The organism is Vibrio sp. 1F263, from assembly GCF_041439035.1.
GTDB classification, from domain to species: Bacteria; Pseudomonadota; Gammaproteobacteria; order Enterobacterales; family Vibrionaceae; genus Vibrio; species Vibrio tasmaniensis_A.
Genome location: NZ_JBGONI010000002.1, coordinates 118686 through 286885, shown reverse-complemented (window position 1 = coordinate 286885; position 168200 = coordinate 118686). Strand labels below are relative to the sequence as shown.

Annotated in this window: 141 protein-coding genes, 6 pseudogenes and 1 riboswitch (1 of these 148 only partly in view); of the genes and pseudogenes, 74 read left to right on the top strand and 73 right to left on the bottom strand. The window is 44.2% G+C overall.

Going from position 1 to position 168200, the window contains the following annotated elements:
• Positions 1 to 2: 2 nt before the first annotated feature.
• From ACED25_RS02550 to ACED25_RS02525, 6 genes are all read left to right on the top strand, one after another.
• Complete coding sequence (locus ACED25_RS02550; protein ID WP_371694561.1) at positions 3 to 248, top strand: DUF1640 domain-containing protein; 246 nt, start codon at positions 3 to 5, stop codon at positions 246 to 248.
• Positions 249 to 966: 718 nt separating this feature from the next.
• Positions 967 to 1350 carry a hypothetical protein gene (locus tag ACED25_RS02545; protein ID WP_371694560.1) on the top strand — a complete coding sequence of 128 codons (384 nt, stop codon included), beginning with the start codon at positions 967 to 969 and terminating at the stop codon, positions 1348 to 1350.
• A 43-nt stretch (positions 1351 to 1393) separates the two neighbouring features.
• Complete coding sequence (locus ACED25_RS02540; protein WP_017101067.1) at positions 1394 to 1780, top strand: hypothetical protein; 387 nt, start codon at positions 1394 to 1396, stop codon at positions 1778 to 1780.
• Between the two features lie 75 nt (positions 1781 to 1855).
• Complete coding sequence (locus ACED25_RS02535; protein ID WP_016766862.1) at positions 1856 to 2191, top strand: hypothetical protein; 336 nt, start codon at positions 1856 to 1858, stop codon at positions 2189 to 2191.
• Between the two features lie 52 nt (positions 2192 to 2243).
• A complete protein-coding gene (locus ACED25_RS02530; protein ID WP_347230238.1) occupies positions 2244 to 2690 on the top strand; it encodes a lytic transglycosylase domain-containing protein in 447 nt (148 codons plus the stop codon).
• A gap of 555 nt (positions 2691 to 3245) precedes the next feature.
• Positions 3246 to 3605, top strand: a complete 360-nt coding sequence (locus tag ACED25_RS02525) for a hypothetical protein (protein ID WP_029222784.1) — start codon at positions 3246 to 3248, stop codon at positions 3603 to 3605.
• 21 nt (positions 3606 to 3626) lie between these two features.
• Here the strand turns inward: ACED25_RS02525 and traI are convergent, their stop codons facing one another.
• Together traI and traD are read right to left on the bottom strand one after the other, a co-directional pair.
• Complete coding sequence (gene traI, locus ACED25_RS02520; protein ID WP_371694559.1) at positions 3627 to 9407, bottom strand: conjugative transfer relaxase/helicase TraI; 5781 nt, start codon at positions 9405 to 9407, stop codon at positions 3627 to 3629.
• A gap of 187 nt (positions 9408 to 9594) precedes the next feature.
• Positions 9595 to 11634 (bottom strand): type IV conjugative transfer system coupling protein TraD, encoded by a 2040-nt coding sequence (gene traD, locus ACED25_RS02515; protein WP_017102203.1) that lies wholly within the window; start codon positions 11632 to 11634, stop codon positions 9595 to 9597.
• A 410-nt stretch (positions 11635 to 12044) separates the two neighbouring features.
• Between traD and ACED25_RS02510 the strand changes: the two are divergent.
• Together ACED25_RS02510 and ACED25_RS02505 are read left to right on the top strand one after the other, a co-directional pair.
• Positions 12045 to 12276, top strand: a pseudogene (locus ACED25_RS02510) (regulator).
• A gap of 83 nt (positions 12277 to 12359) precedes the next feature.
• A complete protein-coding gene (locus tag ACED25_RS02505) occupies positions 12360 to 12659 on the top strand; it encodes a hypothetical protein (protein WP_133152788.1) in 300 nt (99 codons plus the stop codon).
• A gap of 65 nt (positions 12660 to 12724) precedes the next feature.
• Here the strand turns inward: ACED25_RS02505 and ACED25_RS02500 are convergent, their stop codons facing one another.
• Both ACED25_RS02500 and ACED25_RS02495 read right to left on the bottom strand, forming a co-directional pair.
• On the bottom strand, positions 12725 to 13435 hold the full coding sequence (locus ACED25_RS02500) for a phospholipase D family protein (RefSeq protein WP_017061854.1): 711 nt from the start codon (positions 13433 to 13435) through the stop codon (positions 12725 to 12727).
• A 423-nt stretch (positions 13436 to 13858) separates the two neighbouring features.
• Positions 13859 to 14740, bottom strand: coding sequence for an FRG domain-containing protein (locus ACED25_RS02495; protein WP_017061853.1), 882 nt, complete (start codon positions 14738 to 14740; stop codon positions 13859 to 13861).
• Positions 14741 to 15165: 425 nt separating this feature from the next.
• Between ACED25_RS02495 and ACED25_RS02490 the strand changes: the two genes are divergently transcribed.
• From ACED25_RS02490 to ACED25_RS02470, 5 genes are all read left to right on the top strand, one after another.
• Positions 15166 to 15381, top strand: coding sequence for a hypothetical protein (locus ACED25_RS02490; RefSeq protein WP_029236513.1), 216 nt, complete (start codon positions 15166 to 15168; stop codon positions 15379 to 15381).
• 599 nt (positions 15382 to 15980) lie between these two features.
• Positions 15981 to 17684 carry an anion permease gene (locus ACED25_RS02485; RefSeq protein WP_017102787.1) on the top strand — a complete coding sequence of 568 codons (1704 nt, stop codon included), beginning with the start codon at positions 15981 to 15983 and terminating at the stop codon, positions 17682 to 17684.
• The gene (locus ACED25_RS02480; RefSeq protein WP_017102788.1) at positions 17684 to 18385 is read left to right on the top strand and encodes an OmpA family protein; all 702 of its coding nucleotides are present in this window, start codon (positions 17684 to 17686) and stop codon (positions 18383 to 18385) included. The genes ACED25_RS02485 and ACED25_RS02480 overlap by 1 nt, the downstream gene beginning before the upstream one ends.
• Positions 18385 to 19536, top strand: a complete 1152-nt coding sequence (locus ACED25_RS02475; RefSeq protein WP_017102789.1) for an HNH endonuclease — start codon at positions 18385 to 18387, stop codon at positions 19534 to 19536. Before ACED25_RS02480 ends, ACED25_RS02475 begins: the two co-directional genes overlap by 1 nt.
• 208 nt (positions 19537 to 19744) lie before the next feature.
• Positions 19745 to 20701: an NYN domain-containing protein gene (locus tag ACED25_RS02470; protein ID WP_102420946.1), complete on the top strand. Its 957-nt coding sequence runs from the start codon at positions 19745 to 19747 to the stop codon at positions 20699 to 20701.
• A 152-nt stretch (positions 20702 to 20853) separates the two neighbouring features.
• Here ACED25_RS02470 and ACED25_RS02465 read toward each other — a convergent pair whose 3' ends face one another.
• From ACED25_RS02465 to ACED25_RS02375, 19 genes are all read right to left on the bottom strand, one after another.
• The gene (locus ACED25_RS02465; protein ID WP_017102791.1) at positions 20854 to 21300 is read right to left on the bottom strand and encodes a hypothetical protein; all 447 of its coding nucleotides are present in this window, start codon (positions 21298 to 21300) and stop codon (positions 20854 to 20856) included.
• A 106-nt stretch (positions 21301 to 21406) separates the two neighbouring features.
• Entirely contained in the window at positions 21407 to 24091 is a 2685-nt protein-coding gene (locus ACED25_RS02460) for a conjugal transfer protein TraG N-terminal domain-containing protein (protein ID WP_017102792.1), read from the bottom strand.
• A gap of 12 nt (positions 24092 to 24103) precedes the next feature.
• Positions 24104 to 25465, bottom strand: a complete 1362-nt coding sequence (locus ACED25_RS02455; protein ID WP_371694558.1) for a conjugal transfer protein TraH — start codon at positions 25463 to 25465, stop codon at positions 24104 to 24106.
• On the bottom strand, positions 25462 to 25899 hold the full coding sequence (gene traF / locus ACED25_RS02450; protein ID WP_016799993.1) for a conjugal transfer protein TraF: 438 nt from the start codon (positions 25897 to 25899) through the stop codon (positions 25462 to 25464). Before traF (ACED25_RS02450) ends, ACED25_RS02455 begins: the two co-directional genes overlap by 4 nt.
• A 15-nt stretch (positions 25900 to 25914) precedes the next feature.
• Positions 25915 to 26724, bottom strand: coding sequence for a type-F conjugative transfer system pilin assembly protein TraF (gene traF, locus ACED25_RS02445; RefSeq protein WP_170962434.1), 810 nt, complete (start codon positions 26722 to 26724; stop codon positions 25915 to 25917).
• A gap of 12 nt (positions 26725 to 26736) precedes the next feature.
• Positions 26737 to 26940, bottom strand: a complete 204-nt coding sequence (locus ACED25_RS02440; RefSeq protein ID WP_016799995.1) for a hypothetical protein — start codon at positions 26938 to 26940, stop codon at positions 26737 to 26739.
• 24 nt (positions 26941 to 26964) lie between these two features.
• Positions 26965 to 28725: a type-F conjugative transfer system mating-pair stabilization protein TraN gene (traN, locus tag ACED25_RS02435; RefSeq protein ID WP_017061844.1), complete on the bottom strand. Its 1761-nt coding sequence runs from the start codon at positions 28723 to 28725 to the stop codon at positions 26965 to 26967.
• Positions 28722 to 29408, bottom strand: a complete 687-nt coding sequence (trbC, locus tag ACED25_RS02430) for a type-F conjugative transfer system pilin assembly protein TrbC (protein ID WP_016800267.1) — start codon at positions 29406 to 29408, stop codon at positions 28722 to 28724. Before trbC ends, traN begins: the two co-directional genes overlap by 4 nt.
• Before the next feature lie 12 nt (positions 29409 to 29420).
• Entirely contained in the window at positions 29421 to 30422 is a 1002-nt protein-coding gene (gene traU / locus ACED25_RS02425) for a conjugal transfer pilus assembly protein TraU (RefSeq protein WP_220503519.1), read from the bottom strand.
• 11 nt (positions 30423 to 30433) lie between these two features.
• Positions 30434 to 31156: a type-F conjugative transfer system protein TraW gene (gene traW, locus ACED25_RS02420; RefSeq protein ID WP_017061842.1), complete on the bottom strand. Its 723-nt coding sequence runs from the start codon at positions 31154 to 31156 to the stop codon at positions 30434 to 30436.
• A gap of 4 nt (positions 31157 to 31160) precedes the next feature.
• Entirely contained in the window at positions 31161 to 31508 is a 348-nt protein-coding gene (locus tag ACED25_RS02415; RefSeq protein WP_016800271.1) for a TrbI F-type domain-containing protein, read from the bottom strand.
• Positions 31505 to 34048 carry a type IV secretion system protein TraC gene (traC, locus tag ACED25_RS02410; RefSeq protein ID WP_102579842.1) on the bottom strand — a complete coding sequence of 848 codons (2544 nt, stop codon included), beginning with the start codon at positions 34046 to 34048 and terminating at the stop codon, positions 31505 to 31507. The genes ACED25_RS02415 and traC overlap by 4 nt, the downstream gene beginning before the upstream one ends.
• Positions 34049 to 34052: 4 nt before the next feature.
• Positions 34053 to 34433 (bottom strand): type IV conjugative transfer system lipoprotein TraV, encoded by a 381-nt coding sequence (gene traV, locus ACED25_RS02405; protein WP_016800273.1) that lies wholly within the window; start codon positions 34431 to 34433, stop codon positions 34053 to 34055.
• Between the two features lie 11 nt (positions 34434 to 34444).
• On the bottom strand, positions 34445 to 35857 hold the full coding sequence (locus tag ACED25_RS02400; RefSeq protein ID WP_017061841.1) for a TraB/VirB10 family protein: 1413 nt from the start codon (positions 35855 to 35857) through the stop codon (positions 34445 to 34447).
• Positions 35854 to 36579 carry a type-F conjugative transfer system secretin TraK gene (gene traK / locus ACED25_RS02395; RefSeq protein WP_016800276.1) on the bottom strand — a complete coding sequence of 242 codons (726 nt, stop codon included), beginning with the start codon at positions 36577 to 36579 and terminating at the stop codon, positions 35854 to 35856. The genes ACED25_RS02400 and traK overlap by 4 nt, the downstream gene beginning before the upstream one ends.
• Positions 36576 to 37136, bottom strand: a complete 561-nt coding sequence (gene traE, locus ACED25_RS02390) for a type IV conjugative transfer system protein TraE (protein ID WP_016800277.1) — start codon at positions 37134 to 37136, stop codon at positions 36576 to 36578. Before traE ends, traK begins: the two co-directional genes overlap by 4 nt.
• Positions 37136 to 37441 carry a type IV conjugative transfer system protein TraL gene (gene traL, locus ACED25_RS02385; protein ID WP_016800278.1) on the bottom strand — a complete coding sequence of 102 codons (306 nt, stop codon included), beginning with the start codon at positions 37439 to 37441 and terminating at the stop codon, positions 37136 to 37138. The genes traE and traL overlap by 1 nt, the downstream gene beginning before the upstream one ends.
• Before the next feature lie 41 nt (positions 37442 to 37482).
• Positions 37483 to 37785 (bottom strand): type IV conjugative transfer system pilin TraA, encoded by a 303-nt coding sequence (locus ACED25_RS02380; RefSeq protein ID WP_016800279.1) that lies wholly within the window; start codon positions 37783 to 37785, stop codon positions 37483 to 37485.
• A 174-nt stretch (positions 37786 to 37959) separates the two neighbouring features.
• Positions 37960 to 38331, bottom strand: coding sequence for a hypothetical protein (locus ACED25_RS02375; protein ID WP_017102844.1), 372 nt, complete (start codon positions 38329 to 38331; stop codon positions 37960 to 37962).
• A 1063-nt stretch (positions 38332 to 39394) separates the two neighbouring features.
• On the opposite strand from ACED25_RS02375, the gene ACED25_RS02370 reads away from it, so the two are divergent.
• From ACED25_RS02370 to ACED25_RS02350, 5 genes and pseudogenes are all read left to right on the top strand, one after another.
• The gene (locus tag ACED25_RS02370) at positions 39395 to 40069 is read left to right on the top strand and encodes a Rha family transcriptional regulator (RefSeq protein WP_017103377.1); all 675 of its coding nucleotides are present in this window, start codon (positions 39395 to 39397) and stop codon (positions 40067 to 40069) included.
• Positions 40070 to 40343: 274 nt separating this feature from the next.
• Positions 40344 to 40601: pseudogene (locus ACED25_RS02365) on the top strand (IMP dehydrogenase); the annotation flags it as partial.
• A gap of 85 nt (positions 40602 to 40686) precedes the next feature.
• Positions 40687 to 40919 (top strand): annotated as a pseudogene (locus ACED25_RS02360) (hypothetical protein); the annotation flags it as partial.
• Between the two features lie 160 nt (positions 40920 to 41079).
• Positions 41080 to 41481: an ASCH domain-containing protein gene (locus ACED25_RS02355; protein WP_241906634.1), complete on the top strand. Its 402-nt coding sequence runs from the start codon at positions 41080 to 41082 to the stop codon at positions 41479 to 41481.
• A 49-nt stretch (positions 41482 to 41530) separates the two neighbouring features.
• Entirely contained in the window at positions 41531 to 42040 is a 510-nt protein-coding gene (locus ACED25_RS02350) for an ATP-binding protein (protein WP_102491599.1), read from the top strand.
• 41 nt (positions 42041 to 42081) lie between these two features.
• On the opposite strand, the gene ACED25_RS02345 is transcribed toward ACED25_RS02350, so the two are convergent.
• From ACED25_RS02345 to ACED25_RS02325, 5 genes and pseudogenes are all read right to left on the bottom strand, one after another.
• Entirely contained in the window at positions 42082 to 43140 is a 1059-nt protein-coding gene (locus ACED25_RS02345) for an N-acetyltransferase (protein WP_371694557.1), read from the bottom strand.
• Positions 43141 to 43156: 16 nt separating this feature from the next.
• Positions 43157 to 43633 carry a Panacea domain-containing protein gene (locus ACED25_RS02340; RefSeq protein ID WP_102491594.1) on the bottom strand — a complete coding sequence of 159 codons (477 nt, stop codon included), beginning with the start codon at positions 43631 to 43633 and terminating at the stop codon, positions 43157 to 43159.
• Positions 43630 to 44733 (bottom strand): hypothetical protein, encoded by a 1104-nt coding sequence (locus ACED25_RS02335; RefSeq protein ID WP_371694556.1) that lies wholly within the window; start codon positions 44731 to 44733, stop codon positions 43630 to 43632. Before ACED25_RS02335 ends, ACED25_RS02340 begins: the two co-directional genes overlap by 4 nt.
• A pseudogene (locus tag ACED25_RS02330) lies at positions 44733 to 44954 on the bottom strand (transcriptional regulator); the annotation flags it as partial. The pseudogene ACED25_RS02330 and the gene ACED25_RS02335, both read right to left, overlap by 1 nt.
• A 293-nt stretch (positions 44955 to 45247) precedes the next feature.
• Positions 45248 to 45922 (bottom strand): glutathione S-transferase family protein, encoded by a 675-nt coding sequence (locus ACED25_RS02325; protein WP_371694555.1) that lies wholly within the window; start codon positions 45920 to 45922, stop codon positions 45248 to 45250.
• 483 nt (positions 45923 to 46405) lie between these two features.
• Here ACED25_RS02325 and ACED25_RS02320 point away from each other — a divergent pair, with 483 nt between their 5' ends.
• The 10 genes from ACED25_RS02320 to thiM all read left to right on the top strand — a co-directional run bounded on the left by ACED25_RS02320 (position 46406) and on the right by thiM (position 55242).
• On the top strand, positions 46406 to 47503 hold the full coding sequence (locus ACED25_RS02320; protein WP_017077471.1) for a YdcF family protein: 1098 nt from the start codon (positions 46406 to 46408) through the stop codon (positions 47501 to 47503).
• A gap of 130 nt (positions 47504 to 47633) precedes the next feature.
• Positions 47634 to 47885 (top strand): DUF2999 family protein, encoded by a 252-nt coding sequence (locus ACED25_RS02315; protein WP_371694554.1) that lies wholly within the window; start codon positions 47634 to 47636, stop codon positions 47883 to 47885.
• A 244-nt stretch (positions 47886 to 48129) separates the two neighbouring features.
• On the top strand, positions 48130 to 48858 hold the full coding sequence (locus tag ACED25_RS02310) for a helix-turn-helix domain-containing protein (protein WP_371694553.1): 729 nt from the start codon (positions 48130 to 48132) through the stop codon (positions 48856 to 48858).
• Positions 48859 to 48943: 85 nt separating this feature from the next.
• On the top strand, positions 48944 to 49861 hold the full coding sequence (locus ACED25_RS02305) for a DMT family transporter (protein ID WP_371694552.1): 918 nt from the start codon (positions 48944 to 48946) through the stop codon (positions 49859 to 49861).
• A 98-nt stretch (positions 49862 to 49959) separates the two neighbouring features.
• Positions 49960 to 50071, top strand: a riboswitch (TPP riboswitch).
• Between the two features lie 96 nt (positions 50072 to 50167).
• Positions 50168 to 51076, top strand: coding sequence for a bifunctional hydroxymethylpyrimidine kinase/phosphomethylpyrimidine kinase (gene thiD, locus ACED25_RS02300; protein ID WP_371694551.1), 909 nt, complete (start codon positions 50168 to 50170; stop codon positions 51074 to 51076).
• Entirely contained in the window at positions 51066 to 51824 is a 759-nt protein-coding gene (locus ACED25_RS02295; protein WP_371694550.1) for an ABC transporter ATP-binding protein, read from the top strand. The genes thiD and ACED25_RS02295 overlap by 11 nt, the downstream gene beginning before the upstream one ends.
• Complete coding sequence (locus ACED25_RS02290; protein WP_371694549.1) at positions 51817 to 52632, top strand: ABC transporter permease; 816 nt, start codon at positions 51817 to 51819, stop codon at positions 52630 to 52632. The genes ACED25_RS02295 and ACED25_RS02290 overlap by 8 nt, the downstream gene beginning before the upstream one ends.
• A 119-nt stretch (positions 52633 to 52751) precedes the next feature.
• A complete protein-coding gene (locus ACED25_RS02285) occupies positions 52752 to 53708 on the top strand; it encodes an ABC transporter substrate-binding protein (protein ID WP_102557129.1) in 957 nt (318 codons plus the stop codon).
• Positions 53709 to 53716: 8 nt separating this feature from the next.
• Positions 53717 to 54385: a thiaminase II gene (gene tenA / locus ACED25_RS02280; protein ID WP_009844836.1), complete on the top strand. Its 669-nt coding sequence runs from the start codon at positions 53717 to 53719 to the stop codon at positions 54383 to 54385.
• 71 nt (positions 54386 to 54456) lie between these two features.
• A complete protein-coding gene (thiM, locus tag ACED25_RS02275; RefSeq protein WP_371694548.1) occupies positions 54457 to 55242 on the top strand; it encodes a hydroxyethylthiazole kinase in 786 nt (261 codons plus the stop codon).
• 151 nt (positions 55243 to 55393) lie between these two features.
• Here thiM and ACED25_RS02270 read toward each other — a convergent pair whose 3' ends face one another.
• The gene (locus ACED25_RS02270) at positions 55394 to 57337 is read right to left on the bottom strand and encodes a methyl-accepting chemotaxis protein (protein ID WP_371694547.1); all 1944 of its coding nucleotides are present in this window, start codon (positions 57335 to 57337) and stop codon (positions 55394 to 55396) included.
• Between the two features lie 259 nt (positions 57338 to 57596).
• On the opposite strand from ACED25_RS02270, the gene thiE reads away from it, so the two are divergent.
• A complete protein-coding gene (gene thiE / locus ACED25_RS02265; protein ID WP_371694546.1) occupies positions 57597 to 58214 on the top strand; it encodes a thiamine phosphate synthase in 618 nt (205 codons plus the stop codon).
• Between the two features lie 127 nt (positions 58215 to 58341).
• Here the strand turns inward: thiE and ACED25_RS02260 are convergent, their stop codons facing one another.
• Together ACED25_RS02260 and ACED25_RS02255 are read right to left on the bottom strand one after the other, a co-directional pair.
• On the bottom strand, positions 58342 to 58686 hold the full coding sequence (locus ACED25_RS02260; RefSeq protein WP_009844840.1) for a hypothetical protein: 345 nt from the start codon (positions 58684 to 58686) through the stop codon (positions 58342 to 58344).
• A 401-nt stretch (positions 58687 to 59087) separates the two neighbouring features.
• A pseudogene (locus ACED25_RS02255) lies at positions 59088 to 60005 on the bottom strand (LysR family transcriptional regulator).
• Between the two features lie 138 nt (positions 60006 to 60143).
• On the opposite strand from ACED25_RS02255, the gene ACED25_RS02250 reads away from it, so the two are divergent.
• Positions 60144 to 60581, top strand: coding sequence for a PACE efflux transporter (locus ACED25_RS02250; protein ID WP_371694545.1), 438 nt, complete (start codon positions 60144 to 60146; stop codon positions 60579 to 60581).
• A 195-nt stretch (positions 60582 to 60776) separates the two neighbouring features.
• Here the strand turns inward: ACED25_RS02250 and ACED25_RS02245 are convergent, their stop codons facing one another.
• Entirely contained in the window at positions 60777 to 61244 is a 468-nt protein-coding gene (locus tag ACED25_RS02245; protein WP_012600934.1) for a hypothetical protein, read from the bottom strand.
• A gap of 289 nt (positions 61245 to 61533) precedes the next feature.
• The gene (locus ACED25_RS02240) at positions 61534 to 62529 is read right to left on the bottom strand and encodes a helix-turn-helix domain-containing protein (protein ID WP_371694544.1); all 996 of its coding nucleotides are present in this window, start codon (positions 62527 to 62529) and stop codon (positions 61534 to 61536) included.
• Between the two features lie 159 nt (positions 62530 to 62688).
• On the opposite strand from ACED25_RS02240, the gene ACED25_RS02235 reads away from it, so the two are divergent.
• The 5 genes from ACED25_RS02235 (at position 62689) to ACED25_RS02215 (ending at position 67446) form a co-directional block, all read left to right on the top strand.
• Positions 62689 to 63810 carry an HlyD family secretion protein gene (locus ACED25_RS02235; RefSeq protein WP_017096363.1) on the top strand — a complete coding sequence of 374 codons (1122 nt, stop codon included), beginning with the start codon at positions 62689 to 62691 and terminating at the stop codon, positions 63808 to 63810.
• The gene (locus tag ACED25_RS02230) at positions 63800 to 64819 is read left to right on the top strand and encodes a DUF2955 domain-containing protein (protein ID WP_371694543.1); all 1020 of its coding nucleotides are present in this window, start codon (positions 63800 to 63802) and stop codon (positions 64817 to 64819) included. Before ACED25_RS02235 ends, ACED25_RS02230 begins: the two co-directional genes overlap by 11 nt.
• Before the next feature lie 22 nt (positions 64820 to 64841).
• On the top strand, positions 64842 to 65942 hold the full coding sequence (locus ACED25_RS02225; RefSeq protein ID WP_012600929.1) for an AI-2E family transporter: 1101 nt from the start codon (positions 64842 to 64844) through the stop codon (positions 65940 to 65942).
• Positions 65943 to 66599 (top strand): potassium channel family protein, encoded by a 657-nt coding sequence (locus tag ACED25_RS02220; protein WP_371694542.1) that lies wholly within the window; start codon positions 65943 to 65945, stop codon positions 66597 to 66599.
• A gap of 253 nt (positions 66600 to 66852) precedes the next feature.
• A complete protein-coding gene (locus tag ACED25_RS02215; RefSeq protein ID WP_371694541.1) occupies positions 66853 to 67446 on the top strand; it encodes a hypothetical protein in 594 nt (197 codons plus the stop codon).
• A 239-nt stretch (positions 67447 to 67685) separates the two neighbouring features.
• Here the strand turns inward: ACED25_RS02215 and ACED25_RS02210 are convergent, their stop codons facing one another.
• A complete protein-coding gene (locus tag ACED25_RS02210) occupies positions 67686 to 67895 on the bottom strand; it encodes a hypothetical protein (RefSeq protein WP_004731601.1) in 210 nt (69 codons plus the stop codon).
• Positions 67896 to 68842: 947 nt separating this feature from the next.
• On the opposite strand from ACED25_RS02210, the gene ACED25_RS02205 reads away from it, so the two are divergent.
• From ACED25_RS02205 to ACED25_RS02180, 6 genes are all read left to right on the top strand, one after another.
• Positions 68843 to 69775: a siderophore ABC transporter substrate-binding protein gene (locus tag ACED25_RS02205; RefSeq protein ID WP_371694540.1), complete on the top strand. Its 933-nt coding sequence runs from the start codon at positions 68843 to 68845 to the stop codon at positions 69773 to 69775.
• 99 nt (positions 69776 to 69874) lie between these two features.
• Positions 69875 to 70828 (top strand): ABC transporter permease, encoded by a 954-nt coding sequence (locus ACED25_RS02200; RefSeq protein ID WP_371694539.1) that lies wholly within the window; start codon positions 69875 to 69877, stop codon positions 70826 to 70828.
• Complete coding sequence (locus tag ACED25_RS02195) at positions 70821 to 71771, top strand: iron chelate uptake ABC transporter family permease subunit (RefSeq protein ID WP_012600923.1); 951 nt, start codon at positions 70821 to 70823, stop codon at positions 71769 to 71771. The genes ACED25_RS02200 and ACED25_RS02195 overlap by 8 nt, the downstream gene beginning before the upstream one ends.
• 12 nt (positions 71772 to 71783) lie before the next feature.
• Positions 71784 to 72548, top strand: a complete 765-nt coding sequence (locus ACED25_RS02190) for an ABC transporter ATP-binding protein (protein WP_102257601.1) — start codon at positions 71784 to 71786, stop codon at positions 72546 to 72548.
• Between the two features lie 319 nt (positions 72549 to 72867).
• Positions 72868 to 73893 (top strand): HD domain-containing phosphohydrolase, encoded by a 1026-nt coding sequence (locus ACED25_RS02185; RefSeq protein WP_371694538.1) that lies wholly within the window; start codon positions 72868 to 72870, stop codon positions 73891 to 73893.
• Positions 73886 to 78856: an ATP-binding protein gene (locus ACED25_RS02180; RefSeq protein WP_371694537.1), complete on the top strand. Its 4971-nt coding sequence runs from the start codon at positions 73886 to 73888 to the stop codon at positions 78854 to 78856. The genes ACED25_RS02185 and ACED25_RS02180 overlap by 8 nt, the downstream gene beginning before the upstream one ends.
• Positions 78857 to 78948: 92 nt before the next feature.
• Here ACED25_RS02180 and ACED25_RS02175 read toward each other — a convergent pair whose 3' ends face one another.
• On the bottom strand, positions 78949 to 79839 hold the full coding sequence (locus ACED25_RS02175; protein WP_371694536.1) for a LysR family transcriptional regulator: 891 nt from the start codon (positions 79837 to 79839) through the stop codon (positions 78949 to 78951).
• A gap of 308 nt (positions 79840 to 80147) precedes the next feature.
• On the opposite strand from ACED25_RS02175, the gene ACED25_RS02170 reads away from it, so the two are divergent.
• Entirely contained in the window at positions 80148 to 81323 is a 1176-nt protein-coding gene (locus ACED25_RS02170; protein ID WP_371694535.1) for an MFS transporter, read from the top strand.
• 211 nt (positions 81324 to 81534) lie between these two features.
• Here the strand turns inward: ACED25_RS02170 and ACED25_RS02165 are convergent, their stop codons facing one another.
• The 3 genes from ACED25_RS02165 to ACED25_RS02155 all read right to left on the bottom strand — a co-directional run bounded on the left by ACED25_RS02165 (position 81535) and on the right by ACED25_RS02155 (position 86189).
• Positions 81535 to 84291 carry an immune inhibitor A domain-containing protein gene (locus ACED25_RS02165; RefSeq protein ID WP_371694534.1) on the bottom strand — a complete coding sequence of 919 codons (2757 nt, stop codon included), beginning with the start codon at positions 84289 to 84291 and terminating at the stop codon, positions 81535 to 81537.
• Between the two features lie 47 nt (positions 84292 to 84338).
• On the bottom strand, positions 84339 to 84650 hold the full coding sequence (locus ACED25_RS02160; RefSeq protein WP_029223725.1) for a hypothetical protein: 312 nt from the start codon (positions 84648 to 84650) through the stop codon (positions 84339 to 84341).
• Between the two features lie 576 nt (positions 84651 to 85226).
• Positions 85227 to 86189 carry a hypothetical protein gene (locus ACED25_RS02155; protein ID WP_371694533.1) on the bottom strand — a complete coding sequence of 321 codons (963 nt, stop codon included), beginning with the start codon at positions 86187 to 86189 and terminating at the stop codon, positions 85227 to 85229.
• 151 nt (positions 86190 to 86340) lie between these two features.
• Here ACED25_RS02155 and ACED25_RS02150 point away from each other — a divergent pair, with 151 nt between their 5' ends.
• Together ACED25_RS02150 and ACED25_RS02145 are read left to right on the top strand one after the other, a co-directional pair.
• On the top strand, positions 86341 to 86808 hold the full coding sequence (locus tag ACED25_RS02150; protein WP_135384215.1) for an Lrp/AsnC family transcriptional regulator: 468 nt from the start codon (positions 86341 to 86343) through the stop codon (positions 86806 to 86808).
• A gap of 206 nt (positions 86809 to 87014) precedes the next feature.
• Positions 87015 to 88577, top strand: a complete 1563-nt coding sequence (locus ACED25_RS02145) for a PAS domain-containing methyl-accepting chemotaxis protein (protein ID WP_017102544.1) — start codon at positions 87015 to 87017, stop codon at positions 88575 to 88577.
• A 171-nt stretch (positions 88578 to 88748) separates the two neighbouring features.
• Here the strand turns inward: ACED25_RS02145 and ACED25_RS02140 are convergent, their stop codons facing one another.
• Positions 88749 to 89204 carry a methylglyoxal synthase gene (locus tag ACED25_RS02140; protein ID WP_009844869.1) on the bottom strand — a complete coding sequence of 152 codons (456 nt, stop codon included), beginning with the start codon at positions 89202 to 89204 and terminating at the stop codon, positions 88749 to 88751.
• A 60-nt stretch (positions 89205 to 89264) separates the two neighbouring features.
• Positions 89265 to 90212, bottom strand: a complete 948-nt coding sequence (gene torT / locus ACED25_RS02135; RefSeq protein ID WP_240797169.1) for a TMAO reductase system periplasmic protein TorT — start codon at positions 90210 to 90212, stop codon at positions 89265 to 89267.
• On the opposite strand from torT, the gene ACED25_RS02130 reads away from it, so the two are divergent.
• The gene (locus ACED25_RS02130) at positions 90157 to 90321 is read left to right on the top strand and encodes a hypothetical protein (RefSeq protein ID WP_231847902.1); all 165 of its coding nucleotides are present in this window, start codon (positions 90157 to 90159) and stop codon (positions 90319 to 90321) included. The two genes, torT and ACED25_RS02130, sit on opposite strands and share 56 nt — an antisense overlap.
• A gap of 64 nt (positions 90322 to 90385) precedes the next feature.
• Complete coding sequence (torS, locus tag ACED25_RS02125) at positions 90386 to 93418, top strand: TMAO reductase system sensor histidine kinase/response regulator TorS (RefSeq protein ID WP_371694532.1); 3033 nt, start codon at positions 90386 to 90388, stop codon at positions 93416 to 93418.
• A gap of 259 nt (positions 93419 to 93677) precedes the next feature.
• Here the strand turns inward: torS and ACED25_RS02120 are convergent, their stop codons facing one another.
• The 3 genes from ACED25_RS02120 to ACED25_RS02110 all read right to left on the bottom strand — a co-directional run bounded on the left by ACED25_RS02120 (position 93678) and on the right by ACED25_RS02110 (position 99154).
• Positions 93678 to 96032, bottom strand: coding sequence for a fatty acid cis/trans isomerase (locus tag ACED25_RS02120; protein ID WP_371694531.1), 2355 nt, complete (start codon positions 96030 to 96032; stop codon positions 93678 to 93680).
• A gap of 162 nt (positions 96033 to 96194) precedes the next feature.
• Complete coding sequence (locus ACED25_RS02115; protein WP_371694530.1) at positions 96195 to 97859, bottom strand: VRR-NUC domain-containing protein; 1665 nt, start codon at positions 97857 to 97859, stop codon at positions 96195 to 96197.
• A gap of 56 nt (positions 97860 to 97915) precedes the next feature.
• Complete coding sequence (locus ACED25_RS02110) at positions 97916 to 99154, bottom strand: OFA family MFS transporter (protein WP_009844864.1); 1239 nt, start codon at positions 99152 to 99154, stop codon at positions 97916 to 97918.
• 594 nt (positions 99155 to 99748) lie between these two features.
• Here ACED25_RS02110 and ACED25_RS02105 point away from each other — a divergent pair.
• The gene (locus ACED25_RS02105; protein ID WP_371694529.1) at positions 99749 to 100129 is read left to right on the top strand and encodes an NADH:ubiquinone oxidoreductase; all 381 of its coding nucleotides are present in this window, start codon (positions 99749 to 99751) and stop codon (positions 100127 to 100129) included.
• Between the two features lie 568 nt (positions 100130 to 100697).
• Positions 100698 to 101222, top strand: a complete 525-nt coding sequence (locus ACED25_RS02100) for a prepilin-type N-terminal cleavage/methylation domain-containing protein (protein WP_371694528.1) — start codon at positions 100698 to 100700, stop codon at positions 101220 to 101222.
• 170 nt (positions 101223 to 101392) lie between these two features.
• On the opposite strand, the gene ACED25_RS02095 is transcribed toward ACED25_RS02100, so the two are convergent.
• Both ACED25_RS02095 and ACED25_RS02090 read right to left on the bottom strand, forming a co-directional pair.
• Entirely contained in the window at positions 101393 to 102508 is a 1116-nt protein-coding gene (locus tag ACED25_RS02095) for a diguanylate cyclase domain-containing protein (RefSeq protein ID WP_371694527.1), read from the bottom strand.
• A 10-nt stretch (positions 102509 to 102518) separates the two neighbouring features.
• Positions 102519 to 103016 (bottom strand): hypothetical protein, encoded by a 498-nt coding sequence (locus tag ACED25_RS02090; protein WP_371694526.1) that lies wholly within the window; start codon positions 103014 to 103016, stop codon positions 102519 to 102521.
• A gap of 210 nt (positions 103017 to 103226) precedes the next feature.
• On the opposite strand from ACED25_RS02090, the gene ACED25_RS02085 reads away from it, so the two are divergent.
• Positions 103227 to 103991 carry a substrate-binding periplasmic protein gene (locus tag ACED25_RS02085; protein WP_371694525.1) on the top strand — a complete coding sequence of 255 codons (765 nt, stop codon included), beginning with the start codon at positions 103227 to 103229 and terminating at the stop codon, positions 103989 to 103991.
• A complete protein-coding gene (locus tag ACED25_RS02080; RefSeq protein ID WP_371694524.1) occupies positions 103988 to 106180 on the top strand; it encodes an HD domain-containing phosphohydrolase in 2193 nt (730 codons plus the stop codon). The genes ACED25_RS02085 and ACED25_RS02080 overlap by 4 nt, the downstream gene beginning before the upstream one ends.
• A gap of 109 nt (positions 106181 to 106289) precedes the next feature.
• Here ACED25_RS02080 and ACED25_RS02075 read toward each other — a convergent pair whose 3' ends face one another.
• Both ACED25_RS02075 and ACED25_RS02070 read right to left on the bottom strand, forming a co-directional pair.
• On the bottom strand, positions 106290 to 106706 hold the full coding sequence (locus tag ACED25_RS02075) for a TetR/AcrR family transcriptional regulator (protein ID WP_371694523.1): 417 nt from the start codon (positions 106704 to 106706) through the stop codon (positions 106290 to 106292).
• A gap of 30 nt (positions 106707 to 106736) precedes the next feature.
• A complete protein-coding gene (locus ACED25_RS02070; RefSeq protein WP_004730279.1) occupies positions 106737 to 107081 on the bottom strand; it encodes a YajD family HNH nuclease in 345 nt (114 codons plus the stop codon).
• A gap of 275 nt (positions 107082 to 107356) precedes the next feature.
• Here ACED25_RS02070 and yghU point away from each other — a divergent pair, with 275 nt between their 5' ends.
• The 3 genes from yghU to ACED25_RS02055 all read left to right on the top strand — a co-directional run bounded on the left by yghU (position 107357) and on the right by ACED25_RS02055 (position 113503).
• The gene (yghU, locus tag ACED25_RS02065) at positions 107357 to 108214 is read left to right on the top strand and encodes a glutathione-dependent disulfide-bond oxidoreductase (RefSeq protein WP_371694522.1); all 858 of its coding nucleotides are present in this window, start codon (positions 107357 to 107359) and stop codon (positions 108212 to 108214) included.
• Positions 108215 to 108487: 273 nt separating this feature from the next.
• The gene (locus tag ACED25_RS02060) at positions 108488 to 112975 is read left to right on the top strand and encodes an SslE/AcfD family lipoprotein zinc metalloprotease (protein ID WP_371694521.1); all 4488 of its coding nucleotides are present in this window, start codon (positions 108488 to 108490) and stop codon (positions 112973 to 112975) included.
• A 204-nt stretch (positions 112976 to 113179) separates the two neighbouring features.
• Complete coding sequence (locus ACED25_RS02055; RefSeq protein ID WP_017089599.1) at positions 113180 to 113503, top strand: DOPA 4,5-dioxygenase family protein; 324 nt, start codon at positions 113180 to 113182, stop codon at positions 113501 to 113503.
• 110 nt (positions 113504 to 113613) lie between these two features.
• Here ACED25_RS02055 and ACED25_RS02050 read toward each other — a convergent pair whose 3' ends face one another.
• From ACED25_RS02050 to ACED25_RS02030, 5 genes are all read right to left on the bottom strand, one after another.
• Positions 113614 to 113766, bottom strand: a complete 153-nt coding sequence (locus ACED25_RS02050) for a hypothetical protein (protein WP_371694520.1) — start codon at positions 113764 to 113766, stop codon at positions 113614 to 113616.
• A gap of 87 nt (positions 113767 to 113853) precedes the next feature.
• Positions 113854 to 115146: a sensor histidine kinase gene (locus ACED25_RS02045; RefSeq protein ID WP_371694519.1), complete on the bottom strand. Its 1293-nt coding sequence runs from the start codon at positions 115144 to 115146 to the stop codon at positions 113854 to 113856.
• A complete protein-coding gene (locus tag ACED25_RS02040; RefSeq protein ID WP_280589787.1) occupies positions 115143 to 115817 on the bottom strand; it encodes a response regulator transcription factor in 675 nt (224 codons plus the stop codon). The genes ACED25_RS02045 and ACED25_RS02040 overlap by 4 nt, the downstream gene beginning before the upstream one ends.
• Before the next feature lie 8 nt (positions 115818 to 115825).
• A complete protein-coding gene (locus ACED25_RS02035; RefSeq protein ID WP_102442437.1) occupies positions 115826 to 116737 on the bottom strand; it encodes a sterol desaturase family protein in 912 nt (303 codons plus the stop codon).
• An 11-nt stretch (positions 116738 to 116748) separates the two neighbouring features.
• The gene (locus tag ACED25_RS02030) at positions 116749 to 117351 is read right to left on the bottom strand and encodes a hypothetical protein (protein ID WP_371694518.1); all 603 of its coding nucleotides are present in this window, start codon (positions 117349 to 117351) and stop codon (positions 116749 to 116751) included.
• Between the two features lie 194 nt (positions 117352 to 117545).
• Between ACED25_RS02030 and ACED25_RS02025 the strand changes: the two genes are divergently transcribed.
• From ACED25_RS02025 to ACED25_RS02010, 4 genes are read left to right on the top strand one after another with little or no spacing between them, the layout of a single operon-like run.
• Positions 117546 to 118433, top strand: coding sequence for an ABC transporter six-transmembrane domain-containing protein (locus ACED25_RS02025; RefSeq protein ID WP_371694517.1), 888 nt, complete (start codon positions 117546 to 117548; stop codon positions 118431 to 118433).
• Positions 118423 to 119601: an efflux RND transporter periplasmic adaptor subunit gene (locus tag ACED25_RS02020; protein ID WP_371694516.1), complete on the top strand. Its 1179-nt coding sequence runs from the start codon at positions 118423 to 118425 to the stop codon at positions 119599 to 119601. The genes ACED25_RS02025 and ACED25_RS02020 overlap by 11 nt, the downstream gene beginning before the upstream one ends.
• Positions 119598 to 122759, top strand: a complete 3162-nt coding sequence (locus ACED25_RS02015; protein WP_371694515.1) for an efflux RND transporter permease subunit — start codon at positions 119598 to 119600, stop codon at positions 122757 to 122759. Before ACED25_RS02020 ends, ACED25_RS02015 begins: the two co-directional genes overlap by 4 nt.
• The gene (locus tag ACED25_RS02010; protein ID WP_371694514.1) at positions 122756 to 123811 is read left to right on the top strand and encodes a helix-turn-helix domain-containing protein; all 1056 of its coding nucleotides are present in this window, start codon (positions 122756 to 122758) and stop codon (positions 123809 to 123811) included. Before ACED25_RS02015 ends, ACED25_RS02010 begins: the two co-directional genes overlap by 4 nt.
• Before the next feature lie 153 nt (positions 123812 to 123964).
• Here ACED25_RS02010 and fruA read toward each other — a convergent pair whose 3' ends face one another.
• The 3 genes from fruA to fruB are packed head-to-tail and all read right to left on the bottom strand — an operon-like array spanning position 123965 to position 127864.
• Entirely contained in the window at positions 123965 to 125725 is a 1761-nt protein-coding gene (gene fruA / locus ACED25_RS02005) for a PTS fructose transporter subunit IIBC (RefSeq protein ID WP_371694513.1), read from the bottom strand.
• A gap of 15 nt (positions 125726 to 125740) precedes the next feature.
• A complete protein-coding gene (pfkB, locus tag ACED25_RS02000; protein WP_371694512.1) occupies positions 125741 to 126718 on the bottom strand; it encodes a 1-phosphofructokinase in 978 nt (325 codons plus the stop codon).
• Positions 126719 to 126727: 9 nt separating this feature from the next.
• Complete coding sequence (fruB, locus tag ACED25_RS01995; RefSeq protein WP_371694511.1) at positions 126728 to 127864, bottom strand: fused PTS fructose transporter subunit IIA/HPr protein; 1137 nt, start codon at positions 127862 to 127864, stop codon at positions 126728 to 126730.
• A 391-nt stretch (positions 127865 to 128255) separates the two neighbouring features.
• Between fruB and cra the strand changes: the two genes are divergently transcribed.
• The gene (gene cra / locus ACED25_RS01990; protein WP_009844886.1) at positions 128256 to 129260 is read left to right on the top strand and encodes a catabolite repressor/activator; all 1005 of its coding nucleotides are present in this window, start codon (positions 128256 to 128258) and stop codon (positions 129258 to 129260) included.
• 56 nt (positions 129261 to 129316) lie between these two features.
• Here the strand turns inward: cra and ACED25_RS01985 are convergent, their stop codons facing one another.
• The 4 genes from ACED25_RS01985 to nirB all read right to left on the bottom strand — a co-directional run bounded on the left by ACED25_RS01985 (position 129317) and on the right by nirB (position 135932).
• Positions 129317 to 131107 carry a protein kinase gene (locus ACED25_RS01985; RefSeq protein WP_371694510.1) on the bottom strand — a complete coding sequence of 597 codons (1791 nt, stop codon included), beginning with the start codon at positions 131105 to 131107 and terminating at the stop codon, positions 129317 to 129319.
• Positions 131108 to 131253: 146 nt separating this feature from the next.
• Positions 131254 to 132723, bottom strand: a complete 1470-nt coding sequence (locus tag ACED25_RS01980) for a NarK family nitrate/nitrite MFS transporter (RefSeq protein WP_371694509.1) — start codon at positions 132721 to 132723, stop codon at positions 131254 to 131256.
• Positions 132724 to 132865: 142 nt separating this feature from the next.
• Entirely contained in the window at positions 132866 to 133210 is a 345-nt protein-coding gene (nirD, locus tag ACED25_RS01975) for a nitrite reductase small subunit NirD (RefSeq protein WP_004730303.1), read from the bottom strand.
• 139 nt (positions 133211 to 133349) lie between these two features.
• Positions 133350 to 135932: a nitrite reductase large subunit NirB gene (gene nirB / locus ACED25_RS01970; RefSeq protein ID WP_371694508.1), complete on the bottom strand. Its 2583-nt coding sequence runs from the start codon at positions 135930 to 135932 to the stop codon at positions 133350 to 133352.
• Positions 135933 to 136404: 472 nt separating this feature from the next.
• Between nirB and ACED25_RS01965 the strand changes: the two genes are divergently transcribed.
• From ACED25_RS01965 to ACED25_RS01950, 4 genes are all read left to right on the top strand, one after another.
• On the top strand, positions 136405 to 139002 hold the full coding sequence (locus ACED25_RS01965; protein WP_371694507.1) for a molybdopterin oxidoreductase family protein: 2598 nt from the start codon (positions 136405 to 136407) through the stop codon (positions 139000 to 139002).
• A 309-nt stretch (positions 139003 to 139311) separates the two neighbouring features.
• Positions 139312 to 140016, top strand: coding sequence for a hypothetical protein (locus ACED25_RS01960; protein ID WP_017102563.1), 705 nt, complete (start codon positions 139312 to 139314; stop codon positions 140014 to 140016).
• 145 nt (positions 140017 to 140161) lie between these two features.
• Positions 140162 to 141064, top strand: coding sequence for a hypothetical protein (locus ACED25_RS01955; protein WP_017102564.1), 903 nt, complete (start codon positions 140162 to 140164; stop codon positions 141062 to 141064).
• A 118-nt stretch (positions 141065 to 141182) separates the two neighbouring features.
• On the top strand, positions 141183 to 141803 hold the full coding sequence (locus ACED25_RS01950) for a hypothetical protein (protein ID WP_017102565.1): 621 nt from the start codon (positions 141183 to 141185) through the stop codon (positions 141801 to 141803).
• 22 nt (positions 141804 to 141825) lie between these two features.
• Here ACED25_RS01950 and ACED25_RS01945 read toward each other — a convergent pair.
• Positions 141826 to 141978 (bottom strand): annotated as a pseudogene (locus ACED25_RS01945) (IS110 family transposase); the annotation flags it as partial.
• Between the two features lie 242 nt (positions 141979 to 142220).
• On the opposite strand from ACED25_RS01945, the gene ACED25_RS01940 reads away from it, so the two are divergent.
• Together ACED25_RS01940 and ACED25_RS01935 are read left to right on the top strand one after the other, a co-directional pair.
• A complete protein-coding gene (locus ACED25_RS01940) occupies positions 142221 to 142598 on the top strand; it encodes a hypothetical protein (protein WP_012600811.1) in 378 nt (125 codons plus the stop codon).
• A 161-nt stretch (positions 142599 to 142759) separates the two neighbouring features.
• Complete coding sequence (locus ACED25_RS01935) at positions 142760 to 143635, top strand: prohibitin family protein (protein WP_049779392.1); 876 nt, start codon at positions 142760 to 142762, stop codon at positions 143633 to 143635.
• A 70-nt stretch (positions 143636 to 143705) separates the two neighbouring features.
• On the opposite strand, the gene ACED25_RS01930 is transcribed toward ACED25_RS01935, so the two are convergent.
• Positions 143706 to 145283: a cyclic diguanylate phosphodiesterase gene (locus ACED25_RS01930; protein WP_029222841.1), complete on the bottom strand. Its 1578-nt coding sequence runs from the start codon at positions 145281 to 145283 to the stop codon at positions 143706 to 143708.
• Between the two features lie 297 nt (positions 145284 to 145580).
• Here ACED25_RS01930 and ACED25_RS01925 point away from each other — a divergent pair, with 297 nt between their 5' ends.
• The 3 genes from ACED25_RS01925 (at position 145581) to ACED25_RS01915 (ending at position 147628) form a co-directional block, all read left to right on the top strand.
• Entirely contained in the window at positions 145581 to 146243 is a 663-nt protein-coding gene (locus tag ACED25_RS01925; protein WP_371694506.1) for a hypothetical protein, read from the top strand.
• Between the two features lie 39 nt (positions 146244 to 146282).
• Positions 146283 to 146714, top strand: a complete 432-nt coding sequence (locus ACED25_RS01920; protein ID WP_009844901.1) for a lysozyme inhibitor LprI family protein — start codon at positions 146283 to 146285, stop codon at positions 146712 to 146714.
• 122 nt (positions 146715 to 146836) lie between these two features.
• Positions 146837 to 147628 carry a carbon-nitrogen hydrolase family protein gene (locus ACED25_RS01915; protein ID WP_029225296.1) on the top strand — a complete coding sequence of 264 codons (792 nt, stop codon included), beginning with the start codon at positions 146837 to 146839 and terminating at the stop codon, positions 147626 to 147628.
• Positions 147629 to 147712: 84 nt separating this feature from the next.
• On the opposite strand, the gene ACED25_RS01910 is transcribed toward ACED25_RS01915, so the two are convergent.
• The 7 genes from ACED25_RS01910 to ACED25_RS01880 all read right to left on the bottom strand — a co-directional run bounded on the left by ACED25_RS01910 (position 147713) and on the right by ACED25_RS01880 (position 154693).
• Positions 147713 to 148714: a substrate-binding domain-containing protein gene (locus tag ACED25_RS01910; protein WP_017099333.1), complete on the bottom strand. Its 1002-nt coding sequence runs from the start codon at positions 148712 to 148714 to the stop codon at positions 147713 to 147715.
• Positions 148715 to 148866: 152 nt separating this feature from the next.
• Positions 148867 to 149793, bottom strand: coding sequence for a ribokinase (gene rbsK, locus ACED25_RS01905; RefSeq protein ID WP_017099334.1), 927 nt, complete (start codon positions 149791 to 149793; stop codon positions 148867 to 148869).
• 226 nt (positions 149794 to 150019) lie between these two features.
• Complete coding sequence (rbsB, locus tag ACED25_RS01900) at positions 150020 to 150898, bottom strand: ribose ABC transporter substrate-binding protein RbsB (RefSeq protein ID WP_012600805.1); 879 nt, start codon at positions 150896 to 150898, stop codon at positions 150020 to 150022.
• 173 nt (positions 150899 to 151071) lie between these two features.
• The gene (gene rbsC, locus ACED25_RS01895) at positions 151072 to 152064 is read right to left on the bottom strand and encodes a ribose ABC transporter permease (protein WP_009844905.1); all 993 of its coding nucleotides are present in this window, start codon (positions 152062 to 152064) and stop codon (positions 151072 to 151074) included.
• Positions 152061 to 153566 (bottom strand): ribose ABC transporter ATP-binding protein RbsA, encoded by a 1506-nt coding sequence (gene rbsA, locus ACED25_RS01890; RefSeq protein ID WP_009844906.1) that lies wholly within the window; start codon positions 153564 to 153566, stop codon positions 152061 to 152063. The genes rbsC and rbsA overlap by 4 nt, the downstream gene beginning before the upstream one ends.
• Before the next feature lie 113 nt (positions 153567 to 153679).
• Complete coding sequence (gene rbsD, locus ACED25_RS01885) at positions 153680 to 154099, bottom strand: D-ribose pyranase (RefSeq protein WP_009844907.1); 420 nt, start codon at positions 154097 to 154099, stop codon at positions 153680 to 153682.
• Between the two features lie 279 nt (positions 154100 to 154378).
• Entirely contained in the window at positions 154379 to 154693 is a 315-nt protein-coding gene (locus ACED25_RS01880; protein ID WP_017099336.1) for a winged helix-turn-helix domain-containing protein, read from the bottom strand.
• Between the two features lie 392 nt (positions 154694 to 155085).
• Between ACED25_RS01880 and ACED25_RS01875 the strand changes: the two genes are divergently transcribed.
• Positions 155086 to 155715, top strand: a complete 630-nt coding sequence (locus tag ACED25_RS01875) for a porin family protein (RefSeq protein ID WP_017099337.1) — start codon at positions 155086 to 155088, stop codon at positions 155713 to 155715.
• Positions 155716 to 155865: 150 nt separating this feature from the next.
• Here the strand turns inward: ACED25_RS01875 and ACED25_RS01870 are convergent, their stop codons facing one another.
• Positions 155866 to 156909: an endonuclease/exonuclease/phosphatase family protein gene (locus ACED25_RS01870; protein WP_017099338.1), complete on the bottom strand. Its 1044-nt coding sequence runs from the start codon at positions 156907 to 156909 to the stop codon at positions 155866 to 155868.
• Between the two features lie 392 nt (positions 156910 to 157301).
• Here ACED25_RS01870 and ACED25_RS01865 point away from each other — a divergent pair, with 392 nt between their 5' ends.
• From ACED25_RS01865 to ACED25_RS01845, 5 genes are all read left to right on the top strand, one after another.
• Positions 157302 to 159197, top strand: a complete 1896-nt coding sequence (locus ACED25_RS01865) for an extracellular solute-binding protein (protein ID WP_371694505.1) — start codon at positions 157302 to 157304, stop codon at positions 159195 to 159197.
• Between the two features lie 12 nt (positions 159198 to 159209).
• Positions 159210 to 160298, top strand: coding sequence for a microcin C ABC transporter permease YejB (locus ACED25_RS01860; RefSeq protein ID WP_017099340.1), 1089 nt, complete (start codon positions 159210 to 159212; stop codon positions 160296 to 160298).
• Between the two features lie 31 nt (positions 160299 to 160329).
• Entirely contained in the window at positions 160330 to 161352 is a 1023-nt protein-coding gene (locus tag ACED25_RS01855) for an ABC transporter permease (RefSeq protein WP_017099341.1), read from the top strand.
• A gap of 9 nt (positions 161353 to 161361) precedes the next feature.
• Positions 161362 to 163014 carry a microcin C ABC transporter ATP-binding protein YejF gene (gene yejF, locus ACED25_RS01850; protein ID WP_371694504.1) on the top strand — a complete coding sequence of 551 codons (1653 nt, stop codon included), beginning with the start codon at positions 161362 to 161364 and terminating at the stop codon, positions 163012 to 163014.
• Between the two features lie 116 nt (positions 163015 to 163130).
• Positions 163131 to 163667, top strand: a complete 537-nt coding sequence (locus ACED25_RS01845; protein ID WP_017099343.1) for an RNA-binding S4 domain-containing protein — start codon at positions 163131 to 163133, stop codon at positions 163665 to 163667.
• Between the two features lie 180 nt (positions 163668 to 163847).
• Here the strand turns inward: ACED25_RS01845 and ACED25_RS01840 are convergent, their stop codons facing one another.
• The gene (locus ACED25_RS01840; protein ID WP_017099344.1) at positions 163848 to 164729 is read right to left on the bottom strand and encodes a LysR family transcriptional regulator; all 882 of its coding nucleotides are present in this window, start codon (positions 164727 to 164729) and stop codon (positions 163848 to 163850) included.
• Positions 164730 to 164834: 105 nt separating this feature from the next.
• Between ACED25_RS01840 and ACED25_RS01835 the strand changes: the two genes are divergently transcribed.
• Positions 164835 to 165797 (top strand): nitrilase family protein, encoded by a 963-nt coding sequence (locus ACED25_RS01835; protein ID WP_017099345.1) that lies wholly within the window; start codon positions 164835 to 164837, stop codon positions 165795 to 165797.
• 158 nt (positions 165798 to 165955) lie between these two features.
• Here the strand turns inward: ACED25_RS01835 and ACED25_RS01830 are convergent, their stop codons facing one another.
• The 3 genes in view from ACED25_RS01830 to atpG are tightly spaced (at most 44 nt apart) and all read right to left on the bottom strand, a layout consistent with a single transcriptional unit that may run on beyond the window.
• On the bottom strand, positions 165956 to 166399 hold the full coding sequence (locus ACED25_RS01830; protein ID WP_004730391.1) for a F0F1 ATP synthase subunit epsilon: 444 nt from the start codon (positions 166397 to 166399) through the stop codon (positions 165956 to 165958).
• A 14-nt stretch (positions 166400 to 166413) separates the two neighbouring features.
• On the bottom strand, positions 166414 to 167799 hold the full coding sequence (atpD, locus tag ACED25_RS01825) for a F0F1 ATP synthase subunit beta (protein ID WP_004730394.1): 1386 nt from the start codon (positions 167797 to 167799) through the stop codon (positions 166414 to 166416).
• A gap of 44 nt (positions 167800 to 167843) precedes the next feature.
• On the bottom strand, positions 167844 to 168200 hold the 3' end of the coding sequence (gene atpG / locus ACED25_RS01820) for a F0F1 ATP synthase subunit gamma (RefSeq protein WP_017098979.1). 513 nt of this gene lie beyond the right edge of the window; only the last 357 of its 870 coding nucleotides appear in the window; its start codon lies off the right edge, out of view; it ends in the stop codon at positions 167844 to 167846.

Sequence of the window (168200 nt, the reverse complement as noted above, 5' to 3'; positions counted from 1 at the left end):
AGCTGATCAACCTAACCGCTCATGCTGCCACTCAAGAGCAGTTAAATGATACGCGGAAAGAACTCGATCAGAAGATCGAAGCGGTTCGTAATGAGCTGAAATCTGATATTCAAGGGGTACGGAATGAGGTCCTGGGGGTTCGTAATGAAGTGAGTTCCCTTAAAAACCTCATTATTGCTACTGCCTTTGCGATGATTGCGACGGTAGCCGGTGCCGCGTTTTGGGTTGGCAGTCATATCACCGCTTAATGTACAAATATGTTTTCTGAAATGCCTCTTATCCTAGAGGCATTTTTTTTACCTCGTGATTGCTGTGTACGCTTGGGTTTCTGCGCTAAAAGAGGTTGAGCCAAAGGCTCGACCGCAAGCGGTCGTCAAAACGGCTCTCAGTACCACAGTACGCCCATTTGCTCTATGTTTGATTATATTGCTTTGTCATGGTGTCGTTTTGTTGATTCTTGTCTTATAGGGCTTGATAGGCGGCTTTTTTATTATGACGGTTTAAGGCTGATTTTAAGTGCTGCGTTGTGGTAACGGCTTGAGTTGGGCGTTACCCTTCGGGCAAGGCTTTTCGCTTGTATCTTTCATCTATGGCCTAAGAGTGGCATCACCCTGGTGAGTCACTGCGTGCCGCCCCAGGCTGTGCCTCTCTACAGCCCCTATCTAAAAGGATATCGCTGCAATCCTGAACGCCTGCGCTACTGCGTAGCTGCGCCTCGTCGTGCCTCCTCGTTACCTTTCACTGATTTCAATTAAGTTCGAGTAAGGGCTTGCTGTCTTATGTGCCGATTTCCCTTTCGACTCGCATCATTTGATGGGGCTCGCAGGCTGTTAACCCTCCTCAATCAGAACCTTCTCTGCAAGGGTAAATGAACGCTTCGCGCCCCTGCAGAGAAGAACCATGTTTGAGGTAGGGACAGCCAAGCGGCTCCATAAAAGTGATACTCAAACAGAAAGGAAACTCCTCATGGCACAACGACAATCAACCCCAACTCTCTCTAAATCGAATTTCAGCGACCAGCGTTTCGCCGCTGGCCACGAAAGCTCACCAAAAAATGATATCTCTTTGGGCGTGCACCCAGTAGGGCTAAGTCGTGATGTTGTCCTATCAGGATCAATATCTGTGAAAAATATTGTCGTGATTGCCGCTCATGTAAAAGCAAGAGCCAGGCATTCCAGTGTTTGGCTAGAACTGACGGTTTTGTTCCCAGAAACAGAACTCAATAAGCCGTACTGGGGGCAAGGCATCGCGAGAGGTCATGTGATTACTGAAACAAATAAGGTAGGGCTGAATAGTCGTGCTGTAGTCATAGGATGGGTGACAAACAACCATCAATACATCGAAACATAAAAGAGTGGATCATCCCCTTAATTATAAAATGGAGACTTAAAAGATGAAATATCTCTCACACTATATTCAAGACAAACAAACTCAGGCTTTTAATGAGGCAGGGGCGTTCTTTGCTTTTTCTAATCAACAGTTCGATGATGAAAAAAAAGAGGGCGTGAAATATGCGTCGCTAGGTATGGGGTTAATTTGCCCAGTTGATAATGCCAAGCAATTAATGACTCGTTTAGATTCTATCGCTCAAGAAGGGATCGCCGAAGATATCAAAGAGAACGGAAAAAAAGCGATCATTCGTCGTGAGTTATTTAATCATGAGTGTTTCTACACCAATGATATTTGTGACTGTGTGGAAAAGCTCGAAGGGTATGGCATCACTTACGATGAAATTCATGAAGTGTTTAATCATATTCGTAAAACGGAAGACGTTTATTAAGCGTGAAAATAAAGCGCCTTGATATTTGCTGTCTCAAATATCAAGGCATGTTCAATTACATCGGAGTTAGATTTAATGAACATTCTGAATGCTACACAAGATAGAGAAGAAACGAAAGCAAAATGTTACGTTTGTACGGCCGTTCCGTTTTCGTTGGGTAAAGTGGTCTATACGCAAGGTATTGAGCAGTTATTAGATAATAATGTCGGTGCTAACTTGTCGATTTATTTGCAGCGTCACCAAAGTGGAGATTGGGGAGAGACTTGCATTGAAGATAAAATCACCAATGACGAAGCAACCAAAACAGGCGAGAGAGTGATATCGAATTATACGATTTGTGACCAATCGGTTTGGATAATAACTGAACGTGACCGCAGCGTGACCACAATTTTATTACCTTGTGAATATTGATATCTCAATGGGATGGCATAAAATGAGAGTCCTATTATTAGGGCTCTTTTTTATGATGAAACCATTACTTTATCTTTCGTTGTTATCGCCGTGTTTCAGTTGGGCTTTTTGCTTTGATGAGGCAGGGCGATTTTATAATGTCGCTCCACAGCTTTTAAAATCCATCGCCACGGTAGAAAGTAGCCTAAAGCCGAACGCGTACAATGAAAATAAAAACCAATCCGGTCAAGTCATCAGCCGTGATTTTGGATTGATGCAAATTAATTCCCATTGGTTTGATCGACTATCCGAATTTAATGTGAATGAAACAAATATCTATAATCCTTGCTTTAATGTTCATCTTGGCGCATGGGTATTAAGTTCTAACTTTTCTAGTCATGGTTATAACTGGAACAGTGTCGGCGCGTATAATGCGGGTTTTTCCAAACGCACCGAGAACGCCAGAAAAATATACATCCAAAAAGTCCAATCGGTTTATTTTAATCCTAACGTTAAATAAAAGGCCTTGCACCATAACGGTGCAAGGTCTTTAGCTTTTCCTCTCGCTTTCTTCCTTCAATTTCCAGATCCCCCGCATCCCTCGTTCGTCAGATTCATTCGCCACCTGGTCGGCTTTTGTCTTTCGCTGTCAGTTTTTCCCGTCGCTTTGATTAAGGAACTCAGATCATTCGTTCTGAGTTGTTGGTTAGTTGAGTTGGTGACCACACCCTACGGCGCATTGAAATCAATGCAAATGGTTGTCTGTGATAAACATAAAGACAATAAAAACAAAAACTTAAAAAGATAATAGTCGCTTAAAGTAAAGTCAGAAAATTTTCAAAAATTACACTAATTAGCCGATTAAATTTCAATGGATAAATATATATTTTCAATGAATATTGATTGATCCCTTATAGATAAAGCGATGAGAGCATTTTCAATGCATTTACAATTTGAAATCATTGAATGTTGATTGATCCCTTTATTGACAAGTACTGAGGAGTATTTTATAAAATTAGTTGATTGAAATTTCATTGAAATAATAATGCTTTTAATTGAGCTTGAGGAGGGCAATATGACACGTTCTTATCCGCTACAAAGTTCTTTACGTGGAAAGTTAGCGCAAGATTTTAAGACGTTTAGGGATAAGGAAGCGTTAAGTGATGCAGAGGCTACACGGCAACTTTTGATGTTGGCACTGCGCATCAAACTCAATGACAGTGAGGATGATAGTCCATCGAACCGTGCGTTGATGGAAGAGATTTATCGTGTCGTTCGCGGCTCATCTGCGATCACTGATGTGGTTCATGGACAAACCTTTGATGGTGAAAAATTATTCCGAGATCAAAAAGAATCCAAACCCTTTAGGCAACAGGTTAAATCTGATATTGATAATAAAGTTGATGAGTTTCTGGCAGGCGAAAAAAAAGGGTAGTCCATTGGACATACCCTTTTTCTACCGCTCTAACTCTTTATCTGGTTTATTATATTGGTCATTGTTGTTGTCACGCTCATGATTAAAATCAAACGATTTTTGAGGGGAGGCTTCTTTACTGTCGAAGTGATCAAGCTCTTTATCTTTGATTTCTTTTTTGTGTTGATTAATATCAGTGTCCGGCTTGTCGGTTAATGAATCATGGTCTTGAGTGGGTGTGTCGAATTCCTCTTTTTGTTGATGCGCTTGTTGATGGTATTGTTCAATACCCTGTTTAATTTCCTCAAGCATGTTGTCAGGTGAAACAAAATGAATATCTCTATCTGAAAAGTTCGCCATGATTTTTTCAATGTTGTTGGGGTTCAACTCAGTATTGCCTTGACTCAGGACAATCACTATATTCTGTCTGAGTTCATCGGTGGAAATATTCTGGATGTCATTCTTATGATTGACATTGATAATGTCGTATTGACCTTGGTGAGCTTGATTGATAATAAAAGCATTTTCTATTGAGGTACTGATGATGGTAGTGTGCAAATCACTGCCTTGATGAAATTGCGTCATTTGTTTGGATTTAGTGCCTAATGTCCTTGGATTGATCTCGAGTGCCGGATCTTTATTTCCTTGCCCGTCTAAATAAGTGACTTCGATCGCTTTTGTTTCTCCTTTTTTATCGTGAATGTTGGTTATCATCGCCGGGTGAAATGTTTTGTCCTCTGAGGAATATACCGTTTGATGAAAGTGAACATGGTCATTTTTAGGGTGTTCAATCCCGAATTTATTTAGGTAGATCTCTGCCAATGTGCCCGTGAGTGGTTGACTGGTTTGTATATACTCTTTTGCCCTTTCTTCAAACTGCGCAATATGTCTTGGGGTAGTGTTGAGCAATTTTTCATGTTTGCTGTTTTCTTCCAGTTGGTATCTTTCTGGCTCATTGAGCATTTTGTGGGCTTCTTTCATTGCCTCCTTATAATCTATTTTCTTACTATTCATCATTAAATTGATTAGTGAGCCTTTTTCACCGGTTGTATAGTCTTTGAAATACCCTCGATACTCACCCGTTAACGATACTTTTATAGCCGATTTCCCAATGCCAAAGGTGAGATAATCACGGTCTGATTTAGATGGGTTTGGTTGTCCCAATAGGTTGATGGCTAAGCTTTCGGTGTATTTAGGTAATGCTTGGTTGATGTGCTCTTTAAATTGGTTGTAGTCAAAATCTCCGTTTCTATTTTGATAACGAACGTCTTCATGAGGTAGGGCTTTGTCATTAAAGTAAGGGGTACTTTGTGGTGCAATGTTATCAATGGTTTCAATGGCACTGTGTTTATTGACCTCTTTCGATAACCAGCTCTTCATCATCTGTTTTGGGTTGTCGGTAAAGAGTTTTACATGAGTACTCGCCCGGCTCAAATCGATGTAAGCGCGTCTTAAGTTCGTCAGTGCGCCTTTGCCTTTGAGGGTGGTAATGACGGACTGATACGTCGCTCCTTGCGCCATATCTGCGGTTCTGGTGTAAGCGTAATCCCAATGCCCATCTTTGAGTTGGTTTGGGTTGAGGTTTAACGTTTGCCCCTCTTTCGAAAGCGCGGTGATTTCTTCCTTGGTGGCATGGCTGATGGTGTATTCCACATTGGCTTTAATGCCTCGCGCTTTGTCGGTAAAGCGGGTCATGATTTTATCACCGGTTGAAAGCGGCTTTTCTGATTGAGCGAAGAGTGACGTGTATTTGTGGTCTTTGTTGCGTGGCAAAAACGGTTTTGTCTTACCTGTATTCACGTCTTGAAGTGTCACCACACCGTGCTCCGAATCAACGTGGGTAATGAGGTCGTACTCTCCTGGTTTGGTGCTTAAAATGAGCCCTTTCTGATAAGGCATCATAGTGGCTAACTCTTCTTTGCTATCACCTGTAGAGCGCAATCGGGTGGTGGTGATGTTCTCTTGGCCTATCTCCCGTGTTTTCATCAGTCCGACACGAATGTGCTCAGTGATGTGGTCACGCTCATTATTCGTGTAAGCAATGATAAGCGTGTTTTCTCGCGTTTCGGGCGTACGGGCAAGGTAGTCCTGCGCTACAGCGTAAGGCAGCTTTTCGGTGGCGATTAGCTGTGCTTTGCTTTGGTCTTTCGCACTCTCATCGAGGGTGGAAATGATATGTTGCGTGCTACCGAGCGTATCAGGGCCTTGCTGAGAGAGTTTACTGAGGGCGCTGTCTGGCTGTTTATCAACAATGTTGTGCACGGCGCCAAGCAGTATTTCATTCTTCTGACGAATGATGTCGGTCATAAAAGCCGTATCGAGGAGTCCTTGGCTCATGCTCAATTCAAACGGTTTACCGGCATTAAGAGAAAGCAGCTGCTCTTTATCCCCAAGCAAGGTGGCTTTGGAGCCGCTTTGTAATACAAGGTCGGTGAGCTCTTTGGCTTGTTGGTTGCTGACCATCGAGCTTTCATCGAGGAAGAATAGGGTGTTTTTGTAGTCCTCTGGTAAGGTGATGCCACGTCTTAGGTCGGTCAGTAAGCTTTCCAGCGTTTGCGCTTGTATCCCTTTGCTTTCCAGTTCGCTGACGGCGGCGTGAGTTGGCGCCAGACCGATCACTTGCGAAGGTGAGTGTGTACTGGCTTGGCTAGCGTGTTGAATCAATTCAATGTTGGATTCGAGCAGGGTGGATTTACCTGTGCCTGCCAAACCTTGCACGGCCACAAAACTGTCTTTGGTCGTTGAGATAAGGGTGATGCCGTCCTTTTGCCCTTGGGTAAGGCGAGGCTGTGCATCGAGATAATCTCTGACTTGTTTGTGGGTGGCAAACGGCTTGTGTTGATTTTTCCCTTGATCAATGTTCCGTAAAATGTGCTTTTCGGTATCGAGCGCCGCTTGGGTGGTCCAGCGTGTGCCATCGTTGTATTCGGCAGAGAGGACATCACTTCGTTTGGCGAGCTCTGTTTCAATTTGCTCTTTGATTATCGGTTGATTGGCCTCTTCAAAAGCGTAACGGATCGCTTCGACGACTAACGCTTTTTGTGTAAACGCCGCTTCTTTTTCAGAAAGATGACTCAGGGCAAAGTTCAACGCTTTCTCTTGCAGTGGTGAATTTTGCTCTTTGTTTAAGAGGTTGAGGGCTTGCTTGATGTCGCTTTTGACGGTGAGGGCGGTGGTGTCAGTCAGGTAGCGGTCGTTGACACTTTGAGTGTGCATCACTCGCTCGATAGCAGAAAGCTTCACTTCGCTTTTCTCAAGCGCGGCCTGGGCTTTATCGGGGTTGTCGGTAAACACATCGATGCGCGCGCTTTTCTCGGTCAGATCATGGAAGAGCGCTTTGGATAGCATAAAGGCTTTGCCTGAAATGAGAGTGTGCGGCCTTGGTTCGATATGACTGGTGGAATGCACATAGTCGTATTTTAGTGGTGCGTCTTTCAGCGCTGCAACGGATAAGGTTTTTGATTCGCCTTGCGTGTCGGTTAACGTTAGGGCTTCTTTAGAGATATCCGTGACCACGTAATGTTCATTGGCGTTCAACCCGGATGGAAAGTGCTTACCGGTGGTTATGAGGCGTTCACCTTGGTTGACTTGTAACGATTCAGGTTTAAAGAGCTGCATGTTGAGGGCTTTGAATCCGGCGGAAGCGGGATCGAGGGTGTATTCTTGGCCATCGGTTTTGCTGAGGACATGGACTCGATTGTTTGCCTTATCCGATGTTGAAACCACTAATTCTTGAGGTTTTCCCTCTTCCCAATGGCGAAGGGTCATGCCCGGCTTGTAGTGTTGCGCTAACTCCTGTTGGGGTTTAGACAAATAATGAGGCTGCTGAGTCAACAAGGTGATGCCACTGCGGGCAAGTTGACCCTCGTTCTGCAGAGAGGTCCGGATCGCGTCCGTCAATCTTCGTTGTTCAACGTGAGAAGTCGCCAGCACTTGTGTGTCTTCTTTGTTTGATAAGTAGGTATAAGCTCTGGCGAGGGTGCGCGTATCGCTGTTGTGCAAGGCAACCTTACTGTCTATCTGTTTGCTGTCTACCCAAGAGTGCGAGACGACGTTGCCTTTGCGGTAAAGCTCGATGGCGTTATAGGCTTTAAAACCTTGGCGACTGGACGTGTTGTTCAGCAAGATGACTTTGCTCCCCGAGCCCTTAGCTTTTGTATTTAAAGCCATCAACTCATTGGCGCTCATTTTGTGGGCGCTGTCGACGAGAAGGATGTCTTTGTTGGTCATAGGGACGTCTGAGTGCAATAAACTATGGACAGAGTGACGCTGCTCTTCTTGAAATCGGTGTTTTACCCAGGCTGCGATCGTATGACTTTCACGTTGGATGGTTTGGCTATGACGGTGTTTGTCTTTGGCGTTTTGTGACACTAAGTGGACACGTTTACCGACATGGTTGCCGACGTTCAATAGGTTTTGCGCGATTTGCTCACTGTTACCAAACACATTGACCACATGAAACTGTTTGGTGGACTGGTAAATGTCCGCCACCTTTTGGCGGTTGCCTTGAGTGAGGTTCAGTTTATCTAACGTAGCGTCATTGACGGGAGTACGCATATGGTGCGTACGCCCTTTGCTGGCCGCCATTAACACTTGTTCGGTTTTCAGCATGGTTTGAGTGGTGTATTGACCTTTCATGGAAAGGGGGATAAGCGCCCCGTCTTTCACCCATTGGTCTGCGACCACTTTAAGGTCAATTGCATTGGCTTGTACGCCGCCTTTGGTAAACTCGGCCGTGGCTAATTCTATAATCTTTTCCAGTTTTAATGCCGTGTTGTATTGCCCTAAGTGTTCAACGGCGCGACTAAACGCGTCTTTAGCGATTTGTTCAGGGTGATGCTCTTGTTGAGCTATGCCGAGGGCGTTTTTAACCAAGTCTTCGGGCTGATAGCCTTTATTGCACACCGTTTGTTGCCAGCGAGCATTGAGCGTTGCCTCACTTTCGTAGGTTTTGGCTTTGCGAGTATCGAGTGCGGCTACATCTTTTGCCGCTTGCGTCCCCCCAAAAACTAAGGCTTGTTGGTCGAGCTGTTGTTTGCGAGTAGAAAACGTATCAAGGAGGATTTGAGGGAGGCCTTTGGCTTCAAATTGGCCGTTACCCACGCCTTGCATTTGATAACCCATTTGTTCGCTCTCTTTGGCAAGCTGACTCTGGTAAAGAGCGGTGTAGTACTTTTGGAAGTTGTAAATGCGCTCGCCTGTCCCATTGATGACGCCGCCTTTTTGTTTGAGAGAAGAGGCGAGTGTACGCAGTTGCCCTTCTTTGTCGCGTGTCATGTTTGCCGTCAAAGCGTGGGAATGGAGTTGTGGGTCGTTTTCACGACTGGTTTTATGGCGCACGACCGCAAAGGCCATGGATTCGGTATTGATGAACTCACGAGCGCCTTCGTCATTGATGTGCGTGGCTTGTGCTACGTCTTTTTCTAATTGCGATAGCGCGAATTTGACCGCCGTGTTATGCGCATCGACTAAACGTGTGTCACCCCCGACGAGAGCAAGTACACTGACCGATTTTGGCGCAGAAAAGGTTAGGTCAAACCCCGATTTATGATCGTCGCGTTTGCCTTTGATGGTTTCATGGCCTAGGTGTCCAGATAAAACGGACTCTAACGTTTTTTGGTCAACCGGTTTACCGAGTAGGCCTGCTTCTTCGGCTAACTGACCATGCCAAAAGGTGTTTTCATTGGGACTGTTTTCTTTAAGGTAGTAGTTGTCGTTGCTGTCTTTTTCGAGAGAAATGTCAGGGGTCTCTTGGGTGTTTTCTTCGTTTAAGTAATACTTGGCGGCGCCAGAGGCGGATTTAAGAGGGCTAATGGACATCATAAGGTGTTTTCCTTTTGTTGGGGCGCAGCAAAGCCGCCACGTCAGCGCAATGCCGGTGATTTGGGTGTGGTACGAATGGGGTAGCGGACGGCGTTGATGTGAATGGAAGGGTGGTAAAGGCTTTTTACAGGGGAGGGCAAGATTGTGTTCGGTCTCTAAATGTTCCTTGATGTTTCATTTCGTGTGGTTAATCGTACATCTCGCCCGTTTCTGCTTGTGTCATGGACGCCTCTTCGGTCTCTTGTTGTAGTTCATTTTGTGTGTTTTCAGCGAGCTGTTGGTTTTGGGCTGCGTTATTGGTCGGGTTTTCCTTTTTCGGTGCTTTGGTAAGGGTTTGTTTTTGATGGGTTCTGGTTTGCTGCTGCTCTTCTTCGTCTTCATAGGTACTTTGTTGAATGGCAAGTAATCGGTTTCTTTGGGTTTCATCGAGCTCATGCAACGCAATTAACTCATGAAAAATCAAGGCTTGGTCGATACTCTCCATTGCTTTCCCGCCTGGTAGGCTGCGTTTGATGAAGGAGGGTTGGAGATTGCTCATGCGGTCGTACTTCAGTTGCAGCTTAGTGATGAGCATAGAGTTAGGGGTGCGTAAGTAACACTCTAAATCATCCAAACCTTGGATTTCGGCAGGAGAAACCACAGGACGCGTTTTGTTTTGATGGCCGAGTGAGACACCGTCACGCAATGCGTTCGCCCCGTAAGAGATATTTTCTCGTGAGATATCGATTTCTTGCTCACCAAGATCATCCGAGGAAATGGTGGCCATCGCTTTTGAAGGGGCGCGGAAGAAAAAACGCGTGTTGAGCAAATCAAAAATGACTCTCGCCGCGTTGCGCCCGTAAGTGGTTTCTAATTGAGCGTAAGATTGCAAACCCAGTAAATAACACCCTCCAAATTTACGCACTTCAGAAATAATGTGCGTGAGTTCAGGCAGTTTATGTAATGTAGGCATTTCATCGATGACCACCCAAATTCGGCGGTCGTCATCGGGCTCCATCCCTAGAATGGCGTTGGAGGCAATCGCGAGCCACATAGAGATCAGTGGTCTGAGTGCGGTGTGTTGTCTTGCATTGCTCGATAGGAATAAAAACCCTTGCTGGGATTCATCTTGCACCCAATCTGTGATCGAAAATGGCGCATGTTTACGGTGACCTTGGGCGTCTTTTTCATCCAAACCATGTAAGTAACGCAAAGACTTAATGTAAGTCGCCAGGACCGATTTGATGGATATCGCCGTCTTCTCGATACTTTTCGAGACTAGGGAGCTGGCTTCGGTGCCTTTTAAGTGTTCACCTAACGTTGAAAGCTCAGATGTTAAGATAATGTGCAGCAAATTTTCAATGGTACATTCGTGTTTGTCATCGAGCATCATTTGATAGGTGGTTGCTGCGAAAATGGTTCGTGCGGAATCCACCCAAAACGGATCGCCTTCGCCGTGTTGTGGAATAAGCGCGGCCGCGAGCGATTCAAAGTCAGGGGCTTCTTTGGCATCACTCCAAATATCCCAGGCAGCGCAACGCTCATCGAAGGGATTTAAAATCACGTCTTTATGCGGGTCATAGAATTTACTGACAAAATCGCAGCCTTTATCGTAGATGATGGCTTTATCGCCTCGCGCCCGTATCCAGCGCAATAGCTTGCGAATCGCAACGGATTTACCTGCGCCTGTGGTACCGTCAATCATTAAGTGCTTGACCTCAAACCTATCAACAAAAAGCTTGTGACCATCGAGCGCAAAAGGAGAGAGTTTTTTCTTCTTTTTTAGTTCTGCGGTGACGGCTTTAGGCTCAGCCAATTGAAAGCCGCGAATGTGGTTATCTTCGCTTTGCTCTTGCCCTTTTCTCTTAAACCAGTGGTTGATAATCACAAACAGCACGGTGGAAGTGACCACAGAGACTACTAGGCCAACGAACAGGGCTTGCAGTAATTCTTGGTAGCACTGTGACAATATGGGGTTTTGCAGTTGTTGGCCAAGGGTGCTGCTGTAGCGTTGCTCTTCCCATTCGATCACCACGTTGCGCTTTAGGCTAAAACCTAATTTGTTGAACAGCCAAAAGATACTGTAGTAGTAGGCACCCGTTAATGTGTTGGCCGAGGTGAGGAGGTAAGTGGTGAGAAGGCCGAGCAAGGCCGCGAAGATATTGAGGTACTTGATTGTGGTCACGTTCACTTGCCACCACATTCGAATGTTGTGAAAAGTGATTTGACCACCACGAGTCGTAGACATAGAAAAACTCCTTGTGAAGGAAAACAAAAAAGCGCCCACACTGAGTGAGGCGCTTTTGTTCGGTTTGATGAAATCTGAAATAGGGCTACAAGCTGCAAAAGAGGTGTATTACGACTGCCAAGGCTAAGATACGACAGAATAGCTTGGTGATCACAATTAAGATTGAGCCGTTTCAAAAACGTTTTTGGACATAAATGTGTTTCAGGAATTCTAACATTAGCGATTAATGAATAACTTTTTATAAGGCAAATTTGCCAATTAGTACTTCTTCGTACAGTGCGCACTTTGTCTGATTATGTTTAATGATGCATATCTTATAAAATCAGTTCAACCTCTTGTATTTAGAGCTTTTATCATTTAAGTATCGCGAAATGAGTAAGAATTACATTTTTCGAGAGTTAGAGTGCCAAATGACTAGGTAGCTGAACTGTGTTTCAAAACTGTGAGGACTGGGTACAGTTCAAAATGTTATACGATAGAATGGAGCTACCAACTGGCCAAGTGGTTAGGCCACAACAAATATTAGCAGGAATTGCTCTTTTGGGGATTCAATCGGATCTAGAGATTAAAACCTCAACGCACCTACTAAAACTTGCTAGAAGCATTATCAAAGATCAGGCCATAGAATACGTATATTGTTGAACATTAGGTGAATGATCTAAGTCGCAGTTTATGCCATATGAAAGTGATAGATTAACTCTCCTTATAAAAAGATGAGTACTATTATGAAAAAGTTGTTATTACTCGTTGGTTTAACTATTTCTACAGTTTCAATGCCGACATTGAGTCATCCCGGACGTACAGCTTCTGACGGTTGTCATTATTGTCGAACAAACTGTTCAGCTTGGGGTGTTCCTACGGGGTCAAGACATTGTCACGTTCATGCTGAACCTACTAATAAAGATCTGGAAAGTTCTGAGATAGTAAAAAAGCATAGCGACGACGATGGGCAGTTTGTAACTATAAAGCATGATGATGTATGGACAACATTCATATCAACAGCAGTAAAAGCTGACGATATGTAGCAAAGCACTTGCACGTACTGTTGATTTTAATAAGCCGGACTCATTGAGTTCGGCTTTTTCATGGCTTAAACTACATCGATAGCTTCAGGCCAAATAAAGTAAGGACCAAATCGTTTGCTGTATTTGAATTCAGCACCTTGTTCTTTGCCTGATTCAGTTAAAGTGTGTTTCCCATCTTCTAACGAGAGATACCCTTTCGACACACAGGCTTGAAGAAAATCGTCAGTTTTTAGCTTATGTTTCTTTGCGAGTTTAGAAGACGTAACTTTCGTTTCTTCAAAAACTGCATTTGATTCATCACTAATTGCAGGTTCAGCTGCGTCAGATGAAACCTTTTCTAGTGAAATCCTAACTTCATCACTAATACGAATAATACGTTGAGCTTCTTCATAAGAGTCTTTGTAAATCTCTGAGTCTTCATCTCTGTCGATGAAGATACCCATTTCATTATTATTTACTTGACTGAACTCATATAGGTTTAAGCTAGTGATGATACAAGAGCTTTCGTTAATGTAGCACTTAGCGTGAAGGTTTTTACAGAAACTAGTACGGATGTAAGATAAACCTTTAAGCCAGTTAATCTCATCTGGTTGTAGTTCGCTTTTTCCATAAACAATTCTGATGTCGATTTTTAATCGATCTTTATCTTCTAGTAGCTCTCTGATTCGGTCATTAAGTTTCAAAAAAGGGCTGATGAGTATCAACCTTTCAGATGCATTCTTAATAAGTTCTTCTAAATAGTAGTTTGTAGCACTTGTGTTTAAAAACTTAGCCATTTCATATCCTTGACATATAAAATCTAACGCATACAAATTACGACGAGAACACAGTTAAAGCAAGTTGGTCATTTGATACATCAAACATGACGCACAATATCTGATTATGTTTGGTATGAAAGGCACAACCTATTGTTTATTCTGATTTTATCAATGCTATTAGACGTCGATGCACTGGTTTGGTCTTGTTAAGGCGATAGGCAAAATCAAAAACTAGGATGAGAAAAGTATGGTTTATCAATGCGAATTCAAAGTATAAATTACATTAACTAACACGACGTGACTCTTGTTGATAAGGTGACCATGACTGGTGCAAAGAGGTGTCTTGTTTGTGGATTAGCCAGTCCTCCTTTTTGGTCATATCAAGGAGAAAGAAGCCGGACTCATTGAGTTCGGTTTTTTAACAACAAAAAAGACTACAAACTAACTATTTCCCCATAGCATCCTTTTGTTCTTGAATGACGTTGCGGCATTTTCTAAGGAAGGCATGAGAGTTAATTTAGATATATCTAACCTATATAGAAGCTTCAATAATTCTTTAGCTTCTGACGACGGTAATGATAGACGAACGGTTGGAGGACGTGCGTAATTTAATGACTTCGAGCGTTCACTGATCACAGTTTCTTCCAAAGTCGGCCACCGTTTTTTTGCTTTATAAAAATGATTAGACGTGTTCACTAGGGTGAATAAACCTCGTTGCGCGCGTAAAAAATTGTTATTAACTTTGGGCGTCGAGATTAAGTTTATACTTTCAATATTTTTGATTATGTTGGTATTAATACAAAGAATGGAAAAATGAGTATCCGGTGCATTGTTTAACGCTGAATTAGCGGCGAAATAGGCAGCTACAAAAGGAGACTCAGTCCAATCTAATAAACGAGTCGGTACACCATGGTGTTGTGCCAAAGCAATACTAGGGAGAAGTTGGTGATCGAATGTATCATCGTCTTCAGTTACTACTCCTTTGAAAAGGTTGTAATCAATAGGAGTCTGTAAACCGATATGATCAGCAGCTTCTAGAAATAGATATACAGAGCGAATTTCTGCATGATTATGAAGTTTCAAGTATTGGCCAACATCACTTCGATTTACTGGAGATTGAGGCGTGAAATCCTTCAAGCTACTTTCGTCACGGTGAGCAGTTGGCAATAGAGACCAGGACTTGTTACCTTGTCCACGAAAAATATAGTTACAAACATATTTTTCACTCACATCAAATAAGCTTTTTGGGTTGAAAATGTTATCACCTAAGAGTTCATCAATAAGCTCTTTTGCTGATTCGTAAGTAATATCTATGTCGTACATGAGTAAAACTCTTTAAGTATAAGCCATTAAAATAGTTTCTAGCGAGAGTCTTCAGTTTTAGAAGTTCCGAACTTAAACTAACATGGTAAGTCTACTAGAGTTTTCTATTGACTAACAATCACTTATCTCTAGGCGTGTAAAAACTAGCGCGCAAGCTTGCAACTAGAGCAGGGCTATGTGAGTGCTGATAGATAGGTCGAATTTACCTCCGTGATACATCACGGGGAGTCACCGTGAAGAATATTATAAGGATGGATAACTTTCTAGAAGGGCAAACGTACATAAATAGGATGTGAATGAGTTCAAATTCTACCCAACAATGGTTGGGTGGACGACATATCTTTCTTTCGTTCCCCTTGAAAACCTTTCTTGGTGCCTATATATGCATATATGCAATGTTGCATAATTTAAAGGAGGTTTTTCCGATGAACGATTGGGATTACGTGAATTTTAGCGAAGTTCATGAAATGAATTATCATTTAGGGCTAGTTGGTAAATCGAAATCTGAAGACAACAGAAAGTACCTAAGAGATAACACTCAATGGACAGCAAAGAACAAGTTGGACAAAACACGCATTACACACACTGAGTTTAAACCCTTTGTTGTAGCCGATAAGCCGTATTTGCAAGATCCAGCTTAACGCGGGAATTGTAGATAAAGACGTCTCCCATGAGGAGGCGTTCTTCGTGACAACACAGCACTACTTGTTAAGCGTTTTGGTTCTATTCAGTTATATCCCCCCATAAATACCACTTTGAGTCTTATAATCTGAGTTAGCCCAGCTTTAACGCCTCTGGACACTTTCGAACTAGAAATTGTCACGGTAAACATTCTACCTATCAAGATTCTTGATGTTTATTAGCTATTGTCTTTGCTATTTGGCGAAATATCAATAACTAAAGGGATTGCAAAGTAAGTTGTGGGAAGCTAACGCGATAAGTAAAATTAGCGCTAACTAAAATGTCTTATTTTTGGCTAATATTACATGAGGTTACGTTAAATCTGGCTCTATTTATCTCTAACTTGAACCATTGTTGATTTATACAGATCAGTAAATGTTGGTTCCTCATCTCGATTATGAATGAACACAAAAACGGATCAGATAAACAATGTAGATAAGGGCAACTCGACAGCACCTTATGACTGTGAACCATGTTATAAAAATAATCCTTAATCTCCTCTTTCACTTTCAAAGTTGGAGATAAAGCCGAACCACTATTAAATCAACGAGAATATATAATGTTAGAACAATTAGAGATGATTCTTTTAAGCCTAAGTGCTGGGGTTGTAAGCACCCTAGTAGCAGTGCTAATCATCGGTGTATTCTTTGTAGCAATCTGGCTAGGAAAGAAAGGCAGAAACAGAGATTTCGTTAACTACGCACCAACTCTTTTAACCACATTGGGTATATTCGGTACGTTCTTCGGGATTGTGCTTGGCTTGTTAGAGTTCGATCAAAGCAATATCGAAACAAGCATACCTCCACTTCTAGCTGGTCTTAAGACAGCGTTCATAACGAGTCTGATGGGGATCTTCGCATCTCTATTACTTAAGACGCTCAGCACTATTCCTCTCTTCAAACCCAAAAAAGCGAAAGAGCAAAAACTTGGCGCGACACCGGAAGATATTCTTTCTGCAATACAGTCTCAATCCACAGAAACAAAGGCTTTGAAAGATGCTCTAGTCGGTAACGAAGAGTCTACGTTGCTTGGTCAATTCAAGATGATTCGCAGCGACATAAACGACAATGCTAAGCTATCCCGAAAGACGCTTGATGAAAGGGCCGAAACTGAAGAAGAGAGATTTAAAGAGTTTTCCACGAATTTGTGGCTCAAGATGCAGGAGTTTGCCGATGTCTTGTCGAAATCTGCGACAGAGCAGGTTATAGAGGCGCTTAAGCAGGTTATTACTGACTTCAATAGCAATCTGACAGAGCAGTTTGGCGACAACTTCAAACAGCTAAACGAGGCAGTGTTGCTTCTCGTTAGGTGGCAAGAAGATTACAAAAACCAACTCGAGAAAATGCAGAGCCAGTATGAGCTGGGCGTAAAATCAATTGCCTCTACCGAGTCTTCGGTCGCGACAATCAGCGAGCACAGTAAAGTGATACCTGAAGCTATGATTCAACTTAAAGAAATCATGGAGGTCTGCAATCACCAAATATCTGAGCTTGAGAGTCATCTTGGTGCATTCAGGGATATGAGAGACAAAGCGGTTGAAGCCGTGCCGGAGATTCAAAACCAGATAGAGAATGTGGTGAGTAGTATATCTAAATCAGTCGAGACTGCTAATACCCACTATGCCGATATGCTCACTGAAGCCGAGAAAGGCATAAACAATGTCAGCGAAAAGCTAATAGAGAGCTCTGAAACTATCGGCAAGTCTATAGATTTGGCTGCAACTGAATTTACAGATAATGCAGCTAGAACGAACGAAAGCCTCAAAACAAGCTCCGACTACCTTCAAGACCAAACTGGAATTATCAAGCAGCACCTAGAAGACGCTGTTTCTGATCTGAATAACACTATGCGCGGCATGATTGAAATGCTAGTTACTGATGCCAAGCAGATGTCAGAAACGATGACCACCGCTAACCAGAACCTAGTTACCGATACCAACAAAGTGTCTGAGGCGATTGTTAATTCGGCAGATAAGTTACAACAAAGGTTGTCTGACGTTATCGACGAGGCATCAACTCAGCAAATTAATCAAGCTAGACGCACGTTCGAGGCGATGGAAGAGAGTATTCGAAACCAAGTCGGGTTAACTGGCGAGGCGGTAGATTCTCAGCTCAAGTTGATTGATGAGTCTATGCAGCAAGAGATTAACCGTGTCATTACTGAGATGGGACGAGCTCTTACTCAGGTGACAGGCAAGTTTGTAGAGGATTATGTGAAGCTGACTCAGGCAATGAATGAGATCGTTAACGAGCGAGTTGCCTAATGGACAAGATATTCGGTAAAAGCAATGCCGCCGAAGAGGAGAATGGAGAGCATTGGCTTTCCATCTCAGACCTAATGGCCGGCTTAATGATGGTGTTTTTATTTATCGCCATCGTATTCATGCTCAAGACTCAGAAAGAAAGCCAGAAGATAAAAGATGTAGCAGTTGCCTATCAAGAGAACCAAGTTGCCATTTACGATGCTTTAGTGAATGAATTCAAAGGCGATTTGGATTTATGGGGAGCAGAGATTGATAAGGAAACTCTGTCATTCAACTTCAAGTCACCTGACGTACTGTTCGCAAACAACCAGACAAAGATTAAGCCTGCTTACAAGAGGATCTTAAATCAGTTCTTCCCACGCTATATCGAGGTTCTTAAGCCGTTTCGCGACTCGATTGATGAAGTGAGAATTGAGGGGCACACATCTAGCGCAGGTCTTAGAGGCTCAACCAAAGAGCAGGCTTATTTTTACAATATGAGGTTGTCACAAGGTAGAACGCGCTCCGTTTTGCAATACGGCTACAGCTTAATGCCGGAAGAGTCAGATTGGATAACTTCCAGAGTAGCTGCGGTTGGGTTCTCTTCCTCGAGGTTGGTCAAAGTAGACGGGTTAGAAGACCCAGAGAAATCACGTCGAGTCTCGTTTAGAGCCGTTACAAACGCTGACATACAGATAAAACAAATTCTTGGTGAGAACTGATGAAGTTAAATATCGACTTTGGCGCCCTGTATAAAGCTATTGCCCCGTTGGGGGCAGTGAGATCTGATTTTACCTTAACAAGGCGCTCAGACAATCTAGAGAGCGTTACTCGTGGTCTAGTTCAAGGCAAGGTACTAGGTAAAGACATTCAGTTAGATGAGATTGACGGCTCAAATGGTGTACTAAGTTACGACGGTCATCAGGTAATGCTCTACATACCCGACCAGGGGCCAAGCATAAGCGAAGTTATTAGTAACGGTAAGTGTAAGTCTGCAAGGCGTGTTCATGTCGCAGAGTGTAAAACAATAATTGATATGCGCGAAAAAGGGCGTTTTCACAATAGATATGTGGTGACAAGTCGAAGCGATGGCAAGTTTCCGGTCTTTGGTCGTTCTTTTCACTCAGGTCAGGACTCAAAGGGTGAATCTGATTTATCACCATGCATTATGTGTATGAAGGAACTGAATGTAGAGGGCTATACCGAGAAGACATACGAGGAGCAGAAATCGTTCATTATCAATTTCTCGTTCGTGAGGTTGTTTGAGTCATACAGTTCCCACTTCGAGACAATACCAACCTCTACTGCCGATTACTACAGTGGTGGGTACTCTCCTGATTGGGCATCGATATCATCGAGCTTCAGAAGCGAACTGAATTACACCTGTCAACATTGCAGTGTTTGCCTAAAAGATCACAAAAAGCTACTTCACACTCACCATGTTAACGGGAACAAGGCAGACAACAAGAGGGCGAACCTTAGAGCCTTGTGTGCTGACTGTCACAGGAAACAGCCTCATCATGGTCACTTGTGCGTGAGCAACGAGACAACTTTGACCATCAACAAGCTAAGGGAAGAGCAGGGCGTTGTAACTCCGTTTGACAGCTACCAAGATCTAATGCTTTATGCCGATCCTGCTCTTGTTGGCTTAATATCAAAGTGTCAAAAGAATCGACTTCCCTGTGGCAAGGTTGGCGTAAGTAAGAACATAAAGGGAAATGAAGTCTCTATTGACTTGTGTTGGGATAATCAGAAAGTGGCGGTGGTGATTAATCACAAGAGCTCTAGAGAGCTTAAAGGCGCAGGATGGTCGGTATATACAGTTCAAGACGCATTAGATAGATTTGATTTGTTTCAAGGCGAGGTTAGATAGCCAATTCCTTTTTCATATTTTCACTCGAGCCAGACCATTGGTTTTGCCCTTTGATTTAAACTATCAATATGAGTTGATTTTTCTGTTCGTTAGAACTAACATAGCTTTACTACCTACCCATTATCTCGTGTGGCTTGACCCCAGATACTGGGAGAAATTGCCACTCTTTAGAGTGGTTTTTTCATTTCTGCAGCTAAGAAAAATAATAATGAAAACCAGAGTTTATATTGATGGTTATAGTTTTTACTACAATTGCCTGAAAGGGACACACTTTAAATGGCTTAATATTCATGAGTTACTTGAAAAGTATGTTCTACCTCGTTCTCATGGCAACAATTTTACCTTACATGAGATTGACCCCATAAAGTTTTTCACCGCAGAAATCCTTCCTAATGTAGCTTCTGATCCAAATTCGATCAACGATCAACGTTCTTATCATAAAGCTTTGAAAATTGTTTGTGGTTCTAATATCAAGAAGATTCCAGGAAAGTATCAGTGTGGTCCTGTTACATACCCAGCTTTTGAATTGGATAAAAATGGTAAAGAGATATTACCTAAAGATTCTAGTCGAGTTAAAGTTTGGAAGCTTGAAGAGAAGAAAAGTGATGTCAATGTTGCTGTTGAAGCTGTTTTTGATGCTCTGACCGATCCTGAGCTTGAGCAAATTGTGTTTGTAACTAACGATACCGATATTTTGCCAGCTTTAGAAAAAATAAAAGCTTTCAATGATATCTCTGAGCGTAAAGTTAAGATTGGTTACATTGCGCCGATTATTGAAAATCACCCCAATCGTACTCCGAATGGTGAATTGGTAAATATTGCAGATTGGACAGTACGATTCATTCAAGAATCTGAGTTGATTTCATCTCAACTCCCTCCTTACGTGGCAAATAAGCGAGGACCTGCAATTAAACCGATATCATGGTTTAAGTATCCTGTTAAAGTAGATGAAATATTAACTCTGTTATCAGAAAAGAAAGTGCTAGGTTCAGTACCTAAAGCTTGGAAACAGTATCTTATTACGGAACCACACTATAAGGCTCAGGGATTACCAGACTACAATTGTTCTTTTGCTGACTTGTTAAATGACGAACAAGGGATCGAAGATGTTCTGATTCACGCTAGAGCCTTTGCTGAGTTCAAACGAAATCAATCTAATGAATAGATGTTAAGAAAGTAGGTTTTATTTGACCAGAATTGACTTGTTATATAAATCTATTTTTGGCTTGAAAGTTTCTTTGTTCTAGTTCTTTAAATTGCTCAAGAGCATATCTGTCGTCAACTCAAACATAACCTTTGGTAGGGTAAACCAACAGCTTAAAATTGCTTTTGTACCGGGCAAGGGTATTGCTCTTTGAGCCCCATTGTTAAGTAATAACCGATAGACCCGTTAATGCCTGGTTTACCGTATTTTTTAATATTACGTTCAATTTGGTTATTAATCAGCTCCATTAACTCTTCGGTTTTCCAATTCCGTAATGTTTCGCGGTTTACCTGGCTTTTCATTGGCAAGCAATAATCGATACGTTGATTGTGAGCGTCTAAGCGCGTGGTATAAAGATTTATGGTATCCGCGGCGACACGAACGCCGATCAATAAATCTCGATACTCAGGGCTATCGGGATCTTGATAGTGCTCAACGTAGTAACCCATACTAGCAGGGTTCTTGCTGCTGATGGGGCGATCAATTTCTGGAATTTGATTATTGGCTAAACTCGAAAAAGAGCACCATGTGATTAAGCCTAATATGGTCCATTTATTCATTACTAATCCTCCATTTTATACTGTGTATAATACTAGGTTGTTTTGATATCTCACTTGGATTGCTCAATAATTAACCATTATTTATAGATTAAGAATGGGTTTGATCCTACTCCTTCTTTGTTGGCTGCAAGGTTGATGGTGGCTCAACACGCTTGCTGGTGCCCTCAAATTGTTCACGTGTTTCATCCACGATTTGTGAGTGGTTGTCGGGGTTGTAATAACGCTCTGTGCCGCCGCGTTTCTGATGCTGCTCCAGCACCGTTTGACCGGTATTACCTAGAGCCTGGCCTTTAAATTGTTCCCCCACCATCGTTTGCCACTCGGCTTGGGTCGGCTCAGGGTTAAAGGCTTGTTCGTGCTCTTCTTGAGTGGGTACGCTGGCGAGCACAAAATCTTTAAACGTGTCGGTTGTTTTAAATTTTTCCCATAAGTCAGCGCGATCTTGACGAGCATCGTCGCCCTGTCCCGTTAGTATGAGTCCTGATTCGTCTTTCGTACGCCCGTTTTCAACAAACGCTTGGAATGGTTTTTCCAGTTTCTCAGTCAGGCTGGCCAGATGACGTTGCTCTTGGCTGTTGACTTGGCTGAGCGTATCGACCTCTTGTTGAGATTGTGTCGTGGACGTTATCAAGCCTTGTGTCTCACTAAAGTTCGCCGTAAAGCCAGTGGCGTAAGTGCCCATCTCCGTATTACGTTCATCGGCCGTGAGGCGGTTGCTCGCCTCGATGGTTTGGTTGGCGCCAGAGCGGTAGGACTCGATAGCGGCTTGCATTTGGCTTTGTTGTTCGTTGCTCATGCTGCTGAGCGTTTCGCGGTCTTCCTGTGTCCATTTTTGTCCCGTGGACGCGTTCACACTCCCATTAAACCCTACGGCGTCACCGAGAGCGCCGCTTGACAGTCCAGCGTTCACGTCATAACCGCCGTACGCAGAGTGTAAGAAGGCATTCGCTTTCTCATGGCTCCATCCGGTTGCCGCACTGACTTGCTCAGTGGCGGAGCTGACCTGCTCTAAGCCTTTTGATGCTGCAGCAGTTGCACCGTGTCCATGAGTTAAACCGTAACCTTGGGTTGAAGAATAACTCTCTTTCCAATCGGCCATCAATTGAGAGCCACTTTGTGTGCTTTGTGACAAGGCCGTTTGTTGTGTCGAGAGGTTGGATTGAGCGCTAGTGTGCAAGTCTTGCACCGCTTCACTGTATTGACTAGAGCTGGCGACATTCCACTGGAAATTCGACGCGGTAGGGCTAGTGTCATACACCGTTCTATCACCGTATTGCGTTGAAAGCATACCGTCTTCGCTTTGAGTGGTACTGCCGTGTTGTTTCAGCAATGTCGACGTATCAAACTTATTGCCATTGACGTTATTAAACGTGTGGGTCTGCATTTGCGTATTACCGTGGCTGATGTCACCGCTTGAGGCCGCTGCCGACGTACGGGCATTGGTTTGGTTTATCATCCCCGCCAGTTGGTAGTTTAAGCTGCTCATCATGGCCGCTGCGCCCTTGGTTAACGCCAAAGCAATCGCGGGGGTGGACATCATCAAGTATCCGGTAATGGAGGCGTAACGCGTGTTGACGTAATCAATGCCGCTCATGTTCGAGAGGGTAATGCCGCGTAACCCTTGTGTCGCGCCCTGGGTCGCCCCTTCTAAGAACCACATCATGATAGCGTTGAGGATGGTGAATATCATAGGCCAAGTGGCCAGATAGAAAAAACTGCCAACGTAGTTTTTAAGGACAGGCAGCGCCATATGTGGCAGCAAGGCAATGATGGCAATGATCGCCCCAAAGCAGACAAACAAAATCACTCCTATCGAGTGCATCATTGGAATGAACTCTTTGGCTTGCAGCCCAATGTTGGCCCACATGGTGGTGGTTTGCATTTGGTTGGCGGTGTAAGCGTAGTTGGCCGCGATACCTCGGTGCGTGTTTTCGATGTTCCATCGCGTCATGTTGATGACCATGTTCTGTTTTAAAATATCGACCGCGTTGTTACTGACCCCAATTAAATCTTGGTGACTATTCTCGATGGCGTTTCTTAAGAACGTTGATTGGATGTTGCTCTCTCGTCCCAAGATATACGCGCCCAGTTTATTCATGGTTTGATTGGCCTCTTCATCAAATTGTTGAGTGAGTTCAGGAAACGCGTCGCGGCAGGTTCTGTATTGACCCTGGGGGTTATAGAGCCCACGAATGGGGGACATCGATTTTGTGGCGAGAAAACCCAGCAAATCCGGTGCTTGCAGGATGTTTTGCATGGTGTATTTTTTGTTAATTCGAATGTCTCCGACGATGCAGTTGTGATAAAAGTCTTTCCAATAGCGTTGCAGATCAATGGTTTCGGCGTTGGCGCTACGAAGCAACGTGTATAAATTCGAACCAAACACCATGCCTGAGGAGCTGTAGCTTTCATCCTCTGTACTGCTAAAGACGATTTCAATGCCTTCGGTTAAGCCGTGCATGAACGTGGTGGCCGCCCAACCGGGTATTGCGACGATGTAAGGCACGTTATTCACGTAATAAATGCGCATAGGATTTTGCGCGTCATTGATATGGACGGTGGCTTTCATGCTGATAAGAAAAGTGGGGATAGCCAAGTAAATGAACATAAAACGCATCACATGTTTCGCGTCTCGAGACACAAAAAATAGGGTGGCACTGATGATAAAGGCCAGTTGTAAGGCGATTTCGATTAACGAGCCAAAGGTGTTGGTGGTAAAAAAAGTGGCGACGGCGTTCAAGGCTCGTTGTAATTGAGGGCCTGCGCCATAGAGATAAAAGTCTAAGGTCATTGGGGATCTCCTTTAATGGCCAAAGGTGAGGTTCGATAGGGTAGCGTCACTTGCCGATTGGCTAAGGAGCTTTCGTTTGCGTTTTAAGCGCTCAGTGAGGGCTAAGTACGCGTTCAATTTTGTTTTGTGACGGTCTCGAATGGTTTGTAAGTAATCCCTTGCACTGTTGATGCCTTCGAGAGTGCGATTGACGTCGGTTGGGTTAACCGAAGCGAGGTTGGTCATGGATTGATTGACGATCATCAGCATGTTGTTGAGATAGGCATGCAAGAGATCGGCGGCAATATTTTGAGCGTATAAATGGCTTTCTGGTTGTAGGTTGAGGTGCGCATCATCAATGAGCATTGCTAAGATAGGAATGTCACTGAGTTCAACAAAGCTCTTCTCTGAGTCGGTGATAGGTTGGTCTGATTGTAAGTGGGCATAGAGCGTATCGACGGTGTGGCGCACTTTGGCGTTAAAGGCTTGGCTTTCATTTAGGCTGATGGCGCTTAGGCTCATCGAAAGGCAGGTCTCGGTGTTGTCGCATCGATACACCTCCAAATCCCCTCCGGTCAAAAGGGCGTTAATGGCGGTGTCGTTACCCACTAACATGGCCGGAATGTAGCTTGGCGTCCCCTGCGCGTCGTAAATGACGGTGCCAGTGAGGCTTACGATAAACTCGGCGACCTCTTGATTGTCTTGAAGGTAAGCGCTTTTCATGAGCGCATCCCACACCACATTTAAGTTCACTTTCACTGCGTGCGCCGTGGCGTCATCGGTGTTGCTAGCCAGTGTGCTCTGGTTGGTACGGACGTTGCGACATTCGTGTTGCGCTTCTAACCAATCAGCGAAAGCGTTGCTTTGCGTGCCTAGGGTGGCGCAGGCATGTCGCTTGGCTTCCCCATCGGTAAAGGCCGCTAAACCAGAGACCGCCGATTGCGCTACTTGGCAAGAGTTCATCGAGGTGGTGAGGAACTGATCAGCAATGGCTTGCAGTTTGTCCCGATTCTCTTTGATGCTCGGCGCCCAAGTTTGCAGCGCTAAATCCACCGCGAAGGGCACGGCGTTGGCAATGACGGCTTTACCAAAAGCCACCAGTTGGTCAGAGTTAATATGAGAAAAGCCGCCCATAAAGGCGTCAATGCCACCGCACCCTGCGCTGACAGAAGGCAAGGTGATGGCGGCCAGTTGAATGTTTTTGATGTTGGTGCGAGCAAACAAACTGCCCGCATTATAGTAGGTGGCGGATTGACCCTGATAGGCACTTGGGTTCGTGATGTTGCTGTTAAAACTGCTGTCATCCCAAAAGCTGTTCATGGCGTCGCCCAAGCCGCCGGCATGAAGTGAACATGAAAGACTCATTAAGAGAGCCAGGAGGATAGGTCGCGTCATTGTAAACTCTCCATGATGGCCACATCGGCGCGCAAGGCTTGGTAGCTCTTAAGCAGCTCAGTGTATGGAACATTGCCTTCACTCAAACGCACGTACTTACCATTGCTGACGTTGATTAAGAACGTGGCGGGCGTAATGGCGTTTTTGAGATCCCCAAAAAACGCAGCGGTGATGTCAGAGTTGGTCGGTATAGGCGTCGCGTAACCGGGGATGGGTTGTCCGTCAAAGGAGAAATCGTACACAGGTAGTTGAGTAGTTTGCTCTAGCCGCTTCATGGTTGGGGCAAAGTGGTGACACTCAGCGCACTGACTAAAATGGAAGAACACCAAGGCGTATTGGCCTGTCATCGCATGAGGGGGTTGCGCTTGAGTGAGGGAGGTTGAGGCGAGCGTCATCAGCGTACTCAACAATAACGTGCGGATAAAAGCGTTCATCGGGGCGTCCTTAAGTTAAAAGTCGCTGTCTTGGTAATTGGTCGCGACGTTGTGAAAGCGAGAGAGCAAGTCTTTTTGTGAAATGAAGCCGTAGGCGAGGGGCTTGAGTGCTTTGGTGTGGATATTGGCCAGCATTAAAGCCGGTGTGTAGCGCACCTGTACACGCCCTGTCTTATCAATACGGTTTTCATTAATCGTCTCAAAGGTCTGACCGTCTTTGCTGATCCCGACCAGTTCGATGTGGTACCGGTGGGCAAAGTCTTGGATTGAGGGTGCTAGGGTTTGAGATAAGGCGTCTTGCCCTTCGTAGATGAAGTAGAGGCCCCAACCTTCTTGTACCAATTGACGCACAGTGGCTTCGTTTTTGAGTTGGATACCTTGATAGTACGTCGCTCTTGCGGCTTGCTCTGTGGGGCGGTCTTTGGTGTACGAGTATTCGGGGTGTTCGTTGATGAGCTTTTTGAAGGTCATGCCCGTTTGCGTGGTCTTGCCATCGATGAATTTTTTCAGCTTCATCAATTTTAGATTTTTCTCTTCATCGGTTGGGTTAATGGTGGCATCGTTTAACGCTTCATCAAACGCGCGGTGGAACCATTGCATCTGCTCGGTGGCGCTCATCACGGTAGAGACGCTGTTGGGGGGGAGGCTCTCCTCCTCTTTGGGAGGGACTTTGGGCGCTTTGGTCTCGTTATACCAGCGCCACCCCTTGGGGGGCTCATCGGCGATACTGTGAAAGGCCAATAAAGCCAACAACATTAACGGTAGGGATTTGATTGTTAATCGGTTAATTGAGTTGTTCACCGTTTTTGTGGATAAGTCCTTCATGGTGTGACCTCATTATTGCCAGAAACTCAGCATCTTGTGGGTGCGCGTGTGAAATAACGTCCAAAGTGCTTCATCAATGCCACGCTGTTGTTGGTGCCTCATCATTTCTTGCTTGAGCTGATGGAGTTTTCGTTTGAACAGAAGATGCCGAATAAGGGTGATGGCAAACCCGGTTGTCGACAGGGTGGCCACAAGTAAAGGGAGTAGGGGATCCATATCATGTCCTCATCATTGATTAAGTTAATGGCGATAAGCGCTGTGTAATCGCTCTTGGATTTCTGTGGCCGAAGGCAGGTTGGTGTTGCCGTGCATGTCGTCGTAGAAGTCCGAAAAGTCGAGGCGTTCAAAATCTATGTCTTGAAGCTGCTCGGGGGTAAGGGCGCCGCAAATGGGGTGTTTGGCGGTTCCCAGACTGATGCCAAGTTGACCTTTCGAGCCTTGCTCTTGGATGATGCGCGCCAATTTGCTATCAAAGACGCAGTAGGTCTTCTTTTCCCGGATACACGCGCCTAAGACCTTTTCTGCGCAATAACGGCCAAGGGCTATCGTAATGCCTTGCTCTTTGGCTTGACCGAGCGCTTTCTCTTCATCATTGCATTGGGCTATGCCAATACTCGTGCCCCAACCGCCGTCTTTACAGCAGTCGGCAAAACCAAAAGCGGCGTCTGTGCACTTCATGCCTTTGCCTGTAAATATCTTCGGTGGGTTACCCATACCGTCAGCGGCTTCTGCGAGCGCGGCTAAGGCTGAGGTGCTTTCATTAAAGCGGTTTGAAGTGGTCGCCATGGCTTCAAAGCAATCGCCATCCAGACAAAAGCTCTCTTCTCCACAGATTAATTGGGTGGCACTGCAGCGCCGCTGTGGGCAGGATTTATTGACTTTCTCCTCAATGCACACACCGTTTTGCTGGAGGCTGCAATGGGTTGACGTCGTGGTGCAATCGGCGGGCAGGACGTTGCACGTATTGGGTCGAGTGCATTGGTGCTCAACCCGATACTTCCAGCAATCAAGCGTGGTCGGTATGCCATTAATGATGCGGGTGGCTCGACCTTCAATGCATTGCTGGCGAGTGATCTTGCATGAGTTCATCAGGTTGCATTCTGTTCGCCAAGTAATGTTGTTCTTGATGCAGTTCCCTCCGGATAAGGAGAATCCGTTTGAGCAGCTCAAGGTGACTTTTTTCGTTTGTGTGGTGGGGCGACAAATCTGGTAGCGTTTATACCAGGATTCGTTACTTTTCCAGACAATGTGGTCGGTCTGTTTTAAATCGCCAAGCGTGTAGCCTTGGTTGGGAGAGACAACCTTCCCATCCCAGAAATACGTGGTATCTGACCCTGTAAACCCTCTTGTTCCCCCCGTTTGCCTCACGTAATTGTGATTATCGTGTCGGCATTGTGAGAGAGGGCGTTGGCAATTATCCCCTTGCTTTGTCCAGCCGGATGGGCAGCGGTAGATCACTTCACTAAGGCTCACGGAGGCGACGGGGACTTTGTCACACGGGACCGGGTTGTGAGTTGGTCGGTAGCATTGCTTTGCGATGTTATCAATGACGCATTGCGTGGCGTTGTCACAATCCACGTACTGATTAGACTGACCATGACTGATTTCATAGGCGTTCTCAATGCCAAGGGTGGCGAATCGATACGTGTCATCATTGGGGTTAATGGTGGCACTATTATTGTCAAACCCCTCTTGTATCGCTTGAGCGTGTTCGTTGTTGCCAAACTCCGACGTGGATTGGTTTGTGATTTGTGCATCAGTCATCCCGGCTTCATCAGGCTGTCGGATTTTGCTTTCACACCCTGGATTATTGTCGCTGCAGAAGTCTGACAGGTTAAGCGTCATTTCTGAGTCATTGTAAGCCTCGTTCGGGGTGTTTTTCGCCCACTCCACGTTGTCGTAGAATGTGTTTTCTTGAGGGGCGGCAAGGGTATGAAGGGAGAGTAAGAGAGCAGCGCTGAAAGAGAGAAAAACAAAAAGTAGTGAAAAGGGCGAATTCAAGGGGAACTCCTATTGAGCACTTGTTTGGCGATGTGTCCTACATCGCCTTGGCTTAAAATCGTTAATGCGTTAGGAAGGGAGAGGTTGCCGTGAACCATGTCGTAATCACTTTGCGGGCAAGACGCTTCATTGCACGCTTCTCCAATGGCCACAAACACGGGGACGTGGGTGATGTTAAATTGACGAAACCACTGTGGACTGATGGCAAAACCGCTATCAATGGCCATTTCTTCGTCGTCCGCTTCTAACAAACTCAGTATTCGAGAGGCTGTCGGTACCATGCCTTCTGGCAGTACCCCACGTATCACGAGCGGAACCTGATATTGCTGACTTTGTTTGAGTAGCTGTCTAAGCGCGTTATCTGGCATGGAAAGCGACACAAACACCATCACACCTTGCGCCTTTTTGTTTGGATTTTCCTGAGGCACCCCAAGAACACTCGCCAGTGGCGAGTCTTGCAACACGTTATCGAGGTGTTGATTCATCGACAACGCTTCTTGCTTATGTTGCTGACCTCGTTCAAGAAAGGTGGTCAGTTCACTGTGATTGGTTGGCGCTGCAATGGTCTGCTCTTGCTTGGCAAGCGCTTTGAGCTCTTCTTGAGAGTAACCCTTCTCGGCTGTTGAGAGAGGGCTAACCAGCAGAATAAGTAACAGCCATGAGGCTCTTGGGCTAAATGACATCGTCTCATTTCCTTATAAAAATACGCAATTACGTTTTCGCCAGTTCACAAAACCAAAGTTACCGCCGGTGGTTGGGTTGTCTTTACCTTGCTCCCAAAGTGACGAGGTGGTGCCATAGGGATAACAATGAGCGGCATCACCAATCGGTGCCGACAATTGATAGCGATAGCGACTTTTCGGCAAGATAGGCTCTGGCCATTGGTAACAGATTGCGCCATCTTCGCCCCGGGTTTCCCACACAATGCCTTGCCTGTGCATTTTAAAATTAAAACGCTCTAACATCAGTGTGCCAACTTGAGGGCCGGTATGAGAGTAAGCGCTATTACCGGTTAATGGGTAGACGCTGCCTTGTGAGCCTAAACACCAAAAAAGCGCATCAAAAGGCAAAACGCGCCCGGTGGTGGTCGCCATGGCTTCGGTGATGCAAGAGAGCTGCGTGATGGGGTGGCCAAACAAAATGGCTTCGGGGTTAAGAATGAACGACATCTCATCATCATCCCAAAACGGGTCAAGCTCGGTGAGGTAGGCCACATCGAAATTATCCGTGGCCATGCAGGCGGCCGACTGCATCAGTTGTAGCCAGTAAATCACCGGATATTTGTACCAATGCACGTGATAAAAAGCATTGCCGCTGGTTTTGCTGCTTGAGTCGTGCTGCGAGCCTCCTATTTGTTGGCTATTGTCATTACTCAACTGCATCCCCATGTTGACCATGCAATAAGGGACTCGCGTCACGTCCACCAAGGAATACGGCTCCCAATACCCAATATTTAAGCCAATTTGCATAAAAATGGGCGGGGGTTTAGGACAATAGGAGATCGGCATGCTTGGGTTGGCGGTGTCAGGGTATGTCGAGCTAATGAGAGGCACACTGCCCAGTGTCATAGGAAATAGGCAGTCCCAACAAATATCAGACAATGGATTTAAGAAATGCCCCGTACAAGCGGCGGATTGAGCTTGGGTTTGCCAAGGAAATAGGAACAAACCAAGCAGTAATAACCCATGGGATCTCAAGGTCTTTCTCCTTATTTTGTGTTCGTCGCACTCTTGTTTATGGTGGTGAACGGCGTCACATCGATCTCTGTGATCTTCCACCGCGCTCCGTCTTGTTCAATCAGAGCGGGAATGTGTGAGAGTTGAAATTGACGGCTGTAGTGACCTTGTTGGTCAAAATAAATTCGGGCGTCAAACTCCGTGGCGACGTTTTCTGGACTGCCGTTGGTGAGGGTCCATTTTATCGGCTTATCTGCGCGGTATTGTTTAGCCCAAGCGCGCTGGCTTGGGTCGTCACCATCAAGAAAGACAATCACATACGAGTAATCGAATGATTGTTTGGGAATGTCGACTGGCCAAGTGTCGGTATCAAAAGGGTTGATGACGAGGCCTTTAGCATAAAGGAGGTTACCTTGTGCATCTTTGATATCGGTGGCCAGCTTTAATGATGGGTCGATGTAAAAGGTGTTGGGCGCGGTGGTGGCGGTCAACCCTTTAACGGGAGGGGGTCTTCGCACGTTATTTTCTACGTTCTCCACAAACTGCTGTTGCATCTTTGCGGTTTCTCCCGTGGCTTCTAAGTGTGTCAATCTGCTGTTAATCCATTGCAACATGTCTACCTCTGCAATAGGGAAAAGTTCGCCTTGACGCCCAAATTGTTGACTAAGAGCGGTGGGGGCGATGGCAAGTAAAGTGAGACCGAGCACCTTTGAGAGTGCTGTTGGTTTGATGAATGAATGCCCGTGAACAATCATAAGATCATGACTCCTTTTTAAGCGCCTCAATAACGTAATGTTGGATCTCGGTGGTTCTATCCGGTGCGCCGCTGATGAGCGCGCCTGGCACGATAATCACGAGATGGTGCGCTTGCGCGTATTCTTTCAAGAGCCGCCTGAGTTCCGTATCAAAGGTCGCCAATTGCGCGCTGTGCTCCTGATCGCTGAGGTTGGCTTCAATGAGTTGGTCTTGATATTGCGCTAACGTTTGTTCGATATCGAAGACCACGATTTGAGGGGCGGTGTTGAGCTTGACGGCCATCAGCGTGAACATCATCAACACTATGGCAAACAGGGCACCGACAAGACGTGTGTGACGGATGGATTTCATTTGGCCTCCTTACCATAGATGAGGGTGTTGAAGATCTCAATTTCTGGTCCGTAAAAATGCTCTGCGGTTTGATTGACCGCATCCATGAGTGGGACGCCTTGGTTCATCAAGGTTTCACAGTACTCAAACTCATGCGGCTCTGTCGAAAGGCACGCACGAGTAAAAGGATCGGCAAACAAGCGATGAAAGGTCGTTACATCACCGGTTTTTAGCATGACAGAGCTGTAACCGGCGATGGAGGACTTTTCAAAACTCTTGATGACAAATTGCTCATAGGGTGAAAAGTGTGAAGGATTGTCTTTGATGAATTTCGCCAATCCACTGCCTTGACGCAGAGTGATGTGAATGTCGGAGTTATTGAACGCAGCGAGCGCTTCAGGTGTGCTGTAAAAATCCTCAATCCCTTGCGTCACGGTGCAAAACGAACCCCCAAATTTTCGGGCGGTGCGATAACCGGTATTGATGAATTCTTGTGCCTGTGCATTAGAGCCAGCCATCAGAGACCACGCCTCTTCAATGATGCACATCTTCGGCGTTGAACGAGAGCCTGAAAGGTACATCTGCTGAGTGATGCTCGACATCAGCGCAAAAATCACCGGTCGCATGATGTCCGAGGGAAATCCGTCGAGTTCAATGGTGGTAAAGTGGACATTGGGATCCAGCATGGACGGTTTATTGAAGGTGTCACCGTAGATCCCCTCTGAGCGGTATTTATTCAGTTGCATGGCGATATCAGAAAGGCGGCGATCACCGCCTTGTTTTTCGGCCGCCGCAAACAGCGCTTCTTGCACATGGTCAACCAACGTCTCGCTTTTGTGTGCCTGCCAAGCCGCAATGATGCAATCACCGAGGACCGATTTTTCAAAATCTCCCATTTCGTGTGTGGGGCAGGCCATGGTCGCAAAGAGTCCGGTGATGGTGTGCAGCGTTTCCTTGAGAGGGTTGACCTGTTCGCCTTTTTCATCGGTATAGTCATCCCCCATGGCAATGCGTTCCAGATGAGTGAATGGATTGAGGTAAATCTTCTCAGCCGTCATGTAGCGGCCGCCAAGCATCAAGGTGAGCTTTTTAAAGCTCTTTCCTTTATCTAACGCCCAGATTTTACCGTTCATGGCAAAGAGGGTTTCGGCGAGCTTTTGCACAAAGAAGGATTTTCCTGCCCCGGAGCCTCCGGTCAGGGCGATGTTGTAGTTATCTGAGCCACAATTAAACGGATTAAACCAAAAGGCTTGTTGGCGCATGGTGGGAAGCATCATGCCGCCACTGAAATTCTTTACGTCCATCACAAGAGGCAAGAGGTTGGCCACATTGCCGGTTTTTACGGTTTGAATGCGTCCAGCACGGTCGCAATCGGCCCAAAACCCATCGGTCATCATGAACGGTAAGGTCGTCATGAGCGCTTGGCTTTGCAGCATCGAGACGGTTTGTAAATCAATCCCGCCAGAGCGAAAGGCGTTAATGGCAGTAGTGCGATGCAGTCGCTCGGATTTTTTGTTGGTAAATAACGTCAGCGTCAGGTGCATGTATGCCATGCTGTTGATGCCATCCGACATTTCATCTCGAATTTGCTCGCGTTCGCTCTGCTCTTTCTTCGCTTGAGGGAAGAAAAATGCCATCGGGGACTTGAGTGTTTTTTCCAGCTCTCCAAGGCGTCCGCCATTTTTGGTCGCAAAACTGCCCGATTCTTGATGGCGAAAATTGAGGGTCATGAGGTGTGGACATTGCACATTTTTGGCCACGCTCTTTAAGGACGCAAAACAATCGGGCAAGGCGTAAAGGCGGAAAGTTCGAGGTGTACTGCGTAAACCCAATGAAATGATCCGCGAGGTCACCGTTTGATGTTGGCGGTTACTAAAGCGAACGTCGGTGTAATGTCGGCGAGTTAAAAACTCGGTATCAGGAGAGAGGACTTGTTTGTAGATCAACGCTTCTGGTGCGTAGTCAGATCCGCGAGGGGCGGTTTGTGTGGGGTCAAAATTGAGAATGCCTTCGACGTAGTTGATTAAGCCTTCGGGGGTAAGCGGCGTGAGCTCCAGTCCAATTTGGGATAAAGTCGTGGTGAGCGCCTCTTTGCAATCCAACACACTATCAACATCGTCCGTACTGGAGACAAACAACCACGCGCTGTAATCTTTGATGTCAAAGTAATGCTTCTGACGATGAAAAAAGCCGTGGTGAGCCGCAAAGTTGGCGTAATCGGCTTCTTGTTTTGCTAATTCACTGCAAATACCCGCACGAGCGGATTTCAAGGCGGTATTTTGCTCAATCAAATGACTCACGTGGTTGTGGCCCATCATGGAAAAATGGTAATCCCATTTATGGCCAGGCGGTAAATCCATGATGAGACGGTTAAATGCCTCCACCATGTCGTCATTCGCCCCCGTTAAGACGCTCAATTTGAATCCAAATCCTACGCCCTTTTTGTTATGAAAGAGGCTGTGCTGCGCATCAAAAGTGCGGTAAGGCAGTTCAGAATGAAGGTGGTTATATTCACGTTTGGCTTCTTGATAAAAACCCTTTAAATCTTTTGAGACGCCCATGGCGTTAATCCTTCTTGATAGCCTGAACAGGGCGACCTGTCCAGGTAGACTCGTCTAACACAATGTAAATATCCATTGTGTCGAGGTAAGTGGTGGTGTCATCCGAAGTAAAGGGAAAAATCACCACCTTCCTAACCGTGTCTTGGGTTCGAATAGGATGGCCTTCACGGGTGCGTCTTGGCAGTAAGGCAAAAGGGTGGGAAGCCAGGACGTTAGCCTCGGCGACTTGTTGTGTTGTTGGGTGTGTCGAGATGTTGCGAATGTCATCCATGCTGGCGCAGCCGGGTATACCGCCGATTTTTTGGCAACTAAATTCATCTTGAAAGCCCGCAGAGCAACCTGCTAGTAGGCTAATAAGCAGCGCTGTGAAAAGTTTGATAGTCATAAAAGCCGACCTTAATTTAATTGTTGGTTAACTTCTGCCGCGAGAGGGTTGAGTGTGATGGTTTCTAAAAGGGTGTCTGGTTTTGCTTGCTCTTGCTCTTTTGTCTGATGATCAACATAGCGTTTGATCGCTTCCTCATCATCCAGAGGGAACCCTTTCGTAAAGACGATATTCACGATGCCCCCTGGATTGATTTCGATGAAGGGGTGATATAACTCGGCTAAGGCAATGTAGTAATCCGAAAGCTTACTCCCCACGTCCGAGGTGGCATTGCCCAATAAACTTAATCCCACATCCTTGCTGTTGAGGCTCGACGTTGAGCCAAGCGCTGAGGTTGAGGTGGTGCTGGCCAAGCCCGCCCCGGTCTCACCCAGTCCTGTTAAGATGCCTGAGATCCCCGCCATTTGGACGATTTTGCCGTTACGTAAAATCGAGGTGCCACGGATGCCATTGCGCCCAAAGTTAAAGACGGTGCCTTGAACGGGGATATCTAAAATTCGACCGTCCCGAATGCAGCTGAGGGTGTGAGTGCGCGCCACGCCGCGATTGGAAGAAAGGTCACCGTACACGCTCCCAATGATGGTGCAGTCTTTGAGGTGGCTCTTTTCTCCATTGGGCAACACGCCTTCATGCACGGTTTGAAACACGATGGGGGCGGTATCACTTTGGCCGAACGCCCCGGCATTGGCATCGGCGCCACCGGTGATTTTGGCGGTCACAAAGGTGCCCGACGGGACGTAATTGTCGACGGTTCGTTGGTACGCTGACTCTGAGGAGGCTGTCCAAAAAAAATCAAACGAGTCAAACGCTTGCCCTTGGTCATCAAACGAGGCCTTATCGGCTTTGCTGTATTGAAAGCTCTCTTTTTGCAGATCATTGGTGGCGTAAGAGGGTAAAGGTTTGGGAGGAAGTGGGCGCGAGCCAAACGGCGCAGGCTCTCCCATGACGGTGAGGTGACCGGCTTCCTTTGAGGATAGCGATTGGGTTGATGGCAAGGCGATGGTGCGCTGCGCTTCTTGATGTTGGCGTAATTCCTCGCGTAAGATCTCGTTCTCTTTCTTCATTTGCGAAATCGTATTTTCGTTGCTCGTCATCAAACGATCGACGTCTCGATTGAGGTTTTCCATCTTTTCTTTGACGTCTTCAATGTCTTGACCTTGTAAGGTCAAGGCTGAGCGGTTGTCTTTGTCGGTAAAATCATCAGTAATGATTTCCCCAAAATTGGGGGCTGACTCAACGACTTCTTTCGCAGTATCTAGCGAGGTTCGAGGTTGTTTAAAGGCTTTAAACGCAAAAAAAACTGCGACTAAGAGCGCAACGGCTAACAGGCTGAGTATTTGGTTACGCTGCTTACTTTGGTCATTGGCGAGCACTCCATCCTCTAAGTCTGACTCTCTAAAAAGCCACTGTTTCAATCGTTTCATTCGCGACCTCCTGTGATGATGTACAGATGTGTAGATTCACCTGGGGGTAAGGTATAACGGTCAAGTGAGGCGCTCCGACTGGCGTAACTGTAAAATTGCGCTTCGGTCAGAGTGACGGTGTCATTGGATTGGTTTTTAACTTGATAAATAAGCCCTGAGAAGGGGCGGCCTACAAAAAGGGTCTGCGGAATAATGGCCAGTGGCGACGTGTCTTTGGGGAGGGTTTCGGGGTCAATCGGATGGACACGAAACCCTGGGATAGGCGTCTTTGAACGCTGCCAATGTATCATTTGTTTGGTGAGTTGCCCCAAGGCCAAAGGGTATTCGAGATCTTTTTCAAAGACACTTTTCTCTGCAGTAGAGCGAAGCGGAATAAACTCATTCACCACCGCAGGGACGGCTTTAGGGTTGATAAAAAGCGAGAAATTTTGACCTTTCTCTGTGGTGACGTGCGCGGTAAAAGGCAAGGCGATGTTGAGTTTGACGGTAATAGAGCCCGATTGGTCTCGTTGATTGGCTTTAGCGAGACAAAACCCTCTAGGGCAATGAAGGTTTAATATCTTGTCGTCTTTCACTACTAAACGGTTGGTGTTGACCGAGGATAAGGGCAACACAATGGTATCATTTTGCTCAAAATAGTAGGTCTTTGCGTCAATCGTATGGGCGTGGCTCATGATGGGTAACAACAAACCAAAAAAAGCATAAATCAAGCGTATTTTCATAACGGTATCTCTTGGGCGATGGTGTGAAGTTCAATCAAGCCACTTGAGTAATCGGCTTGGAGTAGATACGTCACGGGCTCAGGGTCAAGTGTGCGCCCCGCGATGGTTTTGTTGAGCGTGCCTTTGACCCGTATTTTCATTTCATTCAGGTTGATAGACAGCGTGTCAACTTCAAAAAAACTGGTGACGTCGTTCTCGATGATAAATTCGGCTTCTCGCATCAACTTGTCTTGTAAGCCACTCCAGTATTTAGGCGGCACGTAGGTAATGAGTAAGTTGAATTGACGTTTAACGTTAGAGGGCGTGACATTAAATTTTAGGTGTATCCACCAATCGGCCATCATAGAAAGATACGCTTCATCAACCGCATCGCTTGAGATCGTAAACGCTCGGTCGATATGAGGTGGCACGAAGGTGCGCTTTTCCGCTTGGTTTTGGCTTAATAAAGCAAAACTCAACCCAGCGGTTCCTAAGGCGGTGATCAACACCACCGCGGTGAGGACGTAATTGATAAAGCGAGCCGCTTTAAGCGCCTCGCCGTTATGTTCATTGAGCATCAGTAAATCCAATATTTTTTTGTGGCTGGGGGCGTGCGTTTAAAAATGGTTTTATTCGCTGTGTCATCCCCATACCAGTGGATGAAGTGAATGATGAATTTGGGGCCGTGTCGGACTTTTAAGCTGCGAATGGTGAGGAAAAAGCCGATACACACGGCGACCGCGACCAACCGATTGATGTTGAACAACATCAAAAACAACAAGATAGAAGGGAGTATTTCATCGATTGGAAATCCGACTATTTTGACGTCGGTTTGTAAGTAGTTTGGAAAAGCGAAGAGGGTTTGTTTGTCTTGATGATCCATAGTGAAATAGGGCGAATAGTTTCGCGCTCTCCTTATGTGGTTTATAAGCCTACAAACCCTTTACCAACTTCCCAGAACACCACGCCAACGAAAAAGCCGATGATGCCACCCACCCAGTTCTTTTGCATGATGCCCACGATGATGCCGCCAATCAGGCCTGCCACCAGAATGTAGAACTCGCCAGAAGACCCCGTCCCTACCGTGTTGGTCACGGTATCTTTACCACTGGCAAAAAGGTCATCGGCGTAAGCGGGTGACGCACAGGCAAAGTAGACGGCCAGTAGCGTACAAAAGTGACGCCAATACGTAAGAGGAAGGTTGAAGCGTGAGGTTTTATCTTTCATGTGGTTACCTTTAAATGTAAATAAAAGAGGCACGACATCGCACCGCTTTTATCAAAAGGGGTGTCGTGCATCTGGTGGGTTGAAAAATGGACGTTGTTCGTTCGTCATACTTTTGGGCATGCTTGGAGCCGCATGAATTAAGGTGTTGCCGTTGAGCCCTATGGGTCTTCTTGATTACATTAAAGGCAACAAGGAAGCGTTTACAGACTTCAAACCGCGATTGCGACTGACGTGTTGTTTCCAATTTTGAGGGGTCATGATTGTGTTCTTGAGTTTACGATAATGTTTTTTGCGAGCATTCTTTGATGGTGGTGGCGTGAGTTGACGGACTGATTGGGTGTGTTTTTGAACTGAAACGAAATGAACACCCTTCCAATAGAAAGGAAAGGGGAGGCGGTCAGTAAAAGGCAATAAAGCAGCAAATGCCATGTATTCACGCCCGACCGGCCCCAGTTCTTTGAAGCTGACAAAATCCCCTTGTGCAACAAAGCGGCCTAATAAACTCACCGCATCATCTTCACGACAATATCCGTATACGATTTGCATTATTCAAACTCCTTTTAAGGACATTGTTTTGCTCTTTTAAAAGAACAAAACAATGGGCTCTCTCTCAAGAGCCGTGCTACAAACTGGCTTGTGTATTCTTGTAGTAGAATACGCACACCCAAAGGATGTGTTGTCTGGTATTCCCAAGTAACTCTGTTTAACCACTCAACCAGCATGCTTAATTGAGTAGAAAAACAGCCTTGGACATCGCCCCAGATAAGGCTCCTGAACTTTTTAGGCATATTACGCAGGCCTGCGCCCATCTGCGGCGCTTTTTGCAATAGTGAAGGCAGCCACTCTTACGGTGATGCGGGTGTTGGTATACCGATGAAATAAAAAACCGACGAATGTGTTTTTCGACTTTGATCTCAAAGACTGCGATATCAACGTAGTCAGTATGAATCAACATCAATGGGGAAGACAATGTTTGAAAACATCAACAACGCACAATGGACTTGGTTTTCGACATACCGTGAAAGAACGGGGCCAAAAAGGTTTTCTGACGTATATGCTCCCATGTCCCCTCTGGCCGGATAGTTGTCACTGTTAAAATTTAACCAGTTTGGGCGATAAAGAGTAATTGTGTCTCGTATTTCAGTAGAAATAAAACGAATCTAAATTAATCAATAATTTAGTGTGACTCTGGAACTGCGTGTCTTCCCTGGAATTGTTTTTGTCTCGATCCTTTCTACGTTCATGGGTGAGGCAAGCTGATTGTAAGAACCGCGCTCTATACAATATGCAACGCTATTAAACGTTTGACAGCGATCTTTCACATCGTTAACCTGTAACAGCACTGGCAAAATCCAGTGTCGGGATTAGTACCCCGCAGTAACTTACGGCACATGGATGCCAGCGTTTTGCTGGTTTTTTTATGTGCGGCTTTGGCACACCTGAACATAGGCGTTTTACCTAAAAAACGTACTATCAGCATTATGGTGGGCTGGGCGAGGGCGCTTCGGCGCGCCGTTTCGTAAGTGCGGTAGTACTAACCTTGTTCAGTTCACCACCCGAAGATTAGTACCTTTGTGTGGTGATATAAAAATCACTTACGGAGGCCATCATGCCTAATACAACTTCCCTTACCCTGACTGTATCTGATCTTGTCTTTAACCAAGGTGAGCAAATTCGCACCACTTCATTGAAAATCGCAGAAGCTTTTAATAAGCGTCATGATGATGTTTTACGTAAACTAAGAAGCCTAGAATGTTCAGATGAATTCATTGACCGCAATTTTACGGGCAATGAATATAAGGACAAAAGAGGGCGTACTTTACCCCTGTATGAAATGACCAAAGATGGCTTCATGTTCTTGGTTATGGGTTTTACAGGTACCAAAGCAGCACACATTAAAGAAGCCTACATTAACGCGTTCAACCAAATGGCTAGCCAACTCCGTAGTGCAATGCCAACACTTCCACTGTCACAATACCAATTACCTGCAAGTCGATTACCAAACTTTTACGATTCGGGTTGGTTACCTGCAAAGTACGAACGCTGCCAATCAGAAACCCATTGGACTTATCACATCAAATTCCAAATTCGACCAACTGGCGGAAAGTACTGCGCTAAGTTTGAATTAGGGGTAGGTGGCAAAGGTGAAACGCAACCGTGGTTTTCATCAAGCGGTGCTGAATTTATTGATAGCGGCTTTTACTTAGAGTATCGAGACATTGAAGAGTTGTGGGAAAACGTAAGGCTAGTATTAGAAAAGTATCGAGCGCATAGCCCGTATTGATAATAGGGCGGTCAAGCTCCCCCCGAACTTGACCTATCCAGACGCAGCAAGCAAAGGCGTTTGGGTTAGGTATAAATAATTTACATGTAATACATTTGCTGTGTAAATACTAAGTAAGGTTATGGGTACTGGTTCGCTCGCAAAAAGTGGCGACAAAAATGGCGGCATTCATTGTAAAACAGCGTTATTTATGGAGATAAAACGTCAATTGTCACTGTTTTTATATACATTATATTTTAATTAACATATTGATTTTTAATGTATTGTATTCGTTTTTTCCAAGTTCTATGGAATGTCGTCTCAGTCGGCTATGGACAAGCACTCAGGTGGTGTTGCTAAGTACCGTGCTGCGGAAGGTAAAACTGTTTTACTTCCATACCGTGGTTCAGTTCACAACACAATTTCTGACATCCTTGGTGGTGTACGTTCAACTTGTACATACGTAGGCGCAGCAAAGCTTAAAGAGCTAACTAAGCGTACGACTTTCATCCGTGTACAAGAGCAAGAGAACAACGTATTCGGTAAAGAGTAATCTGAACGAGTTCGAATAGTTTGAAGATCAAGAGCCGCTTTTAGCGGCTCTTTTGTTTGGGACTTATAAAGCACTTTTTAAATTAATCGAAGTCGAGTACGTGATTGGCTTAAAGTGAGTAAGTTGGTCGATATTAAATATCTGAGTTCCGATGATGAAGCCGAAACTATCGAGTTTGTGATACAGAAAGACCACTATGTAGTGGGGACGTATCAAGACCGAAAGCTGTATATTTTATTGTTTGGTGGAGAACCAAAGCACCCTCAGATTAAAGGCTTTGAAGAAGATGGAAAGAACAATGTGTACGGGTTGTTTTGAGCTAATTGATAGATAATCACAAGATTGTACTGTATATTAACACAGTGCCTGGAAGGTGCTGATTTTACAACGAGAGTTATTTCTCACAATGTCAGTTTTTCTGATGCTATTTGGCCTTTATAGGTTTAATATTCGCGGTCAGAACAGAATTAAGAGTTAAATGATGAAAGCGTTATTGTCTATAAAACCTGAATTTGTAGAAAAGATTATGTCTGGGGAGAAACTTTTCGAGTATAGGAAAGCTGTTTTCAAACGCCCAGAAGTCACGTCTGTTGTAATCTATTCAACAATGCCAGAGGGCAAGATCGTAGGTGAGTTTGAGATTGGTAGTATTCTAAAGAATCACCCAGAAGATTTATGGAAAGAAACGAAGAAAGATTCTGGTATTAAAAAACAGTTTTTTGATATGTACTTTTCTGATCGTGAAATTGCATATGCTATTCAAATAAAACAATTTAAAAAATATGATATACCTATTGATCCTTATGAGGTTGAACCCAACTTCAAAGCACCTCAGTCATTTAAATACATCGATTCTGCATCTAATTTGTGTATGAATTAGTGATTAAGCCGAGCTAACGCTCGGCTTTTTATATAAGAAGGCTAGCTAAATGAAAGACATATATTTTGTATCAGGTATACATGGTGTCGGGAAAGGTACGCTTTGTAATCAATTGAAATCTGAGTTGGGGCTGTCTGTTTATTCATGCAGTGAACTGATAAAGCAAAACTCCGAATACGTTGAAGATAGTAAAGTTGTTACGACGGCAGAACGAAATCAAGAAGCTTTGATCCGAGGGTTGAGCAAGATAAAAGAAGATAAGTTTTTGTTAGATGGTCACTTCTGTCTGATGGGGAAAGAGGAAGAGATCATCGTATTAGATGATATGGTTTTCGATGCGATTTCTCCTGTTGCAGTGATTAACGTTACATGTGATGCCCCGATCGTTCATGAACGTTTGTTGAAGCGTGATGGTAAAGCAATTAGCGCTGATGTATTGAGGGTACTTCAAGTAAAAGAAACGGCTAGAGCCGAAGAATACTGCAAGAAGAATTCTATAGGTTTATTTAATTACCAATCAGCTACACCTATAGCCACGTTACTGACGATTCTTAGTTAAAAAGGTAAGAAGCACTTAAATCGTGCTTCTTACCACATTATTTAAATCAAGATTTTTCGGTCAAGATCTGAGATATCAACAATATTATCAAACTGTTGATCGGTTAGCTGCATTACACCCCAGTAGTCATTTCTATTTAAGCCTGCTTTATCAGCGAGATCTCGACGAATAGGGCGCTTAGGAAGCGCAGCATTATATGTAAAGTTAATAACATAGGTGTATTTATTCTGTCGGTAAATAAGGCGTAACTCTGCATCGCTGAATACACTAAACTTAATACATGCTTTTACAAATTCATCCTCACTATTGTATTTGGAAAGAGTGTGGACATCTTCAATAACACAAAGTGAAGTGGCGACAGCTGTAAACTCCGCTGGGCCTTTATCATCTTTAGTTCTGTATATAACAACGACGTCTCCCCGTTTGAAGTCTAGAACTCCAGACATGCCGCAAATATAAACTTTATGAATGCTATTCGAATGTGAGATGTCTTTAACTATAGTTGTACCTTCGGTATGCAATATGGAGTCGGGAAATAACTTAGTATGATGTTGTGGGTAGATGCTCAGTAGATATTTATTATTTCCTTTAGTAGGGACGAACGGGTAATCTTTATCTACGTCGCCGTTGACTTTTCTCAAATCTCGCAATAAAACATTTTCAGTGCCGTTTTGCGTTGTTTTTGTTGCATAATCTTCAAACCCGTAGCGCTTAAATAGATCTGCAAGGTATTGGTGTTTTTGACCAAAAACAGTCACATATATATCTTCTACATTTGGATTTTGAGCCAATGCGTAGTCAAAGATTTTTTTCAAGTAACGATCACCACGGCGTGTTTGCATTGGGTTGAATTTAAATGTACCAACCTTCATATGTTGCGTATTTGGTAGCAAAGGATTTGTATCATCTCCTGGGCCTTGTTCAAACTTACAATATAAGAAGCCTTCAATTGTTCCTTGATCGTTGTATAGAACAAGAGCCTTATTATCTGCTTTTCGGTTAAACCAAGACGAAAATTCTACGTAGTCAGCTTTCAAAGTATCAAAAAATGAGTCATTTAAGTTTATTCCAGAGAATTTTTGTACAACTAAATTTTCCATTGAGTTAAGCCTTGTTCTAATTATGATTGATTGGTTTATTTCGATACTCATTAGCCAATGAAACGAGATCTAACTCAGAGTATCTATTTTGCGCACGTACAGGGTATGTTGAATAGACGTAGTTAATGAAATCATCAAAATACATATCTTTAGTTTTATCTATAACGAGGTCTAAAATTTGACGAGTTCTAAGAGGTAAGTCAGTTGAAATATTGGGACCTAGATATGACACTACTTTTTTTGATGAACCGAAGTTTGTTCTTGTTGATGTAATTGAAAAATTAGGGTTAAAGCTCACGCTATTAATTACGTCATCAACATAGGGTCCGTAGTGGTTAAAAACCCAGTTAATATGAGTCATTGTTTGACGATCTGCCAAAGCGCTAAACCAATCTGCTAGGTATACCAACTTAGTCAAACGAGCATTAGATAACTCGTTAGGGTACGGGTAATTGAGGCAGTAATAAGCAATGATCTGTTGAATTGGAATCATTCTGATACCTCTGACGTTGGGGCTAAACTATCTAATACATCTACCTCTGGGGCAGGTCGTTGATCTAAGTCGTCTAGAAAGTCTATGTCGGTTTTCATTGCCTCATGGTATTTACTGTTGATGTCATGCTCAATACCATGTCTAACAAATTGATTTAGGTGGCTCCAATTTTTTTCAAAATGCTCACGTGTTCGCTGAACTTGATTTTCGCATAAATCACAGCCCTTGGTACTTTCAATCAGAATAACACCTTGTGTAACATCTGCTTCTCTTATTGCCCTGCCAAAATATCGGCAAGATTTCATATTAAAGTTTTCTAGTTGCTCTCTTTTTAGGGGGTACTTTTCTTCAATCGCAGTGTAGAACTTATCAGGTTCTGATGAATTATACTCTGTCAATGAGTTCTCATGAACTTCTAAGTGTTGATATGCTTCGTAAATAATACCCCGACCCATTGCAAATTTTTGTCTATGGATTTGGTTGTACTCAGCATTCGGTGAGTACCGTGCGAGCAAATAGAAATGACTGTTATAAGCATAATAAATACTCACACGGGCGTGTGTATTGTCCTTTACTACTGCATCATCGTCATTCATTAAATAAGCAAATGTTCCTTTTAACCAAGTTGTCACCAGCTCTTGGTGTTTCTCTCGCAACAGGCCGTTCAGCCTAGCTATTTCCTCTTGATTAGAAGTCACTATCTCTCGTATATTTTGTTGATCCGAAAGTTTCTCTTCTAACTTTTTATTCTTATTGGATAAGTTTTCATAATCTTTACCCGTGCCACTAATCCCTAAATATAAAAACATGCACGCAAATAGAAAGTGGAGGTAAGGATAAGAGAGTAGGACCCATAAGGCTTCTAGAATCCATATGAATCCAGAAAAGAACTGTATATGGTGCCAAGCACTCCCGTCCTCTAGACTGAAAAAAGATTTTGCGCCACTTGCAAACCCGCCAGCATAAGTAAAAGAGGCGGTGCCGAGCACGGTTAAGAGAATATAAAAACCTTGCTCAAGCTTTTGACTTACCTTTTGTAACGTTCTGGTTTTTGTAGAGTATCCAAACTTTAGATCGTGTTGGTTATCCGGGGTGTTCATTAAGCCATCTCCAACACAAATGCAAATCTACCAATAACTTTCACTTCATCTTTTTCCAATGTTGGAGTTGAGCCATTAAAGCTGATCACAAGTTTTTTACCAGATAAATTCTGGATATCATTTAGAGAAAGTAAGCCGTCGTACGTGCCACTTACTGCTTGGTGAACTTGCTTATCGACAAGGAATCTAGTTTCATCGTGCTCGATGCCCATCATATACAAACCACGCTTAGATCGACTTAAAGGCTCGTTTAAAAGCCTATGAATTGTTTAATGAAATATAGAATATCATTATGATCTCATATCAAGTAGCTCTAAATCTGTATTTTATGACTTACAACAGTTACTTACGGCTTTGAGAACGCATATAAAATAGGTTAGTTGGTGCAACAGAATCAAGGTCGAAGGATGTTGAACGAAGAGGGAGGGTGTAGTTTGAATTTAACTTGAGAGGGAAATAGAGAAAAGTGGCCCAGCCGATCACTACTGAGCCTCATTGTCAGGCTTTACTACTTCTACTTCGCATAATTCGAAGGAAACAGTGCTCGTTTCGCTTCTTCATCACGTTCAGTTTTAAATTCAACGCCTTTGCCGATTTCGCGAGCACGCAGTGCTGCAGGGCGGGCGTTGATTGCGTTAAACCAGCGCTTCAAGTTCGGGTAAGGTTCTAGGCCTTCTTCACCAAGCACGAAAGGTGCTTTATCAATCCAACCCCATGCAGCGACATCAACAATGGTGTACTCATTTCCGACGATAAATTCACGACCTTCCATATGCTTCTCTAACACTTCGTAATGACGTTGTGCTTCACGTAGGTAACGGTTCACAGCGTAGTCTAGGCCTGTTGGCGCGGCATGACGGAAGTGTACCGATTGACCAGAATAAGGGCCAAGGCCACTCGCGATAAACATCATCCAAGAGAGCAGTTCAGCTCTGTCTTCTGGTTGTCCCCCAAGCTCGCCAATCTTCTCTGATAGGTACAGAAGGATAGCGTTTGAATCGAACACGCGTTGCCCATCGTCTTCAATGGCTGGTGTTTTACCGTTCGGATTTATTAAGCGATATTCCGGTGTGTGTTGCTCGCCCTTTAAGGTATCAACAGGAACAAGTTCAAAATCTAGGCCTGTCTCTTCCAAAAACAGAGCGATCTTCATTGGGTTGGGTGTTTGGTGAAAATAGAACTTAAGCATGGGGTAACTCCTTGTATTGGTCATTTATTAAAGCACCACTTGAACGATCGTTCAATGTTGATTTTTGAATTTTCTGTGAATTGACTGATTTGATATCACACTCTGTGCTTTTTGAACTTGGTTGAGCAAACGTGAATGAGCGTCGACTTGTAGAGAGATAGCATTTTAAGTTGCTGAAATAATGGACATAAAATGCACATTTAGGTTTGATGTTGAGCTTCGAAACTTACGGGTTTAGATGGAATAGGCATGTGGGATTCGAAGTTAAATATTCCAAAATCATTAAGGGAGCCACTCATAACTCGAAGCTATCTGGATATTTGAGCTTACTCTGGCGCATAAAATCGTGATCTGCAGCCACATCTTATGCAACAAATGAATATTAACCTTGGAGAGTAAGGTTTGGTTCACGGTTTTTTAATCTTGGCGGCTTACATTGGTGAGCAAATCTGATGTGAACACTTAACGACACAGGATCTTTCCATGAAAAAGAACATTATCGCCCTCGCTCTTGGTGGCATGCTCGCTTTTGGCGCAACACCTTATTCTTTTGCTGCTAACGATGGCGCAGTACAGGCTTCAGCGGATTACGCGCAGTTGGTGACTAAGCGACAAGTTGTCGACCAATTACTTCTTGATGCGTTGCAGGCGTTTAAGTCTCCGGCAAGAATTTCACACGCGGGCTTCACGGCTAAAATGCCAAGCAACATGGAAATTGTGACTAACCGATTGTTAGAAGCGTACCAGCTAGAACCTTACCGTACTGACTTGTTGATCTCGGCAGCGAACGCTCAGATCTACAACAAGAACGCAGAACGCGCTATTGAGTTGTTTGAACAAGCACTGACGGTTGCGCCAGACGATGTCGACCTTCATGCGTATCTAGCGGTTTGGCAGCGATTTGAAGGCAATGAAAGTGAATCGAATAAGCACATGGAGAAGCTGGAAAGCCTGAACAAAGGTAAAGCAGAAGACATCAAACGTATTTTTGCAACGGTCGACCGCGTGTTAGAAACACCTCTTAAAGAGTCTGCGGATAAGGGACTGTTGAGCGACCACGGTGCCATCGTCACTTTGGGTTACGCGCTTAACCCTGATGGTTCTATGCATGAGATCTTGATTGAACGTCTTGAAACGACATTAGCAATGTCGAAAGCGAACCCAGACGCGATGATCGTGTTAACCGGCGGCGTGCCTAAGAACCATAAGACAGAAGGTAAGTTAATGGCGGATTGGCTTATCTCAAAAGGGGTAAGCAAAGACCGCATCATTGAAGAGAACTACGCGACCAGCACGGTAGGCAATGCCTTGTTCAGTAGCTATGCGCTTGCTCGTCATGATATTAAACACGCGACCATTATCAGCTCGGCAAGCCATGTTCGTCGTGGTCAAACTCTGTTTGAAATTGCTAGCTGGCAAACTGGCCCTCAGGGCATTACCTTCGATACGGTCTCTTACCCAGACAAGCCGCTAGAAGATCTTAAGAAAGCGAGCAGTGGTGAGCTATTAGGTATCTACCGTGATGCTCTAAGAACTTATGGCATGTGGAGCTACCGTTCTTACCCATTGGAATCTCGTTAAGCCCAAGCATTATTTGCGTTTGGGAAAAGTGCGGTTCGCGTTAAACCAAAGCTTCACTTGTTAGTACAATCGAGCACAGCTAGATGGTATGCTGTGCTCCTACTTAATTTAGTGTTTCAAAGGCAAAAAAATGAACCCGATTTTAGCAATGTTGAAAGAGAACAATATTAGCGACGAGCAGATCAGCGAGATATTCAAGACGTTGACAGAGAACCCTCTTGCAGCAATGGCGACAATCAGCCAACTTGGTTTACCTCAAGACAAACTTCAAATGCTGATGGGTCAGGTAATGCAAAACCCTGCGCTAATCAAAGAAGCAGTTGAAGAGCTTGACCTAGATTTTTCTAAGGTTGAAGCGGCTAAAGAGCAACTTCAAAAATAATCGAGTGTGATATGGCGATTGAGCTCATGAGCGATAGCCGGTTTGGCTAACGGCTCTTGGCAGCGCTAATTAGACTCTAATAAAAAGCCGTTTGAGCATTGTGATTGATGCTTGAGCGGCTTTTTTGATCGCCATTAGAATAGGTTAGGGTACTAACAAATGCCAACCCGAAGTGACTCATTTGTTCAAATCATGTAGTTTCGTGTTTTAACTCGTTCTGAACCGATCTACTCCGGCGTTGATTATGAAATCTAGCTTAAGCATTCGATCTTACACCAAGCAATTTAATACCCATGCTCATGATGACCATCATCAATTGGTATTGCCGATCCAAGGCAGTATTAATATTGAAATGGTGGGGTATGTCGGCAAAGTGGCCGTGGGAGAATGTGTGGTGATTCCGGTAACCACAGCGCATGCGTTTAAGGCGGATGAAGCCGCGCGGTTTATTGTCGCGGATATGGCGGAGTTGCCGCAGCACTTGTTAGAGCATGAGCTCTCGGTTTTCACGATAACGCCACCTTTGATGAGCTTCTTATTGTTTGTTGAGAAGCAGTTGGAATATCAGGTCGATAGTGGCATTGAGTCATCAGTTTTGGATGTGTTTTCATTGCTGTTAGAGCAACAACAAGTCAGCAAGAGTATCGACCCAAGAATCCGTACGGTACAAAGGCTGATAGCGGATAATTACGCCCAACCTCTCTCTATTTCACAACTTGCAGAAACGGCCTGTTTGAGTCCCACTCAATTCAAAAAACGCTTCAAAGAGTGCTTGGGCATCAGTGCGCTTAAATACATCACTCGCTATCGTATGGAGAAAGCTCAAGCCCTGTTAACCCATACCGATTTACCGGTTCAATTGATTGCTGAAAACGTGGGTTATAGTGATGTTTCTGCTTTCAGTCGTCGCTTCTCTCTGCACTCTGGGATGTCACCAAGGGCGTTTCTGGGCTCAATGAAAGAGAGTCTTTAGAAACAACAATAGCGTCCGTTCTGCAAACTAATTTTAAGGCATCTTCACTATTATCTATTTCAGAACTGAAAATTGGGTAATAGAAATGAATCTTGCCATCAATCGCGTTAACGAATTCCAAACGGGCACTTTAGCCATCTTGTTTGCTTCTATTTTATGGGGCACGACAGGCACCGCCGCAAGTTTTGCTCCTGATCTAAGCCCATTAGCAATTGGCGCTTTTTCTATGGGCGTCGGTGGCCTAATACAAGCGGGCTTGGCGTATCGAAAAATCCTATTCGCTTTCGACAAACTTATGCAGAACAAGAAGCTGTTGACAGTGAGCGCTTTGGCTTTGGCGGTCTATCCTTTAGCTTTCTATTCTTCAATGAAATTATCAGGCGTGGCGATTGGTACCGTGGTTTCGATTGCTACCGCACCTTTCTTTTCCGCATTGCTAGAGTGTCTGATTAGCAAAAAGAGTAATATTGACCGACGTTGGCTCACTAGCTTTGCGATTGGTGTGGTAGGTATTGGGTTGTTGGTGTTTTCAGAACCTTCATCGGCGAATGAATCCGGTGATGATCTCAAGCTGTTAGGTATTGGCTTAGGTCTGGTCGCTGGGTTGTGTTACGCCATTTATTCTTGGGCGACAAAAGCACTGATCGATAAAGGGATTAAGTCACAAGCAGCGATGGGCAGTATTTTTGGCCTTGGTGCGATGCTGTTGCTGCCAACGCTCTGGTTTACTGGTGATAACCTGTTTTCCTCACAGACCAACGTATTCGTCATCAGTTATCTGACGTTAATTCCACAATGCTTGGGCTATATCGCGTTCAGTTTTGGTTTACGCCACGTGACCGCGAGCAGTGCCAATCTGCTGACCTTGTTTGAACCAGTAGTCGCAGCGGTGCTTGCCGTCTGTGTTGTCGGTGAGCTGATTCCTTTTACAGGCTGGTTAGGTATGTCTCTGATTGTGCTGTGCTTGTTTGTACAGTCGAAGCCATCTAAAGGAACGTTATAAGTATTTGTTTTGTTTTGCCTAATTGAAATTTATTCATGCGTAATTAGTATAATTGAATAAAATGAGTATCTCAGTTGTGAGAGTGCTGTTACTATCGCTATCAATAGTCGGGGGGCACATACCTTATTTGGTGTTTGCTGAGATCGTTAGTCGAGACCCGTTGAACCTGATTCAGTTAACACTGGCGTAGGGAACTATAAGCACTCGATCTACGTCTGCACCCATGAAAACTTTCATGAGCCTAATGCGACTTCTCCTTCGATCAGTGTTCGTTCTCCTGCGTCTTGTAAGATAGTAGGAGCGACAATGACACACAGTTCTATTTCAAAAGATTTAACGCCAAAAGCCTCAACTCCAAAATCCTCAACACAGCAGCACTCTGCTGAAGACACGATTCGCACGAATACTCCGATTGTATTGACTATCGCAGGCTCAGACAGTGGCGGCGGTGCAGGTATCCAAGCGGATATTAAAGCCATGTCTGCTACCGGTAGTTTTGCTTGTTCTGTGATTACCGCGATCACTTCCCAGAACACTCAAGGCGTGTCAGCCATTTTTCCTATTCCACTCGACCATGTCGCTAGCCAGTTAGATGCGGTTTTTACTGATCTCAATATCGTGGCAGTAAAAGTCGGCATGTTGGCTGATTCGCAAATCATCAAAGTCGTTGCAGACAAAATTAAGCAGTACCGACCTAAATACTTAGTGATTGACCCTGTCATGGTCGCGACAAGTGGTGATCTGCTGTTAGAAAACTCGGCTATCACCACGCTGAAACAAGAGCTGATTCCGCTGGCAGATATCATTACTCCTAACTTACCAGAAGGTGCTGCATTAACAGGCAAGCCAGTACCTGAAAGCGAAGCTGAAATGCAGGGCATGATTGAAGACTTACGCGCACTGGGTGCTAAAGCCGTTCTCTTGAAAGGTGGCCACCTGGAGAAAGATGAGAACAGTAACGATTTACTGATTCTCCCGACGACGTCTGCATTGATTAGCGCGAAGCGTTTCCCGACTAAAAACACCCACGGCACGGGCTGTACGCTTTCATCTGCCATTGCTTCTTTCTTGGCTCAGGGCAACACGCTGGCAGAAGCTGTTGACCTAGGCAAACAATACATTTCTCGCGCGATTGCTCATGCTGATGAGTTGCAAGTTGGTCAAGGTCATGGCCCGGTAAATCACTTCTTCGCTGGACACGGTAATGTCCGTTAATACGGTTGGTGTTCAACTCAGCAATGCTTCCTTACGTTATAACGACAGTGAGCACGCGACCTTATCTGGGTTGTCGCTTAGCTTAAACGCAGGTAAGTGGACGGTATTGCTAGGTCGAAGTGGCTGCGGAAAAACCACGGTATTGCGTTATCTGGCAGGCTTGCTGGACGACAAGGTGGAGTGGCAGGGCACATTGGCAACGTCTGATGAATTGCCTTTAACGGATCGCATCGCATACATGGCACAGCAAGACTTGTTACTGCCATGGTTGTCGGTTATCGACAATGTTTGCCTAAGTCATCGTTTTCAAAATCCAGCTTTTGATAAAGCACAGCAAACCAATCAAGCACTAGAGTTGTTAGCTGCGGTTGGTTTGGCTGATTACGCGAATGCGATGCCGGATCAGTTGTCTGGCGGCATGCGTCAGCGTGTTGCTTTGGCTCGAACCTTAATGCAAGACAAGCCTGTTGTGCTGATGGACGAACCGTTCTCTGCGCTGGATGCGGTAACAAGACACAAGTTACAGAGCTTAGCGTGTGAACTGTTAAGAGATAAAACCGTTGTGTTGATTACTCATGATCCACAAGAAGCGGTGCGTTTGGCGGATAATTTGTATGTGTTGCAAGGCACACCTGCGAATGCACAATCACTGTCTGTGCCTAATACGGCCACACCAAGAGTGTTAGACGGTGAATGTGCTGAGCTGCAACAAGCGATCTTAGATCAGTTGGAGCGTGATTATGAATGACCTAACACGAAGCGAAGCTGTGATCCGTTCAGCTAACACACAGATCACGACTAAGCGCCCTCGTCAGATGAATCCCGTTATGCGTTTGCTGATCAGCAGTGCTGTGATTCTAGGTTTATGGCAATTGGTGGTGGTTATCTTCGAGATGCCTAGCTTCATTCTGCCAGCGCCTGCAGAAGTCTTTTTAAAACTGATTGAACGCTACGATGTGTTACTTAAACACACTTGGGTGACTGCGCAGGAGATCTTACTTGGTCTATTGCTCGGTTTATCCATGGGGCTGTTTTTCGCCCTACAGATGTTGATGTTCGAACCGCTGAAACGCTGGTTGTTGCCTATCTTGATTGCTAGCCAAGCGATCCCTGTGTTTGCGATTGCGCCAGTATTGATGCTGTGGCTTGGTTATGGCATCGCGTCAAAAGTGGTGATGGCGGCGATCATTATCTTCTTCCCCGTGACCACTTGTTGTTACGACGGCCTGCGTAATACACCGACGGGTTATCTTGATCTTGCTAAGACCATGGGTGCATCGAAATGGCAATTGTTGCGTTATATCCAACTGCCTGCTGCGCTGCCAACACTGGCGTCTGGCATTCGTGTGGCTGTGGTTATTGCCCCAATTGGTGCGGTTGTCGGCGAGTGGGTCGGTTCGAGTGAAGGGCTGGGTTACCTAATGCTGCAAGCCAACGCACGCATGATCATTGATGAAATGTTTGCGGCCTTATTCATCTTGGCGGTGCTGTCTATCTCGCTCTACTTCATCACAGACAAGTTACTCAAAAAAGCTATCCCTTGGGAAAACCAATGATGGTTCGCTCAATAACGCTTTGTTTAATAAAGCTTCGCTCACGCTATTTATCTGAACCAAACTTCGTTAAAAATTAGCTCGATACACACAACAATAATATTCAAAAGGAAAGGTTAACTATGAAAAATACCAAATTGGTAGGTGCAGTGGCACTGCTTGCTTCGCTAGTTTCAGGTCATGCATTGGCGGATTCTGAACAAAAGAAACTGACACTGATGTTGGATTGGTTTGTGAACCCGAACCACGGCCCAATTGTGATTGCTCAAGAGCGTGGCTACTTTGCTGACCAAGGCTTAGAGGTTGAAATCCAAGAGCCAGCCGACCCAAGCACGCCAGCAAAATTGGTTGCTGCCGGTAAGGTCGATTTAGCGGTAACTTACCAACCAAGTTTAACCATGGATGTAGCGGCAGGTTTGCCTCTCGTTCGTGCATCTACTCTTATCGCAACACCATTGAATACGTTGATGGTTTTGGATAATGGCAAGAACGATTCACTAGCGGATCTGAAAGGCAAAAAGATCGGTATTGCGATTGCGGGTAACGAAGAAGCGACTATCGGCACCATGCTAGCTCAAGAAAATGTTGCGTTTACAGACGTGCAAACCATCAATGTCGGTTGGGCACTGTCGTCTTCATTAGCATCGGGTAAGGTAGATGCAATTTGGGGTGGCTTACGTAACTTCGAAACCAACCAGTTAGCACTTGAAGGTTTTAAAGCGAAAGCATTCTTCCCAGAAGAGCACGGTGTGCCCGCTTACGACGAGCTGATCTTTGTGGCGAACGCAAAGAAACACGACGACGAAGCGATCAAAGCGTTCAACAAAGCACTTGAGCAAGCAACGACTTACATTGTGAACCATCCACAAGATTCATGGAGTGAGTTTGTGGCGTATTCACCAGATACGTTGAACAACGAACTTAACCAACGCGCATGGAACGACACGCTGACTCGTTTTGCGCTTCGCCCTTCTGCAGTTGACCTGAAACGTTACGACGATTACGCGCAGTTCATGTTCGACAAAGGCATTATCAAATCACTACCAAAAGCCGCAGATTACGTACCGACTTTTGACTAAGGAATCTCATGAAATACCAAGACTTAATCCAAGCTTGTCAGCAAGATTGGCAAGACTACACTGAGCATGATTTTGTTAAAACGCTGGCAAACGGCACTCTCGCTCAGCCGTGTTTTCTGCATTACTTGAAGCAAGATTTTCTGTTCTTAAAACAGTATGCCCGCGCTTATGCGTTGGCGATTTACAAGGCAAAAACCTTGGCTGATATGCGTCGTGCACTGCCTAGTGTTCATGCTCTGCTAGATTCTGAAATCTCTCACCACGTGACTTACTGTGGTCAGTGGGGTTTAACCGAATCGGATTTAGAAAACGAACCTGAAGATTTCGGCACAGTCGCTTACACGCGCTACGTTCTAGATGCGGGTATGACGGGTGATCTTGTCGACTTATATGCAGCACTGGCTCCGTGTTCAATTGGTTACGCTGTTATCGGTAAAGCGCTGTTAGAAAGCAGTGATACTGTATTAGAAGGCAACCCATATGCGAGCTGGTTGCAACTGTATGGCGGTGAAGAGTTCCAGTCTGGTGTGGCAACGGGCGCGGAATACTTCAATCAACTGCTTGCTGAAATTGATATCAACAGCGAGCGCGGTCAGAACATCGTTCATATCTTCAAAACAGCAACACGTATGGAAGTGGCTTTTTGGCAGCAAGGCTTGAATGCACTTAATGACTAATCACGGCTAAACCTTGTCGCTAGCCAACCTGCAGCGGCTTAAAACCGACTTTCACGAATAAGGATTTATCCATGCTAACTGAACAAATCATCCAATCGCTGCGCGCAGTACGAGAGCAAAAACCACTGGTTGTAAACATCACCAACTACGTCGTGATGAACAATACGGCCAATGCGTTATTGGCGATTGGCGCTTCACCTATCATGGCGCACTCAAAACAAGAACTGGCTGAGATGATGTCTTTCTCTGGCGCTTTGGTGATCAACATCGGCACGCTCGACAGCGTTTGGACGCCAAGAATGTGTTTTGCTATAGAACAAGCCAACGCGAACAACAAGGTAGTGGTTCTTGACCCGGTGGGTTGTGGCGCAAGTAAGCTGCGTACCGAGACTTCTCGTGAAATTGCACGTTTAGCGGATAAGTTAATCATTCGTGGTAATGCGTCTGAGATTATCGCGTTAGCGGGTGAGCAAGCACAGAGCAAAGGCGTTGATGCGCTAGATAGCAGTGATGCTGCATTAGGCGCAGCGCAATGCTTAGTCGCTGAATACGGTGCGAATGTGGTGATTTCTGGTGAGACAGATTACGTTGTCACCAAAGACAGTGTTGTGACGTTAAACAACGGTCATCCAATGATGCCGTATGTAACCGGCATGGGTTGTACCTTAACGGCATTGACGGGCGCATTTGCTGCTGTTGGTGATGAAAGTGGTTTGGCTGCTGCGGCGGTATTGGGTGTGGTTGGTGAAATCTCGGCTGAGAGCTCACGCGGCCCAGGTAGCTTGCAAATGAACTTACTTGATGAGTTATATCAATTGGATGAAGAGACTCTGATTCAACGTTTGAAGATTCAGTAGATTCAATCTGTCTATAAGCATTTAGCTCACTAAAAAGCCCCCAACACGAATGTGCTGGGGGCTTTCTTATTATATAAACCGTGTTCGCTATGTTTTCAATAAGCGAGGCTCTAAATAACAGAGACTTTGAATAACAGAGACAGAAAGTTAGCTAGGTTCTAAATCGATTCACTTGGTTTTCTAAGTGATGAGCAACTTCGGTTAAGTCGCTCGCTGCGCCAGAAATGCTGCTTACAGACTCTTGGTTGCTCTGCGCGATGGTATTGGCACCTTGCGCGTTTTCACCCAGTGACTTGGTCAAGCAATCTTGCTCATCTACAGATACTGCAATTTGGCTGTTGGCCTGATTCAAATCTTGGATGTGTTGGTTAATCACATGTAAGTTCTGAGAAGCTTGTTGTGCCTGAGTTGAAGCATCTGAAACCGTGCTGTGACTCTCTTTAATCGACTCTAACGCATCTTTAGCGCCACGTTGCAGTGAGGTGATGAGTTCATCAATCTGGCTTGCAGAATCTTGAGTACGCTTAGCGAGCGTTCTTACTTCATCGGCTACGACAGCAAATCCGCGGCCTTGCTCACCTGCACGAGCGGCTTCAATGGCAGCGTTCAATGCCAATAGGTTGGTTTGCTCAGAAACGCCTTTGATTACTTCAAGAATGGCACCAATGTTCATCGACTCTTTGTGGAGGTCAGTCACTTTTTGTCTGCTGACCTGCATGCTTTCATCGGCGCTACCAATCTCATGCAGTGTTTTGTCCACTTCTTTGAGTCCCATCGCCACATTCTCGGTCGCTTGGTTTGCAACTTGAGACGCGTGGTTAGCACTTGCAGCAATTTCTGATGTGCTCGAAGCCAACTGATCGGCGGCTGACGAGATATTGATCATCTCGCTGTTCAACTGGGTCGCGTTAGTTGAGCTGGTGTTAGTCACTTGATTAAGCGACTCCGACATCTCACCAATACGCACACTAGAGCGGTTCACTTGGCCGACAATATCGCGCAGAGATTCAATGGTGATCTCCATGTTGGTCAGCAGTTCGCCAATCTCGTTCTTGCTCTCGATGTTCACTTCAACATTTAAGTTGCCTTGAGAAAGCTCATTGGTGATCTGTTTAACCTGTGCGATGCCTTTGGTAATAGAACGAGTCACCAACACGGCGCTCGTCATGCCAATCACCAAAGCCACACCCGTTAGCAAGAAGATGATTTGAACTGAACGTTTCTCACTGGCTTGAAGCTCTGGCGTTAATGCTTGTTTCTGTTGCTCTAGAATACTTTGAGCATCGGCTACCGAGATAGCCAAGCTGTCACCAATCGAGGCAAGCGTTGCAGTTCTTTGCGTGTTCTCAATCATCTGCTGATGAACTTGTTCAAAGCCTTTTGCATACGCTTCGCGCTGGTTAGAGAAATCTTCAATCAACTCGCTTTGGTAAGGGGATGATTTAAGAGACTCAATGTCGCCTTCAATACCCGGCAACGCGTATTCAAAGATATCTTTACCCGCTTCATAGGTTTTTAGGTCGTTGTTGTTTGAGTAACTCAGTACAGTGATCTTGGCTGCGAGGAAGTTCTCCATCAACATACCCGCGTATAAGCTCGCGTTTGGATCATTGTTGTTGTAAGACTCATACAACAAGCTCTGCGCGGCTTTGAGGGCGTTGGTTTCTCGTTTGACCATCTCAACATTCACCAATTGGTCGATGAGCAGCTGGCTCTGTTTCATTGAGCCATAAGCCGTGTCAAATGCCGCCACGCTGTCTTGCACTAATTGCAGGCTAGCTAGGCTATCGGTTTTGGTGGTGGTTTGGATTAAGTTGTTGAGCAGTTCATCAATCGCGAGTTTGCTTGATTGATAATTCGTTTCGTATTGCTCATCCAATGACTCTAAGTAACGTTCAGAGGCTAAGCGCATCTGCAGAAAATGCACTTGAATGTTGCCTGACAGTGTCGCTTTCTGGCTAAGTACACTGTATTGGCTAAAGCCGTTCGACAAGGTTTGGATACCTTTGTAACTCACAAAGCCTGAAATGACGAAAAAGAGCAAGCAGATGGCATAACCTAGCTTGATCTTAAATGCTATAGAAAGGTGGCGCATAACTATCCCTATATTTACCTGATTCCTTCACTGCGAAGTATTCCATAAAACAGTGTTCTGGGCAGGCTTAAGTGAATAGTTTGTGTAATAAGTAACGCTTTCGTTAAAAAATCCGGTTTTTTAGTATCGTTTCAATGGGTTGCATATTTGTTGGAGCATGCTTAATTGAGCTAATTGTTTATTAACTTCCATGCACATGATGCAAATTGTCGGTAAAATAGTAGAAACGCAATTTAGACTCCGACTCCAAAGGCACGATATGAACCCTTATAAGCTCTACTTGGTTACTGATGACCTGCAAGATCTTGAAACGCTTAAGTTTGTCGTTGAACAAGCAATCGCTGGTGGTGTCACTATGGTTCAAGTAAGAGAGAAGCATGGAGATGTCAGAGCTTTTATTGAACGTGCGCAGGCCGTTAAGTCGATTTTGGCTGGCTCTGGTGTCCCGCTGATCATTAACGATCGGGTAGACGTTGCGTTGGCTGTGGATGCTGACGGCTTACATTTAGGACAGTCTGATATGCCTGCAGAGTTAGCACGCCAGTTGATAGGTCCAGATAAGATTCTTGGGTTATCAATTGAAACTGAACAGCAGTTACAAGAAGCCGATAGCTTACCGATCGATTACATTGGCCTCAGTGCGCTTTTTGCCACACCGACCAAGACGAATCTAAAGAAACATTGGGGCTATGATGGAATTAAAATGGCGTTGGAGACAACGAAGCTACCGATTGTCGGTATTGGTGGAATTAACGAATCGAACATCCCGCAGTTAGTTGAGAGCGGTATTCATGGGTTAGCACTGGTATCTGCGATATGTCACGCTGAAGATCCAAAACAAGCGACGCAGGATCTGTTGGCTCTAATGGGGGAGTGAAGGGGTATCGGCTAGAAAACAAATGAGGTTAACCATTTGTTTTCTAGTTAAACAACAGGCTCATAGAAAGGCTAAATTGGCCTATCGCTTGAGCTTTTAAGACAATTTATTGAATACACAGTTTTGTTTACTGAGCGCATAAAGCAACAGTACCGATGATCATAAGAACGATCGCGGCATACCAGCCGTATTGTGCGGTCTTATCAGCAACAAACACCTTAATGTAGTTAAGTTCTTCATGCGCCATTGCAATGAAGTCCGTGTAGTTAATCGATAACTCGCGGCTCGCTTCTTTCAAGTCTTGCTGAAGTTTGTTGAAAGCCTCATCGATGAAGCCTTTTGTTTCTGAAACAGACGGAGTAGCAACCAAAGTTAAGCTATTCCAAACTGCCATACGCGATTCATACTCGCTTTCACTGACACAATTAAGTACGCGTAAATCATACTCTCGTTTGTTACGCTCTTTGCCCATTTTCTCAGGGCAAATATTTCTTAAAACGTTCACGACAAATTTTCCAAAAGGTTCATTTAGATATAAAAAAGCACTCAAAGAGGGCTCATAAACTGGGTGCGAATCAATATTCAAAAGTGATCTATTTGAAGCTGTCACAAGTGGTTGCAGGGCAGGGGCACTTATGTGGGAGATTTGAAGTTGGGTCAGTGGTGTTAAAGAGCGATTTGGTTTTGTCTATATCAGTTTGATAAGACAAACCCTTTGGGATCGCATACTAGTTATGTCACTTTGGGATATCAACTAGGGTGTTTTATCCACACGACAAAGAAAATTATCGGCACAAAAAGTGGAAATGAGGTAGTGCTGGAGAAAACACCACCGTCATTGATTTAGGATTCAGTTGCTGAAATAGGCTGAGCTCAAGAATTGGGGGGATTAGTTGGCTGCCACTGATTGTTTTCTAATGAGTGGCCTTTTAGTTTTTCAAGTAAACTTGTTAACACTGGGCCATTGATATGGCTGCGAGACACTAAGCAACCCACTGGAGTAATCCAACCACCATGCTCGTGTGCCACTGGCAGTGCTACGAGGTCACCTTTCTGAATCCCTTCCATCACCATCATTTCAGGCACATTTGCTCACCCTACGTTCTGTTCAACGAGATCGATGATCGTTTTGTGGTTGTTGGCATACCAAAGCATGGAGCTGATACCATAGGTGAACCACAATTCGCGCTGCTTCGAACTACGATGCACACATTGGCGATAGCGCTTTAGGTCTGAGTCTTGAACGACGGGCATTTGGCTCAGTTCGTGAGTGGCGGAGCTAACCGTAAGAAAACGTGCTTGGCCCAGTAAGAAGAAGTCCATATCCACTTTAAGTTCACCATCCGCATAGATGATGCCTATCTGCGCTTTGCCACGTCTCACTAAGTCTTCAACATCGAAGGTTGAGGTGGTGATAATATCGAAGTGTGTGATTGGAAACTGATCGGCTAGTGAGCTGATTATCTTAATGAAGTTCTTGTCTATGATGCTCTCATCAATGGCAATGATCAGTTCGTGTTCATCTTCTTGTGTCAGCGATTCTACTTTTTGGTCGAAGTACTTTTGTTGGTCGAGAATCGACTTAGCGACAGGCAATAAGGCTTTACCTGTGTTGGTCAAAACAGGGATGTTTTTCTCGCGGTTAAACAGCTCTTGGTCGATAGCTATTTCTAGGTTGGCGATCGATTGGCTGACACCAGACTGAGCGCGTTTCAGCTTGCGTGCTGCAGCAGAAAAAGAGCCACTTTCACACACGGTGACGAAGACTTTTAATTGCTCAAAACTGTACATGTTACCTCTCGCTCAATACCAAAGGGGGTAATAACTCCTAGGCTATCACTATTCGTGATGGCTGTTAACTTTCTCTTATTATTTCCGATGACATAATCCGAGCTAATTCAACACATACTAGATTATTTAGAGGAATGTATGAGTACATTAGAAAGAGTGTTCCACTCAGTGTTATTCGAAGTTTTGGCCGTAACACTTTCAATCATAGGCTTGGCGATATTTACCGATCATGATGTGAATGCCTTATCAGGAACTATGATAGTTGTTGCGACAATCGCTATGATTTGGAATTACTGCTTTAACCGCATTTTTGATCGCTACTTCACGGGTGAAAAATCCAAGCGTTCGCTGAAATTACGTATTTTTCACGTGGTGCTGTTCGAAGCTGGTCTGTTGATAGCGACTATCCCTGTGATGGCTTACCTGCTTAACGTGGGTATATGGCAGGCGTTCTTAATGGATATCGGCGTGACCATTTTTATTACCATTTACGCGTTTGTATTCAACCTGATTTACGATCATGTGAGAGCCTTCTTGGTGCACAGATCTTTCGCGGTTAAATTTAGAGCGAGCTAAAAATGGTCTTAATCGTGGCGAGGGAGAAGTAACCTCGTCATTCTAAGCTCATCTCCGTCAACACTCTCTCAAAAAAGCGCAAAACGCTTTTAACCGATCCTTCGGGAAGCGTTTTGCTTTTTAGTGATGCAACGTTATCGGCTTCCCGAGTAGCCCACTTATTGTTGGCAGTTCACTTGAAAATTGATAGAGCAGTTAGGCTTTTTCGGTTTTCTGCGTGTCATCCAATGCAAAGTAGATTTTAGAAACAATCACTTCGGCAACCAGAATGGTAAATACCACTGCAAAGAAGGCGACGACACCGTTCCAAGGCCCTGTGAAATCGACTTTGTCACCAAATAGAATGTTGATCGCTTCAAGCATCACGAACTTTGAACCGACCAGAATCACGTAGCTCGACAGGCCTCTGTAGATCTTAGGGGCAGTGCCGGGTTTCGACTTGAAGTAATCCGCGAGCTTATGTTCTAAGCCGATAGACAACTTGAGCAACAGCTGTAGCAAAATCGCAGCAGCAAATGAGATGGTGAAAGACTCGATATTGACGAAGTCCCAATATTCATCAAAAAAATTGAGAACGGTTAAATCAACGAGTACGGCGAGTGTGTAACCGACAAAGAGCCGTTGGGGCGTATTAAATCCATATACTTTTTCTATATTGCTCATCTACATCTTCCTGAGTAAAGGGTCATAAAAAACTTAGGAGATAAACTTATAACTTTCAAACGCTTATTATTTTATATGCGAAACAGCTCTTAAAGTGGGTGTGGCGCATTATGGTAAGTATCTCTGTCGAGATTGATCCAAGATGGTACTTCGACTTAAAGAGGAGTAAGTATGATTATTTATTTTAGGGTACAAGACGTAGAGGAGCTTTGGGGCGCGATAGATCTAGCGACACTCTTACAAATGGAACTGAGAGGGAGGCCAGATTGTACTTAGTCCAAAACTACACTTAGTCCAAAATTGAACGTTGGTAAATCTTCGGCGTAAGACCAGACACACGCTTAAACGCCCGAGAAAAGTGAGAGATGTTGGTGTAGCCGAGTTGGCTAGAGATGTAGGTCAGCGTGTGTCCTTCTTCCATCAGCTCACATGCGACTGAAAACATTAGGTTTTCTTTGATTTTTCGATAGGTCGTATTTTCATTTTTGAGTTTGCGTTGAAACGTTCGCACAGAAAAATTGAGCAGTTCAGCCGCTTCTTCAAGTGAGAGATCTTGTTCTTTCATGTAGGGCTTGAGTAGCTCATAAACGCTATCGGTAAAGCTGGTGTGCCACTCAATAAGCGTCGGTTTAGCACTGAGTTCTTTAGAGGTTAGGCGAATTGGGAGTTGTAAGATTTCTTCAGGGATCAGCACAGCCGTCGACGACTGTTCAACAAACAATTGGCAGCTACTTGGCACCAGTGTTTTGACGACATCGATGTCATGTCCTTGCAGACGCACCTTACTAGGCAACCATGGGGATTTGGATAAAATGGTTATTAACTCAATGATATATGTAATTGCAAAAGCTTCTCCCCATTGAAACGTAGGGGAATTGTCTTCGGGTGCAGTTCGGCAAAACCAACTTTGGCCGTGTTCTTGAATAAGCTCGACTTTGCTGCCTGGGGAGTCGTAGGCAAAGATTGAATTTAGGTGTTTCAGCGAATCACCAATGGTTTTAAATTCGGCAAATTGATGCAAGACATTTGGGATGATTCGACGTCGAAATGCGAGTCCTAGAATATCGGTGAACCGAGATACGCCAAGTTGCGCCGATGTGAGATAAATCAAACGCTTAATGGATTCCGATGGCACAAAATCGCTTTCTGATTCGATAAGGTCTGGTGGTAAACCGGAATCTTTAAGCAACATATGTAAATCAAGACCATAGTCAGAAAAAACCTGAACCAGAATTTTAGCGTAGTTCGTCTGAATTACTGGGACTTGGTAGTGACTAGAGGTCATGAGAATACAATCCTGTATATATTGTTGCATTATTAGACGTGCATATCATTTGCAACGTTTTGTTTACTAAATCTAACCCGATTTACTTGAGTTTTCCATTGCTGGGTTTATTTTTAAAGTATTAATTTTGTTGATGTTAGTTATCTAGAAGGGAGCCCCATGTCAGAAGCCAAAGGGAATAAGCAAGAAGCCAATGAAGAAGTTGGCCAGCAAGAAAATGGAAAAGACAAAGTAAGAAAGGTCACAAACTACCTATTGTTGTTTGTTGCATTCATGTTGCTCTTCAGTGTCATTTCAGACCGCATCATCCCTATAACTGATAATGCTCGTGTAAAAGGTTATATCGTTCCAATCAAGCCTGAGGTGTCGGGTAAAGTGCTCGATATACTGGTTCAACCAAACCAACTGGTTAATCAAGGTGACAAGTTAGCCATTTTAGATGAGTCTGATTACAAAATTGCAGTACAACAAGCCGAGCAAAATTTAGAGATTGCAGGCCAAAATGTCGGTGCTCAAACCGCGAGTATTGCTTCAGCGCAAGCGAAACTCACTTCAGCGATTGTTGAAAGACAAAACACCAAACTACAAGCCAAGCGTGTTTTAGAGATGGCAGACAAAGGTGTGGTTTCTAAATCAGATGCAGATAAAGCGCGAGCAGCATTAGCGACCTCTCGAGCAGCTGTTGTGAATGCAGAGGCTGATCTTGAAGGTGCGAAGCAACAAATGGGTAAAGAGGGACAAGAAAACAGTCAAGTGAAAGCGGCGTTGCTGGCACTTGAACAAGCTCAATTGAACCTAGAGCGCACCGTGATAACCGCGCCGACACAAGGTGGTGTTTCTAACTTTAGCCTGTCTGAAGGGTTTTATGCATCGGCAGGGCAAGCAATCATGACCTTTGTTTCAACCGAAGATATTTGGATTGAAGCTTATTATCGAGAGAACAGCCTAGGTAATGTAACGGTCGGTGATGAAGTTGAAGTGGCGTTAGACTTCGCACCGGGCAAAGTGGTAAAAGGGCGCGTAAGTAGCATCGATTGGGGTGTTGATTGGGGGCAAAATGATCAAGCAGGTAAGCTTGCGCAAGCTAGCCAACAAACGGGTTGGTTGCGCCAAACACAGATGCTTCCTATCACCATTGAATTTGATAATGAAGAAGTGACAGGCATGCTCCGAGTGGGTGGCCAAGCGGATGTGATTGTTTATAGCGGCGATAACTTTGTGTTCAACGCGATAGGCAAAGTATGGATTCGTCTGATTAGCGTATTGTCTTATGTCCGATAAGCCGATTCCTGACCAACAAACACAGCAACGTATCCTGCGATTTACTGTCGGGGTCACGTTGGCTGTTTTCTTGGCGGCGTGGATAAACTGGCCACTTGCGTTTGTGGCGCCAGTGTTCACTGCTAAGTTCTTAATTGATAAACCAAACCTCCATAAGGAAACGGTCTACGAATTGTTATTGGCTGTTGTTGTCACCATGGGGTTAGGTTTATTGCTGTCGCGAGGAATTACCCATTACCCGATCCCACTACTGATTTTAGTGGGGCTAATGATGCTTTGGGGTTACTACTTGTTTGTAGACCCTAAATGGAATCTGTTCGCCACCATACTGTTGATTGCTGTTTTGATGCTGCCTTTTATGGCGATTGATAACCCCGGAGTCTCTGTATTGTTGGCATCAGGTTTAGCGACTTCTGGTGTAGTGTCGGTGACTATTTTTGCGCTGGTTCATGTCTTCTTCCCTGAACCTAAGTCGGAGTTCTCTGGCTTTGCGTCGGTACCTTTCAATAAGACAGAGCGCTGGTATGCGGCTTTCCGTGCGATGATTATCTCTTATCCCGTTGTGTGCTTTTTCTTTATTTTTCAGATATCTGAAGCATTGTTAACCATGATGTTTATTGCGTTGTTATCGTTAATGATTACTTCAGAAAAATCAGTCAAATTAAGTGCATTTCTGGTGATCAGCAATGGCATTGGTGGCTTGCTTGCGATAGCGGCTTTTTCAATCCTTTCGATTGTTCCGAATATTATCTTCTACTCTTTATTCATAGGCTTGGTCGCTATTGTGATTGCTAAGAAGATCTACACGGTTCCCGAAAAAGCACCGATTTTCGCCACTGCATTTAGTACCTTGCTAGTACTTGTCGGTAGCACATTGATGAGCTCCGGCGATATCGATAGCAACACTTTTATTCGCATATTCCAATTATTGCTAATTGGCATATATATGATTTTGGCCTCTTTATTTCTAGAAACTCGGAATTGGAAGTTTCTACAAAATCAGCATTAATTTTGTCTAACAAGGACGTCTCATGAAGTTAACCGACGATTTTTCAAAACAGGCGATAGACGCTGCCATCAAAATTGCAGCGATTGCTATGCTCGTCTACTGGTGTTTTGCGATTTTACGCCCATTCATTCTATTGGTTATTTGGGGGGCGATCATTGCGACTGCGCTCTATCCAGTTGCTGTCGCGATTTCAAATAAGACGGGAATGTCGAAAGGAAAAGCCAGTGCATTGCTTAGCTTTATTGGTGTGATTCTTCTGTTTATTCCTTTGGCGGCGCTTTCCTCTGGTATCTACACCAGCGCTTCTGATCTGATGACAGGGCTTCAAGATGGCACATTGTCATTACCTAAACCGAAAGAGTCTTTACAAGATATTCCGTTCATTGGGGAGAAGGTATATTCAACCTTGGTAGCTGCCTCCAATAATATTGAAGGTACGTTCATAAAGTATGCTGACGAACTGAAACAGTTTGCGACTAAAGCTGCTTCTGTTTTAGGCTCTCTCGGCGGTGGGTTTATTCAGTTTATTATTTCTACCATCATTGCTGGCGCATTTATGAGTAACGCCGATAAGTGCCAAACGGGGGTCACTCACTTAGTGGCTCGCCTAACCGATGGTAAAGGTGAAGAGTTGGTACAGTTATCTAAATCAACGGTACGTAGTGTCGTGCAGGGTGTGATAGGTGTTGCTGTGATTCAATCCATTATGTCAGCAATTGGTTTAGTGATTGCAGGTGTTCCTGCGGCTGCGTTTTGGGCATTAGCTGTTCTGCTCATTGCAATTATTCAACTTCCGCCGATTCTTGCTTTATTGCCTGCAATTATTTACATGTTCAGTGTTGAATCGACGCTAGCGGCGAGCCTGTTCTTAGTGTGGTGTATTTTGGTCAGTGGCAGTGACGCTATTTTGAAACCGATGCTATTGAGCCGCGGCTCTCATATCCCAATGTTGGTTATTCTACTGGGTGCATTGGGCGGAATGGCGATGTCAGGCATCGTTGGTCTGTTTGTTGGTGCTGTGATACTGAGTTTAAGCTATGAGCTGATGATGGCATGGCTTGGACTTGAAGAGAAAAACCAAGAAGAAACTGAGAAAAAACCAGCAGAGGCAGAGGAAAAATAGATGAAGCCAGTCTCTAAAGACGACAACTTCTACTTCTTATTCTATGCACTGTTGGTGTTGTTTTTTGGTTGCGCGGTGATGCAGCAGTTTTATCCGCAAGGTCAAAAGACCATTCTGTTTTTGATCATTATTACTTTGGCTGTTTCGATAGTGGGAATACATAAAGAGCGAGCCTTGTATCGCTCTTGGTATGGTCTGCTATTGATAACCGCTACGGTGTCGGGGGTATTCTCGTTTTTGGAGGACTATAACCTTTCGATAGTGACGTTAACGGCATTGGCGGTGTTTCTGTTCTCACATATTTATTCCGCTCTCAAACAGGTAATGAAAGCAAAGACGGTGACGCCCAATCACATTATTGGCTCGATCTGTATTTACTTGTTGTTGGGGTTCGCTTGGTCGACCATCTACTTGTTGATTTTAGAAATATTCCCCAACGCCTTTAATGGGTTAGAAGAGCAAATCTGGCTAACCAATTTGTTTAATGCGATGTACTTTAGCTTTATCACGTTGACTACGGTTGGCTATGGTGACATATCACCAGCATTGCCTATTGCTCAATTCTTTGTGTTCATGGAGTCCGTTATCGGCAGTTTCTATTTAGCCATCATGGTGGCGAGTTTGGTGAGTATCCGACTTGCACAGTCTCAATCTTAAGTGCAATCTTTTTCATTTAAGTACCTGTATAAGTTAGAAGTCTGTTTTGTTGGAACAGGTGCAGTATGGATTTTAATCGATGACCAGTTTTACCATTTAACGCCATATGGATTAATAAGTAGCCAAAAGATAACGTATTGAGAGAATTTAAGTACGCACCTAGATATAACCTATCAAGTTACCGAAAAAACGAGGTTATATAGTGGTATGATCGCGGGCTCAGCACCATAAGTGATAAAGAATAGGAAACAGAATGACTCACCTTACAGAGCAGCAAGAAGCTGCAATGGCGACGTTTAAGGAAAACTTACACCTTCCAAATGGTGGTTTTCATAAACTGATTATCGAGCTAAGTAAGGAATATCAGCTGCCTTTCCAAAAGGTGCGTGCGGTTTTAAAGAAAGCTCAAAAAGGTGTTGAACGACGGATACGAGAAGACTTTAACAGTGTTGATGGCACAGTACTGAGCCAAGAGAATTGGGTGAACATTATTAAGTCGAAGCTTGTTGAGTTAGCGGAAGAAAACCAAACGGTGATGGATAAGCTGCAACAAAACCTGAAGTATCAAAAAGTGTTGTCGGCAACCGAAGGTTCAATCGCAAGTGAAGACGAACGTGACGAGTTGATTGAAGAGTTGATTCAAGCTTATGAGAAAGAGGTGTTCAAACCTTTACTGGCGATGCTGCATACAACAAAGCTGTATTGGAAGTTAATGCTGGTGGATGAGACATGTAAGATGAATGAGGAGAATCGTGAGAAATTCAGCGATTACCCTCAACACATGCAAGCTGCAGAACACTTATATACTCTTGATCAAAAGTTAAGGTCGATGCCGTTAACTTATTAGCCCATGAATGCAATGATAATGACTCATTGGTGATTCAGAGTTTGATATAAGTTGGTTTCAATAGAAGCACGATAACCTAGCTAGCGTTAGCCGCGTGTGAAATGCAAAAAGGGCTAGGTTTCTGATCTGTTTTACTTCTACTCTATTTTGTTCTGCTAGAGCGAATTGAGGGTGACATCTTTGACTTTTTTATATCTGTCGAACTAAACGGTGTTTCTTTTTGTCGCCGATGGGAAATGCTATAGGAGTGTGAAATGTCCTAGGGTGTTTCCGTTGCCTGAAACGATAGTTCCGATGCTTTCTCGTTCATTAAATTCAAAGTCGATGAGATAACTATGATGTTGTAGCTTGGGCAATATGTGGCGGTGGAGTATATCGCTATTGAGCTGTCGAATCTCTGTGACCCATGAAATCTCTTCTTTGTGTAAGTCTATTTTAATCTTGAGCATTTATTACCTTTTAGTTTATTGACTGTTTTTTCGCGTGATAGTTGGTACCAATGGGTTTGTCGTGTTGTTCTGCGTGACATAACTGTGCCTTGTGTTTATTACATTTGTATTTAAGTGATCGATCTATTCTGACTTCGCTGATAAAAGAGCGAATGACGAGAGATCGGTAGTAGGATCGAATTTAAAAGCTATTGAATGACTATCTGGGTGAAAGCTGACGCAGAGATGGTGTAACGAGGGAATCGAGAACTGTCTATGTGGAACTTGGACTTACTTTAGCATTAACAGCTCTATAGATTAGAGCCAGGTGGCGAACTATACGCCTAGTTTTTTAAATTACAACCCTATTTCTAATTAAATTTAAAAATATTTTTGAATGATTTGCCGTCGCTTATTGATAGTTAAATGAACGAAGGACAGGGGATTGACCATGGTATCTGACTGAGGCTCGGTTTTGCACCGCTTCGTATTCTTTGTCATTGGTGGTTTTAATTGAGGCATTAACTTAGTGGTAGTTAAGTGTCTGTTATACTTGGTCTTTACATTGTAAATCACAATTCGTGACACTGAGGTTTAGCGTTGTAATTAGGGGATTAGCGTTGTAATTACAGGGTTTTCGGGCACTTTTCCCCATCAGTTTTTTCTTCAGATTGATGATCATTTTCCTCTTCTCTCTTTTTGCTATTTTTGATTCCTAATATCTCTCCCGACTACGCAAAACATGAATACTCACTTTTACATTTCTGAATAATAAAGTTGTTGTGTCGCTAATTTAACGCAAATATAATTGATAATAGTTCTCACTTGCGTTACAAGTTTGTTGTCAAAGCAATGACAGACTTTAAATTATCGTTATTTAGCCGTTGTGTATGCCCCATGCTCATCTATGAGTAATGTGACTTTTATTGTCATGAGTGGTGGTTTGTATCCATGGCAAAGGAAGACACATGAAGAAAACAATCAATTCAGTTCGTCAGTTATTGGGTGGGCTTGCTATCGCTCTTGCATCATCATTGATAATGACCGCTCAAGCGGAAACAATCACTATTGAACACGTAAAGGGCACGGTGCAGTTTACCGAAGTACCACAGCGCGTTGTAGTACTTGGCTTTGGTAGCTTGGATGTGCTTGATCAGATTGGTATACAGCCAGTTGGCGCGCCTCACAGCCTAATGCCTGACTATCTAGCTTCGTACAAAGATACGACGGCAAATACGGGCTCATTGAGTGAACCTGATTTTGAAGCTATCTACATGCTGAAGCCTGACATCATCATTGCCGAAAACCGTATGCTTAAGGTTTACGATCAACTAGCAAAAATAGCTCCGACCATCATGTTCTCTATTGAAGGTGACAAATACTGGGCTGATGCTCAGCAAAACTGGCGCGCGCTAGGCAAGCTCTTTGGTAAGCAAGCTAAAGTAGAAGCGCTCATTAAAGAGACTCAAGCTTCTATCACGGCGGTTAACGACAAAGTCGCGTCTGACGAAACGTTAGCAATGATGCTAATGAACAACGGCAACAACATTGCGATGTTCAATAAGGGCAGTCGCTTCTCAATCATCTTTGATGACTTTGGCTTTGTGGAGTCAAAGAGTGCGACAGTGGCTCCGATTAAAGGGAATCACGGCAATCTAATCTCGTTTGAATATATTGCTGATGCAAAACCTGAAGTGCTTTACGTGCTTGACCGCGAAAAAGCGATCGGTAAGTCAGAAGGGCGCGCACAACAGCTGTTTGACAACCCACTGGTTGCAGCAACACCTGCAGCGCAGCAAGGGAACATCGTTTACCTTGATTCAAGTGCTTGGTATCTGGTAGGTGGCGGCGTAACAGCGATTCACAAAATGTTGGGTGACATTGAACGTACGATTCAATAGTTACTAGTCATCAGATTCTCGGGCTTATAAGAGTGTTCTTATAAGCCCTTTTTCACTTTTTTATACGGTCTCCCCGATCCTACCTTTAGTATTACTTCTATGTTAAAACCCATTGCAGCTGCTGTATTTCTTATTGTGTTATGCGTTGCGTCATTAATGATTGGAGTCGCTGAGATCAGTTTTAGCGATTTTTTCAATGGCAACCAACACGCCAACTCTATTTATGTTGTTAGTCGGATCCCTCGACTGTTCGCGATTGTGCTTGCCGGTGCTGGCTTGAGTGTTGCTGGCTTGATAATGCAACAGATTGTTCAGAATAAGTTTGCTGCGCCTTCGACGATGGGCACGATTGATTGCGCCATGCTTGGATATATAGTCGGTATTCTGGTGCTGGGCAATGCCGCGCAATGGAGCTATTTAGGTTTCATTTTCGCGTTTGCGGTTTTCGGGACCATGCTATTGGTCCGCTTTCTGCAACACTTGAAGTTCAAGAATGCGGTGTTGGTACCTTTGATTGGCATCATGTATGGCAACGTTATTTCCTCTCTAACAACCTTTATTGCTTACAAATACGATTTAGTACAAACCATGTCGGCTTGGACGATGGCGAACTTTGCGAGTGTATTGCAAGGCAGCTATGAAATCCTTTACCTCGCAGTGCCTGCTTGTGTATTGGCTTACTACTTTGCGAGTCAGTTCAGTGCGGCAAGTATTGGTGAAAGCTTCGCAAAAAACATTGGCCTCAATTATCAGAAGATCGTATTCATTGGTGTTGCATTGGTTGCTATCTGCGCCTCTTCTGTGGTGATGATCGTTGGTGTTATCCCATTCCTTGGCCTTATCGTGCCAAATATCGTGTCGTTGATGATGGGCGATAACATGAAGAAGATTCTGCCTTGGACAGCTTACTGGGGCGTGATCTTGGTATTGGTCTGCGACTTGTTAGCTCGAATCGTTATCTTTCCTTACGAGATTCCAATCTCAATGGTAATCAGTGTCTTTGGCGGCTTGATTTTTATCTACCTGATCATGAGAGACAAGTCGAATGCGTGATTCAGTAAAAATTGCGATTCTGGCTATCGCGTCTTTGGGTATGGCGGCAGTATTTGTGGGGCAGGGACTTACGTGGGATAACTACGAATTCTTCTTGTCTTTGCGACTACCCAAACTGCTGTCGATTGTGTTGGCGGCGGTGGCGATCTCTGCATCGTCATTGGTTTTTCAAACCATTACTAATAATCGAATTCTAACCCCATCCATCTTGGGCTTTGACAGTCTGTATATGCTGGTTCAAACGGTGCTTCTGTTTGTGTTTGGCAGTACCAGTTTCTGGGTGATTGATTCAATCGCGAACTTTTCATTGTCTGTGACTGTGATGATCTTGTTCTCGTTTGCGCTGTTCCATTTTTACTTCAAGAGCAAGCGAAACAACGTATTTACACTGTTGTTGATTGGTATTGTGTGCGGCAGCGTATTCTCAAGCTTGGCTAACTTCCTTGCGATGTTGATTGACCCGAACGAGTTTGCCGTGCTGCAAAATGTGATGTTCGCGAGCTTCAATAACGTGAAAGGTGAACTGGTTTACCTCAGCCTTATTCCACTGGGTTTGAGCTTGCTTGGCCTGTGGTTGTTGGCTCCCAAGCTTGATGTGCTTTGGCTTGGTGTTGATAACGCGACAAGCTTGGGCGTTAACACCAAGCGATTGACTCAGATTACCTTAGTGATTGTGTCAGTGATGGTCGCAGTATCGACGGCTTTGGTTGGCCCTGTGCTGTTCTTTGGTTTAATCACCGTGAGCTTAGCTCGTCAGATATTCAAATCTTATCAACATCGTGTGCTTATCATCGCGAGCAGTTTGTTAGCGGTCGTTCTATTGGTTTCAGGCCAATGGTTCATTGAAAAAGTAATGGCGTTTGAAACCACTGTGAGCGTGATCATTAACTTGGTCGGCGGTTTGTATTTTATGTTCTTGTTGTTACGCACCAGAATTCAGTAAAGGTAATAAGTAGTGATTAAATTAACAGGTTTGAGTAAGAAGTATGGCAAGACACTTGTGGTGGATGATGCCAGTGCCATGTTCCCTAAAGGGGAAGTGACTTCTATCATTGGCCCAAATGGTGCGGGTAAAAGTACTCTGCTTTCTATGGCGAGTCGCTTAACCGAAAGTGATGCGGGCGAGGTCGTTATTGGCGATAAATTACTGGCTGAATGGGATACCAAAGAGCTTGCGAAGCACCTTGCTGTGTTAAGACAATCAAACAACATCAATATGCGATTTACGATTCGTGAGTTGGTCTGTTTTGGGCGTTTTCCGCATTCTCAAGGTCGCTTGAAAGACGAAGATCATAAGATCGTCGATACAGCGCTAGAGCACCTTGGCATTACCGATATCCAAAACAGATACCTTGATGAATTGAGTGGTGGTCAGCGTCAAATGGCGTTTATCGCGATGGTTGTGGCGCAAGATACGGATTATGTGTTCTTGGATGAGCCACTAAACAACCTAGATATTAAACACTCGGTTGAAATCATGCAGACGCTACGTCGCCTAGCGCATGAGTTTAATAAGGCGGTCGTTATCGTGATTCACGACATCAACTTTGCTTCTTGTTACTCAGATAACATTGTCGCGATGAAGAGGGGCCAAGTGGTTAAGTCGGGCAAGGTCTCTGAAGTGGTTGAAAAGTCAGTGATGGAGTCGATTTACGAGATCCCATTTGAGATTCGTGAGTTCGATGGTGTTCGAATCTGTATGTATTATTCAGGTCGTTAGGTTGCGGGTTCGCTAGGCTATTTGATTCTCTAATGACTTAAGTGAAAAGAGCTCCCAAATGAGGAGCTCTTTTTGTTTTTGCCAGTTTGTATTTTGTTAATAAAAGGTCTGGATTCAAAAGTAATCTGTATAATTTCCTTTGTATTATAATGACTTAATCGACGTAATATTGACTGGTCATACTTCGACAAACGTTGGTTTGATGTCACTCGAAGATCTACTCTTCATTTTCAATAAACAATTGCTATTTTTTCTGATTAACCTCTAAAAATCGTTCTACACTATATTTATAACTGTTTGATTTTTATACGAGGTATCAATGAGTCGTAAACCCATAGTGTTAGTCGTAGATGACACCCCAAGCAATTTGGATGTGTTGACTGCAATACTTAAAGATACCTATCAAGTCAAAGTAGCAATTAACGGTACCATTGGCATCAAGATAGCCAAGGTGGTGCCTCAGCCAGACCTCATTCTCCTCGATATCATGATGCCTGATATTGACGGTTATGAAGTTTGCAGACAGCTCAAAGAACAGCCCAACACCGCGCATATCCCCATTATCTTCGTTACTGCCAAAATTGGACCTGAAGCCGAAGTAAAAGGGCTCTCCTTGGGGGCTGTCGATTACCTAACCAAACCGATAACCCCTGCTATTGCACTCCAGCGTGTGAAAACGCATATCGCACTTTATGACCAACAACGCGCGTTGTTTAGTCAGGTAAAAGAGAAAACTCAAGAGATCAATCTCGGTAAGCTAGAAACACTGAACATACTGGGTAGAGCTGCTGAATTTAAAGACAATGAAACAGGCATGCACGTTAAGCGTATGAGTCACTACTGTGAAGTGCTAGCTAAAGCCTTGGGAATGACTGACGAAGATGCCGAGACGTTGCGTGATGCAGCACCAATGCATGATATTGGCAAGATTGGCATTCCCGATAGTGTGCTGCTAAAGCCTGGTAAGTTGGATGCCGGTGAGTGGAATACTATGCAGAAACACGTCGAGTACGGTGTTGAAATTCTTGGTAGGCAGAGTGATTCCAAACTGATGCGTATGGCGATTCAGGTGGCGCAATATCATCATGAGAAATGGGATGGCAGCGGTTACCCAAACCAGATCGCGGGTGAAGAAATTCCTTTGGTAGGAAGAATCGCTGCGGTGGCTGATGTGTTTGATGCCCTGACAGCAGAGCGTCCTTATAAGAAGGCTTGGAGTGTCGATGAGGCACTGAGCTTGTTTGAAGAACAGAAAGGCAAACATTTTGATCCAACTATCGTTGATCTGTTCTTTCTTAAGTTGCCCGAGATTCTTGCGATTAAAGAGAAGTTTAGCGATGAGTGATGGCTTGATGTTGTCACTAAATCGTTTTGTATTATCTCTTATCATTGGCTTATTGGTGTGGTCACTAGTCATTCGCAGTGTAAACGCGGCTGAAGTGACCGATGCTAAGTTAAACCAGTGGTTGGAAAACCAACCGACCATCACATTTATTGCTCTTTCCGACCATTACCCGTACTCATTCATCGATGACGACGGGCTGGTTTCTGGGATCATCAAAGATTGGACATTGGATCTTGAACAGCGTTTTGGTGTCCATGTTCGGTTTATCACAGTTAACTCGCGCGTCGAGGCCAAAGCGGCGTTAGTCGATGGGCGAGGCGACGTGTTCCCATTCCAACAGTTCGACCCAAGTGAAGGTGGACGTTTTCTTGCAAGTGATCCCTATATTCCTTATCAGGTGGCTGTAATAGTCCCTATCGACAAAAAACTCGATGGAAATCTAGATCAAAATAATAAACGCCGCATTGCGATGGTAAATGAAAACATAGACTTGGAGCGTGCAGGAGTGAGGTTGAGCTCTATCGAAAGAGTCGATTTTGAGAATGTTATTGATGCGGTGCGTGCGTTAGGGTCTGGTGATGTTGAAGGCATGGTCGGTGAACCTATCACCACTATGGATCTTGCGAAAAAGATTGGCGTTCATGATCTAGCGGTCAACTATGTTTTGGAGCATTGGAAAAAGTTAGAAGCGTCGATGGTGATTAGAAATGACGAACCAGAGCTACTGACGCTAATCAACAAACAAATTGAAACTTTTGACGTTGCAAATAAGAACCAGATTTTATCAAAGTGGCTAGATACCTCTCCTTATCGAGTGCCACTAAAAGGCGTATTTGGCTTTGGTAACCCTCCGTATATGTATCCAGACAGCACCGCGGTCGGGCTAGAACACGACATTATTCAACGTGCTCTTAATGATATGGGGTATAAGTTGGGTGACGTTGTCACTCTTCCTCCTAGTGCCGCTAGAAAGGCCATCGACAACAATAATTCTATTGCCTTTGTTTCTGGCGTTCAGTTTGATGATCCTAATGCTCATTTCCTAAGTGATAAAGTTCTTAATGTTGAGTTTGTTCCTGTTTCACTGACTCGCCGCAAGCTCAAACTTGAATCTCAGAACGACCTATCACTAGGGGCGTTATTGTTCGACGAGACCTCACCAATTAAAAATTCTGTTGAAGTACTGAAGGGTAAGTTAGACATTGGTCGTGTCGAAGATTACGAAGGTCTTGAATCGGCATTCTCACAATTGAGGGCTCAAAATGTTGACCTGTTAATGGTTGAACGAAGGGTTCTGGAGTGGTTTATCACCAATACTCGTTTTATTGAAATGGCAGAGCTAACGTTACATGACGAGTATAAAGTTGAGTATCCGATCTATGTTGATTTTAAGAGTGAGGAAATCAGAGACAGCTTCAATGCCGCGATTAACAACCTTAAACAGGCCGATGACGGTTTAAGCCAAATTATCGAGATGCAGGTTCAGAATGATCTAAGCCAAGTGCTTAAAAAGGCGAATATCATAGCGCAAATATCCGCGTATTTTATCGTCAATGACCGCTTTGAAGAGTTAACCGAAGTTTTTGAAATTTTCGATACGGACAGTTCATTTCAGGTGATCACTGCACAGGCGGATAATAGTAATCGTCCAATCAAATCTTGGTACATCGGTAACCTAGTTGATGAATATGGAGAGAAGAAAAACACCTCTCACTTTTCATCAGTCACCAAGGTGGCAAATTATCGAACCAAAGGAGGGAGCATCAATTCTGGCTCGATGACTTTCTACTTTGATGTTCAGTCGTTAGAGCGGAACCATGTTTATTTTCCATCGGTCGAACAATTTAGTTCATTCGGAGATGCGGCGAAACGCTATATTGCGGATGTTTATCAAGCGAGTAACTTGACTGGAGAGATCTTAAATCTAAGCCAAAAAGAGAGGGCGTGGATCAAAGATAATCCGGATGTTCGGATAGGTATCGATCCGAACTCATTGCCTTATGAGGCGGTATCTAATACCGGTGAATACATCGGTATAATTGACGATTATCTAACGCTAATTGAGCAGAAAACAGGGTTAAGTATCAACCATGTAGACGCTGCAAGTTGGTCAGAGACCCGTAGCTTGGTTGATCATCATGAAGTAGAACTGGTCTCCGCAGCTCAAGAGAACCGTTCGTTAGGAGACAACGTCAAAGCTGTCAAGAGCCTGTTTTCAAGCCGTTTAGCTATTGCATCGAGACGAGACATTAGTAGCTTGGTGCTTGAGGAAGCTGAAGGATGGAAAATCGGTATCTTGAAGAACGCAGCAAATACCGACGCGATTGTCGAGAAATACCCGAATATTGAATGGGTGAAAGTCGAATCCACTGAAGATGGGCTTAACCGACTGGATGATGAAACCCTAGATGGCATGATCGATACTGTCGAAGTCCTAAACTATCTCATTGATTCATATGGTCATCGTGAGGTCGGAATTATCGGACGACTTGATTTTTTCCGTTCTCCAACTTTACACGTCATTAAGTCTGAACCTTTGCTCTATTCCATTGTGAATAAGGCAATTGAGAGCATTTCTGCTGAAGAACGTCAAAAGATCTCAGCAAAATGGGCGGCGCCTAAAGCGATAGAAAGAGTTGACTATCAATTGGTTTACACCATTTCGGTTTTTTCTCTGGTGATCCTTCTTCTTATTATTTTTTGGAATCGTAAATTAACTAAGCAGATCATTATTGCTAAGGAAGCGACCGAAGCTCTAGAAAAGGCGCAGAACCAACTCTACAACATGCTAAATAGCTCTCCAATCGCCGCTAGTGTTGTGTTAGAAGAGAAGGTTCGCTATGCCAACGATACTGCGAAACGCCTGTTTGGGGTTGAAGATCTGGATCTTGATTCTATCGATGCGGCTGCTATTCATGATTCCTTAGCCGTTCGGGACGATGTACATAAGGAGCTTAATCTCAATGGAAAGGTGGTAAACAGAGAGTTGGTGCTAAGAAAGTCTGACGGAACCCGTTTCGTCGCGCTCGTCAGCTATTATTTGTTTGAGCTAGATGGCGAGATAGCAACACTATTTTGGGCATTCGATATTTCAGAAATGAAACGCCTAAACGAACAACTTGAAGAAGAGAAACAGAGAGCCGATCTGGCTAGCCAAGCTAAATCGGAATTCTTAGCCAATATGAGTCACGAAATTAGAACGCCAATGAACGCAATAATTGGTTTGTCTTATTTGGCCATTGGCGAAATATCTAATCCTGTTGCTCGAAACTATATTGAGAAAGTGCACCGTTCGGGGCATTCACTGTTAAGCATCATTAATGACATCCTCGACTTCTCTAAGATAGAGGCGGGACAGCTTGCCATTGATAGCATCCCATTTGATCCCGCAACGACCTTTAAAGATGTGATTGAGTTGATGGAGTCGAAAGCGGCTGAGAAACAACTCAATTTGTCGATGGTCATAGACCCAGAATTAGACACGCCATTACAAGGCGATCCCTTGAGGTTGTTCCAAGTCATACTCAACCTTGTGGGCAACGCGATTAAGTTTACGGAAAAAGGCAGCGTAGCGTTAACGGTGGAGCATGTTGACTCGAACGATAGCAGCCTAACCATGAAAGTGAGTGTGATAGATACCGGGATAGGCATCTCGGATGAGAACCGTCACAAGCTGTTTGAAGCCTTTAGCCAAGCGGATACCACCACAACACGTCGGTTTGGCGGTACAGGGCTTGGGCTCAACATTAGCCAGAAATTAGTGCATGCGATGGGCAGTCAAATTACGGTAGAGAGTGTTTACGGGCAAGGCAGTGAGTTCTCCTTTGTACTGACATTGCCACGATCAAGCTCGGATGCGTTAGCCGATTTCAAAGCCCAAGAGTTGCAGTTGGATTATCAGATAGAGTTCAAAGGCCAAAGAGTGTTATTGGTTGAAGACAATGAGCTGAACCAAGATCTCGCCTTAGCATTTTTCAGTCGTTCTAATTTAAATGCCGATCTTGCTGAAAACGGAAAGGAAGCGCTTGAACTAGCTAAAAACAACGACTACGAAATAATCTTTATGGATCTTCAAATGCCAATTATGGATGGTTTCGAAGCTACACGTTTGATTCGTGAGTTTGATAAAGATGTACCAATTATTGCGATGTCGGCCAATGTGTTTGCTGATGCGAAACAGCGAGCCCGAGAGGCTGGAGTCACGGACTTCTTGGATAAGCCCATTATCATCGATAAAGCCACCTCTTTGATTACGAAATACATCGTGCCAGAGGTTTTGGTTGAGGGTAAAGCGTCATCAGAGTCGCCTTCAGGTAGGATGCAAGATAGCAGCTCTAACAGTCCGACATTAAGCTCTGATACTCTGATGGTTCTCCCTGTTTTCTCATTGCCAAGGTTCGGTCAGTTGACTCATCATGATGTGAAGCTGCAAGACAAGATGCTTGGTAGATTCTGCCAAGGGGCGCCTAACATTATGTCGGATACCTTCGACAACCTAGTGCAAGATGAATGGGTGACGTTAGAGCGGAACCTACATACGTTAAAAAGCATGGCGGCTTCTATTGGCGGGTTGCAATTGGCTGAACAACTCGGTGGTCTTGAAAGCAAAGCGCATAACAAGGCGTGTGATGAGCAAGATCTTAAACAAGCTGAGCTTGGGTTAATCGAATTGATCAAAACGGTAGAGAGCAGCTTTGATGGCTCTGGTGCTCAAGGTGTTGAAACGGCATGTACTCAAGAAACTGAGGTGAGAAGCGCTGATGCATCGAATTCGCCTAATATCACTCAAGAGCAGCGAGCTAAGTTGTATTCGCTGTTGGATGCTTATGATAACGATGCGACCCAATACGTGACTGTATTACTGGCACAGTATTCACATTCAGCAGTTCTTAAAGATGTCCAAAGTGCGTTAGATAATTACGACTTTGAACGAGCCAAAGAGGTTCTGAGTGCTTCTGAGTAGCTGTCTTTTGAACATCACTCCAACATTAAAGCCTTTAGCTCTTGCTGCGAAATAACGAACTAGCTAAAGGCTTTAAGTCTATCTATACCGAACTAATTACTGACGTGTTGTTTGATTAGATCGATAACAGTGTTGTATCTGTGCGGCAGTTTTCGATTTCTTTTCTGAACCAAATACAGTGTTTCTTCAACCTTCACTTTAGGTGTCACAACGTGCAGCTTATCTCTGTCTGGAAAGTTTTCGACAGCCCCTGCGGGTAACACGGTGAACCCAAGCCCTTTGGATACGGGTAATAGAATTTGGTGAAGTTGATTAATGTAGCCAGACTTCGGTATTTCATTGATGTTGATGTTCGCTAAATCTTTATCTCCGCATAGGTCAAAATACAAAGACAGGTAATGAGCAGAGTCTGGATGGGCTATGAGGCCGATATTGTGCAGAGCTTCAGGGGTAATCTCTAAGTCAGCAAGACTATGATGGACGATTAAGCACAGCGCCTCATTACCAATAATTTGGCTCTGATAATAGCTGTCATTGGGTGAATGTCTGACGATTCCAATATCGGTGGTGCCTTGGATTAGGTCGTTCAATATCTTTTTGTTCGGTGCCGCTTCTAGGTTGATGCTCAGGTCTTGATGTTGCTGCTGCAGTTCAAGAAGCTTGGGATACAGACGCAAAGAGAGTGAACCCGAACAGGATAGATGACATTGCCCAGAATAAGGATTGTCGAAACTCAGAGATTCGAATAAATCTTCTTGGTCTTTTTCCAGTTTAAGAGCGTAGCGATACATAATCCGACCTTGTTCGGTCAGTTCGAAGCTCTTATTTTCCCTCGATAACAAGTCACAGTTACAAGCTTGCTCAAGCTTTTTGATGTGTTGGCTAACGCCAGGCTGTGTCATATACAGCTTTTCTGCAGTTTGGGTGAAATGACCAACTTCAACCAGAGTCTTAAATGTATTGAGCCAAAGTGGATTAATCATACTCACCTTTAAATGCTAACGCCTATGGATAAAAAGGCTTATAAGTAACAGAGCCTGTGAATAACAAAGCCTATAAACAACAAAGCTTCTGAATAACACAAAATTATTATTATCTTAAGTAATGATAATTTCAACTCTAGAGCGTAAAGCAACGAAGATTAAAGCACCTTTGGCGGAATACACTTCGAAGTCGAGACTCGTGGCTCTTTAATTGAGTGCTTTGGTGAGTTCATTAAAAGTAACAAAGAGTTGCGACTTTGTTGATTTTTTGTTCTATTGACCAGCTGTGCCCATATTTAGGAACGAAGATGAATAGAAATGTTTGGCTGCTCTCACTGTGTCAGGCCTTGTTGATGACGGGCAACATATTACTGATCTCAGTGATTGGCTTGATAGGCAAACAGATTGCACCCAGTGTCAGCATGATTACTTTGCCTGTTGCGTTGCAGTTTTTAGGCTTAATGGCAGCCACTATTCCTGCATCTTTAATTTCAGGAAAATTAGGACGAAAACGAGGGTTTAGTATCGGCAATGTAGTTGGCATTACCGGAGCAAGCCTTGCGACTTACGCGTTATCTCAGCAACATTTCTATCTGTTTTGTTTCGCCACGTTTTTGCTTGGGATAGGTATTGGTTTTGGTACGCTTTATCGTTTTGCTGCAATCGAGGTGTGTGATGAAAATGCCCGTCATCGAGCGATATCTATCTCTATGGCTGGTGGCGTTTTAGCAGCGGTATTAGGGCCAAACTTGGCGATTATGTCGCAACAGTGGTCAGCAGATGGTTTGTATATTGGTGCTTTTGCTTCGCTGATCGGCCTAAACATCTTAGCTTTAGCCTTGTTACAAACCATTCAGTTTCCTAAGGTCTCTTTTAATAGTCAGGCTCCCAAAGCCGATCCTTTAAGTGTGATCGTTAAAGCGCCGAACTTTGTTGGCGCTGTGTTTGCGGCCATGGTTGCTTACGCCGTGATGAACATTTTGATGACGGCAACACCATTGGCGATGATTGGTTGCGGATTCGATTTTACTAAAGCTGCTGGTGTGATTGAGTGGCACGTATTGGGTATGTTTGTGCCTGCATTCTTTACGGGTTCCCTCATCGAGAAGTTTGGTTCAAGAATGATGATCCTTGCAGGTGGCGTGTTATTTGTGGTGAGTATTGCCATCAATATCCATGGCGTGTCAATTTGGCACTTTAGAGCGGCTTTGGTTGTGCTTGGTGTGGGTTGGAACTTTATGTTCATCGCTGCAACAGGCTTATTCAGCCAGTCGTATCAAGCTCAAAATAAAGCCAAGGCACAAGCGTTCAATGAATTTGTTGTGTTTGGTTGTGTAACTGTCACGGCGCTACTGTCTGGTTGGTTGGAGTCAACAGTAGGTTGGCAAAACCTTAACGTTTACGTTTTACCATTCGTTTTGGCCGTAATTTTGTTGTTTGCATTCAGTGCGCGTAAATCACGCATTCAAAAGCAGCCCGTGTAATGGTTCCGAATGGTGATTCAGCAAGTTTTTTACTGTGACTAAACCCCTAGTATCTTAAATTGCGACCAATAAAAAGCCCTACCGAATCGGTAGGGCTTTCGCTTATGGCTTAAATAATGACGTTTTCTTAAAACTGCTGTCGTGGTTTATATCCTGTGACAACAGTACTTAAGCTTATTTTGTAAATCCTCATGATAGAGCCTGCTATGATTTACAGGTCGACTAAAATTGTCTTAGTCGTAATCCCGCCTTGGTCATCGATTATCTTCAGTGTCACCTTGTGCTTACCGTATGAAGGGAAGATTGAAGTGAATGTACGACCTCGTTTCACCTTACCGTTTGGAAGTGTCCACTCGGTATCAACAATACGACCATCACTGTCTGAACTTGTTGACCACATGGTTACCCAGCGACCCAAGTGAATGTACTTCGCGCTTGCTTCTGGAAGAGCGTTTGGAGATTCAACACTCACTACGGAGCTGAACGAATCGGTATTGCCTTTGTCGTCGACAACAGTCAAGTTCACCGTGTATTCACCTGCTTGCTCGTAAGACCAAGTTGGTGTCACTTCGTTACTTGTTGTTCCGTTGCCCAAGTCCCATAGATAACTAGTGATCTCACCGTCTTGGTCTGAGCTAAAGTTACGTGCTGAAACGTTCAGGCCAGTCACATTAAGCTCGAAGTTCGCAGTAGGAGCGACGTTGTGTTGGCTTACTTTAGATAAGCGAACCACACCGTATTCGTTGTTGTCACTCTGATTCACAATATCGACCGCTAAACCAAACTCCGTCAGGATACGTCCTGAGTCTGGTGCTTGAGGCGATGTGTAATCTTGGTCATCCGAGAAGCTAGCATTGCCAACTAAACTGGTATCTTCGAGCACATCATTGTCGCTGTTTACAAGACGCATTGGAGTATGATCTTTGAGTGAAAACGCCGCATCACGAACTTGGTAACGAGTTTGAGCGACTTCACCGGATTTTTCCCAAGTCATTGCATTCTGGTCGGCATCGACCACGCCTAACCAACCTTCACCTGGGTGTTTGCCTACCCAGTTATCAGTCAGAGATTCGTCTACGTACCAAATAATCAAACCCGGATCGAATGAGATCAGTTGGCCCATGCGTTTGATGTTGGCTAGACCCTCATCAACGTCCATGTGGCTGCGCCATTGCAACAGGTAGTAGTGTTGCGCTTGGTGGAACCCATTACTCAGCTTGTAACCATTTAGGGCGAAGGTGGAGTTGCTCTCACCATCGTCTATTAAGGTTACTTCACCATCAACGACCACACTGAGGTTATCCAAATAGAAACCTTCCATCGCCAAGCCACCATCGGTGATGTATTCAAACGAAAGCTCTACTTCTTGGCCTGCCCATTGTGAAACGTCGAACTCAGCATCAATCCAACCGCCAGATTCGCCGCCAATAGCAGGAACGAGGCCAGTATTGTACGGGTCATCCATTGAGGTGATGTTGCCGGCAATGGCTTGTCCATTCACGAGTACGCGTGCAAAGTCGTAGTCTTTCTCAATTTCATACCAAGTTTTGAATGAAAGCAGTGCAGAATCGCCGGCTGGAATCACCAACTTGCGTGTCATGCTGTTTTTCAGGTCATCGCCTTTTTGAGAGTGGAACGAATACTCACCAGCAAACGGTTTTAAACCTTCGATCTGTTTTTCTGGAAGATCCACTTTAATCATGTTCGGACGGTTGTTATCCGTTGTTTGGAACAACGTATAAACCTGTGGGTTGTCTTCTAGGTCATCAATCGAGATTTGATCATCGTTAATCCAACGACCACCAATCGACTTCTGTAGGAAGTGTTTTGCCCAAGAGCTGAATGCCGTTGGCTGTGTGCCACCAATTTGACCAGCCCAACTGCCCGAAGACATGATTGACCAGTAAGAGACAGGTTCACCCTTGCCTGTATATTGCGTGTCGTACTCGTCTGGCAAGCCTAAATCATGGCCATACTCGTGAGCACATACACCAGCTGCGGCATCAATCGGTTGAATCGTGTAATCAAATGCTGCGTATTGGCCACCAAAGCGGTCTGGAAGCGAGCTAGAGGTGCCTTTAAGTACATGAGTGCGACCAAGGTTGAATCGGTGAGACCAAATCGCATCAGGGCCTAATACGCCACCACCGGCTTCTTCACCAACAGATGCGTGGAACACCATTAGATGATCAATCACACCATCGGGTTCACGGAAGTTTCCGTCACCGTCGTAATCGTAACGATCTTCAATATCGTAATCGGCTAGATTGATACTCGGATCTTGAGCCAATTGATTCAGTGCTTCGCGAACCAGTTCTTGCGCGTTGAGATCGTTGTCGGTAGTAGGGGAGTTACCCCCATAGAATGACGCAGGTTTAGAGGCGCGATACCAACCTGCAGCTTGGCCCGCAACGCTGTAACTATCACCAGATTCACTTTGGTAATACTGACGCATCGAGATTAGGTTTTCGCCGTTTGGCCCAGTGTAGCCAGAGTTTGAAAATAACAACTCTTGATAATGTTCTGGGTTGTAGCTCTCGTAGAGCATTTGTGTGTGCTCTTCGGTCAGTTTGTTGTTATCCCAGTTCAAATCAGGGAAATCGACTAACAGAGCGAGTACTTTATCGGTACGCTTGGTGCCGACTTCTAACGCAAAGACGCTCGCCTTTTTAACACCAGATCCTTTTTCTATGGCTTTAAGTATTTTCGCTCGTTGCTCAAGTGCTTTTTTACCGAATTGAGCGTCACCTTTAAAACCGGAATTGATTTTATTCTTCAAGTAGCGGTCAAGTGCGTCGTGCTTTGCCACATCGGTTGCATCTTGGTCGACTAAGCCCTGTCTAACTAGCATTTCAATGAGTTTGTCTTCATTAACAACGCCTAAATCAATAGGTGTTTTTGCATAACTACTGACGCTAAATAGAGTAAGCATTGCTGAAGCCAACAATGTTTTTCTCATCATTTTCATTATATTTTCCTTTTATATTTCCATGTCGATATCAGTATCAACTTGCCTTATTCGGATCTGTTGTCCGAGTTTGGCCTAATACACTCTTGTGGTGTCTTATTTAACTGACGTGTGTTTGTTGTATTTTTTTTACTTTCTATCTCCTTTGTATTGGTTGTCTCTTTTCTACTTTTTGAATCAAACGGAGTGCTCTTCGCTTTTTTAGCGTTGAGATAGATACGTAAAGCTTCTTGATTTTCCTCATAGGTTAAGCCAGAACAGATAACACCTCGTTTAATCAATGACTTAAGCAATAGTTCATCGTTCTCAATAGTGGAAGCCTGTGACAGTGATGACAAAGTTAGAACCATTAAAGTCATTGCTTTTATGGGTGTTTTTGTAAGAATCTTAGTTGTGCGAGCCTCGGTTGTAAGAGGCGCTGTTATAAGGAGCATATTAAAAAGAGCCATCAGTTTTGATTATGTAACAAAATATATTTATAAAATTAACCAATCAAATAGATAATTATTACAAGCAATTGTTCGTTCCGATTTCAACATTTAAAGTTAATATCAAATAATGGTCGTTATTTATTTTATTATCAGCTATTTAATGAATTTTGTTGAATGAATAGTTGATATTTTGGATTTTAATAATCTTGGTTGGGAAGTGATTATTATCTTGAGAGTACTTTATACAAGGTATGGAGTTATAAGTAATAAGATGCGTTTTATATTCTCTGTGTTTAAACATTGCATTTAATAATTGAGTTATTAGTAAATACCTGTGCTGAAATTATTTTCACACGAAATATCAATAATTAGGGTGTTGAGAATGATTTTCAGTGTTTCAAGGGCGTGAAATTTAAAAATAGCGGAGGTGATAGGAGTACCAAGTCGTAAAAAAGAACCCGTATTTGAGTTCTTTTCCTTTTATTCTTGTTGGCGATTTACTTATTACTGAGAGACATCGCGATAAAAATACCGTTCGCAAGTGCTTGGATTCATGCGCTTAATGACGTGTGATATCACAGCGACAACTAACACCGAGAATACAAGCCTTCCCCAAAATATCGTGTAGAAATCAGCCCCGATGAGTAGGATCAACAACGTATCTTCAATTAAACTGTGGAGCAAGTTGAGCAGCATGATTGCGGTGAATACGTCTTTTGCTGAGATATGCCCTTTCTTGGCTTCATTGATTAATAAGCCGCCACCAAACGAAAGGCCGAGCGTGATTCCTATTATTGTTAGGTTTGTTGCGTCTTTGCTGATTCCTAGCAGCCTCAAGAACGGTCTTAACAATATTGCCATGAGCTTTTCAATGCCGAGAATCTTTAAAACTTTGAGTAACAGTAATAGTACTGAGATTACCATGAAGATAACCGCAAAGTTCTTGAGCTGTTCAATAGCCCAACCAAGATAACTCGTGTCTCCAGATACTTCTGGTTGCCAAAGCACGGTTGCTGGGTAGTTGAGCCAGTCTCCGTATTGATAACTGAGGTTGAGTAGCCATGCCAGCACTAAGCTTCCACCCACTCTCACCGATAGGGTAGCCAGCCAGCTAACACCTGCTTTTTTGGCAATAGCGCCTTCAATTGGCAATGAGTGAGCAAGGAGCATCATGCTGCCTAAAATTGAAGCTTGAGCAACCGTTAAGGGAACATCGGAATTAATAAGGATAATTAGCCCGGCATAGATGTTGGTGAGTATGGTAGTTGCCCATACTAGACCCATTTCTTTGGGTAATCCGACGCTTTCCATTATAGGGCTTAGCCATTCGCTAAGAATCATTATGCCGCCAAGCTCTTCGACGACTTTTATCAATATGATTATTGGAATCATGATACGGAAAAGCGTCGAAGTGACATAGAAGATTTCTTTGAGGAGCTCTTTGAAAAATTGATAGGTTGATTTCATTGTTACGACCATAACTCGTTGTGTTGTATAAAAAGATCTTACCGCGATTGTTGTGATTATGATTTCAAAAATAACCTATAAAATTACCCGTGATTTTTAAATTGTCGTAAAGTAAGAAATTATCAGTCAAAAAATCATGGTTTAAGAAATTATGGAAATAGACCGTATAGATAGAAGCATATTGGTTGAGCTTCAGAAGAATAACCGGATCCCTAATCAATCGTTAGCCGAGATCGTAGGGCTATCACCTCCTGCTTGCTTAAAGCGAGTGAAACGATTGAGGCAAGAGGGCGTGATAGTCGGTGATGTATCGATCATTAACCCTGAGCTTACTGGCAGCAAGATGACCCTAGTTGTGTCCGTTGAAATGGAGCGCGACCGAGGGGATATCTATCAAATTTTTCGCCATTCTATTTCTAAGGCGTCAGAGGTCACTCAGTGCTATCAGATATCAGGCAGCTTTGACTTTATGTTGATTGTTACGGTCACAGACATTCAAGCTTACGAAGACTTTGTTGAGCGAGTATTACGTAAAGATCTGAATATTCGCAAGTTCCATACCTCCGTCTCTATGAGAACAGTGAAATTTACCACTGCAGTTAACTTAGATGAGTCATGACCTTTAGCCAGATAGAGGTGTGAATAATTAGATCAAAGGCATAATAGTTAGGGAAGAGGCTTAGCGTTTAGAGTTTTGTGAGGTGCATTGGTTATTTTTGTATAAATAGCAGTCATTTACACAAAATGTTACGTTCGCATTTTGTAAGAACTTTAATAATTGTATATATTCCTCGGCTACAATAATAGTTAACAAAAGTTAATATAATGACAGCCAGCTCTCCTTCTCAATCTCGTGAAACGCTTTTAAGCGAAAATGAACAACTTGTCTCAACTACTGACCTTAAAGGTGTGATTACCTATAGTAATGACGCTTTTTGTCGCATTGCAGAATACAACCAAGATGAATTACTTGGGCAAAACCATAATATTGTTAGGCATGGTGATATGCCTAAAGCGGCTTTTGCCGATATGTGGGTGAATCTAAAACAAGGCAAGGCGTGGCGCGGGATCGTAAAAAACAAAACTAAATCCGGTGGGTACTACTGGGTTGATGCTTACGTTACCCCTATTTATGATGGCGGGAAGGTGAGTGGCTATCAGTCTGTTCGTGTTAAGCCGAAAAGCGAGTGGGTGCAAGTTGCGGATAAGGCCTATCAAAGCTTGTTGAAAGCTGAGACGTCAGGTCGCCAATGGTCACTACAGATCAGTGACAGTGTTCGTTACGCAGTGTTACTTGGCTCTTTGGCTGCGCCTCTGATTTCAAATCTTGTAGAAGTAGGGCAAGCATCGCAGTGGATATTGAGTCTTCTTCCTGTCTCTGCTCTAGCACTGCTTTTCCGACAAGAGCTCATTGATACTCCATTACAGTTGAAAAAACTGCAATCTAAATTCGATAGTGTCAGTCGCCTTGTCTACTCAGGTAACAGTCAGTTCTCTGTTGCCGATTTTCATCTCAAGCTGATGTCTGCCCGAATTCGCACTGTGTTAGGCCGTATGACAGACTCAGCGAAACCATTGCAAGATTTAGCTGATAACCTTAATGCGACGTCATACCAAGTCACTGAAGCGCTCGATCAGCAGACAAAAGATATTCTTCAGGTACGTGAAGCAACTGAAGAGGTTGAGGTGACCGCCAATGAAGTCTCTTCTCGTACAGAAGAAGCTCACCAGATTGTCGATGTTACCTTGCAAACTTGTGCTGGTGCTAAAGAGAGCATTGATCAAACCCATCGTAACCTTGAAAACTTGGCATCTCAGGCGGAGAAAGCGACGCACACGACTTACCAATTGAGCGACCAAGCGCAAAGCGTGAGCAAGATAATGGAAGAGATTGGTGGAATCGCTGAACAAACTAACTTGTTGGCACTTAACGCTGCGATTGAAGCGGCAAGAGCAGGCGAGCAAGGACGAGGCTTTGCCGTTGTTGCCGATGAAGTACGTGCGTTATCTGGTCGAACGTCAAAGGCCACAGTTCAGATTAAAGAGAGCATCGATACTATGCTGGCTACGATTGAAAGCTGGCAGAAAGATATCCTGGCGAACAGAGACCAAACCGACGCGTGCGGTGATGTTGCGAAGGTGAGCGCAGAGCGTTTATCTGAAGTTGAAAATCTAATGCAATCGATGAATGAATTGATGCAATCTGTTGAAAGCTCTGCTCATAAACAACGTGAACTATCGAGCGAAGTAAATCTGCATATGCAGTCTATTGCATCCACCGCAGAGCAAAACTTGGTTGCAACACATTCCGTGAAAGACCACTCCACAGAGCTAAAAGAGCAAGTGAATGAGTTCTATCACTTAGCGAAGCGCTTCGAAGAAAAATAGCGGTTAGATTTTAGAGTAATGAGAAATAAGAGAAGCCTTGCGAAACTAGCAAGGCTTTTTTGTGGCTCAAAAGAGCAGATTACAAAAACAGAAAGCCCCCAATAATTGGTGTCCAACTATTGGGGGCAGTTCATAATGCAGGCTCTTTAGTGTGTTCAATTTAACGTGTGATTATGTGCGCTCTGCCAAGTATGCTTCGTAATCTGGGATCTCAATGATCACTTCTTCTTCAAGCAGTGAAGAGTTAAACAGGAAGTTAGCGGTAGCGCGGTTGGTGGCTACAGGGATGTTCCAAACACTTGCTATGCGAAGTAGTGCTTTTACGTCCGGGTCGTGTGGTACAGCATTCAATGGGTCCCAGAAGAAAATCATCATATCGATCTTGCCTTCAGAGATAAGCGCACCAAGTTGTTGGTCACCGCCCATTGGGCCACTGATCATACTCTTAATCGCTAAGCCTGTTTCTTTACTGAGTAGAGAACCTGTCGTGCCCGTTGCATAAAGGAAGTGCTTTTGTAGTTTTTCTTTGTTCTCTTTGACCCATCTTAATAGCTCAGGTTTGAAATGGTCGTGAGCGACCAAAGCGATATTCTTATGCGTTGGCATAGTACGCGTCGTTTTTTGCATGGATGTTCCCTAAATGATTGATTCGTTTTTATTGTTTTGAGTTCTTTAGTCAATATAGCACTAAGGATTCACACTGAATACCGGGCGAAACTCAGAAGGTGACAATGAGTCAGCGATAATTTGATCTTTGAGTGTTGCGGGTGTCAGTGCCTCAATCATGGGTGCGCTATGTTTTTCATAAGGTTGACCACGCAAGTAATGGGTGGCTTGCTTTACCGACAAGCGACCTTGTTCAACCATTTTATCTGTTGGTGCAAAAAGCACCTTGTTACGAAGCAAACCGCGGTAAATTCCGTGACTTAAGTAACTTGAAATTAACCCAATATCTTTGGTTTTACCCGCAGCTCTTAGTTCACTTATCGCAGCTTCAATCGCGACTGCACTTCCGACTATATATTGAATATCCGGTTGTTCGATGACTTGTTGTACCAAGTTTCTTTGCAGTTCTTTATCGTTGTCTGCCCAATAGCTGATCGCGATTTTGATATCGCTCGATTTGATTGCATCATAAAACCCGAGTGCCACAGGTTTAGTGCCACCGCTTGCTTGTGGGCCAAGTAGTAGGGCGATAGGTGTTTCTCCTGACCCTTTTGGATGTCTTTTCGACAAAAACTCTCCGACTTGGAAGCCCATTTGATACCAGTCGACACCGACCGTGCCTTTTAATACTCTTTGTTGCTCTTTGTTGACGGTTAACTCATTGACTGTGGCAAACACAGGGGTTGCTCCGACCCAGTTGGTCAGGTTCTCATGGTAAGCGTCAGGCGAAACGGTGCCTAAAATAATGGCATCAGCCCCCCATTGCGTGCAAAGCACCAGTTGTGAGGCTTGTTTAGCGACGTTGGGGTAACCGCCAGCTTCCAAAACTCTAAGTTCGACTTGTTGCTTTTCTGCTTCTGAGACCATTCCGTAGTTAACCGATAACCAATAAGAGTCTTTTAGGTGCGGATAAATGGCACAAATTTTTTCTTTTTGTGATGTGGCTTCTGCCGGTTTTATTGGGCTCAAAGGCTCACTAGCACTTGCTACAGTGGTGACTGATGCTAGTAATGAGAGAAGAATTTTTGAAGTTAAAGGTCTAGATAGCATGAATTGCCGTTTTATTGGTTTTAGATAAGAAACACTGCAAAATATAGCGTATTCTGCATGGGTAAAGAAGAACGTTTTAAGGTTTAGAGTTTATGTTGTTAGCTTCAGCGAGTATTGGACGCAAGCTACTGGCCTCATTCTTAGTGATGGCCCTGTTGGTTTTATTGTCTGCATTGATCGGTGTTTCTGGTTTTAGCTTTGTAGCAAAGACTGAAAGAAACGTCGTCGATTCTGCTCTTCCTGCCATGATCGAAGCTCGTCAAGTATCTGAGTTGAGTAACCGTATTATTTCGTCGGTACAAACGCTTTCTAATGCGAGAAATGAAGCAGAAAGAAAAGAAGCGGGCACTATGTTGTTCGGTCAACTTGAGTCGCTTCTTCAGCATATCAAAGAACTTGGCGTCGACAGCTTTGATTCCCAACTTCTTAATAAACTCGAAAACAATGTCCAAAGTGTTATTAATACACTGGCTGAGTTGGGCGTGTCAGTTGAACGTAAGCTTTGGTTAAACAAGGAACTGTCTTCTCGCGTTGAAGAGATGCGTCTACTTGCGGAAGAGCTAGAACAGCTAACCCGAACCCAAGTGTTGAACACGGCCACCATCGCAGTTGCCAACGTTACACACATTTATGATCTACTAGAAACCAAGCAAACTGATAAAGCCTACCAAGCCTTAGATGCGCTTGTTGAGGTAGACCTTGATTTGTCTGAACGCTTGCATGAATTACATTTGTTGGCGTACAAAATGCTTAATCAAATTGAAGAAACGCAGACTGTCACTAACGTTGAACGTATTCATCAAATCCAATCTGAGTTTGAATCTAATCTAAGAATTATGGCGCGCCGTGTGAAAGCGGTCGAAGACCCGACTCGTTCAGCGCAGATGTCTCAGCTTCTTGAAGAATTAAGAAAACGCCAAGTCGTGTTCGATATATCGTTAGAACAATATGAGAACACCAAAAAATCTGAATTTCTGATGCAAAATACGCTGGAGCTGTTTTCGCAACTGAATACAACGGTTAACCAATTGATCGACGATTCGAATCTAAGTACCAAAAAAGCGGTTGATGAGCTGACTAGCACGCTGAATCTAGCTCAATGGTCGTTGTCGGTGATTTCGGTTATTGGCTTGGTTATCGTTGCCGTTATTGTGTGGCGAGTTGTTTATATCTCGGTGGTTAAACGTCTTACTGAATACTCTTCAGCTTTGATGTCTATCGCTCAGGGGCGTCTGAATATCGATATCTCGGTTAAAGGTAATGATGAACTGGCTCATATGGGTGAGGCTATTATTACAGCGAGAAATACGGCACAGGCGCTACAAGTGGTAGCCGTTGGAGAAGCGAAGGCGAAACGTGAGCTCGAAGAACATAAAGAACACTTAGAAGAATTGGTCACCGACCGAACTTATCAACTGCAAAAAACCAATGAGAAGTTGAATGTCGAGGTGGAAAATCACGCTAAGGCTCGTAATGCCGCAGAGCAAGCAAGCCGGGCTAAGTCCGCCTTCCTCGCGACGATGAGCCATGAAATACGAACACCGATGAACGGTGTATTAGGTACGGCTCGATTACTTAAAGATACTGGGCTAGATCCTTTGCAATCGGGTTATGCCGATATCATTAACCGCAGCGGCAAGAATCTTCTCGCCATTTTGAATGACGTGCTTGATTATTCAAAGATAGAAGCGGGGCATTTAGAAATACGCACGGCTTCGTTTGATCTCTACCAAATGGTTAAAGATACCTACCAACTAATGGAGGGACGTGCTGCTGAGAAGAAACTTAATTTCGATTTCCATATTGAAAGTAACGTACAACGTTATTGGCGTGGTGATGTAACACGAATCAGCCAAATTTTGAACAATCTGGTTGGCAATGCGATTAAGTTTACTGAAACCGGCTCAGTCGATATCTTTATCAGCTTAGATATAGAAGATGAAAATCGAGTGATGTTTGAAGTGTCAGATACGGGGGTTGGCATTGATAGCAAAGAGCAAGCTTGTCTGTTTGATGCATTCACCCAAACCGGTAGTGGTCGCAATAAAACTGGCGGCACTGGGCTAGGGCTAGCGATCAGCAAAAGTATCATGCAAGCAATGAACGGTGATATTGGTGTTCATTCCGAAGAAGGAGAAGGTAGCCAATTCTGGTTCTCAGTACCTTTGTTCGCGGGTGAGAAGATTGAAACGAAAGCACCGACTATTGAAGCTTGTATCCGTGCCAAAGTACTGTTGATTGAAGATAACCCTGTTAACTGCATTGTTGCTGAAGGATTTCTGAATAACCTAGGCCATGACGTTGTGATGGCGACAACAGGAGAAGAGGCCAGAGCCATATTCAGTGAGCAGGCGTTTGATATTGCGCTGGTAGACATCAATCTACCCGATTGTGATGGCATAGAGCTGATTCAACAGTTAAAAGCGATTCTAGAACAAACGTCCACGGCTGAGCCGCTAAATATACCACCTATGGTGGCGGTGTCGGCGCATGTATTCAATGAAGAAGTCGAAAGCTATTTAGCATCAGGGTTCGATGGTTTCTTGCCTAAGCCGTTGGAGAAAGAGGCTCTTTCTCAGCTCATCGTTACTCAGCTCGATGGTAAAGCACTGTTGTTACCACAGCCTGATCCGAACGATGCCGTTTGCAAACAAAACTATAAACGCGTTATTGAGAGTAACAGTGATGAACGGAACGCCACGCAGATGGTAGATGTATTGGCTAATCACACGGCTGCCATTGATGCTCAATATGATACAACTGATTCCCAAGACCGAGGAGATACTCCGGTGAAATTGATTGATTCCAAAGTGATAGAGGGTGATCTGTCGATTCTTGGATTAGAGAAAATGAAACAGATCGTTGCGCTGTTTGATGAAAGCAGTGACCTGACCTTGAATGAATTAGCTGAGGCGAGTCAAGCGGATGATGGACGAGAAGTGAAGTCCTTGGCGCATAAACTTAAAGGGTCGGCGGGTAGTTTGGGTCTATCAGCACTGTACAGCTTGTGTCAGAGCATTGAAGCAAGCGAAGAACCATTATTGCAGTATCGAGATAACGACCAAGCTTTATCGGAACTAGTTAAAGACTCGTTGAAGGCACTTGAGCCCTATGTTTCAGTTTAACGATGTGAGCCTGTTTTAAGCTTATACCTAATCTGCAAGCCAAATAAAAAATCCTCTGAACGACTATTCGTCAGAGGATTTTTTATAGCATGTGTACCAATAGTTCTTTAAGAAAGACTTACCAAGATTTCAAGCAATATGACCGAAGATTAAGGCGATATAGCCGACGTTCAAGGCGATATAACCGACGCTCGAGGCAATGTGCTCAATACTCAAAAGCTAGAACCAAGGCCTAGCGCCTACTGGCTATCTATTTTTACTATCTATTCTCAAAACGGTTGTAATCCAATAAACCAAACTCAATCGGTTGATCTTGTTGATACCAACGGTGAACTCGGTCGCTGAATGGCCAGAACTCAGGCGAACTGCGTCGTACTGCAAACTTATCCAGCAACGCGACGTAATCTTTTTCTGTGTCCAAGCTTTGCAGTGCTTTAACCAGAGTCGGTATATCGCGCTCAGTTAATGACAGATAAGCGGCTGGGTAGCTACCTACAACGCCACGTACCAGTGTTAAGTCGTCATTGGCGTAATCTCGATTACCTTCTTCATTGAACAGGCTTGAAATGTTGCTGTGAGCGTTATTGTGAATCATGGTGAACAGCTGCTCATCGCCGCTCTCGCTTTCAATCATGATCGTCACTAATTGAGGCACATGACGCAGACCAACTCCCTTAATCAAATTCACTTGTTTGAGCAGAGCTTCGTTTTTCCGACTGAACCCTGTTTCGACAATATCAAAGCGATTATCGAGGATCGGCGCGAGCTTATCTTTGATCATATTAAGCAGTTCACGCTTAGGATTTGTCGTTTTGTATATCACGTTGGTTGGCTGGTCAAAAGGTGCAATATTGCGCTGCAAGTAGTCGCTCAACTGTGAGCTTTGGTTTTCATACCAACTTGAGTGTTCAATGTGTCGCACGTCTTTTGGAAGAAGGGTCAAGAAGTTACTCTCACCCTCAAGGCGCAAGAAGTCCATAAACATGCGGGTAATCAGTTGGTGGCCGAAGTTACCGTAGACATCAAAACCAGCAACGAGAAGGTAATGGATACGTTCTAGAAGGGCGTAATCAAGAATCCACGCTGTCTTGGGTTGTGGGCCAACTAAACCTTGAACAACTGAAGCGCTATCAAAGTGTCTAAAGATAGTAAGCGCGGCATTAGGGTTCGTGCCATTGCCATCCCAAATGATATCTGTGTCTAGATTTACTCCGCTATCAAACCATTGATTGGTGAAGTCTGATTTCGCATTAAGGTATCGAGCTTGCTGCTTCGCGTAGCTCACCCAGTTTGTGACAGGGACAGTGTTGCTTTCTAGTTCACTAGGCAGCTTTAGGTTTTGCTTCTGGTTGGCATAAAACTGATTAATTTCAGGCAGATCCGCTTTATCAGGATCGATGAATAGTACCCAGAATCTATCATTGATCACGTTGAGTGCGAGCTGCCCGCGACACACCGGCCCCTTGATAAAGGCCATGATGGTGTTTTGTGCATTGTCCAGCATGAAATGGAAGCGCGAGTTCACCGGAAGAGCTTCAAACGAAGTCATTGGATTCGCCGCGACGTCAATCGCGTAGCTAGGAAGTTGTTTGACAGCGTAACGAGCATCCACAAACCATGTGTTCCAATTGTTCAGGCGTTCTTCATTTAATGCGAAAGGCATGTGTGTTTTGTGGACGATGGTGCCTTGCTCTGGAATCAGGCGATAATAAACCCGATCCACTTTTGGATCGTCGTAAGGTCGACGACTCGTGATGCGTTGAATCGCTTCACCAGGAGGCGTCGCAGAACGAACCAAGGTGAAGAAGCGTGTTGGCTGAGCTAAATCAGAGAAATAGAGGTGTGATAGAAACAGATGTTCATAGATATAACGTGCTGAAAGTTGGCTTTTATTGTCACTCTTGTTGAGAAAGCCCTCGTAGATTTCAACGAGCTCTTGTTCCGCATCATTCAGTGGAATATGGTCATTCATTAACGCGCCATTTTCCAACCAGCTCATTAAAGTCGCGTATTCCGTTTTATCTAAGTTCGGCATGCCATAAGGCATTCCCCACGTCGGGTAATCTCTTTCGTATTGAGCGTACTCTTCAATGGTCGGACACTGTTGGTCGCGATCGGTTGAAAAGTCGAAGCCTTCAAGTTGCGTTTGATTTGGAAGAGGGTGGTTTTCTTTTTGCATCAACATACGAGAAACAAGCCCAGCATCAAGGTTAGCCGTTGAATTCTGCATACGTTCGTTAAGCACTGGATGAAAATCCGCATCACGCCACTCTTGTGTGGTTATCGCGTCTTCAAACAGGCGGGTAGGGGCTGAGGCGGTTAAACGGGTGCCTTGATAAACGAGTGCTTTACTCGCCCCTCGGTCGATACCTTCAACTGAAGACATTTTGAGCTGGCAAGGTGCATCATAACAAGCGTGGCAAACAACACAGCGGCTATCAATGATAGGTTTGACTTCGTCAATGAAATGCTGTGCTTGAGATGAAAGAATAGGCGCTTGGCGATCTCGGACTTGTTGTTCACCAAAGAGCTGATCGAAGTTCAACCCCGCGTAGACGGCACAACCTGAGAAGACGCTAACAAAAGCTAAAATGAAGAGTTTTTTCAAATTCATACGTATTAAAGATTAGGCATTTTCTCTAATTATATCGAAAATGATTGAAAAAGCTCATGTTCTGACTATTTTATAGATAAGATATTGATGTAAGTTATTTACTAGAGACTAGAGACTAGAGACTAGAGACTAGAGACTAGAGACTAGAGACTAGGCAACTATCTAATGATTGACGTAGCAAGCCGAGAATGGAACAGATAATCGCTCGAACTCTTTGATCCATCGCCATTGGTTGTCTTGCAATTTATCGCCGGGCCCTTTGACCTCAATCCAATGAAATTCATCGTCCTTGAACGCAATCAAATCCGGCATCCCATTTCTAAATAGCTTTAGATCACTCAATATCACTTTGAATAGCTTGACGATTAAGGCGTTCGGAATAGCCTCCATACTGTGCTCAATGAGTGCTTTAGGGAAATGGTTCCAATGAACGAATGGATTTGCGATACCGTATTTCTGGTCGTAGATATCCAGCAATTGGTTTAGCCCTTGCTCGGATATGGTTTGAAACACAGCCTCGATCTGTTCAACTCGCTTGTCTACGAAATTTGAATGGTACAGATCCAGAGGGCGATGTTGGTAGCGATTGATAAAGGCGCCTTCTACGTCTGCGAAAATGACATCCCAGAAAGCCAAACCAAACAAGCCACACAGAAAACTGTTTTCAGAAAAGTAGACATCCCAACCTTGGTTTTCCAAGTGTTGCTTCACCGCAAGTTCAACTCGCGTTTGGCTGAGGTCTAATTCCAGTTTTATCTCTTTGCAGCTCGGTTTTATGGTTCGAGAAACTTTGTGGCCCTGTTTCCGTAGTAGCCTGTTTTCAAGCTTAATAGCGACTTCCAGCTCTGATACATCTGATGGATTCGCTTTCATTTTTGTGACGATGTCACACATTGAGTTTAGCTCATCTTGCTTGTCATAGATGCGTGCAAGTCGTTCTCTGCTTGGGGGAAGTACGGATTGTTTGAACCAAAAGACAGCTTGATCGTTTTGGTTGAGCCTTTCTAGATCGCGAGCTATATCATTGATCAAACGCGATCGTTTTCTGGTAATGCTTCTGTGTTCTGATTCTTCAGGAATCGAATTTAAAAGCAGCTCCAGAAACTCACCGTCTTTGCGGTCACCTTCTGAATACAAGCGTTGAATATCGCGCATCTGGAGCAGTTGATTGAGCTGTTCTCTAGAGGAGAAGAAACGGCGCTGTTTGCTTAATGGGTAGTTTTCGAAGGTGTTGAGTCCAAGATCGCTAAGAACGAATTGGCTTAGGTCTTGATAAGTATTGGCAAAGAACAGTAGCAGCAAGACATCAATAACTTCAGATTTGACAACGTAAATACAATCGAACGACAAGTTTCGGAACTTATTAAAAGGTTGGTGATCGAGCAAAGCCAAGAGTTCGTCTTTCTTCGCTGTCTTATTGTTCATAAGAAATGGAAATGCGCTGAACAGCTCTGGTTTAGTCAGTAGATGCAATCCTAATTCGAGATCACTAATGACAAGGTTATGTTGTTCGATAGGGTGGCTTAACGCAATGAAGTTCGATGCGTTTAGCTCTTGTAGGGCGTTTTTCAGATCTGGAATTTCAGCATAGTCGAGCTTATCACTTCGAAACCAGCAGCCTTTGCGAGAAAGCAAACGAATCATTAGACACTGGCTTGCGACTGCAAGACGTTTGTATTCAGACAACCAATGGTATTCATCGTCACTCAGCAGATCGGGATAGAGTGTTTGAGCGTGTTCAATCAGTCGATTGAAGTTGTCGAGATAATAAGTAGGGGAGAGCTGAGGAGTGGTTTCTATCGTCAATGGATTAGTCGCTTGATACAAAAAGAGCCTAACCCTAAGGTTAAGCTCTTTCTATTTTTAATCAATCGAGAACTGAATTAAGCGCTTGCTTGCTTAAGTTCTGTTGCTTTCGCTTCTGAGATTGGTTTAGTCACGATAGCTAGAACAATACACACGGCCATCATAGCAGCAGAGATTGTGTAAGCTAGGCCGTAACCTTCGCCATTCGTCATTGAGTAACCAACAACCGCAGCACCGATAGCACCACCGATACCCCATGCCGTGTAAAGCACGCCGTAGTTCGTACCGTAGTTTTTCAGGCCGTAGAATTCCGCAGTTAGTGTTGGGAATACTGCTAGAAGTGTACCGTAACCAACAGCTGCGATAGCCGTACCAATGATTAGCGTGAATTCAGAGTTGAACGTAGCGAATAGAGCCATGTTCGCGCCTTGAAGGATGAACGCTAGAAGTAGAGTACGTACGCCACCGATTTTATCTGCAAGCATACCTGCAGCAACACGACCGCCTGAGTTGAATACAGCAAGGATAGACGCTAGGTAAACCGCGTTTGGTAGGTTCGCTTGAACGCTAGCAATCGTAGTGATGTTACCGATGATCATAAGACCAACAGAAGCAGCAAATGCGTACATGATCCATAGAGAGTAGAACTGAGGAGTCTTCAGCATTACTTTCCACGTTAGGTCTTCAGTCTTCTTAACCGCTTTAGGTGCTTGGCCTTCTTTTACTTTAGGCTCAGCTGGCGTGTAATCCGCTGGTGGGTTGTTGATCGTTGCCGCTAGAGGTACTGCGATTGCAAGTACACCAACACCAAGAATCATAAAGCTTGTTTGGATACCCATGCTATCGATTAGCGCAGAAGTTAGTGGTGCTAGGTAAATAGCAGCAAGACCGAAGCCTGCAGCGATTAGACCGTTAACCATACCTTTCTTAGAAGAATGGAACCATTTCATTGCTGATGGAGAAAGACATGCGTAACCGAAGCCGATACCAGCACCTGTCATCACGCCAAACGTTAGGTTTAGCATCATAGGAGTCGTAGCGAAACCAGAAGCAATCATACCTAGGCCAGTAAGCGCTGTACCAAGAATAAGGATCTTACGTGGACCCATACGGTCTTGTAGGATGCCTGCAACAAGAAGACAAACAGAGAATGTGATAGTTGCAATAGCGTAAGGTGAAGATGCTTCAGCAGCACTCCAACCAGCTTCAGTAACTAGCGCCTTGTTAAATACACTCCAAGCATACAGGATGCCAAGACAAAGGTTGATACAGAAGCCTGCTAGCAGGATACGTGATGCTTTATCAATCTTGCTCATTTTTATTCTCAGTTTTGTCGTTGGTCAGTGGTGAGCCACTTAACTAAAGACGGGTTATTGTGATTGTTTCTTCAAAATTAGTTTGCGTTTATCAACAGACAACGCAAAAGAGCGCGGATTATAACCAATAAAAATGTGATTGGAATCTCTTTTTCCATTTTTGGTAAATAAACCCAAAGTTGTTAATGGGTTGTTTTTTGTTGGTTTGTAAGTTGTTTTCAATACCTTTCTATTTTGTTCTTTTTAGCGTGGCGGGCTTATTTTTTAAGGGGTTCTTCGATACACATTTCAGATTGTCCACGTATCCCGTGCGGATATCACAGAGTTACGAATTATTTTAAATATTTTCCAAGGTTAATTTTGTGTAACAAAACAAATCGAAATGACGCTTTATTCATATGAGACAAGGGTTAACGGAGGTTTATAAAAAACAACATGTTAAATGATTGTTAAATTGGGTTTTTGTTAGCATCTTTGCTTACATTTTGTTCAACTTGAGGGGTTGTGTTGCCGAAAAAAAGTGGGAAAATAGCACGCAAACTGAGATTCCAAATTTGAAAGGATGCGTTTCCAACCTATGGTGAGGCGAGTATTATGAAACTGTTTTTAATTTTATTGATGTCAATTTCTGGTGGTGTAGCGGCAGCTGACCATATTCACTCTTTCCTATTCGGCTTCTATATTGCGGCGTTAGCAGTTGGTAGTTGTTACTGGCTTGCATTTCGCAGTACGCGTTTCCCACAGTTGGCATTAATGCTATTGATGTGTGGCTTTTTTGCAAAAATTGCAGTGACCGTTATCGGTGTTTCTTGGGGTATCTCAAACGATATCATTCAATCGCCGTTCATTTTCTCATTGTCATACCTTTTCTTCTTGGTCGTAGTGACTTACGTTTGGTTTGCATACCGCGATAAGTTGACGCTTAAAAAGCGTGCTAAGCAGGTAGAAGAGTCTCGCAAGCAAGCGGCAGCGTAATTCGATTTGATTCTTAAAAAGCCTTCTTCGGAAGGCTTTTTTGATCCTGCCTGAGCTCAAAAAAACAGAATTTGAGTACGTTACCTAAAATTGCATTATTGAAATAATATGTGTTTGACTAATCGTTCATCGAACGTTTATTACGGCCAGAAAAAGGACGGCGTCCTTTTTTGGTTGTGTGCTTACGTCGGATAGATACGTAAAGCAATGATTATTAAATGGATTATTGTAGTTGGAGTAGTCGCTAGTGTTCAATAATGAAGTACAAGGTCTATTGATATTGCTCGTTTTTATTGTATTCGCTTTGTTGTGTCTTAATGGCTGAATGGATTCATATTAAAACAATCAATGTGGCGCGGAGTGATTTCAAATTATGTGGTTTGGTATTTATCAACCAGTTATTCAAAAACACTTGAAGAATGCGGTTAACTACATTGATAAGAACATACAACTCGAGATCAAGTAAAACAGTCGAATTTGATCGAGTTGAAGTTCGACTATGGCCCTTATCAAAAAGCTTCGAGAGTAAATATACCATTGAAAAATTAATAGTAGAAAGGTTAATAGTATGTATAAAAACAAAGGTTTTACCTTGGTTGAACTTGTAGTAGTGATAGTTATCCTTGGGGTGTTGGCAGTGACTGCTGCTCCTCGCTTTTTGAATTTTCAGAGTGATGCAAAAAATGCGTCGTTAAAGGGGTTAAAAGGAGCTCTTGAGTCTGCAATCAACTTATCTTATGGAAAAATGCTAGTTGCCAACGCAGAAGGAAACCTTATAACTAAAGGGGTTTCGGCCGCGGCAATTATACCAGGTTGTGGTGATTGCACTTTTTGGTACGGATATGCCCCTGCGGATGTTAAAACGTTGTCCGTTTTGGTCGAAGGTATTGAAGTTGATGGTTCAGGCGATTTTGTTCTGACAGACGTACAACCTAATAATAACATCAGCAATTCTTATTATGTGGAAATAGCCTTCCCTAACAATATGCTAGATGGCAACCTTGTGAATGATTCATGTTATTTAAGATATGAGTCAAGAATTGGTGATCCAGTAGATGCTAAACCCGTTCTTGATTTGGTGGATTGTAACTAGGCGATTTAGTACTTCCAATATTCTTGCTTATGTATCGGTTAAGGAAGACCGTTTGCCAAACTATAAACCAACCGCCACCCTTGATTGGAAATTGGGCGCAGATGTAAAGTGAAAATATTTGCAATATTCAATCGCTCTAAAGTCAGAGTATAGACAAGTAAAAACGTTGTTTAACTTTGATAAAATTCATAATTGTTGAGTTGATTGTGCTTATTCGATTTTGCTTCATACATCGCAGAATCAGCAGCAGACATGAGCTCTTTTTCTGATAAGAAGTGTTTTTGTTGATAGATGGAAATACCTGCGGAACACCCAACTTGGATTATGTTTCCTTCGAGATCAATCGGTTGACTTATCATTCCCATTATCCGAGTTAGTGCAACTTCAATGTCTGCATGATGCTCAAAATTAACAATGATCAAACCAAACTCATCACCTCCGAGTCGTGCAAAAGTATCAGAACTTTTTATCGATTTTTGCACTCGCCTAGCAATGATTTTGAGAAGCTGATCCCCTGCATCGTGTCCCAAAGTATCATTAACTTCTTTAAACCCATTTAAATCTAAAAAGCAAAAGCCAAGAGGCTCACCTTTTTCTATATGTCTTTTTAGTGCAGTTAAACAGTATTTCCGGTTTTTAAGCCCAGTAAGGTAGTCGGTTTCAAGATTAAGTGATTTTTCTTTGAGACGACGAGTTAAATAAGTGATGGCTGGAATTGTTATCGCAGCGCCAATAATCGCCATATATATCGCATACAACAGGCTTTTTCGATCCTCATTTATCACATTCACAAATTCAGAGAGATCATAGCCCTTGAGTTCGTACAACACCACGTCATCATAAAGAATCTTTATGTTGGAGACCGTACCTAAAATTTCAGGTAAATGTTGTCGCCAATTATCTTGCGACAAAAGCGTGTTGTAATGGTGGTCTAATTGTTCAATGTGATTAGCAATCGAGTCCTTTGCATAACCTTGAAATTTTTTGAATACATTGGCGTCTGTAGTCAAGAACTCGTAGTTAACAATAAGGAAATCAATCCTATTTTTTATTTTTTGAGGCGAATCCACATCATTGTATATTGTGTCTGACACTTCCATTTCCAGTTCATGAACTTCTCTTCCAAATCGCCAAGAAGCCCAATAAGAAGCTTTGATCAACTCGATATATTTTACGGTTTCACGGTCATGTTCAGAGTGTGCTTCATTGATTCTCAACGTAACGAACAGTAATAAGGTGAAGAAGATTGCTAATGCCAAGCTTCTTTTGACTTTGTCATGTTTCACTGCTTTTTCCTCACTCTTCAAAAACAACAATTTCATTGGCAAACCAGACTAGGTGGTAAGCAAGTGACAGATTTCGCATAGCTTGGTCGTTGAGGTTGTTTAAATCACGGATCACAATAACAGGCCCTTTTTGCCTAATGGGTATTGGTTGTCCTTCGTCTTGATACGCTAAAAAAAAGTGTGTGTTGGCAAGACTGTCTTGAGTAAATGTCGCTTTGTATCCATTTGCAGAGACGATCTCAATACAACGTATGTTCAGAGATGGTTCATGATGTTTGAGCAAATCTTCCAGGTAGACTCCTTGGTAAGCTCGTTTCTCTTTTCGCCAAGGCAGTGGTGTCGAGAGTTGGTTTGGGGCTATTTTTGTTAGTTCGTCCATTGTGTAGTCGTAAGTTACATCTCTACTTTCAAAACGTATTTTCATGACGAGTGATTCATCTAAATGGGTTTGTGCTGGCGCTTTAACAGCTACAAATAAAATTATCAAGAGGATGTATACTACTTTCACGGACGCTGTCCTTTTTTATTTTGTTTTTGTTTGGCTTGTCAAGATATCAACAAGAACTATTGAGTTAATTGAACTAATCGGTGTGCATTATATTATTATAAAATATTGTCAGTATTACAATGGTCATTATAAATATGTTGATTTTATCATCAAACATGGCTGTTTGTTTTGTCTGAGTTGAGTGGTAGAGAATGAACAGGAGATCAAAACTTGAAATTAGTATGGCAAGCAGTCGTTATCTCTATGAGTTTTATTTTCTCTATAAAGGTACACGCACAAATACAGGCGAATAGCGACGTTGATGTACTCAATGTTGCCTTAATGAATGAAGATAGGTACCCCTATTTTGTCAAACCGAAGTTCGGAGCCCCTGAGAAGGGTGTCTATATTGATCTTTTGAATGAAATTGGAGAGATGACGGGAATCCGCTTCAAGTATCATTTCTACCCACAGTCGCGGGTTCGACACCTGATGAAATACCAGAAGATAGATGTTGAACCTGGGATAGCGAAAGAATGGCGAACCGAACTTCTTGAGCTTGAGAATAGTGTGTACAGCATTCCGCTGTATCGAACGTCTGAAGTGGTTATCTATCGGCGTTCTCACTTTGAATCTCCACCCAATACGTTGAGTGCGTTTAAAACACTGACTTCTTGTTCTGTTTTGGGGTTTTATGACGTAAACATTGGGGGTTCAGACAAAGACAGTATTACAGAAAATAATTCAACAAAGATGATCGAAATGGACCGTTGTGACTATATGTTTATGCCCCTAGTCATCGCAGAAGCTAAAGAGATCAACGAGCAACTCATTGGGATCACAAAGCCAATGAAGTATTTTGACTTAAGAATTAGATTAACAAAAGTGAATGAGGGGTCTCTTCCTAAGATTAATGAGGCAATCAAGCTTCTACGATCTCAAGGTTACATCACAGAATTATTTGATAAGTATAAAAAGTTAGGAGAATCCGAATGAGCAGGTTGAAAACGACACACTTGCTCATTGGTTTAATGAGCATCTTAAGCTTTTATTTGATTTTCTTAGCGACAATTCAGGATTCAAATGGCCATTTAAAAGCAAGAAACACACCGTTAAAAATAGCTGCGAAAATATCGGATTTAGTCGCTCCTCATTTATACAATTTGGATGCAAAAAACCTGCGGGTGACAGTTGAATCGATTATTACTCACAACGAATCGATCAATGCACTCGATATAAAAGATGTTGTAAGCGGGAAGAGTGCATTGACGTACTTCAGGAGCGAAAACAACGCCTATTTCAATCGTTCTATCGATGAAAATGTACGTTTGTATTCGGATTACGCCAACACTGATATTGTTTATGACGGATTGGTCATAGGTACAGTGCATCTTTATATCTCTGATGATGAGCCTTTAACGGATGACCGTTTCCACATTGGATACTATGCGGTTGTTTTTGTACTTGTTATCTTTCTTTTATCGGGCGTTTTTTATGCGGCTCTAAAGAAATCCGATGCAAAGCTATCGAGCTTTGATATCAACTCAAATAAGTTTCTCTATTCATTTCTAATCTCCATCATATTTTTTGTCATGATTGCAACGGCTGTAAGTTATTTATTGATTGATTCTAGTAGAAGTTATGCAATCGAAAGAACGAGAAGTGACCTTAATAGTGTGGTTCGTAGCTACCAAGAAGGTGTTGAAAACAAAGTTAATTTGATGAAAAGCACTTTTGATTTCATCACTTCAACCGACGAATTTGTAAACGTGTTTGATGAGCTGATGATTACGCGAAATGAACAAGTAAACGCATCAATAAAAAATAACCAGGATCGTCTAATTCAAGTCTTCAAGCGGTATGCAAACTTACATATTGGGGGAAACAATGCATTTGCGGTATTAAATACCAAAGGTTCAGTGTTGACTCACTATGGGGATAGCGTTGTCTATGATGAATTTAATGTAGATATATATCCGTATTTTCTCGAAGCTCTTAGGGGGCGAGCATCAATATTCTCGATAGGTGCTTATTACGATCACACTGAGCAAGACTACAAAGGAAATCTGTTTTTTTCTACTCCAATTGTTAAACAGAAATCTGGAGAGATCGTTGGTGTCATTGTCAGTGAGATACTGACCGATGAGTTGTTTTTCCCTGATGATTACAAAAAATATTTTCAAAATACGGGCGAGATGCTCGCAGTTGATGCGTCGGGCACTGTGATATCGCGTTGTAAGAAAGAGAATTGTCTAGGTAATAAGAAAGACGGAGTTATCACTATTTCACAGCCGCCGAATAACGGTGACATTAGTGATATGGAGCGTACTACAGATTACCAAGGAGCTCAGGTCTTTGTTGTTGCAAGTAAGCAAAGTACTTTTCAAGCTAATTTTATTGCGAAGATTGATGTTGAGGAGGCATTAACTGAGCATAACGACTTTCAGTGGGCTTTGATAATCATTACATCCGGTATGAGTGCTTTTGTTATTTTGAGCCTTGGTTTTACGTTGATCATTGTTAGAAAAGTGACGGGCAAACAAATTGCGTTAAATCGAAGTTTGATTGAACGGTTGGGTAATGCAGCTGAATTTAAAGATAATGATACCGGGATGCACGTGGTTCGAATGAGTCATTACGCAAAAATTGTCGCGGTCAATTATGGTTGTACAAAGCAATGGTGTGAAAACTTATTCACTGCTGCGCCAATGCACGATATCGGTAAGATAGGGATTCCAGATAAGATATTACATAAGCCAGGCAAACTAACCACGCAAGAGTGGGATGTTATGAAAGCGCATCCTATATTTGGTGAGAAGATTATCGGAGAACATAGTAGCCCTTTGTTGATCATGGCTAAGGATATATCGATAGCACACCATGAGAAATGGGATGGGTCCGGCTATCCTTACAATTTAATGGGCGAACAAATCCCTTTATCAGCACGAATCATTGCAATAGCTGACGTATTTGATGCATTGACCACCGTTAGGCCATACAAAGAAGCATGGAGTGATGAGAAAGCGATAGCATTGATAAAGTCAGAATCCGGGCGCCACTTTGATCCAGAAGTCGTTGATGCCTTCATACGGTCGATTGACGAAATTCTACAAACTAAAGATCAGTATCGCGATATTCAATGTGACCCAACTACCCAAAATCATCTTAAACAAATGTTGATTTAATTGATTTGAAAATAGGCCACTGAATTAGTGGCTTATTTGGTGCTTTGAGTAGGATAGGGAGTTTGTATAAAGGTTTGAACTAGATGGTTTTTCTAGTCCAAACGCAATCTTACGCGTGAATTACGGCGTAGCCGACACATTTGTAAACACAACTTTTAACCTCTTGCTCATCACCTTTTATTGAATCAAATAGGCCTTTAACACCATCGAGCTTAGGTATTATTGGACCCGCAGTTAGGATTGCTTTCTTAAACCTTGGATTGTTGTCGAACGCCTCAGTCCAAGATTGATAGAACGCCTCAGGTGATTCAAATTTGAGTGGTTGTTTGATGATCTCTACATACTTTGATACTAACTCTAGAGCGAGATCTTCTTTACGCTTGAAGTGTGTATTAATGCCACTACGTGAAATAACCGCTTGTTTAGACAGGCGGGTAAATGTTGCAGCATCAAAGCCTTCATTCAAAGTGATGTCAAAGGCCGCCTCAATAATTCTTCTTTTTGTATTTTCTGCTTTTTCGCTCATTCGCTACGAACCCGAACTTTTAGTCGAAAGTTATTTCTTCATCAACTTCGCAAGATCTGCGAAAGGGTTGTGGGTCGCTGATTGGTGGTCGTCTAAACGAGCCTTGGCATCAACGCCATAACGGTCATGGTCTGTGTATTTTGAGTGTTCATGATCGTGACAGTAAAGGCACAATAGTTCCCAGTTACTTCCGTCTTCAGGGTTGTTTGTATGGTCGTGATCGACGTGGTGAACGGTCAGCTCTCTTAAGTTCGAGTAAACAAATTCACGCGCGCACTTACCACAAACCCATGGGTACAGTTTCAGTGCTTTTTCACGGTAGCCTTTCTCTTGGCGAGCGTACGCTGCACTCGAGCCTGTGTAATCAGAAGACATTGCCAAATCCTTATCAATTGTAATCTCCCGATTTTATCACAGCTTTCTTTGACCTGTAGGCATGTCGTGACTAAATCATGTTTCGTACTAACCGTTATGTGGCTTAGGTTTGATTGGACACTTATCTTTTACGTGTGCTATCTCATAAAGCAGGTTATTTCTTTCTGGAATAAGCCATGCTTAACAGTTTGAAAAGAAATTGTATTTAGGGGTTTTAACCAAGGGAGCGTGACCTAATATCAGTTAAAGCTAACCTATATTAATAAGGAAATATCATGTCAGAACAATACACACCGCCAAAAGTTTGGGTTAACGATACTGATGGTGGTAACAAGTGGGCAAATATCAATAGTCCTGAATCTGGCGCTCGCTTTGATAAAGAGCTTCCTGTTGGTGACCATGCTTTTCAATTGTATTCTCTTGGTACACCGAACGGTCAAAAAGTCACTATCTTGCTGGAAGAGTTGTTAGCGGCAGGTGTTAAAGAAGCTGAATATGATGCGTATTTGATTAACATTGGTGAAGCTGAACAGTTCTCTTCTGGTTTTGTGAGGGTTAATCCAAATTCCAAAATACCAGCACTCGTTGATAAGTCTGGTGCTGAAGATGTGAATGTTTTCGAATCGGCATCTATCTTGATGCACTTAGCTGAAAAGTTTGGTCACTTCTTGCCAAAAGAAGGGGCAGCGAGAACACAAACCATTAATTGGTTGTTCTGGGCTCAAGGTTCAGCACCATTCCTAGGTGGTGGCTTTGGTCACTTCTACGCTTACGCTGATGAAAAGCAAGAGTACCCAATTAACCGTTTTGCGATGGAAGCGAAGCGTCAACTAGACGTGCTAGACAAGCAACTTGCAAATAGCACTTTTGTGGCGGGCGAAGAGCTAAGCATCGCTGATATCGCAATTTGGCCTTGGTATGGCAACCTTGTACTAGGAAAAATCTACGATGCCGCTGAGTTCCTACAAGTTGAGTCTTACACCAACGTTGTGCGCTGGGCGAAGCAACTAGAAGCGCGCGAAGGTTTCCAACGAGGTCGAGTAGTGAACCGTTCATTCGGTGAAGAGTGGGAGCAAGTCCCCGAGCGCCACTCTGCAGAAGACATTGACCGAGTTTTAAAGCTTAAGCCTTAGTTTTTTGGAACGTGTTTTTGGGCAGATATACCCTATCGGTCTTAATGTTAATGGCTAATTGAAATGCTGTATCTCTAACGAGGTATGGCATTTTTTTGTATTAGGTACTGGAATTTTTCGCAGTTGGAATAAGGATCTCAAATTTGTTTTTTATTTAAAATTCAATTGCTTATTGGTGGTTGCTTTTATCGTTAAGACAAAAAACAATAGTCATCGAGGTGGAGTAAATCGATAAGATAGCGGTCCATTTTAAACTACGATTAACATCGCTCAATGAAAAAAAACATAATTGCGCTGGCTATCATATCCACGGCTCTTTCAGGATGTAATGACGATTCACGAACCTATGGTGGCACCCCTGACACATTGCCTCCAGCGGACATCATTCCACCAACGGATATTCTTCCGCCGACTGACATCATTCCACCAACGGATATTCTTCCGCCGACTGACATTATTCCACCTACAGATATTATCCCCCCAACAACTTACATCGGTTCACTGTTGTCGAGCGGGGCGTTTGTGTCTGGAGATGTGTACTGTGACGGCGTTCATCTTGAAAACGGAACGTTCAGTGTTAAACAAGGCGTGAGTTTTAGTTGTACCTTGGGTCACCTTACTTTAGGTGATTTCACTGCTCCTTTCCCTGAGATAACAGAGTTCACGATTTCAAATGATGGGCTTAACGCGGCATTTGAGTTGACAGAATTACACGGAGACAACGTTACTAAAGTACTCGAATCAATTGATGTTTGTGAGACAGAAAGTGCTATCTGTTTAAAAGAACTGGATGCTTTTGATATTGAGGATGTGTTCTCGCAACTTGATGATCAAGATGCTGTCGATGCATACTTTTCATCGAAAGAAGAAGAATCTACCGATGAAGTAGGTAAGGCTCCTAGTTCACACGTAGACACAACTGTTGTTCCTGCGGTTGACCCTAATGCGGACAATAACCTTAACGCTGGTTTTGTTTCTGCAGACGCGGAGTCTACCTATGCTTATAAGCCAAGTGTTGAAGGTAAGGTGTTAACTCGCAGTAAGCTTACAGATGCTAATGGTACGCCGATTTCTGGGATCAGTTTCTTTTCGGCTAACGCGACGGGCGTGACGGATGAAGAGGGAATCTTTGAGTACCTGTGGGGTGACAGAATCGCTTTTGGTATTGATACGTTTGAGTTTGGCTCCATTACGGGTAATCAGATTGCTTATCAATTGTCTGATGTGACCAATAATGTGGTAGAGAAAGCGAATATCCAGTCATTACTAGAGCGCTACGCGGTTGATCATCTAAGTCATTATGAGATATCTGAAGAAGTCCAAGATACCTTTTCAAAGTACCCTAACGTTATAAATGAACTGATTAACCTAACTCTGCCAAATGGGGGATTAATAGAGGGTACAGACTTTGAACTTCCTAATGAGTTTGTTGGTCAGTTTAGCCAAGGGTTAACGGCAGTAATCGATGAGCAGCTGCGCCAAACGCCTCAGTTTATGGATTATGTTCGTCAACCTGCCGTTTTATCTATGGATTCTGGTCAGTATGTAACAGAGTCTCTGCAGCAAATCTTTCACAACGTCACCACATTCCATGTATTCAATGATAATGGTAGCTTTTACGGTGCAACGGGTTATACCCGTGGTATGCGAGCTCTGAATATATCGAACAGAGCATTCCCTGTGATGATGCCAAGAACTGATAAAAACCGTGAGCTTTACTTTGGTGAGCAACAGGCCTGGACTCGTGAAGGCAAGCCTTACATCGCACAACACCCAAGCATCTCGATGCCGCCGATTCCTTTAGTCTCTGAAGACAACGCGACTTATGGTTTTCCATTCGTTACAGCAGGCGAGATAGGCAAAGGTAAGGTCGTGTTCATGGGTAATGGCTTATATCCAAGTATTCTGTCATGCCCTGAAAATTATTGGGCCAATCGAACATTGCATATCGATAGCAACAAACAACAGTGCACTGTTTCGACGTTCGAAAACCTACTGCATGATGACCAAGGCAGCATGAGGTCGTTTTTCTCGAACTTGTTTGAGTGGCTCAATAATGGTCTGCCTATTGCTGGGATGAATGCAGTCACCAATATTGACCAAGCTTATTCGGCTTATCACCACTCCACAATGGGTAAGCAGTACACGTTTTTTGTTAGTCCTCAGTATGGTTTTGCATCAGTAGAAAAGCGCGGTTCAGGTGACTTTGATGGTTTGGATGCGAGCACCACGCCTATTTTGATCCTTCAGGTATACCCACCTAAGTTGGTTCAAGATGGCATGACTAACCAGTTTGTTGCTGACTTGGATAACCCTAACTTAAACCAAGACGATATTACGGCTCTTATTAACTATGTTAATGACGGTGGCAATATCTTGTTTATGGATGCGATTCAAACGACTAACCCTGAACCTATTGGACGCTTAGCGGACGCCGCGGGTGTATCTCTAGGTGGTGAAAACGTTACGCCAACAAACCAAGCTTTCTGCGGTAGCTCTTATTACTGCCAAGCGCCGTATCCAAATTTTCACGTGAAGAGTGAAAAGGAAATGGTGGTTCTTGAGCGTTTTCAAGATAACCAAGGAGAGCCTCCGTTCACGGTAAATCAAGATGGTACGGTTGAGTGGATTGAAGATGAATCCAAAATCAAGTTTGAAATCCCGACTTATGAGGTTGCTAAGTTAGACGCTGAAGGGAAGCCAGTGCTTGATGCGTCTGGTGTAACGGTAATGGAGGCAAAATCCGCACGTATCTTTGTTGAATCTGTAGCAGAGCGTGAAGCGGCGATCAAAGAACTGCAGTCGGCATTCGTTGGCACTGAGCTTTGTAAGAACGAGTATGAATACGAATTTAACTGTATAGAGACTCGTTCTGGAGACGGTGTGACTGTTCGCGGTGCTTATCATAGAGCCGATTTCGATCGCTATGAAGTGAGTAAAACCATTGTCGACAGTATGGTGAAAGCAGCGAACTTGGGTTCTAACTTTACAGCGCTCTACGAGCACGAGATTTACTATCGCACGAAAGGTACTCAAGGTAAGCGTCTGTCTAACAGCGAATTGAATCAAGCGTTTGATAACCTGTCTGTTTGGATGTGGAATGACAACGCATACCGATTTGAAACAGACATACAAGATGAGTTGGGGTTCAAGCAAGCTGTTCAGTTCCTTAACTGTTATACCGAAGACTTACATCAAACAGATACACTAGAAGCACAGTGTCCTGTTGACCTAAAAGCGTCGTTAGTCGCTAATGGAATGATATATGGCGAAGGTGAGTTATCGGGACAGTTGAATCCGAGCTATCCATTAAATTACATGGAGAAACCTCTGACTCGCATTATGTTGGGGCGCTCATTCTGGGATCATGAAATCGTTGTTGATACCACAATGTATCCGGGTCGAACTTCAGGTGCATCTTCGTCAAGTTCGGTTCTTATCCAAACAGATGGCAAGGGCGTCACGTATTCGGCTGGGAACAATCAATCGACAGGTTTATGGGCTCCTCAGCTACAAGATGTGACGATTAGTCATGGTGTCGCTGCAACGATCACTGTGATGATAGCGGATGACCTTACAGGCAAGCCGAATCATGAAACCAGTTTGAAGCGCCCTCCGCGTATGCAAACTAACTATGCTTACGACGGTTCGAACTTAACCTTCAAGGTGCCATATGGCGGCCTTATCTACATTCAACCGAAAGTAAAAGAGCTTGGTGAAGTCTCGTTTAGCATTGAGGGCGCGTTAAAAGCTGCTTGGTGGAAAGAGGGACAGTGGATTAACACTATTCAATCGGCAGACGCACCAATTGCAGAAGTCGACACGGGTTCATTTATCTATACCACGCCCGTTAGGAACATAGAATCCGCTGATTTAGGACAGTTTGCTTCGGACATGAATCGATTCGCTGACGCTGCTAGTGACTTCTACGGGCGTGATGAGATTCAAAACGATGGTTTACACCGTAGGTTCACTTATCCAGAACTGATGGCGTTCCGCCATCGTTTTGTGAATGACGTGCAGATTTCGATTGGTGCTGCTCACTCTGGTTACCCAGTGATGAATTCAAGCTTTAACGCAAATCGGACATACATTCCAACCAACCCTGTGAACGACTGGTTGTTGTGGCATGAAGTTGGTCATAACTTAGCATCAGCTCCTTTCCTAGCGGCTGGTAGTACAGAAGTGACCAATAACCTTCTTGCGTTGTATATGCAGGAGTTAGAGGGGCGCAATGCAAACCCTGAAATGGATCGTATTAAATCGGATATTAAGAAAGCACCTAAATGGCTAGAGCTTAATAATGAACATGCGTGGTCACATGGTGATGCAGGTTTACGATTAGTTATGTTTGGTCAGCTAAAAATCTGGGCAAAATCGAACTTTGCAATTGATGATTGGTATACACGCGGCGCAAGCCAATCTGATGTGTATGGTGAAGATGAAGGCTGGAACATGTTCAAACTTATGCACCGTAAAGCTCGAGGTGATACAGAGGGTGATGCGGTTGAAAACTATTGTAGTGCCAAAGATACTGGGCTAACCGGTGGCGACTTAATGATGGTATGTAGCTCCTACGTTTCGAACTATGACTTAAGTGATTTCTTTGTTGCTTGGAACGTGGGAGAGACCTCGATGACTAATGCTGATGGCTCGAAGTCTTATAGTGGTGGAATTAGCTCTAAAGGTCTTAGTGCGGTTGAACAGTTAAAACTAGAGAAACCAAAGAACAGCCCTTTGAATGTTGATTCAATTTACTAACGCTAATTCTTGCTAAGGCATTTTACAGCTAAAATATAAACGCCACACTTAAATTACGTGTGGCGTTTTTGTTGCAATGTTCTAGAAATTTCAGCTAGATCAGTCTTCTACATGATGTTTAATACTTCGGCTGCCATTGGTTGGCTGTCCTTGCTAGAGAAAGCAGGTTAAACTGTTCGCATCATAATTCTAAAGGATGGTGCCATGTACCACGGTCATATCTATTTCCCTCTGCGCTTTGCAGAGCAGGCAGAAACACTGCGTCAGAAAATTCTATCGGAACGCAAAGATGTGCTAGAGACTTTCCCATTAATACAGCGTTTGGTTGGCCCACATAAGATGCCGATGTTTGAGATTCACTTTGCGAACAAAGAGTCGGGCATTGTTGAGTGGTTGGAGCAAGAGCGCGGTGATATGTCGGTGTTGATTCATCCAGTAACCGGTGGCGAAGAAACGCTAGACCACACAGTACGTGCGACTTGGCTTGGTCGTGAGCTCGGTGTATTCGAAGATACGCTGACTAGCTAATTCAACTCTGCTCCCGACAGTGAGCATCTAATAATCTAACTTAGTAACTTAGGTGCTGTCGGGTGTGTCGGTGCACACCTCGTTTTGCTCATTGTCTTCTTGCCTAAATTCTAGCTTCTCCAGCTATTCCCCAATAACAGTGATACCGCTACCGACACACCTAATGCGATCAATATATTAGGTAAGTACAGCCCCCAAATCGCGACACAAACCGCCACGGTTACCGCAGCCCATAACAGTGTTTCTAAAATCCAAGTACCCATAAAATAACTCCTAACTAGATTGTGCGACTAGCATAACCAAGTGAGGGTAAACTTTTGGTCACCATCCAATAACCATTTAGAAAATCGCTATAGCATGACTTTGACGATGAACTCATTGTTGTGAACTTGATGAGTAAACTGCCAACCTTGGTTCTGACACACGCGATCGATGAGCTCTAGGCCGATACCAAAAGAGGTTTGTTGTTCAGAGTCGTTTGTTAGGTTTTCATCTTCCAAACGGTTGGTTACCTCAAACAGAGTCTCTGATAGCGTGATACTGATATCTCCGCTGCCACCATGTTGAAATGCATTTCGGACTAAGTTGGTGAGCACAACCTCTGTTAACTCGCGGGGAAGGGAGTGTTCGCCTTGATCGACCTTGGTGTGGATTTCTACTTCTTTGTTTTTGAGAAGGTAACGTTGGCTTTCGATGATGTTGTTGAGCAGGGGAGTCAGCTTGATTAGCTCATAGTTGGTTTCCATTTCGCTATTACGACTCATCCACAACAGAGTCGTTACCAAGGCTTTCATGTTAGTGGCCGAACGTTGGATTCGTGCGACTGCTCGTTGGCCGCTGTTAGGGATAGTTTCAGACAACCGAACCAGCATATCGCCACTGGCTGAAATAGTGGCAATCGGTGTTCTTAGTTCGTGGCTCGCGGCTCTTAAGAAAAAGCTCTCGCGCTCATTGGCCTGTCGTTCACCGTGCACGCTTTTAATTAGTTGGGAAGCTAACTGGTCGATTTCTTTATAGCGAAATTGAGTCAGACCTTCAGTGTTGTCCACATCCAGAGATTCAGACCATTTTGATAGCGTAATAATCGGTTTGGTGACTCGATGTATCAAAAGGCGAATGATCAAAAATACCAAGAGTAAAAGGGCACCGATGGCGATAAAAGCATTGTTTATTTGGTTGACGGAATCAGGTGGGTTCAGCTCGAATAGATTCAAGTAGATGGCTTCATCGTACTCAGAAATGATGTACAAGGCTTCGTCTTTACCAGAAACTTGATGCTTGGCTGCATAGAGGTATTGCCCTAACTCATTGTTAGGCGATGGCTGGTAATGATCATAAATAGCGTCGTTATCAAACGCTTTCCAATCAAAAGCTTGTTGAAACTTAACGGGCAGATCTGAATAACTTAGAAAGGCTTGGAATGTTGGGTTTTGGTAGTCTGGCAGTTGCCCTGTTTCGATGTATTGCTGCTCTGCCACTTCCAACTCATACAGAAATCCATATTTTGCCGATTCATTGAGACCAATATGATAGCTCTGAGATACCATCAAGCTGTAGATGGCTGTGAGTAATACGACGATGCCAAATAAGTAGAGGTAGATATCGCGCTTAATACTGACTCGATTCATGTCCGCGTGTTTCATGATGGTTCCTCATGCAAGACAACACCAATGCCATGAACCGTGTGGATTAACTTTGAGTCAAAGGGCGCATCAACCACTTGTCGAAGCTTAAACAGGTGCGCTTTCATGCTATCAGAGCTTGGCATTTCGTCTTCCCATGCTTCTTCAAGCTTGGCTTTGCTCACCACGTTAGGGCTGTTTCGCACTAACATCACGAGCATTCGCCAACATACCGGAGAGAGCTTCAATAGCTTGCCGTCTCTAATGGCTTGATGCTTATCTAAGTCCAGCTTGAGGTCTACCACAGATAATGACGTCACGGAGCCTTGAGCGCGGCGCACTAGTGCCATCAACCGTACTTTGAGTTCTTCCATCGCAAAAGGCTTCACTAGATAGTCATCCGAACCGACCTCGAACCCCGCGATCTTGTCTTCTAACGTGTCTCTTGCGGTTAACATTAGAATCGGAGTGGTCACGCCTTGCTTCCTAAGAGATTGACAGACATCAAGCCCATCCATCTTGGGCATGTTGATGTCCGTTAAGATGATGTCATAACGCCCCTCTAAAGCGAGATTTAGACCCGCGCTGCCATTGTAAGCAAAATCGAATTCGAACCCATCGAGTTCCATATAGTCTGCAATGGCTTCTGCCAAGTCGCTGTCGTCTTCAATCAACAGGGCGTTAATACTCATAAGTGTCCTTACTTTGTTTCTCGTTCTCTTTTCCAAGCCCAGATAGGCGGCTGAATAAGAAGTTGTAGTCGGTAGTTCCAATTTGGCGCGTGCCATAATTGTTGGCACAGTTTAACGTAGCCGTGGAAATATACCTTAAATGGGTTCACAGAGTTGATTCTCGGGAATACGCCATATCTGACTTCTTCCTCTTCTTTGGCGAAGGTGCCGAACATACGATCCCAAATGATAAAGATCCCAGCGTAGTTCTTATCAAGATACTGCTTGTTAGTCGCGTGATGCACTCTGTGGTGTGAAGGCGTATTAAAGACCGCTTCAACAGGACGAGGCAAGCGTTTAACGGTTTCAGTGTGCAGCAGTGTTTGAAACAGTTGAACAAAGGTTTCACACATCAGAACCACAAACGGATTGAAACCCAGCAGAATTAACGGCAAGTGAAAGAAGAACGGGAAGAACCAATCTAAAGGCCCAAAGCGATAGGCGACCGAGATATTAAAGTAAGGTGAGCTATGGTGAACCGAGTGTGTTCCCCAAGCTAAACCATTACTGTGCAAAAATCTGTGTTCCCAGTAGTACGCGAGATCGGCCAAGATCAAACAACCTAGAATCGTCCAACCAGATATTGGTAGCTGAGTTAGGCTGAAATTTTCGTAGGCGTAAACAAAAGCACCGACATAGGCTAACCCGACAAAGAAAACGGTAACCAATAAGAAGAATAAGGTGACTAAGTTGGTCGCGCTGTCTCCCAACATGTTCCAGCTGAGCTTTTTCTTAAAGGCATAGCGGATAAGCTCAAAGATAAACAGAGCCAGAGCAAGCAGTAGAAAGTTGTCATCGACCCAAGTCTCGGTAAGGATGATGCTTGTTTCTGTGAATGTTTGAGAGAGAAAGCTCCCAATGCTATCCAAAGTGAAATCCATAACTAAATCCTTTACTGGTTGTTCTTATAATAGACGTATAACTCGCTAGAATCTGGCAACCCATGCTGATTGAGTTGGTGGTGCTCTATAATCATGTCCACTTCTTTTAATATCGCGATACCTTCCCAAGCTTGTGCTAATTCCTGTTCGGTATGTTCGCCTTTACCTAGTAGAAGCGTGCCTTTGGCTTTGCTTGGGATCTTAATTAAGGGTTTGTTTTTATTTAATTTTGATTGCTGAGTTGGGAAGCCAATCGTGATTGTTGCTTCGCTGAAATTTAAGCTGATGTCTTGATAGATCACGATGACTTGTTGTTGTGCGCCCTCTTTGTCATTGACTTCGAGGCTCTGATAGAAATCCACCCATAACTCAGGAACATCCTCTAATGGAATCGTCTTGCTCAAACCTTGCAGAAAAGTCGTGTTTGCAGTCGCCTGTTGTTTGACCTCTACGGACTTGTTTTTTGGCTGTTTGTCGATTGATGACTTGTTCGTTGATAACTCAGCGATTGGCTGCTCTGTCGATGCATCCGCAATTGCAGGTTGAATATGTAATACCCCCCAGACAAGACCAGTAATACCGACTGTCGTGAGTAATGAAGCGAATAATTTCATGCTCTTTCCTTGTTGTTCATTTTTCTTATCAAGGAGAGTAAGGGTGGCGAGGTAAACAAAAGGTAACCGATCTCGCTTTTTAGTGGTCAACAGCGAATCCGTCGATTGCCTAAATTGATAATACAGCAATCTGGGACACTTTTTTCCATGTCGGATTGGTAATACTGGCGCCATATTCATTTATGGGCTCAATAATGCTATTCAAATATCCCATCTCTCTGCTGACGATTATTCGGCTTAATCCATTAAAGGTTGCTGCGACTTGGTTAATGGTATTGGCTGAAAACGTGATGCTTATTCTGCTGCCGTTGTTTATTGGTTACGCCATCGACGGAGTATTAAACAAAAGCTTTCAGCCTTTGATGATGTTGGCACTGATTCTTTTTGTACTGGTGATCATCAGTGTCGTTCGTCGTTTTTACGATACCCGTGTGTATGGTGCGATTCGTGTAAAACTGGCGAATATCGTGGAGTGCAACCTGCGTGGCTTATCTGTATCAACCAAAGACGCTCGGCTAACCATGTCTCGTGAGCTGGTTGATTTTCTAGAAGATGATTTGCCTACTTTGATGACGGCGGTGGTTCAGTTGGTCGCGACGGTGGTTATCCTCTCAACGTTTCACTTCTCATTGGCGCTTTGCATGTTGTTTGCAGGGCTGTCGATGCTGGTTATCTATGGTGTGTTCCACCGAACCTTTACTCGGCTTAACGGCCAATTTAACGATCAAGTAGAGCAGCAGGTGAAATTGCTGAGCGGCGTTCGTTTATCTGCACTTCGTTGGCACTTTGAGCGCCTAAAGCAGTGTGAAATCAAGCTGTCTGATACCGAAGCTGTTGTCTATGGGCTGATTTTTATCGTGTTGTTTGGCGCGGTCATCGGCAACTTATGGATGGTGGGTCAGCTTACAGAGCCGACCGCAGGGCAGGTCTTTTCTATCGTTACCTATTCACTGGAGTTTGTTGAAACCGCAGTGATGCTACCAATCACGCTACAAACCCTTTCTCGTCTCACTGAAATCAGTCAGCGCCTTAATCACACCGCCACTCAACAGGTTACCAAGGAGATACCTCATGAAATTTAAAAAGCCACTTTCTGTATTAGTCGGTTGCGCAGTCATCTTTATCGCGTTGGTTGTCGTTGATGAATTGGAACCTGAAGCTACCCAGCCAGTGAAGAAAGAAGCCGTCCTTGCCCCAGTTTCAGTGTTAGAGGTGACACCATTACAGCATCAATCGACGCTAACGATATTAGGTGTAACTGCTGCGCGTTGGCCTGTGCAGTTGAAAGCATCCAGCAGCGCACAATTAAAATGGCTAGATGAAAGCGTTGAACCGGGGAATTTGGTTAACAAAGGCGATGTATTGGCCAGGTTAGATACTAGCGCAGTTGATGCGAACTTGGCTCAGGCGTTGAGCTTATTGAAACAAGCAGAATTGGAATTGAAGCAAGCTAAGCACGAACAAACGGTCGCGTTAAAAATGCTGAACCCGAAAACGAGTTCGTCTTTTGCTCGTAGAGAGCCTCAATTACTTGCAGCGAAAGCTAATCTCAAACAAGCAAAACAGGCTTACCTGAGCGCACAGAAGTTGTTGGAAGAATCAGTGATTACTGCGCCCTTTGATGCAGTGATCATGAAGCGCCATATCAGCCCGAGAGAGTGGATAGAGGCGGGGCAAGTGACCTTTGAATTGGCTGCCAGTGATTCGATTGATATCGAGTTGCCTATTTCTGAAATGCATTGGCAACAAGTTCAAGCCGCTCTGACTGAGCCAAGCATCACAGTGGTGAATCGTTCTGGGAATCAGTGGCCTGCAAAGGTGCGCTATGTGTCGCCGCAAGTTGATTCGGTCACTCGCCAAAGACAAGTTGTGCTTTCGGTTGAGGCACCTTATCAAAGCAAACCAAGATTGTTTCCAAATCAGCAGGTTCAGGCTGTGGTTAATCTAGGGCTTAAGAATAACGTAGTCAGTGTGCCTTTAAGTGCGATGACACGAGACGGATATGTATGGACGTTAGACAGCAATAATCGTCTACGTAAAGAGTCGGTATCCCTGATTGGGCAAGGTAATCAGGTGCTTGATATTCGGTTTAATCAGCAAAGTGAACAGGTTCGCAGAGTGGTGCAATATCCGCTTTCATCGATGTTAATTGGGAAGCAAGTCGAGCCTAACTTTTATCAAGATGATAATTCAGAAGCCATGATCGCAAGCAAATCTGATGATGAACAGGTTGAGGAGGCGAACCAATGAGTTGGGTGACCAAATGGTTTATTAACAATCCAGTCGCCGCTAATTTGTTGATGATGGCGATTGTTATTAGTGGCGTGCTGGCATTTGGGCAGTTACGTGTCGAGTCGTTTCCACAAATCGCACCCTCTTCCATTAGTATTAGCGTTACTTACCCTGGCGGTACCGCGCAACAGATCGATGAGAGTGTTACGCAGCGAATCGAAGAGTCAATCAGTGGCATTGCAGGCATCAAACAGATCACCAGTCAGTCGAGTGCTGGGATTTCTCAGGTCATGGTTCGTAAAACCAGTAGCACAGATTTAGACAAGCTTCTGGACGACATTCGCAATCAAGTCAACGCGATCAATGGTTTTCCCGTGCAAGCGGACAGGCCACAAGTTGTGCGAAACGAATTTACTAATTTGGCGGCATTTGTGGTGGTGTCGGGGCCAAGAACCGATGACGAGCTGCAACCTATCGCTAAGCAACTTGAACAAGCACTGAAGAAGAATCCGCGTATCTCGAAGGTATCAAACTGGGGAACTCGCACATCTCAATTGGTTATCGAGCCAGATCCTGACCAACTGAAAGCGTTGGGGTTGAGCTTAGAAAATCTCGCAGAGCTCGTTGAGCAGCGTTCGCTTGAGACTCGAAGCGGTGAGCTGATTAGTGACAAAGGTCGAATGGTGATTCGTGGTGACGGATACGCCGATGATCTACAGAAGTTGAACCAACTTGTTGTAATTTCAGGAAGCAACGGAAAAATACTGCTGGGAGACATCGCCAAGTTAAGTCGTGGTTACCAATACAGTGGTTCTATCGTGCGTAACAATGGCTCTAACGCCATCGCATTATTGGTCAGTACGAGCCAAACCGACAACCTACTCAAAGTCAGTGAAGCGATCAGTGAAACGCTCGATGCCCAACGCGCGATTCTACCATCGGATATTGAGTTGAATACCATGGCCGACATGGCACCTTACATTGAAGAGCAGCTATTTCGTTTGAGTGAGAATGCATGGCAAGGGTTATTGATCGTCGTAGTTCTACTTGGGATCTTTCTTGAAATTAGGCTCGCCTTTTGGGTCGCAATGGGTATTCCAATTGCGCTGACTGGAACGTTGGCAGCAATGCAGTTGTTCAACTACAGCATCAACGACATCACTCTATTTGGCTTTATTTTGGTTCTCGGTGTGCTAGTGGACGATGCGGTTGTTGTAGGTGAAGCGATACATGAAAAACGGACGGGGAACGTCGGCTATTCTTCTAATATAAACGGCCCCTCTAATATAAACGGAAAGACAGCCGCTTGGCAGGGCGTTAATTCAGTATCAGTGGCTACCGTGTTTGGTGTGCTCACAACCATCGCTGCGTTTTCTCCAATGTTATGGATTAATAACGAGCTAGCCAAAGTGCTGGCTGGGTTTTCGGCTGTGGTGATTTTTGCACTGATATTCTCGCTTATCGAAAGCAAGTTTATTTTGCCGTCACACTTGGCTCTGCTTTCTGTGAAAAAGCCATCAACGGGTTTGTTCGCCAAGGTTCAGAATGCTGCTCAAGGCGGGTTGCAGTGGGTTAATCTCAACATCTACAAGCCAGTATTGGAGTTTGCACTTGGTTACAAAGTTGCGTCTCTGCTTGGGTTTGTGGCGGTTATCTCACTGGCTTATGGTATGTGGTCTAACGGTGCGATTCGAAGTGCGTTGTTTCCTGAAATTCCGGGGCGTTACATCACTGCGATTATTGAACTGGAAGATGGCGCGCCGTTGCCTTTACAGCGCCAAGCCTTGTTGCAAGTAGAGCAAGCAATGACACAAGTTGAAAAAGGTTTGATGGACGATTACCCATTACAAGAAAAGCCTGTTGTTAACCTACTTGCCTGGTCTGATGGCTATGGCGAAATTGAAGTCACAGCTGAGCTCACCAACGAATCCTTAAGCTCATTGCAGGGTAATTTATTATTGAAGCGATGGAGAGAAAACACAGGCCAAATAGAAGGCGCTTATTCGGTTAAGTTCAGTGCGGCAGAGGAGCCTGCTGGTGGAACATTCTTAACGATCTCTTCCAATGATCGTGAGCTTGCTTCTCTAGTTAGCGAGGAGCTAGCGGATACTTTGGCTTCGTTGAAAGGCGTATCGGATGTCTACGACGATGGTCAGGATGGTTTACCGCAAGTTCGATTGGTGTTGAATCAATATGGTCAGCAACTTGGGTTAACTCAAGCGAAACTGGCTAAGTTAGCAGGAGAAGCGTTTGGCGAAAGAGAAGTGCATCGCTTGTTAGAAAACGGGCAAGAGACCAAGGTGCTGCTGCAGTATCCAAGAGATGAGCGCAGAACCTTAGCTCAGCTACAACAGGCTCTTATCATGTTACCTAATGGTGGAAGTGTGATGATGGGGGATATTGCTGAGTTTCGTCATGAGCAAGAACCACAAGTGGTTTACCGCCGCGACCGAGAACAAGTGATCAACCTGTATTGGAAGCAGAACCGAGACCTGCAATCACCGGAGAAAACACGTGAGCAACTTGAAGATACGATTGAATCTCTGCACTTACAGTTTCCAAGTGTAACGATAAAAGCGGGCGGTGAGTTTGAAGAGATAGGTGAGGTGTCGAACGGCTTCAAATCAGCGATGATACTAACGCTCATCATGATCTACATTTTGTTGGCGGTGCCTTTGAAGTCCTATTGGCAGCCGATGATCATCATGGCAGTGATACCGTTTGGTTTTGCTGGCGCGATTTTTGGTCACTACTTGATGGACTTACCCATCAGCATTCTCTCTATGTTCGGTATGATGGCCATGACAGGCATCGTGATTAATGATTCGTTGGTGTTGATTACTCGTTTTAACGCTGAATACCGCCAAGGGGTGCCGTTACAGCAAGCGTTAGTCATTGCGGGTACTAGCCGCTTGAGGGCGATTTTCTTGACCACCATTACAACGGTGTGTGGATTGTTGCCATTGCTAAGCGAAACCGCAGAGCAGGCGCAATACTTGAAACCAGCGGCAGTATCTTTGGTGTTTGGTGAGCTGTTTGCCACTGCGGTGACTCTGATTTTGATTCCCGTGCTGCTTGGTTTGTTTTGTCGCAAGCCGCCGCTAGTTGAAAATCTAATCGAAAAAGAACTGGGCGAGCAAGATTCATTAGAAGAACTCACTTTGGAGCGCTCGTGATTGATTTTATAAAGGACAAAGACGATAGTGAAGCCAAGCTATCCAGTTCAATGAAGCTGTCCAGTTCGGCGAAGCTAACCGACAGTAAGACTAAAGCTAATGTACCTGAGACCCAAGACTGTATGACGCAAGAGAACAAACCTGCTTTGCATTTAGAGCCAGCTTTTAAACTGGTGCCAGAGATTACATTGATTGAATCTTTGCCAGAGCACCTTCAAAAACGCTTTACGCATGCATTGACCTTGATGCATGAAGAGTGGGGTGAGCGTCGTACATGGGAAGAAATAGCAACCGAGAGTGCGATTTCGCCATACCACTTTCATCGTCAGTTTACTGATCTGTTTAACGAAACTCCGGGTCAGTATCTGAGCCGAGTTCGATTACAAATCGCGGTCGGTTTGTTGATCAACGACGAGCCGTGGAGCGTGATTGAAATTGCTCAGTATTGTGGCTACTCATCGTCGCAGTCATTAGGTAAGGCGCTTAAGCGCGAGCTCGGTGTTACTGCGAAACATATTCGAGAAATGGGCTACAACGCGACACCTAAGGAAACGGCAGACTTCATCCAGAAATTGGCACATCCAGGTGTGCAGTCTTCGATGGAAAAAGAGCTGGTTAAGTCTATGCCGATCGAGCTGGTTTGGTATCCAGAACGCGGCATGCAAAAGCTTAAGTTGGAAGATCCTGATTGGGACACGGTATTTGAAATCTATGGTCAGAAATCGACACATTTGATGGGCACCACGCCGATCAAGCAAATGAATAATAAGTGGGACGACATCGACGCTGAAATCGGAAATTGGCAAGTCGCGAAAGATCGTTATGATATGACCATTCCTGAAGGCTACTACTTATGCAGCGACGTTTATCTGGTTTCGGATGTGGCGTATAGCACAGCGTTAGAAGCTCTGTTTAAGGCGGTTGAACAACAAGGTTTGAAGTTAGATGTGCAAGGTTATTTGGTAGAGATGATTCGTCAGATTGATACGGATGATGTCGAAGGCGTGACGTTTTCATTCCAGTTGCCCGTTTTAGCGACATTAGAAAAGTAACACCAGACCGAGCGTTTCAGTTTGTTAGCTAATTCCAATAAAAAGGCTCCTCAAATGAGGAGCCTTTGTTTTATTTCAAGGAACCGTTTACCAAGAAACCGGTTATCAAGAGCCTCTGTTCGAAGGGTTTAGCCGTTAAACAGAGTAGGGGGATTAAGCCTCTGCTGTTACTTTATCGCTGCTCATCTTTTTAAGAGCTGCGTAACCAAAACCTGTTACCGCTGTACCTGCTGCAATCGCCACTAGGTACATAAGTACTGGAGAGATAGCGCCAGGAATTAGCAGTACGAACAAGCCGCCGTGTGGAGCCATTAGTTGTGCACCAAACATCATTGATAGAGCGCCCGTTAGTGCGCCACCTGCCATACATGCTGGGATAACACGCATTGGGTCTTTCGCTGCGAATGGGATTGCACCTTCAGAGATGAAACATAGCCCAAGAACGAATGATGCTTTACCTGCTTCGCGCTCGCCTGCTTCAAACTTGTCTTTCACTAGGAAAGTTGCAAGGCCCATACCTAGAGCCGGAACCATACCTGCTGCCATGATTGCTGCCATTGGTGCGTAAGTTTGTGAAGCCAATAGACCAACACCGAACGTGTAAGCCGCTTTGTTTACTGGACCACCAAGGTCGAAACACATCATTGCGCCTAGAATCACACCCAGAAGAATCGCATTAGACGTTCCCATGTTGTTTAGGAAGTCTGTCATTGCGCTCATCACGCCTGAAACTGGACCACCAACGATGTAAATCATGACCAAACCAGTGAACAAACTCGCGATAAACGGAATGATCAGAATCGGTTTGAGGGCTTCCATGGATTGTGGAAGTTGAACCTTGTCGGCAATGAATTTTGCTGCGTAACCCGCAATGAAACCCGCTGCGATACCACCTAGGAAACCTGCACCTGTTGAGCTAGCCAACATACCGCCGATTAGACCTGGAGCCAGACCCGGACGGTCAGCAATAGAGAATGCAATGAAACCAGCAAGAACAGGAATCATCAGTGCGAATGCAGAACCACCACCGATAGTCATCAATGCTGCTGCTAATGTGCCTTCTTCTTTGAAGGCTTCGATACCGAATACGAAAGACAGTGCGATGATCAAACCACCCGCAACAACCACAGGAAGCATGTGAGATACACCTGTCATTAGGTGCTTGTACACACCTTTCTTCTCATCAGCAGGCGCTGAATTTGAAGACGCTGTGTGCTGGTATGGCTTAGCTTCAGCGAATGCTTTTTCCATCTCTTGCTTTGTTTTCTTCAAAGCAGGACCTGTTGTGGTTTTGTACAGCGCTTTGCCGTTAAAACGATCAAGAGGAACGTCGATGTCGGCAGCGATGATAACAAGATCAGCGTTTGCGATTTCTTGGTCTGTCAGTTGGTTTTTCGCACCTACAGAGCCGCGAGTTTCCACTTTGATTTGGTGACCTAGGCGTTTGCCTTCTGCTTCCAGCGCTTCAGCTGCCATAAAGGTATGTGCAACACCCGTTGGGCAAGCGGTAATCGCTACGATCTTCTTGCTGCCTGTACTTGCTGTTGTAGAAGAGTTTGTTGAAGTACTAGTAACGGTAACTGCTTTTTCAACTTGAGAAGCGTCTAATACCGTTGCTTCTGCTACCGCTTTCTCTAGAAATGCTTTTGCATCTGCTGTGCATTCAGAGATAGCTGCTTGGTACACTTTTTTGCCAACAAAGCGCGCTTTATCAATGTTTGTGTTGGCAGCAATAACCACAACATCGCTGCTGTCGATCGTGTCTTGTGATACTGGAGAGTTAGGTAATACGCTAGATTGACATTCAATAGCGGCGTTCCAACCCAGTGTTTTTGAAGCTTGCTCTAACAACCCTGCTGCGATGATGCTGTTTGCTACGCCACTTGGGCAAGCTGTGATGATGGTAATATTCATAATAATCCCTTTGTCCTATTTACTTGTGTCTAACTGACTAGTTGGAGCACTAAGCGCCTGTAATTGGATATTTTGTCGTACTGAATCCAGCTCTTGTTGGCTGGTTACACCCACGCCTACCTGTGAAACTGCTATAGCAGATAGGGCGGTTGCGAATTGAATAAGTTCTGGTTTTGGCATCTGTTGCATGTGACCCCAACATAGGCCAGCAACTAAGGTGTCACCTGCACCTACCGTGCTTACTACTTGCATGCGCGGAGGTTGAGCGTGTAACCACTCACCTTGGTTAAGCCACATCACACCTTCAGCACCAAGTGACACAACGATGTTATCGATGCCTTTTTCACTTAGGGCTTGGCCTGCGTGTTGGCATTGGTCGCGTGTAGTTAGTTCGGCGTTGAATAACTGAGATAGCTCTTCATCGTTTGGCTTGATCAGCCATGGTTGTGCATCGAGCCCCGCTTTAAGTGCATCACGGCTGCTGTCGAATAACACTTTCTTGCCCATATCGTGAAGTTTCTGAATCCACGATGCGCATAACATAGGTGAAATGCCCTGAGGTAAGCTGCCTGCAATCACGAAATATTCGTGGTCTTCAGCTAACCCGAATAGAGTGCGCTCAAACTGCTCGATGGCAATCGGTGTTACCGCTACGCCAGGGAAGTTGATGTCGCTAACTTGACCACTTTCTTCTACTAACTTCACGTTGATGCGAGTTGCGCCGTCGACACGAATAAAGCGGTCAGTTGCGCCCATCTGTTCGAACAGTTGGCAGAACGGTTCTTCGTTATTGCGACCAAGGAAGCCAGTCACTGTCACTTTTGCGCCAAGTTCTGAAAGAACTTTTGCTACGTTTACGCCTTTGCCCGCTGCATGCAGAGAGCTTTTGTTCACCAAGCTAACTGAACCTACGTTTAGCACATCGATGCTACCTGTCAGATCTAGAGCAGGGTTTAGGGTTACGGTAACGGCTTTGATTTGTTTATCAGACATATCGACCCCTTAACCTTCGCCAAGGCCTGAAGCGATAGCTTTGCCAATCGATTCAAGTGCTTGTGCTGCGTCATCACCTTCAGCAACAAATTGAAGCTGGTGGCCGTGTTTAACGCCAAGCGCGATTACTTTCATCAAGCTCTTCGCGTTCACTTCTTTTCCGTCGCCATCTAGGTTTGACACGCGGATTGTTGATTCAAACTTCTTCGCTTCAGCGACTAGCATTGCGCCCGGACGAGCGTGTAGGCCGTGTGCGTTTTTGATTTTGAATACTGCGCAGTTGTCGTCGTCTTGAGAAGCTATAGAAACCGCTTCACCTTTTAGAAGGCCAATGACTTGCGCTGCATCTGCAGTCAACAGTTGTTGTTGTTGCTTACCTTCGAAAACCATCTTGCTTAGGTTTGCCAGAATCGATTGGTGTGCGCTGTTACAAGCGGCGAATGCTACCAATGCTTTAACTGGTGTGCCTTCGTACTCACAATGGTTCGCTGTTGAAACGAAAGATACGCCAGTGCGAGTTACACCTTTGTCGCTGCCCAACAACCATAGGCCTTGGCCTAGGTGAGTTGGTGTTTTTGTCACAAGGTCGGCAACGAATGCGTTGTCTGTGCAACCTGTGTTCTTAAGTAGGCCGCCCGCAACTGCCGACATTTGAATCATGTCGCTTGCAGGGAACAGTAGCTGAACTAAAGAAGCGTCTAGGTCTGCTTCTAGCTGAACTTCGCCATTAAGTAGGGCGATGATTTCGTCTTCTGATTTTGCTTGCTTTAATTTCTCTTCAACACCGTCTGCCGCTAGCACTTTGGTCAGTTGCTTAAGAATGCCTAAGTGCTCATCAGATTTAGCTGCAATACCAATCGCAACGTAAACACGGTTTCCGTCTGCCCAATCAATACCTTCAGGGAAGTGGTGTACCGCAACGCCTGTCTCTTTCACTAGGCCACGAGTGTCAGTCGTTCCATGAGGAATCGCGATACCGTTGCCAAGGAACGTAGAGTTCTGGTTTTCACGGTTCAGCATTCCTTCAACGTAGCCAGAGTCAACTAAGCCTTTGGCTGTTAGGTCGCCTGCAATATTTTGGATTGCTTGGAACTTATCATTGGCCGTTTGGCCTAGAGTGATGTCAGATTTTGATAATTTAAGCATGGTGCCTCTTTAGCGTATCGCTTGAGAATTTGTGTGTCGCTACGATTCCAACTAGAGCAAGAATTAGTGAACTTTACTCTTTGCTTTACTTTAGCTGAATCGGTTCAGCATTCAGTGTAAAAAAATTCAGCAAAGCCAATTTCGATTTTCAAAATAGTTTTGCTGCGTGTCGTTAATTCGGTCTGATTCGTGGATAACGAAAAGCTAAATAACGAAAGCTTATTAACAACAAATGACGCTCGATTCATTCAAAAGGATGATTGAAGTCACTTTTCAGATTTTGCTGAATCCTTTCAGCTTTTATACTGAATCGATTCAGCATATAATTCAACTAATCCAGGGATCAGATCATTCGTTATATGATCCTACGCACAAAATACAGGTCACTCATATGACACTTGATGAAATCGCTAAGTTGGCTGGAGTATCGAAAACCACAGCCAGTTATGTCATCAACGGCAAGGCGCAGAAATACAGAATCAGTGAAAAGACTCAACAGAAAGTCATGGCGGTTGTAGAAGAGTATAATTACCGTCCAGACCACGCCGCTTCGTCGTTGCGAGCTGGTAATAGCCGTTCATTTGGTTTGATTATTCCGGATCTGGAAAACAGCAGTTACGCGCGTTTGGCAAAATTGATAGAGCAGAATTCACGCAAAGTGGGCTACCAGATATTGATTGGTTGTTCTGATGATGATGCTGAAACCGAACGAAAAGTGGCTGAAGCTTTGGTAAGTCGTCGTATTGATGCCTTGCTGGTTGCGAGCTCAATGCCAGACGCCAACGAGTTCTACTTAAAGTTGCAAAACTCAGGAACGCCTGTGATCGCAATTGACCGTCCGTTAGATGATGAGCACTTTGCTTGCGTACTCAGTGAAGATTTCGAAGCCGCATTTGAACTGACGCATTCGATTCTCGATGACAATATTCATAGTGTTGGTTTGATAGGCGCACTTCCTGATCTAAATATCTCACGCGAACGTCACCTAGGTTTTGAAGCTGCGAATAAAGCACATACTCAACAAACAGGGCTCGCAGAAAACAAGCCGATGGTTGTGGGTTATGGTGAGCACTTTGATAGGGAATCTGGGCGAGAGGTTTTTGAGGGTTGGATTGCAAAAGGCACGGTTCCTGATGCGATTGTGACTATGTCTTACACCTTGTTAGAGGGTGTGTTGGATGTAATGGTTGAAAAACCAGAGCTGATTAATCAAGTAAAACTGGCAACCTTTGGTGATAACCGACTGCTCGACTTCTTGCCTTTTAAAGTCCATTCACTGCCGCAGCAGTTTGAAGTAATTGCCGACAGCGCTTTTGCTTTGGCGTTAAATGCATCCGCTAAGCGTTACCAAGCGGGTATTGAACTCGTGCCGAGAAGTTTAGTGAGACGAGGCTAATTCCAGTTAGTTTAAACAAGCTAGGTTAGACTTGGACACTTAGCTCGAACTTGGAGTTAACTCGAACCAAGCAATAAGCCCAACTCTACAATGGCAACAATGCCGAGCAACAAAGCCAACACCTTCCAAAACTGGATTGGATTTCGGTTTATCAAAGGTTGCTTGGCTTTGCTTTTCACCAAACTTTGGTTTGGCGTGTAAAGGTCTGCCACAAAATCCCCCAACACTTGATGACGCTCGCTCGGCGATTCGGCGCAGGCTTTTTGTAACACCAAATCCACCCAGCTTGGTAAGTCAGTTCGTTTTTGAGTGATGGGTTGGTATTCCCACTGATGATGACGAGATTGCTTAAGTGATTGTGCGGTCATTTCAGAGTAGGGCAATTCACCAGTTAGCATCTCATAGCCGATCACAGCGATAGAGAACAAATCTGAGCTGGTGGTCGCGGTGTTATGTTTGATGGTCTCGGGTGCAATGTAATTGACCGCACCTAATGGAGTGTCGTCTTTGTCTGCGAGCTCTCCCTCTTCAAGTCCTCTGACTAATACAGCGCCAAGGTCGATGATTTTTATCTCACCATCATGTTGAAGCATAATGTTCTCGGGCTTTAAATCTCGGTGCACCATGTCTGCGCGTTGTAATACTCGAATACCTTGTGTGATTTTTTCTAGTATGTCGCGTACTTCATTGAGTGACGGTTTTGGATTGTCGTACATCCATTGTCTTAGCGTGATGCCTTCTACCCATTCGCAGATTTGATATAAAAATTGCGAGTTCTCTGGTGTCGGGTAGACCTTCATTACTTTCTTATTGTTTAGCAAGATCCCCGCCCATTGTTCAGTAAAGAAAGCTCTCAGTTGCGAAGGGCTATCATGATATTGGACGGAAGGGACTTTCAGCACGAACTCGGTTTGTGTCTCTTTCTGCATCACACGATACACATGGCTTCTAGAGCCTGCATACAACACCTCAAGCACCATAAAGTTGTCGATACTTTGTCCGAGCTTTAACGCGGGTGGGATGGCACGTTTAGCCAGCTTTTCATGGAACTCAATGAGCGAAGGTTTAGGTAGATGGCTGACTTGCACAATCAAACAGCTCACGTTGTCTGAGCTATTGTGGCTTAAAGCAGTGTTACAGATGGTTTGTGCTGCGTATTCAAAATCCGCTCCAGGCTTATCGATGTGTTCATTGAAGGTGTTGGGCGAGACAAATTCATGCACACCATCCGAAGTGAGGATAAAGCAGTCGTTTTTCTTGATAGGCAGGGTTTGATAGTCAACGTTGAGTTGGTTGTCCATGCCTAAGGCGCGTGTAAGATAATGCTTCTGCCCCATATTTTTACGGGTGTGGTCGCGGGTAAGCTGGCGTAATTCTCCATCTCTTAGTAAGTAAATGCGACTGTCGCCAACGTGGAATATATGTGCGGTGTTCGATTTGAGTATCACGCTGCTGAACGTCGAAACGAGGGCGTTGTGGTTCACTTGTTGTGCAGGATGAATGTTAGAAACAGACGTGTTGAAGAGCCAAGAATTGAGTGAGGTTAAGACTTTCTGTGCTGAACGCTGAATACTCCAGCTATTTGGAGTGGCGTAATAGTCGTCGATAAATTGCATCACGCTGGTGTGACTGGCTTTCTGGCCGTGTTCACTGCAACTTGCCCCGTCTGCTATGCAGACGACACTGCCTTTCAACTCTTGCTCAGTACGAGTTTTGGGGTGCTTTACAATGATGGCGTCTTGGTTTTCATCACGTATGCCTTTATTCGAATAACCGCCAAACTTAAGCGTTAATTGGTTGTTTGATTCCGGCGTGACGACTTGCCCTTGGCTGAATGAAATTGTCATAACTGGTCTTCTTTTAACTGTTCTTCTTCCCGCTTCCTTGACAGAACATCCTAGGAAGAACAAAAGCTCTAGTGAACGTAGAGCCTCTGAACGAAGCACCAAAGCGGTAATACCAACCTTGGTGCTTCTCCCGATTCAATGAGTGGTTAGCTCGAGACGTTGATCAAGGTCACGCTACCATCGTCGTTTACTTCAGCAATTTGGCCATTAGGCTCTTCCATGAACATCAGAGTAACGAAGCCTAATACCGCTGTTCCTGCAATCACTAAGAAGAACGTTTGGTAGCTCACGAATGACAACACAGTTAGGTAAACTACCGCACCCACGTTACCGTAAGCACCTGTCATACCAGCAATCTGACCTGTCATACGACGCTTGATTAGAGGAACTGTTGCGAATACTGCACCTTCACCCGCTTGCACGAAGAAAGAACACGCCATCGCTGCGACAACCGCTAGCCATACAGGCCATGTGCTGTCGACTTGACCCATTGCAAAGTAACCCACAGCAAGACCAATCGTTAGAATAAGCAGTGTTGGTTTACGACCGAATTTATCTGAAATCCAACCACCACCTGGGCGAGACATTAGGTTCATAAAGGCATAAGCCGATGCAACCATACCTGCAAGAACCGGTGTTAATTCAAAGGTATCAGAGAAGAACAGTGGCAGCATAGAAACAACAGCCAGTTCAGAACCAAATGTCGCGAAGTACAATACGTTAAGTACCGCAACTTGCTTGAATTTGTACTGGTGAATCTCTGGTACTTCTTCTTTAAATACGTTCTTGTTTACTTTCCAAACTTGCGACACTTCGTACACGTAAAGCGCAGCCAAACCTGCATACACAGAGTAAACCGCCATGTCAGATAACATGTTGATGTTGCTTGGTGATAGCTTCCATGTCAGTAGCGCTAGTGCGGCATACATCGGGATCTTCATAATAAGTAGGAAGAAAAAGTCACCCTTTGATGTCACTTCCATTGCTGTTACTTGAGCTGGTTTGAAGTAAGTAGAACCTTTTGGTGTATCCGTTACGTTTTTGTAGAACACAAACGAGAACGCTAAGCTCATAAGGCCAGTAATACCGACCGCATAACGCCAGCCGTCTTCACCACCAAATGCTAAAGCCAGAGTTGGAAGCGTGAATGCTGCCGCTGCTGAACCAAAGTTACCCCAACCGCCGTAAATACCTTCTGCAGTACCCAATTCATTGTGTGGGAACCACTCAGACACAAGGCGAATACCGACAACGAAGCCAGCGCCAATGAAGCCAAGTAGGAAACGAGCAATTGCCGCTTGAATGAAAGAGTCTGCCAGAGCAAACATAAAACAAGGAATAGAACAGACCGCGAGTAGAGAAGAGTAGACCAATCTTGGGCCGTATCTGTCGGTTAACATACCAATGGCGACACGCGCCGGAATGGTCAATGCAACGTTGAGAATAAGCAGTGTTTTGATCTCTTCAGTAGAAAGACCAAGCGACGTTTTTACCATTTGCAGTAGTGGGGCAAAGTTGAACCACACAACAAAGGTGATAAAAAAGGCCATCCAACTTAAGTGTAAGGTTTTCATCTTACCCGTAAATGAAAGCAGCGAAAATTTTGTGTTATCCATGGTTTAAATCCTTTAAATCTGGAAAGTTACCCGGCTTTAGCTCGTGCGTTACTTCCGAAATTCGAACGCATTCATGTGGCTAAACCCTGTGCCGAAATTGCTCACGCTGATAAAGCGTTTACATGATGATGTCGGCGTTTAGTTAACTGGCGATAGCAAGTGGTGCGAGAACCTGAACCTGTTCTCCTTGCTTGCGAACTTCAAATTTCACGAGCTTGAGATCGGGTTGTTCAAGGCACGCGCCAGTTTCTAAGTGGTAATGCTGCTTGTATAAGGGTGAGGCTACGTAAGGCTCACCGCTTAATGAACCAATGATACCACGTGACATCACATTCGCCTTGCCAACAGGATCGTAATTAGAGAGTCCATAAAGCGTGTCACTGCGCTTGCAGTAAAAAATAGCCACTTGGTTATCGTCTACTTTGGCGCAAATACCACCGTTTGGGGTTAGGTCCCGGGTGTTGCATACGGTTGTCCAATTTTCCATGACTTTCTCCTAGTCAAAACATAAAACTAATAATCAATTTAATTAGGGTGATAGCCGACAGCAGTTTTCTTGGGCTGCGCCGCTGTCGACTATCGATATTGGGTTTAGTTGTTACTTATTCACTCACCATCCATTAGGCTTACGAAACTTCCGTGACTTCGATTTGGTTAGCCTTGGTTAGCATTTCATCTCGTTGTGAATCTGAAGAAGAGCTCAAGCTCGGCTTAGGAAAACGCTGCTCTCGTTCTTTGATGAATGACAGGCTAGTGTCCATTTCTTCGCTGTTGATGTAGTGCTGGAAACGCTTCATTTTTTCAGGGTTTTCGATGGTGGTTTTCCACTCACATTGGTATTTTTCGATGTTAAGGGCGATATCGGCTTCAAGTTCTTCAGCAACGTTGAGCTTGTCTTCAATCACGACTTGCTTGAGGTATTCAATGCCGCCTTCAAGGTTTTCCATCCATACCGATGTACGCTGTAGGCGATCCGCGGTACGTGTATAGAACATCAGAATGCGGTCGATGTATTGCAGCAGGGTGGTTTCATCAAGGTCGGTCGCGAAAAGGTCACCATGGCGAGGGCGCATACCGCCGTTACCACAGATGTAGAGGTTCCAACCTTTGTCGGTTGCGATAATGCCAAAGTCTTTTGATTGGGCTTCTGCACATTCACGAGTACAGCCAGAAACCGCAAACTTGATCTTGTGGGGTGAGCGCAAGCCTTTGTAGCGGTTCTCTAGTCGAATCGCTAAGCCAACACTGTCGTCGACACCGTATCGGCACCATGTGCTACCGACACACGATTTCACGGTACGAACTGACTTACCGTAGGCATGGCCCGTTTCAAAACCCGCATCAATCAGCTTTTTCCAGATGATTGGCAGTTCGTTAAGTTGCGCGCCAAACAAGTCGACACGCTGACCACCGGTGATCTTGGTGTAAAGGTCGAATTCTTTAGCGACTTCGCCAAGCACGATTAGTCTATCGGGTGTGATTTCACCGCCAGCAATACGCGGAACCACAGAGTAGGTGCCGTCTTTTTGCATGTTACCGAGGTAGATGTCGTTGGTGTCTTGCAGTTCTATGTGTTGATCTTCAAGGATGTAATCGTTCCAGTACGAAGCCAGAATCGAACCGACAGCCGGTTTACACACAGTACAGCCCAATCCGTTTCCGTGAGAATCTAACAGCTCATCGAAGGTCTTGATTTTGTTGACGCGGATGATGTCAGTGAGCTCTTGGCGAGAATAAGCAAAGTGCTCACAGATATCGTTAGAGACTTCCACACCTAGGTTACTTAGCTCGCTATCGAGAACCTGTTTAGCAAGGGCAGAACAACCGCCACAACCTGTCGAAGCATTGGTGGTTTCTTTTAATGCAGCCATCGTGGTACAGCCAGCAGAAACCGCGTCTTTAATGTCACCTTTGGTCACATCAAAACACGAACAAATCACTGCGCTATCGGGCAGAGCTTCAACGCCCATTGCCGAACCTGAATCATCGGCCACGTTAGGTAAAATCAATACTGATGGGTTTTCAGGAAGAGGCATATCGTTTTGTTTGATTTGCAGTAGCGAACCGTAAGCTTCTGCATCACCGACCAATACTGCACCGACAATCTTTGTACCGTCTGCCGAGATGATCAGGCGCTTATAAACTTGCTCAATTTCATCGTTATAGGTATACGACTGAGCGCCTTCCGTCTTGCCGTGTACTTCACCAATACTGGCCACATCGACGCCAAGCAGCTTGAGCTTGGTACTCATGTCAGCGCCAGTAAATGCAGCATCGTCAGTACCGCCGGAGACAATATGCGAAGCCGCGACTTTCGCCATGGAGTAACCGGGTGCGACTAAGCCGAAGATCTTGTTGTCCCAAAGCGCACACTCACCAATCGCATACACGTTGTCGATGTTGGTTTGGCAGTGATCGTTAATCACGATGCCGCCACGTTCACCAATGGCAATATTAGAGCTGCGAGCTAGAGCATCTTGAGGGCGAATACCCGCAGAGAACACGATCATATCGGTTTCAAGGTGGGTGCCGTCTGCAAAGTTCATTCTGTAGCGAGCGTTCTCACCCGCGACTATCTCAGAGGTTGCCTTCTCGGTATGAACTTGCACGCCAAGGTCTTCAATTTTTCTGCGCAGTAGAGCACCGCCACCGTCATCTAACTGCACGGCCATCAGGCGAGGTGCAAATTCAACAACATGTGTTTCCAAGCCAAGGTTTTTGACTGCGTTTGCCGCTTCTAAGCCAAGTAGGCCACCACCAATCACTACGCCAGATTTGCTGCCTTTGCTTGATAATTCAATGGCGTCTAAATCTTCGATGGTGCGATAAACGTGGCAGTGTTCTTGGTCGTTACCGGGAATAGGGGGAACAAAAGGGAATGAACCGGTCGCCAGAATTAAGGTGTCATAACTCTCGGTATGTCCCGATTCAGTCACAACGCACTTATTTTCAGTATCCAGTTGAGCGACTCTCGCGTTGAGAAGGTAATTGACGCCATTGCTTTGGTAATACTCTTCGCTGGTTAATGCCAAATCATCAGCATTTCCGCGCTTGAAGTAAGCCGTCAACTGAACACGGTCGTAGGCCAACCTTGGCTCTTCACTGAAAGTAATAACATCAAACTCATCACTGTCTGATTGCAGGATGTTGTCGATAAATTTGTGTCCAACCATGCCGTTACCAACAACGACGATTTTCTTCTTGCTCATAATCCATTCCTTATTCTCGGCGTCACCATCACTAGCATCTAATTTCTAGTCGTTAGCAGATGAATACCGGGTTGAGATTCCACTCAATTCATAATCATCAAGAAAAACAAAAATGTTTTTTCTAAGTCTTGGTTTTTAGTGGAGCAAGGAGGGTGCCAGATTGCGAGTTGTTCATTCAAATAAAATTTAATCTATATATTTCAGATGTTTAAAAATTAAAGGTGGCGCGTAATTACCCCTAAAGTGGTATGTAAAATTTTTGTTAGATTTATATAAATGAGCGTTTGTGGTGCAACTTTCTGCAAGATGGTGCAAAAATTAAGTTTCTATCTTGGCTAAGTTCGATTTTGTTCAGTGTTGATATTTTTAATTTCATTAAGTTGTTGTTTTTAAGTGGTAATATTTCAATTTGGTCGAGTGGTGTTAAGTGGCGTGCTATTTGCTTGGTTTCAGTTATTACAATTATGGATAATTGAGCGAGAAACGGATGACCGATTCAAACAGCGGCTGGATAAAATCAACCTGTGCTTATTGTGGTGTAGGGTGTGGAATAGAAGCGAGACCGACATCGTTAGGAAAACTAGAAGTACGTGGTGATAAAGATCATCCATCAAACTATGGAAAGCTATGTACTAAAGGGATTGCGCTTGGTGATACTGTCACGCCTTTAGGGCGCCTAACACAGCCTGCTCATATTCAGAATGAGCAAAAACAAGAGCTGGATTGGAACAGTGCCACTCAGTTGGTTGCAGACAAATTCAATCAAACGATCGAAGAATTTGGGGCCGATTCGGTTGCGTTTTATGTTTCTGGTCAGCTGCTTACCGAAGACTATTACGTTGCCAATAAACTGATGAAAGGCTTCATCGGCAGTGGCAACATCGACAGTAACTCTCGCCTGTGTATGGCTTCTAGCGTTGTTGGGCACAAGCGTGCATTTGGCAGTGACACAGTACCTGTCTGTTATGAAGATCTCGAGCAAGCCGATCTCGTCGTTATTACTGGCTCAAACCTCGCTTGGTGTCACCCTGTGCTATTCCAAAGGTTAAGAGCCGCGAAACAAGCCAACCCTGCATTGAAAGTCATCGTCATCGACCCGCGTTATACCGACACCTGTGAAATCGCAGACATTCACTTGGCATTGGAATCTGGCTCAGACGTGGCGCTGTTTAACGGCTTATTGGGCTATCTCGACGATAACGACAAGCTAGATGCAGACTACATAGAAAACCACACTCAAGGCTTTACTGAATCAATTCGATCTGCGACTCAATATCGTTATACCGAATCAGGCTATACCGAATCAAGTAAGTGCGACAAAAGTGTTCCTGAGCTCACAGGGTTAACAGAGCAGCAGTTAAAACAGTTCTACAGTTTGTTTGCATCGAACGAGAAGGTGCTGACCATTTACTCCCAAGGCGTGAACCAATCGACACAAGGGTGTGACAAGGTGAATGCCATTATTAACTGCCATTTAGCCACCGGGAAAATAGGTAATCCGGGTATGGGGCCATTCTCTGTAACGGGTCAGCCGAACGCCATGGGCGGGCGTGAGGTGGGCGGTTTAGCCAATACGTTAGCGGCGCACTTTGAGTTTGGTGATCCGCAATCACACCAAACCGTTAGTGAGTTCTGGCAAACCGACAGCTTAGCGACTCATGCTGGCTTAAAAGCTATAGACCTATTTGATGCGATGAACGACGGTAAGATAAAAGCCGTGTGGATCATGGCAACCAACCCCGTCGTGAGTTTGCCGGATAGCGAAAAAATCAAAACCGCATTAGAGAAGTGCCCGTTTGTGGTGGTGTCTGATTGCATTGCCGATACGGAAACCACACGTTTGGCTGATGTGGTGCTGCCCGCGCAGGGTTGGAGCGAGAAGTCGGGCACTGTGACCAATTCAGAGCGCCGTATATCAAGGCAGCGCCGTATATTACCAAGCCCAGGCGAAGCCAAACCCGATTGGTGGATATTAAAAGAAGTGGCACAAAGAATGGGATTCAAAGAGCAGTTTGATTACCGTCACGAAGGCGAGATCTTCAAAGAGTATTGTGAGATGACAGCACTCGGTAATGAAACAGGTAAAACGCGTGACTTGTGCTTAATCGGTCTTACTCAGTTAGATGAGAAAGGCTATGGCGAACTCACTCCACAGCAATGGCCAGTGCTAAAATATCAAACAGAGATCATTGAGCAGCGCATGTTTACCGATGGCGAGTTCTTTACTGAATCTGGCAAAGCGCAGTTTATCGCGGTTGAGCACGATAAGCCGATTGCCGATACCAGTGTCGAATTCCCGCTTATCATGAACACAGGGCGAATCCGAGACCAATGGCACACCATGAGCCGCACGGGCTTGGCCGCAGGTTTAGGCGAACACACACCAGAACCCTTTGTTGCCATGCACCCAGATACGGTTGCAGAGCTTGGCTTAGATGAGTTTGGGCTAGATGCCTTCAACCACTCCACTATTAATCCAGTGGTGAAAGTGCGCAGTGCACAAGGGGAGTGCCAAGCTCGCTTAGTGGTAACAAAAGAGATGCGCCGAGAGCAAGTTTTCATGCCAATTCACTGGAACGCCCCGACCGCCAAAGATAGCAAGCCGTGTGACCTGATCTTGCCTCATACCGATGCCACATCAGGCCAGCCAGAATTCAAACACACACCCGTTGTCGTAGAACCGTGTGGTTATCGAAGTGAAGCCGCACTGGTCAGCGATAAGGTGATGGATTGCAGCGGCTTTGATTATTGGGTACGCCAAAGAGTGGAGGGCGGTTTTCTGTATCGCATCTCATCATCTAAGAACCCAATGGAGTTGGTGATTCAACTTGCCAACACACTCGATGCCTTACCAGAACCGAATGCAGAGGCGATTAAATCACTCCATTACCACGGCAATAAATCATTCAAGAACTACGGTTCTGCCAAGCTGGGTCAATCTGGCGTAAAGCAAGCCTTCGTAGTGAACAGTAAGCTCGACCATCAAAGCATCGACTGGCTGGTGGAGTGCCTAACCCGAGAAGCCGATGAAGAGTTTGAAGCCGAGTTTTTGAGTACCATGGCAAAGTAGTTACTACCTCTTATTCATCCATATTTATAACGTAGACGCCGACTATCATGTCGGCGTTTTTGTTTGAGAACACGACTCCCAAGATATGAACAACTCACATATTGGGTGGTTTTCTGCATTTTGATGAAACTATATGGAAAATTTCTGCTTTCCGTCATGTTTGACGCAGGAATAAGTAGGTAAGATTATGTTATTAAATCAGTTATTGGATTAAGTGCAGTGTGTCTTGGAAACTAGGAAGAATTGGTTCAGGGACAAAATGCAGAATTTTTCTGTCTAAAATAGCTGTTGTGTAAATGGTGATAAATAATGAGTATATCGACGGAAATTAAAGTAAGCGTAGGGACTGCTGCCATTATTGCAATCGCCACGTTTCTCTTAAAAGATGTATTAATAGCTAATTTTGTTACTCCTACAGTAATAGAGCAGATTAAGAGCGCTGGTCATCTTAATGATGACTTAAAACAGGGACGGTATGTAACTACCACAAAAGATTCATTCAACTCGAATCACGTTATCAATTCAGAACTATTAGTTTCACTAAAATCGGAAGAGTATGTACTTAACTCACAGTTGTCTGAACTGGACACACAGCTAAAAGAGACAGTGAGTGGTAATAAGACACGCATTCAAAACCTATTAAGTCGTGAATCAGAGAAACTTGCTTTGGTTAAAGCAAAGCAAGAGAAAATAGTCGAGGCGATAGAACTGTTGGATGCAAAAATTGAACAAAAAATAGCTATAAAAATATATCGCCATTCGGATGACCGGTACCGAGGCAAAATTCAGCTAAATGCTGCAAATAGAATAATAGCCACCTTGGTCTCAAATGGTCAAAAATATCAAGTGGAATCTGGGCAAAACAGCTATGACTACAAGGTTGTTTTAACACCTCTCAAAGTTAAAGAGCAAGTCAGCTATGATGCTGTAGCAAACTTGCATATCGATGACCACGATAAGCTTTTTACCAACGCAAAGAGTAGGGGAATCGGAAGTGCTTACCTTAAACTTTGAAAATTCACATAACAAGAAATTTAAGAGTGATTCACAACGCTTGGCGCCCTTACTTCAAGTAAGTTTAGTGTTTATGGCACACTGGTTTAGCTAAGGTGTTAGCGTTGTTCACACCTTAAATTGGCGTTATAACGTTGGAGAAAAGATGAAAGAAATCGACATTGAGTGTAAGTATCTCCTATTAAGAAAAAATAGTTACACAGAAGCAGATAAAAATTTCACGTTTAATAAAAAGGTCGGTGAAATATCTATAGAAGTGGAGGTCTCATATTCTCGTGACGATGTAATATGTAAAGTAAAAGGCGCAACTTTGTCTGAATGCTATATTCAGGAGTTGTTATCTCTTAATCGTTTCGAGGGAGATAATCTTTCTGAACAATGCCGGAATACTATTGGTGTTTATTTTAGTATGGCGTTGCAGTACACAAAGGATATTTTACAGTTGATAAAATATCATTTAGGCCATGATGACCTTCAAGAACAGTTAATATCTATACATTCTGAACGTTGGATGCTTAAAGGTGATGAGTTCCGTGAATTACCTATATCAATAGGAGTGGTTGTATCTGGAGGTAATGTCTGTCCTTTAAGAGAGGATAGTATTCAGAAAATTGAAGCTTCGATTGAATCAGAGATAGTTCCTCTGTTGGCGATGCGTCATTTGCATAGAGCTAAACATGAGGGGTCACCTCATCATCAATGGATTGATGCAACAATTGCTGCTGAGTTAGCAATTAAAGAGGTTTTATCAAGAGCAAACCCTCAACTTGAAGCATTATTATTGAATATGCCTTCACCTCCACTTACAAAGCTTTATGGCAAAATTCTAGAAAATTATTTAGGAGAAGTGTCGCCATATAAAAAGCAATTAGCTAAAGGCTCAGAAATTCGTAACATGCTGGTTCATAGGCATGATAGTCCAGCAATTGATGGCCAAGAAGCAGTAGATTACGTGCGTGATGTGGAAAAAGCTATCTTCCATTTGCTGACATTGTTGTATCCAGGAGATGAGCTAATACGAAGCACCTACGCTCGTAAAACGTTATAACAAGGCAATCAAGGGTGACGCGTTACACTCGGCGGCTTTGGTATGGAGTTCGGTGCGCTTTGTAAGTTGGTCGTGGCGCACCTTATTGCTGGCGTTATGTTTCTAAGGAGAAAAATCGTTGATCATCGATTCTGAATTTTTCGTTAAGTCTGCGAAAAAACGAGCAGAAGTAGCGATTGAACTTGCTAAATGGGGATGGTATCCAACCCCTTGCGCTCCAGTTAACGTAAAGTTATGGCAGCTAACGGCAAATAATCAGGTAAACGAGTTCCATGTTGAAAGGGGAAAGAAATACCTTTTACAGAACATGGAATATTGCTTAGATAATGCACCTATGCGAAGTTGTGTTCTCAAGGCTGGTTTCCGACTTCATGAGTCTGGTGAATTTTATGGTTCTATTCCCATATTTTTGGCTCAAGCTGAAGGTGTTTTTAATGAAGTTTTTAAACGTAGTATTTTTAATAATAAACATCGCTCTTATGAAAACATAAGTCAGACTCAAAACTTAGAAGAAGGTAGTTTTTTTGACGCCTTTTTAGCTAGTACGTATGTTAAAAACCAAATTGGTGCTGATAAATCACAATGTTCAGAGAAACTAAAAGTTAAGGGGCCAAATAGAAACGGGATAATGCATGGTGATGCAAATCACGTTGACTATGGTTCTGAAATCAACAGCTTAAAAGCCTTTAGTCTTTTATGTTGTGCAGTATGGCTATCGAAGTTGGACGCCGAAACATAACAAACGACTATGGCGTCAATGATTAGTTTTTTGCTGTATTTTCATCCCACATGGCGCCATCTCTCGGCATAGAGTTTAGGGTCACAACCATCTTTCGAACACACGCGATTATTACGACTTTCTTAGGCTTTCCGACAGCTAAAAGTCGAGCATAAGTCGCTTTGAATACGGGGTTACATTTAGCCAATTTCCTGTTTCTTTTGTCGTCACATATCCTCTGATTCCTAAAATGCCATTCTCTTTATTTGCGATGCCTTTCGGCTAGGTTAAAGTCACCATCAAATTATGAATCGATATCGAATGTGATAATGGGAATTAATCGCATCAATCATTTACCTTGCAAGTTTTGATTGGTAAGGTGTTGTTAAAGATAGGTTTATCGTATTTTAAGTTGGTTGGCTTTATGGAGGAGCAACAATGGGAAGTGGCAAAAAGAATATTTGGCTCGAGTCTGACTCGATTGTAACAAGGAAGAGCCCAAAGCCTCTTAGGCTTAATACGTTAGAAAATATCTACGTTAAAGAGCATGACATCAAAAGTAAAATCACAAGGTCGTTCTTTATTGCGGTTGTGTTTAGTTTACCTATTTTCCTTTTTCGTCCACTTGTTGGTATTGGTGTGTTTTCCATAATTGGTATCGTTGGATATCTTTTAACCAAAAAGTATGAGTTACGTGTCGGTGTTTTCAATAACGATGACGTTGGTGTTGTAGAGTCTGGGTTATATTCGTCAAACGAACGCGAGGAACTCGATGGAATAGTAAGGCTCGTGATGGAATATAAAACAGGCAAGTAATAAAAAATAAGGATTAATATGATGCGTTACGCTCGGCGGTTACGCTCGGTGGTTACAGTAAGAGTACCGTGTACTTGGTTAGTTCTGTGGGGCTCACTTTCTTACGGGCGTTAGGATTGATATTGATTATTTACACATATAATAAGTTGGTTGGTAAAAACATGAAACAAGCTGTAGAAATGAAGAAATTTAACTTACCTATTAAAAAGCTAGGTGCCGGAATTACCGTTGCTTTTGTTCTCTTTAGTTCAGTTTATACTGTTAATGAGGGGCACATTGGTATTGTTAAGCGCTTTAGTGAAGCTAAAACACAGGTAAGCCCAGGCTTACACTTCAAAGTACCGTTTATCGACAGCGTTGAAGAAATTGAAGTTCGAACACGCAAGAATGAAGAGAAAATGGCCTCTAGTACAAAGGAGCAGATGCCAGTTACTGTCGTCGTATCCGTTAACTGGACGGTAGATAAATCTGCAGCGTTAGATCTTTTTAGACAGTATGGCGGTCTTCCGCAATTTGAAGCTCGTATTCTTGACCCTAGATTTAGGTCGGCAACCAAGGATGTTATTCCTAAGTATGATGCAGAGCAGTTAATTCAAGATAGAGCGAGTGCTATTCAGGCGATTGAATCCAATTTAATTGAAGAAATGGCCGCGTTTCCAGTAAGCGTAGATAATATACAGATTGAAAATATAGCCCTACCCAAAAAATACCTTACCTCAATCGAAACGAAGCAGACTGAGAAAAACTTAGCAGCTGCCGAGAAACATAAACTGGCTAGACAAAACTTAGAAGCTCAAAGAGCCGTAAATACGGCAAAAGCCGAAGCTGATGGTATTGAGCTTATCGCTATAGCTGAAGCGAAGGCGATTAAATTAAAAGGTTTTGCTGAAGCAGAAGCGATTAATGCAAAGGCCAAAGCTCTTGGGGACAACCCATTAATCATTAAACTGACCGAAGCTCAAAACTGGGACGGAAAGCTGCCAGCAACAATGTTGGGTGGTGAAAATATGCCTATTTTGGACATGAGAGCTAAGTAGGATTAAGGAAACTAAAAGTTGTTCCCAACACAGACTTCATGTCGGTGTTGGGTTTGTGCTTTATACCAATCTATACCAAATCACACTTCAGCGTTGAGGTACATTGTTCCTCAACGTTATCTGATTCAAAATCTTGCTGTTTGATCAAGCTAATGGCGAGACTTATTGGCATAGGTTTATAGAAGTAGAAGCCTTGAATGTAGTCGACGCCTAGTTTCGACAAGATCTTCAGTTGTGACTCGTACTCAACGCCTTCAACTATGACTTGCATGCCTAAGGTGCGTGATAGCTGAAGCATGGATTCTAATAGTGGGATACCAAAACTGGATTCGTCGGATATGTTTTTCACGAACACGCGATCAATCTTGAGAATACTGAACGGAAATTGCCTTACAAAGTCTAATCCTGCGTAGCCAGTACCAAAGTCATCTATGGCAATTCTTACACCAAGATCAGATAGCTTTTGCAAGTTGTCCTTAATTTTGACCATATCGGCATCAGAACACTCACCATCCTCTGTCACCTCGAAAACCACTTGCTTGAGAATCTCAGGGTGTCTTTTAAAGATGCTAATCACTTTATTCGTGAAGTTACTGTTGGATACAACGTTTCGGCTGATGTTGACGCTGATGTACTTTGATGCAAACACCTCTTGATTACTTTTCAATGTCGTTAACACTTCATGCAGCACGAAATAGGTCAGCTTCTCAATCAAGCCTAAACTTTCAGCCAATGGAATGAAGATAGCAGGGGAGACGTTACCTTCAATTGGATCGTTCCATCTCAATAATGACTCACAGCCTACGATTTTATTGGTGCTTTGATTAACGATCGGTTGCATGTGAACATGTAGGTGTTTGTTTTTCAGAGCACTGGATAGCGAATATTCTAAGCTACGTTGGCTCTGTTTTTTATGCTTGAGGGAAAGGCGAATAATGGTCGTAATTCCCGCCATAAGAAAGCCAAACCATAAGTGACTCAGCATGAAGTTAATATAATACCGATAACCAATATATGAGGTGACGGTGAATGGGTAGATGTCTGACTGTATCCGTACCGTCGCGTTGTATGAGCCGAGGTCGGTAGGGTGAATGTCTCTTTTGATCACCTCAACTTTAGAGTTAATGCCATGGCTACTCAAATTAGCTTCTACAAGCTCAAAGATGAAGTGCGGAGGAATCATCAGGCTCACTCCCGAGCCTTCCTTAGTCGAGAATATCAGCATGATGGATTGCACCTTAGTAATCGCTGAGTTTGAATACGATAAGGTGGTTAAATTTGGGGCGTCATTGAGCCGCTGCCTGATGGTGTTGTATAGGCGAAATGAAACTTCACCATCAGTGGTTGAACAGTAAAATCGGTTCTCTTTGTCGAACACCGCGGCTTCTTTCACCCAATCAGCTTCAAAAACGTTTTGTCGAAGTTGTCTAACAATCGTGTCGCAAGGCTGATCTGGGGTAATTTCAGATAAAAAACGGTCGAACCTTGATTGAATCCCTTCTAACCTCGTTTCTACTAACCTTGATGTGTCTTCGGTTAACGTTTGGTAATGAGACGGTGTTAAAGGAATGAGCAATGCCATGAAAAAAAAGAAAGAAATGGCAAAGAAGAACGAAGTTTTGGCAAAATGCTGGTACTTGATATCCATATTAAGAGAAGCGTGACCGATTGGTGTGTGCATACAACTTAATTTATAAATTTAACGATAATAACGCAAGCTTATGCATAAATAGTGTGAACAAAAGTCTGAGTTATTGATATAAATAGCGTAACGCATGGTCGCACTATAGAAATCAGTATGTTAGATATGCTTCCAAGGTTAAGAGTGTCGTTTTTTTGTTCAGTACTTTTGCGTTTTTTGATGAAGCGGATTGTTGCCGGTTTTTTATCATCAAATTGAAAACTGTAATTTTTGAAATAATGCGAGTGAGTGGATTTGAGCGTAATGATAAAAAATATGATTTGGATGTTGGTGCGTGTTTTGATCGCCTACTTGTTGATTGCTCCTACTTACGCGATCTTTATCTTGTCTAATTCCGCAACACCTCGTCTTTTTGAGACCAAACCAGAAGTGTTAGCTTGGCTTTCGTGCTTTCTTCTTGTGATTGGTTATGTATTGATTAGGTTTTCTAGAACGAGGTATGTGGGAAAATTATTATCGCTTGGTGTATTGGGGGCGGTAGTGTTAATCATGTATGTCGATGAGCGTTATCGGATTTTTGAAGTCAGTGTTCACGCATGGAGCTTATTTTTAGCCGCTCTGTATTTGATTATGCTTTTGTATTTCATTTTCCCGGTTAAGCAACTTAAGCCGCTACTGAGTTTAGTGCCTGTCGCAGGCGTGTCATGGTTTTTAGTTTGGGCCATAGTCAGCCCAATAAATGTAACGTATGAATTGATTAGCAGTAAAACAACAATTTCAATTGCGAACTATCAAAAGGTAATCGACTTGCTACCTGAGTTGTACCTAGATGGTTTCCAGTCAGGTTTGTTTTCCATGCTTCTTGTTCTGTGGTTGTATGCTCTTGTGGTTTTTGGACACAATCCTAAACGCAGTTATCAACAATTGGCGTTTTATGTCGTTAAGATTCGTAATGCTTGGCATTAATAGGGCGCATATATGTGCTTTTGAATTAGGGGATAAATAATGAAAAAGGCTTTAACGGTCGTGTTATTAACGTGTTTACCTTTGCTTGCATCAGCATCCGATGATGTTGTCGATTGCGAGAATGCAATGAATACCATAGAGATCAATCACTGTGCGTCGATTGAGTTGGATACTGCACAAGTGGAGCTTGATCAATACCTTGAAGCGAGCTTTGAACACAATGCTTATGATGCGGAGTTGGTTAGCTCAATCAAGATGGCTCAAGACAGTTGGCAAGCTTACATGACGGCACATTGTGACTCGGTGTATACCCAATGGCGTGATGGTTCAATTCGAGGTCTTATGGCGCTTTCTTGCAAAACTAAGCTGACTAAACAAAGAACGCATGAGGTGTGGGAAAACTTCTTAACCTACATGGACAGCACACCACCAGTTTTGCCAGAGCCCAAGCTGATGAAGTATATGAACTGAGTGCTTATGAGAGTGTGTGCTTGCTTCAACCATTGGCGCTCGAGTCAGCAAGCGATGGGGGATTATCTTACCCTGTCGTTCTTAGTCTCAAGTTTGAAGTGTTACCGAGTAAGGATTCGATTTTGAATAGTGTCAGCGTCACTCTTGTCCAGCTTGAAGTTGAATACAAAAATAAACAAATGAACATCTCGCGAGTCTCTGAGCTTTTGGAAGCTGAGACGGCAGTGGGTGATATCACGTTGCTGCCTGAACTGTTCTCTACTGGATGTATCTTTAACGATGCCGCAGAAATTCATGAACTGTGTGAAGACTTCAATAACAGCCCGACCATTGATTCATTAACTGCGCTTGCCACGAAACATCAGACGTTAATCGTTGCGGGTGTCGCTGAGGAAGATAATGGTCAGTATTACAATAGCGTTGTGGTGGTTGATGGTTCAGGTTTGCGTCATAAATACAGAAAAGTCAGTCAAACGAAATTCGACAAAGAGTACTTTTCTAGAGGAAATGAACTTCTTACTTTTGAATACAAAGGCTTGAAGTTCGGTGTCGCGATTTGCTTTGATATATGGTTCCCGGAGATCATGAGACCGTATCAGTCGGTAGACGTTATTCTCCATCCTGCGAATTTTGGTGGTCATCATAGCTTTGCCATTGCACAAGCAAGAGCGTTAGAAGAAGGGTGTCATATCGTGACCTGTAATCGCGTCGGGCAAGATGTGGTTGATGCCTTTACCGCGACATATTGTGGCGGCAGTAGAACCTATTCACCGAAGGGAGACTTAATGCTTCAACTCAGTGAGCATCAGTCTGTTGAAACGATTAATATTCAAGACTTGTCTATTGCGCCTCAATACAATGGTGTTGATGTGTTAGATGAAATACAACAGATAGCGTCTGCGTTGAATCGTTAACAAGACAAGTAAACGCAATAGAATCGAAAAGGGCAAGGTTAGATAACCTTGCCCTTTGTGATTTAGTCTGTGGAGGGCTGAGCCCTAAATCGCTTTGACGCTGCTTCGTTCAACTAACGTTGGCTCTAACTCAACAACTTGCGGATACGCATCTGGTGTTTTGAGTCGGTTCAAGAGAGTATCTACCGCCGCTTTACCTAAACGGTGTTTTGGCTGGTGGATAGTGCTCAATGCTGGGGTCATGTATTTTGACAAGTGGATGTCATCGTAGCCAATGATCGAAAGATCGTTTGGAATCGACGTGCCATCTTGTGCGGCAGCGTGAATCATACCCATTGCCATCATGTCATTACTCACGAAGATTGCTGACGGCATTACGCCTCGGGTTTTTAGTGTTTGGTAAGAGTCAAAACCGCCGTCGCATTCGAAGTTGGATTCAACAATCCACTTAGGGTTGATCTCTAGCTTTGCTTCTTCCATCGCTTGCTTGAAGCCTTGATAACGAGAAGAGGCTTGATTGCGGTGAAGTGGGCCGGTGATACAACCAATCTGAGAGTGGCCGTTGTCTATCAAATGCTTGGTCGCCATGTAGCCACCTTGGTGCGAGTTGTCTTGGATCTTATCACTCGCGAACAGCATTGGGCCCCAGTCCATGACCACAACAGGTAGTTCTGGGTAGCGTTCAAATACGTCAATATGCTGCCCTTCAAGGGTTGAACACATCAACATCAAGCCATCGACTCTCTTTTGCAACAAGGTATCGATAGATGACTTCATACGGTCGCTGTCGCCTTCGGTGTTACACAAGATAAGGTTGTAGCCTTTCTCATAACAACGACGTTCAACACCTTTTACTACTTCGCCAAAGAATGGGTTTGTAGAGGTAGTAACCAGCATACCCAAGGTTTTGGTTTGCTTCATTTTCAAGCTGCGAGCCAATGCAGACGGCGCGTAGTTGAGTTCTTTAGCCGCACTGTTAACACGCTCAGCAATCTCTTCACTGACAAAACGTGACTTGTTGATCACATGGCTGACGGTTGAAGTAGAAACCTTTGCTAGCCGAGCGACGTCTTTCATTGTTGCCATAAAAAATCCTTGTGGGAGTAACTTGCCACGTTGCGCGATATTCTGCCTGAATACAGGGGCTTATGCTTGTTATTTGTTGTTACCGAATTTGAAGGCTAACATCCGTTAACTAAGGTTTAGATCAGGAGTTAAGCCTTCAAATGGGTATCAAGCTAGGCAGATAGTTGCTCTGATAAAAACGCATCGGTTTCAGAACGGCTCGGAATCGACGTTTGAGCACCAAAGCGAGTTACGGAAATAGCAGCAGCGGCATGAGCAAACTTAATCGCGCGCTCAAGTGGCATATCTTCAAGCAAGCCTGTCACCAATGCGCCGTTGAAGGTATCACCAGCAGCGGTTGTATCCGTTGCTTCAACGCGGAACCCAGCAATAAGCTCGCCCTTGTCGTTTTTACTTACCCAAACGCCTTTCGCGCCAAGTGTGATCATCACAGTCTCGATGCCTTTCGCGTGCAAAGCCAAAGCTGCCTGATGAGCGGATGCACTATCCGTCACGGTAATGCCCGTCAGCACTTCAGCTTCAGTTTCGTTGGGTGTGATCACATCAACACAAGCAAGTAATGAATCCGATAATGGACGAGCAGGAGCCGGGTTTAGAATAACTTGAGTGCCATTCTCTTTTGCTACTTTTGCTGCGTATTCAATGCCTTTAATTGGCGTTTCAAGTTGAGTTAGAAGGTATTTAGCGCCACGAATCTTCTCTAGATGCGGTTCAATTTGGTCGCAAGTCAGCTTGTTGTTGGCTTCAGCAGAAAGACAAATGCTGTTTTCACCTGTTGCTGATACTTGGATCATCGCGATGCCTGTCGGCGTGTTGTCTGCAACGATAACACCATCGATGTTGATGCCATCTTTAGCAAAATCTTTACGAATATTGATGCCGAATGGGTCGTCACCGACACAGGCGATAAAGCCGATATCTGCGTTTAATCGCGCTGCAGCTACCGCTTGGTTTGCGCCTTTGCCGCCAGGGATGACCTGATAGTTACCGCCAATCAAGGTTTCACCCGGACGAGGGAAAGAAGGAACTTGCAGTACGTGGTCAGCGTTAACGCTACCTAAAACAATCAGTTGAGTCATGATACGAGCCTTATGATATATCGTATTTGAAAATGCATGGGTCTTTCTCATTACGTAAATTGCTCGCCTTGTTAGACGGCTTATGAGAAACAGCGATGCACTGTCGGTTTTTTTGTTTTTTCTTGAGTCTGTGAACCAATGAGCTAGTGAGTTAAGAAAGCAGGGGATAGGGGACCCCTGCTTAATTAGGTCAAGAGTTAAGCTAAGTTAGTTGGTAATAGATAAGTTACTTAGCGATGATTTTTAGAGCTACTGGTACGTATTCGTCTACTGTCTCGCCTTTCAGTACTTTGTCTGCTATTTCAATACCTAAAGAACCGATTAGGTCAGGCTGTTGTGCAACCGTTGCGCCTAGTAGGCCGCGGTTAACAGCAGCGATACCGTCTTCAGTGCCATCAAAGCCAACGATCATCACTTCTTTACCTGAAGCCTGAACGGCGCGAAGAGCACCTAGTGCCATTTCATCGTTTTGAGCGAATACCGCTTGTACATCTGGGTTAGCAGCAAGCAAGTTTTCCATTACGTTCAGACCTTTAGTACGGTCGAAATCAGCAGGTTGGCTTGCAAGAAGCTCAAGGTCGCTGCCGTTTACTGCGTTCATGAAGCCTTCGCCACGTTCACGAGCAGCCGATGTACCCGCGATACCTTCAAGTTGAATTACTTTCGCTTTCTCGCCCACTTTTTCCATGATGTAGTGACCCGCCATTTCACCACCAATTACGTTATCAGAAGCAATGTGGCTCACTACGTCACCACGGCTTGCACCACGGTCTAGTGTCAGTACTGGAATGTTTGAACGGTTAGCAATGCGAATTGCGTTAGACACTGCATCTGAATCTGTAGGGTTAATCAGGATTGCCTTAACACCACGAATGGTTAGATCTTCAATGTTCGAAAGCTCTTTGCTTGGATCGTTTTGAGAATCAAGAACGATAAGCTTGTAGCCTAGCTCTTCTGCTTTCGCTTCTGCGCCATCTTTCATGGTTACAAAGAATGGGTTATTCAGTGTAGACAGAACGATTGCCATTGTATCTTGCGCCTGTGCAGACACAGATACTGTTGTAGAAAGAAGGGCAGCAGAAATAAGAGTCGCTAATTTTTTCATGGTGTAAGTCCTTTATGTAGGGTGAGCTAGGTTGGATAACCCTAGCTCGTTGTTACATTATTTATAGATTTAATGTTTATAGGTTTGTTACTGATAGATATTTCAATTAAAGGTGCTTTTCTATGGGTTTTCTATAGATAAAGCAGGGTGTTGCATTGACTCAAACTAGAGTCTTATTTGTTTTTGTTGTCGACCAATACTGCCAGAAGAATAACCACTGCTTTTGCAATCATCTGGTAGTAAGAAGATACGTCTAATAGGTTTAGGGCGTTGTTTAGGAAGCCGATAATCAGTGCACCTATCAATGTACCCATAATGCGACCACGACCGCCCGCTAAGCTTGTGCCGCCAAGAACCACGGCTGCGATGGCGTCTAATTCATAACCCATACCTGCGGTAGGTTGAGCAGATGACAAACGCGATGCCACGATGATGCCAGCCACTGCAGCTAGCAGGCCACAGATTGCGTAAACGCCGATTTTCACTTTGTCTACGTCGATGCCTGATAGGCGAGTTGCTGATTCGTTGCCACCCAGTGCGTAAACGTAACGACCAAAGCGTGTGTGGTTTAATAGGTACCATACTGCTGCGAACACCACGACCATGATCCATACTGGAACTGGGATGCCCATTGCGTAGCCTGTACCGAACCAAGCGAATGCGTCTGCTGTGTCTGTGAAGCCTGTTGAGATAGGGCGACCGTCGGTGTAAACCATGGTTACGCCGCGAAGTAGTGTCATGGTTACAAGCGTTGCGATGAAGGCTTGGACTTTACCCTTAGCGATAATCACACCACTAATAGCACCTAATGCTGCACCAGCTACTAGAGCGGTTGGCACTGCGATCATCACAGGGATTTCCATGCCAATCATGCTGGCTGCGAATGCACCACAAAGCGCAAGTACAGAGCCGACACTCAAGTCGATACCCGCGGTTAAAATAACCAGTGTCATACCGACTGCGATAATCGCGTTAACTGAGGTTTGACGCAGGATATTCAGAATGTTGTCGACAGTAAAAAAGTTTGGGTTTAGGAAAGAAACGACAACAATCAGGAAGATCAAAGCAATCAATGACTTTTGATCAATCAGCCACTCTTTGCTGATTAATGGTTTTTTCTTTGGCGCTTCAGTTTCAGTTGTTTTGCTCATGGTTTTAGTACTCATGCTGCGTCCTCGTTGATCTTTTTACCGACCGCACACGCCAGTAATAATTCTTGGTTTGCTTCTTTAGCATCAAATTCACCGCTTACACGGCCTTCATGCATCACCATGATGCGGTCACTCATTCCTAACACTTCTGGCATTTCAGATGAGACCAAAATAATGCTCATGCCGTCGGCTTTAAATTTATTAATGAGTTGGTAAATCTCTTTCTTAGCACCGACATCGACACCACGCGTTGGCTCATCGAGAATCAATACTTTTGGTTTTGTCATCAAGCCTTTAGCGATAGCCACTTTCTGTTGGTTACCACCAGAAAGGTTGCCAATGATTTGCTCGCGAGTCGGGGTTTTGATGTTGAAGAGCTTGATGAAGTCATCCACGGCGATCACTTCGTCTTTATGTTGGATTTGACCGCTCTTTGTCAGTAGGTCAAGTGAACATAAAGACATATTCTCTTTCACTGAAAGCCCTAGAACTAAGCCGTCGCCTTTACGGTCTTCAGAGATGTAAGCAATGCCATTCGCCAAGCCATCTTTCGGGCTTACCGGGTTGATGGTTTTGTTTTCTAGGTTGATGACGCCGCGTTCACTTGGAAGGGCACCGTAAATCACTTTCATCAGTTCGGTACGACCTGCACCCATTAGGCCAGATACACCAAGAATCTCGCCGCGCTTTAGAGTAAAGCTCACGTCATGAACACCAGAACCTGTCAGGCCAATCACTTCAAGGCAGGTTTCACCGTGGCTCTGTCCGATACGTGGATATTGCTCGTCCAGTTTACGGCCAACCATCATCTCGATTAGGCCATCTTCGTCGGTGTCTTTTACTTCACATTGTCCAATGAACTTACCGTCACGAAGCACGGTGATGTCATCACAAATCTCAAAGATCTCTTTCAAACGGTGAGAGATGTAAACAATGCCACAGCCTTCATCACGTAGTTCGTTAATTACTTTAAATAGAGACTCAGTTTCGGTATCGGTTAGTGCATCCGTTGGCTCATCCATGATGATGACCTTAGATTCAAACGATAGGGCTTTCGCTATCTCTACCATTTGCTGCTCACCAAGGCTTAGCTGACCTAAAGGAGTTTTTGAACTGTGTTTTACGTTAAGGCGTTTAAGTAGCTTGTCCGCTTCTTGGTACATTTCGTTCCACAAGATACGTCCCATGGTGCCTGTGATTTCACGACCTAAGAAGATGTTCTCGGCGATGGTTAGCTCAGGAATTAGGTTCAACTCTTGGTGAATGATGCTAATGCCGGCTTGTTGTGAATCACGTGGTCCTTTAAATGCTGCGGGTTTACCTTGGTATGCGATAGTGCCGCCGTCCAAGTGGTAAATGCCGGTAAGCACTTTCATCAACGTTGATTTACCTGCACCGTTTTCCCCCATTAACGCCATTACGCGCCCTGGGTAAACGTTGAGGCTCGCCTTATCTAGTGCTTTAACACCTGGGAAGGCTTTCTCAATTGAGCTAAGTTCTAAAATGGCTTGAGTCATGTCGGTTCCTTTACTCGGGGCCAGTTGTATTTGATTGTTCTGCATAAATATTGTTTTGGTTCAGTGATGACACTGAGCTGTCGTTGCGCTTAGGTTCAAACGCTGAGCTTGAGCTAAAAGGTTACGCCAGCTTGGAAAATAACATTTGCGTATGGCGTGCATTCGCCAGTACGAATAACCGCGCGGCTGTCATGCGTTCGCTCTTTGAATTCTTCATGAGTGATGTAAGTAATCGAAAGCGATTTGCCGCAACGCGCTTCTTCTGTCTTAACTAAATCAATCAGTGCAGCGTGATGGTCTGGGCTTACTTTCGCAAACTCTTCTGCAATCACAACGCCTTCAATCTGAGATTCATCCAGCATGGTTTTTACTGTTTGCTGAAAGCTCGGAACACCATGAGTTAAGGCAAGATCAATACGAGTTACGTGATCTGGAATCGGCAAGCCCGCGTCACAAATCGTGATTTCATCTGTGTGGCCAAGAGTCGCCACTAAGTAAGAGAGTTCAGAATTAATTAGAGTACTTTTTTTCATATCACGACCTATCGAAAAATAACGTTTAATGGGTTGAGAACAACTCAAGAAAAACCATCGAAACGTTTCGATAGTGATAATAGTGTCTGATTTATCATTTGCACTCTTCACTTTCCTAGAGTGTGATAACGATCATCGAAACGTTTCGATGGGGCGTTTTTTAGTGATCTTAATCAACGCCATTGATTGCATAAATACGTTCACAATGGAGATATAAAGAGTGCGCTACGGCGTGTTGCTCATACAGTTTTGACACAATGTAGTGTCGCTTAAATTTAATTAAGTGGGGTCAACCGACAAAATGTAGCCAAACTTGGTGATTGTGGTTATCTGAATGTCTGGTGTTCTTAAGCGCGTAAAAACATTACGCAGATTATAGATGACGTTAGCAAGTATGTGAGGAGAGGTGAGTTCCCCTTCCCAGCACATATCAATAATATCTTCCCTAGAAACGGGATCCCCTAAATTTTCTGCCAGTAAACAGAGCACCGAAAGTAGGTGAGGGCGTAAAGTGATTTTATTCCCCTGTTCATTAGTAATCGTTCGAGAGTCAGTATCAATGATTAAGCCGTTGAGCTCTATTGTGTGGTTCATCGTGTTTCTATTCGTCTTATTCTGAATGGTTGAGATTGAGTTAAGTCGCAAGCTACTAAAGCGTGTGGATTATGCAAAATCACGCCACTCTTGAAAGTAAGCTTGCGTAAGTGCGAGGTGGAAAAACCTAAAAACCGGATGATTTGGAAGGGAATAGATTGTTCAAACAAACGTTAGGTGTTTTTTTATTTCTTTTTTATTCAGGCTCTTATGGTGTTTTAACTAATTCTGTTGTCTGGGGTTATAAAGTGATTACATTTTTATTTATTTTTTTGTTTTCTGTGAGCCTATCATGTTCGCGAATTCGACGGGGTGTCGGGTAACTCTAACAAGATTGTGCAGCACAGGAAGGCGTAACAATCTTGATTTGCATTAAGTAAGGTCAAGTAGTAATGGGCAATAAATTAATTCTAAGCATCGCAATGATGTCAGCATTTGCAGCAAACAATGTAATGGCAGCGGACAGTGGTTTGTATCTAGGTGGTGCCATTGGTACTTCTGGCGTCGATGATGGTGGACTATTTTCATCAATTAAAGAGCCAGTGACGTTTGAAGCAGAAGACAATGCTTACCGTATCATTGCTGGCTATAAGTTTAACCGTATTGTATCACTTGAGCTTCAGTACACGGATTATGGTGATGTGGTTGCTAAATATCCTTTAAGAAGCAACGCTGGCTTTACATGGACTCCTCAAGTCTTTTCGATTGCTGCAAACCTTGGTTATACGTTTGATAATGGCGTTCGCCCATTTGGTACAATTGGCTTATCTTCAATCGATCTCGATATGAAGTATGCAGACGGTTCACGTCCTTCAAGTTCTGATTTAGATGATTCTGGTGCAGGTGTACGAGTTGGTTTTGGCGTTGAGTACACGCCACTTTGTGAATTAAGTCTGAGACTTGGTTATGAAGCCGATGCATTTACAGTAGAAGTTGACGAAGGCAGCTCTTGGAAACAAAGAAAGGTAGAGAAAGATATTGTATTGGCTTCTTTCTACCTTGGCGCAACCTATAACTTTTAAGTTCCGTAATTGGATAAACGGTAAATCGGTTTCTAAATGGGGCGTCGGTTGGCTCAACCCGTTTGGCTAAAGTGGAAGGCCGCAGTTTTTGACTGCGGTTTTTTTCATGTTCAACTCAGGTAACTCTCGATTGAAGATGTAATCGAATAGCTAGGCTTCACGGATATGAGCGGTGACAGCAACGATGGCATGGTCAGTACTGAATTGGTCGTGTTCAAAGCTGGGATTGATGAGGTGATGGTCGAGCACTGTGTAGCAAGAGATTTCCATCATGCTTGATGAGTTCTGACAGTCAAATTCGTTCGACATTAAAATGTAATCCAGAACAGAACCAGAGGCACCGTAATAGTGGGTTGGTTTGCGTTGTTCAAGTAAGTCTTGTTCATGCAATTGATGATAAATATCCCAGCTGTCTTTTAACCGGAAGTGGGAAAGCCAATGCTTGCTGTTTTCGTCTCTGTTTATTGAATAACTTAATAGCCCTTTAAACTCGTCGTTGAATAGAGGCTTATTAAAGTCACCCATTAACACAACAGGCTGATCGGTTTGGTAACGATGATTGGTGATGTATTGATGCAGCATCTGAGCTTCAAGGCCGCGCTGCACGCTAGATAACCAAGAGCCAAGTTGCTCTTGGTGGAAGCGAGTGAGCGTGTCACTTTGTGATTTTTCACCTTGCTGAGCGTTATCCACATCGATAGATTCTGCTTTGGGTTCTGTCGGACGTTGTGATTTGAAGTGCACCACATAACAGTCGGTTGAACCTAAATGGGGTAACGTAATCGTGGCATGAACAGGCGTTCTGTTGAATGAGAAATTGTCTCCAAGGTTGAACGCTGTCAGTAACTTCGAATCTGGCGTAACAGGCTGTACATTTTCAATTGGGTAGCGGGATGCGATACCAACGACAGGGGAGGTGTATAGGTAATCATCTTCAACGTCTGCGCTATCGACGACTGCAAAGTATGGATAACCTAGCTCATTCATCAAATGCTCTAAAGACTGCGGGCTAAATATCTCTTGAAAGCCAATCACATCACAATCTAATGAACGAATCGTTTCAGCCATCCAGTGCTGTTTCTTCTGCCATTCATCGAAGCTGTAGATGTTCTCAAAATCATAATACGCATTCGGCGGTTCGAGATAGTTCAGCAGGTTGAACGTTGCAAATGTTATGTGGTTTGGTTTGTTCAAAGTGTCATTCCATTTAGACCTAAGCAGCAAGGATACTCCAGTAAAGTATAGTTTGTTGATTATTTAGAACCTAAATTTCACTTTCAAAGCGAATCAAAGGGAATCTAAACCGTGGAGGCTTATGTCATTCTCGCTAGAGCAATCTCCTTCCCCCGTTCTTTCCAGCGCCACCAAGCTAATTAAAGGAATCAAAGCAATCAGCGCCAACTGCATCCAATAACTTCGAGCGGTGACGAGTTAATTGTAAATAAACCGTCAGAGATGAAGTGCTGATGGTTTTATTAGTTATTACATGATGTTAGATTTGAACCTATACTTGTTTTAACGGCATGCATTCAAAGCCGATTAATCAACTTGAATATAGAATTCATAACATTTGAAGGGAGAGTCAAATGGGAACAGATTTCCGAAGCAAAGCCTTGCAGCGCACTCAGTTTTTCAGGTCTAATTTGAAGTCATGTGCAGTCATGCTGCCGCTTATTGCTCTATATCCCTCCGTCACACACGCTTCTGATACCGAATCAACTCCTACTGTCACCGTTATTGAAACCACACAATTGGTTGGTTTTGGTGAAGCAAAATATCCAGCCGATTTCACTCACTTCGATTACGTTAACCCTGATGCGCCAAAAGTAGGCAAAGTGACTTATGGCAGCATAGGTACCTACGATAGCTTTAATCGATTCGGTTCCCGCGGCGTTGCTGCCAGCTATACGGGGGAGATTTACGATACCTTGATGTTTTCTCCGAGCGACGAGATCGAGGCGTATTATCCATTGATCGCTTCAAAGGTTCGCTACGCCAGTGATTTCACTTGGATGGAAATCGACATCAACCCAAATGCTAAATTTCAAGATGGTAAACCAATCACTGCGCACGATGTTGCCTTCACCTTTGACAAGTTTTCGAAAGAAGGTGTGCCTCAATATCGCGTGTATTACAAAGAAATCGAGTCTGTAACGGCTGTCTCTGATTCGGTTGTTCGTATTGAGATGAATAAGCCAAACCGCGAGAAGCTGTTTAGTTTTGCGCAAAGCACTCGTGTATTGCCGAAACATTTCTGGAAAGACAGAAAGCTGTCTGAGCCTCTAAGTGAACCACCAGTAGGCAGTGGTCCCTATAAGATCATCAGCTACAAGTCTGGTCAAAGCGTTACATACGGTTTAGATGAAAATTACTGGGCTGCGGATTTGCCCGTCAATGTTGGTCGTAATAACTTCAAGCAAGTGCAATACGATTACTATCGCGATGACACCGTAATGCTGGAAGCCTTCAAAGCAGGGGAGTTCGATCTTCGAACCGAGAACTCGGCTAAGTTCTGGGCCAACTCTTACACAGGCGCGAACTTCGATAAAGGCTACATCATTAAAGAAGAGATCAACCATGAGAAGCCTGAAACGACTCAAGGTTTTGTCTTCAATATTCAATCTCCTGTGTTCTCAGATCCTAAAGTTCGAGAAGCGTTAACCTATGCGATGGACTTTGAGTGGATGAACAAGAACATGTTCTATGGTCAGTACAAACGTACTCGTAGTTATTTCCAGAACACCGACTATGAAGCGAAAGGCTTACCAAGCGCAGCTGAAGTTGAATTGCTGTCTCAGTACAAAGATCAGATTCCAGCGCGAGTGTTTACCGAAGAATTCCAACCTTCAGTCACCGATGGCAGCGGCCGTATTCGTAGCCAAATGCGTACCGCTTTCAAACTGCTGAAAGAAGCGGGTTGGGTATTGAAAGACAAAGTGATGACCAACGAAAAGACCGGCAAGCCGATGTCATTTGAGTTGCTGATTTACAGCCCAACCACGGAACGTATCGCAACGCCGGTTCAAAAGAACCTTAAGCGCATGGGTATTGAGATGAAGATCCGTACCATCGATACGACTCAGTACATCAAGCGCTTGCGTGATCGTGATTTCGACATGGTGTCGTCGTCATTTTCCGCAAACCCTTACCCTAGCCCGAACTTAATGATCGTTTGGAACTCTAACTACATTGATTCTACTTACAATACTGCAGGTGTTATCGATCCAGTGGTTGACGCGTTAACAGAAGAAATTGCGCGTAACCAACAACATCCTGAAAAGCTTCTTACTCTCGGTCGTTCACTGGACCGAGTATTGCAGTGGAATTTCTACAACATCCCGCAATGGCACGTTGGTGAATATCGCGTAGCAATGTGGGACAAGTTTGAGCGTCCAGATGTATTGCCTAAATACGATTTAGGTATCGATACATGGTGGATTTCAGAAGAGAAGGCGGCATTGCTTCCTGAAAAACGTCGCTAGGAGTTAGTTAGCATGGCCGCGTATATATTTCGACGTTTATTGTTGGTGATCCCCACGCTGTGGGCGATCATCACCATCAACTTTTTCATCATCCAGATAGCGCCCGGAGGCCCGGTAGAGCAAGCCGTTGCCCAATTAGAAGGGCATAACTCTGGCATCATGGAGCGCTTTTCTGGTGGTGGGCAAGAAGTTGATTTAAGCGAAAGTGACCAAGCGTCTGCGAGTGGTTATAAAGGCTCTCGCGGGCTTGATCCTGAAGCGGTTGAAGAGATAAAAAAGCAGTTTGGTTTTGATAAGCCGATTCATGTTCGCTACTTCGACATGTTGAAAAACTACGCGACCTTTAACTTCGGTGAAAGCCTGTTTAAAGGCGGTAACGTGATTGATCTCATCATCGAGCGACTGCCTGTTTCCATTTCCTTGGGATTGTGGAGTACGTTAATCATCTACGTGATCTCGATACCCTTGGGCATCATGAAGGCGATACATCACGGCTCTCGTTTTGATATTTGGTCGAGTGCGGTGGTGATTGTCGGTTATGCCGTTCCAGGCTTCTTGTTTGCGATCATTCTGATTATTTTGTTTGCAAGCGGTAACTATTTCAGTTGGTTCCCATTGCGTGGTCTGGTGTCGAGTAACTTTGATCAGCTCAATTGGTATCAGCAAATAGGCGACTATTTTTGGCACTTAGCTTTGCCTATTTTTGCTATGGTCATCGGCGGCTTTGCCACACTCAGCATGCTGACCAAAAACTCCTTCCTTGATGAGATCAATAAGCAATATGTGGTGACCGCGAGAGCGAAAGGCTTGGACGAGAGCAGTATTCTCTACAAGCACGTTTTCCGTAACGCGATGCTGATCATTATTGCCGGTTTCCCGAGCGCATTTATTAGTATTTTCTTCACGGGTTCTATGTTGATTGAAGTGATGTTTTCACTCGAAGGCATTGGTTTGCTTGGCTTTGAATCAACCATTCAACGTGACTATCCCGTGGTGTTCAGCTCTCTCTATATCATGACCTTGCTTGGCTTGGTGCTGAGCATTATCTCCGACCTGACGTATACCTGGGTTGATCCTCGAATTGATTTTGAAGCGCGTTAATGGCGAATGAATAAAAAGGTATTGATAATAAATGTTTAACAACCCTTTAGCTGAAGCTCGTTGGTTACGTTTTAAAGCAAACAAGCGTGGTTTTATCTCCCTTTGGATATTTACCATTTTGTTTGGATTGAGCCTGTTCGCTGAGATCATCGCCAACGATAAGCCACTCTTGGTTTCTTATGATAATCAGTGGTTTGTACCTGTTATCAATGAATACGCCGAGACCGAATTTGGTGGTGAGTTTGAAACCGAAGCCGACTACAAAGACCCGTATGTTATCGAACTCATTGAAGACCGCGGCTACATCGTGTGGCCAATCATTCCGTTTAGCTACGACACGATAAACTTCGATATTTCGGGCGCGGTGCCGTCGGAGCCTGACTCGGTGAACTGGTTAGGAACCGATGATAAAGGGCGAGATGTATTAGCTCGCATCATTTATGGGTTCCGTATTTCTGTCTTATTTGGCTTTATTCTGACGATTGTATCGAGCGTGATTGGTGTGGTTGTTGGGGCGACCCAAGGTTACTACGGTGGCTGGGTGGATCTGTTTGGTCAGCGCTTCATTGAAGTTTGGTCAGGGATGCCGACCCTGTTCTTACTGATCATTCTGTCGAGTTTTATCGAGCCGAACTTCTGGTGGTTACTCGGAATTATGGTGCTGTTCAGTTGGATGAGTTTGGTAGGCATCGTTCGAGCCGAATTCTTACGCTGTCGTAATTTTGATTACGTTCGTGCCGCCCAAGCGATGGGTGTTGATGACAAACGCATTATGCTTCGTCACATGTTACCCAATGCGATGGTGGCTTCATTAACCATGATGCCGTTTATTTTGTCTGGCTCGGTCACTACGTTAACCTCATTAGATTTCTTAGGCTTTGGTCTTCCTGCGGGTTCGCCTTCATTGGGTGAACTATTGGCGCAAGGTAAAGCTAACTTACAAGCGCCTTGGCTTGGCATTTCTGCTTTCGTCGTGCTTTCACTGATGCTTACGTTACTGGTCTTCGTTGGTGAAGCGGTGCGTGATGCCTTCGACCCACATCAACAGAAGTAAGGATAGGTTATGACTTCAAATACAGCTCCTACTTCAGGGTCAACAGCAGAGGCTGCTAATGCATCTCCAGTTCTGACCATCGACAAATTGTCGGTAGGATTTGGACGTAAAGATTCGATAGAACAAGTGACTCACGATGTCTCGTTGGAGATATACAAAGGTGAGACACTGGCGCTGGTAGGAGAGAGTGGTTCAGGCAAATCGGTTACCGCTAATTCAGTGTTAAAACTGCTGCCTAAAGGCTCCTTACATTACTTGAACGGTAAGATTAACTTCTCTGGCACCGACATTCTGAGTTGTTCTGAAAGACAACTGCGCGGGATTCGTGGTGGTCGCATCGGTATGATCTTCCAAGAACCCATGGTGTCGCTTAATCCGCTTCATCGAGTTGGGAAACAGCTTGTTGAAACGCTCGCGATTCACCGTGGTATGCGAACCAATAAAGCGCAAGCCTTGGCGATAGAGTGGCTATCCAAGGTGGGCATCCGTTATCCAGAACAAAAGATTTCAGCCTATCCGCACGAGTTATCTGGTGGAGAGCGCCAACGTGTGATGATCGCAATGGCGCTGATCAACGAACCTGAGCTACTTATCGCTGATGAGCCGACAACCGCATTGGATGTATCGGTACAAGCGCAGATTTTGGATTTGTTGAAAGACCTGCAACAAGAATTGGGTATGGCGATGCTTTTCATTACTCATGACTTAAGTATCGTTCGTAAGATTGCCGACAGAGTAGCGGTAATGAAAGATGGTCGCTTGGTTGAAAGTAACGACTGTCATACCCTGTTTAATGCGCCTGCTCACCCTTATACGCAAAAGCTTATCAACTCTGACCCGAAAGGCTTGCCCGTTCCTGTGTCACCCGAAAGCAAACCGCTACTCGATGTAAATCAACTTCGTGTTTGGTTCCCGATCACGGGCGGTTTATTCAAGCGAACCATTTCTCATGTCAAAGCCGTAACCGACATGGAGTTCACTTTGAAGAAAGGGCACTCAATCGGTTTAGTTGGCGAAAGTGGTTCTGGTAAATCGACGACTGGTATGGCGATACTTAAGCTGGTGGATAGTGAAGGGTCAATTACCTACGCTGACGAACAAATTCAAGGCTTAAACCGTCAACAGATGCTACCGTTTCGAAGCCGTATGCAAGTGGTCTTTCAAGACCCGTTTTCTGCGCTAAATCCGAGAATGTCGGTCGCGCAAGTGATTGGCGAAGGCTTGTTAGTACATCAACAATTGGACGACACTGAACTCGACCAACGCATCTGTGACGTAATGAAAGAGGTCGACTTAGACCCAGAAACTCGTCACCGTTACCCAAATGAATTTTCTGGCGGACAAAGGCAGCGTATTGCGATTGCTCGTGCTCTGATATTAAAGCCAGAGTTTATCTTGTTAGACGAACCCACATCGTCACTCGACAGAACGGTTCAAGCGCAGGTGCTGGATCTGTTGAAATCACTTCAAGAAAAGTATGGTCTGACTTATCTATTTATCAGCCATGACCTGAATGTTGTGAAATCCTTGTGTCATTACACTATCGTCATGAAAGCTGGCGAGGTGATAGAGAAGGGCGACACTGAGACTTTGTTTGGTAATCCGCAGCATGAATACACCAAGCAGCTTGTCAGCCTTTCGAATGTTGGTGGTGCGCTATAAAGTGGGTGCGTAACGAGAACAAAAGAGTGCTCGGTGAATTCAACATGGTCATTTACTTGTTTTAAGATTACACTGCGCCCAATATTTCAGAAGTACATATTTAGGTAGAGGTCACCATGGACCAAGAACATTACGAAGACGCTGATTACGAAGGCCAAGAGCTGGGCGAAGAAGGCGAAGAGATTGAAATTGAAGCAATTGGTATTGATGTTTCATCACAGCCAATCGAGCTCTACAAAGTGTTTAAAATTGCTAACCTAGTGAGTGGTGGCGGCGAAGCTAAGCACATCATCTCTGAAGGCTACGTAGCGGTAAATGGTGAGCTAGAAACCCGTAAGCGTCGTAAAATGTACGATGGCGACTTCTTTGAATTCAACCAAGAATACTATGTAGTGGTGTGTGATCAGCCAGTACAAGAAGAATTAGAAAAGCCGAAAAAGAAAGAAGCGCCTAAAAAAGAGAACAAGGCGAAGAAAGGTCAGTCTAAAAAGGATTCTAAGAAGAAGGAATCTAAGAAAAGCAAAGCAGAAATGCTAAGCGCAAAGGCTGAACCAAAGAAAGAGAAAAAAGAGAAGAAACCGAAAAAGAAAGCAGATACGCCGAAGCCAACACGTGACGACAAAAGCGGCCGTAACTCTATCGAGTTCTTCTAAGCTATAGTTCTATAGTTCTATAGTTCTATAGTTCAGCTCTAAACTGCTTTTCTAAAATGAATCTTTTAAAACTATTCGTTTGAACATCAAGCAACGTTAGACCTCGGTTTTACGTTACGCAGATATCAAAAGGCTCACTATCTAGTGAGCCTTTTTTGTTGGTGTAATTTAGCTTCCGGCCTAATTTTCTTTTTGATTAGCCACAAACTCCACAAATCGATCCCTGAGTGGATTTTCACTCTTCCCATTCCATATCAACCCGACTGGCCAAGTGGCGTATTCACCTTCTAAAGTAATGAATTCTACATCGGTATTGCTAATGAACTGAGCACTGTTAGGAACAATGGTGAAGCCGGTATTGGCAGAAACCAAGGCAAGCAGGGTGAGAATATCATCGGCTTCTTGCGTTTTTGATAAGTCGATTTTATTCGCAAGACAATATTGTTGAATCTGTCTGTCTAATCCGGGCCCGCGATGTTGGGCCAGCTTTAGATAAGGCCATTTCGATAACTCAGAGACGACGTGATTTTTGCTTGGCGCTTGCTTGAGAAGATCTTTGTGTATCGCGACCACAAGCGAATCATTGAACAGTGTTAGGCTTTCTAAATCCGATGATTCTGGTATCCGATTGAAGCTGATATCGAGTTCATGGTTTGACAGTTCATCTGTTTGTTGCTTGGAAGGTGTGTCATTTAACGTGATATGAACGTCTGAGTATCGTTGTTTATAAGCTGCAATAAGCTTGGGTGCTTCATGATAAGTAGACACGCCAAAGCCAATGTTCAAATGTCCCTGAGTCCCTTTGACCACAGAGCCTGACAGCTGCTCAAACGCTTGCATTGAATGAACCAAACGTTGGGCTTCTGCTAGTAACGTTTTCCCCGCGTGCGTGAGCTCTGCGCCATTCCTGCCACGAGAAAACAGAGATGCCCCAATGTTGGATTCAAGTCGTTGAATCTTTTTAGTGAGTGCCGATTGAGTGATGTAGAGCTGCTCTGACGCCAAACGGTAATTTCCCGATTTAGCCAGCTGACAAAATGCCTTCAGTAGATCAAATTCCATTCCAAATGCTCATTGAATTGAGAATATGTTTCATTATATGGAATTGAATTGATTTTTTATACTAGGTTCATACCAATCAGATAAAGCAAAGCTTGAGGACGAATCATGAAGAAAGACATTAAAGTAGCGTCGGTTCAATTCAACCACCATGCGGGTGACAAGGCGTACAACTTATCGGTCATAGAGCAATATGTTCAAAAGGCTGCGGACACTGACGTGGAAATCATCAGTTTCCCAGAGATGTGTATTACCGGTTATTGGCATGTGTCTGCTTTGTCTCGCGATGAAATTGAAGTGCTAGCGGAACCTGTACCGAGCGGTGAATCCACTCAAAAGTTAGTTTCACTGGCAACACAATTTGGCATGAGCGTTGGTGCAGGCTTGATAGAGCAGGGTACTGATGGCGAGCTATACAACACCTACGTATTTGCCATGCCAAATGGAGAAGTTCAGAAACATCGAAAACTGCACACCTTTGTTAGTTCTCACATGAGCAGTGGAGACCAGTACACGGTGTTCGATACGCCGCATGGCTGCAAAGTTGGTATCTTGATTTGTTGGGATAACAACTTGGTTGAAAATGTCAGGATCACTGCTTTGAAGGGGGCTGATATATTGATTGCGCCGCACCAAACGGGCGGTTGTCATTCACGAAGCCCGAACGCGATGAAGCGAATTGACCCTGAGTTATGGTTCAACCGAGATGAAAACCCAGAGGCGATTCGTGCTGAAATGCAGGGCAAGAATGGACGCGAGTGGTTAATGCGTTGGTTGCCTGCAAGAGCGCACGACAACGGTATGTTTGTGGTGTTTAGTAATGGTGTCGGCGTTGATATGGATGAAGTAAGAACAGGCAATGCGATGATCCTCAGCCCTTATGGTGAAATCATTGCTGAGACCGATAGTGTTGATAACGACATGGTGATTGCAGAGCTAAAAGCAGAAGAGTTAGACATGTGTACTGGTAGACGCTGGATTCGTGGCCGTAAGCCAGAGTTATATCATTCACTCACACAACCTCTTGGTCATGAACTTGATCCGCGCCAAGCGCGCTTTGCTGAGAAATAATGGCGTAAGTGCTGGTGAAAAAGGATGTATTAGGGACGGTTGAAAGGGAGGGGAAGTTGGAGGGGGGAGAAGAGTTCCTGATGTAGTCTACCCACTTAAACTGTTTTTAAGTGGGTAGACTATTTACACATCAAGCATCAAGCATCTAAGTTCTATTCTCAGTGGCGAGTGCGAGAAGACGTCAGTTCTGATGCGCGAAGCTGAGCAACGGCTTTTGCGAGTTCAAGCTGAGCTTGTGCAAAGTTGATGTCTACATTGCCCTTATTGATATTCTCTAGGGCTGCATATTTCGCTTCTTCTGCGCGAGCGCGGTCAATATCTTGGCCGTGCAAGGCAGTATCGGCTAACACCGTTACCACATCCGGCTGAACTTCCAGCATCCCGCCAGAGACATAAAGCACTTGCCCCTCTGATTTAGGGTCTGTGACAAACACTGTCACGCCTGGCTTTATTTTACTGAGAAGCGGGGAGTGACCGGGGCGGATCCCCAGCTCACCATCAGCGCCAGAAACGGCTAGGGCATACGCTGGACCTGAAAACAGCGTACCTTCCGCACTTACAATATTAAGTTGAAATGTATTATCTGTAATTCCGATAGCCATGGTGCACCTGCCTCTTAGAGTGATTTTGCTTTGTTAAGCACTTCGTCGATAGAACCACAGTACAAGAATGCTTGCTCTGGGATATCGTCATATTCGCCGCCTAACAGACCTTTAAAGCCTCTTAGTGTTTCGCTTAGCGGTACAAATACACCTTTCTGACCAGTAAACACTTCTGCCACGTGGTAAGGCTGAGTTAAGAAACGTTCAATCTTACGAGCGCGAGATACGGTCTGCTTGTCTTCAGTAGACAGCTCATCCATACCAAGAATCGCGATGATATCTTTTAGCTCTTTGTAGCGTTGCAGCGTTGTTTGGACTTTTTGTGCAATGTCGTAATGCTCTTGGCCAACCACAAGCGGGTCCAATTGGCGAGATGTTGAATCCAATGGGTCGATTGCAGGGTAGAGGCCCAATGCCGCGATATTACGAGACAGTACAACGGTCGCATCTAAGTGAGCAAAGGTTGTTGCTGGTGATGGATCGGTCAAGTCATCCGCAGGTACGTATACTGCTTGGATAGACGTGATAGAGCCTTGTCTAGTCGAAGTGATACGCTCTTGAAGCACACCCATCTCTTCAGCGAGTGTTGGTTGGTAACCTACTGCTGAAGGCATACGACCTAACAGTGCTGACACCTCAGTCCCCGCAAGCGTGTAACGGTAAATGTTATCAATGAACAACAGTACGTCACGACCTTCATCACGGAAGCGCTCAGCCATAGTCAGGCCTGTAAGTGCAACTCGTAGACGGTTTCCCGGTGGCTCGTTCATTTGGCCGTAAACCATGGCTACTTTGTCTAGTACACCCGCTTCTTTCATCTCGTAGTAGAAGTCGTTACCTTCACGAGTACGCTCACCAACACCGGTAAATACAGAGAGACCTGAGTGGGCTTTAGCGATGTTGTTGATAAGCTCCATCATGTTGACGGTTTTACCTACGCCAGCACCACCGAACAGACCGATTTTACCGCCCTTTGCGAACGGACAAATAAGGTCGATAACCTTAACGCCGGTCTCAAGAAGTTCAGTGCTGTTTGCTTGTTCTTCATAAGAGGGTGCTTCTCGGTGAATTTCGTAGCTTTCTTTTTGACCGATTTCACCGCATTCATCGATAGGCTGACCAAGAACGTTCATGATACGGCCTAAGGTTTCTTCGCCCACAGGAACGGTGATTGGAGAACCGGTGTTTTCAACAGTTAGGCCGCGGCGCAAGCCATCTGACGTACCCATTGCAATACAACGAACGATACTGCCACCCAGTTGTTGCTGAACTTCCAATACGAGAGAGCTTGCTTCCTCGCTAGTCACTTTCAATGCATCATAAACGCGTGGGCTGTTGCCGCCGCTGAACTCGACGTCTACCACCGCGCCGATAACTTTAACTATTTTTCCAACACTCATCTCTAAATCCTCAAATTCTATTCTTAACCCACTCTTGTCTGCACTTAGACAGCTTGAGCACCTGAGACTATTTCACTCAGTTCTTGGGTAATGGCAGCCTGTCGTGCTTTGTTGTATACCAACTGCAAATCATCGATGAGTTGGCCTGCGTTATCGGTCGCCGCTTTCATGGCCACCATTCGGGCTGCTTGCTCACAGGCAATGCTCTCTACGATGCCTTGATACACTTGTGATTCAATGTATCGATGTAACAGCTCAGAGAGGATGTCTCTTGGTGCTTGTTCGTAGATGTAGTCCCAACGACGTGCTTTTTTCACGCCTCCATCGGCCTCAGAATCTGAAGGGTGGGGCAGCAACTGCAAGGTCGTTGGTTCTTGAACCATGGTGTTGATGAACTGGTT

What these genes read in the sequence shown, in the direction of transcription:
- ACED25_RS02545 (WP_371694560.1), top strand. Translation starts at nt 967, where the DNA reads ATGGCACAACGACAATCAACCCCAACTCTCTCTAAATCGAATTTCAGC.
- ACED25_RS02540 (WP_017101067.1), top strand. Translation starts at nt 1,394, where the DNA reads ATGAAATATCTCTCACACTATATTCAAGACAAACAAACTCAGGCTTTT.
- ACED25_RS02535 (WP_016766862.1), top strand. Translation starts at nt 1,856, where the DNA reads ATGAACATTCTGAATGCTACACAAGATAGAGAAGAAACGAAAGCAAAA.
- ACED25_RS02530 (WP_347230238.1), top strand. Translation starts at nt 2,244, where the DNA reads ATGATGAAACCATTACTTTATCTTTCGTTGTTATCGCCGTGTTTCAGT.
- ACED25_RS02525 (WP_029222784.1), top strand. Translation starts at nt 3,246, where the DNA reads ATGACACGTTCTTATCCGCTACAAAGTTCTTTACGTGGAAAGTTAGCG.
- traI (WP_371694559.1), bottom strand. Translation starts at nt 9,407, where the DNA reads ATGATGTCCATTAGCCCTCTTAAATCCGCCTCTGGCGCCGCCAAGTAT.
- traD (WP_017102203.1), bottom strand. Translation starts at nt 11,634, where the DNA reads ATGTCTACGACTCGTGGTGGTCAAATCACTTTTCACAACATTCGAATG.
- ACED25_RS02505 (WP_133152788.1), top strand. Translation starts at nt 12,360, where the DNA reads ATGAAAAAGTTGTTATTACTCGTTGGTTTAACTATTTCTACAGTTTCA.
- ACED25_RS02500 (WP_017061854.1), bottom strand. Translation starts at nt 13,435, where the DNA reads ATGGCTAAGTTTTTAAACACAAGTGCTACAAACTACTATTTAGAAGAA.
- ACED25_RS02495 (WP_017061853.1), bottom strand. Translation starts at nt 14,740, where the DNA reads ATGTACGACATAGATATTACTTACGAATCAGCAAAAGAGCTTATTGAT.
- ACED25_RS02490 (WP_029236513.1), top strand. Translation starts at nt 15,166, where the DNA reads ATGAACGATTGGGATTACGTGAATTTTAGCGAAGTTCATGAAATGAAT.
- ACED25_RS02485 (WP_017102787.1), top strand. Translation starts at nt 15,981, where the DNA reads ATGTTAGAACAATTAGAGATGATTCTTTTAAGCCTAAGTGCTGGGGTT.
- ACED25_RS02480 (WP_017102788.1), top strand. Translation starts at nt 17,684, where the DNA reads ATGGACAAGATATTCGGTAAAAGCAATGCCGCCGAAGAGGAGAATGGA.
- ACED25_RS02475 (WP_017102789.1), top strand. Translation starts at nt 18,385, where the DNA reads ATGAAGTTAAATATCGACTTTGGCGCCCTGTATAAAGCTATTGCCCCG.
- ACED25_RS02470 (WP_102420946.1), top strand. Translation starts at nt 19,745, where the DNA reads ATGAAAACCAGAGTTTATATTGATGGTTATAGTTTTTACTACAATTGC.
- ACED25_RS02465 (WP_017102791.1), bottom strand. Translation starts at nt 21,300, where the DNA reads ATGAATAAATGGACCATATTAGGCTTAATCACATGGTGCTCTTTTTCG.
- ACED25_RS02460 (WP_017102792.1), bottom strand. Translation starts at nt 24,091, where the DNA reads ATGACCTTAGACTTTTATCTCTATGGCGCAGGCCCTCAATTACAACGA.
- ACED25_RS02455 (WP_371694558.1), bottom strand. Translation starts at nt 25,465, where the DNA reads ATGACGCGACCTATCCTCCTGGCTCTCTTAATGAGTCTTTCATGTTCA.
- traF (WP_016799993.1), bottom strand. Translation starts at nt 25,899, where the DNA reads ATGAACGCTTTTATCCGCACGTTATTGTTGAGTACGCTGATGACGCTC.
- traF (WP_170962434.1), bottom strand. Translation starts at nt 26,724, where the DNA reads ATGAAGGACTTATCCACAAAAACGGTGAACAACTCAATTAACCGATTA.
- ACED25_RS02440 (WP_016799995.1), bottom strand. Translation starts at nt 26,940, where the DNA reads ATGGATCCCCTACTCCCTTTACTTGTGGCCACCCTGTCGACAACCGGG.
- trbC (WP_016800267.1), bottom strand. Translation starts at nt 29,408, where the DNA reads ATGTCATTTAGCCCAAGAGCCTCATGGCTGTTACTTATTCTGCTGGTT.
- traW (WP_017061842.1), bottom strand. Translation starts at nt 31,156, where the DNA reads ATGATTGTTCACGGGCATTCATTCATCAAACCAACAGCACTCTCAAAG.
- ACED25_RS02415 (WP_016800271.1), bottom strand. Translation starts at nt 31,508, where the DNA reads ATGAAATCCATCCGTCACACACGTCTTGTCGGTGCCCTGTTTGCCATA.
- traC (WP_102579842.1), bottom strand. Translation starts at nt 34,048, where the DNA reads ATGGGCGTCTCAAAAGATTTAAAGGGTTTTTATCAAGAAGCCAAACGT.
- traV (WP_016800273.1), bottom strand. Translation starts at nt 34,433, where the DNA reads ATGACTATCAAACTTTTCACAGCGCTGCTTATTAGCCTACTAGCAGGT.
- ACED25_RS02400 (WP_017061841.1), bottom strand. Translation starts at nt 35,857, where the DNA reads ATGAAACGATTGAAACAGTGGCTTTTTAGAGAGTCAGACTTAGAGGAT.
- traK (WP_016800276.1), bottom strand. Translation starts at nt 36,579, where the DNA reads ATGAAAATACGCTTGATTTATGCTTTTTTTGGTTTGTTGTTACCCATC.
- traE (WP_016800277.1), bottom strand. Translation starts at nt 37,136, where the DNA reads ATGCTCAATGAACATAACGGCGAGGCGCTTAAAGCGGCTCGCTTTATC.
- traL (WP_016800278.1), bottom strand. Translation starts at nt 37,441, where the DNA reads ATGGATCATCAAGACAAACAAACCCTCTTCGCTTTTCCAAACTACTTA.
- ACED25_RS02380 (WP_016800279.1), bottom strand. Translation starts at nt 37,785, where the DNA reads ATGAAAGATAAAACCTCACGCTTCAACCTTCCTCTTACGTATTGGCGT.
- ACED25_RS02375 (WP_017102844.1), bottom strand. Translation starts at nt 38,331, where the DNA reads ATGCAAATCGTATACGGATATTGTCGTGAAGATGATGCGGTGAGTTTA.
- ACED25_RS02370 (WP_017103377.1), top strand. Translation starts at nt 39,395, where the DNA reads ATGCCTAATACAACTTCCCTTACCCTGACTGTATCTGATCTTGTCTTT.
- ACED25_RS02355 (WP_241906634.1), top strand. Translation starts at nt 41,080, where the DNA reads ATGATGAAAGCGTTATTGTCTATAAAACCTGAATTTGTAGAAAAGATT.
- ACED25_RS02350 (WP_102491599.1), top strand. Translation starts at nt 41,531, where the DNA reads ATGAAAGACATATATTTTGTATCAGGTATACATGGTGTCGGGAAAGGT.
- ACED25_RS02345 (WP_371694557.1), bottom strand. Translation starts at nt 43,140, where the DNA reads ATGGAAAATTTAGTTGTACAAAAATTCTCTGGAATAAACTTAAATGAC.
- ACED25_RS02340 (WP_102491594.1), bottom strand. Translation starts at nt 43,633, where the DNA reads ATGATTCCAATTCAACAGATCATTGCTTATTACTGCCTCAATTACCCG.
- ACED25_RS02335 (WP_371694556.1), bottom strand. Translation starts at nt 44,733, where the DNA reads ATGAACACCCCGGATAACCAACACGATCTAAAGTTTGGATACTCTACA.
- ACED25_RS02325 (WP_371694555.1), bottom strand. Translation starts at nt 45,922, where the DNA reads ATGCTTAAGTTCTATTTTCACCAAACACCCAACCCAATGAAGATCGCT.
- ACED25_RS02320 (WP_017077471.1), top strand. Translation starts at nt 46,406, where the DNA reads ATGAAAAAGAACATTATCGCCCTCGCTCTTGGTGGCATGCTCGCTTTT.
- ACED25_RS02315 (WP_371694554.1), top strand. Translation starts at nt 47,634, where the DNA reads ATGAACCCGATTTTAGCAATGTTGAAAGAGAACAATATTAGCGACGAG.
- ACED25_RS02310 (WP_371694553.1), top strand. Translation starts at nt 48,130, where the DNA reads ATGAAATCTAGCTTAAGCATTCGATCTTACACCAAGCAATTTAATACC.
- ACED25_RS02305 (WP_371694552.1), top strand. Translation starts at nt 48,944, where the DNA reads ATGAATCTTGCCATCAATCGCGTTAACGAATTCCAAACGGGCACTTTA.
- thiD (WP_371694551.1), top strand. Translation starts at nt 50,168, where the DNA reads ATGACACACAGTTCTATTTCAAAAGATTTAACGCCAAAAGCCTCAACT.
- ACED25_RS02295 (WP_371694550.1), top strand. Translation starts at nt 51,066, where the DNA reads ATGTCCGTTAATACGGTTGGTGTTCAACTCAGCAATGCTTCCTTACGT.
- ACED25_RS02290 (WP_371694549.1), top strand. Translation starts at nt 51,817, where the DNA reads ATGAATGACCTAACACGAAGCGAAGCTGTGATCCGTTCAGCTAACACA.
- ACED25_RS02285 (WP_102557129.1), top strand. Translation starts at nt 52,752, where the DNA reads ATGAAAAATACCAAATTGGTAGGTGCAGTGGCACTGCTTGCTTCGCTA.
- tenA (WP_009844836.1), top strand. Translation starts at nt 53,717, where the DNA reads ATGAAATACCAAGACTTAATCCAAGCTTGTCAGCAAGATTGGCAAGAC.
- thiM (WP_371694548.1), top strand. Translation starts at nt 54,457, where the DNA reads ATGCTAACTGAACAAATCATCCAATCGCTGCGCGCAGTACGAGAGCAA.
- ACED25_RS02270 (WP_371694547.1), bottom strand. Translation starts at nt 57,337, where the DNA reads ATGCGCCACCTTTCTATAGCATTTAAGATCAAGCTAGGTTATGCCATC.
- thiE (WP_371694546.1), top strand. Translation starts at nt 57,597, where the DNA reads ATGAACCCTTATAAGCTCTACTTGGTTACTGATGACCTGCAAGATCTT.
- ACED25_RS02260 (WP_009844840.1), bottom strand. Translation starts at nt 58,686, where the DNA reads ATGGGCAAAGAGCGTAACAAACGAGAGTATGATTTACGCGTACTTAAT.
- ACED25_RS02250 (WP_371694545.1), top strand. Translation starts at nt 60,144, where the DNA reads ATGAGTACATTAGAAAGAGTGTTCCACTCAGTGTTATTCGAAGTTTTG.
- ACED25_RS02245 (WP_012600934.1), bottom strand. Translation starts at nt 61,244, where the DNA reads ATGAGCAATATAGAAAAAGTATATGGATTTAATACGCCCCAACGGCTC.
- ACED25_RS02240 (WP_371694544.1), bottom strand. Translation starts at nt 62,529, where the DNA reads ATGACCTCTAGTCACTACCAAGTCCCAGTAATTCAGACGAACTACGCT.
- ACED25_RS02235 (WP_017096363.1), top strand. Translation starts at nt 62,689, where the DNA reads ATGTCAGAAGCCAAAGGGAATAAGCAAGAAGCCAATGAAGAAGTTGGC.
- ACED25_RS02230 (WP_371694543.1), top strand. Translation starts at nt 63,800, where the DNA reads ATGTCCGATAAGCCGATTCCTGACCAACAAACACAGCAACGTATCCTG.
- ACED25_RS02225 (WP_012600929.1), top strand. Translation starts at nt 64,842, where the DNA reads ATGAAGTTAACCGACGATTTTTCAAAACAGGCGATAGACGCTGCCATC.
- ACED25_RS02220 (WP_371694542.1), top strand. Translation starts at nt 65,943, where the DNA reads ATGAAGCCAGTCTCTAAAGACGACAACTTCTACTTCTTATTCTATGCA.
- ACED25_RS02215 (WP_371694541.1), top strand. Translation starts at nt 66,853, where the DNA reads ATGACTCACCTTACAGAGCAGCAAGAAGCTGCAATGGCGACGTTTAAG.
- ACED25_RS02210 (WP_004731601.1), bottom strand. Translation starts at nt 67,895, where the DNA reads ATGCTCAAGATTAAAATAGACTTACACAAAGAAGAGATTTCATGGGTC.
- ACED25_RS02205 (WP_371694540.1), top strand. Translation starts at nt 68,843, where the DNA reads ATGAAGAAAACAATCAATTCAGTTCGTCAGTTATTGGGTGGGCTTGCT.
- ACED25_RS02200 (WP_371694539.1), top strand. Translation starts at nt 69,875, where the DNA reads ATGTTAAAACCCATTGCAGCTGCTGTATTTCTTATTGTGTTATGCGTT.
- ACED25_RS02195 (WP_012600923.1), top strand. Translation starts at nt 70,821, where the DNA reads ATGCGTGATTCAGTAAAAATTGCGATTCTGGCTATCGCGTCTTTGGGT.
- ACED25_RS02185 (WP_371694538.1), top strand. Translation starts at nt 72,868, where the DNA reads ATGAGTCGTAAACCCATAGTGTTAGTCGTAGATGACACCCCAAGCAAT.
- ACED25_RS02180 (WP_371694537.1), top strand. Translation starts at nt 73,886, where the DNA reads ATGAGTGATGGCTTGATGTTGTCACTAAATCGTTTTGTATTATCTCTT.
- ACED25_RS02175 (WP_371694536.1), bottom strand. Translation starts at nt 79,839, where the DNA reads ATGATTAATCCACTTTGGCTCAATACATTTAAGACTCTGGTTGAAGTT.
- ACED25_RS02170 (WP_371694535.1), top strand. Translation starts at nt 80,148, where the DNA reads ATGAATAGAAATGTTTGGCTGCTCTCACTGTGTCAGGCCTTGTTGATG.
- ACED25_RS02165 (WP_371694534.1), bottom strand. Translation starts at nt 84,291, where the DNA reads ATGAAAATGATGAGAAAAACATTGTTGGCTTCAGCAATGCTTACTCTA.
- ACED25_RS02160 (WP_029223725.1), bottom strand. Translation starts at nt 84,650, where the DNA reads ATGACTTTAATGGTTCTAACTTTGTCATCACTGTCACAGGCTTCCACT.
- ACED25_RS02155 (WP_371694533.1), bottom strand. Translation starts at nt 86,189, where the DNA reads ATGAAATCAACCTATCAATTTTTCAAAGAGCTCCTCAAAGAAATCTTC.
- ACED25_RS02150 (WP_135384215.1), top strand. Translation starts at nt 86,341, where the DNA reads ATGGAAATAGACCGTATAGATAGAAGCATATTGGTTGAGCTTCAGAAG.
- ACED25_RS02145 (WP_017102544.1), top strand. Translation starts at nt 87,015, where the DNA reads ATGACAGCCAGCTCTCCTTCTCAATCTCGTGAAACGCTTTTAAGCGAA.
- ACED25_RS02140 (WP_009844869.1), bottom strand. Translation starts at nt 89,204, where the DNA reads ATGCAAAAAACGACGCGTACTATGCCAACGCATAAGAATATCGCTTTG.
- ACED25_RS02130 (WP_231847902.1), top strand. Translation starts at nt 90,157, where the DNA reads ATGGCACAAATTTTTTCTTTTTGTGATGTGGCTTCTGCCGGTTTTATT.
- torS (WP_371694532.1), top strand. Translation starts at nt 90,386, where the DNA reads ATGTTGTTAGCTTCAGCGAGTATTGGACGCAAGCTACTGGCCTCATTC.
- ACED25_RS02120 (WP_371694531.1), bottom strand. Translation starts at nt 96,032, where the DNA reads ATGAATTTGAAAAAACTCTTCATTTTAGCTTTTGTTAGCGTCTTCTCA.
- ACED25_RS02110 (WP_009844864.1), bottom strand. Translation starts at nt 99,154, where the DNA reads ATGAGCAAGATTGATAAAGCATCACGTATCCTGCTAGCAGGCTTCTGT.
- ACED25_RS02105 (WP_371694529.1), top strand. Translation starts at nt 99,749, where the DNA reads ATGAAACTGTTTTTAATTTTATTGATGTCAATTTCTGGTGGTGTAGCG.
- ACED25_RS02100 (WP_371694528.1), top strand. Translation starts at nt 100,698, where the DNA reads ATGTATAAAAACAAAGGTTTTACCTTGGTTGAACTTGTAGTAGTGATA.
- ACED25_RS02080 (WP_371694524.1), top strand. Translation starts at nt 103,988, where the DNA reads ATGAGCAGGTTGAAAACGACACACTTGCTCATTGGTTTAATGAGCATC.
- ACED25_RS02075 (WP_371694523.1), bottom strand. Translation starts at nt 106,706, where the DNA reads ATGAGCGAAAAAGCAGAAAATACAAAAAGAAGAATTATTGAGGCGGCC.
- ACED25_RS02070 (WP_004730279.1), bottom strand. Translation starts at nt 107,081, where the DNA reads ATGTCTTCTGATTACACAGGCTCGAGTGCAGCGTACGCTCGCCAAGAG.
- yghU (WP_371694522.1), top strand. Translation starts at nt 107,357, where the DNA reads ATGTCAGAACAATACACACCGCCAAAAGTTTGGGTTAACGATACTGAT.
- ACED25_RS02060 (WP_371694521.1), top strand. Translation starts at nt 108,488, where the DNA reads ATGAAAAAAAACATAATTGCGCTGGCTATCATATCCACGGCTCTTTCA.
- ACED25_RS02055 (WP_017089599.1), top strand. Translation starts at nt 113,180, where the DNA reads ATGTACCACGGTCATATCTATTTCCCTCTGCGCTTTGCAGAGCAGGCA.
- ACED25_RS02050 (WP_371694520.1), bottom strand. Translation starts at nt 113,766, where the DNA reads ATGGGTACTTGGATTTTAGAAACACTGTTATGGGCTGCGGTAACCGTG.
- ACED25_RS02045 (WP_371694519.1), bottom strand. Translation starts at nt 115,146, where the DNA reads ATGAAACACGCGGACATGAATCGAGTCAGTATTAAGCGCGATATCTAC.
- ACED25_RS02040 (WP_280589787.1), bottom strand. Translation starts at nt 115,817, where the DNA reads ATGAGTATTAACGCCCTGTTGATTGAAGACGACAGCGACTTGGCAGAA.
- ACED25_RS02035 (WP_102442437.1), bottom strand. Translation starts at nt 116,737, where the DNA reads ATGGATTTCACTTTGGATAGCATTGGGAGCTTTCTCTCTCAAACATTC.
- ACED25_RS02030 (WP_371694518.1), bottom strand. Translation starts at nt 117,351, where the DNA reads ATGAAATTATTCGCTTCATTACTCACGACAGTCGGTATTACTGGTCTT.
- ACED25_RS02025 (WP_371694517.1), top strand. Translation starts at nt 117,546, where the DNA reads ATGCTATTCAAATATCCCATCTCTCTGCTGACGATTATTCGGCTTAAT.
- ACED25_RS02020 (WP_371694516.1), top strand. Translation starts at nt 118,423, where the DNA reads ATGAAATTTAAAAAGCCACTTTCTGTATTAGTCGGTTGCGCAGTCATC.
- ACED25_RS02015 (WP_371694515.1), top strand. Translation starts at nt 119,598, where the DNA reads ATGAGTTGGGTGACCAAATGGTTTATTAACAATCCAGTCGCCGCTAAT.
- fruA (WP_371694513.1), bottom strand. Translation starts at nt 125,725, where the DNA reads ATGAATATTACCATCATCACAGCTTGCCCAAGTGGCGTAGCAAACAGC.
- pfkB (WP_371694512.1), bottom strand. Translation starts at nt 126,718, where the DNA reads ATGTCTGATAAACAAATCAAAGCCGTTACCGTAACCCTAAACCCTGCT.
- fruB (WP_371694511.1), bottom strand. Translation starts at nt 127,864, where the DNA reads ATGCTTAAATTATCAAAATCTGACATCACTCTAGGCCAAACGGCCAAT.
- cra (WP_009844886.1), top strand. Translation starts at nt 128,256, where the DNA reads ATGACACTTGATGAAATCGCTAAGTTGGCTGGAGTATCGAAAACCACA.
- ACED25_RS01985 (WP_371694510.1), bottom strand. Translation starts at nt 131,107, where the DNA reads ATGACAATTTCATTCAGCCAAGGGCAAGTCGTCACGCCGGAATCAAAC.
- ACED25_RS01980 (WP_371694509.1), bottom strand. Translation starts at nt 132,723, where the DNA reads ATGGATAACACAAAATTTTCGCTGCTTTCATTTACGGGTAAGATGAAA.
- nirD (WP_004730303.1), bottom strand. Translation starts at nt 133,210, where the DNA reads ATGGAAAATTGGACAACCGTATGCAACACCCGGGACCTAACCCCAAAC.
- nirB (WP_371694508.1), bottom strand. Translation starts at nt 135,932, where the DNA reads ATGAGCAAGAAGAAAATCGTCGTTGTTGGTAACGGCATGGTTGGACAC.
- ACED25_RS01960 (WP_017102563.1), top strand. Translation starts at nt 139,312, where the DNA reads ATGAGTATATCGACGGAAATTAAAGTAAGCGTAGGGACTGCTGCCATT.
- ACED25_RS01955 (WP_017102564.1), top strand. Translation starts at nt 140,162, where the DNA reads ATGAAAGAAATCGACATTGAGTGTAAGTATCTCCTATTAAGAAAAAAT.
- ACED25_RS01940 (WP_012600811.1), top strand. Translation starts at nt 142,221, where the DNA reads ATGGGAAGTGGCAAAAAGAATATTTGGCTCGAGTCTGACTCGATTGTA.
- ACED25_RS01935 (WP_049779392.1), top strand. Translation starts at nt 142,760, where the DNA reads ATGAAACAAGCTGTAGAAATGAAGAAATTTAACTTACCTATTAAAAAG.
- ACED25_RS01930 (WP_029222841.1), bottom strand. Translation starts at nt 145,283, where the DNA reads ATGGATATCAAGTACCAGCATTTTGCCAAAACTTCGTTCTTCTTTGCC.
- ACED25_RS01925 (WP_371694506.1), top strand. Translation starts at nt 145,581, where the DNA reads ATGATAAAAAATATGATTTGGATGTTGGTGCGTGTTTTGATCGCCTAC.
- ACED25_RS01920 (WP_009844901.1), top strand. Translation starts at nt 146,283, where the DNA reads ATGAAAAAGGCTTTAACGGTCGTGTTATTAACGTGTTTACCTTTGCTT.
- ACED25_RS01910 (WP_017099333.1), bottom strand. Translation starts at nt 148,714, where the DNA reads ATGGCAACAATGAAAGACGTCGCTCGGCTAGCAAAGGTTTCTACTTCA.
- rbsK (WP_017099334.1), bottom strand. Translation starts at nt 149,793, where the DNA reads ATGACTCAACTGATTGTTTTAGGTAGCGTTAACGCTGACCACGTACTG.
- rbsB (WP_012600805.1), bottom strand. Translation starts at nt 150,898, where the DNA reads ATGAAAAAATTAGCGACTCTTATTTCTGCTGCCCTTCTTTCTACAACA.
- rbsC (WP_009844905.1), bottom strand. Translation starts at nt 152,064, where the DNA reads ATGAGTACTAAAACCATGAGCAAAACAACTGAAACTGAAGCGCCAAAG.
- rbsA (WP_009844906.1), bottom strand. Translation starts at nt 153,566, where the DNA reads ATGACTCAAGCCATTTTAGAACTTAGCTCAATTGAGAAAGCCTTCCCA.
- rbsD (WP_009844907.1), bottom strand. Translation starts at nt 154,099, where the DNA reads ATGAAAAAAAGTACTCTAATTAATTCTGAACTCTCTTACTTAGTGGCG.
- ACED25_RS01880 (WP_017099336.1), bottom strand. Translation starts at nt 154,693, where the DNA reads ATGAACCACACAATAGAGCTCAACGGCTTAATCATTGATACTGACTCT.
- ACED25_RS01875 (WP_017099337.1), top strand. Translation starts at nt 155,086, where the DNA reads ATGGGCAATAAATTAATTCTAAGCATCGCAATGATGTCAGCATTTGCA.
- ACED25_RS01865 (WP_371694505.1), top strand. Translation starts at nt 157,302, where the DNA reads ATGGGAACAGATTTCCGAAGCAAAGCCTTGCAGCGCACTCAGTTTTTC.
- ACED25_RS01860 (WP_017099340.1), top strand. Translation starts at nt 159,210, where the DNA reads ATGGCCGCGTATATATTTCGACGTTTATTGTTGGTGATCCCCACGCTG.
- ACED25_RS01855 (WP_017099341.1), top strand. Translation starts at nt 160,330, where the DNA reads ATGTTTAACAACCCTTTAGCTGAAGCTCGTTGGTTACGTTTTAAAGCA.
- yejF (WP_371694504.1), top strand. Translation starts at nt 161,362, where the DNA reads ATGACTTCAAATACAGCTCCTACTTCAGGGTCAACAGCAGAGGCTGCT.
- ACED25_RS01845 (WP_017099343.1), top strand. Translation starts at nt 163,131, where the DNA reads ATGGACCAAGAACATTACGAAGACGCTGATTACGAAGGCCAAGAGCTG.
- ACED25_RS01840 (WP_017099344.1), bottom strand. Translation starts at nt 164,729, where the DNA reads ATGGAATTTGATCTACTGAAGGCATTTTGTCAGCTGGCTAAATCGGGA.
- ACED25_RS01835 (WP_017099345.1), top strand. Translation starts at nt 164,835, where the DNA reads ATGAAGAAAGACATTAAAGTAGCGTCGGTTCAATTCAACCACCATGCG.
- ACED25_RS01830 (WP_004730391.1), bottom strand. Translation starts at nt 166,399, where the DNA reads ATGGCTATCGGAATTACAGATAATACATTTCAACTTAATATTGTAAGT.
- atpD (WP_004730394.1), bottom strand. Translation starts at nt 167,799, where the DNA reads ATGAGTGTTGGAAAAATAGTTAAAGTTATCGGCGCGGTGGTAGACGTC.